General features: G+C 66.4%; 187 protein-coding genes, 10 pseudogenes and 1 riboswitch (2 of these 198 running past the window's edge). Of the genes and pseudogenes, 110 read left to right on the top strand and 87 right to left on the bottom strand.

The features are described from left to right. Positions 1–1,302 carry the 3' portion of a phospholipase D family protein gene (locus M0765_RS09295; protein ID WP_258503291.1) on the top strand. It extends 282 nt beyond the left edge of the window, so only the last 1,302 of its 1,584 coding nucleotides appear in the window; its start codon lies off the left edge, out of view; the stop codon is at positions 1,300–1,302. Positions 1,303–1,309: 7 nt separating this feature from the next. Here the strand turns inward: M0765_RS09295 and M0765_RS09300 are convergent, their stop codons facing one another. Beyond that, positions 1,310–2,116, bottom strand: coding sequence for a metallophosphoesterase (locus M0765_RS09300; RefSeq protein WP_258503292.1), 807 nt, complete (start codon positions 2,114–2,116; stop codon positions 1,310–1,312). A 125-nt stretch (positions 2,117–2,241) separates the two neighbouring features. Here M0765_RS09300 and M0765_RS09305 point away from each other — a divergent pair, with 125 nt between their 5' ends. Beyond that, the gene (locus M0765_RS09305; protein WP_185868077.1) at positions 2,242–2,415 is read left to right on the top strand and encodes a hypothetical protein; all 174 of its coding nucleotides are present in this window, start codon (positions 2,242–2,244) and stop codon (positions 2,413–2,415) included. Positions 2,416–2,430: 15 nt separating this feature from the next. On the opposite strand, the gene M0765_RS09310 is transcribed toward M0765_RS09305, so the two are convergent. Further along, on the bottom strand, positions 2,431–3,411 hold the full coding sequence (locus M0765_RS09310) for a LysR family transcriptional regulator (protein WP_258503294.1): 981 nt from the start codon (positions 3,409–3,411) through the stop codon (positions 2,431–2,433). Positions 3,412–3,518: 107 nt separating this feature from the next. Here M0765_RS09310 and M0765_RS09315 point away from each other — a divergent pair, with 107 nt between their 5' ends. Further along, positions 3,519–4,067, top strand: a complete 549-nt coding sequence (locus M0765_RS09315) for a hypothetical protein (RefSeq protein WP_258503295.1) — start codon at positions 3,519–3,521, stop codon at positions 4,065–4,067. Positions 4,068–4,158: 91 nt separating this feature from the next. Here the strand turns inward: M0765_RS09315 and M0765_RS09320 are convergent, their stop codons facing one another. The 3 genes from M0765_RS09320 to M0765_RS09330 all read right to left on the bottom strand — a co-directional run bounded on the left by M0765_RS09320 (position 4,159) and on the right by M0765_RS09330 (position 7,638). After that, positions 4,159–6,027 (bottom strand): phosphoenolpyruvate carboxykinase (GTP), encoded by a 1,869-nt coding sequence (locus M0765_RS09320; RefSeq protein WP_258503296.1) that lies wholly within the window; start codon positions 6,025–6,027, stop codon positions 4,159–4,161. Positions 6,028–6,172: 145 nt separating this feature from the next. Further along, entirely contained in the window at positions 6,173–6,325 is a 153-nt protein-coding gene (locus tag M0765_RS09325; protein ID WP_185868078.1) for a hypothetical protein, read from the bottom strand. Between the two features lie 89 nt (positions 6,326–6,414). After that, positions 6,415–7,638: a threonine ammonia-lyase gene (locus M0765_RS09330; RefSeq protein ID WP_258503297.1), complete on the bottom strand. Its 1,224-nt coding sequence runs from the start codon at positions 7,636–7,638 to the stop codon at positions 6,415–6,417. A gap of 116 nt (positions 7,639–7,754) precedes the next feature. Between M0765_RS09330 and M0765_RS09335 the strand changes: the two genes are divergently transcribed. From M0765_RS09335 to M0765_RS09345, 3 genes are all read left to right on the top strand, one after another. Further along, complete coding sequence (locus M0765_RS09335; protein ID WP_258503298.1) at positions 7,755–10,079, top strand: ATP-binding protein; 2,325 nt, start codon at positions 7,755–7,757, stop codon at positions 10,077–10,079. Positions 10,080–10,365: 286 nt separating this feature from the next. Continuing rightward, positions 10,366–11,763 carry a S41 family peptidase gene (locus M0765_RS09340; protein WP_258503299.1) on the top strand — a complete coding sequence of 466 codons (1,398 nt, stop codon included), beginning with the start codon at positions 10,366–10,368 and terminating at the stop codon, positions 11,761–11,763. 141 nt (positions 11,764–11,904) lie between these two features. Next, positions 11,905–13,095, top strand: a complete 1,191-nt coding sequence (locus tag M0765_RS09345) for a nucleoside hydrolase (RefSeq protein WP_258503300.1) — start codon at positions 11,905–11,907, stop codon at positions 13,093–13,095. Positions 13,096–13,118: 23 nt separating this feature from the next. Here the strand turns inward: M0765_RS09345 and recQ are convergent, their stop codons facing one another. Further along, positions 13,119–15,014: a DNA helicase RecQ gene (recQ, locus tag M0765_RS09350; protein WP_258503302.1), complete on the bottom strand. Its 1,896-nt coding sequence runs from the start codon at positions 15,012–15,014 to the stop codon at positions 13,119–13,121. A 290-nt stretch (positions 15,015–15,304) separates the two neighbouring features. Between recQ and M0765_RS09355 the strand changes: the two genes are divergently transcribed. The 15 genes and pseudogenes from M0765_RS09355 (at position 15,305) to M0765_RS09425 (ending at position 31,087) form a co-directional block, all read left to right on the top strand. After that, the gene (locus M0765_RS09355) at positions 15,305–16,273 is read left to right on the top strand and encodes an ABC transporter substrate-binding protein (protein WP_258503303.1); all 969 of its coding nucleotides are present in this window, start codon (positions 15,305–15,307) and stop codon (positions 16,271–16,273) included. A gap of 15 nt (positions 16,274–16,288) precedes the next feature. Beyond that, positions 16,289–17,154: pseudogene (locus M0765_RS09360) on the top strand (ABC transporter permease). After that, positions 17,151–17,945 (top strand): ABC transporter ATP-binding protein, encoded by a 795-nt coding sequence (locus M0765_RS09365; protein WP_446751545.1) that lies wholly within the window; start codon positions 17,151–17,153, stop codon positions 17,943–17,945. The pseudogene M0765_RS09360 and the gene M0765_RS09365 overlap by 4 nt, the downstream one beginning before the upstream one ends. A gap of 389 nt (positions 17,946–18,334) precedes the next feature. After that, positions 18,335–19,108 (top strand): annotated as a pseudogene (gene hutC / locus M0765_RS09370) (histidine utilization repressor); the annotation flags it as partial. Positions 19,109–19,118: 10 nt separating this feature from the next. Next, the gene (gene hutH / locus M0765_RS09375; protein ID WP_258503306.1) at positions 19,119–20,672 is read left to right on the top strand and encodes a histidine ammonia-lyase; all 1,554 of its coding nucleotides are present in this window, start codon (positions 19,119–19,121) and stop codon (positions 20,670–20,672) included. Positions 20,673–20,696: 24 nt separating this feature from the next. Continuing rightward, positions 20,697–22,415 carry a urocanate hydratase gene (gene hutU / locus M0765_RS09380; protein WP_258503308.1) on the top strand — a complete coding sequence of 573 codons (1,719 nt, stop codon included), beginning with the start codon at positions 20,697–20,699 and terminating at the stop codon, positions 22,413–22,415. 141 nt (positions 22,416–22,556) lie between these two features. Continuing rightward, complete coding sequence (locus M0765_RS09385; RefSeq protein WP_258503309.1) at positions 22,557–23,288, top strand: IclR family transcriptional regulator; 732 nt, start codon at positions 22,557–22,559, stop codon at positions 23,286–23,288. 52 nt (positions 23,289–23,340) lie between these two features. Continuing rightward, entirely contained in the window at positions 23,341–24,093 is a 753-nt protein-coding gene (locus tag M0765_RS09390; protein ID WP_258503311.1) for a transporter substrate-binding domain-containing protein, read from the top strand. 12 nt (positions 24,094–24,105) lie between these two features. Further along, a complete protein-coding gene (locus M0765_RS09395) occupies positions 24,106–24,774 on the top strand; it encodes an amino acid ABC transporter permease (RefSeq protein WP_258503313.1) in 669 nt (222 codons plus the stop codon). Positions 24,775–24,915: 141 nt separating this feature from the next. After that, on the top strand, positions 24,916–25,488 hold the full coding sequence (locus M0765_RS09400; protein WP_258503315.1) for a HutD/Ves family protein: 573 nt from the start codon (positions 24,916–24,918) through the stop codon (positions 25,486–25,488). A gap of 24 nt (positions 25,489–25,512) precedes the next feature. Then, entirely contained in the window at positions 25,513–26,763 is a 1,251-nt protein-coding gene (hutI, locus tag M0765_RS09405; protein ID WP_258503317.1) for an imidazolonepropionase, read from the top strand. Beyond that, a complete protein-coding gene (locus tag M0765_RS09410; RefSeq protein WP_258503319.1) occupies positions 26,760–28,145 on the top strand; it encodes a formimidoylglutamate deiminase in 1,386 nt (461 codons plus the stop codon). The genes hutI and M0765_RS09410 overlap by 4 nt, the downstream gene beginning before the upstream one ends. Before the next feature lie 5 nt (positions 28,146–28,150). Further along, positions 28,151–28,966, top strand: coding sequence for an N-formylglutamate deformylase (gene hutG / locus M0765_RS09415; protein ID WP_258503320.1), 816 nt, complete (start codon positions 28,151–28,153; stop codon positions 28,964–28,966). Between the two features lie 48 nt (positions 28,967–29,014). Continuing rightward, the gene (locus tag M0765_RS09420) at positions 29,015–30,064 is read left to right on the top strand and encodes a homocysteine S-methyltransferase family protein (protein WP_258503322.1); all 1,050 of its coding nucleotides are present in this window, start codon (positions 29,015–29,017) and stop codon (positions 30,062–30,064) included. Between the two features lie 84 nt (positions 30,065–30,148). Beyond that, positions 30,149–31,087, top strand: coding sequence for an SH3 domain-containing protein (locus M0765_RS09425; protein WP_258503323.1), 939 nt, complete (start codon positions 30,149–30,151; stop codon positions 31,085–31,087). A 427-nt stretch (positions 31,088–31,514) separates the two neighbouring features. Here the strand turns inward: M0765_RS09425 and icmH are convergent, their stop codons facing one another. From icmH to M0765_RS09470, 8 genes and pseudogenes are all read right to left on the bottom strand, one after another. After that, on the bottom strand, positions 31,515–32,276 hold the full coding sequence (icmH, locus tag M0765_RS09430) for a type IVB secretion system protein IcmH/DotU (protein ID WP_258503325.1): 762 nt from the start codon (positions 32,274–32,276) through the stop codon (positions 31,515–31,517). 27 nt (positions 32,277–32,303) lie between these two features. After that, a complete protein-coding gene (locus tag M0765_RS09435; RefSeq protein ID WP_258503327.1) occupies positions 32,304–33,383 on the bottom strand; it encodes an MFS transporter in 1,080 nt (359 codons plus the stop codon). 71 nt (positions 33,384–33,454) lie between these two features. Then, the gene (locus tag M0765_RS09440; protein ID WP_258503328.1) at positions 33,455–34,546 is read right to left on the bottom strand and encodes an MFS transporter; all 1,092 of its coding nucleotides are present in this window, start codon (positions 34,544–34,546) and stop codon (positions 33,455–33,457) included. Between the two features lie 71 nt (positions 34,547–34,617). After that, positions 34,618–35,727 (bottom strand): MFS transporter, encoded by a 1,110-nt coding sequence (locus M0765_RS09445; RefSeq protein ID WP_258503329.1) that lies wholly within the window; start codon positions 35,725–35,727, stop codon positions 34,618–34,620. A gap of 9 nt (positions 35,728–35,736) precedes the next feature. Continuing rightward, positions 35,737–38,519: pseudogene (locus M0765_RS09450) on the bottom strand (T6SS effector BTH_I2691 family protein). Between the two features lie 7 nt (positions 38,520–38,526). Further along, positions 38,527–39,588, bottom strand: coding sequence for a DUF4123 domain-containing protein (locus M0765_RS09460; RefSeq protein ID WP_258503332.1), 1,062 nt, complete (start codon positions 39,586–39,588; stop codon positions 38,527–38,529). After that, positions 39,585–42,173, bottom strand: coding sequence for a type VI secretion system Vgr family protein (locus tag M0765_RS09465; protein ID WP_258503334.1), 2,589 nt, complete (start codon positions 42,171–42,173; stop codon positions 39,585–39,587). The genes M0765_RS09460 and M0765_RS09465 overlap by 4 nt, the downstream gene beginning before the upstream one ends. A 248-nt stretch (positions 42,174–42,421) precedes the next feature. Next, positions 42,422–43,339, bottom strand: a complete 918-nt coding sequence (locus M0765_RS09470) for a LysR family transcriptional regulator (protein ID WP_126746682.1) — start codon at positions 43,337–43,339, stop codon at positions 42,422–42,424. Positions 43,340–43,443: 104 nt separating this feature from the next. Here M0765_RS09470 and M0765_RS09475 point away from each other — a divergent pair, with 104 nt between their 5' ends. From M0765_RS09475 to M0765_RS09495, 5 genes are all read left to right on the top strand, one after another. Continuing rightward, the gene (locus tag M0765_RS09475; protein WP_258503335.1) at positions 43,444–43,899 is read left to right on the top strand and encodes a PACE efflux transporter; all 456 of its coding nucleotides are present in this window, start codon (positions 43,444–43,446) and stop codon (positions 43,897–43,899) included. Positions 43,900–43,947: 48 nt separating this feature from the next. Then, positions 43,948–44,053, top strand: a riboswitch (S-adenosyl-L-homocysteine riboswitch). Between the two features lie 59 nt (positions 44,054–44,112). Further along, positions 44,113–46,827 carry a methionine synthase gene (gene metH / locus M0765_RS09480; protein WP_446751593.1) on the top strand — a complete coding sequence of 905 codons (2,715 nt, stop codon included), beginning with the start codon at positions 44,113–44,115 and terminating at the stop codon, positions 46,825–46,827. A gap of 52 nt (positions 46,828–46,879) precedes the next feature. Next, positions 46,880–48,697: an ArnT family glycosyltransferase gene (locus tag M0765_RS09485; RefSeq protein ID WP_446751594.1), complete on the top strand. Its 1,818-nt coding sequence runs from the start codon at positions 46,880–46,882 to the stop codon at positions 48,695–48,697. Beyond that, positions 48,694–49,668 carry a glycosyltransferase family 2 protein gene (locus M0765_RS09490; RefSeq protein WP_258503338.1) on the top strand — a complete coding sequence of 325 codons (975 nt, stop codon included), beginning with the start codon at positions 48,694–48,696 and terminating at the stop codon, positions 49,666–49,668. The genes M0765_RS09485 and M0765_RS09490 overlap by 4 nt, the downstream gene beginning before the upstream one ends. After that, positions 49,665–50,054 (top strand): GtrA family protein, encoded by a 390-nt coding sequence (locus M0765_RS09495; protein WP_258503339.1) that lies wholly within the window; start codon positions 49,665–49,667, stop codon positions 50,052–50,054. The genes M0765_RS09490 and M0765_RS09495 overlap by 4 nt, the downstream gene beginning before the upstream one ends. Positions 50,055–50,176: 122 nt before the next feature. Here the strand turns inward: M0765_RS09495 and M0765_RS09500 are convergent, their stop codons facing one another. The 3 genes and pseudogenes from M0765_RS09500 to M0765_RS09510 all read right to left on the bottom strand — a co-directional run bounded on the left by M0765_RS09500 (position 50,177) and on the right by M0765_RS09510 (position 52,883). Continuing rightward, positions 50,177–51,376, bottom strand: a complete 1,200-nt coding sequence (locus M0765_RS09500; protein WP_258503340.1) for an amidohydrolase family protein — start codon at positions 51,374–51,376, stop codon at positions 50,177–50,179. Between the two features lie 132 nt (positions 51,377–51,508). Further along, positions 51,509–52,090, bottom strand: a pseudogene (locus M0765_RS09505) (TetR family transcriptional regulator); the annotation flags it as partial. Positions 52,091–52,109: 19 nt separating this feature from the next. After that, a complete protein-coding gene (locus tag M0765_RS09510; RefSeq protein ID WP_258503341.1) occupies positions 52,110–52,883 on the bottom strand; it encodes a ferredoxin--NADP reductase in 774 nt (257 codons plus the stop codon). 315 nt (positions 52,884–53,198) lie between these two features. On the opposite strand from M0765_RS09510, the gene M0765_RS09515 reads away from it, so the two are divergent. The 12 genes and pseudogenes from M0765_RS09515 (at position 53,199) to M0765_RS09570 (ending at position 68,301) form a co-directional block, all read left to right on the top strand. Continuing rightward, positions 53,199–54,824, top strand: a complete 1,626-nt coding sequence (locus M0765_RS09515; RefSeq protein WP_258503342.1) for a 6-hydroxynicotinate reductase — start codon at positions 53,199–53,201, stop codon at positions 54,822–54,824. Between the two features lie 160 nt (positions 54,825–54,984). Further along, positions 54,985–55,902 (top strand): UPF0280 family protein, encoded by a 918-nt coding sequence (locus tag M0765_RS09520; RefSeq protein WP_258503343.1) that lies wholly within the window; start codon positions 54,985–54,987, stop codon positions 55,900–55,902. Positions 55,903–55,922: 20 nt separating this feature from the next. Then, positions 55,923–56,564 carry an amino acid synthesis family protein gene (locus tag M0765_RS09525; protein WP_258503344.1) on the top strand — a complete coding sequence of 214 codons (642 nt, stop codon included), beginning with the start codon at positions 55,923–55,925 and terminating at the stop codon, positions 56,562–56,564. Between the two features lie 34 nt (positions 56,565–56,598). Continuing rightward, positions 56,599–57,183, top strand: a complete 585-nt coding sequence (locus tag M0765_RS09530; RefSeq protein ID WP_258503345.1) for an amino acid synthesis family protein — start codon at positions 56,599–56,601, stop codon at positions 57,181–57,183. 82 nt (positions 57,184–57,265) lie between these two features. Then, positions 57,266–58,471: an ABC transporter substrate-binding protein gene (locus M0765_RS09535; RefSeq protein ID WP_443098628.1), complete on the top strand. Its 1,206-nt coding sequence runs from the start codon at positions 57,266–57,268 to the stop codon at positions 58,469–58,471. A gap of 22 nt (positions 58,472–58,493) precedes the next feature. Continuing rightward, complete coding sequence (locus tag M0765_RS09540; RefSeq protein ID WP_157611278.1) at positions 58,494–60,416, top strand: ABC transporter permease; 1,923 nt, start codon at positions 58,494–58,496, stop codon at positions 60,414–60,416. Beyond that, on the top strand, positions 60,413–61,228 hold the full coding sequence (locus tag M0765_RS09545) for an ABC transporter ATP-binding protein (protein WP_258503348.1): 816 nt from the start codon (positions 60,413–60,415) through the stop codon (positions 61,226–61,228). The genes M0765_RS09540 and M0765_RS09545 overlap by 4 nt, the downstream gene beginning before the upstream one ends. Before the next feature lie 58 nt (positions 61,229–61,286). After that, the gene (locus M0765_RS09550; protein ID WP_258503349.1) at positions 61,287–62,021 is read left to right on the top strand and encodes an ABC transporter ATP-binding protein; all 735 of its coding nucleotides are present in this window, start codon (positions 61,287–61,289) and stop codon (positions 62,019–62,021) included. Between the two features lie 48 nt (positions 62,022–62,069). Then, positions 62,070–62,792 (top strand): bifunctional nicotinamidase/pyrazinamidase, encoded by a 723-nt coding sequence (gene pncA / locus M0765_RS09555; protein WP_258503351.1) that lies wholly within the window; start codon positions 62,070–62,072, stop codon positions 62,790–62,792. Positions 62,793–62,857: 65 nt separating this feature from the next. Then, positions 62,858–64,018, top strand: coding sequence for an ABC transporter substrate-binding protein (locus M0765_RS09560; protein WP_258503352.1), 1,161 nt, complete (start codon positions 62,858–62,860; stop codon positions 64,016–64,018). Then, positions 63,996–64,496, top strand: coding sequence for a (2Fe-2S)-binding protein (locus tag M0765_RS09565; protein ID WP_258503353.1), 501 nt, complete (start codon positions 63,996–63,998; stop codon positions 64,494–64,496). Before M0765_RS09560 ends, M0765_RS09565 begins: the two co-directional genes overlap by 23 nt. A gap of 58 nt (positions 64,497–64,554) precedes the next feature. Continuing rightward, positions 64,555–68,301 (top strand): annotated as a pseudogene (locus M0765_RS09570) (molybdopterin cofactor-binding domain-containing protein). Positions 68,302–68,328: 27 nt separating this feature from the next. Here M0765_RS09570 and M0765_RS09575 read toward each other — a convergent pair. After that, positions 68,329–69,150, bottom strand: a complete 822-nt coding sequence (locus M0765_RS09575; RefSeq protein ID WP_258503354.1) for an alpha/beta fold hydrolase — start codon at positions 69,148–69,150, stop codon at positions 68,329–68,331. Between the two features lie 346 nt (positions 69,151–69,496). On the opposite strand from M0765_RS09575, the gene M0765_RS09580 reads away from it, so the two are divergent. The 4 genes and pseudogenes from M0765_RS09580 to M0765_RS09595 form a co-directional block, all read left to right on the top strand. Then, positions 69,497–70,519 (top strand): alpha/beta fold hydrolase, encoded by a 1,023-nt coding sequence (locus M0765_RS09580; RefSeq protein WP_258503355.1) that lies wholly within the window; start codon positions 69,497–69,499, stop codon positions 70,517–70,519. A gap of 13 nt (positions 70,520–70,532) precedes the next feature. After that, positions 70,533–71,963: an aldehyde dehydrogenase family protein gene (locus tag M0765_RS09585; RefSeq protein ID WP_258503356.1), complete on the top strand. Its 1,431-nt coding sequence runs from the start codon at positions 70,533–70,535 to the stop codon at positions 71,961–71,963. 61 nt (positions 71,964–72,024) lie between these two features. Then, positions 72,025–72,207: a hypothetical protein gene (locus M0765_RS09590; RefSeq protein ID WP_258503357.1), complete on the top strand. Its 183-nt coding sequence runs from the start codon at positions 72,025–72,027 to the stop codon at positions 72,205–72,207. Positions 72,208–72,267: 60 nt separating this feature from the next. Beyond that, positions 72,268–73,874: pseudogene (locus M0765_RS09595) on the top strand (alpha-amylase family glycosyl hydrolase); the annotation flags it as partial. A gap of 49 nt (positions 73,875–73,923) precedes the next feature. Here the strand turns inward: M0765_RS09595 and M0765_RS09600 are convergent. Genes M0765_RS09600 through M0765_RS09615 form a run of 4 tightly spaced genes read right to left on the bottom strand, consistent with a single transcriptional unit; the run spans position 73,924 to position 80,626 of the window. Beyond that, a complete protein-coding gene (locus M0765_RS09600; RefSeq protein WP_258503358.1) occupies positions 73,924–76,185 on the bottom strand; it encodes a CocE/NonD family hydrolase in 2,262 nt (753 codons plus the stop codon). Then, a complete protein-coding gene (locus M0765_RS09605) occupies positions 76,182–77,942 on the bottom strand; it encodes an ABC transporter ATP-binding protein/permease (protein ID WP_258503359.1) in 1,761 nt (586 codons plus the stop codon). Before M0765_RS09605 ends, M0765_RS09600 begins: the two co-directional genes overlap by 4 nt. A 3-nt stretch (positions 77,943–77,945) precedes the next feature. Next, positions 77,946–79,334: a glycoside hydrolase family 15 protein gene (locus tag M0765_RS09610; RefSeq protein ID WP_258503360.1), complete on the bottom strand. Its 1,389-nt coding sequence runs from the start codon at positions 79,332–79,334 to the stop codon at positions 77,946–77,948. Next, positions 79,331–80,626: a glucoamylase family protein gene (locus tag M0765_RS09615; protein ID WP_258503362.1), complete on the bottom strand. Its 1,296-nt coding sequence runs from the start codon at positions 80,624–80,626 to the stop codon at positions 79,331–79,333. The genes M0765_RS09610 and M0765_RS09615 overlap by 4 nt, the downstream gene beginning before the upstream one ends. A gap of 132 nt (positions 80,627–80,758) precedes the next feature. On the opposite strand from M0765_RS09615, the gene M0765_RS09620 reads away from it, so the two are divergent. Next, the gene (locus M0765_RS09620; RefSeq protein ID WP_258503363.1) at positions 80,759–82,903 is read left to right on the top strand and encodes a glycoside hydrolase family 3 N-terminal domain-containing protein; all 2,145 of its coding nucleotides are present in this window, start codon (positions 80,759–80,761) and stop codon (positions 82,901–82,903) included. Positions 82,904–83,011: 108 nt separating this feature from the next. Here the strand turns inward: M0765_RS09620 and M0765_RS09625 are convergent, their stop codons facing one another. The 4 genes from M0765_RS09625 to M0765_RS09640 form a co-directional block, all read right to left on the bottom strand. Next, the gene (locus tag M0765_RS09625; protein WP_258503365.1) at positions 83,012–84,070 is read right to left on the bottom strand and encodes a MerR family transcriptional regulator; all 1,059 of its coding nucleotides are present in this window, start codon (positions 84,068–84,070) and stop codon (positions 83,012–83,014) included. 96 nt (positions 84,071–84,166) lie between these two features. Beyond that, positions 84,167–84,901: an orotidine-5'-phosphate decarboxylase gene (pyrF, locus tag M0765_RS09630; RefSeq protein ID WP_258503366.1), complete on the bottom strand. Its 735-nt coding sequence runs from the start codon at positions 84,899–84,901 to the stop codon at positions 84,167–84,169. 32 nt (positions 84,902–84,933) lie between these two features. Then, positions 84,934–85,488 (bottom strand): hypothetical protein, encoded by a 555-nt coding sequence (locus tag M0765_RS09635; RefSeq protein ID WP_258503367.1) that lies wholly within the window; start codon positions 85,486–85,488, stop codon positions 84,934–84,936. 71 nt (positions 85,489–85,559) lie between these two features. After that, a complete protein-coding gene (locus M0765_RS09640; RefSeq protein ID WP_258503369.1) occupies positions 85,560–86,372 on the bottom strand; it encodes a VOC family protein in 813 nt (270 codons plus the stop codon). Positions 86,373–86,634: 262 nt separating this feature from the next. Between M0765_RS09640 and M0765_RS09645 the strand changes: the two genes are divergently transcribed. Beyond that, the gene (locus M0765_RS09645; RefSeq protein WP_258503370.1) at positions 86,635–88,281 is read left to right on the top strand and encodes an ankyrin repeat domain-containing protein; all 1,647 of its coding nucleotides are present in this window, start codon (positions 86,635–86,637) and stop codon (positions 88,279–88,281) included. Positions 88,282–88,340: 59 nt separating this feature from the next. Here the strand turns inward: M0765_RS09645 and oxlT are convergent, their stop codons facing one another. Then, on the bottom strand, positions 88,341–89,639 hold the full coding sequence (gene oxlT / locus M0765_RS09650; RefSeq protein WP_258503371.1) for an oxalate/formate MFS antiporter: 1,299 nt from the start codon (positions 89,637–89,639) through the stop codon (positions 88,341–88,343). A 275-nt stretch (positions 89,640–89,914) separates the two neighbouring features. Here oxlT and M0765_RS09655 point away from each other — a divergent pair, with 275 nt between their 5' ends. Continuing rightward, positions 89,915–90,376, top strand: coding sequence for a carboxymuconolactone decarboxylase family protein (locus M0765_RS09655; protein WP_258503372.1), 462 nt, complete (start codon positions 89,915–89,917; stop codon positions 90,374–90,376). A 92-nt stretch (positions 90,377–90,468) separates the two neighbouring features. Beyond that, a pseudogene (locus tag M0765_RS09660) lies at positions 90,469–91,553 on the top strand (alpha/beta fold hydrolase). A 33-nt stretch (positions 91,554–91,586) separates the two neighbouring features. Here the strand turns inward: M0765_RS09660 and M0765_RS09665 are convergent. Beyond that, the gene (locus M0765_RS09665; protein WP_258503374.1) at positions 91,587–92,372 is read right to left on the bottom strand and encodes a hypothetical protein; all 786 of its coding nucleotides are present in this window, start codon (positions 92,370–92,372) and stop codon (positions 91,587–91,589) included. Between the two features lie 161 nt (positions 92,373–92,533). On the opposite strand from M0765_RS09665, the gene M0765_RS09670 reads away from it, so the two are divergent. The 16 genes from M0765_RS09670 to M0765_RS09745 all read left to right on the top strand — a co-directional run bounded on the left by M0765_RS09670 (position 92,534) and on the right by M0765_RS09745 (position 112,578). After that, a complete protein-coding gene (locus M0765_RS09670; protein ID WP_258503376.1) occupies positions 92,534–93,721 on the top strand; it encodes a fumarylacetoacetate hydrolase family protein in 1,188 nt (395 codons plus the stop codon). Between the two features lie 134 nt (positions 93,722–93,855). Continuing rightward, the gene (tssA, locus tag M0765_RS09675; protein ID WP_258503378.1) at positions 93,856–94,938 is read left to right on the top strand and encodes a type VI secretion system protein TssA; all 1,083 of its coding nucleotides are present in this window, start codon (positions 93,856–93,858) and stop codon (positions 94,936–94,938) included. Positions 94,939–95,044: 106 nt separating this feature from the next. Then, on the top strand, positions 95,045–95,614 hold the full coding sequence (tssB, locus tag M0765_RS09680) for a type VI secretion system contractile sheath small subunit (RefSeq protein ID WP_258503379.1): 570 nt from the start codon (positions 95,045–95,047) through the stop codon (positions 95,612–95,614). 27 nt (positions 95,615–95,641) lie between these two features. Further along, a complete protein-coding gene (tssC, locus tag M0765_RS09685; RefSeq protein ID WP_157611312.1) occupies positions 95,642–97,150 on the top strand; it encodes a type VI secretion system contractile sheath large subunit in 1,509 nt (502 codons plus the stop codon). 49 nt (positions 97,151–97,199) lie between these two features. Beyond that, positions 97,200–97,682 carry an Hcp family type VI secretion system effector gene (locus M0765_RS09690; RefSeq protein ID WP_126746719.1) on the top strand — a complete coding sequence of 161 codons (483 nt, stop codon included), beginning with the start codon at positions 97,200–97,202 and terminating at the stop codon, positions 97,680–97,682. 121 nt (positions 97,683–97,803) lie between these two features. After that, positions 97,804–98,670 carry a type VI secretion system accessory protein TagJ gene (locus M0765_RS09695; RefSeq protein ID WP_258503380.1) on the top strand — a complete coding sequence of 289 codons (867 nt, stop codon included), beginning with the start codon at positions 97,804–97,806 and terminating at the stop codon, positions 98,668–98,670. 29 nt (positions 98,671–98,699) lie between these two features. Next, complete coding sequence (gene tssE / locus M0765_RS09700) at positions 98,700–99,230, top strand: type VI secretion system baseplate subunit TssE (RefSeq protein WP_258508188.1); 531 nt, start codon at positions 98,700–98,702, stop codon at positions 99,228–99,230. After that, on the top strand, positions 99,230–101,101 hold the full coding sequence (gene tssF / locus M0765_RS09705) for a type VI secretion system baseplate subunit TssF (RefSeq protein ID WP_258503381.1): 1,872 nt from the start codon (positions 99,230–99,232) through the stop codon (positions 101,099–101,101). The genes tssE and tssF overlap by 1 nt, the downstream gene beginning before the upstream one ends. Then, on the top strand, positions 101,098–102,246 hold the full coding sequence (gene tssG, locus M0765_RS09710) for a type VI secretion system baseplate subunit TssG (RefSeq protein ID WP_258503382.1): 1,149 nt from the start codon (positions 101,098–101,100) through the stop codon (positions 102,244–102,246). Before tssF ends, tssG begins: the two co-directional genes overlap by 4 nt. Then, positions 102,243–104,987 carry a type VI secretion system ATPase TssH gene (gene tssH / locus M0765_RS09715; protein WP_258503383.1) on the top strand — a complete coding sequence of 915 codons (2,745 nt, stop codon included), beginning with the start codon at positions 102,243–102,245 and terminating at the stop codon, positions 104,985–104,987. Before tssG ends, tssH begins: the two co-directional genes overlap by 4 nt. 20 nt (positions 104,988–105,007) lie before the next feature. Further along, positions 105,008–107,392 carry a type VI secretion system Vgr family protein gene (locus M0765_RS09720; protein ID WP_258503384.1) on the top strand — a complete coding sequence of 795 codons (2,385 nt, stop codon included), beginning with the start codon at positions 105,008–105,010 and terminating at the stop codon, positions 107,390–107,392. Between the two features lie 6 nt (positions 107,393–107,398). After that, positions 107,399–107,788: a hypothetical protein gene (locus tag M0765_RS09725; RefSeq protein WP_258503385.1), complete on the top strand. Its 390-nt coding sequence runs from the start codon at positions 107,399–107,401 to the stop codon at positions 107,786–107,788. Positions 107,789–107,843: 55 nt separating this feature from the next. Then, a complete protein-coding gene (locus M0765_RS09730; protein ID WP_258503386.1) occupies positions 107,844–110,432 on the top strand; it encodes a DUF2169 family type VI secretion system accessory protein in 2,589 nt (862 codons plus the stop codon). A 14-nt stretch (positions 110,433–110,446) separates the two neighbouring features. Further along, positions 110,447–111,478, top strand: coding sequence for a pentapeptide repeat-containing protein (locus M0765_RS09735; protein WP_258503387.1), 1,032 nt, complete (start codon positions 110,447–110,449; stop codon positions 111,476–111,478). 43 nt (positions 111,479–111,521) lie between these two features. Then, positions 111,522–112,181: a DUF3540 domain-containing protein gene (locus M0765_RS09740; RefSeq protein ID WP_258503389.1), complete on the top strand. Its 660-nt coding sequence runs from the start codon at positions 111,522–111,524 to the stop codon at positions 112,179–112,181. 16 nt (positions 112,182–112,197) lie between these two features. Beyond that, positions 112,198–112,578 (top strand): DUF4150 domain-containing protein, encoded by a 381-nt coding sequence (locus M0765_RS09745; RefSeq protein WP_258503390.1) that lies wholly within the window; start codon positions 112,198–112,200, stop codon positions 112,576–112,578. Positions 112,579–112,587: 9 nt separating this feature from the next. On the opposite strand, the gene M0765_RS09750 is transcribed toward M0765_RS09745, so the two are convergent. The 4 genes and pseudogenes from M0765_RS09750 to M0765_RS29190 all read right to left on the bottom strand — a co-directional run bounded on the left by M0765_RS09750 (position 112,588) and on the right by M0765_RS29190 (position 115,699). Next, complete coding sequence (locus tag M0765_RS09750; protein WP_258503391.1) at positions 112,588–113,403, bottom strand: PP2C family protein-serine/threonine phosphatase; 816 nt, start codon at positions 113,401–113,403, stop codon at positions 112,588–112,590. After that, the gene (tagH, locus tag M0765_RS09755) at positions 113,396–114,049 is read right to left on the bottom strand and encodes a type VI secretion system-associated FHA domain protein TagH (protein WP_258503393.1); all 654 of its coding nucleotides are present in this window, start codon (positions 114,047–114,049) and stop codon (positions 113,396–113,398) included. The genes M0765_RS09750 and tagH overlap by 8 nt, the downstream gene beginning before the upstream one ends. Before the next feature lie 1,067 nt (positions 114,050–115,116). Further along, positions 115,117–115,341 (bottom strand): annotated as a pseudogene (locus M0765_RS09760) (FHA domain-containing protein); the annotation flags it as partial. A gap of 58 nt (positions 115,342–115,399) precedes the next feature. Continuing rightward, a complete protein-coding gene (locus tag M0765_RS29190; protein ID WP_258503395.1) occupies positions 115,400–115,699 on the bottom strand; it encodes a TssQ family T6SS-associated lipoprotein in 300 nt (99 codons plus the stop codon). 234 nt (positions 115,700–115,933) lie between these two features. Here M0765_RS29190 and tssJ point away from each other — a divergent pair, with 234 nt between their 5' ends. From tssJ to M0765_RS09795, 6 genes are all read left to right on the top strand, one after another. After that, positions 115,934–116,449 carry a type VI secretion system lipoprotein TssJ gene (gene tssJ / locus M0765_RS09770; RefSeq protein WP_258503396.1) on the top strand — a complete coding sequence of 172 codons (516 nt, stop codon included), beginning with the start codon at positions 115,934–115,936 and terminating at the stop codon, positions 116,447–116,449. Between the two features lie 159 nt (positions 116,450–116,608). Next, entirely contained in the window at positions 116,609–117,988 is a 1,380-nt protein-coding gene (gene tssK / locus M0765_RS09775) for a type VI secretion system baseplate subunit TssK (protein ID WP_258503397.1), read from the top strand. A gap of 8 nt (positions 117,989–117,996) precedes the next feature. After that, positions 117,997–119,394 carry a DotU family type VI secretion system protein gene (locus tag M0765_RS09780; protein WP_258503398.1) on the top strand — a complete coding sequence of 466 codons (1,398 nt, stop codon included), beginning with the start codon at positions 117,997–117,999 and terminating at the stop codon, positions 119,392–119,394. Further along, entirely contained in the window at positions 119,394–123,029 is a 3,636-nt protein-coding gene (gene tssM / locus M0765_RS09785) for a type VI secretion system membrane subunit TssM (RefSeq protein WP_258503399.1), read from the top strand. The genes M0765_RS09780 and tssM overlap by 1 nt, the downstream gene beginning before the upstream one ends. A gap of 1 nt (position 123,030) precedes the next feature. Continuing rightward, positions 123,031–123,753 carry a type VI secretion system-associated protein TagF gene (tagF, locus tag M0765_RS09790; RefSeq protein ID WP_258503400.1) on the top strand — a complete coding sequence of 241 codons (723 nt, stop codon included), beginning with the start codon at positions 123,031–123,033 and terminating at the stop codon, positions 123,751–123,753. Positions 123,754–123,784: 31 nt separating this feature from the next. Next, positions 123,785–125,866: a serine/threonine protein kinase gene (locus M0765_RS09795; protein ID WP_258503401.1), complete on the top strand. Its 2,082-nt coding sequence runs from the start codon at positions 123,785–123,787 to the stop codon at positions 125,864–125,866. On the opposite strand, the gene M0765_RS09800 is transcribed toward M0765_RS09795, so the two are convergent. The 4 genes and pseudogenes from M0765_RS09800 to M0765_RS09815 form a co-directional block, all read right to left on the bottom strand. Continuing rightward, positions 125,859–127,091 carry an MFS transporter gene (locus M0765_RS09800; protein WP_258503402.1) on the bottom strand — a complete coding sequence of 411 codons (1,233 nt, stop codon included), beginning with the start codon at positions 127,089–127,091 and terminating at the stop codon, positions 125,859–125,861. The two genes, M0765_RS09795 and M0765_RS09800, sit on opposite strands and share 8 nt — an antisense overlap. A 273-nt stretch (positions 127,092–127,364) precedes the next feature. Further along, on the bottom strand, positions 127,365–127,862 hold the full coding sequence (locus M0765_RS09805; RefSeq protein ID WP_258503403.1) for a hypothetical protein: 498 nt from the start codon (positions 127,860–127,862) through the stop codon (positions 127,365–127,367). A gap of 63 nt (positions 127,863–127,925) precedes the next feature. Beyond that, positions 127,926–128,330, bottom strand: a pseudogene (locus M0765_RS09810) (magnesium chelatase subunit ChlI family protein); the annotation flags it as partial. A 208-nt stretch (positions 128,331–128,538) separates the two neighbouring features. Then, a complete protein-coding gene (locus M0765_RS09815; RefSeq protein ID WP_258503405.1) occupies positions 128,539–129,774 on the bottom strand; it encodes a YifB family Mg chelatase-like AAA ATPase in 1,236 nt (411 codons plus the stop codon). A 214-nt stretch (positions 129,775–129,988) separates the two neighbouring features. Between M0765_RS09815 and M0765_RS09820 the strand changes: the two genes are divergently transcribed. The 9 genes and pseudogenes from M0765_RS09820 to M0765_RS09860 all read left to right on the top strand — a co-directional run bounded on the left by M0765_RS09820 (position 129,989) and on the right by M0765_RS09860 (position 139,685). Next, positions 129,989–130,813: a TorF family putative porin gene (locus M0765_RS09820; protein ID WP_258503407.1), complete on the top strand. Its 825-nt coding sequence runs from the start codon at positions 129,989–129,991 to the stop codon at positions 130,811–130,813. 69 nt (positions 130,814–130,882) lie between these two features. After that, positions 130,883–131,221, top strand: a complete 339-nt coding sequence (glnK, locus tag M0765_RS09825) for a P-II family nitrogen regulator (RefSeq protein WP_007833403.1) — start codon at positions 130,883–130,885, stop codon at positions 131,219–131,221. 21 nt (positions 131,222–131,242) lie between these two features. After that, positions 131,243–132,778 carry an ammonium transporter gene (locus tag M0765_RS09830; protein WP_274708775.1) on the top strand — a complete coding sequence of 512 codons (1,536 nt, stop codon included), beginning with the start codon at positions 131,243–131,245 and terminating at the stop codon, positions 132,776–132,778. Positions 132,779–133,021: 243 nt separating this feature from the next. Beyond that, complete coding sequence (locus M0765_RS09835; RefSeq protein ID WP_258503412.1) at positions 133,022–133,954, top strand: SMP-30/gluconolactonase/LRE family protein; 933 nt, start codon at positions 133,022–133,024, stop codon at positions 133,952–133,954. Positions 133,955–134,259: 305 nt separating this feature from the next. Then, complete coding sequence (locus M0765_RS09840; RefSeq protein WP_258503413.1) at positions 134,260–135,144, top strand: LysR substrate-binding domain-containing protein; 885 nt, start codon at positions 134,260–134,262, stop codon at positions 135,142–135,144. A 136-nt stretch (positions 135,145–135,280) separates the two neighbouring features. After that, the gene (locus tag M0765_RS09845) at positions 135,281–136,783 is read left to right on the top strand and encodes an FAD-linked oxidase C-terminal domain-containing protein (protein ID WP_258503414.1); all 1,503 of its coding nucleotides are present in this window, start codon (positions 135,281–135,283) and stop codon (positions 136,781–136,783) included. 14 nt (positions 136,784–136,797) lie between these two features. Further along, positions 136,798–137,903 (top strand): annotated as a pseudogene (gene glcE / locus M0765_RS09850) (glycolate oxidase subunit GlcE). A 25-nt stretch (positions 137,904–137,928) separates the two neighbouring features. After that, on the top strand, positions 137,929–139,161 hold the full coding sequence (gene glcF, locus M0765_RS09855) for a glycolate oxidase subunit GlcF (RefSeq protein WP_258503416.1): 1,233 nt from the start codon (positions 137,929–137,931) through the stop codon (positions 139,159–139,161). A gap of 92 nt (positions 139,162–139,253) precedes the next feature. Beyond that, entirely contained in the window at positions 139,254–139,685 is a 432-nt protein-coding gene (locus M0765_RS09860; protein ID WP_258503418.1) for a carboxypeptidase regulatory-like domain-containing protein, read from the top strand. A gap of 19 nt (positions 139,686–139,704) precedes the next feature. On the opposite strand, the gene M0765_RS09865 is transcribed toward M0765_RS09860, so the two are convergent. The 3 genes from M0765_RS09865 to lplT all read right to left on the bottom strand — a co-directional run bounded on the left by M0765_RS09865 (position 139,705) and on the right by lplT (position 142,510). After that, a complete protein-coding gene (locus tag M0765_RS09865; protein ID WP_258503419.1) occupies positions 139,705–140,193 on the bottom strand; it encodes a glutathione peroxidase in 489 nt (162 codons plus the stop codon). Between the two features lie 8 nt (positions 140,194–140,201). After that, positions 140,202–141,095 carry a DMT family transporter gene (locus M0765_RS09870; protein WP_258503421.1) on the bottom strand — a complete coding sequence of 298 codons (894 nt, stop codon included), beginning with the start codon at positions 141,093–141,095 and terminating at the stop codon, positions 140,202–140,204. Between the two features lie 110 nt (positions 141,096–141,205). After that, positions 141,206–142,510, bottom strand: coding sequence for a lysophospholipid transporter LplT (lplT, locus tag M0765_RS09875; protein ID WP_258503423.1), 1,305 nt, complete (start codon positions 142,508–142,510; stop codon positions 141,206–141,208). A 171-nt stretch (positions 142,511–142,681) separates the two neighbouring features. On the opposite strand from lplT, the gene alr reads away from it, so the two are divergent. Next, positions 142,682–143,779 carry an alanine racemase gene (gene alr, locus M0765_RS09880; RefSeq protein WP_258503425.1) on the top strand — a complete coding sequence of 366 codons (1,098 nt, stop codon included), beginning with the start codon at positions 142,682–142,684 and terminating at the stop codon, positions 143,777–143,779. Further along, positions 143,776–144,513: a hypothetical protein gene (locus M0765_RS09885; RefSeq protein WP_258503427.1), complete on the top strand. Its 738-nt coding sequence runs from the start codon at positions 143,776–143,778 to the stop codon at positions 144,511–144,513. Before alr ends, M0765_RS09885 begins: the two co-directional genes overlap by 4 nt. 9 nt (positions 144,514–144,522) lie before the next feature. Here M0765_RS09885 and M0765_RS09890 read toward each other — a convergent pair whose 3' ends face one another. From M0765_RS09890 to M0765_RS09990, 19 genes are all read right to left on the bottom strand, one after another. Continuing rightward, positions 144,523–145,500 carry a 2-dehydropantoate 2-reductase gene (locus M0765_RS09890; protein WP_258503428.1) on the bottom strand — a complete coding sequence of 326 codons (978 nt, stop codon included), beginning with the start codon at positions 145,498–145,500 and terminating at the stop codon, positions 144,523–144,525. 13 nt (positions 145,501–145,513) lie between these two features. Beyond that, positions 145,514–146,308: a class II aldolase/adducin family protein gene (locus tag M0765_RS09895; protein WP_157611385.1), complete on the bottom strand. Its 795-nt coding sequence runs from the start codon at positions 146,306–146,308 to the stop codon at positions 145,514–145,516. A gap of 18 nt (positions 146,309–146,326) precedes the next feature. Next, on the bottom strand, positions 146,327–147,316 hold the full coding sequence (locus tag M0765_RS09900; protein ID WP_258503429.1) for a Bug family tripartite tricarboxylate transporter substrate binding protein: 990 nt from the start codon (positions 147,314–147,316) through the stop codon (positions 146,327–146,329). A gap of 35 nt (positions 147,317–147,351) precedes the next feature. Further along, positions 147,352–149,088, bottom strand: coding sequence for a dihydroxy-acid dehydratase (ilvD, locus tag M0765_RS09905; protein ID WP_258503430.1), 1,737 nt, complete (start codon positions 149,086–149,088; stop codon positions 147,352–147,354). A 21-nt stretch (positions 149,089–149,109) separates the two neighbouring features. After that, the gene (hpaI, locus tag M0765_RS09910) at positions 149,110–149,949 is read right to left on the bottom strand and encodes a 4-hydroxy-2-oxoheptanedioate aldolase (RefSeq protein ID WP_258503431.1); all 840 of its coding nucleotides are present in this window, start codon (positions 149,947–149,949) and stop codon (positions 149,110–149,112) included. 9 nt (positions 149,950–149,958) lie between these two features. Further along, entirely contained in the window at positions 149,959–150,762 is an 804-nt protein-coding gene (gene hpaH / locus M0765_RS09915) for a 2-oxo-hept-4-ene-1,7-dioate hydratase (protein WP_258503432.1), read from the bottom strand. Positions 150,763–150,766: 4 nt separating this feature from the next. Continuing rightward, positions 150,767–151,171, bottom strand: a complete 405-nt coding sequence (locus M0765_RS09920) for a 5-carboxymethyl-2-hydroxymuconate Delta-isomerase (RefSeq protein ID WP_258503434.1) — start codon at positions 151,169–151,171, stop codon at positions 150,767–150,769. Positions 151,172–151,188: 17 nt separating this feature from the next. After that, positions 151,189–152,016 carry a DODA-type extradiol aromatic ring-opening family dioxygenase gene (locus M0765_RS09925; RefSeq protein ID WP_258503435.1) on the bottom strand — a complete coding sequence of 276 codons (828 nt, stop codon included), beginning with the start codon at positions 152,014–152,016 and terminating at the stop codon, positions 151,189–151,191. Beyond that, positions 152,013–152,348 carry an aromatic ring-opening dioxygenase subunit LigA gene (locus M0765_RS09930; protein ID WP_258503437.1) on the bottom strand — a complete coding sequence of 112 codons (336 nt, stop codon included), beginning with the start codon at positions 152,346–152,348 and terminating at the stop codon, positions 152,013–152,015. Before M0765_RS09930 ends, M0765_RS09925 begins: the two co-directional genes overlap by 4 nt. A gap of 298 nt (positions 152,349–152,646) precedes the next feature. Continuing rightward, positions 152,647–154,110 (bottom strand): 5-carboxymethyl-2-hydroxymuconate semialdehyde dehydrogenase, encoded by a 1,464-nt coding sequence (gene hpaE / locus M0765_RS09935; protein WP_258503438.1) that lies wholly within the window; start codon positions 154,108–154,110, stop codon positions 152,647–152,649. A 20-nt stretch (positions 154,111–154,130) separates the two neighbouring features. Further along, positions 154,131–155,114, bottom strand: coding sequence for a Bug family tripartite tricarboxylate transporter substrate binding protein (locus M0765_RS09940; protein ID WP_258503439.1), 984 nt, complete (start codon positions 155,112–155,114; stop codon positions 154,131–154,133). A 77-nt stretch (positions 155,115–155,191) separates the two neighbouring features. Next, on the bottom strand, positions 155,192–155,965 hold the full coding sequence (locus tag M0765_RS09945; RefSeq protein ID WP_258503440.1) for a fumarylacetoacetate hydrolase family protein: 774 nt from the start codon (positions 155,963–155,965) through the stop codon (positions 155,192–155,194). Further along, the gene (locus M0765_RS09950) at positions 155,962–156,597 is read right to left on the bottom strand and encodes a fumarylacetoacetate hydrolase family protein (RefSeq protein ID WP_258503441.1); all 636 of its coding nucleotides are present in this window, start codon (positions 156,595–156,597) and stop codon (positions 155,962–155,964) included. The genes M0765_RS09945 and M0765_RS09950 overlap by 4 nt, the downstream gene beginning before the upstream one ends. Continuing rightward, the gene (gene hpaR / locus M0765_RS09955; RefSeq protein WP_258503442.1) at positions 156,594–157,028 is read right to left on the bottom strand and encodes a homoprotocatechuate degradation operon regulator HpaR; all 435 of its coding nucleotides are present in this window, start codon (positions 157,026–157,028) and stop codon (positions 156,594–156,596) included. The genes M0765_RS09950 and hpaR overlap by 4 nt, the downstream gene beginning before the upstream one ends. Before the next feature lie 261 nt (positions 157,029–157,289). After that, positions 157,290–157,616, bottom strand: coding sequence for a hypothetical protein (locus tag M0765_RS09960; protein WP_258503443.1), 327 nt, complete (start codon positions 157,614–157,616; stop codon positions 157,290–157,292). A gap of 9 nt (positions 157,617–157,625) precedes the next feature. Further along, positions 157,626–158,705, bottom strand: a complete 1,080-nt coding sequence (locus tag M0765_RS29000) for an RHS repeat-associated core domain-containing protein (protein WP_274708776.1) — start codon at positions 158,703–158,705, stop codon at positions 157,626–157,628. 1,612 nt (positions 158,706–160,317) lie between these two features. Then, positions 160,318–161,958, bottom strand: coding sequence for a DUF6531 domain-containing protein (locus M0765_RS09980; RefSeq protein WP_258503445.1), 1,641 nt, complete (start codon positions 161,956–161,958; stop codon positions 160,318–160,320). 63 nt (positions 161,959–162,021) lie between these two features. After that, entirely contained in the window at positions 162,022–163,605 is a 1,584-nt protein-coding gene (locus M0765_RS09985; protein WP_258503446.1) for a hypothetical protein, read from the bottom strand. Between the two features lie 7 nt (positions 163,606–163,612). Then, positions 163,613–165,997, bottom strand: coding sequence for a type VI secretion system Vgr family protein (locus tag M0765_RS09990; protein WP_258503448.1), 2,385 nt, complete (start codon positions 165,995–165,997; stop codon positions 163,613–163,615). A gap of 245 nt (positions 165,998–166,242) precedes the next feature. Between M0765_RS09990 and radA the strand changes: the two genes are divergently transcribed. After that, positions 166,243–167,631 carry a DNA repair protein RadA gene (radA, locus tag M0765_RS09995; RefSeq protein WP_258503450.1) on the top strand — a complete coding sequence of 463 codons (1,389 nt, stop codon included), beginning with the start codon at positions 166,243–166,245 and terminating at the stop codon, positions 167,629–167,631. A gap of 51 nt (positions 167,632–167,682) precedes the next feature. Here radA and M0765_RS10000 read toward each other — a convergent pair whose 3' ends face one another. Then, positions 167,683–168,138, bottom strand: a complete 456-nt coding sequence (locus M0765_RS10000) for a hypothetical protein (protein ID WP_157611410.1) — start codon at positions 168,136–168,138, stop codon at positions 167,683–167,685. Between the two features lie 216 nt (positions 168,139–168,354). Between M0765_RS10000 and M0765_RS10005 the strand changes: the two genes are divergently transcribed. Further along, positions 168,355–168,798 carry a glycerate kinase gene (locus M0765_RS10005; protein ID WP_258503452.1) on the top strand — a complete coding sequence of 148 codons (444 nt, stop codon included), beginning with the start codon at positions 168,355–168,357 and terminating at the stop codon, positions 168,796–168,798. 22 nt (positions 168,799–168,820) lie between these two features. Here the strand turns inward: M0765_RS10005 and M0765_RS10010 are convergent, their stop codons facing one another. Continuing rightward, positions 168,821–169,819: a recombination-associated protein RdgC gene (locus M0765_RS10010; RefSeq protein WP_258503453.1), complete on the bottom strand. Its 999-nt coding sequence runs from the start codon at positions 169,817–169,819 to the stop codon at positions 168,821–168,823. A gap of 132 nt (positions 169,820–169,951) precedes the next feature. Between M0765_RS10010 and M0765_RS10015 the strand changes: the two genes are divergently transcribed. Together M0765_RS10015 and M0765_RS10020 are read left to right on the top strand one after the other, a co-directional pair. Next, positions 169,952–170,902: a branched-chain amino acid transaminase gene (locus tag M0765_RS10015; protein ID WP_258503455.1), complete on the top strand. Its 951-nt coding sequence runs from the start codon at positions 169,952–169,954 to the stop codon at positions 170,900–170,902. A 5-nt stretch (positions 170,903–170,907) separates the two neighbouring features. Then, on the top strand, positions 170,908–171,117 hold the full coding sequence (locus M0765_RS10020; RefSeq protein WP_126747864.1) for a zinc-finger domain-containing protein: 210 nt from the start codon (positions 170,908–170,910) through the stop codon (positions 171,115–171,117). 39 nt (positions 171,118–171,156) lie between these two features. Here the strand turns inward: M0765_RS10020 and M0765_RS10025 are convergent, their stop codons facing one another. The 7 genes from M0765_RS10025 to M0765_RS10055 all read right to left on the bottom strand — a co-directional run bounded on the left by M0765_RS10025 (position 171,157) and on the right by M0765_RS10055 (position 179,675). Continuing rightward, positions 171,157–172,413 carry an O-antigen ligase family protein gene (locus M0765_RS10025; protein WP_258503458.1) on the bottom strand — a complete coding sequence of 419 codons (1,257 nt, stop codon included), beginning with the start codon at positions 172,411–172,413 and terminating at the stop codon, positions 171,157–171,159. 71 nt (positions 172,414–172,484) lie between these two features. Continuing rightward, entirely contained in the window at positions 172,485–173,684 is a 1,200-nt protein-coding gene (locus M0765_RS10030) for an ATP-binding protein (RefSeq protein WP_126747862.1), read from the bottom strand. Positions 173,685–173,691: 7 nt separating this feature from the next. Beyond that, positions 173,692–174,414 (bottom strand): response regulator transcription factor, encoded by a 723-nt coding sequence (locus M0765_RS10035; protein ID WP_258503459.1) that lies wholly within the window; start codon positions 174,412–174,414, stop codon positions 173,692–173,694. Then, complete coding sequence (locus M0765_RS10040; RefSeq protein ID WP_258503460.1) at positions 174,411–176,117, bottom strand: NAD(P)/FAD-dependent oxidoreductase; 1,707 nt, start codon at positions 176,115–176,117, stop codon at positions 174,411–174,413. The genes M0765_RS10035 and M0765_RS10040 overlap by 4 nt, the downstream gene beginning before the upstream one ends. A 6-nt stretch (positions 176,118–176,123) precedes the next feature. Further along, positions 176,124–176,966 carry a beta-ketoacyl synthase chain length factor gene (locus tag M0765_RS10045; protein WP_258503461.1) on the bottom strand — a complete coding sequence of 281 codons (843 nt, stop codon included), beginning with the start codon at positions 176,964–176,966 and terminating at the stop codon, positions 176,124–176,126. Further along, positions 176,963–178,165, bottom strand: a complete 1,203-nt coding sequence (locus tag M0765_RS10050) for a beta-ketoacyl-[acyl-carrier-protein] synthase family protein (RefSeq protein WP_258503462.1) — start codon at positions 178,163–178,165, stop codon at positions 176,963–176,965. The genes M0765_RS10045 and M0765_RS10050 overlap by 4 nt, the downstream gene beginning before the upstream one ends. Positions 178,166–178,289: 124 nt before the next feature. After that, entirely contained in the window at positions 178,290–179,675 is a 1,386-nt protein-coding gene (locus M0765_RS10055) for an AmpG family muropeptide MFS transporter (RefSeq protein ID WP_443303809.1), read from the bottom strand. 58 nt (positions 179,676–179,733) lie between these two features. Between M0765_RS10055 and M0765_RS10060 the strand changes: the two genes are divergently transcribed. The 13 genes from M0765_RS10060 (at position 179,734) to M0765_RS10120 (ending at position 192,760) form a co-directional block, all read left to right on the top strand. Further along, positions 179,734–180,600, top strand: coding sequence for a M48 family metallopeptidase (locus M0765_RS10060; RefSeq protein WP_258503464.1), 867 nt, complete (start codon positions 179,734–179,736; stop codon positions 180,598–180,600). A 161-nt stretch (positions 180,601–180,761) separates the two neighbouring features. Next, complete coding sequence (gene atzF / locus M0765_RS10065) at positions 180,762–182,471, top strand: allophanate hydrolase (RefSeq protein ID WP_258503465.1); 1,710 nt, start codon at positions 180,762–180,764, stop codon at positions 182,469–182,471. A 17-nt stretch (positions 182,472–182,488) separates the two neighbouring features. Beyond that, positions 182,489–183,493 carry an ABC transporter substrate-binding protein gene (locus M0765_RS10070; RefSeq protein ID WP_258503466.1) on the top strand — a complete coding sequence of 335 codons (1,005 nt, stop codon included), beginning with the start codon at positions 182,489–182,491 and terminating at the stop codon, positions 183,491–183,493. 2 nt (positions 183,494–183,495) lie between these two features. Continuing rightward, on the top strand, positions 183,496–184,329 hold the full coding sequence (locus tag M0765_RS10075; RefSeq protein ID WP_258503468.1) for an ABC transporter permease: 834 nt from the start codon (positions 183,496–183,498) through the stop codon (positions 184,327–184,329). Beyond that, entirely contained in the window at positions 184,326–185,159 is an 834-nt protein-coding gene (locus tag M0765_RS10080) for an ABC transporter ATP-binding protein (protein ID WP_258503469.1), read from the top strand. Before M0765_RS10075 ends, M0765_RS10080 begins: the two co-directional genes overlap by 4 nt. Beyond that, positions 185,156–185,536, top strand: a complete 381-nt coding sequence (hpxZ, locus tag M0765_RS10085) for an oxalurate catabolism protein HpxZ (RefSeq protein WP_258503470.1) — start codon at positions 185,156–185,158, stop codon at positions 185,534–185,536. The genes M0765_RS10080 and hpxZ overlap by 4 nt, the downstream gene beginning before the upstream one ends. Before the next feature lie 53 nt (positions 185,537–185,589). Next, complete coding sequence (locus M0765_RS10090) at positions 185,590–186,708, top strand: BMP family ABC transporter substrate-binding protein (protein ID WP_258503471.1); 1,119 nt, start codon at positions 185,590–185,592, stop codon at positions 186,706–186,708. Positions 186,709–186,726: 18 nt separating this feature from the next. After that, entirely contained in the window at positions 186,727–187,815 is a 1,089-nt protein-coding gene (locus M0765_RS10095) for an ABC transporter permease (RefSeq protein WP_258503472.1), read from the top strand. Further along, positions 187,812–188,735: an ABC transporter permease gene (locus M0765_RS10100; RefSeq protein WP_258503474.1), complete on the top strand. Its 924-nt coding sequence runs from the start codon at positions 187,812–187,814 to the stop codon at positions 188,733–188,735. The genes M0765_RS10095 and M0765_RS10100 overlap by 4 nt, the downstream gene beginning before the upstream one ends. A gap of 5 nt (positions 188,736–188,740) precedes the next feature. After that, positions 188,741–189,442, top strand: coding sequence for a biuret amidohydrolase (biuH, locus tag M0765_RS10105; RefSeq protein WP_258503475.1), 702 nt, complete (start codon positions 188,741–188,743; stop codon positions 189,440–189,442). Positions 189,443–189,453: 11 nt separating this feature from the next. Then, positions 189,454–191,049 (top strand): ABC transporter ATP-binding protein, encoded by a 1,596-nt coding sequence (locus M0765_RS10110; RefSeq protein WP_258503476.1) that lies wholly within the window; start codon positions 189,454–189,456, stop codon positions 191,047–191,049. A 269-nt stretch (positions 191,050–191,318) separates the two neighbouring features. Beyond that, entirely contained in the window at positions 191,319–191,990 is a 672-nt protein-coding gene (locus tag M0765_RS10115) for a cysteine hydrolase family protein (protein WP_258503477.1), read from the top strand. Further along, complete coding sequence (locus tag M0765_RS10120) at positions 191,987–192,760, top strand: GntR family transcriptional regulator (protein WP_258503478.1); 774 nt, start codon at positions 191,987–191,989, stop codon at positions 192,758–192,760. Before M0765_RS10115 ends, M0765_RS10120 begins: the two co-directional genes overlap by 4 nt. Positions 192,761–192,773: 13 nt before the next feature. On the opposite strand, the gene M0765_RS10125 is transcribed toward M0765_RS10120, so the two are convergent. Further along, positions 192,774–193,577 (bottom strand): exodeoxyribonuclease III, encoded by an 804-nt coding sequence (locus tag M0765_RS10125; RefSeq protein WP_258503479.1) that lies wholly within the window; start codon positions 193,575–193,577, stop codon positions 192,774–192,776. 12 nt (positions 193,578–193,589) lie between these two features. Here M0765_RS10125 and pyrE point away from each other — a divergent pair, with 12 nt between their 5' ends. Next, positions 193,590–194,273: an orotate phosphoribosyltransferase gene (gene pyrE, locus M0765_RS10130; protein ID WP_258503480.1), complete on the top strand. Its 684-nt coding sequence runs from the start codon at positions 193,590–193,592 to the stop codon at positions 194,271–194,273. Between the two features lie 10 nt (positions 194,274–194,283). Continuing rightward, positions 194,284–194,973: a DUF4124 domain-containing protein gene (locus tag M0765_RS10135; protein WP_258503481.1), complete on the top strand. Its 690-nt coding sequence runs from the start codon at positions 194,284–194,286 to the stop codon at positions 194,971–194,973. Between the two features lie 21 nt (positions 194,974–194,994). Here M0765_RS10135 and gatB read toward each other — a convergent pair whose 3' ends face one another. Genes gatB through gatC form a run of 3 tightly spaced genes read right to left on the bottom strand, consistent with a single transcriptional unit; the run spans position 194,995 to position 198,309 of the window. Continuing rightward, complete coding sequence (gatB, locus tag M0765_RS10140; protein ID WP_258503482.1) at positions 194,995–196,485, bottom strand: Asp-tRNA(Asn)/Glu-tRNA(Gln) amidotransferase subunit GatB; 1,491 nt, start codon at positions 196,483–196,485, stop codon at positions 194,995–194,997. A gap of 1 nt (position 196,486) precedes the next feature. Further along, positions 196,487–198,013 carry an Asp-tRNA(Asn)/Glu-tRNA(Gln) amidotransferase subunit GatA gene (gene gatA / locus M0765_RS10145; protein ID WP_258503483.1) on the bottom strand — a complete coding sequence of 509 codons (1,527 nt, stop codon included), beginning with the start codon at positions 198,011–198,013 and terminating at the stop codon, positions 196,487–196,489. Then, the gene (gene gatC, locus M0765_RS10150) at positions 198,010–198,309 is read right to left on the bottom strand and encodes an Asp-tRNA(Asn)/Glu-tRNA(Gln) amidotransferase subunit GatC (RefSeq protein WP_258503484.1); all 300 of its coding nucleotides are present in this window, start codon (positions 198,307–198,309) and stop codon (positions 198,010–198,012) included. Before gatC ends, gatA begins: the two co-directional genes overlap by 4 nt. Positions 198,310–198,524: 215 nt before the next feature. Here gatC and M0765_RS10155 point away from each other — a divergent pair, with 215 nt between their 5' ends. From M0765_RS10155 to mrdA, 4 genes are all read left to right on the top strand, one after another. Continuing rightward, positions 198,525–199,568, top strand: a complete 1,044-nt coding sequence (locus tag M0765_RS10155; protein WP_007833435.1) for a rod shape-determining protein — start codon at positions 198,525–198,527, stop codon at positions 199,566–199,568. 83 nt (positions 199,569–199,651) lie between these two features. Then, positions 199,652–200,617, top strand: a complete 966-nt coding sequence (gene mreC / locus M0765_RS10160; RefSeq protein ID WP_258503488.1) for a rod shape-determining protein MreC — start codon at positions 199,652–199,654, stop codon at positions 200,615–200,617. Further along, positions 200,614–201,135, top strand: coding sequence for a rod shape-determining protein MreD (mreD, locus tag M0765_RS10165; protein ID WP_126747836.1), 522 nt, complete (start codon positions 200,614–200,616; stop codon positions 201,133–201,135). The genes mreC and mreD overlap by 4 nt, the downstream gene beginning before the upstream one ends. A 69-nt stretch (positions 201,136–201,204) precedes the next feature. Then, complete coding sequence (gene mrdA / locus M0765_RS10170; protein ID WP_258503489.1) at positions 201,205–203,172, top strand: penicillin-binding protein 2; 1,968 nt, start codon at positions 201,205–201,207, stop codon at positions 203,170–203,172. 46 nt (positions 203,173–203,218) lie between these two features. Here mrdA and fahA read toward each other — a convergent pair whose 3' ends face one another. The 5 genes from fahA to M0765_RS10195 all read right to left on the bottom strand — a co-directional run bounded on the left by fahA (position 203,219) and on the right by M0765_RS10195 (position 208,826). Continuing rightward, positions 203,219–204,487: a fumarylacetoacetase gene (gene fahA, locus M0765_RS10175; RefSeq protein ID WP_258503491.1), complete on the bottom strand. Its 1,269-nt coding sequence runs from the start codon at positions 204,485–204,487 to the stop codon at positions 203,219–203,221. Between the two features lie 40 nt (positions 204,488–204,527). Further along, entirely contained in the window at positions 204,528–205,850 is a 1,323-nt protein-coding gene (gene hmgA, locus M0765_RS10180) for a homogentisate 1,2-dioxygenase (protein ID WP_258503493.1), read from the bottom strand. Positions 205,851–205,892: 42 nt separating this feature from the next. Beyond that, positions 205,893–206,090, bottom strand: coding sequence for a DUF2783 domain-containing protein (locus M0765_RS10185; protein ID WP_258503494.1), 198 nt, complete (start codon positions 206,088–206,090; stop codon positions 205,893–205,895). 8 nt (positions 206,091–206,098) lie between these two features. Continuing rightward, positions 206,099–207,736, bottom strand: coding sequence for an FAD-dependent oxidoreductase (locus M0765_RS10190; protein WP_258503495.1), 1,638 nt, complete (start codon positions 207,734–207,736; stop codon positions 206,099–206,101). A 130-nt stretch (positions 207,737–207,866) separates the two neighbouring features. Then, a complete protein-coding gene (locus M0765_RS10195) occupies positions 207,867–208,826 on the bottom strand; it encodes an MBL fold metallo-hydrolase (protein ID WP_176660650.1) in 960 nt (319 codons plus the stop codon). Positions 208,827–208,970: 144 nt separating this feature from the next. On the opposite strand from M0765_RS10195, the gene M0765_RS10200 reads away from it, so the two are divergent. The 7 genes from M0765_RS10200 (at position 208,971) to M0765_RS10230 (ending at position 218,815) form a co-directional block, all read left to right on the top strand. After that, positions 208,971–209,834, top strand: a complete 864-nt coding sequence (locus M0765_RS10200; RefSeq protein ID WP_258503499.1) for an IclR family transcriptional regulator — start codon at positions 208,971–208,973, stop codon at positions 209,832–209,834. Next, positions 209,831–210,580: an SIR2 family NAD-dependent protein deacylase gene (locus tag M0765_RS10205; RefSeq protein ID WP_258503501.1), complete on the top strand. Its 750-nt coding sequence runs from the start codon at positions 209,831–209,833 to the stop codon at positions 210,578–210,580. Before M0765_RS10200 ends, M0765_RS10205 begins: the two co-directional genes overlap by 4 nt. Before the next feature lie 176 nt (positions 210,581–210,756). Next, positions 210,757–213,618, top strand: coding sequence for a type VI secretion system Vgr family protein (locus tag M0765_RS10210; protein WP_258503502.1), 2,862 nt, complete (start codon positions 210,757–210,759; stop codon positions 213,616–213,618). 20 nt (positions 213,619–213,638) lie between these two features. Next, positions 213,639–215,927 (top strand): phospholipase D-like domain-containing protein, encoded by a 2,289-nt coding sequence (locus tag M0765_RS10215; protein WP_258503504.1) that lies wholly within the window; start codon positions 213,639–213,641, stop codon positions 215,925–215,927. Positions 215,928–216,022: 95 nt separating this feature from the next. Then, positions 216,023–217,060 carry an SEL1-like repeat protein gene (locus tag M0765_RS10220; protein ID WP_258503505.1) on the top strand — a complete coding sequence of 346 codons (1,038 nt, stop codon included), beginning with the start codon at positions 216,023–216,025 and terminating at the stop codon, positions 217,058–217,060. Continuing rightward, a complete protein-coding gene (locus M0765_RS10225; protein ID WP_258503507.1) occupies positions 217,057–217,575 on the top strand; it encodes a hypothetical protein in 519 nt (172 codons plus the stop codon). The genes M0765_RS10220 and M0765_RS10225 overlap by 4 nt, the downstream gene beginning before the upstream one ends. A 67-nt stretch (positions 217,576–217,642) precedes the next feature. Further along, positions 217,643–218,815 carry a tetratricopeptide repeat protein gene (locus M0765_RS10230; protein ID WP_258503509.1) on the top strand — a complete coding sequence of 391 codons (1,173 nt, stop codon included), beginning with the start codon at positions 217,643–217,645 and terminating at the stop codon, positions 218,813–218,815. Positions 218,816–219,191: 376 nt separating this feature from the next. Here M0765_RS10230 and M0765_RS10235 read toward each other — a convergent pair whose 3' ends face one another. From M0765_RS10235 to M0765_RS10260, 6 genes are all read right to left on the bottom strand, one after another. After that, entirely contained in the window at positions 219,192–219,413 is a 222-nt protein-coding gene (locus M0765_RS10235; protein WP_258503510.1) for a hypothetical protein, read from the bottom strand. A 51-nt stretch (positions 219,414–219,464) separates the two neighbouring features. Beyond that, positions 219,465–220,160, bottom strand: coding sequence for an ABC-type transport auxiliary lipoprotein family protein (locus M0765_RS10240; RefSeq protein WP_443303823.1), 696 nt, complete (start codon positions 220,158–220,160; stop codon positions 219,465–219,467). 10 nt (positions 220,161–220,170) lie between these two features. Continuing rightward, positions 220,171–221,142, bottom strand: a complete 972-nt coding sequence (locus M0765_RS10245; protein WP_258503511.1) for an MlaD family protein — start codon at positions 221,140–221,142, stop codon at positions 220,171–220,173. Positions 221,143–221,155: 13 nt separating this feature from the next. Next, positions 221,156–221,974: an ABC transporter ATP-binding protein gene (locus M0765_RS10250; RefSeq protein WP_258503512.1), complete on the bottom strand. Its 819-nt coding sequence runs from the start codon at positions 221,972–221,974 to the stop codon at positions 221,156–221,158. Next, entirely contained in the window at positions 221,971–223,140 is a 1,170-nt protein-coding gene (locus M0765_RS10255) for an MlaE family ABC transporter permease (protein ID WP_258503513.1), read from the bottom strand. Before M0765_RS10255 ends, M0765_RS10250 begins: the two co-directional genes overlap by 4 nt. A 148-nt stretch (positions 223,141–223,288) precedes the next feature. Continuing rightward, entirely contained in the window at positions 223,289–224,197 is a 909-nt protein-coding gene (locus tag M0765_RS10260; protein WP_258503515.1) for a LysR family transcriptional regulator, read from the bottom strand. Positions 224,198–224,332: 135 nt separating this feature from the next. Between M0765_RS10260 and M0765_RS10265 the strand changes: the two genes are divergently transcribed. Continuing rightward, positions 224,333–225,961 (top strand): GMC family oxidoreductase, encoded by a 1,629-nt coding sequence (locus M0765_RS10265; RefSeq protein WP_258503516.1) that lies wholly within the window; start codon positions 224,333–224,335, stop codon positions 225,959–225,961. A 332-nt stretch (positions 225,962–226,293) separates the two neighbouring features. Here M0765_RS10265 and M0765_RS10270 read toward each other — a convergent pair whose 3' ends face one another. The 5 genes in view from M0765_RS10270 to M0765_RS10290 are tightly spaced (at most 12 nt apart) and all read right to left on the bottom strand, a layout consistent with a single transcriptional unit that may run on beyond the window. Then, a complete protein-coding gene (locus M0765_RS10270; protein WP_258503517.1) occupies positions 226,294–227,367 on the bottom strand; it encodes an ABC transporter substrate-binding protein in 1,074 nt (357 codons plus the stop codon). Positions 227,368–227,379: 12 nt separating this feature from the next. After that, positions 227,380–228,555, bottom strand: a complete 1,176-nt coding sequence (locus M0765_RS10275; RefSeq protein ID WP_258503518.1) for an NAD(P)/FAD-dependent oxidoreductase — start codon at positions 228,553–228,555, stop codon at positions 227,380–227,382. Next, on the bottom strand, positions 228,552–229,976 hold the full coding sequence (locus M0765_RS10280) for an FAD-dependent oxidoreductase (RefSeq protein WP_258503519.1): 1,425 nt from the start codon (positions 229,974–229,976) through the stop codon (positions 228,552–228,554). Before M0765_RS10280 ends, M0765_RS10275 begins: the two co-directional genes overlap by 4 nt. Further along, positions 229,973–230,281, bottom strand: a complete 309-nt coding sequence (locus tag M0765_RS10285) for a (2Fe-2S)-binding protein (protein WP_258503520.1) — start codon at positions 230,279–230,281, stop codon at positions 229,973–229,975. Before M0765_RS10285 ends, M0765_RS10280 begins: the two co-directional genes overlap by 4 nt. Continuing rightward, positions 230,278–230,686 carry the 3' portion of an ABC transporter permease gene (locus M0765_RS10290; protein WP_047784138.1) on the bottom strand. It continues 386 nt past the right edge of the window, so 409 of the gene's 795 nt are visible here — the last part of the coding sequence; its start codon lies off the right edge, out of view; the stop codon is at positions 230,278–230,280. The genes M0765_RS10285 and M0765_RS10290 overlap by 4 nt, the downstream gene beginning before the upstream one ends.

The following is a 230,686-nucleotide window of genomic DNA, read 5'->3' on the forward strand; positions in this document are numbered from 1 at the left end:
TACTACCTGATCCAGAACGACGACGTCGGCCTGCTGCTGCTGCGCGAACTGCGCGATGCGGCGTCGCGCGGCGTCCGGGTGCGCCTCCTGGTGGACGATCTCTACACGTCCGGCGAGGACGAGGTGTTCGGCACGCTCTCGGCCTTTCCGAACGTCGAGGTGCGGCTGTTCAATCCGCTGCCATCGCGGGCCGGCTCGCTCGCGCTGCGGCTCCTGCTCTCGATTGCGGATTTCGGCCGCATCAACCACCGCATGCACAACAAGCTGCTGGTGGCCGACAACAGCTTTGCCGTTTCGGGCGGGCGCAACATCGCCAACGAATACTTCATGCGCGGCACGGCGGCGAACTTCATCGACATGGACGTGCTCTCCAGCGGGCCGGTGGTGCGCAAGATGTCCGAGGGCTTCGATCGCTACTGGAACAGCGAGCATGCGTGGCCCATCGAGCGCATCGCGCCGCTGCGCATGACGGTGGACGAGGCGCAGAAGCGCTTCGACGCCATTGCCGGCACGGCGCAGCCCGATGTGCCGATTCGCCAGCGCGACGTGATGGACAGGTCGCCGGTGGGCGAGCAGCTCACCACCGGCAAGGTCGACCTGCGCTGGGCGCCGTTCACGCTGTTCGTGGACGACCCCGCGAAGATCACGCGCGCGCCCGAGGCGGCCTATGCGGGCAGCGTGAACGAGGGCGCGCTGGGCGTCATCAATTCGGCCAGCCATGAGGTCAAGATCGCCTCGCCGTACTTCATTCCCGGCACGCGCGGCATGGCCATGATGAAGGCGGCCATCGCGCGGGGAGGGCGCATCACCGTGGTGACCAACTCGCTGGGCGCCACGGACGAGCCGCTGGCCTACGCGGGCTACGAACGCTATCGCGCCGACATGCTGAAGATCGGCGTCAGCATCTACGAGATTGCGCCGATGCTCTCCGGGCGCTCGGGGCATTTCGGCGACTTCGGCCAGTCGATCAGCCGGCTGCACGCCAAGATCGCGGTGATCGACGACCAGCGTTTCTTCGTCGGCTCGATGAACCTCGACCATCGCTCCGCGGCGGTCAATACCGAGATGGGGCTCGTGATCGACAGCCCGGAACTGGTGGCCGACTACGAAAAGCTCTTGAGCAAGGGCCGCGTGAGCCTGGGCTACCGGCTGCGGCTCGGGCCCAACGGCCGCCGCGTGCAATGGCTGGAATACGACGATGCCGGCGGCGACATCGTCCACGAGGACGAGCCCGGCGAGTTTCTGTGGCTGCGCTTCAAGAACTGGCTGCTGCTGCCGATCGTCGGCGAAGAACTGCTGTAACGCATGCTCAGCTCACTTCGATCAGCAGGCCGGGCCGAAAGCCCTCCTGCTCGCCCTTGCCCTTGTAGCCGAGCGGATTGGCGACCACGCGGCAGCCGTCCTTCACATAGTCGAACGGGCAGTGCAAATGGCCGTGCAGCCACAGCTGGGCGCGGGGAAGCAGCGCATCGAGCGAATTGCAGAAGCCCGCTGTGCCCGGCGTGAGGCCGTAGCGCGGGTCGGCGCTGGCAAGGCTCGGTGCGAAATGCGTGATGGCAACCGTCGTACCGTCGAAAGGCTCGGCCAGTGCCTGCTCGAGCCAGGCCTGGCACAGCAGCGCCTGTTCGCGCATGGCACCGGCCATGAACGGCTGGCCGCTCCGCACCGTGGCGGCCTTTTCCAGGTAGAAGTCGGCGGCACGCATGGCCTTGCCGCGCTTCTTGAGCGCGTCGGCCAGGCCGTCGGTGGGTTCCACCAGCGCGTCGAAGTCGGCCCACAGCGTGGTGCCGATGAAGCGGATGCCGCCGATGACCGCCGTCTCGCGCTCCAGCCACAGGATGTCGAGCTCGCTGCAAAGCGCGCGCAGCCGATCGTGGGTCGCGTCGAAATCGGTGTTGTCGTACTCGTGGTTGCCGGGCACGTAGATCACGGGCACGGGCCAGCCGTTGCGGGGCGAAAAGCGGCCCAGGCCGAAATCGGGGTCCGTCAGGCGGGAGCCTTCCTGGTAGGAGCCGATGTCGCCCGCCAGCACCAGCATGTCGGCGCCGGGCACCGGCTCGGCGTGAAAGCGGGGATGGGACTCCAGGTGCAGGTCGGAGAGCAGTTGCAGCTTCATCGTGCAGCCAGTCTAGGGGAATGAGCCCATGCAGAAAGCGCATGAAGTGGGGCTTCCAATATTAGGGATAACCCCTATTCTTGGTACATCAACCACTCCAGCGCAGCCAAGAGCAGCGCACTGTCATGTTCAGCCTTATTGCCCAAGTGGCCCGTTTCTTCCGTTCTTCCAATGCCAACGCTTCGGTGAGCCACGCCGCCGCGCTGATGGAAAGCGCCGACGCCCGTGCCGGCCTCGACGCCCACCAGGCGCAGGAACTGCGCGTTGCAGCCAGCGCCTGGCTCTCGGTCATTCGCTAAAAAGCCCGCGGAGGGTCACCCGGGCACCTTCTGCCCGAGGACCGAATCCGCAAAAGCCGCCGCGGCGGAGCGCAACAGCGCGGTGCGCAGCCATTCATGCGAATGCAGATGCTGTGCGCGCCGGTGCCAGATGGCGTCGACATGCACCATCGGCTGGTCGAAGGGCAGGTCGCGCAGCACCAACTGGTCGTCGATGCCGGTCACGGTTACAAAATGCCGCGGCAGCACGGTGAGCAGGTCTGAATTGGCGACCACACGGCCGGCCGTGAAAAACTGGTTCACCGTCACCACAATGCGCCGCTCCCGGCCCATGGCGCCCAGCGTCTGGTCGATGAAGCCGTACGGCCGGCCCGAAAAGCTCACCAGCAGGTGCCGGGCGGCGCAGTAGTCGTCAAGGGTGAGCGGCGCGTCCGCCAGCGGATGGCCGCGGCGCATCACGCACACATACTGGCCCAGGTAGAGCCGCTGGGTCTCGAACGCCACCCCCACGCCCGATTGCCCGCGTGCCGCCAGGCTGGCGATCACGGCCGGAAAGTAGCCGATCGCCATGTCGACTTCTTCCTGCTCGAGCATCCGCCGCGGATCGCGGGTTGTAAGCGGCAGAACGCGTAGCGAGATAGCGGGCGCTTCCTTCTCCACGATTTGCACCAACCCCGGAATGAGTTCGGCGGCGGTGGCGTCGGCCATGGCCAGGAGGAAGGTGGTGTCCGCGGTGGCGGCGTCGAACTCGCCCGGCGCCAGCGTGTGCTGCAGCTGCCGCAGGGCGTCGCGCACGGTGGGCCAGAGCGCCAGCGCGCGCGGCGTCGGCTCCACGCCCGCGCCCGATCGGCTCACCAGTTCGTCGCCGAGCACGTCGCGCAGGCGGCGCAGCGCATTGCTCACAGCCGGCTGGGTGATCGACAGATTGCGCGCCGCCCGCGTGAGGTTGCGCTCCGCCATCACCTCGTCGAAGACGCGGAGCAGGTTGAGGTCGAGCGTGCGAAAGTTGACGTCCATCAGCGTTGTGAATGATAAACATCAGAAAGATAAAGTGGCGGAACACTAGGGTAACCCCTAATATTCCCCCATCGGCATCAAGCCACTCATCCCACGGAGGGATCACCATGACCAGCTTTGTCCACGTTGACCAACCTACTTCCCATCCCGGCGTCCAGCGCGCCGAGATCCTGTTCGGCCAGATCAAGGCCGCCCGTGCCGGTGCCAGCGGTTCGCGTCCGCTGATCGCGCTGCTCGTCGTCGCCGTGATCGCGGCGGTTCTGGTGGTGGGCGACAAGCTCGTTTCCACCTGGGACGAAGGCGCGCTGCTCGCCGCCTGGGCCGTGCTCTGCGGCGCGGTCTTCGCCGGTATCGCACTGTTTGCCAGCTCGCTGCGCGCCCCGGCCAGCAAGGTTGCGGCCCTGTGGAACGCAGCCGCTCAGCGCCGCGCCGCCAGCCGCGCCGACGCCCGGTTTCTTGCCACCGCGCACAGCGACCCGCGCGTGATGCAGGAACTGCAAGCCGCCGTCTGGCGCGAGCAGTCGGAAGGCAAGGCTTCCCCTGCTGCCGTCGCCAAGGTCGACGCGCTGGCCCGCAAGGCCGCACGTCCCAACGATGCCCGCATGCCGACGCTCTACGAAGCCATGCGCCGCATGAACAGCTCGCGCTACTACTGATCCATCGATCGCTTCGCTAGCCGAGTCATGAAAAAGCCGCCCTTGGGCGGCTTTTTTCGTTGGTGCGGCTTGCGCCGCACGGTGGGGAGCGTCAGGCCGCCAGGCGCTGCTCGATGGCTGCCTTGGTTTCCGGCAGTTCCTTCGGCAGGTGGTGCGCCAGCTGTTCGAACAGCTCGGTGTGCAGCTTCAGCTCGGCCTGCCACGCGGCCTTGTCGATGTTGGTGACGGTGGCGTACTGCTCGGCGCTGAAATCGAGGCCGGTCCAGTTCAGGTCTTCATAGCGCGGGCTCACGCCGAAGACATGGTCCACACCCTCGGCCTTGCCTTCGATGCGGTCGATGATCCACTTGAGCACGCGCATGTTCTCGCCGTAGCCCGGCCACACGAACTTGCCGTCCGGGCCCTTGCGGAACCAGTTGGTCGTGTAGATCTTCGGCTGCTTGGCGCCCGATGCTTCCAGCTTCTTGCCCAGGTCGAGCCAGTGCTGGAAGTAGTCGCTCATGTTGTAGCCCATGAAGGCCAGCATGGCGAAGGGATCGCGGCGCACCACGCCCACCTGGCCGACGATGGCGGCGGTGGTTTCCGAGCCCATGGTGGCGGCCATGTAGACGCCTTCGGTCCAGTTGCGGCCTTCGGTCACCAGCGGCACCGTGGTCGAGCGGCGGCCGCCGAAGATGAAAGCGTCGATCGGCACGCCGGCCGGATCGTCCCAGGCCGGGTCGAGCGCGGGGTTGTTGGTGGCCGCCACGGTAAAGCGAGAGTTCGGGTGCGCGGCCTTGGCGCCGGTTTCCTTGGCGATCTGCGGCGTCCAGTCCTTGCCCTGCCAGTCGATCAGGTGCTCGGGCAGCTTCTTGCCGGGCACGTCGTCTTCCAGGCCTTCCCACCACACGTCGCCGTCATCGGTGAGCGCCACGTTGGTGAAGATCACGTCGCGGTCCAGGCTCTTCAGGCAGTTGGGGTTGGTCTTGAGGTTGGTGCCGGGGGCCACGCCGAAGTAGCCCGCCTCGGGGTTGATGGCGTACATGCGGCCATCCTTGCCGGGCTTGATCCAGGCGATGTCGTCGCCGATGGTCGTCACTTGCCAGCCGTCGAAGCCGGCCGGCGGCACCAGCATCGAGAAGTTGGTCTTGCCGCAAGCCGACGGGAAGGCGGCGGCCACGTGGTACTTCTTGCCCTGGGGCGAGGTCACACCGAGGATGAGCATGTGCTCGGCGAGCCAGCCCTCGTCGCGGCCCATGGTGGAGGCGATGCGCAGCGCAAAGCACTTCTTGCCCAGCAGCGCGTTGCCGCCGTAGCCCGAGCCGTAGCTCCAGATCTCGCGGGTTTCGGGGTAATGAACGATGTACTTCGTCTTGTTGCAGGGCCAGGTCACGTCCTTCTGGCCCGGCTCGAGCGGTGCGCCCACGGTATGCACGCAGGGCACGAACTCGCCGTCGGCGCCGAGCACTTCGTACACGGCCTTGCCCATGCGGGTCATGATCTTCATGTTGACCGCCACGTAAGGGCTGTCGGAAAGCTCGATGCCGATGTGCGCAATGGGCGAGCCGAGCGGGCCCATGCTGAAAGGCACCACATACATCGTGCGGCCCTTCATGCAGCCGTCGAACAGCGGCTGCAGCGTGGCGCGCATCTCGGCCGGAGCCATCCAGTTGTTGGTGGGGCCGGCGTCTTCCTTCTTTTCGGAGCAGATGAAGGTGCGGTCTTCGACGCGCGCCACGTCGCTCGGGTCGGACGCCGCGAGGAAGGAGTTGGGACGCTTGGCCGGGTTGAGCTTCTTGAAGGTACCCGCGTCGACCAGCTTCTGGCAGAGGCGGTCGTACTCTTCCTTGCTGCCGTCGCACCAGTAGATGGCCTCGGGTTTGCAAAGCGCGGCCATATCGGCCACCCAGGCAATCAGTTTTGCGTTCTTGACGTATGAGGGTGCCTGAATGGCAAGGCCCTGCATCGTGGGTGCGTTCATCGGAAATCTCCTAAGTTGAAAAATCGTCTTTCCGAACGGGACGCCGCGCCATCGAGGCACGGAGGTCCGTTTGAGAAAACGTTTCGCGTTGGGAGACTGCGTCAACGCGGGCCGCAAAGCCCGCGGACGAAGACGCTAATGCCTGTCAGGCCAAATAGACAGCGATGGATGCAAGCAAAAGCATCAGCACGCCGCCGGCCAATGGCAGGACGATCGGCATCAGGTGCACGACCGATTCGACGGCGTCTTTTTCAACGGCGGCCGCGTGGTGCGGCTCGACGGGCGTAGGGTTGGACATTGAAAGTACCTCGAATACACAAATACAAAACTGCGGGCATTTTACCGATGGGCCCCGGCCCGGCGGTCTAGGGGCTTGCCAGGGCCCCTTCAGTGCTGCTCTTCGGCCTCGAAGCCCGCGTCGTGCAGCGCGCCCAGCACGCTGGCCAGGTGCGCCCGTCCGCGGGTCTGCAGCACCAGTTCGATATCGACATTCTGCGCTGCCAGCATGGTAAAGGCTCGTTGATGATGAACCTCATCGACGTTAGCGCCCGCTTCCGCCACAGTGGCCGTGATCTGGGCCAATGAGCCCGGCACATCGCGGGCGCTCACCCGCACGCGCGCCAACCGCCCGGCCCGCACCATGCCGCGTTCGATGATGGCTGCAAGCAGCAGCGGATCGATGTTTCCGCCCGAAAGCACCAGCCCCACGCGCTTGCCCCTGAAGCGCTCCGGATGCCGGATCAGCGCCGCAAGGCCCGCCGCGCCGGCCCCTTCGACCAGCGTTTTCTCGATTTCGAGCAGCATCAGCACGCCTTGCTCGATGTCGCCTTCGTCGACCAGCAGCAGGTCGTCCACATGCTTGGCGATGACTTCGCGCGTGAGCACGCCGGGCGTGCCGACCGCAATGCCTTCGGCGATGGTGCTCTTGCCCTGCAGGTGCTGCGTGCCCTTCACGGCATTCACCATGCCCGGAAAGCGCGTGGTCTGCACGCCGACGATCTCGATGCCGGGCCGACGGTCGCGCGCTGCAACGGCCATGCCGGCAATCAGCCCGCCGCCGCCGACCGACACCACGAGCGCGTCGAGATCGGGCACCACGTCGAGCATTTCGAGCGCCACGGTGCCCTGTCCCGCGATGATGGCTTCGTCGTCATACGGATGTACGAAGGTCAGCCCTTCGCGCTCGGCCAGTTCGAGTGCATGCGCGCGCGCCGCGTCCAGCGTGTCGCCGTGCAGCACCACTTCGGCGCCAAAGCCGCGCGTGCGCTCTATCTTGACGCCGGGCGTGAAGCGCGGCATCACGATGAGCGCGCGCAGGCCGAGCCGCTGCGCGTGATAGGCCACACCCTGGGCATGGTTGCCGGCCGACATGGCGATCACGCCGCGCGCGGTTTCCTTGCCGTCGCCCGCGGGCCCGTTCTCTGAAAGATCGACCAGCTTGTTGCACGCCCCGCGTTCCTTGAACGAGGATGTGAACTGCAGGTTCTCGAACTTCAGGAAGACCTGCGCGCCCACGATCTCCGAGAGCGTGCGCGACTCGACGCAGGGCGTATTGAGCACCTGACCCTGCAGACGCGCCGCGGCGCGCCGGATTTCTTCGATTCCGACCATGGCGGGCATTGTGGCTGGAATCGCACCATCAGGGTTTTTACCGTTCCGGCGTCTTCCCCAAGCTAAAAGTCTGCGTTATGGTCGCTCCAAGAAGTTCCTCGTCTGGAGGTTGTCCGATGGTCAAGCGTGCGGGTGTCGATGTCGTGGCTGCTGCGGTACGCGGGCAGGCATTGCCGTCGCCCGGGCTCAAGGGCGCGCCGGTGCTCGAGCTCATGTGCTCGCACTTCGTGCTCACGCTCGCCGCCAAGCAGGGGCCGCGCTTCAACGTGCGCCGCGACATCAACGGCCTGCTGTCGCTCACCGGCCGCCACCTGGTGTGGCCCGTTGCGGTGCTGCAGCGGCTGCGCGAATTTCTCGGCCGCCGCTGCGCGGGCAACGAGGCCTGGAAAGGCGTGGAAGATTTCGACGGCCGCACCCTGCTCGAGCGGCACGGCGTGTGGCGCGGCCCGTATGAAGAAGGCACGCTCTTCTTCTACCTGGACGAATACGCCAAGGACCACCCCAAGGACCTGCTCTCTGTGCTGGCCGTCACGCGCGACTGGCTCACGCATGCGCTGCGCAAGCAATCGACGCTGGTCGAAAAGAACATCGATGCGCTCGCGGGCCTCTTGCAGCTCAACAAGGCCGAGCGCGCGCTGCTGCTCTACGGCACGCTCGCGCGCTACCAGCGCGACCTGCGTTCGCTGCTGGTCGAGTTCAAGGTCAACAATGCGCCCGAAGCCTATGCGGCCATTGCCGACATTGCGGGCGTCAATGCGAGCGAAGTGGGCGAGGCATTGCGCGCGGGCTCGCGGCTCGAGCGCATCGGCCTGGTCGAAAACCTGATTTCCGAGCACAACATCACCGACCTGGCCGACCTCATGAAGGTCAGCGAAAAGCTGCCGCCGGTGCTGATGCGCGAGTACCGCGACCACAACGAACTCATGGCCGTGTTCACGCGGCCATCGGCCAAGAGCACGCTCACCACGCACGATTTTTCTTTTGTACAAGAAGACGCGCAGATGCTCGTCACGCTGCTGCGCGCCGCGGTGGCGCGCAAGGAGCCCGGCGTCAACGTGCTGCTCTACGGGCCGCCCGGCACCGGCAAGACCGAGCTTGCCAAGGTGGTGGCGCAGGCGGCGGGGCTCGAACTGTTCGAGGTCGAATACGCCGACCGCGACGGCAATTCGCTGAGCGGCCGCGACCGCTATCGTTCGCTGCAGATTGCGCAGGTGTTCCTCAAGGGCAGTGCGCAGGCCGCGCTGCTGTTCGACGAGGTGGAAGACGTGTTTCCGCCCATCAGCACCGAAGCCGCGCAGTTCATGGCCCGTGCCGAGCAGATTCCAGCGCCCACCAGCGGCAGCGTGAGCGGCAAGGCCTGGGTCAACCAGATCCTCGAAGCCAACCCGGTGCCCACGCTGTGGGTGACCAACCGCATCGAGCAGATCGACCCGGCGTTCCGCCGACGCTTTGCGTATCACCTCGAGCTCAAGTCGCCGCCGCCCGGCGCGCGCGAGCAGCTCATCATGAAGACGCTTGAAGGCATCGTGGTGTCGGAGGCTTTTACCGCCAAGCTCGCCGAACGCAAGGGCCTCACGCCCGCGCAGATCCGCACCGCGGTGCGCTTTGCGGGGCTCGCGCAAACCGAGGGCGCATCGATGGAAGCGCTGATCGAGCGGCAACTCAAGAATGCCGACCTCGCGCTTGGCACGCTCGACACCGGCCTGGGCGAGCGGCGCAGCGTGACCACCTACGACCTCGACATGCTCAATGTCGAAACCCGTTTCGAGATTCCGCGCATCGTGGCGGCCATCAAGGCGCGCGGGCACGGCACGCTGTGCTTCTACGGCGCGCCCGGCACCGGCAAGACCGCGCTGGCCGAGCACATTGCCAAGGCCATCGGTCGCCCGCTCATCATCAAGCAGGCCAGCGATCTCATGAGCAAGTACGTCGGCGAAACCGAGCAGAACATGGCCGCCATGTTCAGGGAAGCGGAAGCCGAAAAAGCCGTGCTGCTGCTCGACGAGGCCGACAGCTTCCTGCAGGACCGGCGCGGCGCGCAGCGCACCTATGAAGTGACCGAAGTCAACGAGATGCTGCAGGGCATGGAGCGCTTCAACGGCGTCTTCATCTGCACCACCAACCTGCTCGACCGGCTCGACCAGGCGGCGCTCAGGCGCTTCACGTTCAAGATCAAGTTCATGCCGCTCACCGCGGTGCAGCGCGAGCGCATGTTCATTACCGAGGCACTGGCCGGCGATGCGGCATTGCTCACCGGAGAAATCAAGACGCGCCTGGCACAAATGAGGCAGCTGTGCCCGGGAGATTTCGCGGCCGTGAAACGGCAGACGGATATTCTGGCGGTCGATTTTTCGGCCGCCGAATTCCTCGATCAGCTCGAGGCCGAGCACCGCATCAAGCCCGAAGTGCGCGAATCGCGCGGCATGGGTTTCGTGCAGTAGACCGTTGCAGAACACCGCCGTAGAACATCGCGACTGAAAAGCGGCAAACAAGAAAACTGTCCGCGGCAGCGGACACGAGGAGGGGCTCGATGAATTCACTCGAAGCGAACGCGCGGGAGAAGCCGCGCGCCACCGCCCGTGCGCAAGCCGCATTCGCGCTGGCCTTCACCGCCTTCGTTCTGGCGGCTTGCGGCGGTGGCGGTGGAGGAGGGGGCGGCGGTGGGCTGCCGATCTTCCTGCCGCCCGCCGCCACGCCCCCGCCAGCGGCGTCAATGACGACACCATCGTGGCCTCGTCCACCGTGGCCGGCCTGTGCGCCGCGCCGCGCACGGGCACCAACCCCGAGACCGGCACCGCCTACCCCGACAAGGTCGGCACGCTCACCGACGAAAAGCGCTGGGTGCGCGGCTGGATCGACGAAACCTATCTCTGGTACGGTGAAGTGCCGACCACCCTCAAGGCCGCCGACTACGCCACGCCGGTCGCCTACTTCAGCGTGCTCAAGAGCCCGGCCCTCACCGCATCGGGCCGCGCGAAGGACCGCTTTCACTACGTGTACGACACCGAGCGGTACCGGCAGCTCTCGGAGGCCGGCGTGGCGCCGGGCTACGGCATGGAGTTCGCGTTCGTGCGCAATTCGCGGCCGCGCGACCTGCGCATTGCCTTCACTGAACCTGGCTCGCCCGCCGCATCAGCCGGTATTGCACGCGGCGCAAAGGTGCTCGAAGTCGATGGCGTCGACGTCATCGAAGGCACCAACACCACCGTCATCAACCGCGGCATTTCACCCACCACCATCGGCGAATCGCACACCTTCAAGCTGCAGGAAGGCGGCACCACGCGCACCGTGACGCTGTCGGCCGCGAGCATCACGCGCACGCCGGTGCAGAACGTGAAGACCATCGACACCGGCAGCGGCCGCGTGGGCTACCTGCTCTTCAACGACCACATCACAACCTCCGAAGCGCAGCTCATCGATGCGGTCAACCAGCTGAAGGCCGGCAGCGGCATCCAGGACCTGGTGCTCGACATGCGCTACAACGGCGGCGGCCAGCTCAACATCGCGAGCCGTCTGGCCACCATGGTGTCTTCGCCGGCCGCCACCTCGGGCAAGACCTTCGAGCGCCTTGTCTTCAACGACAAGAACCCGTTTCACCTGACGCCGGCGCAAACGGTCATTCCGTTCCACGCCAGGAGCCGCTCGGGCGCCGAACTCCCCAGGCTCGGCCTTTCGCAGGTGACGGTGCTGGTCGGCCCCGACACCTGCTCGGCGAGCGAGTCGGTCATCAACAGCCTGCGCGGCATCGACGTCCAGGTCAACCTCGTCGGCGGGGCCACTTGCGGCAAGCCCTACGGCTTTTCTCCGCAAGACAACTGCGGCACGAGCTACTTCGCCATCCAGTTCCAGGGCGTCAACGCCAAGAACTTCGGCGACTATGGCGACGGCTTCGCCCCCAGCTGCACCATGGCCGACGATTTCGACCATGCGCTCGGCGATCCGGCCGAGGCTCGGCTCGCCGCCGCGCTGGCGATGCGCAACGGCGGCGCATGCCCCGCAACAGCTTCGACCAAGGCCCTGCCGGGGCTCGAGAAGCCTGAAGCGACCACAGAGCAACCCTACCTGCTCCATCGCACGCCGCTGCGCGAAATCCGCCTGCTCGATGCCGCGCCGGCCCCGGGCTGAGCGGTCTCGCACCATCACGGTTACTGCTTGAAACCATCCCCTTTACCGCTCTTTCGGCTCGCCTATTAGAGTTCAAGCAAACGTTTGCGCAATCGTTTGGCATTTAGTTCTACATGGCAATACCAACTCAAAGGAGCCGGGATGAAGATTCGGATTCAGCGACGCAAATGGATGGCCGCGGCCCTGCTTGCCACGGTGCTGTCGGCCTGCGGCGGCGGCGGTGATGGCAACGGCGGCATCGGGCTCGCCCCGGGGTACGGCGCCGCCCCGCCGCCCGCGCAGAAGATCATCATCGACAGCGACTACAACACCATGAGCGACGACGGCCAGCTCGGCGTCATGGCCGCCCAGCTGCAGGCCTCGGGCAAGGTGCAGGTCATGGGCATCAGCGTGGTCTCGGGCAACCAGTGGCTCAAGCAGGGCGTGGCCGATGCGCTGATGTCGGTGGAGCGCCTTGGCGTGGGCGACCGCATCGGCGTTTATGCCGGCGCGAACTACGCGTTCAACCACGACTACGCGACCATCGAGGCCGAAATGGCCGCTGGTGCGGGAGGCGATGGCTACCTGGGCGCATGGAGCGGCCCCGAGCCCAAGACCGATGCCGACCTGAAGCCCTCGCCCGACGGATTCGCGACCCGCACCGTGCTGCAGCGCAAGAGCGCGGTCGACTTCATCGTCGACACGGTGAAGGCCAACCCCAACGAGATCACCATCCTTGCCATCGGCCCGCTCACCAACATTGCGCTCGCGGTCAAGCAGAACCCCGAGATCGTGCCGCTCATCAAGAAGATCATCTACATGGGCGGCGCCATCGACGTGGCGGGCAACACCACCAAGTTTGCCGAGTTCAACTGGTGGTTCGACCCCGAGGCCGCGCAGTTCGTGGTGCGCCTGCCGATCCCGCAGGTGGTGGTGCCGCTCGACGTGACCGACACCGTGTTTCTCACCAAGCCCATCTACGACCGCATTGCGCACACCGCCAAGCCCACGCCCGTGACCGAGGTGTTCAGGCAACTCAACGGCTACGGCTTCAGCGGCACCAACGGCTTCGAGAACAACCCCAGCTACACGCAGAACATCTGGGACACGCTCACGCTCGCCTACCTCATCGACCCGAGCTACGCCACGCAAACGGTGGAGCGCTATGTCGACGTGGTCGCCCAGCCCGGCGCCGCACAAAACGGCCGCTCCATCGGCTACAGCGCGCAGCCCGCGGGGCCCACGCTGCAGAAGATGACCGTGGTGAAGAAGTTCGACAACGCGCGCTTCTTCGAGCTGTATGTCGACCTGCTCACGCGGCCGGTGCCGATCACACTGCCGCCGGCCAGCTGACCGATACGCGCCAGGCGGCGAGCCTAGAAAGCCGAGGCGACGCGCAGCACCTCGCTGCCGTAGGCTTCGAGCTTCTTGGTGCCGATGCCGCTGATGCCCTGCAGGTCTTCGAGCGTGGCGGGTGCGCGTTCGGCAATGGCCGCCAGCGTGGCGTCGTGAAAGATCACGTAGGCCGGCAGGTTGTGCTCGCGTGCCACTTCCGCGCGCCAGGCCTTGAGCGCCTCGAAGCGCTTCTTGCCGGTGTCGTCGAGCTTGGCGGCCGCCGGTGACGGCGCGCCCTTGGCCACCTTCTCGCGGCGCGGCTTGCGCTCGGCGGGCGACGAGATCGATTCGCGCAGCGTCACGTTCGCTTCGCCCTTGAGCACCGGGCGCGATCCTTCGGTGAGCTTCAGCGTGTTGAATGCCTCGGCATCGACGGCCAGCGCGCCCGTGGCGATGAGCTGCCGCAGCACGCCGCGCAACTGCACTTCGCTGAACTCCGCGCCCAGCCCGAAGGTGCTGATGCGCTCATGCCCGAACTGCTTGACCTTCTCGGTCTCCTTGCCGCGCAGGATGTCCATGATGTGGCCCGCGCCGAAGCTGATGCCGCTCAGTTGCTGCACGCGGTAGATGGTCGAGAGCAGCTTGCGCGCCGCATCGGTGCCGTCCCACACCTGCGGCGGGTTCAGGCAGTTGTCGCAGTTGCCGCAGGGTGTGCTCTTTTCACCGAAGTAGCCCAGGAGCCGCACGCGACGGCAGTCGCTTGCCTCGGCCAGCGACAGCAGCGCATCGAGCTTGCCGCGCATCACCTGCTTGAACTCTTCGCCCGCGGGGCTCTCGTCGATCATGCGGCGCTGGTTCACCACGTCCTGCAGGCCATAAGCCATCCAGGCATCGGCCGGGGCGCCGTCGCGGCCCGCGCGGCCGGTTTCCTGGTAGTAGCCCTCGATGTTCTTGGGCATGTCCAAGTGGCCGACAAAGCGCACGTCGGGCTTGTCGATGCCCATGCCGAAGGCGATGGTCGCCACCATCACGATACCTTCCTCGCGCAAGAACCGGTCCTGGTGCTTCTGGCGCACCGCGGCGTCCAGCCCGGCGTGATAGGGCAGCGCGTTGATGCCCGCGCCCTGCAGCGTCACGGCCACGTCTTCCACGCGCTTGCGCGACTGGCAATAGACCACGCCCGCGTCGCCTTCGTGCTCGCGCTCGATGAAGCGCAGCAGCTGCGTGGTCGCGTCTTTCTTCTCGACGATGGTGTAGCGGATGTTCGGCCGGTCGAAGCTGGAGACGAACTGCCGCGCTTCCTCCAGCTGCAGCCGCTCGACGATGTCGGCGCGCGTGAGCGCATCGGCCGTCGCCGTGAGTGCGATGCGCGGCACGCCCGGGTAGCGCTCGTGCAGCACCGTGAGCGCGCGGTATTCGGGCCGGAAGTCGTGGCCCCACTGGCTCACGCAATGCGCCTCGTCGATCGCGAACAGCGAGAGCTTGCCGCGCTCCTTCAGCGAATCGAGCTGCGAGAGAAAGCGCGGCGTGTTCACGCGCTCGGGCGCCGCGTACAGCAGCGTGATCTCGCCGCGCAGCATGCGGCGCTCCACGTCCTGCGTCTGCTCCCAGTCGAGCGTGGAATTCAAGAAGGCCGCGTTCACGCCGGCTTCGTGCAGCGCGCCGACCTGGTCGTGCATCAGCGCGATCAGCGGCGACACCACCACCGAGACGCCGCGGCCCGCGCGTTGCCGCGCAATGGCCGGAATTTGGTAGCACAGCGACTTGCCGCCGCCGGTAGGCATCAGCACCAGCGCATCGCCGCCGCCCACCACGTGCTCCACGATGTCCTGCTGCGGCCCGCGGAACTGCGAATAGCCGAAGACTTCGTGAAGGATGTCGGCGGGTGCGCTGCTGCTGCCGGGAGCGTCGAGGGGGAGGGGAGCGAGCGAGGACACGAGGGCAGGGGGCGAAGGGCGGGAACCGGGAAAAAGGGAGCGACCCCGGATTGTCCCCCAGTGGCATCGACATGACTGTGGCACGAGGTTTGCAATCGCAAAACCCGTCCCGCCGCTCTCCTGTATAGACAGCAATCTGGTGCATTTTCCTGAAGAAATGCACCGAAACGGCTCTCCCGGGTTATCCTGTATATACAAGTTGGGGCGCTTGGCAACAATGCGAGGCGCGCGTATCCCGCTATCAGGGGCGCATCGCCGAGCCTTTTCAGAGAACAGAACCAGGAGTACCCATGGTCAAGACGGTAATTGTGAAAGTCGCTTCCCTGCTGGCAGCAGGCGCATGTGCAGCAGGCATGGCCGGAACGGCCGCCGCGCAGGAAACCAAAATCGTGCTCGGCATGTCGGGCTGGACCGGCTTTGCACCGCTCACGCTGGCCGACAAGGCCGGGATCTTCAAGAAGAACGGGCTGGACGTCGAACTCAAGATGATCCCGCAGAAAGACCGTCACCTGGCGCTGGCCTCGGGCTCCATCCAGTGCGCGGCCACCACGGTCGAAACCCACGTGGCATGGAACGCCAACGGCGTGCCCATCGTGCAGATCTTCCAGATGGACAAGTCCTACGGCGCCGACGGCCTGGCCGTGCGCAACGACGTCAAGGGCTTTGCCGACCTCAAGGGCAAGGCCATCGGCGTGAGCGCACCCGGCACCGCGCCGTACTTCGGCCTGGCCTGGATGCTCAACAAGAACGGCATGACCATGAAGGACGTGAAGCTCGTCTCGCTCGAGCCGCAGCCCGCGGCGCAGGCCTTCGTGGCCGGCCAGAACGATGCCGCCATGACCTACGAGCCGTATCTCTCCACCGTGCGCGCCAATCCCGCCGCCGGCAAGATCCTCGCCACCACGCTCGACTACCCGATGGTGATGGACACCGTCGGCTGCGCGCCCACGTGGCTCAAGGCCAACGCCAAGGCCGCTCAGGCGCTCACCAATTCGTACTTCGAAGCCATCGACATGATCAAGGCCGATCCGGCCAAGTCGAACGAGATCATGGGCGCGGCCGTCAAGCAGACCGGCGAGCAGTTCGCCAAGTCGTCGGCCTACCTGCGCTGGTCGGACAAGGCAGCCAACCAGAAGTTCTTTGCGAGCGAGATCACGCCCTTCATGAAGGACGCGCAGGCCATCCTGCTGGAGTCCGGCGTCATCCGCAAGGCGCCCGACGACCTGGCCGCCACCTTCGACACCAGCTTCATCAAGTAAGAGCGAGCCAGCAGCATGGAAGCGACGCCTGTCATGAATTCATCCGAGCCGGTGGCGGTTCCCGCCCGGCTGGCGGCGGCGCCGGCGGCACCCGCCGCAGGCGCTCGCTGGCGCCGCTCGAACCCGTGGGCGCGCGTGCACGCTGGCTGCTGGGGCTCGGCTTCTTCGTGCTGTTCGTGGCGGTGTGGGCCTTCTTCACGCTCGGCGGCTTCGTGTCGCCGACCTTCCTGGCGAGCCCCGTCACCATGGTGAAGGAGGGCGTGCTGCTCTTCACCGAATACAACTTCATCCACGACATCGGCATGACGGTGTGGCGCGTGTTCGGCGGCTTTGTGCTGGCGACCATCGTCGCGGTGCCGCTGGGCGTTGCCATGGGCACGTGGAAGGGTGTCGAGGCCTTCTTCGAGCCTTTTGTCTCGTTCTGCCGCTACCTGCCGGCCTCGGCCTTCATTCCGCTCTTGATCCTGTGGGCGGGCATTGGCGAGGCGCAGAAGCTGCTGGTCATTTTCATCGGCTCGGTGTTCCAGATCACGCTGATGGTCGCGGTCACCGTCGGCGGTGCGCGGCGCGACCTGGTCGAGGCCGCCTATACGCTGGGCGCCAAGAGCCGCGGCATCGTCGCGCGGGTGCTCATTCCCGGCGCCGCACCCGGCATTGCCGAAACCCTGCGCCTGGTGCTGGGCTGGGCGTGGACCTACGTGATCGTGGCCGAACTCATCGGCTCTTCTTCCGGCATCGGCCACATGATCACCGACAGCCAGGCGTTGCTGAACACCGGGCAGATCATCTTCGGGATCATCGTGATCGGCGTCATCGGGCTGGTGTCCGACTTCGCTTTCAAGGCGCTCAACCGCCGCATGTTCGCCTGGGCAGCACTATGATGATGACGAACAACAACCAACTCTCCATCCAGGGCGTGTCGCGCGTCTTCACGGGCACCAAGGGCCAGAGCACGCAGGCGCTGCTGCCGATCGATTTCGAGGTGAAGGAGAACGACTTCGTCACCATCCTCGGCCCCTCGGGCTGCGGCAAGTCGACGCTGCTGCGCATCGTGGCGGGGCTCGACTTTCCGACCATTGGCCAGGTGCTGCTCGACGGCGAGCGCATCGAAGGCCCCGGCGCCGACCGCGGCGTGGTGTTCCAGAGCTACACGCTCTTTCCGTGGCTCACGGTGGCGCAGAACATCCGCTTCGGCCTGCGCGAGCGCGGCATGAGCGAGGCCGATCAAAAGGAACGCAGCGAGTTCTTCATCGCCAAGGTGGGCCTGCGTGGGTTCGAGAACCACTTTCCCAAGCAGCTCTCGGGCGGCATGCAGCAGCGCACGGCCATTGCGCGCGCACTCGCCAACGACCCCAAGATGCTGCTGCTCGACGAGCCCTTCGGCGCTCTCGACAACCAGACGCGCGTGCTGATGCAAGAGCTGTTGCTGGGCATCTGGGAGTCGGCGCAGAAGACGGTGCTGTTCGTCACGCACGACATCGACGAAGCCATCTTCATGGCCAACCGCGTGGCGGTGTTCAGCGCCCGGCCAGGCCGCATCAAGACGGAGATCGCGGTCGACTTTCCGCACCCGCGCCACTACACGATCAAGACGTCGCCCGAGTTCATGGAAATCAAGGCTCGGTTGACGGAAGAGATTCGTGCGGAGTCGATGGCGGCTGCGGAGCATTAGGAATGAAGCGGTGCGCTCTTGTTCGTCGTTGTGCGGGTTCGGTGCTCTGTTCAGGTCGCGCTCGTGAACGTTCGGGGCGCGTACCCGCCGACGGGGTACCTTTCTCCGCGAATGTCCCCCGGCCTGCGGCCTCCTCCTTTATTTCGCTGCGCAAGGCACCCCGCCAGCGGGTGCGTTGGACAGAGCGGTGGTTGATCAGCGGTACACCGGCAGCGTGCCCAGGTGCACAGGGCATCGGGTGCTCCGCGCAGCGAAATAAAGGAGGAGGGCGAAGCCCGGGGACATTCGCGGAGGGGAGTACCCGGTGGCCTGTGCACGCGCCCTGAACAACAGCGCCAAAAACAGCGCCAAGAACAACAGCGTGGATGGAGCGCTGACATGAAGCGCGACCTCCCTCCCTCGCGCTCTATGCGCAAGTCAAGGATCACATCTCCCGCAAGATCCAGGACGGCACCTGGCCCGCCGGCCACCGCCTGCCCTCCGAAAGCGAACTGGTTGCCCAGTTCGGCATCTCGCGAATGACCGTGAACCGCGCGTTGCGCGAGTTGATGGAACAGGGCCGCATCGTGCGCATGGCCGGTGTCGGCAGCTTTGTGGCCGAGAACAAGCCCCAGTCCACGCTGCTGCAGATTGCCAACATTGCCAGCGAAATCCGCCAGCGCGGCCATGACTACCGCTGCGAGATGTTGGCCGTGGAACGTATTGCCGCCTCGCCCGACGTGGCGGCCTGGCTCGACATGCGCGCGGGCACCTCGGTGTTCCACAGCGTCTGCCTGCACCTGGAGAACGACACGCCGGTGCAGCTCGAGGAACGGTACGTCAATCCGCAGGTCGTGCCCGACTTTCTCGAGCAGGACTTTGCCGCCGTTGCCCCCAGCGAGTACCTGGTGCGCAACGTGCCCTTCGACCAGATCGAGCACGTTGTCGATGCCGTGCTGCCCACCGCCGAGCAGGCCGGCCGGCTGGCGATGGAACCCACCGACCCCTGCCTGCTGCTCACGCGCCGCACCTGGACGCGCAACACGCCCGTTACCTGGGTGCGGTGCCTCCATCCCGCCTCGCGCTATAGCCTCGGCAGCCGTTTCAAAGCCGACGGCAACCCTCGTTCGGCTGATTTTTGTGTCGCGGAAACCGCAGGTCTTCTCTTGCAACCACTTGTATAGACAGGTTCATATGCCAACAAACAATCACACTCCCGCCACCCTGACTCTCACGCCCGGCAAGGTGGATCTCGCCATGCTGCGCCGCATCCAGGCCGGCGGCGTGCGGCTGGCGCTCGATCCGTCGGTGCAGGACGGCATGGCGCGCGCCGAAGCGGCGGTGCGCCACATCGTCGAGAACGACCAGGTGGTCTACGGCATCAACACCGGCTTCGGCAAGCTCGCGAGCACGCGCATCGGCAACGACCACTTGGCCGAGCTGCAGCGCAACCTCGTGCTCTCGCACAGCGTGGGCACCGGCGAGCCGCTGGCTGCGCCTGTCGTGCGCATGGTGCTGGCCACCAAGGCCGTGAGCCTGGCGCGCGGGCACTCGGGTGTGCGGCCCGCGCTGGTCGACGCCTTGCTGGCGCTGTTCAATGCGGGCGTGATGCCGCGCATTCCGTGCAAGGGCTCGGTCGGCGCCTCGGGTGATCTTGCGCCGCTCGCGCACATGGCCTGCGTGCTGATCGGCGAGGGCGAGGCGACCACTGCGGACGGTGCCGTGGTCAGCGGTGCCGAGGCCATGCGCCTCGTCGGCCTCGAGCCCTTCGTGCTCGGCCCCAAGGAAGGCCTGGCGCTGCTCAACGGAACGCAGGTGTCGACCGCGCTCGCGCTGGCCGGGCTGTTCGGCGCGGAAGACGTGTTCGCCTCTGCGTTGATGTCCGGCGCGCTCTCGCTCGAAGCCATCCAGGGTTCGATCAAACCGTTCGATGCGCGCATTCACGCCGCACGCGGCCAGCCGGGGCAAATTGCCGTCGCGGCCGCGGTGCGCACGCTGCTCGAAGGCAGCGAGATCGTGCCGTCGCATGCAGCGTGCGGCCGCGTGCAAGACCCTTATTCGGTGCGCTGCATTCCGCAGGTCATGGGTGCCTGCCTCGACAACCTCGCGCATGCCGCGCGCGTGCTGGTGATCGAGGCCAATGCTGCATCGGACAACCCGCTGGTCTTCACCGACACCGGCGAAGTGATCTCGGGCGGCAACTTCCACGCCGAGCCGGTCGCCTTTGCGGCCGACATCATTGCGCTGGCCGTGAGCGAGGTCGGCGCCATTTCCGAGCGGCGCCTCGCGCTCTTGCTCGACACCGGAATTTCGGGCCTGCCGCCGTTCCTGGTGCGCGACGGCGGCCTGAACTCCGGCTTCATGATCGCGCAGGTCACGGCGGCCGCGCTGGCTTCGGAGAACAAGTCGCTCGCGCATCCCGCCAGTGTCGACAGCCTGCCCACTTCGGCCAACCAGGAAGACCATGTGTCCATGGCCACCTTCGCGGCGCGGCGCCTGGGCGACATGGTCAACAACACGGCGGTGGTCGTCGGCATTGAAGCCATGGCGGCGGCGCAAGGCATTGAACTGAACCGAAACCTGAAGAGCTCGCCGCTGGTCGAAGCCGAGTTCGCCAACATCCGCCAGAAGGTCGCGTTTCTTGAAGCCGACCGCTATCTCGCGCCCGACATCGAAGCCATGCGCCAGTGGGCGCTCAAGGCCGAGTTGCCCGCCGCGCTTTTGAACATCCTGCCCAGCCACGCCTGAACACCGATCAAGGAGAACCTCGCCATGAACGCACCCGAAAAGCTCCCGATGCAAAACACCGACCCGCGCCATGACCCCACGCGCGTGATCCGCGCGCCGCGCGGCAGCGAACTGAACTGCAAGAGCTGGCTCACCGAAGCCCCGTTCCGCATGCTGCAGAACAACCTCGACGCCGAGGTGGCCGAGCGCCCGCAAGATCTCGTGGTGTACGGCGGCATCGGCCGCGCCGCGCGCAACTGGGCCTGCTACGACCAGATCCTCGCTTCGCTGAAGGAACTGAACGACGACGAGACGCTGCTCATTCAATCGGGCAAGCCGGTCGGCGTGTTCAAGACGCACGAGAACGCGCCGCGCGTGCTGCTCGCCAATTCGAACCTCGTACCCAAGTGGGCCAACTGGGAGCACTTCAACGAGCTCGATCGACAGGGCCTCTTCATGTACGGCCAGATGACCGCGGGCAGCTGGATCTACATCGGCAGCCAGGGCATCGTGCAGGGCACCTTCGAAACCTTTGTCGAAGCCGGCCGCCAGCACTACAACAACAGCCTCGCGGGCAAGTGGATCCTCACGGCCGGCCTCGGCGGCATGGGCGGTGCGCAGCCGCTCGCGGCCACGCTGGCGGGTGCGGTGTCGCTCAACATCGAGTGCCAGCAGTCGAGCATCGACTTTCGCCTGCGCACGCGCTACGTCGACAAGCAGGCGCGCGACATCGACCATGCGCTCGAGCTCATCAAGCAGCATTGCGACGCAAAGGAAGCCGTGTCGATCGCGCTGCTCGGCAACGCGGCCGACGTGTTGCCCGAGCTGGTCAAGCGCGCGAAGGCCGGCGGCATCAAGCCCGACCTTGTGACCGACCAGACCTCCGCGCACGACCTCATCAACGGCTACCTGCCGTCGGGCTGGACCGTGCCGCAATGGCAGGCCGCGATGAAGGACGCCTCGCAGCACGACGCACTCAAGAAGGCCGCCGCCCAATCGTGCGCCGTGCACGTGCAGGCCATGCTCGACTTCCAGGCCATGGGCATTCCCACGGTCGACTATGGCAACAACATCCGCCAGGTCGCGTTCGACGAAGGCGTGAAGAATGCGTTCGACTTTCCGGGTTTCGTGCCGGCCTACATCCGCCCGCTGTTCTGCGAAGGCAAGGGCCCGTTCCGCTGGGTGGCGCTGTCGGGCGACCCCGAAGACATCTACAAGACCGACGCCAAGATCAAGGAGCTGTTCCCCGAGAACACCCACACGCATCGCTGGCTCGACATGGCGCGCGAGCGCATCGCGTTCCAGGGCCTGCCGGCGCGCATCTGCTGGCTGGGCTTGGGCGAGCGCCACATCGCCGGCCTGGCCTTCAACGAGATGGTGAAGAACGGCGAGCTCAAGGCGCCCATCGTCATCGGCCGCGACCACCTGGACACCGGCTCCGTGGCCAGCCCCAACCGCGAGACCGAGGCAATGAAGGACGGCACCGATGCGGTGAGCGACTGGCCGCTGCTCAACGCACTGCTCAACACAGCGGGCGGCGCCACCTGGGTCAGCCTGCATCACGGCGGCGGCGTGGGCATGGGCTATTCGCAGCACTCGGGCGTGGTCATCGTGTGCGACGGCACCGATGCAGCCGCCAAGCGCATCGAGCGCGTGCTGTGGAACGACCCGGCCACCGGCGTCATGCGCCATGCCGATGCGGGCTACGACATTGCCGTGGCCACGGCAAAGAAGCAGGGCCTCAAGTTGCCGATGGTGCGCTGACCCGGAGCGAAGCAGTAAGACGAAGGTAAAAAGAAAAAACGCGCCGATTCCCACTCAGTGGGAATGAAGGCTTGGACGTGGGAACGGCCAACAAGATACTGCACGCCGCACCCACTTTTCGACCTCTCGCCGCCGCTCCCGATGACGCCGCCCGAAGCTTCCGCCCACAACGACCGAGCCCTGCTGGTGCTGTCGGTGCTGGCGCAAAGCAAGGCGGCCATGTCGGCTGCGGAGCTGATGCAGGCGACCGGCCTTTCGCAGAGCACGCTGTACCGGCAGATCGCAACGCTGCGGCGCTGGGGCTTCGTCATGGAGGCCGAAGGGCGCTACTCGCCCGGGCCCGTGAGCGTGCAGCTTGCAACCGGCTTCGACGGCAACTCCGACCTCGTGATGGCGGCGCGCGCCGACATGCGCGCGCTCGCACAGCAGAGCCGCGAAAGCGTGGCGCTGGTCACGGCCGTGAACGATCGCGTGGTGTGCCTCGAGATGATCGACAGCGAACAGTCGCTGCGCTGTTCGTTCGACCGTGGCCGCAGCGTGCCGGCGCGCGACGGCGCCAGTGCCAAGTGCCTGCTGGCCCACTTGCCGACCGACCAGCGCGATGCGTTGCTCGACGCATTCGGCGAAAGCGCCGAGCGCCGCGCACAGCGCGCCGCCGAGCTCGACGCGATTCGCGAAGCCGGCCATGCCGTGACGCATGGCGAGGTGGACGCAGGCGTGTGGGGCGCGAGCGTACCGGTGCTCGCATCGGGCCGTCGCCTGCGCGGCGCGATCACGCTCATGGCCCCGCTCACGCGTGTCGAAGGCATGGAAGCTGCATTGCTGCACATGACCGTCGTCACGGCGGCGCGCATTTCACGCGCGCTGCAGTAGCCAGCCTTTGCGCACGGTTTTCTTTTCTTTTTCAACCCACGGAAGCTTTCACATGAACACCCGCCGCACCCTCATTGCCGCCGCACTCTCCAGCCTTGCCTTCTTCGGCTTTGCCGCCACCGCGCAAGCGCAGGGCGAGCCGCTGCGCGTGGCCACCGATGCCACCTTTCCGCCGATGGAGTTCGTCGAGAACGGCAAGCGCACGGGTTTCGACGTGGAGCTGGTCGAAGCGATCGGCAAGACGCTGGGCCGCAAGATCGAGTGGATCGACATCGACTTCAAGGGCCTGGTGCCGGGACTCATTTCGAAGCGCTTCGACATGGCCGTCTCGGCCATCTACATCACCGACGAGCGCAAGAAGGTCGTCGACTTCACCGTGCCCTACTACGCGGGCGGCCTGGTCGTGATGGTGAAGGACGGGAACACGGCCATCAAGATGCCGGCCGACATCAACGGCAAGAAGGTCAGCGTGCAGGTGGGCACCAAGTCGGTCTCCTACACCAAGGAAAAGTATCCGCAGGTGCAGCTGATGGAAGTCGAGAAGAACCAGGAAATGTTCAACCTGGTGGACATCGGCCGCGCCGATGCGGCTGTGACCGGCAAGCCCGCCGCTTACCAGTACGTGCGCACGCGCGGCGGCCTGAAGGTGCTGCCCGAGCAGATCACCACCGAGGAATACGGCATGGCCATCCGCAAGGACACGCCCGAGCTCACCAAGGCAGTGAACGGCGCCATCGAGAAGCTCAAGGCCGACGGCACCTATGCGCAAATCGTCGCGAAGTGGTTCAACGCCAGCGCCAAGTAATCCGGCCGGCTCATGGATCTCGATTTCTCGCCGGTCTGGCAAGGCTGGCCCGACCTGCTGCGCGGCGCGCTCGTCACGGTGGAAATTACCGCCTGCGCGCTCGCCCTCGGCTGCGTGCTGGGCCTCGTGGTCGGCATCGGGCGGCTCAACCCCAAGCGGCGCTGGCTCTACGGCCTATGCACTGCCTATGTGGCGGCGATTCGCGGCACGCCGCTGCTGGTGCAGCTGTTCATCTTGTTCTTCGGCCTGCCGCACTTCGGCATCTTGCTGCCGGCCTTCCTGTGCGGCGTGCTGGGGCTGGGCGTGTATTCGGGCGCGTATGTGTCGGAGATCGTGCGCGGCGCCATCCAGTCGATCGACAAGGGCCAGACCCTCGCGGCCCAGTCGCTGGGCATGACACCCGCCACGGCGATGCGCGAGATCGTGCTGCCGCAGGCGGTGGTGCGCATGATCCCGCCGCTGGGCAACGAGTTCATTGCGCTCATCAAGAACTCGGCGCTGGTGTCGCTGCTCACCATTCACGACGTGATGCATGAGGGGCAGAAGATCATCAGCGTGTCGTACCGCTCGCTCGAGGTGTACCTTGCCATCGCGCTCGTGTACTTCGTGCTCACGGGCACGATGACGCTGGTTCTCAGGCACTTCGAGCAGAAGCTGCGGCAGGGCGGGTTGATGCGATGAGTCTGCATTTCGTCTTTCTCCCTCCCCTGTCGGGGGAGGGTTGGGGTGGGGGCACGACGGCCTCGACCCGCGCTCGGCGCTCGCCGGGCACCGCCCCCATCCCGGCCTTCCCCGGAAGGGGAAGGAGCAAGAGGACCGGCCATGAAACGCGTGCAGCGCTTCTCCCGCGCATCGCTCCCGGCCAAGCCATGGAAGAACGGCGGCGGCACCACGCAGGAAATCATCAGCTGGCCCGAGGGCGCGGGGCTCGACGACTTTAGCTGGCGCGCGAGCATCGCCACCATTGCGGCGCCGGGGCCGTTCTCGGTGTTCGAAGGCGTCGACCGCAGCATCATGCTGCTCGAAGGCGATGGCGTGCGGCTCTTCACACCCGACGGACGAACGGACCACCGGCTCGACGCGCCGCACCGGCCCTTCACTTTCAGCGGCGACGAGGCGATCGATTGCGCGCTGCTCGGCGGCGCATCGAACGACTTCAACATCATGGCGCGGCGCGGCCGGTGGCGCGCCGAAGTGCAGGTGCTCGCCGAGCCCTCGGTCGTCGAGCCAGCTCCGCACGGCGTGCTGCTTGCGCTGCGCGGCACGTGGCGCCTGAACGGCGAGGCGCGCGCCGAAGGCGAGGGCGTGTACTGGGCCGAAGACGCGCAGGCGTGGCAAGCCGTGCCGGAGGACGAAGGCGCGCGGTTGGCAGCGGTTCGCATCGTGCCGGCGTAAGCTCTGGAATACCGAAAGAGACCCATGACATCCGCAATCTCGTACCCCTCGGCCGATGGCCTCTGGACTGGCCTTCGCCTCGCGCCCGGTGCTGCGCCGGCCACCCCTGCGGAAGCCGCTGCCGATGCCGCCATCGCGGTGGAAGGGGGCAAGGTCCGCTGGGTAGGCGCACGCCATGCGCTGCCCGCCGAATTTGCGGGCCTTGCATCGCACGACGGCGGCGGCGCGCTTGTCACGCCGGGCCTGGTCGATTGCCACACCCACCTGGTCTACGGCGGCCAGCGTGCCAACGAGTTCGCAATGCGGCTCGCGGGCGCGAGCTACGAAGAGGTGGCAAAGGCGGGCGGCGGCATCGTCTCGTCGGTGCGCGCCACGCGCGAAGCCGATGAAGACATGCTCTTTGCACAGGCTGCGCAGCGGCTCGAGCAATTGCTGGCCGACGGCGTCTGCGCCATCGAAATCAAGTCGGGCTACGGCCTTTCGCTCGAGCATGAGCGCAAGCAACTGCGCGTGGCGCGGCGCCTTGGCGATGCCTACGGCGTGACCGTGCGCACCACCTTTCTCGGCGCGCATGCGCTGCCGCCCGAATACGCGGGCCGCAGCGGCGACTACATCGACCTCGTCTGCAGCCAGATGCTGCCCGCGCTTGCCGCCGAAGGGCTGGTCGATGCGGTGGACGTGTTCTGCGAACGCATCGCGTTTTCACTGGCCCAAACCGAGCAGGTCTTCAAGGCCGCGAAAGCACTGGGCCTGCCCGTCAAGCTGCACGCCGAGCAGCTCTCCGACATGGGCGGTGCCGCGCTCGCCGCGCGCTACGGCGCGCTCTCGTGCGACCACATCGAGCACCTGTCGGCCGAAGGCATCGAGGCCATGCGCCGGTCGGGCACCGTGGCCGTGCTGCTGCCCGGCGCCTACTACACGCTGCGCGACACGCACCTGCCGCCCATCGAGGCGCTGCGCGCCGCCGGCGTGCCGATGGCCGTGTCGACCGACCACAACCCCGGCACATCGCCCGCACTGAGCCTGCTGTTGATGATGAACATGGCGTGCACGCTGTTCCGCCTGACCGTGCCCGAGGCGCTGGCCGGCGTCACGGTGCATGCGGCGCGCGCGCTCGGCCTGCAGGACACGCACGGCGCCATTGCGGTGGGCATGCCTGCCAACTTCGTGCTGTGGAATGTGGGCGAGGCGGCCGAGCTGGCCTACTGGTTCGGCCAGCGCCCGGTGCGCACCGTGGTTCGTAAGGGCCGAATTGCCGTGGGAGCCGCCGCATGACGCGCACGCTGTTTGCAGCCGACGCATTGCTGCCCGGCGGCTGGGCCAGCAACGTTCTGTTGTCGTGGAACGATGCCGGCCAGCTCACGCAGGTGCAGTCCGCAGCTCAGCCGGCAGCCGGCGCGCAGGTGGCAAACGGCCCCGTGATCCCCGGCATGCCCAACCTGCATTCGCACGCCTTCCAGCGCGCCTTCGCAGGGCTCACCGAACACCGCGCCGAGCAGCACGACAGCTTCTGGAGCTGGCGCACGCTGATGTACCGCTTTGCCGCGCGCCTCGGGCCGCAGCACATGGAGGCCATTGCCACCTGGCTCTATGCCGAAATGCTCGAAGCCGGCTACACCAGCGTGTGCGAGTTTCAATACGTGCACCACGACGCCGACGGCCGCCCTTATGCGAACGACGCAACGCTGAGCCTCGCGCTGCTGCGCGCCGCGCAAAAGGTGGGCATCGGCTTCACGCTGCTGCCCGTGCTCTACCAGACCAGCGGCTTTGGCGGCCTGCCGCCCAACGAAGGGCAGCGCCGCTTCATCCGCTCGACCGACTCGATGCTGCGCCTGCTCGATGCGCTCAAGCCCGTGTGCGACGCACAGGGCGCTCGGCTGGGCCTTGCGCCGCACTCGCTGCGCGCCGTGCCGCCTGATGCCCTGCGCGAAGCCGTGGCGGGCCTGGAAGCCATCGACCCCGCCGCCCCGATCCACATCCACATTGCCGAGCAGACCAAGGAAGTCGACGATTGCATGGCCTGGAGCGGCCAGCGCCCGGTGGCCTGGCTGCTCGACCATGCACCGGTCGATGCGCGCTGGTGCCTCGTGCATGCCACGCACATGGACATGGCCGAATACGAGCGCGGCGCAAAGAGCGGCGCGGTGGCCGGCCTGTGTCCCACCACCGAAGCCAACCTCGGCGATGGCATCTTCGACTTTTCGGCATGGCGCCACCATGGCGGCGCCTGGGGCGTGGGCTCCGACAGCCATGCCACCGTGAACGCGGCCGAAGAGCTGCTGATGCTCGAATACAGCCAGCGCCTGGGCAAGCGGCAGCGCAACGTCGGCGCGAGCGCGGCGCAGCCGCACGTGGCCACCGCGCTCACGCTCGAAGCGGTGCGCGGCGGCGCGCAGGCGTCGGGCCGGCCCATCGGCGGGCTGGCGGTGGGGCAGCAAGCCGACTTCGTCGTGCTCGATGCCGCGCAGCTCGCGCTGCAGGGCTTGCCAGCGCCCGACATGCTGTCGTCGCACGTCTTTGCCAGCCACCGCACGTCGGCCATCGATGCCGTGTGGGTGGCAGGCCGGCCGCGCGTGCAGGCGGGCCGCCATGCACTGCACAACGAGGCTGCCGCCGCATTCGTCGCAGCGCGCGGCCAGCTTCTTCTGGAAAATTGAGCCCCATGAGTTTCACCACCACCGAACCCGCATTCCGCTTCCGCCAGGGCACGCGTCCCTTGCTCATCTCCATGCCGCACGTCGGCACCTACGTGCCGCCCGCGCTGGCCGCCCGCTTTACCGAAGAGGCGCGCCATGTGCCCGACACCGACTGGCACCTCGAGCGGCTCTACGACTTTGCCGACGAACTCGGCGCCTCGGTGCTCGTTGCCACGCATTCGCGCTACGTGATCGACCTGAACCGTCCGCCGGATGGCGCGAGCCTGTACCCGGGCCAGAGCGTCACTGGCCTGTGCCCGGTCGACACCTTCGACGACACGCCCCTCTACGCGTCCAGCGACGATCTACCGGACGACGAGGAAGTCGCCGCGCGGCGCGAGGCAATCTGGCGCCCATACCACCAGCAGCTGCAAGCCGAGCTCGACCGCCTGAAGGCGGCGCACGGCACCATCGCACTGTGGGACGCCCACTCGATCCGCTCGGTGCTGCCGCGCTTCTTCGAAGGCAAGCTGCCCGACCTGAACCTGGGCACCGGCAACGGCACCAGCTGCGACCCGGCGCTCGCAGCCACGCTGCTTGGCATCGCCGAATCGGCCCCCGGCTATTCCGGCGTGCTCAACGGCCGCTTCAAGGGCGGCCACATCACGCGCCAGTACGGCAACCCCGCGGCGGGCGTGCATGCGGTGCAACTGGAAATGACGCAGTCGAGCTACATGCAGGAGAAGCTGCCCTTCGACTGCCTGCCCGAGGTGGCCGCCGGCGTGCAGCCGCATGTGCGGCGGATGATCGAGGCGGTGCTGGCTTTCGTCGAAAGTCGCTAAAGCACTGACGGCCGCCAGGGGCGGCTCTGCTTCCTACAATCAGGGGCTATGAAGCCCCTTGTCTACACCCGCGGCCAGGCACTCGCCGGCATCCTCGAAAAGCGCATCGCCATCCTCGACGGCGCCATGGGCACGATGATCCAGCGCTTCAAGCTCACCGAAGAGCAGTACCGCGGTGAGCGCTTCAAGGACTTCGAGCGCGACGTGAAGGGCAACAATGAGCTGCTCTCGCTGACGCGGCCCGACGTGATCCGCGACATTCACGAGGGCTACCTTGCGGCGGGCGCCGACCTCATCGAGACCAACACCTTCGGCGCGACCACCATCGCGCAGGAGGACTACAAGATGGCGCACCTGGCGCGCGAAATGAACCTCGAGTCGGCCAAGCTCGCGCGCGCGGCCTGCGACAAGTTCAGCACGCCCGACAAGCCCCGCTTCGTGGCCGGCGCCCTGGGCCCGACGCCCAAGACCGCGAGCATCAGCCCCGACGTGAACGACCCGGGTGCGCGCAATGTCGACTTCGAGCAGCTGCGCGCGGCCTACTACGAGCAGACCGAGGCGCTGGTCGAGGGCGGCGCCGACGTGATCCTGGTCGAGACGATTTTCGACACGCTCAACGCCAAGGCCGCGCTGTTCGCGGTGGACGAGTACTTCGACAACAGCGGCCAACGCCTGCCGCTCATCATCAGCGGTACCGTGACCGACGCCTCGGGCCGCATCCTCAGCGGGCAGACCGTGACCGCCTTCTGGCACAGCGTGCGCCATGCGCAGCCGCTGGCCGTGGGGCTGAACTGCGCGCTGGGTGCGGCGCTGATGCGCCCCTACATCCAGGAACTCGCCAAGGTGGCGGGCGACACCTTCATCAGCTGCTACCCGAACGCGGGCCTGCCCAACCCGATGAGCGAAACCGGCTTCGACGAGACGCCGGACGTCACCTCGCGGCTGCTGCACGAGTTTGCGGCCGAAGGGCTGGTGAACATCGTCGGCGGCTGCTGCGGCACCACGCCGGACCACATTGCGGCCATCGGCCAGGCCGTGGCGCCGGTGCCCGGAAGGCTGTTGAACAACAGCGCCGGCTTCTACCGCGAAGCGGCCTGACCAGGCGCCCGGGGCTTCGCGCCCCCGGCTGATTGACGGCATCCGGGCCGCCGCCTAGGCTGGCGGCGCAAAGGAAGCCTATTCATGAACAACAAACTCTCCATGCGCTGGGTCGGCATCGGCGCGCTTGCCTTGGCGCTGCCCCTGGTGGCCACGGCGCAGCAGGCCTTCACGCGCGGCACCGTCAACATGCGCGCGGGCCCCTCGGGCGACTACCCGCTGGTGGCGCGCCTCGCGCCGGGCCAGCCGCTCGACGTGATCGGCTGTACCGGCGGCTACAGCTGGTGCGACGTGGTGCTGCCCGACGGCGGGCGCGGCTGGGTCTGGGCCCGCAGCCTCGACTACGCCTACCAGGAGCAGCGTGTGCCGCTCTCGACCTACGCGGCGGTGATCGGCGTGCCGGTCGTGACCTTCGTGATCGGCAACTACTGGTCCAACTACTACCGCGACCGGCCCTGGTACGGCGAGCGGCGCTGGTGGGGCAGCCGGCCGCCGCCTCCGCCGGCGCCCGGCTGGCGTCCGCCGCCGCCCGTGCGGCCGGCCTGGCAACCAAAGCCGTGGCCGGGCCCGGGCTTCAAGCCCGCGCCGGGGCCGGGCGTTCGCCCACAGCATGCACAGGGCCACCGGCCACCGCAGCCCCGGCCGGACTTCCGCCCACCGTCGGACCCCGGCTTCAAGCCGCCGCGGCCGCAGCCGGCCTTCCGACCCGGACCGCCGCCCGGCCAACCGCAAATGCATCCGGGCGGAGGCGGAGGCGGTGGCCGGCATGGCCGTGGTGACGGGGGCGGTGGTGGCGGAGGGGGCGGTCGCCACGGAGGCGGAGGCGACGGCGGCGGCAAGGGTGGAGGCCACGGCGGAGGCGGTGGCAAGGGCGGCGGACACGGCCGGCCACCGCGACTAGCTAGCCCGCGGGCGCAAACCGCGGCGGCTTGCCCGACACCTCTAGGTTGGCCGGTGCGTCGCCGGCGCCCTTCTCCTCAACTCAGTCGTCAAGCAGTCCAAGTTGCCGCGCTCGCGCGCTGACGGCCATTGCGAAAGCGGCGCTGTACCCATAAAGACCGATTGAGAAAACACGGGCCACAACGCGTCCATTGGCTTTGGTGGTCGCTTTCCAATAAGGGCCTCCGGACGACCCTTTCCACAGAACAGCTCCACTCACTCCGCTTGTGTTGTTCGGGTGCACGACCTTCGTGCAGCTTCGCTTGCTGAAGGGCGCATGTTCGGCAACTACCGCATCGCGCCACGCCATTGCCGCCTTGGCTGTTCCACCATCCGACGTGTCTCTGAACTTCTTCTGAAAGATTTGTTGGCCGCGTCTGAGCTGGACCGCCCATCCGTTGCGGCTCTCCAGTCTGTAAATGCTGTCTCTCACTATCCGTTTCGCAGCTATGAATCTTTCTCGTTTGGCCTCTCAAGGTGTCGATGGGACGTGCTCATGGGGGTAGCCGGCTCACCGGTTGTGTAGGAACTGCGGCGCCGCGAGACTCGTCGATAAAGCGTTCGACCGCTCGCCAGTGCGCAAGCAGATCGGGGAGCCGCCTGTGCGGCATGTGCTCACCATCGAGTGGAGCCGATACTGCATGTTCTCCAATTCGCGCCGGCCTTTGGCTGCGTATCGGTAGAGGCCTTCGAACCCCAATCTGAGAATGACCAGCATCAGTTCCAGCAGGTCAAGGTGGGCGTGCGGCTTGTTGACGAGCCATCCGACGAGCCGAAACACCTTGGCGCCTCCGTTGCTGTCGCCGTGAAAGTGAACGGCCAACGAGCGCGTCGCTTCCGGATGGGTCTCGACATCGTCCGCGTTGGAGCCGACCACCCGTGCGTCAGCGGCGGCGGCATCAAGCGCGGTGCACAGCGAATAGCTGGCGCCCAGAATCACCTCGTAGCGAATCCCAGCGTCGTTGCAGACGGATTGGAACAACGCGACTTCTTCCTTCAACCGAAGGTAAACCGCATCGGCTTGGGCAACGTCCAGTCGGGCGGCCATGCCGGCAAGAGCTGTGAGCAAAGGGCGTGCAGCGTCGAACAAGGGGGACGCGGCAGTCCGCATGGCCTCGAGCCGGTCGGGCTGCGGTGACAGGCGCGCGAGTTCCTGCGGCCCTTGCAGAATGGGCTCGGGTGGAACTGGCGGCCGGGCCGCCTCCGCCAGTTCGTGCTCGGCACGCTCGACCTGATCCTCGGCCGCAATCTTGACTTCTTCGAGAAGGGGCATGAAAGCAGCCCTTTTATTTGTGCAGGTTCATCTGGCCGTCCACCGCAGCGGCTCTTCCGGCCCCAGGCCACTCTCGCGCCGCTTCTGCCCGCAGTCGCTGTTCCACTCGTCGGGGAACATGGGCCACGAACATAGCCGCTCGGCCAAACAGTGCAGCGGCGCCCACACCGCGTTGAGCATGAAGTTGAAGCTGGTCTGGATGGACGCCCCGCCTTCGCCGGCCCGCCCGCCCAGGCGGTCGAGCACGCGGGATGGCCCAAGCACGGTTTCCTCGACGTGCTGGCCCACCGAATGAAAGCCCTTGCGCAGCCACTCGTACTCCGTGGGTTCCGGCACCGCATCCATGCCTTCTTCCATGAAGGTGCGGATGTACTGCCAGAGGTTTTCTCCGGCCAGCTTGGGGCCGACCCACAGGACTTCTTCGCCCTTGCGCTCTTTGTCGGCAGCATCCAAGGGTGGCCAGTACAGGACCAGGCCGCAGATGCCGAATTGGCCGCCGCGGTTGTCCTGGCGGGCCTGGCGCGCCACCGGGTCGCGCAGGTCGTCGTGAGTCATTTCGCGCGGGGCGCACCAGTTCACATGGGCTTGTACGCGGTCCCAGTCCAGCACCACGTTGCCTCCGTAGCGTGCGGGGCGCAGCACGTAGACCTTGCGGGTGGTTCGGTTGAAGCGGTAGCGGGCGCGGAGAAGGGTGAAGAAGTTGGGGGCGTATTGGAGGGGCCAGAGCATGTAGTTGGGCCAGAGGGCCCACGCCGGAAGAATCCAGATCACATACGAGATCCATTCATCCCTGCCAGCCCCATTTGAGATAAATATCGCCGCACAAACGGAAAATAGCAAAAGTCCTAAGAACAATCCCGTCAACATCACCATCAATGACCTGTCCTCCTCCCCCATGTTGGACAGCTCGATGAAATGCTCATTGTGATCAAACAGCGTGCGCATCCAGCCCAGCCCGGGCTGCGCGTCCCCGTTCTTCTCCTTCTTCGGCTTGTCTTTGGGTGACTGGAGTTTCGTGTAGTGGTTGATGTCCGCGATCAACTCAACTGCTTCACGCTGCCCGTGCTTCTTGCGATGAACGAGGAAACCAGATTCGCAATTGAACATGCCGGCCCTTTACTCGATTTCCGCCAATGCATCGGCCAGCTTGCTCATCGCCTCTTCTCGGCGGTAAAGCTTCATCTGGCCGTCCACCGCAGCGGCTCTTCCGGCCCCAGCCCACTCTCGCGCCGCTTCTGCCCGCAGTCGCTGTTCCACTCGTCGGGGAACATGGGCCACGAACATAGCCGCTCGGCCAAACAGTGCAGCGGCGCCCACACCGCGTTGAGCATGAAGTTGAAGCTGGTCTGGATGGACGCCCCGCCTTCGCCGGCCCGCCCGCCCAGGCGGTCGAGCACGCGGGATGGCCCAAGCACGGTTTCCTCGACGTGCTGGCCCACCGAATGAAAGCCCTTGCGCAGCCACTCGTACTCCGTGGGTTCGGGCACCGCATCCATGCCTTCTTCCATGAAGGTCCGGATGTACTGCCAGAGGTTTTCTCCGGCCAGCTTAGGGCCGACCCACAGGACTTCTTCGCCTGCGCGCTCCTTGTCGGCAGGATCGAGAGGCGGCCAGTACAGAACGAGGCCGCAGATGCCGAACTGGCCGCCGCGGTTGTCCTGGCGGGCCTGGCGCGCCACTGGGTCGCGCAGGTCGTCGTGCGTCATCTCGCGCGGGGCGCACCAGTTCACATGGGCTTGTACGCGGTCCCAGTCCAGCACCACGTTGCCTCCGTAGCGGGCCGGGCGCAGCACGTAGACCTTGCGGGTGGTCCGGTTGAAGCGGTAGCGGGCGCGTAGCGAGGTGAAGTAGGTAGGGGCGAATGTTTGCGGCCAGAGAAAGTAGAGGAGCACCGCAAATCCAAGAACACTTCCTCCCCCTACAACGATTCCAAAGTACCAATCTGACGAGAACAATTTCGTGCCTGCCAACACCACTCCCATAAAAGGTGCGGTCCATCCCAGAGCAATCGCGAGCATCACTGTCACCAAGAACATTAATGACCTGTCCTCCTCCCCCATGTTGGACAGCTCGATGAAATGCTCATTGTGATCAAACAGCGTGCGCATCCAGCCCAGCCCGGGCTGCGCGTCCCCGTTCTTCTCCTTCTTCGGCTTGTCTTTGGGTGACTGGAGTTTCGTGTAGTGGTTGATGTCCGCGATCAACTCAACTGCTTCACGCTGCCCGTGCTTCTTGCGATGAACGAGGAAACCAGATTCGCAATTGAACATGCCGGCCCTTTACTCGATTTCCGCCAATGCATCGGCCAGCTTGCTCATCGCCTCTTCTCGGCGGTAAAGCTTCATCTGGCCGTCCACCGCAGCGGCTCTTCCGGCCCCAGCCCACTCTCGCGCCGCTTCTGGCCGCAGTCGCTGTTCCATTCTTCGGGGAAGGTGGGCCACGAGCAAAGACGTTCGGCCAAACAGTGCAGCGGCGCCCACACCGCGTTGAGCATGAAGTTGAAGCTGGTCTGGATGGACGTCTCGCCTTCGCCGGCACGCCCGCCCAGGCGATCGAGCACGCGGGACGGACCGAGCACGGTTTCCTCGATGTGCTGGCCCACCGTATGAAAGCCCTTGCGCAGCCACTCGTACTCCGTGGGTTCCGGCACCGCATCCATGCCTTCTTCCATGAAGGTGCGGATGTACTGCCAGAGGTTTTCTCCGGCCAGTTTGGGGCCGACCCACAGGACTTCTTCGCCCTTGCGCTCTTTGTCGGCAGCATCCAAGGGTGGCCAGTACAGGACCAGGCCGCAGATGCCGAATTGGCCGCCGCGGTTGTCCTGGCGGGCCTGGCGGGCCTGGCGCGCCACTGGGTCGCGCAGGTCGTCGTGCGTCATCTCGCGCGGGGCGCACCAGTTCACATGGGCTTGTACGCGGTCCCAGTCCAGCACCACATTGCCTCCGTAGCGGGCCGGGCGCAGCACGTAGACCTTTCGGGTGGTTCGGTTGAAGCGGTAGCGGGCGCGGAGAAGGGTGAAGAAGTTGGGGGCGTATTGGAGGGGCCAGAGCATGTAGTTGAGCCAGAGCACGACTGTTGTCATGCATGCTCCAAAGAACATGGATAGCTTCCACCATTTACTGAACACAGGCTCGTCGATCGTCATAAAGATCCAAAAGGAAATCGAGAACCCCAGTAGACCTAAGAACAATCCCGACAACATAACCATCAACGACCTGTCCTCCTCCCCCATGTTGGACAGTTCGATGAAATGCTCGTTGCGATCGAACAGTGTGCGCTGCCAGTCCAGTCCGGGCTGCGAGTCAGCGTTCTTTTTCTTCTTGTTCTTCTTTGGCTTGTCCTTGGGTGACTGAAGCTCCGTGTAGTGGTTGATGTCCGCAATCAACTCGACAGCTTCACGCTGCCCGTGCTTCTTGCGATGAGCGAGGAAACCAGATTCGCAATTGAACATACCGGCCTCTTACTCGATTTCCGCCAAGGCATTGGCCAGTTTGCTCATCGTCTCTTTTTCGCTCTTGTGAGGCATCTTCCCGCTGTTGGCCTGATGGAAAGGCTGGGCTTGCAGCCAGTTGGCCCAAGCATCGCCCTTGAGCTTGCCGATGGCGATGGTCAATGCGCCAGCGGCAATTGCCGTCACGAAGTTGAAGCGCACCAGCCAGAGTGGGGCTTCAAGATAACTGGCACCAACGATAGCGCCGAAGATGGTGGCACCGCCAGTCGCAGCGCGAGCCATATATGCTCGTGAAAGCCAGTTCTCTTGCTCTTTACTTGCGGTCACTGCATCCATCGCATCCCAAGCCACCCCCACGACAGCCCCCGCCACCACGAAGTGCGCCGCCCCCGCCTTCATCGCCAGCAACTCGGCCTGCGTCGCCTTCGTCATGCCCGCCTTGTGGGTCTTGTAGACCGCATCGGGCAACTGTTTGAACAGCGCCTTCTCGTACAAATCGGCTCGCCACTGCCGCATGCTGCCCACCAGCCCCGCCATCGTGCCCATCAGTTCGGTGGTGGTGCGCTCGTCGCGCCGGGTGTTGGCATTGGCCAGTGCCGGCAGGATGGCGAGGGCGTTCAAGCCCAGCAGCACGTTGGGCAGGCGCATGTCCTTGCCCGCCGTTTCGGCGATCTGGCTCTGGATGGCCTTTTCGATCCGGCGCTGCGTGTAGCGTGCCTGCTTGGCGGTCGCTTTCGTCAGTGCGTTGGCTTGCTGGTTCCGGGTGAAGGCCATGGCCTGCTGGCCCAGCCCACGGGCCAGCAGCATCAGTTGCGCCTTGGCGATGAAGCTTTCGGCGCGGGCGGCGGGCAGGGCCTTGAAGCGCGCCATTGCAGCAGCGCCGAGCACGGCGTGCGGGCTGTCGTAGACCACCTTGGCCAGTTCGCCGCCGGCCTGCAAGCGCTCCAGCCGCTTGAGGCCTGAATCGAGCACTTTGGGCAGGCCCTTGTTGATCTTGTCGCTCGCGCCGAGGGTCTTGCCAAGCTGGCCCAGCGCGGCCAGCACGGTGGCATAGGACTTTTGCTGGCGGGCATTTTCCTCGGCGTTGTGCACTTCAAGGCCGGCCGGCGGCAACGGGACGGTGAGCAATTCGAGCGCGGCATGCAGTTCTGTGCTGATTTCGGCGTTGTTCAGGCTCAGCATGCGCCACACGAGGTTCTTGCTGCCCGGCGTGAACGGGTCGAGCGCGGCGTACCACTGGCGGCCTTTGGGGGCACTGTCGATCTGCAGCAGGATGGCGCACAACTGCCCGGCACAGCGCGCACCGTCGCCCGAGTCGATGCCGGCCTTGTCGCTGTAGCGCCCCAGCGCCCTCTCGGTGAGGGCGTCGGCCTTGAGCCAGGCGTGCAGGTCGATGGCGAGCTTGTCCATCAACTCGTCGCGCTTGCCGAGTTCGGTCTTGTGCAGCGCGTCGAAGGCGGCGACGGCGCCCACGTCGCAATACCCGGCGATGCGCGCCAGCGCGTCTGCGCTGGCGGCCTGGCTGCCCAGGACTGAGCGGTCGCTTTCGCGGGCGCCGATGCGTGTGTCCAGCTCAGCCGCGCGGCGCCGGTTGAGCTCGGCGATCGAGACTTCTTCGTACGTGCCATCGGCGCGGCGCAGCTTGACGGGCTGATGGGAGTCCGAGCCGGGGTAGCTGCCCGAGAGCGCTTCCTTCGTGTCGCGCAGTCGGTCTGTGGCGTCGTCATAAGCCTCTACCGCCTTGTGGGCCAGTGCCAGGCGCATGGTGCGCACGCTTTCGCTGGCGGCCTGCTTCCACTGGTTGCTGATGCCTTTGTCGTCGGTTGCTTTGAGCCAATCCACATAGGGGGTGGCCGCCGTGAGATGGTGCAGGCTCAATTCCATGGCGATGCCCAGGGGTCGTCGCAGGCGACGACGGCGCCCTTGTTGGTTTTCAGGAACTCGACCATCTGGCGCAGGCGCGGGCCGTGGGCCTGGTCGTAGGGAAGCCCCCGCACGTGGGCCACGTAGGAGCCGGTGCTGATGGCGCCCGACAAGCCGGGGTTGTCGCTGCGGCTGACGGTTCCGTCGACGTCTCTGGATTCATCGTGCTGGCCAGCGAAGTGGCGGCCCTCGCGCACTTCGCTGTAGTCGCCCCAGCCGCGCTCCTGAGGGCTGCGACCCATGAGCCCGAAGACTTGTTCGGTGGCTGCTGTTTGAAGCGCGTTGTTGGGCAGTGCCTTGAACTCGAGCACCTTGGCGTCGAGCTGCTCGGGCTGCAGGGTGTCGTCCTGCGCGGTCGAACCCTTGACCCATGCGGAGACCTTGAAGGTCTGCATGTACTTGTCGGGCTCCTTGCCGATGACCGTTTTCAGGTGCTGGGGATCGACCGGGTCGGGATGAAACATGAAATGGAGCTTGGTGATGTTCTCCGCGTCCTTGATCCACACCAGGCTCCTGTTGGCGCCCCATTCGTTGGGCCGGCAAGCGGCTTCGCCGGTGGTCTGCTCCGGGTGGTTGATATCGATCTTGGTGAGGTAGCCATGCGGATGCACGACAAAGGCGAGCCATTCGGGCGTCCGGTACTCGGATTCCAGCCGCAGGTACAAATAGCCGGCGCGCAGCATGCGCAGGTTGTATCTGGCGGTTTTCAGGCTCACGCCACCGGGTTCGGCTTTGAGCGTGCCGCCGGGCTTGAGCGCATCGAGCGCGGCTTTGCCTTCGCTTGTCGCGCTGTAGGCAGCCGCATAGCGCGTGAAAAGAATGGGCAGCCCGGTTTGGGCGCATTGTTCGCAAGGAGTCGTGTGGGCCATGGCGCTCTCAAGTCCGGGTCTGGATGGCTTGTACAAAAAGGCTGGAGAAACGGGTGTCGGGCTGGCTGCGCAGCTGCGCCTCGATCCGATTCAAGGCTTGCGCCAGATGGGGGCGGCTCCAGTCCATCGCGCGGGGCGCGCCTTCCTTGGGCGCATGCATCCAGGTGACCCACACATAGTCTTCGAGGTTGACTCCTTTGAGCCCCAGCCGGGCGGCGTCCGCCAGCATCTGCAGCAGGCCGTCCGGATCGGGCTGGGCCTCGGGTGCGATGTGGTTGTCGGCATAGCTGCGCCAGATCGCATGCGCATCGGGCGAGAAGCCCGAGAGAAACCACTGCGGCTCGTCGAACAGGTCGCGCGGTGAGCCGCCTGTCGGTTCGCCATACGGCAGGGCGGGCACTCTGGCATGAAACCACTGGAGCGGTTCGTGCGACGCGCCGAACGGCCCCCAGGGCTGCAGGAGCGACCACCAGTGCGTGACCGGGCCCAGCCACCGGCTTTGCTGCAGCGGACTCAGGGCCGGCCAGACCCGCTGCATCACGCGCGGGTCCTGGTAGCGGAACAGCACGCTGTCCTCCTGGTGGGGCGGGCGCTGATCGCCGAGGCCGACCCAGTGGCGGGCGATGGCCTGGGCCGATGCGGGGCTGATGACGATGCCGCAGAAGTCCTGCCGGGTGGTGCGCTCGCCCACCTTTTGCGCGGCGGATTCCAGCGCCTGCGCGAGCCAGTCGCGCACGGCCCAGGCTTCGGCGCCGGATACGGGACCGAGCATCTCTTCGGGCAGTTCGAGCAGGAACGGGGCGTGTTCCTCGCGGTGCTCGAAATTGCGGTCGGGCACGGCGCAGCGGTCGCGCGCCCATTTCGGGAACTGCGCGGCGAGCTCCTGTGCCAATGGGTTGCCGTCCCAGCGGTTGAACAGCAGGTAGGCCCGCTGCGGGACGGGATCGGCTTTGGCTGCGCCGACGCCTTGGGCCGCAGGCATGGCCAGGGCGCTCCAGCCCTGAATCAACGCGTCGACCAATGTGCGGAACGCAGCGCCCTGTCCTTCGTTGTCCGCGTTGTCGTTCATGAACGCGCCACCGAGTTGGCGCCGTTGTCGGCCGCCTGCTCCTTGGAGGCGCAGGCGTCGCCGTTCAAGGGCTTGGTCGGGCGGGTGTCGGCGGGCGCGAAACTGTGGGTTGCCGCGTGGGTGATGTACTGGCCGGCGGTGCCCTTGGTGATCATGCCGGCGACATACTCTTCGTAGCTGCCACCGCCATTGATGGTCAGCCGTGTCTTGGCGATGATGTCGATGAAGTCGGCCGTCAGCTCGATCTTGTCCTTGGCCATCATCTTGATGGAGTTCTTCAGCGCCTTGATCTCGATGTCGGCCTGGGCGGCGATCATCTCCATGCCGTTTTGCATGGCGTAGACCTTGAAGGCCTCCAGCGCGACCGCGAGCAGGCTGCCGCCGCTGTTGATGCTGGTGTGCTTGGAGCTGGTGACTTGCGTGTGCTCGGTACTGGCAATGTGGGTCGAGCCGCCCGAGGTGAGGGCCATGCCGCTCGGGCTGGCGAGCACCAGATGCGGGTCGGCCAGTTCCGGAAACTGGCCGGCTTGCGGATCGCCGCCGCGGCCTTTGATGGTGTCGTTGAATTGCTTGAGGGAGTTGGCGACGGCATCCTGGTCGCCCCTGGCCTGCGCCTGGCTGGTGCGCGCGGCGTCGGACTGGCCTTCGACCAGATCGCGCGCGAGCGTGAGCCGCTGTATGGCATCGCCCAGGTCCTTGGCGTGTCCTGCGGCATCCATTCGGGCTTCGGTGGTGATCAACATGCCCTCGGCCGCACGCATCACGCCATGCCCATCGGTGCGCAGTTCGAAGCCCTGGCCCCTGGGGTCCTTGCGCCCCGCGTTGTCCTCGATGCGCGTGATGTGCCCCAGGCTCAACTGGCTGTGCTGGTGGTCGCTCTTGAGCTGCACCTGGATCTTCGCTTCGGTGTCGTCCAGCACCAGGTGGTTGCTGCGCCCCGCCGCGGAATTGCCGCCTTCCCTGGTCAGCTCCCGGCTCCTGAAGCCGCTCAGGGCCGACTGCCCCGGCAGCGCCCACGGCGGCAGATTGCTCTGGTTGTGCACCCGCCCCGTGCACACGGGCAGGTCGGGGTCGCCGCCGATGTAATCGACGATCACCTCCTGGCCGATACGCGGAACATGCACACCGCCCAGCTGGTTGCCCGCCCACGGACTGGAGACCCGGATCCAGCAGGTGCTGTGCTGGTTCTTCTGACCGATGCGGTCCCACGGGAACTGCACCTTGATGCGCCCGAACTCGTCGGTCCAGAGGTTCTGGCCCTCGGGACCGACCACCAGCGCAGTCTGGGGACCGTGCGTGAACGGCTTCACTTGCGTGAGCGCCGGGCGCAGCGGCTCGGCCATCGGATGGGCGGTGAAGTCGACCTCCACCTTCCAATGCTGCTTCCTGCCTGGAGCGGCATCGCGGATCTGGCTGTCCTGCGCGACGTCCTCGATCAGAAGCCGGGTGTCCAGGATCAGGTACTCGGCATTGGCGTTCTGGCGCGGATGCTTCAAGAGCCGAAAGGTGCAGCCCGGAACCATGCCGCGCAGGTTGCCGCTGGCCTGGGCGCGGCTGCCCGCGGTGCGCAGCGCCTGCATGCGCAAGAGCGCCAGTTGGCGCCCTTCGGCCTGCGGGTCGTTGGCCTCGGCGCTGCCGGCCTGGGGCTGGGCGTAGTGGCTGGCGGTGGCACCGGCATGCCACTGGTAGACCTCGGCATCGGCCTGGCCGGTGGGGCGCGGCTCGCTGCGGCCGATGGTGAGGTCGGCCCGCGGTCGGGTGTAGTCGTAGTCGCGGCTGGTGTACTGGCCGCTGGTCAGGCGGCTGGCAGGCACGAAACTGCTCAGGTATTCGGCATCGGTCTTCCACCCCGGCGCGTGGTACTCCACCTCCTGGTAGGCCGCGCTGTCGTTCTTCTTGTAGGCGCCCATGTTGTCGATGAGCACGAGGCGATGTTTATCGCCGCTGTGCTCGAAGAAGTAGCTGATGCCCCACTCCTGGGTGAGGCGGCTGAAGAACTCGAAGTCGCTCTCGTTGTACTGGGTCTGGTAGTCGCGGGTGGGGTAGAGCGCGCCCTCGGCACCGTCCAGGCCGATGAGGCGCTTGTCCACGGGGAAGGCGTAGTCGGCCAGCAGCGCATCCAGGATCTGCACCACGCTCTGGTTCTGGAAGATCTTGCAATCCGTCGTGAGGGTGGCCAGGTGCAGCCAGGGGCGCAGGGTGAGCTTGTACTGGACATGCCGGCCTTCCTCGCCCCAGAGGCAGGCATCGGTGATGAGGGCGTTGATCTGGCGCTCGCCGGCGCCGACGGCATCGATGGAGGCGCCGACGGCGCCGGGAAGAAATGAGCCCATGCCGTCCAGCTGGATGGTGCAGCTGATCTCGCGGCCGATGAAGCTGTCCAGGTCGAAATCGGCCGCGCCGCTGGCGCCCAGGTTAAGGTCGTCGGGGGTCTTGAGCAGGAGCTCGTATTCGAAGAGGGAATTGAGGCCTTCGCGGCCCGAGAGACGCACGGGTTCGAGCGCGGGGCGGCCCAGGAACTCGGGAATGGCGGCGCTGCGGATGGCGAGCGTGCGCGCTCGCGCAGCCGCGATGAATGCGGACATGATGGTTTCTCCCTGAAGATGCCCTTGGATCGGGGCTGTCCGGCCCGAGCGTTGCGGCCTTCGCGAGCCGAAGGCCGCGCAGGTCGGCGGCTATGTGGACGCGAATTCTGGGAGGGAACGACGGGCGGGAATGTCAACAACCGTTGACGCACGCAATGCGGCTGAGATTCACTTTGAAAGTGCCAAATAGTTCGCAGGCTGGCGGCGGATGCCGTTCCGTTTCGTTCTTGCTTATCCGGTTCCGCTAGCTAGCCCGCGGACGCAATCCCCGCCGCGGCCTGCCGGTCGCGCGCAATCAGCGCCACGAATCGCTGCGCGCCCAGGCCCAGCGGCCGCTCGCGCGACCACACCACGTCGACCCACAGGTCGAGCCCGTTGCTCAGGTTTTCAAAAGGAATCTCGACCAGCGCACCGGCAGCCACGTGGGGCTTGGCAAAGTTGCGCGGGAGCCAGCCCCAGCCGAGCCCGGCGGTGATCAGGCTGAGCGCGGCCAGCGCGTTGTCGGTGCGCCAGACGTGGCGCGCGAACACGAAGCGCGGGTCGCTGGTCGCCAGGTCGCGCCCGGCCACCACGATCTGCCGGGTGTTGGTGAGGTGTTCTTCGCGCAGGCGCTCGCCGGCGGCCGCAAGCAGCACGGGATGGTGGGGCGCCATCACGGCCACCATGGTGTCGCTGCCCACTTCCTGAAAGCCTTCGCGGCCATCGAGGCTGGGGCGCTCGAACACCAGCGCCAGCTGCGCGCGCCCGCTGTGCAGCAGCGCCAGCGCGTCCGCCTGCGGAGCAGCCAGCACCTCGACCTGCAGCAGCGGATATTCCTCGGCCAGCGCAGCCAGCGGCGCACTCCATGGCGCGGCCAGCAGCTCGGGCGCAATGGCCAGCGTGAGGCGGTTTTCGAGCCCCTGCGTGAGCGCCAGGGCCTGCACCTGCAGCTGCTTCAACTGGGCCGCCAACAGCCGCGCCTGCGGCTCCAGCGAGCGGGCCGCCGCGGTCGGTTGAGGTTCGCGGCCGCTGCGGTCGAACAGTGGCAGCGCGAGCTCGGCCTCCAGGTTGGCAATGGCCATGCTCACGGCAGAAGGCACCTTGTGCAGCGCGCGCGCCGCCGCCGAAAAAGAGCCGTGGTCGATCACGGACAGGAAGACTTCGACGGTGTCGCTGGAAAAGGCCATCAGCCGCTCCGATCTATCAATTAAATTGAAATAACTTAACTTTTTATATCAGCACAAGGCAAATAAAGTCCAGTCATCACCTTCATTTGCCAGAGGAAACGTTCATGCAGGGGTTTCAGCGCCGCGTCGTCTACATCACTCTATACGAGGGAATCGCCATCGTGGCCGCCAGTGCCGGCCTGGCGCTGATGACGGATGCCGGGTTAGGCCATTCCGGCGTGCTGGCGGTAGCCGCCTCGGTCATCGCGGTGATCTGGAACCTGGCTTTCAACGCCCTGTTCGAGCGCTGGGAGTCGCGCCAGGCGGTGCGCGGGCGCAGCGTGCGCCGGCGCATTGCGCATGCCATCGGCTTCGAGGGCGGGCTGATCGCCTTCCTGGTGCCGCTCTTTGCCTGGGGCCTGGGCGTGTCGCTCTGGCAGGCGCTGGTGATGGACCTGGGGCTGGTGGTCTTCTTCCTGGTCTACACCTTCGTCTTCAACTGGGCCTTCGACCGGGTGTTCGGCTTGCCGGCCTCGGCCGCGCCCGTCAGCACAGCCGCCGCGGCCGGGCAAGGGGCCTGAACATCCCCCAAGGCCGTGGCCCTTGCCGCAGCCGGTAAAATTGCGCTCCCTTCCAAGGAGCGTTGCAGCGGCGGCCCAAGTCAACCGGCCCGCCGTCAGGCTTGGAAGGCGCCCCGTTGGCCGGGGCGCAAGCCGCAAACGACGCTCACCTGACGTTTTTTCCTGCACAGGTGAGCCCCCATGAGCGATGTTCCCGCGCCCTCCGTTCCCCCGATGAAGTTGTCCGGCCTCGAACCGGTCGCCATCGATTCGGGGTCGCTGTTCGTCAACATCGGCGAGCGCACCAACGTCACCGGCTCCAAGGCTTTCGCGCGGATGATCCTGAACGGCCAGTTCGAAGATGCCCTGGCCGTTGCGCGGCAGCAGGTCGAGAACGGCGCCCAGGTGATCGACATCAACATGGACGAGGCCATGCTCGACAGCAAGGCTGCGATGGTCCGCTTCTTGAACCTGATTGCGAGCGAGCCCGACATCGCGCGCGTGCCGGTGATGGTCGACAGCTCCAAGTGGGAAGTGATCGAGGCGGGCCTGCGCTGCATCCAGGGCAAGGGCATCGTCAACTCCATCTCCATGAAGGAGGGGGTCGACAAGTTCAAGCAAGAGGCCAAGCTGGTGAAGCGCTACGGCGCCGCCGCGGTGGTGATGGCTTTCGACGAGAAGGGCCAGGCCGACACTTACGAACGCAAGATCGAGATCTGCGAGCGGGCCTACCGCATCCTGGTGGACGAGGTGGGCTTTCCGCCCGAGGACATCATCTTCGACCCCAACATCTTCGCGATTGCCACCGGCATCGAGGAGCACGACAACTACGCGGTCGACTTCATCAACGCGGTGCGCTGGATCAAGGCGAACCTGCCGGGCGCCAAGGTGTCGGGCGGCGTGAGCAACGTGAGCTTCAGCTTTCGCGGGAACGACCCGGTGCGCGAAGCGATTCACACGGTGTTCCTGTACCACGCCATCAAGGCGGGCATGGACATGGGCATCGTCAACGCCGGCATGGTGGGCGTGTACGACGACCTGGAGCCGACCTTGCGCGAGCGCGTGGAAGACGTGGTGCTCAACCGGCGGCCCGATGCGGGGGAACGGCTCGTCGAAGTGGCCGAAACCGCCAAGAGCGGCGCCAAGGACGACAGCAAGAAGCTCGAGTGGCGCGGCACGCCAGAGAACCCGGTGCACGTAAACCAGCGGCTCTCGCACGCCATGGTGCACGGCATTACCGACTTCATCGTCGAAGACACCGAAGAGGCCTACCAGCAGATCCTCGCCAAGGGCGGGCGCCCGCTGCACGTGATCGAAGGGCCGCTCATGGACGGCATGAACATCGTGGGCGACCTGTTCGGCCAGGGCAAGATGTTCCTGCCGCAGGTGGTGAAGTCGGCGCGCGTGATGAAGTCGGCCGTGGCCCACCTCATTCCCTACATCGAGGAAGAAAAGCGCCAGGACGAGGCCGCGGGCCGCGACGTGCGCACCAAGGGCAAGATCATCATTGCCACGGTGAAGGGCGACGTGCACGACATCGGCAAGAACATCGTGACCGTGGTGCTTCAGTGCAACAACTTCGAGGTGGTGAACATGGGCGTGATGGTCCCGTGCCACGAGATTCTGGCCAAGGCCAAGGTCGAGGGCGCGGACATCGTCGGCCTCTCGGGCCTCATCACGCCCAGCCTGGAAGAAATGCAGTACGTGGCCGGCGAGATGCAGAAGGACGACCACTTCCGCATCAAGAAGATTCCGCTGCTCATCGGCGGCGCCACCACCAGCCGCGTGCACACGGCCGTAAAAATTGCGCCGCACTATGAAGGCCCGGTGGTCTACGTGCCCGATGCCTCGCGCAGCGTGAGCGTGGCGCAGAGCCTCTTGAGCGACCAGGCCACCGCGTACATCGACGAGATCAACGCCGACTACGAGAAGGTGCGCACGCAGCACGCCAACAAGAAGCAGGTGCCGATGTGGCCGCTGGCCAAGGCACGCGCGAACAAGACGCCCGTCGACTGGACCCACTACACGCCGCCCGTGCCCAAGTTCATCGGCCGGCGCGTGTTCAAGAACTTCGACCTCACCGAACTCGCGAAGTACATCGACTGGGGCCCCTTCTTCCAGACCTGGGACCTGGCCGGCCCGTTCCCGGCCATCCTGAAAGACGAGATCGTGGGCACCGAGGCCGTGCGCGTGTACGCCGACGGCCAGCGCATGCTCAAGCGCCTGATCGAGGGCCGCTGGCTCAGCGCAAGCGGCGTGGTCGGCTTCTGGCCCGCCAACACGGTGAACGACGACGACATCGAGCTCTACACCGACGAGACGCGCAGCGAAGTTGCCATGACCTGGTACGGCATGCGCCAGCAGACCGAGAAGCAGGTAATCGACGGCGTCACCCGGCCGAGCCGCTGCCTGGCCGACTTCGTCGCGCCGAAAGACAGCGGCCTGAAGGACTACGTGGGCGTGTTCGCGGTGACCGCGGGCCTGGGTGTCGAAAAGAAAGAAAAGTATTTCATCGACGACCTCGACGACTACTCCGCCATCATGCTGAAGGCGCTGGCCGACCGGCTGGCCGAGGCCTTTGCGGAGGCGCTGCACCACCGCGTGCGCACCGACCTCTGGGGCTATGCGCCCGACGAGGGCCTGAGCAATGAAGACATGATCGCGGAGAAATACCGCGGCATTCGCCCCGCGCCGGGCTACCCGGCCTGCCCCGACCACAGCGTGAAGCGCCCGATGTTCGACCTTCTGAACTGCGCGGACATTGGCATGACCCTGACGGAAAGCCTCGCTATGATGCCCGCCGCCAGCGTCAGTGGTTTCTACCTGAGCCACCCCGACTCGACGTACTTCAACGTCGGCAAGATCGGGCACGACCAGCTGCAGGACCAGGCCGCACGGCGCAAGGAAAGCGAATCCGATCTCGAGCGCCTGCTGGCGCCGAACCTTTGAACCTGCCGGCCGGCATGGCCGACCGGCGCCGGGAGTTGTTATTCAGAAGTTGATATTTGCTGCCGCGCACTACGCGGCGCTGGCCGTCTTTGTCGTCGGCTGCTGGGGCTTTGGGCGCGCAGTGCTGGCGCGCCTTGCGCCGCCGACGCGTCGGGACGCCTGGCTCGAAGCCTCGATGGCCGCGGCCCTGGGCGTGGGCATCTTCATCTGCGGCTTCCAGGCGCTGGCCATCTTCGGTGCCTTCAAGGTGGGCGCCACCGTCGCGCTGATTGCCGCCGGCGTGCTCGCAGCTGCCTTGCAGCTGCGCCCCTGGCTGCGCGAACTGCGCACGCTTCGGGCCGGCACCGCACCCGCCGCGGCGTGGACCCGCGCCGACAAGATCGCCGCGATGGCATTGGCGCTGGTGGCACTGCCCGCGCTGGTTGCGCCGCTCGCACCGCCCGCCGCCTTCGACGAGCTGATGTACCACCTGCCCTATGCGCGGCAGGTGGCGGAGCAGGGCGTATTGGGCATCCACGAGTGGCTGCGCTACCCCTGGTTTCCGTACAACTACAACCTGCTCTATGCAGCCGCGCTGCAGGTGGGCACCGACGTGCTGCCGCACTTCCTCAATGCGCTGGCCGGTGCGCTGTCGGTGGTGATGGTCTTCCGCCTTGGCATGCAGCATGCCAACCGGCTCACCGCCTGCGTCGGCGCGGCCATCTGGCTCGGCATTGGCGACTATTCGAATGCGCTCATCGACATGGGCGTGGCGCTCTTCGTGCTGAGCGCGTGCGTGGCGCTGTGGTGGTGGCGCGAATCGCAGCCGGTGCAAAGCGGCATGCGGTGGCTCGGCGTGGCGGCGTTCTGCCTTGGCGTGGCCGCGGGCTCCAAGTACCAGGCGCTCACCTTTCTGCCGCTGGTGGCGCTGTTCGTCGTGTGGCATGAGCGCCGGCCCAAGGCCTGGGCGCTCGCGCTGCTTTGCTTTCTGATTCCGTGCGTGTACTGGTATGCGCGCAACGCCATCATGACCGGCGACCCGTTCAACCCGATCGGGGCGCGCGTGTTCGGCTTTACCGACTGGATTCCGGCCGACTATGTGCAGCAGCTGGCCGACGTGCGCGACCACGCCGCGCGGCCGAACGTGCTGATCTGGTCCGTGGTGCTGCTGCCCTTCAGCGCCATGTGGAAGCGCTCCGCCGCGGTGCGCGCCGCGGGCTGGTTCTGCTTCTACTCCGTGGCGGTGTGGCTGGTGACCTCGCGCTATCCGCGCTACCTCACGGCCTCGTTTCCGTTGCTCGCGTTCACGGCGGCGATCGGCTGGCAGGTGCTGTTCGGCTGGATTGCCACGGGTTTGCGCCGCGTGTTCGGCCCCAAGGCCGGGCAAATCGCCAACCCCGTCGTCAACCCCGTCGAGGGGGCTCCTTCGGGCCGCGCGGGCCTTGTCGGCGACTGGGTGGCTGTGCTGCTGTTGGCCGTGCTGGCCGCGGTGTCCGTGCGCCAGACTGCGGGCAAGGTCGCGATGATTTCGCCCACCCAGGAGCAGCGCGAGGCCTTCCTGCGCCAGCACGTGCCGGGCTATGCGGTGATGGACTACCTGCGCCGCACCGCCACCGGCCGCGTCTACCAGATCAACCTGAACGAGGCGATCTACTACGGCCCCAACCCCATCTGGGGCGATACCCTCGGTCCGTGGCGCTACACCGACTTCGGCCGCCTGTCCGGCAAGGACCTGGCGGGCAAGCTCGGCGGCCTGGGTTTCGTGGCAGTCGTTCTTCCGAATTCGGTGGTGCCGGTGTTCAGCGGCCGAACCGACTTCGACAAATATTTCACCCTGCAGTACGAGAAAGACGGCAGCCGGGTCTACCGTATTCTTCCTCCCGCACCATGACCGATCTCGACCAATCCGCGGCAGCCCGCGCGCCAATGCGCATTGCGGCGGTGATCCCCTGCTACAACGAGGCGCTGTCCATCGCGCAGGTGGTCGCGCAGTTCCAGGCGGCGCTGCCCGAGGCCGAGATCCACGTCTTCGACAACAACTCGACCGACGACACGGCCGCCATCGCGCGTGCGAGCGGCGCATTCGTGACGCACGTGGCCGCGCCGGGCAAGGGCAATGTGGTGCGGCGCATGTTTGCCGATGTCGAGGCCGACGTGTACGTGACCGTCGACGGAGACGCCACCTACGACGTGGCCAGCGCACGCCGGCTGGTGGATGCGCTGGTGGCGGGCAACCTCGACATGGTGGTGGGCTGCCGCGTGGACGACGGGCAGAACGCGCTCACCTACCGCGCCGGTCACCGCTTCGGCAACCGGCTGCTCACCGGGGCCGTGGCGCAGCTCTTCGGCGGCGGCCTGACCGACATGCTCTCGGGCTACCGCGTGTTCTCGCGCCGCTACGCCAAGTCGTTTCCGGCGCTTTCGCACGGCTTCGAGATCGAGACCGAGCTCACGGTGCACGCGCTGGAGCTGCGCATGCCCTATGCCGAGCTCGACACCGCCTACAGCACACGACCCGAAGGCTCGCACAGCAAGCTCTCGACCTACCGCGACGGCTGGCGCATCCTGAAGACCATCTGCAAGCTGTTCATCAGCGAGCGGCCGCTGCAGTTCTTCTCGATTATCGCGGCGTTGCTGGCGGCGGGCGCCATCGCGCTGGCCTTTCCGCTGCTGCTCACCTACATGCACACCGGCCTGGTGCCGCGGCTCCCCACGGCGGTGCTGGCCACCGGCGCCATGCTGGCCGCCATGCTGTCGATGGTTTGCGGCGTGGTGATGCACGCCATCCGGCTCGGCCGCCGCGAGGCCAAGCGCCTGCGCTACCTTGCCACACCGGGCGTGCGCCACTGCGCACCCAGATGAAGCTCGGCCGGGAGTTCCTGTCGTTCGCCGTGGTGGGGGCGATCGGCTTCGTGGTCGACGTGACCGTGCTGTACCTTGCGGCGCCGCTGCTGGGTTGGTACGGGGCGCGGGTGGTGTCGTTTCTTGCGGCTGCCACCGCCACGTGGGCGCTGAACCGCCGCTATACCTTCAGCGGGCGGAACCCCGGTGCCTCCGTGCTGCGCGAGTACCTCGGCTACCTCGTGACGATGCTGGGCGGTGCGGTCGTCAACTATGGGGCGTATGTGCTTGTGCTGCATTGGTTCACCGGCCCTTGGGCACCGGCTGCCGGCGTGGCGCTGGGCAGCTGCGCGGGGCTGGTGGTGAACTTCCTGTCCGCGCGCTATCTGGTGTTTCGCGCGAAGTAGAGGTGTTGCTGCCTCCCCCTCTGGGGAGGGCAGGGGTGGGGGCTCGCGGCGCATCCATCGGGCGCTCTGCCTGCCCCCATCCCGACCTTCCCCCAGAGGGGGAAGGAGCAAGAGAGCGTTGTTCAGTGCGCGCCGGAGACGACGACCGGAATCTCGGTCGCGGGCGGCGTGTTGCGGCTGCGGCCGCAGCGCACGATGCCGTCGATCATCACCATGCCCACGCCCGGAATGTCGCCGAGCTGCACGCTCTCCAGCAGGCCGGGCGCGGGCGAATGCTGCGCGCGGTCCATGAAGACGAAGTCGGCATCGCGGCCCACTTCGATGAGCCCGCAGTTGAGCTTGCGGATGCGCGCCGTGTTGCCCGTGGCAAAGCAGAACACCAGCTCGGCCGGAATGTTGGCAATGGACGAGAGCATGGCCACCATCCGCAGAATGCCCAGCGGCTGCACGCCCGAGCCGGCCGGCCCGTCGGTGCCCAGGATCACGCGGTGCGGGCACTTGAGTTCGAGCGCCGCCTTGGCCGCCGCAATGGCCACCTTCTCGTTGCCGTTGTGCACGATCTCGATGGCGCGCGAGCTTTTCTCGCACAGTTCGCACACATGCGCCTCGGGCAATGAGGTGTGGCCGCCGTTGATGTGGCCGATGATGTCGGCGTCGGCCTCGAGCACCACGTCCTTGTCGATCAGGCCCGAGCCCGGAATGGACGGGCCGCCCGTGTGGATGGTGCTCTGGATGCCGTACTTGCGCGCCCAGGCCACCATCTCCTTGGCCTCGTAGCCCGCCTTGACCGAGCCCAGCCCCACTTCGCCGAGCAGGCCCACGCCCGCTTCGGCAAGCTCCTTGAAGTCGCTCTCGACCATGCCTTTCTCGATGACGGGCGCTCCTGCCAGCACCTTCACGCCGCCGGGACGGAAGTTGTCGAACGCGCGCTGCGCCGTGATGGCCAGCGCCTTCAGGCCCACGATGTCTTTCGGGCGGCCCGGCAGGTGCACCTCGCCGGCCGAAATCATGGTGGTCACGCCGCCGTTCATGGTGGAGTCGATCCAGCCGATCTGCCCCTGGCGCGGCGTCCAGTCGCCGAACACCGGGTGCACGTGGCTGTCGATCAGGCCGGGCGCCACGCAGGTCTTCTTCGCGTCGATGACGGTCTTCGCGCCTTCGAGGTCGCAGTCTTTCTCCTTGCCCACCGCAACGATCAGGCCGTCGTTCACCACGATGGTGTCCGCGTCGAGGATGGGCTTGTCGATGTCGCCCGAGAGCAAGAGCCCGATGTTCTTTATGACGACTTTGCCCGACTTGCCGCCGGCTGCGATTTCTGCCATTTCGTGTGGTCCTGGTCGTGGGGTGGGTTGTTGTCTTGCGCCTGGATCGTCCGCGCGCACGGTGCGCAGCAGGGTCTCGATCACGAAGTCTTCCCAGTGCGTGATCGCCTCGGCCGACTCCAGCGGCTCGCCCAGAAACGCGGTGAGCGTGTGCCGGTTGGAGGTGTAGAAGTAGCCGGTTGATGCAATCAGCAGGTAGATGTCGCGCGCAATCAGGTCTTTGCGGAACAGCCCCTGCGCCGCGCCGCTGGCCAGTATCTCGGCAATGATTGCCACCGCCCGCGACGAGTATTCGCGCGCCCTGAGCGACTTGGAAATGTGCCGGCCCTTGTGCAGGTTCTCGGTGTTCAGCAGCGTCACGAACTCGGGGTTCTTGCGGTAGTAGCCCAGCACGAAGCGAATGACTTCGGTCAGCGCCTCCACGGGCCGCGAGGCGTCGAGCGCAATCGCGGCCTCGGCGTCGTCCATGCGCTGGTAGATGCCTTCGAGCACCGCAATGAAGAGGCCTTCCTTGCTGCCGAAGTAGTAGTAGATCATCCGGTCGTACGACTTGGCCGCCTTCGAGATCTTCTCGACGCTGCCGCCGTCGTAGCCGTACTTGGCGAACACCTTGGTCGCCGCCTTCAGGATGCTGTCGCGCGTGGCCTGCGCCGCCGCCTCGCGCACGCCGGTGCGGCGCTGGGGCTTGGTGCTGGCGGAGCGGCTGTCGGCCATTGTGCGCGTGAGGCTTGGCTTATTTTTCAGCGAACGCGCGCTCGACCACGAAGTCGCCTGGGGTCGAAGTGTTGCCTTCCTTGAAGCCGCGTGCCTCGAGGATGTGCTTCAGGTCGACCAGGAGGCCGGGGCTGCCGCACAGCATTACGCGGTCCTCCGCGGGGTTGATGGGAGGCAGGCCGAGGTCGTCGGTGAGCTTGTTGCTCGAGATCAGGTCGGTGATGCGGCCCTGGTTGCGGAACTCCTCGCGCGTGACCGTGGGGTAGTAGAGCAGCTGCTTCTCCACCATTTCGCCGAGGAACTCATGCTTGGGCAGGTGGTCGGTCACGAGGTCGTGATAGGCCAGCTCGTCGACCTGGCGCACGCCGTGCACCAGGATGACCTGCTCGAACTTCTCGTAGGTGTCCGGGTCGCGGATGATGCTCATGAACGGTGCGAGCCCCGTGCCCGTGCCGAACAGGTACAGGCGCTTGCCCGGCAGCGTGTAGTCGATGAGCAGCGTGCCGGTGGGCTTGCGGCCCACGATGATGGTGTCGCCCACCTGGATGTGCTGCAGCTTCGAGGTGAGCGGGCCTTCTTCCACCTTGATGCTCAGGAACTCGAGATGCTCCTCGTAGTTCGGGCTCACGATGCTGTACGCGCGCAGCAGGGGCTTGTTGTTCACCTTCAGGCCGATCATCGTGAAATGGCCGTTCGAGAAACGCAGCGCCGGGTCGCGCGTGGTGGTGAAGGTGAACAGGCGGTCGGTCCAGTGGTGGACGCTCAGGACGCGTTCTTCGCTGAATGCACTCATACGGAACTCAAGAGTTGGTTGGTAACTGGGGAAGGTGGCTGAGCCGAAATGCACGCCTTTGGGGCGCTAGCCGTCGGCCGGCTCCGAACCCTCCATTGTCGTTGGTCGGAAAAACCCCGATGAACACCGCGAGAAAACACCATTGCAAGCATCGGGCCTGTTTGCTACATTGACCGCGAATGTAGTGAACGCAACATGAAAGTGTAGGGAATGCTACACAAACGGCAGACGGGGCACAAGCGGGCAGACGGCACGTTTGTTGCAAACCCCGCCACACCGGATTGCCCCACACACACTGCCCACGAGATCGCCCCGATGACCGAACACACCAAGACAGACGGAATGCCCGGCATGGACATGCCGGTGGTCGCAGAAGCCGGCAGCAGCGCCTTCGGCAAGGCGCCGCCGCGCAACGAGCGCATGAGCACCGCCAAGGTCGAGTGCAATGCCTGCCCCGTGCTGTGCCAGATTTCCGACGGCCGCACGGGCGCCTGCGACCGCTACGCCAACCGCGAGGGCGTGCTGGTGCGCGTCGATCCCGTGGTGCTGCTGCGCCGCGAGATCGCGGGCGAGGCGCCCAAGCTGGTGCCCTTCGATCGGCCGGCCGCTGAAAAGACAGAGGCCGCCGAGGCGGGCACTCCCGACTGGAACGGCGACCTGCTGCATGCCGACGAAGTGTTCGTCACCGGCGTGGGCTCTTCCACCACCTACCCCGACTACAAGCCCGCCCCCTTCATCGTGGCCTCCAAAGCCCAGGGCGTCGACATGGTCACCGTCGTTACCGAAGGCATCTTCAGCTACTGCAGCTTCAAGGTGAAGATCGACACCGATCGTTTCCTGGGCTCCGAGCAGGCCAACGTGCGGTATCGCGGCGAGGTGGTCGGCCACGTCACCACGGCCGAATACGGCTCGCAGATGCTCTCGCTCGGCGGCGTTCACCACCTCACCGGCGGCAGCAAGAAGGAAGGCCGCATGACGGCCGAGCTGATGCAGCTGCTGGGCAACAAGAAGGCGGTGGAGTGCACCATCGACGGCGGCTCCACGCTCGTCATCCAGGCCGGCAAGGCGCCCATCGTCAACGGCGTGGAAGAGCAGCGCATGCGCGTGGGCTGCGGCTCGGCGGCGGTTGGCATCTTCGCGCGCCAGTTCGCGGGCGTGGCCGACGAGGTGGTGGTGGTCGACGACCACATCACCGGCGTGCTCACCGAGCACCAGGCCGGGCGCTGCCTCGACATGGCGCCTTCGGGCATCCAGATGCTGGGGCGCAAGTCCACGCCGGGGCGCTACTTCCAGGTGGCGAACCCAGGCAACGGCTGGGGCGGCACCGACATCGCCGATCCGCTCTCGATCATCGAAGGATGGGAAGAGGGCGTGGCGCGCCCGGGCCTGCGCCTTCTGATGACATCGACCACCGGCGAGCACGCGCAGTGGTATGTGCTCGACGAGGCGCTGAAGCCCGTCGAGCAGGAAATGCCCGCCGAAGTGAAGCGCATCGTCGAGCGCATCGGAGAGAACTGCGAACCCTCACTGTGCACGGTGCTGTTCCTCGGCGGTGCGGGCGGTAGCCTGCGTGCGGGCGTCACCGAAAACCCGGTGCTGCTCACGCGCGCCATCAAGCGCGCGCTTGTCAACGTGACCTGCGGCGGCGCGCCGGCCTATGTGTGGCCCGGTGGCGGCATCACCGTGATGGCGGACGTCATGCGCATGCCCGACAACAGCTTTGGCACCGTGCCCACGCCGGCCATCGTGGCGCCCATCGAGTTCAGCATGCGGCGCGACGACTACGCAGCGCTCGGCGGCCACATGGAGCACATCTTCTCGCTCGAGCAGGCGCTCGCCCGCGGTGCGTGGCAGGAAGACGGTGCGCCGCTGGCGCGGCAGTGGCTCGTGATGGACGACGCCAACCCGTGGCCGCTGGGGCATCCGCCCATGCTGGGTTGAACGATGACCATCCTTTCGTTCGCTGTGGCTGTTGCTCCTTCCCCCTCTGGGGGAAGGCTGGGATGGGGGCGGGCAGAGCGCCCCTTGGATACGCCGCGTGCCCCCCCCCCAACCCTCCCCGGAAGGGGAGGGAGCAATGCGCGAACCCCGGGGGTGAGCCATGACCGCCCACCGTACCGCGCTCGACGCGAACCGCTGGCATTTCAACCATGGCCCGATCGACATCGTGGCCGAGGCGCATGGCGACCCGTACGCCGTCGCGGCCGCGCACGACGCGGCCTGGGCGCGCTTTGTCCACGTGCTCGACGAATTGGTGCGCGAGCTGCCGCTCTTGCGCCTGCCCGCAAGCGACAACATGCGCCCGCGCGGCGTGATTGCCAGGCGCATGTGGAATGCGTGCGCCGCGTTCTCGCCGATGTTCGTCACGCCGATGGCGGCGGTGGCCGGCTCCGTGGCACAGGAACTCATCGCGTTCTACGACCGGCCAGGCATCGAACGCGCGTGGATCAACAACGGCGGCGACATCGCGCTGCACCTCGCGCCCGGCCAGTCGGCGCGCGTGGGCGTCTACTCCGACCTGGCGCGCTTCGATTGGCGCAAGCATGTCGATGGTGAAAGCAGCATCCTCACCACCGACGGCCAGTTCGAGATCAAGGCCGATCAGCCGGTGCGCGGCGTGGCCACCAGCGGCTGGCGCGGCCGCAGTTTCTCACTGGGCATTGCCGACAGCGTGACGGTGCTTGCCGCCACGGCGGCGCAAGCCGACGCGGCCGCCACTGTGATTGCCAATGCCGTCGACGTGGACGATGCAGCCATCCAACGGCGCCCGGCGAACGAATGCAAGGACGATAGCGACCTGGGCGACATCCTGGTCACGGTCGATGTGCCGCCGTTGGCGCCTTCGCAGGTACAAAGCGCGCTCGATACGGGGGCGGTCTGCGCCAAGGTGCTGCAAAAAGGCGGGCTCGTCTGGGCCGTTCTGCTCGTTTGCCAGGGGCAGTGGCGACTTGTCGAACCCTTATGCTCGAAGGCGCTGCCGGCGGCGGCCTCCGTGGCAGTTGGTTCAGTATTTGCTTAACGAAAAGCAAGGTTCCTTTCATGATCGATATACGCCGCGTCTTCACCCATGTCGAGCACATCCACCACGAGTTCGGCCCGCGCGCCGACACCCCGTTGGTGCGCGGTGCCATCGGCGCGGTGCTGACCAATCCTTTTGCGGGCCGCTACGAGCCCGACATCCTGCCGATGATGGCGCTGCTCGACCCCGTGGGCGTCGACATGGCGCACCGGCTGCATGCCGCCATGGAGGTGCCGCTCGAACAGATCGCCACCTACGGCAAGGGCGCGATCGTCGGTGCCGCGGGCGAGCTCGAGCACGGCGCGCTCTGGCATGTGCCCGGCGGCTACGCGATGCGCGAGCTGCTCGGCTGGAAGGGCAGCCGCGCCGCCTACACCGCGGGCAAGGCCGAAGAAAAAACCGGCCAGCCCGGCAACGCGCTTTCCATCGTGCCCTCGACCAAGAAGGTCGGCCCGCCCGGTGCGGCGCTCGACGTGCCGCTCACCAACATCAACGCCAGCTACGTGCGCGGCCAGTTCGACGCCATTGAAGTGCGCGTGCCCGGCGCGCCCGCGGCCGACGAGATCGTCTTCATCCTGGCCATGAGCACCGGCTACCGCGTGCATGCGCGCGTGGGCGGCCTGCTCGCCAAGGACATCAGCAAGTGGGACGGCCTGCGCTGAGCCGCCCCAGAAGAGACAAGAAGGAACACAACACATGACCGCCAACATCCGCAAGCTCGTCGTCCAGGTCGACGAAACCCGCAAGGAAATGGGCAAGGACATCACGCCGCCCACGCGCCGCGCGGTGGCCATTGCCGTGATCGAGAACCCCTATGCGGGCCGCTTCAGCGAGAACCTCGACGAGCTGATCGCCATCGGCGAAGAGCTGGGCGCGCTGCTCGGCCAGAAGGCTGTGAAGGCGCTCGGCATCGACCCCGGCCAGGCGCAGAGCTACGGCAAGGCCGCCATCGTGGGCGAGAACGGCGAGCTCGAGCATGCGGCCGCCATCCTGCATCCCAAGCTGGGAGCGCCGCTGCGCGTGGCCGTTGAAAAGGGCGCGGCGCTGGTGCCTTCTGCCAAGAAGCGCGGCACGCTGGGCACCGCCATCGACGTGCCGCTCGGCCACAAGGACGCCGCCTTCGTGCGCAGCCATTTCGACGCCGTCGAGGCCCGCGTGTCCGACGCACCGCGCGCCAACGAGATCGTGGTGGCGGTGGCCGTCACCGACAGCGGCCGTCCGCTGCCTCGTATCGGTGGCCTGCAGGTCGCCGACATCAAGGGCGAAGACGGCCTCAAATGACGCTCATCCCAGGGCTTGCAGCTTGCGCCCATTGCATTTATTCGGTTCCATTGACCATTTCAACGAGGAGTTCCCCATGACCATGCGTTTTGCCTTCAACGTGGTGTCGCTCGCTGCGCTCACCGTCGCACTGATTCCGGTCGCGCAGGCGCAAGGCGTCATCAAGATCGGTGAGATCAACAGCTACAAGGCGCAGCCTGCCTTCCTCGAGCCCTACAAGAAGGGGATGGAACTCGCCGTCGATGAAATCAATGCCGCGGGCGGCGTCAACGGCAAGAAGATCGAGCTGATCACGCGCGACGACAACGCCAACCCCGGCGACGCCGTGCGCGTGGCCGAAGAACTCGTCTCGCGCGAAAAGGTCGACATGCTGGCCGGCACCTTCCTGTCGAACACCGGCCTGGCCGTGACCGACTTTGCCAAGCAGAAGAAGTTCTTCTTCCTTGCCGGCGAACCGCTGACCGACAAGATCACCTGGCAGGGCGGCAACCAGTACACCTTCCGCCTGCGCCCCGGCACCTACATGCAGGCCGCCATGCTGGTGCCCGAGGCCGCCAAGCTCAAGAAGAAGCGCTGGGCCATCGTGTACCCCAACTACGAATACGGCCAGTCGGCCGTGGCAGCCTTCAAGCAGTTGCTCAAGGCCGCGCAGCCCGACGTGGAGTTCGTGGCCGAGCAGGCCACGCCCCTGGGCAAGGTCGACGCGGGCAGCGTGGCGCAGGCGCTGGCCGATGCCAAGCCCGACGCGATCTTCAACGTGCTGTTCGGCGCCGACCTTTCCAAGTTCGTGCGCGAAGGCAACACGCGCGGCCTGTTCAAGGACCGCGAGGTGGTGAGCGTGCTGACGGGCGAGCCCGAGTACCTCGATCCGCTGAAGGACGAAGCGCCCAACGGCTGGATCGTGACCGGCTATCCCTGGTACGGCATCACCACGCCGGAGCACAAGAAGTTCGAGCAGGCCTACCAGGCCAAGTTCAAGGACTATCCGCGCCTGGGCTCGGTGGTGGGCTACAGCATGATCAAGTCGGCCGCGGCGGGCATTGCCAAGGCCAAGAGCACCGACACCGAGAAGCTGGTGGCCGCCTTCAAGGGCCTGCAGGTCGATTCGCCGTTCGGCAAGATCACCTTCCGTCCCGAAGACCACCAGTCGACCATGGGCGCCTTCGTGGGCCGCACCAAGAACGAAAACGGCAAGGGTGTGATGGTGAACTACACCTACCTCGACGGCGCCGATGCCAAGTACCAGCCGACGCCGGCTGAAATCAAGAAAACCCGCGCGGCGGACTGAACGGCAGCAAGGTGAACGGGTCATGAGTTTTTCAGGTTTCATCGTCCAGCTGCTCAACGGGCTTGCGAGCGCGTCGTCGCTCTTTCTCGTGGCAGCCGGCCTGTCGCTGATCTTCGGCGTCACGCGGATCGTGAATTTCGCGCATGGCTCGTTCTTCATGGTGGGCATCTACATCGCCTACACGCTGGTCGAGAAGTTGGGCGGCAGCCTGGGCTTCTGGCCCGCGCTGCTGCTGGCGGCGGTGGCGGTCGGCATCCTGGGTGCCGTGATCGAGGTGGTGCTGCTGCGCCGCATCTACAAGGCGCCCGAGCTGTTCCAACTGCTCGCCACTTTTGCGCTCGTCCTCGTCATCAAGGATGCGGTGCTCTGGCTCTGGGGCCCTGACGAACTGCTCGGGCCGCGGGCGCCGGGCCTGTCGGGCTCGGTCATGATCCTGGGGCGGCAGTTTCCGTCCTATGACCTGTTCCTCATCGTCGTCGGGCCGCTGGTGCTCGGCCTGGTGTGGATGCTGCTCACGCGCACACGCTTCGGCACGCTGGTGCGCGCCGCCACGCAAGACCGCGAGATGGTCAGCGCGCTGGGCGTCAACCAGGCGTGGCTGTTCACGGCGGTGTTCGCGCTCGGTGCATTGCTTGCGGGCCTTGGCGGTGCGCTGCAGCTGCCGCGCGAGCCCGCCACGCTCGAGATGGACCTCAACACCATCGGTGCGGCCTTCGTGGTCGTGGTGGTCGGCGGCATGGGATCGATTCCGGGCGCCTATGCGGCAGCGCTCTTGATTGCCGAGATCAAGGCCATCTGCATCTGGCTGGGCGTGGTCGATGTGTTCGGCATCAGCGTTTCGTTTTCCAAGCTCACGCTGGTGGTGGACTTTCTGGTGATGGCGGTGGTGCTGGTGTGGCGGCCGTGGGGCCTCTTCGGCCGGCCGCAGGCGCCAAGCCGCTACGTAGGCATGCAGGAAGAACCGCTGCGCCGCGCCAGCAAGACCTACGTGGTGGCCGCGGCGGTGTTCGGCCTGGTGCTGGCAGCGGCACCGCTGCTCACCGCGGACTCGCCCTACACCACGGTGCTGATGATCGACCTGCTCATTGCCGCGCTGTTTGCGGCCAGCCTGCACTTCATCATGGGTCCGGCGGGCATGCATTCGTTCGGGCATGCGGCGTACTTCGGCCTGGGGGCCTACGGCGCGGCATTGCTGGTGCGCGCAAGCGGCATGCCGATGGAGCTGGCGCTCGTCGTCGCGCCGCTGGTCGCAGCCATCGGCGCCTTCGTCTACGGCTGGTTCGCCGTGCGGCTGTCCGGCGTGTACCTTGCCATGCTCACGCTGGCCTTTGCGCAGATCACCTGGGCCATTACTTACCAGTGGGACACGTTCACCGGCGGCAGCAACGGGCTCACCGGCGTCTGGCCGGCCGAGTGGCTGTCGGACAAGCGCGTGTACTACTGGCTCACGCTCGCGCTGGTGGCGCTGGGCGTTCTGGGGCTGCGCCGCGTGCTGTTCTCGCCCTTCGGCTATGCGCTGCGGGCGGGGCGCGATTCGGTGCTGCGCGCCGATGCAATCGGCATCGACGTCAAGCGCATGCAGTGGGTCGCCTTCGTGATCGCAGGCACCGCCGCGGGCCTGGCCGGCGCGCTCTACGCTTTCTCCAAGGGAAGCATCTCGCCGGAATCGCTGAGCGTCGGCAAGTCGGTCGATGGCCTGGTGATGGTGCTGCTCGGCGGCATCCAGACGCTGGCCGGGCCGGTGGTCGGTGCCGTCACCTTCACGTGGCTGCACGACACGGTCGCGCGCAACACCGACTATTGGCGCGCCATGCTCGGCGCCATCATCCTGCTGCTGGTGCTGCTGTTCCCGCAGGGCATTGCGGGCTTCGCCAAGCAGCTGTCCGGGCGCATCCGCACCCGCGGCGCACGCGAAACGGCCAAACTCGAGGAAGTGAAAGCATGAGCGCGAACGCTCCCCTGCTCAAGGTCGAGAACCTGGGCAAGTCCTTCGGCGGCGTCAAGGCTGTAGACGGCATCAGCTTCGATCTCGCGCCCGGCGAGCTGCTGGCGTTGATCGGCCCCAACGGCGCCGGCAAGTCGACCACCTTCAACATGGTGAACGGCCAACTCAAGGCCGACCAGGGCTCGATACGCTTCGGCGGCGAGGAACTGATAGGCCGCAAGCCGCGCGCCATCTGGCGCATGGGCGTGGGCCGCACCTTCCAGATTGCCGAAACCTTCGCGTCGCTCACCGTGGTCGAGAACGTGCAGATGGCGCTGCTCTCGCACGACGGCAAGCTGTTCTCGATGTGGCGCCGCGCCGCCGACCACCGGCGCGACGAGGCCCTGGCGCTGCTCGAGCAAGTCGGCATGAAGGCGCAGGCCGATCGCCCCTGCAGCGAGCTCGCCTACGGCGACGTCAAGCGCGTCGAGCTCGCAATCGCCATGGCCAATGCGCCCAAGCTGCTGCTGATGGACGAGCCCACCGCCGGCATGGCGCCCAAGGAGCGCAATTCGCTGATGGCGCTGACCAAGCAGCTGGTCATCGACCGCGGCATGGCCGTGCTCTTTACCGAGCACAGCATGGACGTGGTCTTTGCGTACGCCGACCGCATGATCGTGCTGGCGCGCGGCCGCCTCATCGCACAGGGCAAGCCGCTCGAGATCCGCGACCATCCGAAAGTGCAGGAGGTGTACTTCGGCAGCGGCAAGACCTTCGAGAAGATTGCAGAAAAAGCCGCCGAGGTGAACGCGGCGGTGGGAGCCGTTGCATGAGCGCCGCACGGCCGCCCGAAGGCGCTTGGCACCGCAGCCTGCTGGGCGGAGGTATTCAATGAAAACGCATGAAACACTGTTGAAGGCCAGCGCACTGTGCGCCTGGTACGGCGCCGCGCAGATCCTGTACGACGTCGATCTCGAAGTGCGCCGGGGCGAGGTCGTTGCGCTAATGGGGCGCAACGGCGCCGGCAAGTCGACCACGCTGAAGACGCTGATCGGCATGCTCGCCAAGCGCAAGGGGCACGTGAGCTTTCTGGGCCACGACATCTCGAAGAGCGAACCCCATCACGCGGCAAAGCTCGGCCTCGGCTTTGTGCCCGAAGACCGCCGCGTGTTCACCGACCTCACGGTGATGGAGAACCTCGAGGTCGGCAAGCAGGCGCCGCGCCGCTGGGCCGATGGCAGCGAGGCGCCGCTGTGGACGCCCGAGCGGCTGTTCAAGCTTTTTCCGAACCTGGGCGAAATGCCCAACCGTCCCGGCGGCCGCATGAGCGGCGGCGAGCAGCAGATGCTGACCGTGGCGCGCACGCTCATGGGCAACCCGTACCTGGTGCTGCTCGACGAGCCGTCGGAGGGCGTGGCACCGGTCATCGTCGAGCAGATGGCCAACATGATCCTGGAGCTCAAGGCGCAGGGCGTGAGCATTCTGCTGTCGGAGCAGAACATGCATTTTGCCGAGCTGGTGTCCGACCGCGCCTACGTGCTCGAGAAGGGCCAGATCCGCTATCACGCCACCATGGCGGAGCTTGCGGCCAACGAGGAAGTGCGCCGCGCCTACCTGAGCGTCTAGCCCTCGGGCTCCTTCGATTTTTTGTCATCAACCAACGGAGCACACACCATGCACGACACGCAGCGAAGATACCTTCTCAAGTCCACGGCTGCATTGAGCATGCTGGGTGCGGCCGGGGCGCTGTTCGCGGCGCCGAAGATCAAGCCGAACGACAAGTCCGCGCTGATCGTCATCGACGTGCAGAACTGCTTTGTCGACGGCGGCACGCTGCCTGTGAAGGGCGGCGCCGAGGTGGTGCCGGTGATCAACAAGCTGGCCGAGTCGTTCGAGAACATCGTCGTCACGCAAGACTGGCACACGCAGGGCCATGCGTCCTTCGCGAGCGCGCATGCGGGCCAGAAGCCGTTCAGCAGCATCAAGCTTTCTTACGGCACGCAGGTGCTCTGGCCCGACCACTGCGTGCAGGGCACCGACGACGCGGCCCTGCACAAGGACCTGAAGCTGCCGACCGCGCAAGTCATCATCCGCAAGGGCTTCCACAAGGGCGTGGACAGTTATTCGGCCTTCGAGGAGGCCGATCGCAAGACCGCCACGGGCCTGGGCGGCTATCTCAAGCAGCGCGGCATCAAGACGGTGTATGTGGCCGGCCTGGCCACCGACTTCTGCGTGGCCTGGACCGCGCTCGATGCGCGCAAGGCCGGCTTCGAGGTGTATGTGATCGAAGACGCCACGCGCGCCATCGACCTCAACGGCTCGCTCGCCGCGGCATGGAAGCAGATGACCGCCAAGGGCGTCAAGCGCATCCAGTCCGCCGACATCCAGACCGCCTGAACGCACGTGCCGCCATCGCGTTCATTCCAACGGCAACAACAACAACCACAACAAACCGACGACGCATGAAGACTTCCATTTCGAGGCGCTCCCTCGTGGCGGGCGGCGCAGCCCTGGCAATCGGACCCGGGCTCCTGCGCCCGGCGCGCGCGGAAAACGGCGTCACCGACAGCATCATCCGCATCGGCCAGTCGGCCGTCTTCAGCGGTCCGGCCAAGGACTTCGGCATCGACTACCGCGCGGGCATCAAGCTCTACTTCGATCGCGTCAACAAGTCCGGCGGCATCAACGGACGCAAGCTCGAGCTGGTGACGTACGACGATGCCTATGACCCCGCGAAGACGGCCGTCAACACGGCCAAGCTGATCGACGAGGACAAGGTGTTCGCTCTGGCGGGCTACGTGGCCACCGGCAACCTGGTGGCCGCGATGCCGCTGGCCGAGAAGGCCGGCGTTCCCATGTTTGCGCCGCTGGTGGGCACCAGCTCGTTCCGCGCCAAGGTCAACCGCCTGCTGTTCCACGTGCGCGCGGGCTACGACCTGGAGCTGCGCAAGATCATCAGCCATCTCTCGACCATCAGCCTCTCGTCGATTGCGGTGGTCTACCAGGACAGCGCCTTCGGCAAGTCGAACCTTGCCACCTGCGAGCAGCTTGCGGCCGACTACAAGGTGCAGGTCGTGAAGACGCTGCCGCTTGCCATCACCGCCGAAGACGCCAAGCAGGTGGTCGCCGGCCTGGCCGAGGCCAAGCCCGGCGCGGTGCTGATGATCATGGCGGGGCGCATGGTCGAGGTCTTCATACGCGACTACCGCGCGAGCGGCGGGGCTGCGCCGCTCTACACGCTGTCGGTGGGCATTACCGATGCGGCAGGTTCCGCCAAGCGGCTCGAGGGCAAGCTGGCCGGGCTGGTCACGGCCAGCATCGTGCCGCCGCCGGAAGCCGTTCGCGTGCCCATCGTGGCCGACTACCAGCGCGACCGCGCGGAGTTCGGCGAGAAGATCGACAGCTACACCACCCTCGAGGGCTACATCGCTTCGCGCGTGATGGTCGAGGGCCTGCGCCGCGGCGGCAAGACACTCACGCGCGACAGCTTCATCGCGGGGATGGAGAGCATCGGCAGCACGCGCTTCGGCGATTTCCCGGTCGAATACAGCGCGAGGAACCACAACGGCTCGACGTTCGTCGACCTGGAGATGTACACCCGTGACGGCCACTTGCGGCGCTGAGCCGCTGCAGCTGCAGGTCAACGGACAGGCCTGTTCGATCGCGGGCGTGCCGCGCGAGGCCACGCTGCTGCACCTGCTGCGCAACGACCTGGGCCTGAATGGGCCCAAGTACGGCTGCGGCCTGGGCCAGTGCGGCGCCTGCACGGTGCATGTGGACGGTGTGGCCGCACGGGCCTGCGTGATTCCCGCGCATGGGGTCGCGGGCCGTGCTGTCACCACGCTCGAGGGCTTGGGCACGCGTGGCCATTGGCATCCGGTGCAGGCCGCTTTCGAAGATGCACAGGCCGCGCAGTGCGGCTATTGCCTGAACGGCATGGTGATGCAGGCCGCGGCGCTGCTTGCGCGCGACCCGCATGCGAGCGAGGCGCGCATTCGCAGCGAACTGTCGGGCAACCTGTGCCGCTGCGGAACGCATATTGAAATTCTGGATGCGGTGCAGCGCGCTGCGCTGCGCATGCAAGAGGCGATCCGTCCATGAACGCCTCGTCTTATCCCCTCTCCCTCTGGGAGAGGGGGCAATGCGGGGAGCAAAGACCATGACACGGCGCGCCGACCTGCCCCGGACACGCGCGGAGTTTCTCGCCGCCACCGGCGTGCTGCTGGTAGTGCGCGAAACCCCACCCGCGCCCCCACCCGCCAAGGGCCAGCCCACAGCCGTAGCGGGAAACCCCATCGAAGGCGACGAGATCCTGCTCGCGGTATGGGACGACGGCAGCGCCTCGGCGCTCAACGGCCACGTCGACCTGGGCACCGGCATACAGACCGCGCTCGCGCAGATCGTGGCGGAAGAACTCGACCTGGGCATGCCCTGCGTGCGCATGATGCTCGGCGACACCGCGCGCGCGCCCAACCAGGGCGCGACCATCGCAAGCGCCTCGATCCAGATCCATTCGCAGCCGCTGCGCCTGGCTGCCGCGCAGGCGCGCGCATGGCTGCTGGCGCGCGCCGCCGAGCGCCTTGGCACGGCCGCCGACGCACTGCAGATTCGCAATGGCATGGTGCGCGTGATCGAAGAGACCGACCGCCGGGTGACCTATGCCGACCTGTTGGCAGGGCAGCGTACCGTGCTACGGCTCGACCCCGGTGCGCAGCCCAAGCACCCGGCCGACTACCGCGTCGTCGGCACGCGCCAGCCGCGCGTGGACATTCCCGCCAAGCTCGCGGGCGAAAGCATCTTCGTGCACGACATGCGCGTGCCGGGCATGCTGCATGGCCGCGTGGTGCGTCCGCCGTACGCCGGCGCGGACCACGGCGACTTCATCGGCAACACGCTCGAGTCGGTCGACGAATCGTCCATTGCGCACATACCGGGCATTCGCGCGGTAGTCGTGATCCGCGATTTCGTCGGCATCGTGGCCGAGCGCGAAGAGCACGCGGAGCAGGCACTGCGCGAACTGCGCGTGGCGTGGAAGCCGTGGCCCGGCATGCCGGACCTCTCCAACCTGGCGCAGGCCTTGCGCGACAACCCGTCGACGCAGCGCCTGCTGGTGGACGAAGGCGATGTCGATGGCGCACTTGCCGCCGCCGCGCAGCCGATGCACCGCACCTATGTGTGGCCCTACCAGATGCATGCGTCCATCGGCCCTTCGTGCGCGCTGGCCGACTGGCAACCGCGGGATGGCAGCGGCACGCAGCTTCGCGTATGGGCCGGTTCGCAGAACCCGCATGTGCTGCGCGCCGATCTCGCCAGGCTCATGGGCGTCGACGACGTGCAGGTCGACGTGATTCGCATGGAAGCCGCGGGCTGCTATGGCCGCAACGGTGCCGACGACGTGGCCGCCGATGCGGCGCTGCTCGCGCGTGCAGTGGGCGCCCCCGTGCGCGTGCAGCTCACGCGCGAACAGGAGCATGCCTGGGAGCCCAAGGGCGCCGCGCAGCTCATGGAAGTGGATGGCGGCCTGATGGCCGACGGCCGCATCGCCGCCTACGACTTCGAGACCTCGTACCCATCGAACGGCGCGCCGACGCTCGCGCTGCTGCTCACGCGCACCATCGAGCCGGTGGCGCAAGCCTTCGAAATGGGCGACCGAACGGCACGCCCGCCCTACGGCTACGACAACCTGCGCGTGAGGGTCAACGACATGGCACCGATCGTGCGGGCCTCGTGGCTGCGCGGCGTGTCGGCGCTGCCGAGTTCGTTCGCGCACGAGTCGTACATCGACGAGCTTGCCACCGCGGCGGGCGTCGACCCGGTGCAATTTCGCCTGCGCCACCTGAACGATCCGCGTGCCGTCGAGCTGGTGCAGGCCACCGCGCAGAAGGCCGGCTGGCGCATGCGCACCGGCCCGCAGGAAAACGCCGACGGCGGGCTCGGCGCGGGGGTGACATTCTCTTTGGTCAGGGCTTTGCCTACGCACGCTACATCCACAGCAAGTGGCCCGGCTTCGGCGCCGCATGGGCTGCATGGGTGGCCGATGTCGAGGTCAATCGCAAGACCGGCGAAGTGCATGTGCGCCGCGTGGTGGTGGGGCACGACGCGGGGCTGATGATCAACCCCGCGGGCGTCGAGCACCAGGTGCATGGCAATGTGATCCAGACCACCAGCCGCGCATTGAAGGAAGAGGTGCAGTTCGCACCGCCGCAGCAAGGCGAAGGCTCTAACGGTGGCTCGCAGCTGCCGGGCGTGTTGCCCACCGGCGTGGTCGCAAGCCGCGAGTGGGGTAGCTACCCGATCATCAACTTCCGCGAAGTGCCGGTGATCGAGATCATGCACATGCCGCGGCCCGGCGAGCCTTCGCTGGGTGCGGGCGAATCGTCTTCGGTGCCGGGGACTGCGGCGATCGCGAATGCGATTTTCGATGCGACGGGGGTGAGGTTTCGCGAGCCGCCGTTCACGCCGGAGAAGGTGCTGGCTGCGTTGAATCGGGAGTTTCTCCCTCCCCAGCTGGGGAGGGCGGGGGTGGGGGCGAGCGGCGTTCAAGTGGTGACGCTGCCGTGCCCCCATCCCAACCTTCCCCGGAAGGGGAAGGAGCAATGCAGCCTGGCCCCAACGCAAGGGCCTCTTCGCCACCGGCGCGGCCCTCTTCATCGGCGGCATCGGGCTCATCGCCGGCCTGCTCGGCTGGCGCTCCGCCATCGCCCCCGTTTCGCTCAGCGCCCCGGTCTACAGCGAAGCCACCATCGAACGCGGCCGCGTGCTCGCCGCGCTCGGCGATTGCGCCGTGTGCCACACCGCACCGGGCGGCGTGCCCAACGCAGGCGGCCGCGCGATGGAAACGCCGTTCGGCACGCTCTACACCACCAACCTCACGCCCGATGCCGACACAGGCCTGGGCCGCTGGTCGTTCAGCGCCTTCCAGCGCGCGATGCGCGAAGGCGTCTCTCGCGACGGCCACCACCTGTACCCGGCCTTTCCGTACACGGCGTTCGCCAAGACCAGCGACGACGACCTGCAGGCGCTCTACGCGTACTTCATGTCCATGCCGGCCATGCGCGCCGAAACGCCGAAGGCCGAGTTGAAGTTCCCGTTCAGCATGCGGCCGTTGATGGCCGGCTGGAACGCGCTCTTTCATGACCCGGCGCCGCTGCAGCCGGTGGCCACGCAAAGCGCGGAGTGGAACCGCGGCGCCTACCTGGTCAACGGCCTGGGCCACTGCGGCGCCTGCCACACGCCGCGCAACGCACTCGGTGCGGAGCAGGGCGGCAGTGCATTCCTTTCGGGCGCGATGATCGACGGCTGGGAAGCCCCCGCGCTCACAAGCCTTTCGAAATCGGCCGTGCCGTGGGACGCCGACGAGCTCTACCGCTACCTGCGCCAGGGCCACACGCAGCGCCATGGCATGGCGGGCGGCCCCATGGCGGAGGTGGTGCGCGAACTGGCGCAGGTGCCCGATGCCGACGTGCGCGCCATGGCCACCTACCTTGCGTCGTTCAACCCGGCGCCCTTGGCGCAACCGCAGGCCGCCGCGCAGCAAATCGTCGACACCGCGGCGCGCACGCAAGGCCAGTTGCTCGGCCCGGCGCAGCGCATGTTCGTCAGCGCCTGCGCGTCGTGCCACCACGATGGCGACGGCCCGACGCTGCTCGGCGTGAACACGCCGCTTGCGCTGAACAGCAACCTCACGAGCACGCGGCCCGACAACTTGCTGCGCACCATTCTCGACGGCGTGCGCGAACCCGCGAGCCGCGACATCGGCTTCATGCCGGCGTTTCGCGACGCGCTCGACGACCGTCAGATTGCCGAACTTGCCGGCTACATGCGCGCACGCTTCGCACCGCAGGAGCCGGCGTGGACCGACCTGCAGGCGCAGGTGGCGCGCGTGCGGGCCGCATCGGGGCGATGACGCCGCCGGACGCGGACCAGGCCTTCCTCACCGCGCCGATGCCGCCTCGGCAATCAGCTTTGCCACCGCATCGGGATGCGACGTCATCACGACATGCGACGCACCCTTGACCACGACGGTCTTCACTGACTTCGCGCGCTCGGCCATGAAGGCCAGGGCCGCGGGCGGAATGTTCTTGTCGCCGCTGCCGTAGACAGACCACGAGGGCACCGACTTCCACGCCGGTGCCTCGGAAGAAGGCTCGTTCAGTGCCGCCTCGGCAATGGGGCGTTGCCCCACGGCCATCAGGCGCGCTTTGCCAACGGGCACGTCGGCCGCGAACTGCGCGGGAAACTTGTCCTGCTGGATGTACAGGTCCTTGCCGCCGTCGGGCAGCGGCACCGGTGGCGCGAGCGTCGGGCCGAGCGTGCTGCCCGGAAATTTTCCGGTGAGGCCGAGCGCCGTCTCGCCCGCATCAGGCGCGAACGCCGCGACGAAGACCAGCGCCTTCACATTGGTCTTTCCGCTGGCGGCCGCCGAGATGACCGATCCGCCATACGAATGGCCGACGAGAACGACGGGCCCTTTGATCGAATCGACCACGCTCGCGACGGCCGCTGCATCGAACTTGGGGCCACGCAGCGGGTTCGCAGCGGCAATTGCCGGGTAGTGCCGCGCCTGCAGGCCGCGCACTACGCCGTCCCAACTGGACGAATCGGCGAACGCCCCATGCACGAGCACCACCGTGGGCTTTGCCTGCTGCTGCGCGCTCGCGGCCGGCTGCGCAAGGGACTGAAGTGGCACGAGTACGACCAGGCCTGCAGCGCCGGCGATCAGGGCCATGCCGATGCGGCGGGAGAACTTTGTCATGACGATTTTTTCCTTGTTCGACGTTGAATAAAAGGTCGGCTGGATAGCCGGCCGCGTCGAGTCTAGGAGCGCATGCAGCCCGGCAGGCGTTCTCTGTATGCCTGTGTGTCTACGGAGGGATTTGCGACATTACCTTGCGAACGAGTGGCGCATCACTCCTCGCCCGGTTGCGGCGGTTTGAAATTTATTGTTGGCAAAACCGGCGTGGATACAGAGGCATACGAAAGCCACTCGCACCGCGACCTCAGCGCCGAACAATCGCTTTCATCAGTTGGGAGATGCGCATCGATCCGGCTGACAAACCCTCTTCCAGATTGCCATCACCTACCCCTGAAAGGAATTTCAAATGACCGCTTCGCTCCAGCTGCCCCGCCGCTCTTTTCTTGCCAAGGCCGCGTTCGGCATGGCCGCCGTGCAGCTGACTTCGATGGTGCCCGCTTTCGCCCAGTCCACGGCCGCGGGCAGCGCCAGGCGGCTCGAGCCACTCAAGAGCATCGAAGCCGGCAGCCTCAACATCGGCTACTACGAAGCCGGGCCGGCCAACGGAGCGCCGGTGATCCTGCTGCACGGTTGGCCTTACGACATCCACATGTTCGTGGACGTTGCACCGCAGCTTGCCGCCGCGGGCTTCCGTGTGATCGTGCCGTATCTGCGCGGCTACGGCACCACGCGCTTTCTCTCGGCGGACACACCGCGCAACGGGCAGCAATCGGTCGTCGCCGTCGACATCATTGCGCTGATGGACGCCGTGAAGATCAAGACCGCCACGGTGGCGGGTTGCGACTGGGGCGCGCGCACGGCGTGCATCATGGCCGCGCTGTGGCCGGAGCGTGTGAAGGCGCTGGTGTCGGTGAGCGGCTATCTCATCGGCAGCCAGGCGGCCGGCAAGAACCCGCTGCCGCCCGAGGCCGAGCTGCAGTGGTGGTACCAGTACTACTTTGCAACCGAGCGCGGCCGCGCGGGCTACGAGAAGAACCGCCACGACTTCGCCAAGCTCATCTGGCAGCTTGCATCGCCGAAGTGGAACTTCGATGCGGCCACGTTCGAGCGCAGCGCCGTGGCGTTCGAGAACCCCGACCACGTGGCGATCACCGTCCACAACTACCGCTGGCGCCTTGGCCTGGCCGATGGCGAGGCCAAGTACCAAGCGCTCGAGGACCGGCTGGCCAAGGCACCGGTGATCGGCGTGCCGACAATCACACTCGAAGGCGATGCCAACGGCGCGCCGCATCCGCAGCCGAGCGCCTATGCGAGCAAGTTCTCGGGCCGCTACGAGCATCGGCTGGTCAGCGGCGGCATCGGCCACAACCTGCCGCAGGAAGCGCCCGAAGCCTTTGCCAAGGCCGTGATCGACGCGGCGCGCGGGTGAAGGAGCGGACCCCATGTGGAGCATCGACCGCGCATACATCGACGGCGCCTTCGTGCCCGTGCAGGGCAGCGAGCGGTTGGAGATCGCCAACCCGGCAACCGAGCAAACCATCGGCACCGTGACGCTCGCGAACCGCGAGGATGCGAAGCGCGCGATTGCCGCCGCGAACCGCGCGCAGCCCGTGCTTGCGGCCAGCACCAAGGCGCAGCGCATCGAGATGCTCAGGCAGCTCGAAGCCGCCGTGCTGGCGCGCACGGATCAGATCCGCGATGCCACCATCGAGGAGTACGGTGGCCCGCTCGCCCGTGCGCAGTGGGTGAGCAACTACGCGTCGCAGTGCTTTGCCACTACGGCGCAGGCGCTGCGCGACTACGCCTTCGAGCGCCGCCTGGGCGAGGCCATCGTGGTGATGGAGCCGGTCGGCGTTGCCGGCCTCATCGCACCCTGGAACGCCGCCGCCGGAAGCATCTGCAGCAAGCTGGCATCGGCCGTTGCCGCGGGCTGCGCCTCGGTCATCAAGCCGAGCGAGCTGGGCCCGTTGCAGGCGCAGGTCGTCACCGAGGCGCTGCATGACGCGGGCTTGCCGGCCGGCGTCTTCAACGTGCTGCTCGGGCGCGGCAACGACGTGGGCGACGAGATTTCCACCAGCCCGGACATCGCGAAAATCTCGTTCACCGGGTCCACGCAGACCGGAAAGCTGATTGCGCGCGCGGGGGTAGACACCATGAAGCGCGTGAGCCTCGCGCTTTCGGGCAAGTCGGCCACCGTAGTGCTCGACGACGCCGACCTGGCGGCGGTGCTGCCCATGGCGCTGAATGCCGCTTTCATGAACAACGGACAGGCTTGCGTGGCCGGCACCCGTCTGCTGGTTCCGCACGTGCACATGGCCGAGGCCATCGAACACTTGCAGGCAGCCGTGGCCGCCATGCGCGTGGGCGACCCGCGCGACCCTGCCACGGCCATCGGGCCGCTCGCGAGCAAGGCGCAGTTCGAGCGCGTGCAGCATTTCATTCGCCGCGGGCTCGCGCAGGGCGCAATGCTCGTGGCCGGCGGCGAAGGCCGCCCGAACGGCCTTGGCAGAGGCTGGTTCGTGCAGCCCACCGTGTTTGCCGGTGTGCACAACCACATGGACATCGCGCGCCAGGAGATCTTCGGCCCGGTGCTCTCGGTGATCGGCTATGGCGACGACGACGAAGCCATTGCCATCGCGAACGACTCCGCATACGGCTTGCAGGCGTACGTGTTCTCGTCGCAGCCGGAGCGCGCTCTGCGCGTGGCTTCGCAACTGCGCGCCGGCACCGTGCTGGTCAACCGCATCGTCCCCGAGTTGAGCGCACCGTTCGGCGGCGTCAAGCAGTCGGGCATCGGCAGGGAGTTTGGCGTCTTTGGCATGGAGGCCTTCCTGGAGCCCAAGACCATTGCCGCCGCAAACAACCTTGCTTGAAAAAATGAAAGGACGATGAAAGCAATGGGGCAGTTTCATCGCCTTCCGCACGACCGCCTTCGTGGTCTTCGTCTGTGCCAGCCGGCTGGTGATCGAAGGCAGGAATAGCTGGCAGTCGCGCTCCGATCAACTTGAGCAGATGAGGGTGGCCACGTCGAATCTTGCGCGGTCCATGTCGCAGCAGGCAGACGACGCGATCAAGAAGGCCGACACGGTGCTGGTTGGCGTGGTCGAGCGCTCGTGACCCCCGGCTCACTTTCTAGAGACAATAAACCCGCTCGAAACCGACCATGAGGGGATCAAGATGTCAGCCGACGATTGGTGGAAGTGCGGAATCGTCTATCAGGTCTATCCGCGTTCGTTCCAGGACAGCAACGGCGATGGCGTCGGAGACTTGGGGGAATTCGCGCCCGGCTGGATCATCTGGTCTCGCTCGGCGTGGATGCGGTCTGGATCTCGCCGATCTATCCCTCGCCGATGGCTGACTTCGGGTACGACATCTCCGATTTTTGCGACGTCGATCCGCGCTTCGGCACGCTGGAGGGCTTCGATGCGCTGGTGCAGGAGGCGCACGCGAGCGAGCTCAAGATCATCCTGGACTTCGTGCCCAACCACACCTCGGACCGCCATCCGTGGTTCGTGCAGAGCCGCAGCGCACGCAGCGATCCGCGGCGCGACTGGTACATCTGGCGCGACCCGGCGCCGGGCGGCGGGCCGCCCAACAACTGGCTCAGCAATTTCGGCGGCCCGGCCTGGACCTTCGATCCGGCCACCGGCCAGTACTACGCCCATTCGTTCCTGAAGGAGCAGCCCGACCTCAATTGGCGCAACCCCGAAGTGCGAGCCGCGATGTACGACGTGCTGCGCTTCTGGCTTCGGCGCGGCGTCGATGGATTCCGCGTCGACGTGCTCTCTCAAATCATCAAGGACGCGGAGTTCCGCGACAACCCGCCGAATCCGGACTTCGTGGAGGGCCAAGACCCGTTCTTTCGCTGGTTGATGCTCTACAACACGGACCTGCCGGAGGTGCAGCCCATCGTGGCCGAGATGCGCCGGGTGGTCGACGCGTTCAGCGACACACGCTCGTCGCGCGTGCTGATTGGCGAGCTCTACCTGCCGCTCACGCGGCTGGTCGCCTACTACGGACTCAACGCCGAAGGTGTGCTCGAAGGCGTGCAGCTGCCCTTCAACTTTCAGCTGATTGCGACCGAGTGGCAGGCGGCGCGCATCGACCGCTTCGTGCGCGACTACGAAGCCGCCCTGCCCGCGGGTGCCCAGCCGAACTGGGTGCTGGGCAACCACGACAGATCCCGCATTGCGAGCCGCGTCGGGCCACAGATGGCGCGGCTCGCGGCCATGCTGCTGCTCACGCTGCGCGGCACGCCAACGCTCTACTACGGCGACGAGATCGGCATGACGGACGTTCCCATTCCCGCCGATGAAGTGCAGGACCCGTTCGAGAAGAACAAGCCCGGCATGGGCCTGGGCCGCGACCCGGAGCGAACACCCATGCAGTGGAGCGCCGAAGAGCACGCGGGCTTCACGACCGGTACGCCGTGGCTGCGCCTGGCGTCCGATTGGCCCACGAACAATGTGGAAGCGCAATCACGCGACGCAGGGTCGATGCTGACGCTCTACCGCCGCCTCATTGCGTTGCGCCGCAGGCAGCCTGCGCTGAACCGGGGCAACTATGAAGCGCTTGACACCGAGGGCGAGGTGCTCGCCTATGCGCGCAACGGCGAAGGACAGCGGCTGGTGGTGCTGCTCAACTTCGGCGCCAGCCCGGCGCCGATCTCGCCGGCGTTGATGCCGCGCCAGCCGATCGTGCTGGCATCGACCGATCCTGCGCGCGCCGAGTTCATCCAGGGGCCTCTGGTGCTGGCGCCTTGCGAAGGCGTCGTTATCGGCACCGCGAGCGACAAGGGCCCCGACGCACGATGGGCAATCAAGGCTTGCCGGTCTATATCTCGACGTAGCTGCGCGCGTGCCAACGCACGCGCACGGGCCAATTCGCGTCGGCGATGGTTTCCGAATTCACGTCCTTGCCGCTGCCGTAGTTGACCTGCCGGTCGGCGCGCCTGTTGAGGCCAATCAGCAGCACGATGCGGCTGCCTGCCGCCAGCCTGCACGCCGTCACGCGTTCGGCGGTGAACGCAAGCAGCTGACGTTCGCCAGCCCGCAGAAGCCTGCGGCGCACGCGATTGGCTGCGTAGCTGGCGCGGAAGTCGTAGGGATCGAACAGCAGCCGGTATTCGCCGCTTGCCGTCTGCTCGTACACCGAGACGTTGAAGTCCACGTCCTGGCGCGAGGGCGTGATGTCGAACACGCCGCGCAGGCTACCGACGATCTCGGTGTCCTCCAGGAGCGGATCACTGGCAAAGCTGATACTGTTGCGCGTCGGCAGTTGGTTTGCGCGCAGCGCGTCCGGCCACGGGATGCGCACGTCACGCCGATCGGCCAGATCGATCGAAAGCCGCGCGTTGCCACCGCCTTCGGACGCCGTCGGCAACAGGCGGCGCGGTTCGTCGCGCTCGCGGGTGTCGAGGTAAAGGCGTAGCGGGGTGCGCTTCGGCGCGTCCAGCGCCGGCACATGGCGCCACTGGTCCGCGCCCATCACCTGGTAGTTGACGCGGTCCATCAGCAGAGAAGGCCTGTTCGCGCCCTTCAGGATGTGGTCGAACCATTGCAAGCGCAGCTCGGGCAGGTCGACGCGTGCGGCGGGGTCCAGCGTGTAGCCACGCAGCATCGGCGCCGTGCCGAGCCGGATCGAGGCCGCGTCGTAGGGGCCGAGCAGCAGCGTCGTGTCGGCCTGCGGCCGGTTGCGAAGATGCTCTTGGTGGAAGTAGAGCGCGCCGGCGTCGGCGCCGTAGTAGCCGGCAAAGCTGAGCACCGGGATGTCGATGCGCGCAAACTGCTGCGCCGACGGCAGGAACTTCTGCCAGTAGCGATCGTGGCTGGGGTGCGTCAGCCAGGTGCGGATCAGCCTGCTGCGCTTGCCGATAAGGACGCGGTCGATGTCCCAGTAAGGGCGATTGCCTCGATACCACCGCGCGTCGAGTGCCTGCCATGTCGCGTCCGGGTTGGCGTCTGGGCCGGCCCGCAGCGGCTCGGCATTCGCATGCTCCTGTGCCCAGCGGACCATGGCGTTGCGAAAGATTTGCCCGGCCTTCGGAAAGTCGATGCCCGGCGCCATCGGCGCGATGGTGGCGATGGCCTTGAGGGCGGCCGGTCTCAAGCGGGCGGCGGCCCAGGCGGCGTAGCCGGAGTAGCCGTCGCCGAGCATGCAGACGCGGCCGTCGCTCCACGGCTGCTGGGCAATCCAGTCGATGACGGCGGCGGCGTCTTCGCCGTCGCGGATGAACGGCCACACGGCGCCCGTGCCGTCGGGCATGCGTCCGCGCACGTACGCCGTGACGCCGACGTAGCCCTTGACGGCGCTGCGATGGGCGTCGTCCTCGGCAGGATCGAGCGTGAAGCGCAGCAGCGTCGGCAGAGCATCGCTCGTGCGGCCGGGCCGAACCAGGCTCGCGAAGATGACACCGCCGCGCACCGGAATCCTGAGGTCGGTCTCCGCCACGTAGCGGGCGCGGTTTTCCGCCGCGAGCAATTCGGGCAGCAGCGCAGCGAAGCTGCGGCGCGACTGGTACGAATGCCAGGTTCGCACGAGCGCCAGCGCATCGGCCTGCGGGAGGCTGCCCTTCGCGCGCCACAGATCGAAAGCTTGGCGCAGCGGCTCTCTGTACACGGCCGCCGGGATCTCGAGCCGCGCCATGATGGCCTGGGCTTGCGCGTTGTCGAGCGGCGACACCAGTTCCTGAAACGCGCGCGCGAAGGCTTCGGCAAAGCCGAGACGCGCGTCCGCTTCGAGTGCGCGCGCACGCGCATAGATACCGTCGAGGATCGCACGCTGGACCAGGTCGTCGAACGGCTTGCCTTTGCGGCGGCTGCGAAGTGACGCGCTGCTGTCGGAGGCTGCACGATAGGCACCGCTGACGATCTGCAGGGCGGCCAGGTTGGCCAGAAAGACGTCGGTGTCCGCCTCCTGGTACACAGGCAGGATGCGCTGGGCCAGGTCGCGCATCAGGTCCGCCGCGGTGGCATCCTCAGGATCGCGCGGTGGCCGGAAGCCGAAATCCGCGGCCCAGGCCCACGCGGGCAGCGCAGGAATCAGCCGCATGAGGGCGCGACGCGCACGACTGAAGGTCGACTCGGGGCGTCTCATGGTAGCTGCTCCTCGGGCACGGCGTTGGGTGCCTTGACCAGATGCACCACCTGCGTGAACAGCCGGTCGTGCGCTTGTCCGGCCGAGCCTATGTGGACAACGCCCGTGTGCGTGAGCTTGCCCAGAACATCGATGATGAGTTCGAGCGTGTCGTCGTCGAACGCGCCGAAGGCTTCGTCCATCACCAGCCAGGGCGGTGCCTGCAGCGCCACCCGGGCGAAGCCCAGGCGCAACTGCTCGTCCATGCTGAGCTCACGTTCCCAGCGAGCTGTCTTGTTCAGCAAGGGTTCCAGGCGCTGGAGGCCCACACTCGCCAGTGCGGCCACCATGGCTTCTCTGGGGTAGCTCGACGGTTCCATCGCATACGACAGCACCTCGGCCAGCGTGCCGCGGGGAATGTAGGGCGTGCCGCGCGGCATGTAGTGGATCGCTTCGCCGGCAGGCCGGCGTACGGTGCCGGAGCCCCAGGGCCAAAGGCCCGCGAGCGCCCGGAACAGCAAGGTCTTCTCGGTGCCCGGTGTGCCGAGTATCAAGACGCGTTGGCCGCGGTGCACAACGAGCTCCGGGGCGTCCAGCCGGTCGTGGCCGCTCCAGGAGCGAACCTCGAGCGATTCGATCGCGAGCGCCTCGGCTTCGCCCTCCTCATAGGCGATGCGGCTGCCGCCTGCCTGTGCCTCCAGATCGGACGCCAGCATCCGGCGCAGGTCGGCGACTCGCAGCAGCGTGGCGCGCCAGTCGGCAATGATGCTGAAGTTGTCGACAAACCAGCGCAGCGACGACTGAGCCTGCGTGAAGGCCGCGGCGGCCATCATCAGGCCACCGAACGAAACCTTTCCGGAGAAGTAGAGGGGTGCGGCCACCAGCGTCGGCGCGATGATGGTGACCCAGCCGAAGCCTGCGGTGACCCAGGTCAGGTTGGTCAGGCCGAGCACCACGCGAGAGGTAGCGCGCAAGACGTCACCGAAATGCATGGCGACGCGGCGCTTCTCGTCGGCCTCGCCGCCCGCCAGGGAGATGCCGTCGAGATGCTCGTTGATGCGCGTCAGCGAAAAGCGCAGTTCGCCTTCACGCGCGTAGCGCTCGGCGTTGCGCGCGATCAGGCCGTTGCCGACCCAGTAAGTGACCAGCGACCCGGCGATCGCATAAGCGATGGCCGCCCACAGCATGAAGCCCGGCAGCACGTGGTCCCTGCCATCGAAAAAGAGACTGAAGTCCTTGGAGAGGACCCACAGCACACTCGCAAAGCTGCCGAACAGCATCGCTGCCTGCAACAGACCTACGCCGAGGGCGACCGACAGATCGCACAGCTTCAGCGTGTCGTCGTGCATGCGCTGGTCGGGGTGGGCCCCCATCGGTCCGCTGGCCTGGAGCCAGAACGCACGGCGGGGCTGCAGCCACAGCCCTACCAGGTCCTTGACCACGGCCTCGCGCAGCTTCAGTTGCAAGGTTTCGCCCAGCCATCTCTGCGCGACATTCAAGACCAGCAGCACACCCGCAATGATCGCGAAGACGCCGACCTGCACCACGAATTCGTTCAGGTCGCGACGCGAGATTGCATCGTAGAACGGCTTGTTCCAGCTGTTGAGCTCGATCTGCCCATACGCCGTGAGCGCGACGACCACGACGATCGCGGCCATCAGCGCGACAAGCGTCCTCGCGACCGGGGACACGCGCAAGGCGCCGAGCAGCTCGCTGACCTGGCGGAAGAAGCCGGTCCTTGCGGCCGGCTCGACGCGGTTCTCCGGCCTCGCGCTCATTGCCTACTGCGACGCCTCGCAGGCAGCGGCCGCGATGCGACGCGCCGAGACGCACGAAATGAACGCGGCGTGGCTCCATGCCAGTTGCTTCGCAGAGGTCTGCGCGCCGCTGCGTTGGTCGAACTGTTCCGACAGATCGCCGCCGGCGGGCGTGTACGCGCGCACGGTGGCGAGGTAGGCGTCACCGCGCCCCATCCACTCGTTCCAATGGCGTGCATCGCCGCCCATCGCCGCCGCGGCGCGGAAACAGAACTCGGCGGCGCCGAGGGTCGAGAAGTAGTACGCGCCGCCCGAGTAGTACACGTCGCCGCCGTAGCGACCCATTGCCGCACCGCGGCCTGCGCCCCGGCCATGGTTGATCGGATAGGCCGCATCGAACAGCGCGTCCAGGCGCACCAGCGTGTCCTGCATGCGCGGGTCGGACGGTCCGTGTGCGTCCCCGGTGCCGGAGCTGTGGATCGCCGACAGGATCACCGCGATGTCCAGCGCCTTCGGACCGGGCCGCCCATCCACCAGTGCGCGTGAGCGGTAGTAGCCGTGCGCCGCGCCGTCCCGTTCATCGACCCAGTAGTCGTCGAGCAGCCGCAGCACGGCCTGCGACTCATCCCGGCAGCGCTGCGCCAGCGCCGTGTCGCCCAAGCCCTCCAGCCATGCCGCGCCTTCGGTCAACGCGGCCCCTGCAACGCGCAGTGTGTAGTAGTGGTGGCCGAGTTCTTCCTCCCAGATGTCGTATGACGGCTCGCGCCAATAACGCAGCGTGAAGTCGAGATCGAAGCGGATCAGCTTGGAAACCTCCGCCAGCAGCGGCGCGTCGAGGTGCCCGCCGGCTGCCCAGCGCAGCAGGGCCAGCGCGCGCAGCGGCGCGCCGTCATGCTGGGGGCGATTCCATCGGCAGACGTCGAGCGTGCCGTCGGGGTTCACCCGTGTCTCGGCGGTCACCAGGTCGCCGAAAGCTTTCGCAAGGTCATGGTCCTCGCGCAGGTACTGCAGGAGCTCGGGGGCCACGCACGCGCTGCGGTCCTCCACCGCGGCAGCCGCGCGGCCGTCGAGCCGGTTCAAGTCGAGGCTGAAGCGAGTGAAGTCGCGCAGGTGCTGCAGGGCTTCATCGCCGACGCGCCCTTCGGCGTAGAGCAGGCGCAGTGCATCGATGACGACCGCGGAATCGCGGAACCAATGAAAGAAGTAGTCGGGGTCCGGGTTGTAGTCGGCGAGGATGGGCGAGGCGACGATGGCGCCGGCAAGCGGGCGTATGGTCTGGCCGAAGCCCGGGCGATGCTTGACGATCGACACCGGCGAGATGCTGGTCAGCATCGCCGCCGCCGAATGGCGCAGCTGTGTTTCGAGCCAGGACTCGAAAGCCGGGTCTTGCAGGCTCGACGCCCTGGACTTCATGCTTCCGGCGGCACGAGATGCGGGCTGCTGAAGTCCAGGCGCCGCAGCCCGGCCTGCACTTCAGGCACGCTCATGAACAGTTTCCACAAAAGGCCCGTGCGATGGTTCTCCATCATCACGACGATCGGCCCCTGGTCGATCGCAAGATAGGTGTCTGCGAACCATCCTCGCTGCTCGCAGAACGCATCGACGAAGCCGTAGTCTCTCCACACCCGCTCGCCATGCGCGGTGAGGAAATGCCGCAGCACCCGCATGACCTCGGCCGGCGCGTACGGCAGGCTGGCCAGTGCGGCCGTCGGCGAGATGGTGCCGTTGTCGTTGTTCGGATCGTGCGCAAGGTAGCCGTCGGGGTCGTCGCTCGCGGTCAGTCCCCAGCACGATTCGCCGTAGCCCGCATAGCCCCGAGGATTGGCAACGCAGTGGGCGCGGTTGATCTGCACGTGGCGGCTGTTCAGATCCCAGTAGTCGGCATAGCGATCCTTCAGGCCGCGTGGATCGAGGCCGCAGAACGAGTAGTGCGCAAAGAACAGCGGGCCGGCGTTCGGCGGGCCCAGCGGCAGTTCGATGCCGTGATACGAGTGGCCGTTGAGGAAGTCGGGGCCGGAGGCGTAGCCGCGGTGGTAGACCTTCGGATCGATCGCATGGCGTGGCGCGGCCGCCGCCAGAAAGTAGGTGATGAGGCACTCGTTCCAGCCGTGCACCTGATGGTTCATGGCCCAGCCGTGGTTAGGGCTCCAGTGCCAATACAGCACATCCTGTCCGCCCTGGGTAAACCAGTTCCATTCGACCTCGTGCCACAGCGTGTCGATGTCATCGCGCAACCGGCGCGCCATGGCCGTGTCCTCGCTGAAATACTGGCGCGCACACAGCAGGCCCATGCAAAGGAACGAGGTTTCGACGAGATCGCCCGCGTCGTCCTTGGGGCTCATCGGGATCGTCGCGCCACTCGCCCCGTCCATGAAGTGCGGGAAGGCGCCGTGGTAGCGCTTGGCGCGCAAGAGCGCGTCCCGCATGCGCCCCAGGCGCTCCAGCGCTGCGTCCCGCGTGACCCAGCCGCGCTCCACCGCGACGATCAAGGCCATGATGCCGAAGCCCGTGCCGCCGATTGCGACCCTCTCGTCCGCCAGGTCTTCGCCCGTGGCGCCGACGAGCGTGCGGCGGTCGAGCGCCAAGCCACTGGCGGCATCCGCACCGTCCCAGAAATAGCGGAAGGTCTGCCTCTGCACGGCGTCGATCAAGGCTTCATCGGGCAGGGCTGCCAGTGCCCTCGGGTTCCTGTCATCCTTCAGCACGAACGGCTCCTTTCGTTGTCGTCTCGGTAACACGTTTGGTTTCACCGAATTGTCGGCAGCGCAACGCGGCCGAGCACTCTCCGCCCGCAGCATGCCATCATTAAGGCCCCTGGGTTCTATTCGAAATCCCTGATGAGCCGCATCGACACCCTCATGGCCCGGATGACGCTAGCCGAAAAGCTGGGTCAACTGACGATGACTGCCTCCAGCTACACGGTCACCGGGCCGGTGCTCGCGGGAGACTCCACGCAGTCCATCATCGACGGCACCGTCGGCAATCTGCTGAACATGGTCGGCGCCGGTCCCACGCACGAAATGCAGCGGCTGGCCGTCGAGAAGTCACGGCTTGGCATTCCACTGCTGATCGGCCTGGACATCATTCACGGCCATCGCACGCTCTTCCCGATTCCGCTTGCCGAGGCCGGCACCTTCGACGAAGACCTCTGGGAGCGAACGGCGCGCGAGGCCGCGCGCGAAGGCGCTGCCGACGGCCTGGCGATGACTTTCGCGCCGATGCTCGACGTATCGCGCGATCCACGCTGGGGCCGGACCGCGGAAGGACCCGGCGAAGACCCCTGGCTGAACGCACGCATCGCACAGGCGAAGGTGCGCGGCTTCCAGGGGGCCGACCTGTCATCGGCCGAATCGCTGGCCGCTTGCGCCAAGCATTTCGTCGCGTACGGCGCAGTCAACGCGGGGCGGGAGTACGCCGCCGTGGACATCTCGGAGCGCACCTTGCGCGAGGTGCATCTGCCGGGCTTCGCAGCAGCGGTGCGCGCCGGCGTTGCGACGCTGATGCCCGCCTTCACCGATCTCAACGGCGTGCCGATGACGGCGCACATCCCCTTGCTGCGCGACTGGCTGCGCGGCGAGATGGGCTGGGACGGCGTCATCGTCAGCGACTACAACGCGATCGCGGAATTGATCAAGCACGGCGTCGCGGCCGATCTCGTCGATGCCGCGGTACTGGCGCTGAAGGCCGGCGTCGACATCGACATGATGGCCGACGCGTATCGCAAGGGCCTGCCGATCGCGCTCGAGCAGGGACGGGTGACCATCGAAGAGATCGACGCGAGTGTGCGCCGCGTGTTGCGGCTCAAGGAGCAGCTCGGCCTGTTCGACGACCCCTACCGCCGCGGCGCGACACCGGAGCCTGCGGCGGTTGTCGCCGAGCGGCACACGCTGTCGCGAGACGCTGGCCGCAAGGCCATCGTCATGCTGAAGAACGAGCGGGACACTCTCCCCTTGCTTGCTGCACCGAAGGCACTGTGCGTCATCGGTCCGCTGGCCGACGCAAGCACCGAGATGAAAGGCCCGTGGTGGGGTGCCGGCGAACACGAGCCGACCGTCAGCGTGCTTGCCGGCTTGCGGGCCGCGCTTCCGCACACCGACATTCGCCATGCACCCGGCGTCGCCATCGAAGGTGGTGACGACAGCGGCATCGAAGCTGCCATTGCGCTCTGCGACGGCGCCGACGCCATCCTGCTGTGCCTGGGCGAGCGTGCCACGATGAGCGGCGAGGCGGCGAGCCGCGCGACGCCCGCGCTTCCCGGCCTGCAACAGGCCCTGGCAGAAGCGGTAACGGCACGCGCACACGCGCTCGGCATACCCGTCATCGCGATCTTGTTCTCGGGCCGCCCGCTGGTCATCCCCTGGCTGGCCCAGCACGCCGATGCGCTCCTGGCTGCGTGGTTCATCGGCATCGAAGCCGGCCATGCGATCGCCGACGTGGTCACGGGCCGGGCGTCGCCTGGCGGTCGCACGCCGATGAGCTGGCCGCGTGCCGTCGGGCAGGTGCCTATCTACTTTGGCCAGCGTCCCACCGGCCGGCCGATCAACCCTGCCGACTACTTCACGAGCAAGTACCAGGACGTCGAAAACACGCCGCTGTATGCCTTCGGCCACGGCTTGACCTACGGCCGGTTTATCTACGAAGAGCTTCAGGCCGAGCCGCGCCGCGTGTGCGAGCAGGACACGCTGAAGATCAGCGTCAAACTGCGCAACGTTGGCGCGCGCGAGGCTGAAGAAACAGTCTTCCTGTTCATTCGTGGCAAGCGAAGCCGTGTCACGCGGCCGTTGCTGGAACTCAAGGGCTACGCGAAGCTGCGATTGATGCCTGGGGTTGCCGGCTCGGTGAACCTGGAACTGCCGGCGGCCGAGTTGCGCTACCTCGGGCCGGACCTGCAGCCCTTGTTCGAGGCAGGCGAGGTCGAGATCTTTGTCGGGCCGAGTGCTGAGGAATCAGGGTTGCTGCGCCAGATCATCGAGGTGTGCTGAAGCACTGCGGATTTCGTCGACGATGTCGGCGAAGGTGAACGGCGGCAGCCAGTCTGAAGCGGTCGTTTGGCTCCTGCGCCAAAAGACCGATTCTGGCCGAATGTAGCCTCACGACACAGGTGCGCTCTTGAGACCTTCAAGACGCTCAGGGCGCCAAGCGACGACACCCTCCGTGCGAGCCCTTATTTCGGGTGGAGCCAAGCAGGTGGCGACTGCCTCGTAGCCGGGAGCGCCCGGGTATGGTGCGACCCAAGTCGGCGGGCTGTGATTGGCAGGGCAAAGGATGATGGCCTCGTCAGCCCCAACGGCGGCCAAGTCCAGGAACGCACAGGAGCGCGTGAGCAGGAAAAGCGGGCGTTTATCAGCTCTGCGGCGACGCAGATGAGTGATCATGGCTTTTTGTGTCGCCGGATCCAGCCCTTGCTCCACCATGTCGACGATCAGGATGGCCGGACCTTCAGCTTCCAGTCCAGCAACCAAAGCAATCAAAGCGTCCGACACGGTAGCGCCGTCCTCGGCGAGCCAACCCAGGGTCTGATTGACCCGCAATCTGAGGGTTGGGTCAGCGTCCACCCGCGCGGAGGCGCGGTCGTCCCCAACTCGCCGCTCGAGGTCCAGGAATGTCGCAGCCGGCAGGACTTCGGCCAGCCTCAACGCCAGCCGAGTCTTACCGCTGCCCAAAGGGCCGACGATGTAATTCAATGGCCGCATCTCACGCAAGTTGAATAGCTCGCCGCCCCAAGGCCACGGAAGTTCGAATCCAATGCTGAGCTCAGTGGCCGAATCCCCTAAGCGCGTCAGCTCTTCGACCGTCGGTTTCTGGCCTCGCTCGAGATTGGCGCGCAAGCTTCGCACTCTCTCGATGGTGCCTGCGAGCTGACGAATGTCAGCTTCAAGCACAGATTGATGGGCGGCGAGGATGGGCTCCAAATCCTCGGCCTCTCCCTTCAACACCCGCGCCACCTGCGCAAGGCTGAGACCGAGCGCGCGCAGGGCAACGATCTCAGTGCCGCGCTGCATTTCCGCCGGGCCATAGGATCGCCATCCGGCCGCATTGCGGACTGGGACAACAAGGCCGCGTTGCTCGTACAGCCGCAGGGCCTTCGCAGAGACGCCCAGCCGTGCAGCAGCTTGTGCAGGACTCAGAAAGCGAACGGACGAGTTCAAGAATCACCTTATGGTTTGAACGAAGACCTGTATTTGTAAAGGCGGCCGCTGGGGCCAGGTCAAGTGAATCCCCGGTCCGGGTGACTGAAGTGTGGATCAGTGCGCATCTGGCTTGGCGGGCGCGGTTCCCGATGCGCCTTCATCCACCTGCGCCTGGATGACCGCGAACGTCTGAGGCGGACTCACCGAGCGAGAGATGGACCGTCCGACGACGATGTGGCTCGCACCCCAACGGACCGCGTCGAAAGGCGTAGCCACTCGTGCCTGGTCATTCTTTGCATCGGTTTTCAGTTGCGTGCCAGGGGCAACGATGAGCATTTCCGCCGGGAGGAGGCCACGGAGCAGCAGCGCCTCCTGGGCTGAAGCGACCACCCCGTGGCAGCCGGCCGCAGTCGCCAGCTTGGCGAGTCGAACGACTTGCTCTGGGACCGTAGAGTTCAAGCCCAGTTCCGTGAGGTCCTCGTCTCGCAAGCTCGTGATGACTGTCAGTGCCAGCACATTCAATTTGGGGTATGGGCGAGCGGCTTCCACTGCGGCCCGCAGCACAGCAGAGCCTCCAGATGCATGAACGGAGACCATCGACGCCCCCAAAGCGCCGGCCGCCGCGACTGCACCGGCCACCGACGCGGGTATTTCGTGGAGCTTCAAGTCGAGAAAGATTTGCTTGTCGCGTGAGATCAGCGTTCGGACCACGGTCGGACCCGCCGCGGTCAGCAGTTGAAGGCCGACCTTGTAGAACTGTGCCGATGGTCCAAGTTGCTCCACCAACTCTAGTGCTTCGCTGGCGGAGTCGAAGTCAAGCGACACGATGACGGTGTTCTTTTGTGGCATCGCCGTGTGCAAAGTGAAGGACGCGCGTGAGGCTACGTCGTTTCTGATCCCTCAGGAAGGCGCGGTGGGAAGCGCCAGAGTGGCAGTCGCGCGCCAAGAGCGAAAGCACAGAACACGACAGTCGCGATGGCACCGATTGCGAGGGTGGTGTCGATAAACGCTTCGAAGCGATGCGCGCGGCCCCATTCGTTTGAAGGATATGCGGCTTTCAAGGCCCCAAGAGCGAGCGCCGACATGACCCCAGCTGCGGCCATTAGCGCAACTGTCGCTGCACCCACGCGAGCAAGGCCAACGGAGATGGGCATCACAACAAACGACGCTAACGGCAGCACAAAGATGAGAGACAAGATGAACACGTACTCGGCTCTTTCCATGCTGCCTCCGCCGGGGAGAACCACGAGCACTGATAGCACGAAACTCGCAGCGATGACCGCGCAGTAGCCCTGAGCGATCAACCGCAGCCCCAATCGCTGGAACGACCGCTTGGCGATGACGCGAACGAAGGCAGTCGGCAGCCCAAGGATCGCGAGAAGGAGCCCCACCCCAAGAGGCGAGCTGAGATAGTGGAAGGCGAAGTCGGGCGCCATGGTAAAGGAGCTATTGTTTGCAGGTTTCTACTATCTAATTTGAGCTCGCCGGGCTATGTCCGGTGCTGGCCTCAATCGGCTATTAAGGTCTGCCTTCCGCTGATGGGAGCCGCGCGTTGGATACGCTCAAAGAGCTGCGCCATGCTGATGGAAACGGGGAACGGTTCAATTCGATAGCGTTCACAAACGCGCTCCACAACCCACTTGTCCCAGAACGCCCGCTGCGCTTCGTCGTCCAACTCTCCCAAGCTATCTTGAGTGTCCAGGCCGCAGCCACTGAAATCGGACAATGTCGATTCGTCCGTCATCAATGCCCAAGGCAGGCCGAAAACCTCCCGCACGAACTCGTTCGCCAGTTCCTTGAACGCGTCGATTCTTTCGCGGGCAGCATAGGTAAGAGGTTTTTCGCTCATCCGTAGATTCTGCCGGCTCCGCCCCGGGGCAGGTCCCCCAGGTTCGCATGCCTCACTTCCTGCACGATGGGCGAACGACAGCGCATGGCCGTCAGCCCCCTTAACCGCAATAGCACGATGGGCCCGGCTCGAGATGCTGATGGAGTTCTTGTCGAGGTCCTTCGCATTCGCAAACGCATAGCCGTTGGCTTCGTGCACCGTACCGAAAACCAGACCTTCAAGCTTGGCTTGCGCGGCGAAGGCTGCCACGTCTTTCACGTGGAAACTGAGTTTTACGCCCACTTGCCCAAGCTTCACGGACTTGGCTGCCTGATGGATGAGCATGCCGGCGCCGCCGCCCGGATGCTTCAGCTCGATCAGGCCCTCGACGACCTCGCCATCTGTCACGAAACCAAAATGGCGGGCATAGAAAGCAGCCGCCTTTTGCATGTCCCTGGCGTAGATGATGACGGTTCCTAGCGGCGAATCCATACGTGCCTTTTCATGTGGATCGGACGCTCGACGTCCGGCTTTTTTTTGCCGACTGTGACCTCAGGGTTCGACACAAGAAATGCCTGCTGCAGCGGCAGGCACGAGAAGTCCCGCGCCGCACCAGCATGTTTTATGATCTCCCCGCGTGCAAGACGCGCCCGGGCCCGCGGGAAGGGTTGAACCCACTTGCCTCGATCTCCCATCCACGCCTTTTGTGCAGCCGACACTGCGGGTCATCGGCATCTGATGCACGGAGGTGTCCATGAAGCGCGTTCCCCCTCGTCCCGACATTGGCCAGCTGAAGAAGCAGGCCAAGGAATTGCTCACCCTTTATCGTCGTGAAGATGCCGCGGCGATGCAGCGATTCCGCGAATCTCTGCCTGCGGCTCGCGGCAAGGAGAACAAGGACCTGCTCGCCATGTCCTTGCGCCTGCACGACGCACAGTCGTGTCTGGCGCGGGAGCATGGCTTTCCCTCTTGGGCCGACCTGCAGCTCTTCGTCCATGCGCGCCGCGCGCTCGCCGACGATCCGAACCTGGCGGTGCGCCGATGGCTGTCCATGGTCTATGCCGGCGATGTCGCTGGCGGCAACAACGCCCACCGGCCCGCCGTGGCCGAACGGTTGCTCATCGAGAACCCCGCGCTGCCCGGCGACGATCCGTACCTGGCTTGTGCTGTCGGGGACGAGGCTGGCTTGCGTCGCGCGACATTGCAGGATCCCGCATGGGTCCACCGCGAAGGTGGGGCGCTGCGCCTGCCTCCGCTGGTGGCGGTCACCCATTCAGGACTCGCGAGCCGGCCGGGCTTTCGGGAGCGGTTGCGCAGTTGCGCAAGTTTCCTGCTGGCCGCCGGCGCGTCGCCCGGCCAGTCCGTCGGCAACCGTTGGCCTCCGGCTTCGCTCGAGGCGCCTTCGGCCACCGAGCGGCTGTCGGCGCTCTACGGCGCCGCGGGCAAGGCTTTCGATCCGGAGCTGACCCGGCTTCTGCTCGAGGCCGGTGCCGATCCGAACGACGGCGAGTCTCTCTATCACTCACTCGAAGCGCCCGCGTGCACCAAGCTGCTGCTCGATGCCGGCGCGCGGATTACCGGTTCGAACGCGATGTATCGCGCGCTCGATCTCGACGACGCCAGCGTATTGCAACTGCTGCTCGATCACGGTGGCGATCCCAACGAGCCACCGCTGGGTCCGCCGACATCCGATTGGGGATCGCCGCTGCTGTGGGCGATCCGCCGCCGCCGTTCGCCTGCTCATGTCCAAGCCCTGCTTGCGGCCGGCGCGAAGGCGGACGCGTGCACACCGGATGGCGTTCCGGCCCGCACACTGGCGCTTCGCTTCGGGCAAGCCGAGGTTGCCGCGCTCTTGGAGCGTGCAGGCGCGGACCGTGAGCCGCTTGCAGTGGCTGAAGCCTTTGTGGCTGCCTGCGCGAGCGGCGACACGGAAACAGCTCGCGCAATTCAGGAGGCCCATCCGGGCGTGATCGACGCTCTTGACGATGCCCGGCTGCGCATGCTTCCCGAACTCGCTGCGCAGGGGTGCGTTGCCGCGGTCAAGGCGATGGTGACGTGCGGTTGGCCGATCGAGATTCGCGGTGGCGACATCGACGCCTCAGCGCTCAACCACGCTGTTTTTCGTGGCGATGCGGCGCTCACGCACTTTCTGCTGGAGCATGGCGCCGATTGGCGGGCGCTGCACGGCTTCGGCGACAACGTTTGCGGCAGCCTGTCCTGGGCATCGCTCAACGAGCCGGTCGAAGGCGGCGACTGGGCCGGCTGCGCAAGGGCCTTGTGCGCACATGGTCTGCCACCTGCGCGGCCGGACCCGACCGGCTCGGACATCGTGCTGATCGGGGAGAAGCGCTATCGGTTCGCGGACGACGTCACGGATGCGCTGCTCGGCGCCGCTGCTTAGCGCTCTTGGCGATTGCCGCAGAAGCAAGTAGCCGTTCTCACCGCAAAGGTGCACAGCAATCAGCGCCTTCGTCCCAAGCTCTCATTCCCCGCCTCGATCGTCCTCCGGCGCATCGGCGCGAGGAGCAGCTTGGCTGCAATGCCGGCGCCGATCGACACGACGGCAGCCACCAGGAATACGCGGTCCCAGTTGCCGCCCGCGGCGAGTACAGAGCCCAGCGGCACGAACAGCGACGCGGTGCCCTTGGCCGTGTACATGGTGCCGGCGTTGCTCGCGGCATTCTTGCCGCCGAAGGTGTCGGCCACCAATGCCGGAAAGATCGAGTAGATCTCGCCCCAGAACAGGAACACGAGCGCCGCAAAGGTCATGAAGGCCGCAGGTTCATGGCCGTACAGCTTCAAGCCGAGCAGCGCCAACCCTTCGCCGACGAAGACCAGCAGCATCGTGTTCTCGCGGCCGATCCTGTCCGAGACGAAGCCGCACAGCGGCCGGGTGAAGCCGTTCGCCAGGTTGTCGATGGCAAGCGTCATGGTCAGCAGCGGCATCGACATGCCGAGAAAGTGCATGGGCAACTTGTCGATGTGAAAGTCTTTCGCAATGGGGCCGATCTCTGCCGTCGCCATCAGTCCACCGGCGGCCACCAGCACGAACAGCAGGTAGGTGAGCCAGAAGACGGGCGTCTTCATCATCTGCGCAGGCGTGTAGTCGACCTTGGTCATGACCAGGCGTGTTTGCGCGGCCACGCCCTTGGGGGCGAAGGGCTTTGCCATGAACATCGCGAGCACGAAGATGCAGGCTCCCTGGAGGATGCCGAAGTACACGAAGGTATGTTCGTAGCCCGTGCTCTGGATCATGTTCGCAATCGGGATCACGGTGAGCGCCGCGCCGGCACCGAACCCGGCCGCCGTGAGCCCCGCGGCCAGGCCGCGCTTGTCAGGAAACCACTTCAGCGCGTTGCCGACGCAGGTGCCGTAGACGCAACCGGCGCCAATGCCGGAGATCACGGCGGCCGTGTAGAGCATGGCCAGCCCGTCGGCATAGGCATTGAGAATCCAGCCCAGTGCGGCGAGCACGGCGCCCGCGGCTACAACAGGGCGCGGGCCGAAGCGATCGACCAGCCAGCCTTCGACGGGTACCAGCCAAGTCTCCACCACGACGAAGATCGAGAAGGCAATCTGGATCGCGCCCAGCCCCCAGTGATGCTTGGCCTCCATCGGGGCGACGAACAGGGTCCAGCCGTACTGCACGTTGGCGATCATCGCCATGCAGACGATGCCCAGCGCGAGCTGCACCCAGCGCAACGATCTGCCCGGGGCTGTAGTGGTGGGGGTGGAGCTGGTAGCGGCCGTGGCGGCCACGTGGGGGTGGTTGCGATGGCTGCGCGCGAAGGCGTGCCATCCCTGGTCTGAGGGATCATGACAAGAACCTTTCCTTTGTCTCTTTTGTGGAGTCTGTAGTTGTGGAAAGCCATCGGATCGCCGCACTCGCGTGCGATCGATCCGAAGGGGCAATGTCCGGGCGATCGCAGGAAAAACTCTTGACCTGCGTCAAGATTGCCGTCGCCTGTCACAAAACAATGTGCCCGCGCGTCTAAGAGGTGTTTCCCCAACCCTCAAGCTACAAGGAGCTCACAATGTCCTCAGCCCGACTCGACTACCACGCCCTCGCGCCCGCCGCAGCACGCGCCGGCGCACAGTTTTCCCACGCCGCCGGCAGCACGCTGGACAAGCGCCTGCGTGAATTGGTGAACTTGCGCATCAGCCAGATCAACGGCTGCGCTTTCTGCATCGACATGCACTGGGCCGACCTGATCAAGCAGGGCGTGGACCCGCGCCATGTCAACGCTGTCGCCGGTTGGCGCGAGGCGGCGCGCTTTTTCAGCGAAGCCGAGCGCGCCGCGTTCAACTGGGCGGAGGCCGTCAATGCGGTGCCGCAGCGCACACCCAGCGACGCGGACTTCGAGGCCGTGAAGCGGCACTTCAGCGATGCGCAGATCGCGGACCTCACTTTCGCGGTCTGCGCCATTCGCTCGTGGAACATGCTCAATGCCAGCTTCCACATGCAGGTGCCCGAGACGCCATACACGGCCGGTTGAATTCGCCCGGGCGGCGGCGACGGCCGCCGCCTCCATCGCGCGGCAGAGGTGGCTTTCGCGGTAAATTGCGTTCAAACCACAGGAGACAACGCATGCCCGCCAATCCGCAGTTCAACCGGTTCGCCCTGCGGGCCGCCTTGTACTCCTGCCTCGCGATGCTCGCGTTGGCGAGCAGCGCCGCCGACTACCCGCCGCCCAAGGAGGGCAGCTGGATCGCGAAGGACTTTCGCTTTCACACCGGCCAGGTCATGCCGGAACTGCGCCTGAACTACGTCACCATTGGCGCACCCAGCGGCGAGCCGGTGCTGATCCTGCATGGAACCGCCGGCTCGGCGGCAAGCATGCTGACGCCCGCATTTGCCGGCGAGCTGTTCGGCGTGGGCCAACCGCTGGATGCCACCCGCTACTACATCATCATTCCCGACGGTCTGGGAACCGGCAAGTCGGCCCGGCCCTCCGATGGCCTGCGTGCCAAATTTCCCAGCTACAACTACGACGACATGGTGGACGCGCAGTACCGGCTCGTGACCGAGCACCTCGGCGTCAAGCACCTTCGGGCGATCGTCGGCAATTCAATGGGGGCATGCACGCGTGGATGTGGGGCGTGAAGTACCCGAACGCCATGGACGCACTCGTGCCGATGGCGTGCCAGCCCACCGAGATGTCGAGCCGCAACTGGATGATGCGACGGCTGCTGACGGAGTCCATCCGCAGGGATCCGGAGTGGAACAACGGCAACTACACCGTCCAGCCTCGCAGCGCGCAGTTTGCCTCCGTGTTCTTCGCCACGGCCACCAACGGCGGCAACCTTGCCATGTACAAGGCCGCGCCGACGCGCGCCCAGGCCGACAAGCTGCTGGAGACGCGCCTGAGTGCACCTTTTGCCGCGGACGCAAACGACATCCTCTACCAATGGGAAGCGTCCGCCGACTACAACCCGTCACCCGGGCTGGAGCGCATTCAGGCTGCCGTGCTTGCCATCAATGCAGCCGATGATGAACGCAACCCGCCCGAGACCGGCATCATGGAACGTGAAATGAAGCGCGTGAAGAATGGCAGCTACTACCTGATCCCCGCCAGTGACCGGACGACCGGGCACGGAACCACAGGGCAGGCAACGTGGTGGAAGGCACAGCTTTCGGAACTGCTGCAAAAAGCGCCGAGACGAGGGCTGTAGTCAGTCGTGCTCCATGAGAAGCGCGCGGGACGCCTATCCGGCATGAACGCACTGGCGCAGTTTTTCGCGCGCGTCATGCCCGCCGTTCCATCCAATGTTGGAAACAGTCCTGCCGTCGATCAGCAGTTCGAAATGCTCGACATCGAGCATCGTATCGATGGCCTTGTCGATGTCGGGCACTGTGAGCGCGATGGCTCCGAACCGAAGCCCCGGCATTGAATAGTTGACCGCTTTCACTGTTTGTGCCGGATAGCGCGACTGTTTCATCGTGACCGTGATCGTCTGGATATCCGCCGGCTGCGGAATATCCGCGCCCCAGAAGGTCAGCATTCCGCCGTCATGTTGGGGGCTTGGCCCCGAGATGCTCACCAGCTGGCCCTGTTTCTTCCAGGCGGCGGTGCAGGTCTTGCCGGGCCTTGCCTTCGGATCGACCCGGAAGACCTCCCACCCGCCCAAGTACATTCGCTTGAACGCCGGATCGCGCGCCATCTTCTCTTCGATCGCGGCCATTCGCGCCTTTTCAGTAACGACCGCGTTGTGCTGCGCCTTGATGCTGCGGACCATCCGCTCCATCTCCGCGTCATAGAAGGACGTGGTGTCGACCGATGCGGCATAGGCGTCGCGTGGAGCGCTCGGCGCGGGCGCGGGGCCCGCAACGCAGAGCGGGAACGGGCCGACGCCGTGAGAGCCGCCTGCCATGCCCACACGCCGCTCGCCTGGCGAGCCGTTGCACGGATAGGCCGCCGCCGCCAAGCCGGGCAGCAGGAGGATTGCCGCAGCCGCACCGGCCGAGGAGAGGAAGCGAAGGACAGCGTTCATCTCGAGTTCTTATAACGTGTGGCGAAGCGCGAACGGGCAATGGCAGTTGCTGCCTTCACGGCGTCTCAAACGCAGCCCGGCGCCTGACGCGCCGCATTCTTGCATCAAAGCATGGCGCTACGATCACCCATCTACCGACAAACCCAAGAGAGACAACTCCCATGCCATTGAACCTCGACACCTCCTCGAGCCTCCCGCAAGACGCCGCGCGTGCCACGCTCGTCGGCCGCCTCTGGCAACCCGGCGTCGGGCCGGTGCTGGTGGCCGTCCATGAGGGCGGGCTGCACGACCTTTCCAAGCTCGCGCCCACGATGAGCGACCTGCTCGAAGCGAAAGAATCGCCCTCCGAGGCGGTGCGGCGAGCGCTGCAGGGCGGCCAGGCGCCGCGCATCGCCTCGATCGACGAGGCCATTGCCAACAGCGATGCAACGGCGCGCGACGAATCCAAGCCCTGGCTGCTCGCACCTTGCGACCTGCAGGCGATCAAGGCCAGCGGCGTGACCTTCGTCGAAAGCCTGCTCGAGCGCGTAATCGAAGAGCAGGCGCGCGGCGACGCATCGCGGGCCGAGGCCACGCGCGCCGCGCTGGGCGGTGTGCTAGGCGACAACCTCGCGGGCATCGTGCCGGGCTCTGCCGAGGCCGCAAAGGTGAAAGAGGTGCTGCTGGCGCAGGGCGCATGGTCGCAGTACCTCGAAGTGGGCATCGGCCCCGACGCGGAGATCTTCACCAAGGCTCCGGTGCTCTCTTCGGTGGGCACCGGTGCCGACATCGGCATTCACTCGGCGTCGGTGTGGAACAACCCCGAGCCTGAAGTCGTACTGGCCGTGAACAGCCGCGGCCAAACGCTGGGCGCGGCGCTCGGCAACGACGTCAACCTGCGCGACTTCGAAGGCCGCAGCGCACTGTTGCTCGGCAAGGCGAAGGACAACAACGCTTCCTGCGCCATCGGCCCGTTCATCCGCTTGTTCGATGCGCACTTCGGCATCGACGACGTGCGCCGCATCACGGTTGCGCTCGAAGTCACGGGCCCTGAAGGCTTCAAGCTCGAAGGCTCGAGCTCGCTGTCGAAGATCAGTCGCGATCCGCTCGACCTGGTGTCGCAAGCCATTGGCGTGCACCACGACTACCCCGACGGCCTCATGTTGTTTCTCGGCACGATGTTCGCGCCGACACAAGACCGTCATGGTCCTGGGCAAGGATTCACCCATGTCGTCGGCGATCGCGTCCGCATCGCCGCGCCGGAACTCGGCGCACTCGTGAATCGCGTGGTTCATTCGGACCAGGCGCCGCGGTGGACTTTTGGGTTAAGCGCGTTGATGCGCAATCTTGGTGGGCGCGGATTGCTGTAATCGTTCTTTCTACGCTTTAAAAGGAGTTGTACTCCTTTGTAATTCATAGGCGGCACGTAGCAATGTGTTGCTGTTGACCGCGCTTCGCGTTCCCCTCAAGATAACCATTGTTGATGGTTGTTAATAAAAGGGAGATGGCGTTGCCGCCAAGCGAGATCGAACTACTGCAGTCGCCTGTTGAAGGCCCGCTTCCGTGCGGCGAAGACCTCGAATACGACCCCGATTTCATGGCGTTGCAGCAGGCAACGACCGGAAAGCGGGAGCAGCAGTTCGGCTCGACCATCATTCCGGCCGAGCCGCCCGACTGGGCTCGCGTCGAGCGCATCGCAAAGCAACTGTGCCAACGCACGCTCGACCTGCGCGTACTGGTTCCGCTCACGCTGGCGTGGACCGAGAGCCGCGGGCTGCCCGGCTATGTCGACGGCTTGCAAGTGGTCGACGGCGTGCTGCAAAAATTTTGGGACGACGTGCATCCGCGCGTGGTCGATGATGGTTTCGAAGACCCGCTGCCGCGCATGAACGCGTTGGCCGCATTGGCCGAAGCCGAGGGATTGGGGCGCAGCGTGCGCGATGCGCGCCTGCTCGAAGACGCCGGCGTGTCGATGAGCCTGCGGCAGGTCGAGGCGCTGCTCGATTCGAGCAAGGCCGACCAGATCGACTACCCGGGCGGCATCGGCCGGCTGCGCGAAGTGGCGCGCCGTGCGCAGGAAAAGTCGGCCCCGCCGGTGCTGGCATTGCATGCGGCGCTGGAACTGTTGCAACGAATTCGCGAGACCTCGGAGCGGGCCCTGGGGCAAAGCTGGGCGCCCGACTTTTCCAGGCTCGAACGTTCTCTTCGTACCGTGGTGCAGCTGCTGCCTGAGCAGGCCCAGCAGGCACCGGCAGAAGCATCGGAAGTTCCGCAAGGCAGCGAGACCGGGTCATCGACCTCGCCGGGGCAAGGCTCTGCCAGTGCTGCCAATGGTGCGAGCGGCCAGCGCGTAGCGGGCATTAAAGATATTGAAATATCGAATCGTGATGATGTGCAGCTGTTGCTGGAAAAGGCGTGCCAATACATGGAGCGCACCGAACCCAGCCACCCGGCACCCATGCTCATCCGAAGAGCGCAAAGACTGCTGGACCTCAACTTCTTCCAGATCATCGAAGAACTCGTACCCGAGGGCTTGCAGAAGATCGAAAGCCTGGCGGGGCGCTCGCTGAGTACCGGCACCGAATAGAAGTGCCGACAAAAAAGTGGCAGGGCGACAAGCAGCGCGAGAACGCAAGGTCAGATTGGTCAGAGGCAACTCCGACCCACACGCATAGAGATTCAAGAGGAAGCTTATGGCAGACAACCGTGTCAGAAACAGTGGTCAGAAGTTCATTGCGCGCAACCGCGCGCCGCGCGTGCAGATCGAGTACGACGTCGAGATCTACGGCAGCGAACGCAAGATCCAGTTGCCCTTCGTGATGGGCGTCATCGCCGATCTCGCGGGCAAGCAGGTCGATCCGATGCCCGACCTGGCGGAGCGCGACTTCATGGCTGTGGACATCGACAACTTCGATGACCGCATGAAGGCCGTCAAGCCGCGCGTGGCCTTCCAGGTGCCGAACACGCTCACGGGCGAAGGGCAGATGAACGTCGACATCACCTTCGACAGCATGGACGACTTCTCGCCCGCGCGCATTGCACGCCAGGTGGGCGCGCTGCAGCACCTGCTCGAAGCGCGCACCGAGCTTTCCAACCTGCTGTCCTACATGGACGGCAAGAACGGCGCCGAGCAGCTGATTGCCCAGGCGCTGCAGAACCCGGAGCTGCTCAAGTCGCTCGCGTCCGCACCCAATCCCGCCGTTGCCAAGGCGGTGGAAGCGGCAAACGAGAAGTCCGGCGGCCCCGGCACCTCTTCCGAATAAGCAGCGCAAGCCGACAGGACGTCCATCATGAGCACCGCACCCAAACAGACAGCGCGCGCACAAGCCGCCACCATCGAAGCGCTCGAACCCAACGAGTTCTCCGACCTGCTGCAGCGAGAGTTCAAGCCCAAGACCGACCAGGCCCGCGACGCGGTGCAAAGCGCCGTCAAGACGCTGGCGGTACAGGCGCTCGAAAGCACCGTCACCATCTCGAACGACGCCTACCGCACCGTGCAGGCGATCATCACCGAGATCGACCGCAAGCTCTCCGAGCAGATCAACCAGATCCTTCACCACGAAGACTTCCAGCAGCTCGAAGGCGCATGGCGCGGCCTGCACTACCTGGTCAACAACACCGAGACCGACGAGCAGCTCAAGATCCGCGTGATGTGCGCATCCAAGCGCGAAGTGGCGCGCTCGCTCAAGCGCCACAAGGGCATCGGCTGGGACCAGAGCCCGCTGTTCAAGAAGATCTACGAGGCGGAGTACGGCCAGTTCGGCGGCGAGCCGTTCGGCGCGCTCATCGGCGACTTTCACTTCGACCACAGCCCGCCCGACGTGGAAATGCTCGGCGAAATGGCCAAGATTGCCGCGGCCGCGCACTGTCCCTTCATTGCCGGCGCATCGCCCACGGTGATGCAGATGGATTCGTGGCAAGAGCTTTCGAACCCGCGCGACCTGACCAAGATCTTCCAGAACACCGAGCACACCGCATGGCGGTCGCTGCGCGAATCGGAAGACGCGCGCTACATCGGCCTGGCCATGCCGCGCTTTCTTGCGCGCCTGCCGTATGGTGCGCGCACCAATCCGGTCGACGAGTTCGAGTTTGAAGAAGAAACCGATTCGGCCCTGCACAACCGCTACACATGGGCCAACTCGGCCTATGCCATGGGCGTGAACATCAACCGCTCGTTCAAGCAGTTCGGCTGGTGCACGTCGATTCGCGGCGTGGAATCGGGCGGCGCGGTCGAGAACCTGCCCACCCACACCTTCCCGACGGACGACGGCGGCGTGGACATGAAGTGCCCGACCGAGATCGCCATCAGCGACCGGCGCGAGGCCGAGCTGGCCAAGAACGGCTTCATGCCGCTGGTGCACCGCAAGAACTCCGACTTTGCGGCCTTCATCGGCGCGCAGTCGCTGCAGCAGCCGGCCGAGTACTACGACGCCGACGCCACGGCCAACGCCAACCTGGCGGCGCGCCTGCCGTACCTGTTTGCATGCTGCCGCTTCGCGCACTACCTGAAGTGCATCGTGCGCGACAAGATCGGTTCGTTCCGCGAGCGCGAGGACATGGAGCGCTGGCTCAACGACTGGATCATGAATTACGTGGACGGCAGCCCAGGCACGTCGTCCCAGGATACGAAGGCAATGAAGCCGCTGGCGGCGGCTGAAGTCCAGGTGGAAGCCATCGAGGACAACCCGGGCTACTACGCCGCCAAGTTTTTTCTCCGGCCGCACTATCAGCTCGAAGGGCTGACGGTGTCGTTGCGGCTGGTTTCGAAGCTGCCATCCAACAAGAAGGACAGCAGCTAGTTCAACGGTGTCCCGAAATCGGGCATATATATAACTTTGGGGGTTAATCATGGCAGTAGACATGTTCATGCGCGTCGAGGGCGCAAACGGCGAATCCAAGGACTCGAACCATAAGGACTGGACGGATATCAAGTCGTTTGCATGGGGAGCGACGCAGCCTGGAAACATGGTCAGCGGCGGTGGCGGCGGTGTGGGCAAGGCAAGCTTCAACGACCTGCAGGTTCTTGCGCGCATCGACAAGGCGGCCCCGTCCGTCATGAAGAACTGCGCAAGCGGCAAGCACCTGAGCAAGGTCGAAGTGTCGGTGTGCAAGGCCGGCGGCTCGCAGATCGAATACACCCGCGTCACGCTCGAAGAAGTGCTGGTCACCTCGGTGCAATACACGGCCGAGCAGGGCAGCGATGCGGTGCTGGTGCAATTTGCCTTCCAGGCCGCCAAGGTGAAGCAGCAGTACTGGGAACAGACGGACAAGGGCGGCAAGGGCGCCGAAACCGTTCTGGCCTGGAACATCAAGGAAAACCGGGAAGCCTGATTTCCGTTTTTTTGCCTGACCGAACCCGCGCGCGCCGCATGGCGGCGTGCCGCGGGGCTCCGGTCACCCGCAGATATTCACCGGCGGCCCACGGCCGCATGCGAGTCAATGAGGAAGTTTCATGGGCGATGGGTTTGCAGTGCTGGGCGAGCGCTCCGTGGCCGAGCACACCGAATGGGTACAGCGGCAGATTCGCGCGCAGCCCCAGAACGCCAGCCTGCGGCTTGCTCTCGGCCACTTTCTTGCGTTGCGCGGCGAATGGCAGCGGGCTGAAGACCAGCTCAAGCTCGCCGCCAAGATCGATCCTTCTTTTGCTCCTGCCAGCGCCACTTGTGCGATGGCCCTGGCAGCCGAGCGCCACCGAACCGAATTCTGGAATGGCGGCCGTGCGCCGGCCGTCATTGCCGGCGATGCAGACTGGGTCGCGGGGCTGATTGCCGCCGCGGCGCTGCCGCCCGATCAGGCCGCGCAAGCGGCCGACCTGCGCGAAACCGCGCGCCAGGCGGCACCCGCCTTGCAGGGCACCCTGAGCTGTGTCGACCGGTCCGATTCGCGCGCCGTGCAGGCCCTCGACGGCGAGCCGGTGCAAAGCATCGAGTTCGCATGGCTTTGCGACGGCGACGTGCGCATTGGCGCCGTGCTCGAACTGCTCACGCCTTCGGGCTACGCGTGGCTGCCGCTGTCGGCGGTGCGGCGCCTCAAGTTTTCGCGTCCGCAGCACCTGGTCGACCTGCTGTGGGCGCCAGCCGAAATCGTGCTGCACGACGGCCGCGGGCTCAACGGCCTGGTGCCGGTGCGCTATCCCGGCGCGCTCGAGGCGCTGGAAGACGGGCTGGCACTGGGCCGCCGTACCGACTGGCTGCAATTGGCCGGTGAAGAGCAGTACGCCGGCGTGGGCCAGCGCACGCTGATCAGCGAAGCCGGCGACCATTCGCTGCTCGACATTCGCCTGGTCGAGTTTGCCGCCGCGGAGAGTGTTGCCCAGTGAGTTCACTCCTGCCAGCCAGCCGCTTGCCCGTGGAGGCCGAGGGCGATCACCAGCAAGAAAGCGTTGCACGCGACCGCCTGCAGCCGGTGCTGCTCGACCGCCTGACCGACAAGCAGCCGCAGACCCGCCAAGAGCGCGCGGGCGCGTTCCTGATGAGCGGCAAGCTGCTGCGCGATTCGGTGCTGCGCGACTTGCAGTGGCTGCTCAACACCACCAACTTCGGCGCTGACCACAACATCAACGCCATGCCGCGCGCCCGGCGCTCGGTCGTGAACTACGGCGTGCGCGGCTGGGCCGGCGGGCGCATGTCGGAGGTCGACTTTGCCGACGTCGAGGCCGCCATTCGCGCGGCCATCATCGACTTTGAGCCGCGCATCATGAAAGACAGCATCGACGTGCGCTGCGTCACCGACTCCACCGACCTGGAGCACCACAACCTGCTCGCGCTCGAGATCCGCGGCACGCTGTGGTCGGTGCCTTACCCCATCGAATTCATCCTGCGCTCAGAGCTCGACCTCGAAAGCGGCCACATGGTCCTTCGCCCGACGGGAGGGCTTTGATGGACGCGCGGCTGCTCGACTACTACAACCGCGAACTCACCTACATGCACGAGCTCGGTGCCGAGTTCGCGCAGCGCTATCCCAAGATTGCCGGCCGACTGGGCATGCGCGGCATCGAGGTGAGCGATCCGTACGTGGAGCGCCTGCTCGAAGGCTTCAGCTTTCTTACGGCACGCATCCAGCTGAAGATGGATGCGGAGTTTCCGCGCTTCTCGCAGCGGCTGCTCGAAGTGGTGTACCCGAACTTTCTTGCGCCGCTGCCGGCCATGGGCGTGGTGCAGATCGACGGCAACCTGAACGAAGGCTCGCTGAAGGCCGGCTACGAGCTGCCGCGCCACACCATCCTGCGCGGTCGCATGATCAAGGGCGAGCAGACGGCCTGCGAATTTCGCACCGGCCATGCCGTCACGCTGTGGCCCATCAAGATCGCAGAGGCGAGCATCGGGCCCGTGCCGGCGGAAATTGCGCACGCCATGCCCGTGGTTGCGCGCCAGGCCAAGAGCGCCATCACCATCAAGCTCGAAGCGGTGGGCGGCGCCCGGTTTGCAGAGATGCCGCTCGACCGGCTCGAGTTCTTTCTTTCGGGCGCCGAGCTGCATGCGCTGCGCGTGCTCGAACTGGCGGTTCACCACAGCGTGGGCACCGTGTGCCGCAGCGGCCCAGGCAGCACCGCGCGCATCGTGCCGCTGGGCGACGAGGCCATTCGCCACGAGGGCTTCGACCCCGACCAGTCGCTGCTGCCCTACGACGCGCGATCGTTTCAGGGCTACCGGCTGCTGCACGAGTACTTCGCGTTTCCTGATCGCTACCTGTTCTTCAGCGTGAAGAACCTGCGCGCGGCGGCCGCCGCCATGAGCGGCAGCACGATGGAAATCGTCATCCTGCTCGACCGTGCCGACAGCGATCTGGAACGTGTTGTCGATGCGCGGCACTTCTCGCTCTTCTGCACGCCCATCATCAACCTGGTGCCGCGCCGCAGCGACCGCATTCCGGTCGGGCCGGGGCAGCATGAGCACCATGCGGTGATCGACCGCACGCGTCCGCGCGACTTCGAGATATTTACCGTCGAGCGCGTTACGGGCCACATGAGCAACGGCTCCGAGGAGCGGGAGTTCAGGCCGTTCCTAGGCTCCTTCGCGGCCGACGACGGCGACTTCGGTTCTTATTTTTCGCTGCGCCGCGAGCCGCGCCTGGTGTCCGACCGCGCCCGCGCGCAAGGCACGCGCACCAGCTACACAGGCAGCGAGGTGTATGTGTCGCTGGTCGACCAACACGACGCGCCGTTTCCGCACAGCCTGCGGCACATCACCATCGATGCGCTGTGCACCAACCGCGACCTGCCGCTGTTGCTGCCCACCGGGCTCGAATCCGATTTCACCCTGCGCGTCTCGGCGCCCGTTCGCGCGGTGCGCATACTGCGCGGCCCGTCGCGGCCGTATCCCGCATTGGCGGAAGGCGCGCTCACCTGGCGCCTCATCAGCCACCTGGGCCTCAATTACCTGAGCCTGACGGACGTCGATGCCAACCAGGGCGCGGCCGCGCTGCGCGAGATGCTCGACCTGTACGGCAACCTGGCCGACCCCGCGGTGCGCCGACAGATCCAGGGCGTGCGCTCGATGGCGCTGGCGCCCGTGTTTCGCCGGTTGCCCGAGCCGGGCCCTATCGTCTTCGGCCGCGGCGTCGAGGTGGCGCTGAAGATCGACGAGGTCGCGTTCTCGGGGTCGAGCCCCTATCTTTTCGGTGCCGTGCTGGAGCAGTTCTTCAGCCGGCATGTGTCGCTCAACGCGTTCACCGAGTTCGCGCTCTCCAGCCTGCAGCGCGGAGAAATCGCGCGATGGGCGCCCCGCATCGGACGCCGCCCCGCCGTATGAGTGCGCTGCACGTTACCCACGATTCATCGGCACCATCGGTCGTCCCCGATGAGCCGGCTGAGGTGGCCCCGCCCGCGCGGCGCGGTGCGCCGGAGGCCGATCCGGTGTTGTGGGCCGGCCTCGTCGACCAGCCTTTCGAGCATGACCTCTTCATGCTGCTGCGCCGGCTCGATGCGCAAGGCGGCCACCCTTTGCTGGGCCGCGCGCCGCGCCCGCTCGATGAGCCGCTGCGCCTGGGGCAGGAGCCCTCGATGGCGTTCGCGCCGTCGAACGTCTCGGGCGTGGATGTGGACGGCGATGGCCCGCCGCGCATCTCGATCTACGGCTTTGGCCTGTTCGGCCCCAACGGGCCGCTGCCGCTGCACCTGACCGAGTACGCACGCGAGCGCAAGCGCCATCACAGCGACAACACGCTCAGTGCGTTTGCCGACCTGTTCCATCACCGGCTGATCCTGCTGTTCTACCGCGCCTGGGCCGATGCGCAGTCGGTCAACAGCCTCGACCGTCCCGACGGCCACCGCTTTGTCGACTACGTGGCCAGCCTCATGAACATGGGGCAGCCGGGCCTCAAGGAGCGCGACCGCATTGCCGACCATGCGCGTACCTTCATGGCCGGGCACCTTGTGCGCCAGACGCGCAACCCCGAAGGGCTGATCCAGATCCTGAAGCTGTACTTCGGCGTGCCTGTGCGCGTCGACGAATTCGTGAGCGGCTGGGTGATGATCGACGACCGGCAGGTGAGCCGGCTCGGCCTCTTCGGGCGCAACCACCAGCTGGGCGGCGGCGCGACCATCGGCCTGGCGGTGCGCGATGCGCAAAGCAAATTTCGCTTGGAGCTGGGCCCGCTCTCGCAAGACGAGTTCCGCCAGTTCTTGCCAGGCAGCAAGCGGCTGCAGCAGGTGGTCGACTGGGTGCGCCAGTACGTCGGCATCGAGTTTGCGTGGGAGCTGCGGCTCGTGCTCAAGAAAGAAGAAGCCCGCGGCATGCAGCTGAGCGGCGGGCAGCGCCTGGGCTGGGGCAGCTGGCTCGGCACGCGCCTTTCAGACACCGATGCAGGCGACATGGTGTTCCAGCCCGAAGCATTGTTTTCCCGTTCCGCATCGGCAGCTTCCGTGGCGGCTGAAGTTTCTTCCATGGCCTTATGACCGATATTCGCCGCGTCTCTCTTTTTTCCAAACTGAACCCGATGCTCTACAAGGCATTGGAGACCGCCACCGCGTTTGCCAAGCTGCGCGGCAATGCCTATGTGGAGCTGGTGCATTGGCTGCACCAGATACTGCAGTTGCAGGACAGCGACCTGCTGCGCATCGTCAAGCGCGCGGGCCTCAACATCGATGCGGTCGAGCAAGACCTGGTGCGGGCGCTCGACCGCCTGCCGCACGGCGCCACGTCGATCAGCGACATTTCCGAGCACGTCGACAACGCGGTGGAGCGTGCCTGGGTGTATGCCAGCCTGCGCTTCGAGGCCACGTCGATCCGCGGTGCCTACCTGCTTGCGGGCATCGTGAAGACGCCGGGGCTGCGGCAAGTGCTTTCTGGCATTTCGCGCGAGTTCGACAAGATCGTGCCCGACGTTCTCATCGCCCAACTCCCCGCGTGGACCGAAGGTTCGCCCGAAGATGATTTCGACGCCGCACCGCAAGGGCAGGGCGCCGGCCATGGGGCCCCTGCGGCGGCTCACCAGGGCGACGGTGCGGCGGCCGGCGGCTCCGCGCTGGCCAAGTACGCAAGCGACCTGACGGCCAAGGCGCGCGCGGGCGAGCTCGACCCGGTGTATGGCCGCGACGACGAGATCCGCCAGATCATCGACATTCTCATGCGCCGGCGCCAGAACAACCCGCTGCTCACCGGCGAGGCCGGCGTGGGCAAGACGGCCGTCGTCGAAGGGCTGGCGTCGCGCCTTGCCGCCGGCGATGTGCCGCCGTCGCTCAAGGACGTGTCGCTGTGGGTGCTCGACCCCACGCTGCTGCAGGCCGGCGCGGGGGTGAAGGGCGAGTTCGAACAACGCCTGCGCCAGGTGATCGACGAAGTCGAGAAGAGCCCCAAGCCCATCGTGCTGTTCGTCGACGAAGTGCACACGCTGGTCGGCGCGGGCGGCACCGCCGGCACAGGCGACGCGGCCAACCTGCTGAAGCCGGCGCTCGCGCGCGGGCGGCTGCGCACCATCGGCGCCACCACCTGGTCGGAGTACAAGAAGTACATCGAAAAAGACCCGGCGCTCACGCGGCGCTTCCAGACCATCCAGGTGCACGAGCCCACCGAGCCCAAGGCCGTGGTCATGCTGCGCGGCATTTCGGCCGAGCTCGAAAAGCACCACGGCGTGCTCATCCTCGATGCCGCGCTCGAAGCGGCCGTGAGCCTGTCGCACCGCTACATTCCCGCGCGGCAGCTGCCCGACAAGGCGGTGAGCCTGCTCGACACGGCGTGCGCGCGCGTGGCGCTGAGCCAGCATGCGCTGCCCGCCGCCATCGAAGACCTGCAGCGCCGCATCGAAGTGCTGGGCATCGAGCGGGGCATTGCGCAACGCGAAGCCGCCATTGGTGTCGGCGAGGCGAAGCGCGTGGACGACATCGCGGCCGAGGTGGCTGCCGCGCAGGCGGAACTCGACCTGCTGGAAAAGCGCCGCGTGGAAGAAGCGACGCTGGTCGAGCGCATCGTCGCGCTGCGCAAGCAGCTGTCGCCCGCTGCCGTGCCCGTGCAGGCAGAAGAGGCTGCGGCGGAAGACGTGGAGGGCGACGATGTCGAGGCAGCGGCACACGTCGAAGCCGCACTGGCCGAGCCCGAGCGAGCGCCCGAAGAGATTCGCGCCGAACTCAACCAGGCGCAGGACAAGCTCGCGCAGCTGCAGGGCGAGTCGCCGCTCATCCTGGCCGCGGTCGATGCGCAGGCCATTGCCACCGTGGTGGCCGATTGGACGGGCATCCCCATCGGCCGCATGGTGCGCGACGACGCGCAGTCGGTGCTGCGCCTGGGCGAGATTCTTTCGGCGCGCGTGGTCGCGCAGCCCGATGCGCTCGAAACCATTTCGCGCCGCATCCGCACCGCGCGTGCGCGGCTCGACAACCCGAACAAGCCGGTGGGCGTGTTCCTGCTCTGCGGCCCCTCTGGCGTGGGCAAGACCGAGACCGCGTTGGCACTTTCAGAGGCGCTCTACGGCGGCGAGCAGAACCTCGTCACCATCAACATGAGCGAGTTCCAGGAGTCGCACACCGTCTCCACGCTCAAGGGTGCGCCGCCCGGCTACGTGGGCTACGGCGAAGGCGGCGTGCTGACCGAAGCCGTGCGTCGCAGGCCCTACAGCGTGGTGCTGCTCGACGAGATCGAGAAGGCGCACACCGACGTGCACGAGATCTTCTTCCAGGTGTTCGACAAGGGCTGGATGGAAGACGGCGAGGGCCGGCACATCGACTTTCGCAACACCGTGATCATCATGACCTCGAACGTCGGCACCGACCTGGTCATGCAGCTGTGCGAAGACCCGACCCTGCGCCCCGACCCAGAGCCGCTGGCGGCCGCGCTGCGCGAACCGCTGCTCAAGGTGTTTGCGCCGGCACTGCTGGGACGGCTGGTTGTAGTGCCTTATTACCCGTTGCACGCCGATGCGCTGCATCGCATCATCCGCCTTCAGCTCGACCGCATTGCCGCTCGCCTCGACGCGAACCACGGCATTGCCCTGCACTACGACGACAGCGCCGTCGAACTGGTGGCGCGCCGCTGCACCGCCATCGAGTCGGGGGGGCGGATGATCGACGCGATCCTGACGCACACCATTCTTCCGCGCTTGAGCGAAGAAGTCATTGGTGCAATGGTCAGCGCGCGCAAGCTCGCAGAGGTGCGGCTGAGCGCAGCGAACGACGACTTTCACTACGAATTTTCTGAACGCTGAGCGAAGAAAGGGAGTAAGCCATGGCCACCCGAATCGTCAAAGCCCACACGCCGCTGGCGGAAGACCAGCTGATATTCCGCTCGATGCACGGCGCCGAGGGGTTGTCGCAGCTGTTCGAGTTCGAGGTGGATCTGTTGAGCCCGAGCGTGTCGCTCGACATGAAGTCGGTGTTGGGCAAGCCGCTCTCGCTCGAAATACAGACGGTCGGCGAACCGCGTTTTCTCAACGGCCAGATCGTGCGGTTCACCATGGTGGGCAGGGAGAGCAGCACGTCGCGCTACGTGGTGTACCGCGCCACCGTGCGGCCCTGGCTCTGGTACCTGACGCGCACCAGCGACTGCAAGATCTTCCAGAACAAGTCGGTCGTCGACATCCTCGAGGAAGTGTTTGCGGACTACAACTTCGCGTTCGAGAAGAAGCTCAGCGGAAGCTACCGGCAGTGGGAGTACTGCGTGCAGTACCAGGAGACCGACTTCGCCTTCGTGAGCCGGCTCATGGAGCACGAGGGCATCTACTACTACTTCAAGCACGAGAAGAACCAGCACACGCTGGTGCTCGCGGACGACATCGGCGCGCACGAAACCCTGCCGGGCTATCCCAAGATCAGCTATCTGGCGGCGGACCGCGACCCGGACCCTTTCCAGGAAGTGATCGACCAGTGGCAGGTGACAGAGGAGATCCGCCCCGGCACCTACGTGGTGGACGACTACGACTTCAAGAAGTCGAAAGCCGACCTGATGGGCATGCGAAGCCAACCGCGCGGCAATCCCCACGACACCTATGAGATCTATGAATGGCTCGGCGGTTTCAGCGAGGCCGAGCAGGGCGAGCATTACTCCCGCATCAGGCTCGAAGAGGCGCAGTCGCAGGCCGAGCGGGACATTGGCCACAGCAGCGTGCGCGGCATGGCGCCGGGTTATCGCTTCACGATGCAGAACTGCCCGCGGCAGGACGACAACCGCGAATACCTGATCGTGTCGGTGTCCTATGCACTGCGCGAAGGCGGCTACGAGAGCGGCGCCGCCGACAGCCACTACAGCTTCAGCTTTGCGGTGCAGCCGACCTCGTACCCGTTCCGCCCGCCGCGCGTAACGCCGATGACCCGCACCAATGGGCCGCAAACCGCCACCGTGGTGGGCAAGGCCGGCCAGGAGTATTGGGTCGATCAATACGGCCGCGTGAAAGTGCAGTTTCGCTGGGACCGCTATGGCAAGAGCGACGAGAACAGCTCCTGCTGGGTGCGCGTTTCCAGTGCCTGGGCCGGCTCGAACTACGGCGCCGTGAACCACCCGCGCAAGGGGCAGGAGGTGATCGTCGACTTCATCGGCGGCCACCCTGACCGTCCGATCATCATCGGCCGCGTCTACAACTCGGACCAGATGCCGCCGCTCGAGCTGCCCGCGAAGGTCACGGTGAGCGGCTTCGTGAGCCGCAGCCAGGACGGCACGCCGGCGAATGCCAACGAGTTCATCCTGGACGATGCACCGGGCTGCGAGCTGGTGCGGATTCACGCCGAGAAGGATTTCGAGCTCGATGTAGAGGCGGACGAGCGCGACACCATCGCCGGCGACCGCACGACCACGGTCACCGGGAACGACACGCTCACCGTCGGCAAGGCGCGCACCACCACGGTGAAGGCGGGGCTCGACCACGCGAAGTACCAGACCGGATCGAAGCTCGAGGTTTCGGGTGGCCTGACTGAGCATTTCTTCAACAACAGAATAGAGATCACGACCAAGGGAGGCGCGAAGGAAACCGTTGAAACCGGCACCTCCGAAGTCATCGTGACGGCCGGGCAGCGGCACGAGACTTTCAAGAGCGGATTCCTCGTCGAAGTCGAAGGCGGAATGGAGGAGAAGGTCAAGGGCGAGTCCAAGCTCACAGCCGTGGATTCGCTGCGCACCGAGCGCTACAACGCCAACTGGGATCGCAAGGTTACCGGCACGGCGGTCGACCACATCACGTCGACGCTCACCGAAACCATCGACGGCACGCACACCACCACTGTGACGGGCGGCGACTACGTCGGCAAGGCGAAGAGCGTGTACATCGAGTCGACTGCCGGCAACGTCGAGATCAAGGCGAAGGGCGATGTGATCATCGAGGGCGAGCACGTCAAGCGTATCAATCGGGCAAGCATCTGGGACTCGGCGCCGACGCGGTTCACCAGCTCGGGGCTGAACGTCGGGTTCAACGGCCTTCTCACCAGCAGCTCGGGGCTCGCCAACTTCAACAACGGCATCCAGATATCGACCAACGGTGCCAAGGGTGAACTGTTCGGCATCTCCTATGCCTTCGGCCTGTACACAACCACGCAGTCGATCGCCCATACCGGAAATGCCGGCTATGACGTCAACATGGGCGGCGTGCTGCTGTACTTCAAGATGCTGACGGGCATTGCCTGATGGGCCATGGCATCGAGCAACTTCTGGTTTCTCCTCATCCCTCTGGCCGCGCTGGTCGTGGTGGTAGCCGGCGGGCTTGGCATCCTCAAGCTGCAAAAGGCAGCGAATGCCAAGGCAGCAGGCACCGATCGGGCGGCCCATGTGTTGCGGGTCGGACTGCCGACCACCGGCAAGGTGCTGGACAGCACCGATACCAGGACACGCATCGATCGCATCTACATACTCACGCGCCTGCGCCTGCATGTCGATGCAGTGGGAGGGGTGCCGGATTTCGAGACGGAGCTCACTGTGCCCCTGTCGCCCGTGAAGATGCCGCAGTTCGCACCAGGCCGCATGGTGCGGATCAAGGTGGATCCGGCCACGCGCGACATCGCCATCGACGAGCCGAGGCAATGAAGAACCCGCGGTTCCTGCTTGCCGCCGAGGCATTGCCAAAGGGTCGCAGCACGCCATGAAAACGGTCAAGCCCTTTCGGCTCAGCGCTTTGACGCGTCCCTACCGTTGGCAGGGCCGAGATACGCTGGGCGTTTCAGTGCTTGGGCTTGTCAGTCTGGAAGCGCAACCGATGCTGCTGCCCGAGCAGGAACTCTGGCAGTTGGCGGCCGAGGAGATCGGGCCCGGCAACGTATTGGATCTCGGGGTTCCAAAGCTGGTGCCTGAAATGCTCGTGAGCGGCCACGCGTACACCGCTCACCAGCAGGAAAAGACAATCTGCGCCGTCAAGGTCCGGTTGGCCGAAAGGGAGAAGGCGCTGACCGTGTCCGGCGACCGTTTCTGGCTCGACGGCCGCGCCACTGCGCCGCAGCCGTTCGACAGCATGCGGCTCGACTGGGCGCATGCGTACGGCGGCCCCGATGTTCCAGAGAACCCATACGGCATGGGCCGGGTCGACGAAATCGTCAATGACGTGCCGGTGCGCCGCATGCCCAATGTGGAGGCGCCGGATGCACGCGTGGCCTCTCGCGGCCAGCACGTCCGCCCCGCCAGCATGGGCGCGATACCGCCCGATTGGCCGCAGCGCATGCGGCTGCTGGGCACAGCCTACGGAACGCAGTGGCTGCAGGAGCAATACCCCGGTTTCGCCGATGACATGGACTGGCGATTCTTCAACGCTGCGCCGCCCGACCAGCGTTGGCCCGATGCGAGCGAACTGCCGGCGGGCGCCGGCTATGAAATCTGGAATATGCACCCCACCGAGCCGGTGCTGCGTGGCGCCTTGCCGCGCTGGCGGGCGCGGTGTTTCGCGAGCTGGCGGAAAGACGGCGGCGACTTGCAGGAAGCGCCGCTGCGGCTGACCACCGCATGGTTCTTCCCCCATGTGCGGCGCGCAATCCTGATCTGGCACGGGAGCTTCGCGATTGCCGAGGACGATGCCGCGGATGTGAAGCACCTGATGCCCGCGCTCGAACTGGAGTCGGACCCGAGGCCCGTTGCACACTACGAAGAGGTGCTGCGGCTGCGCCTGAATCCCGAGACGGCGATTCACGCGGTGCGCGACAGCGACCTCGTACCCAAGGCGATCATGGGGGCATGGGCGGCGGACCAGATGCCCGATGTGTCGAATCGCCCAATGGTGCGCAATCAGCGCGCCGGCCAGCTTCGCGACTACGAGAGACAGCGCGCAAAGCTGGAAAGCGAAGGGCTCGACCCCTCGAAGTTCCTGCCGCCGCCGGTACAGATCGAAGGCACGCTGCAGCTGGAGGATCTGCCGGAATACAGTGCCCGGGTCGAGCAGGAGATTTCACAGGCGCGCGATGAGCTCAAGGCTCGCAGCGAAAAGGCGATGGCGGAATCGGGCATGGAAGGCTCGGATCTCACCGATGCGACGGGCCGCCGCCGATTTGATCCTGACCAGATGATCGAAGAGTTGGCCCGGCTCGAGGAATTCGGGCGTCAGGGCCGACCTGAAAGCGCGCTGGAGGCTGACCAGGCAGCGCTGGCGCGCGAGCGCATGGCATCGCAGATTCGCCAGGGACATCTCTATACGGCGCATCTGCTCGATCCGGCCCCGGCAATGACCACCTTCCGCGCTGCCAAGCTGCGCCGGCGCCTGGGCGCGGCCGAACCGGGGCAGCGGCGGTTTGCAGGCGCGAACCTCACAGGCGCCGATCTGTCGGACATGGATTTGAGCGGCTCCGACTTCTCGGGCGCAAATCTCGAGGATGCCAATCTTGCCGGTGCGCGCCTGGATGGATGCGACTTCACGCGGGCCGTGCTCGCACGCGCCAGGCTGGAACGCGCAACGCTCATCAACGCGCGGCTCGACTACGCAAACCTGGGTGGCGCGCAATGCGACGGCGCCAACTTCAGCGGTGCGAGCTTGCGCCATGCGAACTGCCACAAGACTGCTTTTCGCGCCTGCGTGCTGGCCGACGTGGACTTCGAGACGACGAATACCCATGAAAGCGCCTGGCAGCAATGCGACTTGCGGCGTTCCCGCTGGCAGCAGGTCGCAATGATGAAGATGATGCTGGAAGATGTCTCGTTCGACGACGCGCAGTTTCGACAGATGGGCTGGATCGAATGCACGCTGAAGGGCGTGTCCTTTGCACGGGCTGCCATGAACAGCTGCGGCTTTGTCGCAATCAGCGGGTCGGAGGGCCTGGACTTCACGGCCGCCACGCTCGCTGCCTGCAGCTTTTCGAGCGACAGCACGCTGGCCGGCGCGGTATTGCGCGATGCGACTTTCAAGCACTGCGGTCTGCGTGGTGTCACGCTGGCGGGCGCGGATCTGAGCGGCGCGCGACTCGAGGGATGCGATTTGTCGAGCTGCGATCTGCGCCACGCGCGTCTCGATCGGTTGGAAGCCGGTGAAAGCCTCTTCGTGCGTGCAGACTTCTCGGGAGCCTCGCTGGCCGGCGCAAACCTCATCGATGCCAATCTGTCCAAGGCGGATCTGCGCATGGCGGATTTCCACAACGCGAATCTCTTTCGCGCGGACGTGTCGCAAGCCATGATCGATGGTTCGACACTGCTCGGCAATGCCTATACCCAGAATGCCAAGGTGTGGCCCGCCCGGCGCACCGAGACGACTCGATGACGCGTGACGAACTGATGGACAACATTCGCCATGGTGTGGCTGTGACCGATCTGGACTGCAGAGGCTGGGACCTGCGCGGGCTCGATCTTTCGGGGGCGGTGTTGGAGCGCGTGGATTTCACCGACGCACAGCTCGCAGGCTGCAGCCTGGAAGACGGCATGCTGTCCAACTGCGCTTTCGTGCGCAGCGATCTGAGCCATGCGCGGCTCAAGGATGCGCGGTTTTTCCGAAGCCGCCTCGAGGCCGCGCGTTTCGATCACGCGCTGGTGCAGGACGCCTCTTTCATGGAGTCGGCCCTTGACGAGGCCGTATTTGCAGACGCACACCTGGAGCGGGTCGCGTTCTTCAAATGCCGCATGTTGCAGATGAACCTGCAAACACAGCTGTGCGACCGCGTCACGGTGGGCGAATCCCAGGTGGACCGGATGGACTGCTCGGGCGCCTCTCTCACATTTGCGACCTTCTTCCGGATTGATCTTCGCCAGGTGGCGTTGAGCAGCGCGCGATGCGAGAGCACGACGTTCATGGAGTGCGAGCTGACGGACCAGCGCTTCGCGGGGCAGGAGTTCGTGCTCTGCCAGTTCACCGACAGCCGCATGGACGGCGTGGATTTCAGCGGTGCAGTGCTTACCCAGAGCAATTTCAAGGGCGCGTTGCTTCGCAAGGCAAACTTCTCCGGCGCCGATGCGTGCAACACCCTTTTTCCCGAAGCCGACATGAGCGGCGCGAACTGCAGCGGCGGGCGCTTCGACCAATCCATCTGGATCGACGCCAGAGTCGAAGGCGTCGACTTCGGTGCAGCCCGGTTGCCTTTGAGCGTCTTTCATCGTGCACGGTGTACCGATGCGAATTTCCGGGAGGCCGAGCTGCAGGACGCCGACTTTTCCTACGCGGAGCTTTTGAATGCCGACATGCGCGGCGCGCACTTTCTTCGCACGCGCTTTCACCGCGCGTTGCAGCAGGGGACTCGTTTCTCGGGGCGCGGCGGCATCATCGAGAACGATCCGGACCTGTTCAAAGCCCAGGCATGGAGCGATGCCCATTGAAGCGCAGCTCCGTATGCAACCCACATCGAAAAGGAAATAGATCATGAATGTCGTTTCACTGCGTGCAGCCATGAATGACTCGACTCCGGTCCATTTCATGGGGCGGCTCTCCGCGCTGATGCCAGACGGGCGGATCGCCGTCGAAGACGAGCAGGGCGCGGTCCGGCTTTGCCGTCGCGCTGCGAGCTGCCTGCTCAGGCCCGGTGTCGGAGACCTTGTGCTGGTGTCCGGGCCGGACAGCACCAGGGCCTACGTGATCGCGGTGATCGAACAGGCCGACGGGACGGTGAGCCACATCGACTCAGCCGGGGAGCTGAAGCTGGGCGGCGGGGCTGGCGTATCCATCGAGAGTGCCGGTGACGTCCGCATCCGCAGCGGTGCCACGCTGGACATGAAGGGCCTTCACTGGGGATTGCGAGCGGACAAGGCGCGCTGCCATGTGGACGAGATGCGCTATACGAGCCAGGAGGTCGATGCGACGGTGGGGCGTTTCCGCCTGGTCGGGAAGGTGTTCGAAGTAGTGGCCGATCGAATCGTTCAGATGGCGCGCAATGCGCTGCGGCTGGTCGACGAGGTCGACCAGGTTCGCGTCGGCCATCTGGACTGCAAGGCAACCGAGACCGTACGGATTCATGGAACCCACACCGTGGTAACAGGCAAGGACCTCGTCAAGGTCGATGCCGCGCAAATCCACATGGGCTGACAAGGGGGATCAAGCGATGTTTGCAAATTGCCAGCTGATGGGAATGGACCTGGCCTTTCCCGACGTGTGCAGGACACCGGTTCCCATTCCGTTTCCGAACATGGCCCTGGGGCCCATGGCCATACCCAATGCCTGGAACATCCTCTTCATGGCGATGCCGGCCCACAACATGGCAACCACCACGCCTATTACCTTGGGCGACCAACCTGGGGTGCTGGGAGGCGTGGTGTCGCAGACCTTCATGCAGCAGTCTCGCCATGTCACCGGCGCATTCACCGTGCTCCTCAAGGGAACGCCCGCCACGCGTGTGACCAGTCTCACGCTGCAAAACCGGTGCAACATGGTCGGCATGCGAATCGTGCCGAGCCAGTTCAAGGTGCTGATCCTCGCGCCCTGACTGGTCACCCTAGGCGGCAGCGCGCACTGTCGCCGTCCCCGCCAGCGTCACCTGCTGCGGAAACCCCACCCACACGGCAAGTGCCGAGTAGTTGTCGCGCGATTCGTCGGCCTTGGCTTCGGCCGCGCGCCGCAGCAGTGCGAGCCACTCTTCGGCGCTGTCGGCGAGCTGCAGCGAGCGTTCCATTACCTGCTGGGAGATGAGCTGCCACAGCCCGTCCGTGCACAGCAGGAATGCATCGCCGTCGGCGAGCCGCTGCGGCGTCGACACAGTGGTTTCCGCCGTCGCCCTTGCGCCGAGCGCGCGGTACAGCAAATTGGTTTTCACCAGCCGCTCGCCGCCATTGGCTCCGTTGCCCAGCGCAGCCTCGCCGGAGCGCTCCGACAGGCTGTGGTCTTCGGTGCGCTGCATCAGCGCGCCGCGGCGAAACCAGTAGAGGCGGCTGTCGCCCACGTGGGCCCAGCAGGCCTGGCCGCTGGTGCGGTCGACGAAGAGCGAGACGATGGTCGCGCTCATCTTGCTCTGGTCGGCAAGCTCCCGCTGCTTGGCAAGGATGGCGTCGTTGGCGGCTTTTACCGCGTGCTGGATGTCTTCTTTTTCGACCGACGGGTTGTCGACGAAGGTGTTGAGCGCGGTGTCGACCGCAATGCGCGCGGCCAGCTCGCCGCCCGCGTTGCCGCCCACGCCGTCGCTCACGACGAAGCAGGCGTTGTATTCGTCGAGGTGGTAGCCGATGGCGTCCTGGTTGCCGCTGCGCTCGCCCACGCAGGAGAACTGCGAGGTGGAAATGGGAACCGCGAAAGCACGAGGGGTGGTTTCAAGCACGGCGTGCCTCCTTCAGTCGCTCCATCTCCTTGTCGTAGGCCTGCTGGAAAGCACGGCCGAAGACGGCCTGGAAATCATCTTCGACAGCCGCCGTGGTTTCCGCATGCAGCTTCTGCAACTGGCGCCACAGGCGCGCCTCGCGGCCGCCGGGCAGCAGCTTTTCGCCGAGGCCGCCGTCGTGCGGCGTGGCGTCGTTCAGCGCGGTGGGGTCGAAGCGCTTGAGCACCGTGAGCAGCGCGGCGCGCATGCCGGCCACCATGCCGAGCTGGTGCGATTGCAAATCCCCGAGCGCGTCGTGCACAGCCGCCTCGGGCGACAGAAAGCCGGGCATGCGCGCGCCGAACATCTGCATCAGCACGGCGCGCCCGTTGGGAAGAATCTTGAACGGGTTGTTTTCCTCGTCGACGATCATCGTGATCTCGGCACGCACTTCGCGCTTGAGCATGGCGCGCGACGAGAGCAGCTCGATGGTGCCGTCGGTGAACGCGCGCATGAGCCGGCCGAGGCGCCGCATGGCTTCGGCATCGAGCGGCTGCTGGCCGGCCACGTCGGGGACGCCGGCGCCTTCGAGAAAGGCCCTGAAGAGATCGTCCGACGAGGATGACGGCGATGTGGGCGCTGCCAGCGGCGCAGCTGCGGCGGCCACCGGCGAGGGGACAGCCAGCGGGGAGCGACAGGCTGGGGCGGCGGCATCGTCGCTGGCTCAGGCGGTGCGGCAGGTTTCGATGCCGATACTGCTGGTGCTGGTGCTGGTGCTGGTGCTGGTGGCGGCGCCTCCACCGGCACTGCAGCCACCTCCGCTTTCTTCGGCTTCGCGGCAGGCGGCGGATCGAAGGCCACCGGGTTCGGCGGCCTGAACTGCGCGGACACTTCGCGCGCATGGTTCGAATGGCTGTGCCCTTGCGGCGCGGCGGCCGGCCTGGCCAGCAGGTCGAGTGCGGGATGCACCTCGCGCAGCGGGTCTTCTTGGGTCAGCGCGGTCGGGCGCGGATCGGAAAGCGGCGAGGGCGCGTTGCTGTCGGCGGCAAAGAAAGAGAGCGGGTCCACGCCGCGCTTCAGCGCCACGTCGGACATGTCGGTGGCCGCGTGGGGGTTCAGTTCGGAGAGTGGATCGACCGGATTCCGGCGCGCCTGCGAAGGCAGCTCGAAAGGTTCGTGCGCCATGGGGTCGGGCATGGGCTCGGGCGCGCTCTTTTCGCGGCGCGGCGCATTGGCGAGGATGGCGTCCCAGTCAGCCGCGGAGGGAATCTGCGAGGCGCTCGTGCGAGCACTCACCGGCGATGGCGATGGCGATGGCACCGGTGCAAGCGGTGAAGCAAACGCAGGTGCGGCAGCAGGCATCGCCGGCAACGGCGCGGCCACAGGAGCCTCAGCGCGCGGCGGTGGCGGCGGTGGTGATGTGGGCGGCGGCATTGCCACAGTGACAGGTTGTGCATCGCCGATGGGCAGTGCGCCCGCGCCGAACAGGTCGGAGAACACGTCGGAAACCGGCGCCGCCGGCAGCAGCGAATCCATGGGCGCCTGCGCCATTGCACTGGGCGCGGGGACATCGCGCATCGGCGCGGCGGGCGGTGGTGAAGGCATCGACTCCACGGCTGCGGCAGGTGCCACTGCGGCCGTGCGATGGCCACTCGCCGCTTCGAGCACATAGCTCCCGATGGTCACGCGGTCGCCATCGGCCACTGGCGATTCTTCCTCGTGCTGCAGCGTGCGTCCGTTCACGCTGATGGGCAGCACCGCGCTCATGTTGCGAAGCACCTCGACGCCCTGCTCGTCGAAACGCACGGTGGCCTGCAGGCGCGAGATCTGCCGCTGCTCGTCGGGCAGCACCAGGTGGTTGTCGGGGCTGCGCCCGATGGTTCCGCCAGGCGCCGCGAGCAAGGCCGAAGGCCCCGATGTCACCGGCTTGCCGGCATGTTCGATCACCGTCCAACGCATGGCATCTCCGTGTTCATTTCGAGCTGCGGTGTGCTGCCGCTCAAAGCGCTCCAGGCGCTCAACGCTTCATCCGCTTGGCAGCCTCGAACGCGGGGCCCCACACCGGGTGCTTGCGTTCGGCAACGCTCAGGTCGAAGTTGGGAAAAGCATCAAGCAGCTTGCGAAACTGCGTGCGGCATTCGGGCACCTGGTTGGCCACACAGTAGCTGAACGCCTCGAGCTTCATCGCGTCGAGTCGCGTGCCGGGCTCCGCCGCGTCGAACACCGAGACGCCGCCGCTCTTCAGCGTGGTCACGGCCTTGGCATAGTCGCCTTCGTCATACGCCTGCTGCGCGCGTTCGAGCGTGGTGCGCGCCACTTGCTGGCTCAGGCGTTCGGGTTGCGGTTCGGGCGGAGGCGTGGTGGTGCAACCGGCAGCGACAAATAAGGTGAGCGCCAAAGCAGGCAGACATGACTTCAATCTTCTCTCCAACCTTGCGAAAGGCAATGAAAGGCAATGCTTGATAAGACTCGCGATGTTGCACGAGATATGCGACTCCGTTCGTGCGCACGACTTCGATAATATAGGCCGCGAACCATTGAGGGAGATCCCATGCATCGACGAACCTTGCTTCAAGGCGCACTTGCAACCGCACCGTTGTTTGGTGGCCTCAGTGGATGCGCATCGACGGCGAAGTCATTGCCCACACCCTATGCAGTCACCATTCGCATCGACGATGGCGTCAACCCCGACGGGCGCGGCCAGCCGGCGCCGATTCTCGTCAAAGTCTTCGAACTGAAATCTTCCGGTAACTTTGAGACGGCAGACTACTTTGCACTACAGGACCGTGACCGCGAAACGCTTCTGACAGAGCTCGTGAACGCCGACCAGGCCATCATGCGCAGCGGCGAAGAGCGTGTCTTCAAGCGCGAAGCAGGACTCGACTCGCGTGCCATCGGCATCATCGCCGGCTATCGCAAGCTGGAGGCTTCGCGCTGGCGAATCGTCTTGCCGCTCAAGGAGCCGAAGCAAACCAATCTCTACAAGGTCTGGCAGTTTTCGCCGAGCGAGCAAAGCGTGCGCGTCGCCATTCGCAAGACGGGCATCGAGTTACTACCAAGTCGTTAATTTCTCTGCTTTGTAGCTAAAAAGTGCGAGCAATTCGCACGAGAAATTCGGTGCAAAACGTAAGAAGCGCCGTGTAGCATCAGAGAAAAATAATGAATCAATCGGGAGGACGTCAGCAAGCGCCTCCCGCTTCAGTGTGGGCACTCCCCAGGAGGTTCTTTGGTGACAGTTCGCAATCCGGGCGCCGGCAGGCATGGCGCCCATCCGCAGGCGTTGGCGAATCGTGTGGTGTGGTCCGAAGGCATGTACCTGCGGCCCCAGCATTTCCAGCAGCTGGAACGCTATGTCGAGCAGTACGTCACTCGCCGCACGGCGGGCCTGCAAGGTGCCTACTGGGGATGGCTTCACCTGGACATCGACCGCGATGCCTATGCGCTCGGCCGCGTGTCGTTGCTTGGCGGTGCCGGCGTGCTGCCCGACGGCACACCGTTCTCGTTCGGCGCCGAAGATGCACCGCTTCCTTATGAAGTGCCGAGCGACCTGACCGACGAACTCATCGTGCTTGCATTGCCGCTGCGCCGCACCGGCAGCGAAGAAGTCATCTTCTCGGAAGACGAAGGATCGGCCGCGCGTTTCGGCGTGATCGAGCGCGAGGTGGCCGACGGCAACGCCGTGGCGCTCGGCCCCGCGGTGCTGCAGCTCGCAAAGCCGCGCCTGCGCCTGGCGCGCGCATCGTCGCTGTCGGCGGAGTGGCAGGCCATTGGCGCGGTGCGCGTGATCGAGCGCCGCACCGACCACAAGCTGGTGGTCGATGCCAACTACATTCCGCCGGTGCTCGATGCGTCGGCGCACGCCATGCTGCGCAGCATGATCGCCGAGCTTCATGGCCTGCTCACGCAGCGCTCCGAAGCCTTGGCATCGCGCCTTTCGCAGCCGGGCCGCGGCGGCGTGAGCGAGGTATCCGATTTTCTCTTGCTGGAGCTGGTCAACCGCTACCTCGCAACCACCTGGCATGCGCAGCAGGCGGTGCAGGTGCACCCCGAGCAGCTGTTCACCGACTGGCTCAAGCTGGCCTGCCACCTGGCCACGCACACATCGCCCACGCGGCGCCCCGTGGTGTGGCCGGTGTACGACCACGACAACCTCAATGAAAGCATCCGGCCGTTGATGGAAGAGCTGCGGCGCTCGCTCTCGGCGGTGCTCGAGCAGAGCGCCATCGCCATCGAGCTCGAAGAGCGCAGCCACGGCGTGCGCGTGGGCCGCATGCCCGACCCGGTGCTGGTGCGCAACGCGGGCTTCGTGCTCGCGGTGCATGCGGACCTGCCCGCCGATGCCATCCAGCAGCGCTTTCCCACGCAGGTCAAGATCGGTTCGGTCGAGCGCATTCGCGACCTGGTGCAGCTGCAGCTGCCCGGCGTCACGGTGCGGCCGCTGCCGGTGGCGCCGCGGCAGATTCCATACAACGCGGGCTACCACTACTTCGAGCTCGACAAGACCGGCGACATGTGGCGCCAGCTCGAAAAATCGGGCGGCGTTGCAATGCACCTGGCCGGCGAATTTCCAGGCTTGGCCATGGAGTTCTGGGCCATTCGTCCGTGAGGGACCCTATGAACGGTGTCAACGACATGGCTGTCGGTCCGGGTGGCTTCGTGCCTCCGAACCCGGGCGGCGGCAACAACGGCAATAGCGGCCACGGTGGCGGCATTGGCAATGGGGACGCAGCGGGCATGTCCCCGGCATCGCGCGGCCTCGGCCAGCAGCCCCAGTCATTCACCGCATGGCACGACGCGCGGCGTCCGCATGCGGGCGACACGGCGCTCGCGGGCAACAACCCGCTCGTCGCGGCGGCCAACCCGCTGCTCGACCTGATTCCGCAAATTCGCGCCACAGGCCACCACGACGCGCCCGCGCAATTGCGCGAGCACCTGGTAGACGAGGTCAGGCGCTTCGAAACGCGCGCGCAGCAAAGCGGCATTGCGCCCGAGGTGATCATCGGCGCGCGCTACTGCCTGTGCACCGCGGTCGACGAGGCCGCCGCGCTCACGCCGTGGGGCGGCAGCATCTGGTCGTCGCAGAGCTTGCTCGTGATGTTCCACAACGAGACCTGGGGCGGCGAAAAGTTCTTCCAGTTGCTGTCGCGCCTGGTGCAGAACCCCCAGCAGCATCTGCAGCTCATCGAGCTCATCTACTTCTGCCTGGCCATGGGCTTCGAAGGGCGTTTCCGCGTCATCGACAACGGGCGCACGCAGCTTGAAACGCTCAAACAGCGCCTGCTGCAGATCATTCGGCAGACGCGCGGAGAAATTGCCGTGCCGCTGTCTCCGCACTGGCAGGACGCAAGCGCGCCGGTGCGCCGCACGCGCAACTGGCTGCCGCTGTGGGCCGTGGGCGCCGTGGCGGCAGTGCTGCTGGTGCTGGTGTTCGGTGTGCTCACCTTCAGCCTGGCCGGCCGCTCCGACGGTGCGTTCTCGGCCGTGAACGCGGTGCGCCTGCCGCAGACCGCGCGTGCTGTCGCCTTGCCGGCGCCGCAGCCGCGCCTGCAGCGTTTTCTCGAACCCGAGATCCGCGACGGTTTGCTGACCGTGCGCGACGAGGCCGACCGCAGCGTGGTGGTGCTGCGCGGCGACGGCCTGTTCGCATCGGGCTCCGACCGCGTGCTCGACCGCTATGCGCCCGTGCTCGCACGCGTGGCCGATGCGCTCAATTCGGTGGAAGGCAATGTGCTGATCAGCGGCTTCAGCGATGACCAGCCGATTCGCAGCGTTCGCTTTCCGTCCAACTGGCAGCTCTCGCAGGCGCGTGCCGATGCCGTCAAGAAGATGATTGCCACGCGTGTCACGCGGCCCGAGCGCCTGCGCGCCGAAGGCCGGGGCGATGCCGACCCGCTGGTACCCAACGACTCACCCGCCAACCGTGCGCGCAACCGGCGTGTGGAAGTGACGCTGCTCGTGGCGCCCGTGGCGGCGGCCAACGCCACCACAGCGCCGCAGGGAGGAGCCCGCTGATGCTGCGCGCGATTTTCCGTTTTCTCGTGAGCCGCGACCTGTGGGTCTTTTTCGGTCTGTTGGCTGTCGCGTTCCTGATCTGGGTCATCGGCCCCGTCATCGCGGTGGGCCGCTACCGGCCGTTCGAAAGCGAGTTCGTCCGCATCGTGGTCATCGCGCTGATGTTCACGATCTGGATTGCGCGGGTGCTCTACCGCAAGTGGCGCGAGCGGCGGCTCAATGCGCAACTGCTCAACCAGCTGCGCACCCCCAGCGCGAAAGAAAAGGCCGCCAAGCCCGAAGACGCACCCGAGATCAAGGAGCTGCAAAGCGGCTTCACCGATGCCACGGCCATATTGAAGAACATGCGCTTCGGCTCGGGTGCCGAAGGCAAGGCCGCGGGCCGCTTTGCCGTGTTCGACCGGCAGTACCTGTACCAGCTGCCCTGGTACATCTTCATCGGTGCGCCGGGCTCGGGCAAGACCACCGCGCTGGTCAACTCCGACCTCGACTTTCCGCTGGCCGACCAGCTCGGCAAGGCCGCGGTGCGCGGCATTGGCGGCACGCGCAACTGCGACTGGTGGTTCACCAACGAGGCGGTACTCATCGACACCGCCGGGCGCTACACCACGCACGAGAGCAACCGCGAAACCGACGAGAGCGAGTGGAAGGGCTTTCTCGACCTGCTGAAGAAGTTCAGGCCGCGCCAGCCGATCAACGGCGCGATTCTCACCATCAGCATTGCCGACCTGCCCCTGGCCGACGACGCACAGCGCGCGCGCCACGCCATGGCGCTGCGCAAGCGGCTGCTCGAGCTGCGCAACGACCTGGGCATCAACTTTCCGGTGTACGTGCTGGTTACCAAGACCGACTTGCTGGCCGGCTTCAACGAGTACTTCGGCTCGCTGGGCCGGGCCGAGCGCTCGCAGGTGTGGGGCTTTACCTTTCCCATCGACGCCAACCCGGCGGACCCGGCCAAGGCCGACCTGCGCGAGCGCTTCCACCAGGAATACAAGCTGCTCCACCAGCGCCTGGACGAGCGCCTGCCCGAGTTGCTGGCGGCCGAGCCCGACCAGATGCGCCGCGCGCAGGCCTACCTGCTGCCGCAGCAGTTCGCAAGCTTCGAGGACATCCTGGGCACCTTCCTGGCCGACGTGTTCAACCCCTCTAAATTCGAAGTCGCGCCGATGCTGCGCGGCGTGTACTTCACCAGCGGCACGCAGGAGGGCACCGCCTTCGACCGCGTGATGGGCGCCATCAAGCGCTACCTGCAGGTCAACGCGCCGCCGGCGCCGCCGCCGGGTCCTGGAAAGAGCTACTTTTTGAAGGAGCTGCTGCAGCAGGTGATCTTCCGCGACGCGGGCGTGGCCGGCACCAACCTGAGCTGGTATCGGCGCAAGCGGGCCATCGACCTGGCCGGCTACAGCCTGATCGGCGTGCTGCTGGTGGTGTTGCTGGGCGCCTGCGTGAACAGCTGGCGCAACAACAGCGACTACGTGGCCGAGGTCGACAACAACGCGAAGGCCTTCAACAAGGCCGCGGCCCGTGACGAGCTGCCGACGGTGGTCGATTCGAACAGCGACATCGCCAGCTCGCTGCTGGTGCTCGACCGGCTGCGCGACCTGCCCAAGTCGAGCCAGTTCGACATCGGCGATCCGCCGGTGAGCTACCGCTTCGGCCTTTACCAGGGCGACAAGCTGCAGGCCGCAACCGATGGCGTCTACCAGCGCGCGCTCGAAAGCGTGCTGCTGCCGCAGGCGGCCCAGCGCGTGGAGCAGGCGCTGCGCGAAGCCTCGAAGACCGATGCCGAATACAGCTACGAGGCGCTCAAGGCCTACCTCATGCTGTATGACGCCGAGCGCTACGACGCCGACTTTTTGCAGGCCTGGCTGCTTACCGACGTGGACCGCAAGATAGGCGCTGCCCTCACGCGCGAGCAGCGCGCCAACCTGGAGACGCATCTGCAGGCGCTGTTCGCGGGGCGCGTGGTGACATCGCCCTTTGCCAAGGACGACCGGCTCGTGGTCGAGACGCGCGACCGCCTGGCCGGCGTGCCGCTGGCGCAGCGATCCTATGCGCGGCTGCGGCGCATCCTGCTGCAGACCAGCCCGCCCAACGCCTTCAGCATTGCCGAGGCGGGCGGTGCCGAGTCGGCGCTGGTCATCAAGCGCGCCAGCGGCAAGCCGCTGACCGACGGCATTCCGACGCTCTTCACCTACCGCGGCTACTGGGACATCTTCGACAAGCGCATGGCCGAGACCACGCTCGCGCTCGAACAGGAAGACCGCTGGGTGCTGCAGATCCGTGCGCCGGGCATGACCGACATCACCTCGCGCGAGCTGCTGCTGCGCGAGGTGCGCCGGCTCTACCTCACCGACTACATCCGCATTTGGGACGAGTACCTGGCCGACATTCGCCTGGCCGACAGCCGCTCGCTGTTGCAGAGCATCCAGATGACGCGCGTGCTCTCGACCTCGGAGTCGCCGATGTCGCGCCTCATTCGCGGCGCAGCGCGCGAGACCGACCTGCTGCGCAACCACGACGAGGCTGCACGCAGCCTGCTCGACCAGGCGCAGAACCGCGTGGCCAGCACGCGCGAGCGCATCGAGCAGCTCATTGGCCAGCCCGACGGCAGCCAGCGCCGCAACACCGCGCCGGACCGGCCCGAGTCGCTGGTGGACAACCACTTTGCGCCGCTGCGCCGCATGGTGACGGCGCCCAAGGCGGGCGGGCAGGCGCCCATCGACGCCACCGCGGCGCTCATCAACGAGCTCTACACCTTCCTTACCGCCACCGACACCGCATTGCGCAGCGGCAACATTCCGCCGTCGGGCGACGCGGTCACCAAGGTGCAGGCGGAGGCGGGCCGCCTGCCGGTGCCGTTCCAGGGCATGCTGAACGATCTCTCGGCCACCGCGTCGTCCAAGGCCGCGGCCGTGACGCGGCAGAACATCGGTCAGAGCGCGGCGGCCACCATCGGCCAGTTCTGCAACCAGGCCATTGCGGGGCGCTATCCGTTTTCGCGCGGCTCCAACCGCGATGTGGCGGCCGGCGACTTTGCGCAGCTGTTTTCGCCGGGCGGCATGATGGACGACTTCTTCCAGAAGAACCTCGCTTCGCAGGTCGATACGTCTGTCAACCCATGGGCCTTCAAGAAGGGCGTGGACGGCAGCTCGCCGGGGCGCTCGTCGTATCTCGACTCGTTCCAGAAGGCGCAGGCGATCCGCGATGTGTTCTTTACCGGCATGGCCGGCGGACGCACGCCGTCGTTCACCATCGACATCCGGCCCGAGGACATGGACGCCGCGCTCACCCAGTTCACGCTCGACATCGACGGGCAGACGGTGCGCTATGCACATGGCCCGCAGGCGCCCAGCACCGTGAAGTGGCCCGGCCCGCGCAACAGCAACCAGGTGCGGCTGCAGGTGACCACCGCCAACGGCACGCCGGCCGGCGGCATCGTGACCGAAGGGCCGTGGGCGCTGCACCGGCTTTTCGACAAGGCCTCGGTTTCGGCCGGCCGGTCGCCCGAGTCGTTCAATGCGACCTTCGACATGCAGGGCAAGAAGGTGGTGCTGGCGGTGACCGCGAACAGCGTCTACAACCCGCTGCGGCTGAGCCAGATGAACGGCTTCTCATGCCCGGGAAAGTCGTGAGATGAACAGCGGCTTTCCTTCGCCGCACGCGTGGGTGCCGGCCGACGAGCAGATCGGCTGGTACGGCAAGCTGCCCGCGGCCGGGGACTTTCTTTATCGGCGCATGCCACGCGAGCTGCAGGCCTGGTGGGACCGCTGGATGCAGAACGGACTGGGTTCTTTCAAGCGCTGGCCCGACGCCATGACGCGGCACTACGTTGTCGCGCCAGTGTGGAACTTTGCGATTCCGGCCACCCAGGGCGTGGACGCGGTGCAGTTCGGCTGCATTGCGCCAAGCTGTGACCGGGTGGGGCGCTACTACCCCGTGTGCGTGACGGTGCAGGTGGCGGCATCGGGCTATCGGCCTTCCATGCTCGAAGGCTCGGCCGCGTGGTACTGGCAGTGCGGCACCGCCTTGCTGCAGGCCATTCGCCACAGCGTGGCGCCCGACCAGTTCGACCAGCAGGTGCTGGCTGCGGCGCACGGCGGGTTCCAGACCGCGAGCGGCGGCTCGGACGACATCCTGTCGATCCTCGGGCCTGCGGCCGGCGGCGCCGGCGCGGCGGCGCAGCAGCGGCTGGGCTGGCCCGAGCTTCCGCTGTGCTTCGATGCCTTCGGAAGCACCAGCTACTGGTGGACCAACCAGGCGGATGGCTCGCCGCTGCGCACCGCCGCGCATGGCGGGGGCCTGAACACGCCATTGTTTTCGAAGTTGTTTTCACAGGGGCATGTGCCATGGGCATGAGTAATGAGACCCCCGCCGCGGGAGGAGATGCATGACGACCAACGCCAGCAGCACCGCGCCGGCCGATCCACAGGAGCGGCCGCATCCGCTGGGCACGGGCCACAGGCTGGACGAGTTCGAGCTGCTCGAAGTGATCGGCGAAGGCGGCTTCGGCATCGTCTACCGCGCCTACGACCACTCGCTGCAGCGCGAGGTGGCCATCAAGGAATACATGCCTTCGATGCTCGCGCGCCGCGTGGGCGACGACAGCGTGCATGTGCGCTCCGACCGGCTCACCGCCACCTTCCAGGCGGGCCTGCGCAGCTTCATCAACGAGGCGCGCACCCTCGCGCAGTTCAGCCATCCGGCGCTGGTGCGGGTGCATCGCTTCTGGGAGGCGAACAGCACCGCCTACATGGCCATCCAGCTGTATCGCGGCCGCACGCTGCGCCGCCTGGCCGAGGAAGAGCCGTCGAAGATCACCGAGGCCTGGCTGCTCGGCATGCTGGGCCCGCTGCTCGGCGCGCTCGAAACGCTGCATCGCAGCCAGTGCTTTCACCGCGACATCGCGCCCGACAACATCTTCATCCAGCAGGACGACCTGCCGGTGCTGCTCGACTTCGGCGCGGCGCGCAAGTCGATTGCCGACCTGGTCGACGAAGTGGCGGTGATGGTGAAGTCGGGCTATTCGCCCATCGAGCAGTACGCCGACGACAACACGTTGCTGCAGGGCGCGTGGACCGATCTTTATGCGCTCGGCGCCGTGCTGTACCGCGCGGTCACGGGGAATCCGCCGCCTTCGGCCGTGGTGCGCAGCGTGCAGGACGCGTATGTGCCGCTGTCTTCGCTCGGCCGCAGCGACCTGAGCCCGGCGTTCTGCGCCGCGGTCGACCACACGCTGGCGGTGCACAGCAAGGACCGCACGCAAACCGTGGCGGCGTTCGCGGCCGAGCTGGGCCTGGCCAAGCTCGGCGACACCTATGTGAGCGGGCTGGCGGCGCCGACGGTGATTGTTCCTCCACCTGCCAAGGGCGCGCCCGCGGTGGTGCAGGAGCCGCAAAGGGCAGCACCCGCACCGGCACCGGCACCCGCCGTTGTGAAGGAGACCGCTGCATTGGCCGGCACGGTACGCGCCGAAGCCGCCTCGCCCGAACCGGTCAAGCCCAGGCCGCCGCAGCCCGAGGCCAGCCCGGAGCGGGCTCCCGTGCCCCCACCCAAGGCCGCCGCACCGCGCGAAACCGCCCCCGCGCGCGCGGCAACGGCCGCTGCCAAGCCGCCGTCTTCGCCCGCCAGGAAATCGTCGCAGCCGCCATGGAAGCTGGTCGGCGTGCTGGTGATCGCACTGGTGGCCGTGGGCGGCTGGATCGGCCTGCACCTGAGTTCCGGCCGGCAGGAAACATCGACCGCCATGGTGCCGGTGCCTCCGCCTTCGGGGCCGATGTCTGCCGATGCGCCACCCCCAGCCGTGCCGCCAGGCGAAAGCGCGCCGGGTGGCAACGTGGCGACCGCACCTGGTGGCGCCACGCCGCCCGCGCCGGCGGCCAGTGTGCCGGCCGGTTCGTTGACGCCGCTGGACAACGTGCCGGTGATTGCACCCGCACCTGCGGCGCCTCCCACGGCGGCCGTGCCGCCCACGGCCACCACACCGGCTACACCGACCACGCCGCCGGAGCCCGCTCTTGCCACCTCCGAAGTCGAAGACTGGAACCTGGCCCAGGCCGAGAACACGCGCGAAGGCTACGAGGCTTACCTGCGCCGGTACCGCCGCGGCCTGCATGCACGCGAGGCGCGCAACGCCATCGCCGAGCTGAACCGGCTCTCGCCCACCATCCCCGCAGCCCCCGGCACCACGCCGACCAATGCGGTTCCCACCGTGGTGGCTGGTGGCGCCACGCCGCCTGCGCCGCCGGCCGCTCCGCCCGGCAACGGGCGCGTGGTGCTCAACATCCGTCCCTGGGGCCAGGTGTTCGTCGACGGTGCCGACCGCGGCGTGAGCCCGCCGCTCAAGTCACTGTCGCTGCGGCCAGGCATCTACAACATCGAAGTGCGCAACGGCGACCTCGATGCGTACCGGCAGCGCGTGACGGTGCAGGACAGCCGCTCGGCGCCTGTGGTCAGCCACGAGTTCAAGTAGCAGGCGTGCCCGGCACGCGGCGCCAGCGCTGCGCGCCGACCAGTGCCAGCACCGCGATGACGCTGGCCGCCAGCAGCACCCAGAGGCCCAGCGTGTAGCCGGTGCCCGGCTGCCACAGCACGCCGAGCATCAGCGGCGCCGGGGCACGGGCGACGGCGCTCGGCAGGCCCAGCGCACCGTTGAGCGTGGCGACGTGATCGCGGTTCACGTATTGAGCAATCGCGGTGCCCTTCACGATGGTGAGCATGCCGTTGCCCATGCCGTAGAAAAACACGAACAGCAGCGCCGCGCCCGGATGGCCCGCGCCCGCAAGCAATGCGAGCAGGCCGAGCGGAATCAGGCAAGGAATCAGCCGGTTCGCCAGATGCAGGTCGAAGTGGTGCTCGAAGAAATAAAGTAACGCGCGCCCCAGCACCTGCACCAGCCCGATGCTCGCGGGCACGGCAATGGCCCACGATTCGCTGAGCCCCGCGCCGCGCAGCAGGCTCACCATGTGCGGCGGCAACGCGGCCGTGACCGCCATCAGCAACACGGTGAAAACGCCCACCAGCAGGAACGGGGCGGTGCGCATGTAGTGGCTGGCGGGCGCAACGGCCGCGGCTTCGCCTGCGCGGGGCCGCCCGGCTTTCGAACCCGCCGCGGGAGCGGGCGCATGCCGCAGCACCCGCGCATGCAGCGGCGCGCAAATGAAAAGGTGAATGGCCGCGAGCACCCACAGCGCGTGCCGCCAGCCCAGCTCCGCAATGAGCCAGGCCACCAGCGGAATGAACACCGTGCTGGCCAGCCCGCCGAGAAAAGTCAGCGTGATGATCGCGCGGCGAAAGTCATGCGGAAAGCGCCGCGTGACGATGGAGAACGCAGGGCTGTAGAGCGTGGCCGCCAGCCCCGCGCCGAGCAGCGTCCAGGCCGCGTAGAAGCCCAGGGCGCTGTGCACCATGCTCTGGAGCAGTAGGCCGGCCACGATGACCAGCGAGCCGCCCGTCATTACCGCCCGCTCATGGCCGCGGTCGATCCAGCGGCCCACCGGCCATGCCAGTGCGCCTTCGGCCAGCAGCGCAAGGCTGAACGCCAGCGACGACTGCGCCCGGCTCAATCCCAGCTCGCGTTCGACCGGCTCCATCAGCAGCGCGAAGCCATAGAAGACGCTGCCCCAGGTGATGAGCTGGCCGAGCGAAAGCCAGCCCACCATGCGGCGGTTGTAGAGCGTGGGGGCGGGTGGGTTCACTGCCTGTCAATTTCGCAAACCCCGACGGTACTGCACCGCCTCCGCCACGTGGGGAGGATCACGGATTCGGAGCCGGGCACCTTGTCATGCACGGGCCGTAACCAGCCTGAAGTCTGGCCATTGCGGATCGCGAGAAACAGCTGGACCAGATGAGGGGCCTCAGGTTCGCAATTGCCGAACGTCAGGATCCGCGTGTCGCATTACGGCGCTCTTGTGCGCCCGCATCCGGGGCGCGTCCTATCGAGGAGATAGCTTGTGCGCCGCTTTCCGGAATCAAAGATCCTGTCGTCGCTTGCACGCTTTGCGACCAATCCACGCATCTCTGAATGCAGGCTCGAGCGGCAAAAGCGTTGATGAGCCTGCGGTTATTTCCGAAACCGTCAGCGCACACTGCATGCCTAGAACTCGCCCATTCAGCACGTATTGCGCACCTGCCGTCGTCGCATGAAATGAAGCAGACACATTGCACGTCATCACCCCGGAATCACGGGCGTAGCCGATGAGGATGTCCTTGTTTATCGGGATCTTGTACCTGACCTCACTGCGCTCTTGAGTGGCTGGCTCGGGTTTGACGAAGTTGCCACAGCCTTGTTCGTTCGCGATTGCGAAATTCAATGTCGTGGAGCCGACGCTTCCTGGCCGCCAACTCGTGATTCTTGAAGGGACAACCAGTGTCGCGAATGGTTGTCCATCTTCGACAGGTACGTATGGTGCGAACGACGCGCAGCCACCCAGCAAAGCGGCCATCACGGTGGTCAAGACTTGTTTCAAGCGATCTCCGCTAAGCAGTTGCATTCCATTTACACAATCGATTGTGGCGAATCATTATTGGGATCAGTTTTTCAACCCCCGACGGTACTGCACAGCCTCCGCCACATGCACAGCCTGCACCGATTCGGCGCCGGCCAGGTCGGCGACCGTGCGCGCCACCTTGAGCGCGCGGTGCGTGCTGCGCGCCGACCAGCCGAGCTTGGCTGCGGCGTTGACCATGAACTTGCGCGCGGCCTCGTCCAGCGCGGCGTGCTGGTCGATGGCGCCGGCCTGCAGTGCCTGGTTCGGGCTGCCTTGGCGCTGCACCGCAAAGTTGCGCGCGGCGACCACGCGGGCGCGGATGCTGCCGGTCGCCTCGCCGGCCGGCGCACCGAGCAGTTGGTGCGCCGATACCGCGGGCACTTCGATGTGCAGGTCGATGCGATCGAGCAGAGGGCCGCTGAGCTTGCTCTGGTAGCGCGAAACCTGGTGTAGGGATTCAGAATTAGACAACCCGGCGCTTAAGAAAAATCAGGCACTTACGCAGTAAGTGTGAGTTTGCAGTTCGGTCTGCGCTTCAAAGTTAGCTGGCTTTTCCCATCGGCGGATCAAAGTTACTTGCCCCCTGATTACGGGGTAAGTTGAAGAGTGACGGCATTCAGCAGCAAAGCGATTCCTGAATGATTTTCTCCTCACCCTAACGGTGCAGAGCACTGTCGAGATGCAGCGCATGCCGCACAAGTGAAATCCAAGGGTGCTGTATTCGCCGATCTCTGACCGACTTCACCTGGTCTGGCGTGCAGCGGCAGGCTTTCAGCGCCGAACCCTGGTAGCCGCAAGGGCAGGGGTTCATGGCCGCGATGAGCTGGAAGCGCGCGGGAAACTCGGCGCGCCGGGCGGCCCGCGCAATGGTGATGGTGCCGGTTTCGAGCGGCTCGCGCAGCGCCTCGAGGGCGGACCTTGCGAACTCCGGAAACTCGTCGAGAAAGAGAACGCCGTGGTGCGCCTGCGAGATTTCGCCCGGCCGCGGAGGGGAGCCGCCGCCCACCAGCGCCACCGCGCTGGACGTGTGGTGCGGCGCAGAGGTCGGCCGGCTCATCCATCGCTCGGTCGAAAAGCTGCCGCCCAGGCTGGCGACCGCCGCGGTCTCCAGCGCCTCGTCGATGCTCATGGGCGGCAGCAGCCCGGCAAAGCGCTGCGCCAGCATCGACTTGCCCGAGCCCGGCTCGCCGACCATCAGCAGGCTGTGCCCGCCGGCGGCGGCAATTTCCAGCGCGCGCTTGGCACTCGCATGGCCTTTCACGTCGGCCAAGTCGGCATACAGGGGCGCGGCGCCGGCCGCCGCGGCGTGGATGCGGGCCCAGCCGTCCGCACTGGGCGGCACGGCCGGTTCGGACGACTGCGCCGCGGCACCTTCGGGCATGAAGCGCTGCACCACATCGAGCAGGTGCCTGGCGCCGTACACCTCGCCGCCGGGCACCAGGGCCGCTTCTTTTGCGCTTTCGGTAGGCAGCACCAGCCGTGTCGCGATGCCGCGGGTGTGCAGCGCAAGCGCCATGGCCAGCGCGCCGCGCACGGGCCGGAGCTCGCCTGAAAGGGAGAGCTCGCCGGCAAACTCGTGCCCCGCGAGGCCGGCGGCCTGGATCTGCCCGCTGGCGGCCAGGATGCCGAGCGCAATGGGCAGGTCGAACCGGCCGGAGTCCTTGGGCAGGTCTGCCGGCGCCAGGTTGACTGTGATCCGTTTGTTATTCGGAAACTCGAGGCCGGCGTTCTGGATGGCCGAGCGCACGCGCTCGCGCGCTTCCTTGACTTCGGTTTCGGCCAGCCCGACCAGCGTAAAACTGGGCAGGCCGTTCGCCAGATGCACCTCGACCGTGACACTGGCCGCTTCCAGCCCAAGCAAAGCGCGGCTTTGCACCAAAGACAAGCTCATTCTTATTACTCTCCCCATTATGGTGCGCCCGTTTTTGGTCGGGCTTGTGCACCGCGGCGCCCGGAAGGGCGTCGCACCTGAACACTCTTGTAACTTTTCAAGCGGATTGCGGATGACGGGCCGCCGCCTCTCGGCTGGAAGAACGAGCACTTTGGCACGCTCCCTGCTATGAGACGGTGTCCCCCAACTATCCAACCAACTCCGAGGAGTCTCGATGATGCACCGTAAATTCGCCCAGGCAGTGGCCGTGGCCGGCCTTGCAGTCCTGCCGATGCTGGCGAGCGCCCAGCTCTCGGGGAATGTGGCCCTGACCAGCAACTACAAGTTCCGCGGCCAGGACCAGGACATGATCGGGAACAACGACTACGCCAAGACCAAGGGCTTCAAGCCCGCCATCCAGGGCGGCTTCGACTACGCCTTCGGCGAAAGCGGCTTCTATGTGGGCAACTGGAACTCCAGCGTCAACTGGCTCCAGGGCAACAGCATCGAGAGCGACCTCTACGGCGGCTACAAGTTCAAGGCCGGCCCGTTCGACCTGGACGTGGGCGCGCTGACCTACATCTACCCGGGCAACTCCATCGGCAACACCACCGAGCTGTACGGCGCGGGCACCTGGGCCGACGAAGCCATCGGCTCGTTCACCCTGAAGTACTCGCACACGGTCTCCAAGGACTACTTCGGCTACGCCGGCTACAAGTCGGGCTCGGGCCTGAAGGGCCGCAACACCGGCTACCTGAACCTGGCCTATAGCAAGGAAATCGTGCCCAAGCTCACGCTGAAGGCGGCCGTGGGCTACACGCACATGTCCAGCGACATCCGCAGCCTGGGCTACAAGAGCTACGTGGACTACAACGTGGGCGTGTCGTATGACTTCGGCAACGGCCTGGCACTGGCCGGCTCGGTGCAGGGCGCCAACAAGAAGAGCTCTTACCTCGCGCTGAGCAACCCGGGCGTGGACTTCGGCTTCGGCCCGATCGGCGAGCAGTACTACTCGCCCAACAAGGCGCGCTTCATCGTTACGCTCAGCAAGACCCTGTAAGCAGGCACAAGAACAAGGTGCGGCCCAAGCTGCCGCACCATTCATCCATCCAAGAAGGAGAAAGTCATCATGAAGCTGGTCACAGCCATCATCAAACCGTTCAAGCTCGACGAAGTGCGCGAAGCACTGTCGGCCATCGGCGTGCAAGGCATCACGGTCACAGAGGTCAAGGGATTCGGTCGCCAGAAGGGCCACACCGAGCTGTACCGCGGCGCCGAGTACGTGGTCGACTTCCTGCCCAAGGTCAAGATCGAAGCGGCGGTGTCCGACGACCTCGTCGACCGCGTGATCGAAGCCGTCGAAGGCGCTGCCCGCACCGGCAAGATCGGCGACGGCAAGATTTTTGTCTACAACCTCGAGCAGGTCGTTCGCATCCGCACCGGTGAAACCGGCCGCGAAGCCCTCTGATCAGCCCGGAAAAAAACAACCATGAAAAAACTGCTTGTTTCTCTTGCGCTCGGCTTGAGCGTGCTCGCTGCCGGCACCGCCTCGTTCGCACAGGCGCCGGCGGCTGAAGCGCCGGCTGCCACGGCACCGGCTGCAACCGCCCCGGCTCCCGCTGCAGCCCCCGCGGCCGCGGCACCTGCCGCCGCCCCCGCTGCTGCTGCCGAAGCAGCACCCGCCGCGGCTCCCGCTCCTTCGTTCAACAAGGGTGACACCAGCTGGATGATGCTGTCCACGCTGCTCGTCATCATGATGACCATTCCCGGCCTGGCGCTGTTCTACGGCGGCCTGGTCCGCAGCAAGAACATGCTGTCGGTGCTCATGCAGGTGATGGTCACCTTCTCGCTGATCGTCGTGCTGTGGCTCATCTATGGCTACAGCCTGGCGTTCACCGAGGGGAATGCCTTCATCGGCGGCTTCGACCGGCTCTTCATGAAGGGCGTGTTCGATCCGGCCACCGGCGTGTTCGCGCCCGGCGCCACCTTCAGCAAGGGTGTGTACATCCCCGAGCTGCTGTTCGCCGCCTTCCAGGCCACGTTCGCCGGCATCACCTGCTGCCTGATCGTGGGTGCCTTTGCAGAGCGCGCCAAGTTCTCGGCCGTGCTGCTGTTCATGGTGATCTGGTTCACCTTCAGCTATGCGCCGCTGGCCCACATGGTCTGGTTCTGGCTTGGCCCTGACGCCTACACCGCCGCCAACGTGGTGGATGCCAACAACGCCAAGGCCGGCCTGATCTGGCAATGGGGCGCGCTCGACTTCGCGGGCGGCACCGTGGTGCACATCAATGCAGCCGTTGCAGGCCTGGTCGGCGCGTACGTCATCGGCAAGCGCGTCGGCTACGGCAAGGAAGCCTTCACGCCTCACTCGCTCACGCTCACCATGGTCGGCGCCTCGCTGCTGTGGGTCGGCTGGTTCGGCTTCAACGCAGGTTCGGCCCTCGAAGCCGGCACCAGCGCCGTGCTCGCCTTCATGAACACCTTTACCGCCACCGCAGCCGCCGTGCTTGCATGGTGCATCGGTGAAGCGCTGATGCGCGGCAAGGCCTCGATGCTGGGTGCCGCTTCGGGCGCCGTTGCAGGCCTCGTGGCCATCACCCCGGCCGCCGGCAATGTCGGCCTGATGGGCGCCATCATCATCGGCTTCATCGCCGGCTTCGCCTGCCTCTGGGGCGTCAACGGCCTCAAGAAGCTGCTCGGCGCGGACGACTCGCTCGACGTGTTCGGCGTGCACGGTGTCGGCGGTATCGTCGGCGCGCTGCTCACCGGCGTGTTCAACACCCAGGCTCTCGGCGGCCCCGGCCTCGTGGGCGACTGGGTCACGGCCAGCATCGTCTCCAACGGCATCGGTGCGCAGGTCTGGATTCAGCTCAAGGGCGTGCTGCTGACCATCGTCTGGTCTGGCGTGGTGGCGTTCATCGCCTTCAAGATCGCCGACCTCACCATCGGCCTGCGTGTGTCGGAAGAAGAAGAGCGCGAAGGCCTCGACATCTCCTCGCACGGCGAGACCGCATACAACAGGTAACCCCCAGTCTTCGCGCACTTCGTGTCGCTTCGCCAACCCCTGCTGGGGGCAACACCAGAGGCCCGGCAAAGCCGGTTCCTCGGTGTTTCACGAAAGAGGCATACGAAGCGCGGGCTGGTGGTGAGAAGAAGAAAAACAGGAACAATTTTCAGCAAGGTCTCCTTTGGATGTTCAGCCCGCGAGCGCTTCGGCGTCAGCGGGCTTTTTTTGGCCTTCGGGGAGCGGATGCACAATGCCGGGATCATGTGGACCACCCTCGAAGACAGCCTTTGCGAGCTCGGCGAATCGCCGTTCTGGCACCCGCACGAACGCTCGCTTTACTGGCTCGACATTCCGGGGCGCGCGGTGCTGCGCACGCGCGGGGAAATCGGTATGCCCGACGCCAAGGTGGAGCGCTGGGCCCTGGCCACCGAGGCCGGCTGCATGGCTCCGGCGCGAAGCGGCGGGCTGGTGATTGCGCTGCGCGACGGCATCTACCGGGCGCGCGAGTGGGGCGGTGAACTGGTTGCGGTGGCGCGTGTGGAGCACGACGCGCGCACCATGCGCTTCAACGACGGAAAATGCGATGCGCTGGGCCGCTTCTGGGCCGGCTCGCTCAACGAGGCCAAGGACAAGGCCAATGCCGCGCTCTATTGCTTCGATGCCCGCACCGACACCGGTGTGTCGCCCACGTTGACGCAAATGGCCAACGAGTCCACCACCGGCAACGGGCTCGCGTTCTCGCCCGACGCACGCACGCTCTACTGGGCCGACACCGCCGCGCATGTGGTGTGCGCCTGGGACTGGGACACCGAGGCCAATTCGCTTTCGCGTGCCCGCGTGTTTCATCAATTCGAGCACAAGCCCCAAGGCTGGACCCCCGACTCGCCCGTGCGCTACCAAGGCCGCCCCGATGGCGCGACGGTCGATTCGGAAGGCCACTACTGGGTCGCGATGTTCGAAGGGGCACAGCTGCTGCGCTTCGCGCCGTCTGGTGAAATCGTGGCTTCTGTTCCCGTTCCTGTTCAGTGCCCGACCATGCCGTGCTTTGGCGGCGACGACCTGAAGACGCTCTTCGTCACCAGCGGGCGCAAGGGCCGGCCTGCTGCAGAGATCGAGCGGTTGCCTGCATCGGGTACGGTGATTTCCATGCGCGTCGATGTGCCTGGATTGCCTGTCAGCTTCTTTGAGGACTGAGATGGGTCATTCAGTGGGCGCACCCGCCGACGGGGTACCTTTCTCCGCGAATGTCCCCCGGCCTGCGGCCTCCTCCTTTATTTCGCTGCGCAAGGCACCCCATCGACGTGTGCGTCTTAAGCGGCGGTCGTTGATCGGCGTTGCACGAGCAGCGTGCCCCAGTGCACAGGGCATCGGGTGCTCCGCGCAGCGAAATAAAGGAGGAGCCGAAGGCGGGGGACATTCGCGGAGGGGGAGTACCCGGTGGCCTGTGCACGCGCCCCGAACAGCAGCGCCAACAAAACCTCCAAGGAGGTTAGGCAAAAGTGGCCCTCCAGCACATCCCACCCATCCAGTGCCTCCTGACCTTCGAAGCCGTGGCCAGGCTGCGAAATGCCGGACGAGCTGCGGACGAACTGTGCGTCACGCCCAGCGCCGTGAGCCACCGCATCCGGCAACTCGAATCGCACGTCGGCTTCAAGCTCTTCGGGCGCAGCGACTTCAGCCTCACGGCCGATGGCGCCGCCTACCTTGCCAACGTGCGCACCGGCCTTGCGGCGCTGCAAGCCATGCCCACCGGCAATGCGGCGCAGCAGCGCGCCACCCGCCTGCGCATTGCCGTCACGCCCACCTTCAGCCGTCAGTTCCTCATGCCGCGGCTCGAACTTTTCCGCAATATCTACCCGGACATCGAGCTCGTGCTGCAGGTGTCCATTCCGCTGCTCGACGTGACCGCCGAGCAGGCCGATCTTGAAGTGCGCTACGGCACCGGTGCGTACGCCGATTGCGAACACCGCCTGCTGCTCGAAGAAGAGGTGGTGCCCGCCTGCAGTCCGAGCTTCCTCAACGAGTTCGGGCCTTTCGACGGCTTTCGCACCGCCACCGAAATTGCGAGCGCGCGCCTCATTCGCAGCCCGCTCGAGCCCTGGAGCACCTGGTTTGCAAGCTGCGGCATCGACCAGCCCGAACCGCACGTCGGCTCCCAGTTCAACGATCTGGGCCTGGTCTACGACGCGGCCGCCAGCGGATTCGGCGTGGCGCTTGTGCGGCTGAAAATGGGCGCCGCATGGTTCGAGTCGGGCCGGCTGGTGCCCCTTTCAGACCGGCCCGTGCCCTCGCCGCACCGCCACACCATTTGCTGGCAGCCCGGCACGCTCGATCGCTGGGAATGCGCAGCCTTTGTCGACTGGCTGGCGCAAAGCCTGCGCTGAAGAAAAATAAAAAGAAAAGGGCCGAGCGGCAAAGTTCTCTCAAGCGCCGCGCAAAAAGCTTCAACCCGGCGCCGCCGCATTTGCGTAGAGTGCGCTACACCACGAGACACTCTGCCCGACTAAAGAGGCTTGCCGCATGAACGCGCCGCTTACCCCTGCCCAGCACGATTCGCTGCAGAAATCCGAACGCCAGTCGCAGGTCGTGCGCGCCCTGCAGGCCCACCTGCCTGCGCATGCGCTCATCTGGCACGCCGAGGACACCACGCCCTACGAATGCGACGGCCTCACCGCCTACCGCCAGCGCCCGCTGGTGGTGGCACTGCCCGAAACCGAGGCCCAGGCGGCGGCCGTGCTCAAAACCTGCCACCAGCTCGGCGTGCCCGTGGTGGCACGCGGTGCCGGCACCGGACTCTCGGGCGGCGCCATGCCGCATGCGCTCGGGGTTACGCTCTCGCTCGCCAAGTTCAATCGCATCCTGAAGATCGACCCGGTGAGCCGAACGGCCGTGGTGCAGTGCGGCGTGCGCAATCTCGCCATCAGCGAGGCGGCCGCGCCTTTCAACCTTTACTACGCGCCCGATCCTTCAAGCCAGATCGCCTGCACCATCGGCGGCAACGTGGCCGAGAACTCGGGCGGCGTGCACTGCCTGAAATACGGCCTCACGCTGCACAACGTGCTGCGCGTGCGCGGCTTCACCGCCGAGGGTGAAGCCATTGAATTCGGCGGCGAGGCGCTCGATGCACCGGGGCTCGACCTGCTTGCATTGATCATCGGCAGCGAAGGCATGCTGGCCGTGACCACCGAGGTCACCGTCAAGCTCGTGCCCAAGCCGCAGCTCGCGCGCTGCATCATGGCCAGCTTCGACGATGTTCGCAAAGCCGGCGACGCGGTGGCGGCGGTGATTGCCGCCGGCATCATTCCCGCGGGGCTCGAGATGATGGACAAGCCCATGACCGCTGCGGTCGAGGACTTTGTGCGCGCGGGCTACGACCTGGACGCGGCGGCCATTCTGCTGTGCGAATCCGACGGCACGCCCGAAGAGGTGGAAGAAGAAATCGGCCGAATGACCGCGGTGCTGCGCGGTTGCGGCGCCACCGCCATTGCGGTGAGCAACAGCGAAGAAGAGCGCATGAAATTCTGGAGCGGGCGCAAGAACGCCTTTCCGGCGTCGGGCCGCATCAGCCCCGACTACATGTGCCTCGATTCGACCATTCCGCGCAAGCGGCTCGCGGACATCCTGCTTGCCATCCAGGAGATGGAGAAAAAATACAGCCTGCGCTGCTGCAACGTGTTCCACGCGGGCGACGGCAACCTGCATCCGCTGGTGCTGTTCGATGCCAACGACCCCGACGAGCTGCATCGCTGCGAGCTTTTCGGCGCCGACATTCTCGAGACCAGCGTGGCCATGGGCGGCACCGTGTCGGGCGAGCACGGCGTGGGCGTCGAAAAGCTCAACAGCATGTGCGTGCAGTTCACAGCGGCCGAGAACGAGCAGATGTTCGGCGTCAAGCGCGCCTTCGATCCGGCCGGCCTGCTGAACCCCGGCAAGGTGATTCCCACGCTGCAGCGCTGCGCTGAATATGGCAAGCAGGTGGTGCGCGGCGGGCAACTGCCGCACCCCGACCTGCCGCGCTTCTGAAAAGAAAAGAGACCATGGATCAAGCCCTCAGCCAAGTCGTCGAACGCATCCGCGCCGCACTTGCCGACGCCGCGCCGCTGCGCATTCGCGGCGGTGGCACGAAAGACTTTCACGGTGAGTTGCTGCAAGGAGAAATCCTCGACACCACCGCCCTCGCTGGCATCACGAGCTACGAACCGAGCGAGCTGGTCGTTACCGTGCGCGCCGGCACGCCGCTTGCCGAACTCGAGGCCGTATTGGCGGAAAAGGGGCAATGCCTTCCTTTCGAGCCGCCGCACTTCGAAACCGGCGGCACCGTGGGCGGCATGGTCGCGGCCGGGCTCAGCGGCCCCGCACGCGCCAGCGTGGGCGCGGTGCGCGACTACGTGCTCGGCGCCAAGCTCGTCAATGGCCGCGCCGAGCTGCTCACCTTCGGCGGGCAGGTCATGAAAAACGTGGCCGGCTACGACGTTTCGCGCGTGCTCGCGGGTTCGCTCGGCACGCTGGGCCTGATCGCGGAGGTCAGCCTCAAGGTGCTGCCCGTTGCTCCCGCCGAAGCCACGCTCGCGTTCGACTGCAGCCAGGCCGATGCCCTGCGCCTGCTCAACGAGTGGGGCGGCCGGCCGCTGCCGCTCAATGCGAGCTGCTGGTTGGAACACGCAGGCGTTGGCACTTTGTACCTGCGCCTGCGCGGCGCGGTGGCAGCGGTGGAAGCTGCTTGCGCTCACCTTGGTGGCGACAGGCAGGACAACGCTACTGCCGCGGCCATTTGGCAAATGCTGCGCGACCAGCAGCACCCCTGGTTTGTGGGTGATGAGGGCTCCACGGCGCTCTGGCGCCTGTCGGTGCCGCAGACCGCGCCGGTGCTCGCCATGGACGGCAGCGCGCCCTCGTCGAGTGGCACGGCGCACAGCGCTGGTACAAGGCGGCGCCGGAAGATGCCGCGCGCATTCGTGGCATTGCGCATGCGGCGGGAGGCCACGCCACGCTGTTCAGGATGCCCGCTTCCCACACGACGGATGCAGCGGTTCCCCGCTTCGACGCCATGAGCGCCCCGGCCGTCCGCATCCATCGCGCGCTGATGCAGGAGTTCGATCCGCAGCGCATCTTCAACCGCGGCCGGCTCCTCGCAGCCGAATAAAAAAACAAACGACGATCCACCCGCGATGCAAACCGAACTCGCCCCCGAATTCCGCGGCACCGACGAAGGCCGCGAGGCCGAAGCCATTCTGCGCAAGTGCGTGCACTGCGGCTTCTGCACCGCCACCTGCCCCACCTATCAGCTGCTGGGCGACGAGCTCGATGGTCCGCGCGGCCGCATCTACCTGATCAAGCAGGTGCTCGAAGGCAAGGAACCCACGCGCAGCACGCAGCTGCACCTGGACCGTTGCCTGACCTGCCGCAACTGCGAAAGCACCTGCCCGAGCGGCGTGCAGTACGGCCACCTGGTCGACATCGGCCGCAAGATCGTCGACGAAAAAGTGCCACGACCGGCGATGGAGTCGGCCACGCGCTGGCTGCTGAAAGAAGGCCTGTCGTCGCCGCTTTTCGCGCCCGCGATGAAGCTCGGCCAGGCGGTGCGCGGGCTCTTGCCCGATGCGCTCAAGGCCAAGGTTCCAGCCAGGCAGGAAGCGGGCGCCTGGCCCACCGCCACGCACGCACGCAAGGTGCTCATGCTTGCGGGCTGCGTGCAACCGTCGATGATGCCCAACATCAACACCGCGACCGCACGCGTGCTCGATGCGGCGGGCATCCAGGCCGTGGTCGTGAAAGAGGCGGGCTGCTGCGGCGCCGTGAAGTTCCACCTCAACGACCAGGAAGGCGGCAGGGCGCAGATGCGCGCCAACATCGACGCCTGGTGGCCGCAGGTTGAACGCAACGAGATCGAAGCCATCGTGATGAATGCTTCGGGCTGCGGCGTCACCGTGCGCGAGTACGGCCACATCCTGCAGCACGACCCGGCCTATGCGGCCAGGGCGGCACGCATCAGCCAGCTGACGCGCGACCTGAGCGAACTGCTGCCCGACCTGGTGCCGGCGCTGAAGGCGCGCGTGCGTGCCCCCGAGGGCGTGGTGGCCTACCACCCGCCCTGCACGCTGCAGCATGGGCAGAAGCTGCGCGGCGGTGTCGAGACGCATCTGCGCGCGCTGGGCTTCGACGTGCGCGTGGCCATGAACGAATCGCACCTGTGCTGCGGCTCGGCGGGCACGTATTCGGTGCTGCAGCCTGAACTGGCGTATCCGCTGCGCGACCGCAAGCTCGGCCATCTGCGGCAACTGCAGCCGAGCGTCATCGCCTCGGCCAACATCGGCTGCATCACGCACCTGCAAAGCGGCAGCCAGCAAACGCCCGTGCGCCACTGGGTGGAACTGCTGGACGCCGCGCTGGCGGCGGCCTGAGATCGCACACCGAAGAGCGCTCTGGTCCGACTCGCCCGCAAGTCGCTTGCGCCGCATCATGGCGGCACCGATTCTTTCAAGGAGCAAGCCCCATGTCTTCCGTTCAAGCTTTCATCGTCCAGGCGAACTTGCGGCGTGCCATGCTGGCCCTTGCCTGCGCAGTGGTTGCCGTTGGCGCGCAGGCCCAGTCGGCCATGCCGCAGTGGAAGGGGGAGGGCGCGGTGCGCTATGTGTGCGGCGGCATCGGTTCGGACGAATCGAACGCCATGCGCGCGGCCATGAAGGAGCATCCGCTGGCCCTGCTTTTTGCGCGTTCCGACGGCGCTTACCTCGCGGATGTGCAGGTCGACATCAAGGGTAGCGGCGGCGCGCCTTCGCTGGCATTGCGCGCCAGCGGCCCGGTCTGCTTGGTCGATTTGCCGGCGGGCCGCTACACGGTCGATGTCGCCACGGCCGGCGGCAGCGTCCAGAGCCAGTCGGTGACGGTGGGCGGCAGCCCCAAGACCGCCAGCTTCCGGTTCTGACCGGGGTTCTTGCTGGGGCTCAGCCCGCCGCCAGCGCCGCCTCGATGTCAGGCATGAGCGAAGCGGGCGTGTCCAGCGGCGCATAGCGCTTTTGCACCTTGCCGTCGCGCCCCACCAAAAACTTGGTGAAGTTCCACTTGATGGCCGTGCTGCCCAGGAGGCCCGGCTTCTCCTTGGTGAGCCACTGGTAGAGCGGCGCGGCGTTGCTGCCGTTGACGTCGATCTTCTCCATCATCGGAAAACTCACGCCGTAGTTGGTGGTGCAGAAGGCGCCGATTTCCTCGTTGCTGCCCGGGTCTTGCGAGCCGAACTGGTTCGACGGAAAACCAAGCACCACCAGCCCCTGGGCCGCATACTTTTCGTGCAGCGCCTCGAGGCCCGCGAACTGAGGCGTGAAGCCGCACTTGCTGGCCGTGTTCACGATCAGCAGCACCTTGCCCCGGAAGTCGGAGAGCTTCACGCTCTTGCCATCGATCTGCCTGGCTTCGAAGTCGTAAATGCCGGTCATGCGCTACCTCAGGTGGTGGAAGACGAAAGGCGATCATCGCCCTGTGCCGACGTTCGCGCAAACGCCGACCACACGGCCGCCAGCACGATCAGCGCGCCGCCGGCCAGAATGCGCGGGCTCATGTCGGCGGCGCCCAGCGCCACCGACGAAACGCTGGCGAACAGCACCTCCGACAGCATGATCACCGCCGTGGCGCTGGCCGCCAGCCGGGCCGCGCCGTACTGCAGGCAGAAGTTGGCCGCCACGAAGCCCACGCCCAGCAATGCGGCCCAGCCGATCCAGCCCGGCTGCACCGCGAGGGGCGACGCAAACGCACCAAGCAGGGTGCCCGCGGCCGCGGCAATGCCGGACACCAGCGCGCAGCCGCAGAACATGGCCAGTGCGCGCGATTCACCGGGCGCGCCGTGCAGGTGGCGCAGCAGGATGTTGGTCACTGCAAAGCTGAAGCCGGCCGCCACGCCCAGCCAGTCCGGCAGGCTGGAAGGCACGGGCCAGTCGACGCCCGGCGCCTTGAGCACCACCACCACGCCGATGAGCGCCAGCGCCACGCGCGCAAGTGCGCCCGCCGTGGGCCGCTCGCCCAGCACGGCCCAGCCCAGCAGCACGCTCCACAGCGGCATCAGGTAGAAAAGCAGCACCACCCGCACCACGTCGCCCTGCGTGACGGCCCAGTTGAAGCCCAGGTTGGTAAAGCCGGCCGCAAGACCCAGCGCCACCAGCATGGGAAACGCCGCAAAGCCGCGCCAGGCGTGGCGGCGAAAGAAGGCCATCGCGAGCGAAATCGCCACGTAGATGAGGCAGGTGGTCCACACCGGGTGCAGCCCATGGCTTTCGATGTGACGGAACGGAAACCACGAAACGCCCCATACAAAGGCGTTGAAGATCAGTGCAAGCGCTGGCATAGGGCGGAGTTATTCGTGGAACACCGTGGAACCGGCTTCGCCGGGCCACCGGTGTTGCCCCCGGGTGAGGGGGGGCGAAGCGACACGAAGTGCGCGCAGCCTGGGGGAGGTCAATGATGCTTGTCGCTACGGGCGATGGCGAGCAGGTGCTCGACTTCTTCTGGGTATTTGCGCAGGTTGTGATGATGCCAGCGCTGGATGATCCACATGCAGCCCGCCACCACCCCGCCGAAGGCGCCGATGGCCGCATAGGCCGACAGGCCCAGCCCGGTGCAGGCGCTGTAGAAGCCGCCGAGCAGCAGGATGCAGGCCTGCTCGTTGAAGTTCTGCACCGCAATGGAACGGCCCGCGCCCATCAGGTTGTGGCCGCGGTGCTGCAGCAGTGCGTTCATCGGCACCACCAGAAAGCCGCCCAGCCCGCCCAGCAGAATGAGGAACGGCACGGCGATCCACACGTTGCCGATCAGGTTCATGCTGATCACCAGCAGGCCCATGGCAATGCCCATCGGGATCACGCGGGTGGCCATGTCCAGGCGCATGCGCATCGACGCGACGATGGCGCCCACCGCCATGCCGATGGTCACCACGCCGGTGAGCGCCGTGGCTTGCGTGGTGTTGTAGTTGAGCGCGAGCGAGGCCCAGGCCAGCACGATGTACTTGAGGTTGGCTCCGGCGCCCCAGAAGAGCGTGGTGGTGGCCAGCGAGATTTGCCCCAGCTTGTCGCGCCACAGGCGTGCGTTGCAGTGCCAGAAGTCAGGCAGCAGCGCCAGCATGTTGCGCGCGAGGCCGTGCTCCGGAATGGCGCGCAGCGGCCGCATTTCGACGCCGGTGTGCGGAATGCGCGTGTTGAACCAGGCCGCCAGCGCGTAGACGAAGATCAGCACCGCAATGGCCGCTTCGGCCGGCGAATCGATGCCGGTGTCGATCAGCGGCATGTCGAAGGACAGCAGCTGGGTGGACACCGCGTGCCCCACGAGCGAGCCGCCGAGCACGATGCCCAGCAGGATCGAGGCGATCGTGAGGCCTTCGATCCAACCGTTGGCTTTTACCAACTGCGAGGCCGGCAGCAGCTCGGTCAGGATGCCGTACTTGGCCGGCGAATACGCTGCGGCGCCGAGCCCCACGATCGAATAGGAGAGCAGCGGGTGCGAGCCGAACAGCATCATCAGGCAGCCGACCACCTTGATCGCGTTGCTGATGAACATCACCCGCCCTTTGGGCAAGGCGTCGGCAAAGGCGCCCACCAGCGGCGCCAGCACCACATAGAAGACGGCGAAGATCGGCACCAGCGCCGCTCTCTGCCATTCGGCCGCTCCCGAGCTGCGCATGAGCTCGACCGCCACGACAAAGATCGCGTTGTCGGCCAGCGACGAAAAGAACTGGGCCGACATGATCGTGTAGAAACCGCGCTTCATCGATGGGCTGGCTGGCCAGTGGGGTGCTGGCAGTAGTGAGAAAGTGTCGCGTCTTTTTGGCGAATGGGCGGTTATAGCATGGGGGTACGACCGGGAAATCAGCGTTGCCACCCTGGACGTTTCTTCCCGGGAAGATGCTAAAACCCATCTATTCACCAATCGACGTCTTCCATGCCGCGTCCCATCCTTGCCACCGTTCACACCGCCGCACTTCGCCACAACCTCGACCGCGTGCGCCGCGCCGCGGTCGATGCCCGCGTCTGGGCTGTGGTCAAAGCCAACGCCTATGGCCACGGCATCGAGCGGGTGTATGAAGGCCTTCGCGGCGCCGACGGCTTTGCGCTGCTCGACCTGGCCGAAGCCGAACGGGTGCGCGCACTCGGCTGGCGCGGCCCCGTGCTGCTGCTCGAAGGCGTGTTCGACGCACGCGACCTGGAGCTGTGCTCGCGCCTCGACCTCTGGCACACGGTGCACTGCGACGAGCAGATCGACATGCTCGCGGCCCACAAGACGCTCAAGCCGCAGCGCGTGTTTCTCAAGATGAATTCCGGCATGAACCGCCTGGGCTTCGCGCCCGAGCGCTTCGGCTCGGCCTGGACGCGCCTCAACGCGCTGCCGCAGGTGGACGAGATTTCGCTGATGACGCATTTCAGCGACGCCGACGGTCCGCGCGGCATTGCGCACCAGCTCGAAGCTTTCGAGCGCGTCACGCGCGACCTGCCGGGCGAGCGCTCCATAGCGAACAGCGCCGCCACCTTGCGCCATGCCTCGCAGACCCGCGGCGACTGGGTGCGCCCCGGCATCGTGCTGTATGGCAGCGCACCCGACTTTCCGCAGCACGACACCGAGCATTGGCAGCTGCAGCCCACCATGACGCTGTCGACAAAACTGATCGGGGTTCAGCAGCTGAAGGCGGGCGACACCATCGGCTACGGCTCCAACTTCACGGCCGACGGGCCGCTCACCATCGGTGTGGCAGCGGTTGGTTACGCCGACGGCTATCCGCGCCACTGCAACACCGGCACGCCGGTGCTGGTGAACGGCGTGCGCACTCGCATGGTGGGCCGCGTGAGCATGGACATGATCACCGTCGACCTCACGCCCGTGCCCGACGCGAAGTTCGGCGCCGAGGTCACGCTGTGGGGCCGTTCGGCCGCAACCGGCGCCGTGCTGCCCATCGATGAGGTCGCTCAGGCGGCCGGCACCGTCGGCTACGAACTCATGTGCGCGGTGGCGCCGCGCGTGCCGTTCGCTCCCGCCGACGAATGAAGGTTCTCTCCGACTGGCGCTCGGTGCGCCTGTGGGAAACGCAGCTCGAGCGCGACCTTCATCGCAACTACAGCCTGCGCACGCACGGCATCCTGATCGGCACCTTCACGCTGCTGCTGATGTGGGGCGTGTCGGCGGTGCAGATGCACGTGCTGGATGTGCAGTCTCTGGCCGTGCGCTATTTCCTCACGCTGGGCGTGGGATATCTCGGCTACCTGCTGGTGCTGCGCTGGTGGGCCAGGCGATTGGTCGAGGGACGCCGCGCCGACTTCGACGTCGATGCGCCCGACGTCGACCTTGGCGGCGGCTCCAACAATCATCCATCCGCAACCGGCACCGCCGAGGACGGCGGCGCGCTCTCCGATGCCGCCAGCGGCGCGCTCGAGGTCGCGGGCGGGGCCGACGAAGGCGCCATCATCGTGGTGCCCGTGGTCGCCATCTTCCTGATCTGCGTGGCCGTCGTGCTCGGCGCCGGCTCGCTCGTGCTGCTTTACTTCAGCTGGGACGCGCTGCTGGCCGTGGCGATCGAACTGGCGTTCTCGTTCGTATCGGCCCGCGCCGCGGTGCGTGTGGCGCGCGAAGGCTGGCTGATGGCCGCCGTGCGGCTGACCTGGAAGCCGCTGCTCGGTGCCATGCTGTGCGCCGTGGTCCTGGGCGCGGCGCTCGACCGCTTCATGCCCGAGGTCGATTCGCTGCCCGAAGCAGTACGGGTGCTGCTGAAGAAAAAGAACTGAGGCGGCCGCTCAATACAGCCCGAGCTGCCGCATCCGGAGCCGCGCCAGTCCCAGCAGCGCGTCGGTGAACGGCGTGGCCACCGCGGTCAGTTCGCCCAGTTCTCGCACTACGGTCACCAGCGCATCGAGTTCCACCGATCGCCCGGCCTCCACGTCCTGCAGCATCGAGGTCTTGAACGCGCCGAGCTTCATCGTCACCGCATGCCGGTCTTCGGGGCTCTGCGTGATCTCGATGCCGATGCGGCGGCCGATTTCTTTCGCTTCGAGCATCACGGCCGAGATGAAGCCGCGCACGTAGTCGTCGCCCATGATCAGGTCGGTGGTGGTGCCCGTCAGCGCGCTGATGGGGTTCACCGTCATGTTGCCCCAGAGCTTGAACCACACGTCCTTCTGGATTTGCGGCGACAGCGTGGCGTCGAAGCCGCCGTTCTTGAGCAGCTCGACCAGCTTCTTCACGCGCGGCGTGGCTTCGCCCGAAGGTTCGCCCACGATCAGCCCATTGCCGAAGTGATGCCGCACCACTCCCGGCGCATCGAGCGAGCAGCTCGCGTGCACCACGCAGCCGATCACGTTGCGCGCGGGAATGGCCTTTGCAATCGCACCGTCCGGATCGACGGCTGCGAGGCGGTGGCCGGTGATGGCCCCGCCGAATCCGCCTTCGAGAAACCACCAGGGCACGCCGTTCATCGCGACCAGCACGATGGTGTCGGGCCCGATCAGCGGGCCGATGCGCTCGGCCACGCCGGCCAGCGCGGGCGCCTTCACGGCAATGACCACCAGGTCTTGCGTGCCGAGCGATTCCGGGTCGGCCACCGCGTTGACCGGCACGCGCGTGCGCACGTCGCCGCGCATCAATGAGAGGCCGCCCTGCTGCAGCGCCTCGAGCGTGGCGCCGCGCGCCACCACATTGAGCCGCTCGCCGGCCTGCGCGAGGCCGGCGCCGATCCATCCGCCGATTGCGCCGGCGCCGTAGATGCAAATCTTCATGAAAAAGGCCGCCTCAGTTCTTGTAGCTCGGGTCGATGCGGTCGACCTGGCGCACCAGCGCATCGAACACGTCTTGCCCCGCGCCATGCTCGGGACTGAACTGCAGCGCATCGCGCGTGCAGCGCTCGGCGATTTCCTCGCTCACGGGAATGGCTGCGCCCATCGAGAAGGTGGCCATCTGGACTTCGCAGGCGCGCTGCAGGGTCCACAGGATGGCGAAGGTCTGGGGCAGCGTTTGTCCCCAGGCCAGCAGGCCGTGGTTGCGCAGGATCACCGCGTTGCGGTTGCCGATGCTCTTCAGCAGGCGCGGACCTTCGTCGGCATGGATGGTGATGCCCTCGAAGTCGTGGTACGCCACCATGCCGTGCAATTGGGCGGTATAGAAATTGGTCTGCTGCAGGCCGCCCTGCAGGCAGGCCACGGCCACGCCTGCCGTGGTGTGCGTGTGCATCACGCAGTGGGCGCCGGGCAGGCCATCATGAATGGCGGCATGCACCGTGAAGCCGGCCGGGTTGACCGGGTAGGTGGAACCATCGAGCACCTTGCCCTGCAGGTCGATCTTCACCAGGTTGCTGGCCGTGACCTCGCTGTAGTGCAGCCCGAAGGGGTTGATGAGGAACTGCTTCTCTCCGCCCGTCACGCTGTCGGGCAGCCGCAGCGTGATGTGGTTGTAGATCATCTCGGTCCAGCCCAGCATCGCAAACACGCGATAGCAGGCCGCAAGCTGTTCGCGCGCGGCGCGCTCGTCCGGATGGATCGAGGGATGGACCAGCGCCGATGGCGCCGCGGGAGTGGAGAGTGTGTTCATTGCAGTTCCTTCATACGGTTAGCCCTCTGCGGTGAAGCCGACTTCTTTCACGATCGGCGCCCACTTCGCGGTGTCTTTCTTGAGCAGGTCGGTCAGCTCGCCGGGCGTGGAAGACATGGCTTCCAGCCCGAAGTTGCCGAGCCCTTCGATCACGTCCTTGTGCGCCAGCGCGGTCTTCATGGATGCGTTCAGCCGCGCCACCACGTCCGGCGAGGCCTTGGCGGGCAGGAAGAAGGCGAACCATTCGCTGTGCGCCATGTCCTGGATGCCCTGCTCGCCGAAGGTGGGCACGTCGGGCGCGAAGCGGCTGCGCTTGAAGCCCGAAACGCCCAGGACGCGCACCTTGCCCGAGGCCAGGTGCTGCGTGATGTCGCCGATGGGCCCGGACACGGCCGAGATGTTGCCGCCCAGCAGGTCGAGCATGGCCGGCTGCGTGCCGCGGTAGGCGGCATGCTTGAGCTCGACGCCGCCCTTCTTGCCCAGCAGCGCGCCGATGAAGTGCGGCGTGGAGCCCGCGGCGGGCGAGCCGAAATTGGCGCCGGTCGGGTTGGCCTTGGCCCAGGCCAGGAACTCGGGCACCGTCTTCACGCTGGCCGGCACCGAGGGGCCGACTGCAAAGCCGAAGTCGAAGATGCACGCGATGCTGACCGGCGTGAGGTCGACCATCGGGTCGTACGGCAGCTTCTTGTAGATGTGCGGATAGATCGTGAGGATGGAAGTGGGCGTCTGCAGGATGGTGGCGCCGTCGGCGGGCCGGCCCTTCACGTAGCTCACGGCGATCTGGCCGCCCGCGCCTGTGCGGTTTTCGACCACGGCTGACTTGGCGTAGTCGGGGCTGAGCTTCTGCGCAATGCGCCGGCAGGTGGTGTCCGAGGTGCCGCCGGCCGCAAAGCCGGTGACGATGGTGGCGGTTTCGAGCGAAGCTTGCGCGAAGGCGTGCTGGCCCAGGCTGGCGAGCAGCGCCGAGGCGCCGGTGGTCTGCAGCAACTGGCGGCGGGTGAATGTCATGGTCTGTCTCCGGGTGTTGGTGGTTGGTTGCGGGTTCACGACTCGTCGCGCAGCCAGGTGACTGCGCCCGAATGGGTCACTGCGCCCTGATGGGCGGGGCGCACGGTGAGCGCATATTTTTCCAGCAAGCCGCGGTGCGGGACCCCCGCGTTTACCTCACGTTCGGAGAGCCGGAGCGCAATTTCTTCCGCCGTGAGTTCCACCGAAATGCTGCGCGCATCGGCGCGCGCGTCGATGGCCACCACGTCGCCGTCGCGCAGCACCGCAATCGGACCGCCGTCGGCTGCTTCCGGGCCCGCATAGCCGATGCACAGACCCCGCGTGGCGCCGGAAAAGCGGCCGTCGGTCAATAGCGCCACCTTGTCGCCCATGCCCTGGCCATAGAGCAGGGCGGTAATGCCCAGCATCTCGCGCATGCCGGGGCTGCCCTTGGGGCCTTCGTTGCGGATCACGATCACGTCGCCGGGCTGGTAGCGGCGGTTCTGCACCGCCGCCTGGGCTTCTTCCTCGGAGTTGAAGACCCGCGCCGGGCCGCGGTGCACCAGCGTCTGCAGGCCCGCGGTCTTGAGCAGCGCGCCGTCGGGGCAGAGGTTGCCCTTGAGCACCGCCAGCCCGCCGTCGCGGGTGATCGGGTTGCCGGCGTCGCGCACCACGCGGCCGTCGGGCACGGCGGCATCGGCCAGCTCTTCGGCCATGGTGCGGCCGGTGAAGGTGAGTGCGTCGCCGTGCAGAAAGCCTTGCTCCATGAGCGTGCGAAGAATGACGCCCGCGCCGCCGATGTAGAACACGTCTCGCGCCAGGTATTGGCCGCCCGGGCGCAGGTCGGCGATGAGCGGCGTGCGCGCGAAGATCTCGGCCACGTCGTCCAGGTGGAACTTGATGCCGGCCTCATGCGCAATGGCCGGCAGGTGCAGCGCGGCATTGGTCGAACCGCCCGTGGCCGAAACCACCGCGCAGGCGTTTTCGAGCGCCTTGCGCGTGACGATGTCGCGCGGCAGGGGGCTGTCGCCCATCACCGCCTTCATGAGGTTCTTCGCGGCGCGGCGCATCAAGGGCGCGCGTTCGCTGAACACCGCGGGCACCATGCTCGAGCCGATGGGCGCAAGCCCCAGCGCCTCGGACACCATGCCCATGGTGTTGGCCGTGAACTGGCCCGCGCAGGCGCCCGCCGTGGGGAGGCAGGCGCGGCTCATGGCGTCGAGTTCGCCGTGGGTGGCGGTGCCGGCCAGCACCTTGCCGATGGTTTCGTACGTATCGACCACGTTGAGGTCGCGGCCATCCGGTCCCGGCATCTGCCCCGGCAGCGCCGAGCCGCCATGCACGAACACGCTCGGCACGTTGCAGCGCACCATGCCCATCATCAAACCCGGCAGGTTCTTGTCGCAGGCACCGATGGCGAAGATGCCGTCCCACTGGTGGCCGCGCGTGGAGGCCTCGACGCTGTCGGCAATCAGCTCGCGCGAGATCAGCGAGAAGCGCATGCCCGAATGCGCCATGGTGAGCCCGTCGCTCACCGACACCACCGGGCATTCATGCGGCGTGCCGCCGCCGGCGTAGATGCCGGTCTTGGCGTGCTGCGCCTGCTCGCGCAGGTTGAGGTTGCACGGGCTCATTTCGCCGCCGGTGTGGAACACGCCGATGTGCGGACGTTCGATGTCCTCGTCGTCCTGGCCCAGCGCATGCAGAAAGCTGCGCGTGGTCGCGCGGATCGTGCCTTCGCGGATGGTGGCGGAGCGGAAGCGCTTGGGCTTGGGGTCGGTCGGGGAAGTCATGGCACGGGCAAGCGAAGGGTTTCAGTAGCCGTTGGGCGTGGCGGCGCCCGCGGCGTTCTTGTCGGTTTTGTCGTTCTTGTATTTGGCCGCCAGCTGCTTCGCCGCCGCCGTGAGCAAGATGGTGTCCACCCCCACGGCCACGAATTGCGCGCCGGCCGCCAGCCACTTGCGCGCCTGCTCCTCGGTCGTCGAGAGAATGCCCGGCGCCTTGCCGGCCTTGCGGATGCGCGCAATGGCGTCGGCGATCACGGCCTGCACCTCGGGGTGGTTCGGCTGGCCGACGAAGCCCATCGATGCCGACAGATCGGCCGGCCCGATGAACACGCCGTCCACGCCCGGCGTGGCCGCAATGGCGTCGAGGTTCTTCATGGCTTCGACCGTCTCGGCCTGCACCAGCAGGCAGGTCTGCGCGTTGGCTTCATGCAGGTAGCCGGGGTAGGCCTGCCAGCGCGAGGCGCGCGCCAGGGCGCTGCCCATGCCGCGAATGCCCTCGGGCGGGTAGCGCATGCCCCGCACCATGCGTGCGGCCTGTTCGGCGGTGTCGACCATGGGCACCAGGATGGTTTGCGCGCCGATGTCTAGGTATTGCTTGAGCAGCGTGGTGTCGCCCACCGGAACGCGCACCACGGGGTGCGAGCGCTCCGACTCGGGCTGCGCCGACCACGTACTGGAGATGCCCTGCAGCTGCGCGAGCACCGAACGCACGTCGTTGGGCGCATGCTCGCCGTCGACCAGCAGCCAGTCGAAGCCGGTGCCGGCCAGGATCTCGGCCACGTAGCCATCGGCCAGGCCGACCCAGAGGCCGATTTTCTGTTCGCCGGCCTGCATGGCCTGCTTGAAGGTGTTGAGCGGTGTTTGCATGGAAGTCTTTCAAGCGAAACGAAAGGCGATGCTGCCGAGCGGGCCGTAGTCGGCGTGGAAGGTGTCACCCGGCAGGGCGGTGGTCGGTCGCGTGAACGAGCCGCCGAGCACCACTTCGCCGGCCTCGAGGTATTCGTCCCACGGCGCGAGCTTGTTGGCCAGCCAGGCCACGCCCGTGGCCGGATGGTTGAGCACGGCCGCGGCCACGCCCGATTCCTCGATCACGCCGTTCTTGTAGAGCAGGGCGCTGACCCAGCGCAGATCGACCGCATCGGGCTTGACCGGGCGCCCGCCGAGCACGATGCCCGCATTGGCCGCGTTGTCGGCAATGGTGTCGAACACCTTGCGCGGCGCTTTTGTGTGGCGGTCGAACTGCTCGATGCGCGCGTCGATGATCTCGATGGCGGGCACCACGTAGTCGGTGGCAGCCAGCACATCGAAGATGGTCACGTTCGGACCCTGCAGCTTCTTGCCGATAATGAAGGCCAGCTCCACCTCGATGCGCGGCGCGATGAAGCGCTTGAAGGGAATGTCGCCGCCCTGCTCGAAAAACATGTCGTCGAGCAGCGTGCCGTAGTCGGGCTCGTCGATCTGGCTGGACAGCTGCATGGCGCGCGAGGTAAGGCCGATCTTGTGGCCCTTCACGGTGCGGCCTTCTGCAATCTTGGCCTTGACCCATTCGCGCGAGATGGCATAGCCGTCTTCCACCGTCATCTCGGGAAAGCGCTTGGAGAAGTGCTCGACCTGCACGCGCGACTTCTCGCTCTCGTGCAACTCGGCCGCGAGCCTGGCGATGGTGTCGGAAGTGAGCATGACGTTATTTGTTGAAGAGGGGATGCAGGTTGCTGTGCTTGCCGTCATACACCTGACCCGGGCTTTCGTCGATCTGCAGCGTGATGCCGATGTGGCGCTTGTCGAAGATGGGCTCGAAATGCGCGCGAACGTCGGCCAACAGCTCGTCGCCGGCTTTTTTCTTCACGGCTTCGGAGCGCCCGCTCGCCATGCGGATGTTGAGGTACACGAAGGCGTAGTCGGCCTTGCCGTCGGCCACCGCATAGTGCGCCGCCGGGTACGCCAGCACGCGCGTTCCGCCAATGGGAAACACCGGCTTGCCGGCCTCGTCCTGCTGCTTCAGCATGGTGTCGGCCAGCGTGCGGCAAAGCACTGACATATCGGTTTCGGCTTCGATGTTGGGTGTGTACAGAATGACGAGGTGCGGCATGCCGGTGTTCCGTTCATTTATTCAATGGACATCGTCGCGGCGGTGCATGTCACCGCGAAGATGGGTATGGCCTTCATGTGCAGGATTTCGCCCTTGCCGCGCGCTGCGGCCGCCACGCTCAGAAAGGTGCGGATCTCGAAGCCGCCCTGGCCCGCTTCGCGGTAGGTGGCTTCGTCGTTGTAGTCGGCCTGCGAGAGCAAGGCTTCGCGGTCGTTGGCGCACCAGCGGCGCATGAACTCGGCGTCCCACTCGGCGTTCACCTTGCCCGAATCGGGCGTGGCGGGCCAGTGCGAAATGCCGCCGGTGCCCACCAGCGCAATGCGTTCGGGCGCCTTGTCGCAGGCACGGCGCAGTGCCTCGCCAAAGGCCCAGGCGCGGTGCAGCGGCGTGAGCGGCGGGCCCTGGCAGTTGATATTCACGGGGATGACCTTGGTGTCGAACTTCGGCGTGAGAAAGTGCAGCGGCACCATGATGCCGTGGTCGAACTTCCATTCTTCCGCATAGGCCACATCCACCGTCTGCATCACTTCGCGGATCAGGCGCTGCGAAAGTGCGGCATCTCCCGGCACCTTCGTTTTCTCGATGCCGAGCCACTTCGGGTCTTCGATCGGCCCTTCGTAGCTGTCGGCCATGCCGATGGCGTAGGCGGGCATGTTGTTCATGAAAAAATTTGCGAAATGCTCGGCCGCGACAACGATCACGGCATTGGGCCTGGTCGCGCGCATGGCTTCGCCGAAGCGGTGAAACTGCGCGTGAAATTCGTCTTTCACGGCCGGATCGGCCAGGTGGGCGCGTCCGGTGATGCCGGGGGCGTGGCTGCAAACGCCTGCAAATACAAGACTCATACGCCTGCCACCTTTTCGTCTGTGCCCGTTATCATCGCGTAGATGCCTGCGCGCACGGGACCGTATTTGCGTACGCCTTCGCGCATGGCTTCGAGGTAGTCGGCCCATGCAATGCCCAAGAGCGGCGCGAAGTGCATGAGCAGTTGTCCGTTGCAGCCGAGCACGTAGAGCTTTCCGATGTCGCCTTTGTCTATGGCTTCACGCTCTTCTTCGTTGAAATCATAGGCTGCCAGCAAGGCTTTGCGCGTTTCGCCGGCTTCTGCGTAGCGGCGCTGCACGTCGGTGTCGCGGTTGAGGGCGAACAGGAATTTCTGCATGGCGTAGAGGCTCATTGCGATTGCTCTGCGTTGTGGTTCAGGGCGTGTGCAAAGGCCACCGGATACTCCCCTCCGCGAATGTCCCCGGGGCTGCGCCCCTCCTCCTTTATTTCGCTGCGCGGAGCACCCGATGCCCTGTGCACCTGGGCACGCTCTGGGTGTACCGCTGATCAACGACTGCCCTGAATCACGCACCCGCTGGCGGGGTGCCTTGCGCAGCGAAATAAAGGAGGAGGCCGCAGGCCGGGGGACATTCGCGGAGAAAGGTAGCCCGTCGGCGGGTGCGCACCCAGGACGGTATTCCGATTGCATCTCACACCCCCCAATGCGGAATATGGTGCGACCCCATCGACACCGCAACATTCTTCGGTTCGCAGAACACTTCATAGCTCCACGTACCGCCTTCGCGCCCCGTCCCAGAGGCCTTGGTGCCGCCAAAGGGTTGTCGAAGGTCTCGTACGTTCTGGCTGTTGACGAAGCACATGCCAGCCTCCACCGCAGCCGCCACGCGGTGCGCACGGCCGATGTTCTCGGTCCATACGTAGCTCGAGAGACCGTACTCGATGTCGTTGGCCAGGCGGATCGCATCGGCCTCGTCCTTGAACGGAATCAGGCAGGCGACCGGGCCGAAGATTTCTTCTTGCGCAATCCGCATGCGGTTGTCGACGTCGGCGAAGACCGTGGGCATCACATAGTTGCCCTTCTTCACGCGGTCGGGCAGGTTGCTTGGAACCTCGAGTCCGCCGCACAAGAGCGTCGCGCCTTCCTTCGGGCCGAGCTCGATGTAGCTGCGCACCTTTGCCAGGTGGCCTTGTGAAATCATCGGGCCGACGATGGTCTTCTCGTCGAGCGGGTCGCCCACGGTGATGCGCTTCGCGCGTTCGGCAAACTTCGCTGCAAAGTCCGCATAGATCGACTGCTGCACCAGGATGCGCGAGCCGGCCGTGCAGCGCTCGCCGTTGTTGCTGAAGATCATGAACACCGCCGCGTCCAGCGCACGGTCGAGATCGGCGTCGTCGAAGATCACGAACGGGCTCTTGCCGCCCAGCTCCATGCTGAATTTCTTCAGGCCCGCGCTCTTCACGATGCGGTTGCCGGTGGCAGTGGAGCCGGTGAACGAGATTGCGCGCACATCGGGGTGCGCCACCAGCGGCTCGCCCGCTTCCTTGCCGTAGCCGTGCACCAGGTTCAGCACGCCCGCCGGAATGCCCGCTTCGAGCGCGAGCTCGCCCAGCCGCGCAGCCGTGAGCGGCGAGAGCTCGCTCATCTTCAGCACCGCGGTATTGCCGAAGGCGAGGCAGGGCGCGACTTTCCAGGTGGCCGTCATGAAGGGCACGTTCCACGGGCTGATGAGCGCGCACACGCCCACCGGGTGGAACAGCGTGTAGTTCAGGTGCGTGGGCGTGGGATAGGTGTGGCCGTCGACGCGCGTGCACATCTCGGCAAAGTAGTAGAAGTTGTCGGCCGCACGCGGAATGAGCTGCTTGCCGGTTTGCGAGATGACCTGGCCGCAGTCGTTGGTCTCGGTCTGTGCGATCTCGGGCACGTGCCTGGCGATCAGATCGCCGAGCTTGCGCACCAGCTTTGCGCGCTCGGTCGCGGGCAGCCCGGCCCACTTGGGGAACGCTTCCTTGGCCGCAGCCACGGCCGCAATCACTTCGGCTTCGCCGCCCGACGCAACCTCGGCCAGCACCTCTTGCGTGGCGGGATTGACGGTTTCGAAGTAGTCGGTGCCGGCAACGCTCTTGCCGCCGATGAGGTGATGGATCTGTTGCATGGGTTCCCTGCGAGGGTCGGTCAGTCGAGTTTGATATCGCGCGCCTTGATCAAGGCGTGCCATTTCTTGCGCTCGGCGTCGACGAAGCGCGCCATCTCGGCGCCGTCGACGGGGCGTGCTTCCCAGCCGGCATCGAAGAGCTTCTGGCGCACGCCGGCGTCGGCCATGGTCTTTTGCAGGTCGGCGCCGAGGCGGGCTTGCGCGTCCTTCGGCGTGGCGGCGGGCACCACGAGGCCCTGCCAGGTGTAGGCCTCGACGCCGGCGTAGCCCAGCTCCTTGGCGGTCGGCACATTGGGCAGCTGCGGAATGCGTTCGGCACCCATCGTGATGAGGGGCACCACCTTGCCGGCCTTGACCGCACTCACGCCGCTGGGCAGGTCGAGCATCATCAGCGGCACCTGGCCGCCCATCAAGTCTTGCAGGGCGGGTGCGCCGCCCTTGTAGGGCACGTGCAGCATCGAAACGCCGGCTTCACGTTGGAAGAGTTCCAGTGCCAGGTGGTGCGGGCTGCCGGCGCCCGGCGTGGCAATGCTGTATTTGCCCGGCGATGCCTTCAGCGCGGCGATCAGCGCCTTGGCATCGGCCAGGCCCGCATTGGGCGCGGCCGTGATGACCAGCGTCGAGCGGCCCATCATGCCCACCATTGCGAAGTCTTTCTCCGCGTCGTAGGGCAGCTTCTTGTAGAGCGCGGGGTTGTACACCAGCACGCCGTTGTCGGCCGAAAACACGGTGTAGCCGTCGGCGGGCGAGCGCGCCACGTTCTCCGACGCGATGATGGCGCCCGCGCCAGGGCGGTTGTCCACCAGCACCGGCTGCCCCAACTGCTGCGAGAGTTGCGCGCCGGCGGTGCGCGCGAGAAAGTCGGTGCCGCCGCCCGCGGGATAGCCCACCACCCAGCGCACGGGCTTGGCGGGAAAGGCCTGTGCCTGCGCATGGGGTGCGCTGGTGGCGGCGGCGAAAGCCACCAGGGCCGCTGCGAGCCCGAGCTTGTTCCTGATCGTCATGTGGTTTGTCTCTTCTGTAGTTGGTATGTGGGGCGAAGCAGGCGGCGCGTGCGGTGCGGCGCTAGGTGGCTAGGTATTTAGGTACCGCCGGAAATGGTGTTGACCAGCGCGCCGATGCGCTCGATCTCGGTCATCACCACGTCGCCGGGCTTGCAGTCGACCACCCCGTCCGGCGTGCCGGTGAGGATCAGGTCGCCCGGCGAGAGCGTCATGAAGCGGCTGAAATACTCGATGAGGAACGGCGCATCGAAGATCATGTCGCGCGTGCTGCCTTGCTGCGTCACCGTGCCGTTCACCGTCGTCTTGAGCGCGAGCGCCATCGGGTCGGGCACGTCGGCCGCATCGACGAACCACGGGCCCAGCGGCGTGCAGGTGTCGCGGTTCTTCACGCGCAGGTTGGGGCGATACCAGTTCTCGAGATAGTCGCGAATCGCATAGTCGTTGGCCACGGTGTAGCCGCCGATGAAGTCGTAGGCGTCATCGCGCCTCACGCTCTTCGCGGTCTTGCCGACCACGATGGCGAGCTCGCATTCGTAGTGCATGAACTGCACGCCGCTCGGGCGGTGCGTGTGCTGGCGGTGGCCGATGAGCGTGCTCTGTCCCTTGACGAACACCAGCGGTTCCTCGGGCGCCTTGAACTCGAGCTCCTTCGCGTGATCGGCGTAGTTGAGGCCCAGCGCGAGGATGGTGCGGGGCCGCGCCGTGGGTGCGAGCGGCGGCAGCCAGGTGAGCCGCTCTTGCGGCACGATGCGGCCGTCGTCCAGGCGCACGGCCGCGTCGGACTGGCCGCCGAATTCGTGGGCGACACCGGTGTGCTCGCGGCCTTCGAAGATGACGCGTGCGTGCTTCATGCGGTGGTCTCCTGCACCAGCGTGTTGATCAATGTCTCGAAGCCAGGCGAAGAAATCTCGATGCGGTCGCCCGCGCGCGCCAGCGGCCGGCCGGCGTCGCAACCCAGCAGCAGCACATCGCCGTGCGCGAGCGTCATGAATTCGCCGACATCGGCAAGCAGTTGCTGCGCCGGCCGCACGAGCTGCGAGAAGTCGATCGATTGCTTGAGCATGCCGTTGATACGCACCTCGACGCGAAAGTTTGCCGGGTCGGCCACTTCCTGCGCATCGCGCAGCGCCGGGCCGATGCCCAGGAAGCCATCGACGCACTTGAACTTCACCGGCGGGCGAAAGAAGCTCGCATGCGGGATCGACAGATCGTTCATCAGCACAAAGCCTTCGATATCGCTCTCGGCGTCGATCACCATGCCGATGCTCGCGCCGATCTCCACTTCGGGCACGGATGCAGGCACGGTGATCGCGCTGCCATGCGGACTCCAGGTGTTGGCGGTCTTCACATAGAGCACCGGCGCTTTCGGCGGCGCCTTGTATGGCGGCTGCGTCATCTGCGGCGCAAGCGCTTCCACCTCCGCGCGAAAGTTCAGCAGCGTGCCGTACACCGTGCCGGTGGGCAGGAAAGGAGAAGGGGTCATTCGGGCTGCTCCAGCGCGATCAGTTCGTCCAGCAGCCCATACAGCTGCGTCAGCTTGGTCTTGCCCAGCGACTGCTCCAGCCACTGGTAGTGCGCCTCGATGCTCGAGGACAGCTTTTTCACCAGCTTCATTCCATGCGCAGTGGCTTCGACGACGGTGCGGCGCTGGTCTTCGGGATCGCGGCTTCGGGCGATCAGGTTGTCGCGCTCCATGCGCGCGAGCACACCGGTGAGGCTGGGCCCAAGAATGAACGCCTCGCGCGCCACGCGGCCGGTTTCCACCGCCCCGTGCTCGCCCAGCACGCGCAGCACGCGCCACTGCTGGTCGGACAGCGCGTGCTCGCGCAGGCTGGGCCGCGTGTGAGCCATGACGGCTTCACGGGCCTGCAGCAGCAGGCGCGGGAGGTTGCGGTGGGTGAAGGTGCTGGCCAAAAGCTCGTGCCTCTTTGAAATTAGTTAACATGTTAAATGAATGGCAAGAAAGCACGTCTGCGGGATAACCCTTGCGGGTCGTCGTCGGGTGCTCAGTCGATCGTTGTGCGCGAGGCGTGTATCGCCCCGCCGATTGTTCCGGCACGGTGGGCTCGAGGCCCTCGCTTTTCAGGTTTTGGGCGAAGCGCGGGCTGCGCCAGGATCGGGTGGCTGCCATGCCCGGCAGAGGGCACGGCTCCACGGGTCGGATACGCTGTCTAGCTACCAGCCGGAGGGCTCCCCGTCTTCGTCATCAATCGACAGCGGGGTTCTGCTTCTGAGCCAGGAAAACAGGAGCTTCAGATCGTGTTCGATGCTGGGAGGGTGCGCCGAAATTTCCAGGAATGCCGGTGATTTCTCTTTGATGAATATGCGCACATCGAATTGCCAACGGCCCTCCGAGACCCCGTCTTCCAGACCCCGCAGCCAGTATTCATCTTCATTGTTTTGCACATAGGTCGGGAGGGCTTTGATTTTTTCGATCAACGCCTCCTTTTGCTGGGCCACCCATGATGAATCCTTGAAATTTATATAGAACTCTGCAGCCATGATTCCTGATCAATCTCCATGGTTTCGCCCGGAAACAGCAGGGAAGTCCTGGGGATTTCTGATTCCGATGTGAGCTGGCCCCGAATGCGTGGATACCTGTGTCTTTCCATCGTCGGCCAGTTCGACAGTTCCCGCGTTGCCATGGCGGCCCAGCGATTTGTGGACATGCGCATTGTTGCCTGCCTTGTAGGGGCCCGTTGCGTTGTTCCCATAGGCGTGAATCTGCACTTCAGATCCATCGGGGTGCTTCCATCTTTGGTTCTTCGGGTTCGCCGGATTGGTTCGCGTATAGCCTTGGCTCGTCAGAGTTCGCACAACCTGCGCAACGGTTTTTCCCTTGAATCGGGGAAGTCCCGCCACATTGGGTGCACGAGCAAACCGCCCCCGTGCATCAATCCACTGGCCAGCGGAGTTCTGTCTCGTTGCGGGACCACAGCTCCAGCCCAGTGGGTCGATCCAGCCGTTCGGATTGGACCCATACTGATAGAGATTGGTGCCGCCCTCCAGGCCGATCGGGTCCTGACTTGCAAAGCATCCTAAGTCGGGGTCGTAGTAGCGGAAGGTGTTGTAATGCAGTCCCGTCTCCGGGTCCAGGTACTGTCCCTGGTACCGGATGGGGTTCTCGGTCTGCAGGTGTTTCAGCGCATCGACGGCTCCCCAAGCTGCATAGCTCGCGGACCAGACGGTCTGGTTGTTGCGGTCCGTCAAGCGCGTGGGGCATCCGTTGGGATCGACGTGGTAGTTCAGGACTTGTACCGACTTTTCGTCTGGCACCAGAAGCGCAAGTGGGACGAAGGTGCCAGGGTAATGAACATACTCCCTTGCTTTTTGATGCAAGGCCCTGGGTTGAAGGGTGCGCCTGCTTGCGGCATTGAAGCGCACCACGTTGCCTGTTGCCGGCGCCTCGTCGGTTGTATGCGTCTCTTGCACTTCACTCGCCAACGTAGTCCCATCCCAGAAGAACCAGTGAGTGTGTGTGGCGCTGCGTTTGAAGACGCGCCTTCCTAGTGGGTCGTAGCCGTAGGTCGTGGCGTGTCCGTTCCTGCTGCTCCGCGCCAGCCGATGATTGGCGTCCCAGGTCAGTTCCATTTCGGCGGGTTGCGGATCGTGGGGGCGCTTTTGCGGATCAGATCTCCCGCCCGGTCGAAAATATAGTGCACACCGTCATGGACGCCCTCGCGCGTCCATGACACGACTTCAGCGGCATCTTGCCCGCCGACTGCACGCTTCATCTGCACTTGTTTGACGCGTGTTTGAAGCCGATCGCCTGCGGGGTCGCTGAGAAAGCGCTCGACGCGACCCTTCGGATTGGTGTGCTCCAACAGCCGGCCCAGCACGTCATAGCGGTAGTCGTCGATGCCTTGCTGGCTGTCGCTGCGCCGCGTGAGGTTGCCGGCGCGGTCGTAGTCATAGCGGGTATCAAACACGGGCCGGGCATCCGCGAACACTGCCTGGGCGGTGAGCAGGTCGCGCGCGTCGTAGTCGAACTGGCGTCGCATCCGCGGGTTGAGCTGCTCGTCTGTCGTCCGGCCCAATGCATCACGGGTGAAGACGATGGGCGTCTCGTCGTTGATGGTGATGCGCAGTACCTGATCGCGCAGATCAAAGGAGCAGGCCACGCGATTGCCGGCACTGGTCTCGCGCAAGATGCGATTGCCTGTTTCGTCGTAGTGGCTGACTACCTTGAATCCGTTGTGCACCTCCTCACGCAATCGCCCAATGGCATCGAAACGGCGCTTGATGTGGGCCGCGTTGTTGCGCATCTCTACCAACTGACCGAGGCGGTCGTATGCGAAGTGCTCCTGTACCTGCCGACCCGGTTGCAGCGCATCAGCAAGGGTCCTGCGCGTGATACGGCCCAGCTTGTCCGTATCGAAGGCAATGCGTTGGCCCAGTGGGTCGATGGTGGCGGCAAGACGTCCGGCCGCATCGTATTGATAGATGTTCGACTGCCCCCAGTAGTCGACCTCCTCGACGATGCGGCCCAGCGCGTCACGGCGTAGTTCGTAGCGTTCACCGCGCTGATTGGTCAGGCCTATGAGTTGCTCCTCTGTATCGTAGTGGTACTGCACCAGATGCCCGTCGGCCTGGATCCGTCTTTCGATGTGGCCGGTGCCCATGTACTGCATGCGCGTTGCGGTGCCGGCCTCGTCTACGTAGTGAACGAGCCGGTCTTCACCGTCGTAGGCGCAGCCAATGCAAGAGCCGTCGGGCTGCTCGACCCTCAGCAGCCGCCCCTTGGCGTCGTAGTGATAGCGGGTCTTCCGTCCCAGCGCGTCGACCTGCACGGCCAGTCGCCCGAGTGCGTCATGTTCGAAGCGGCTGACTTGGCCCAGCGGATCGGTCACTTCGTTCCACTGGCCATGTCTGTCGTAGCGCAGTTGAGTGATCGCGCCGCGCGCATTGGTGCGGCGAACCAGCTGGCCATGGTGGTCGTGCTCGAAACGGGTCACTGCGCCCAGTGGATCGGTTTCGCTAAGCGCCAGACCGCGCGCGTCATAGTCGTATTTCCAGCGATGGCCCAGCGGGTCAATCACGGCGCGCGGCTCGTCTGCATCGTCATACTCGCTGACTACGGTGCTCCCGTCCGGCCGCTGCACCCCCAGCAGATTGCCTCGCACGTCATACGTGAACTCCGTGCGCAAACCTCCGGGTGCGGTCACGGCCACGGTGCGTCCCACGTCGTCGTATTCAAAGGTGGTCACCCCGTCGAGCGGGTCGATCTCGGCCAGCGGCAGCCCGGCCTCGTCGAACTTGACCACCGTAAGGTGCCCCAGCGAGTTGGTGACTTCGGTCTGGCGCAGCACGGCGTTGTAGGCGAACCGGTAGTCGTGCAGCCCGCCGTCGCCCCAGGCGTGCACCACCCGCCATTGTTCGTCGTACGCGTAGTGAAACGACAGGCCCGTGCGATCCGTGTGGCGCGCCATGCGGTGCTGCAGGTAGGCAAACTCGCGCGCCGCGCCCAGCGCATCGATGGCCGCCAGCAAATCTCCATCGAGGTGGCGGTAGCGCACCAGCGGATGGTCCTGTCCAGTGGCGGGGTCGCGCAGCGCCATGGACTCGATGTACCCCCGCGCGATCGCACCTCGATGCTGCGGCCCGGGAGGCCGTCAACGCCGCTCTCGGCGATACGCACCAGATCGCCGCCCTGGCGCGCGAAGCGCCAGTGGTTGCCGCAGGCATCCTCGATGCGCGTGATCGGCAGGGTCGCGGCCAGAAGCTCTCCCTTGGTCGACAGCGCATCCTCGAAGTGATAGCGCAGGCCGCTCTTGAATCGCACCACCAGTTCGCTGCCCTGGCGCATCAGTCGCGCGCCGTCGACCACGTCGAGCACCTGCTGTCCCTCCGACTGCGGCAACGCAGGGAACAGCGCGAATTCCTCCGGCCCCTGCAGGCTGATCAGTCCGTCGGCTTCGATCGCCAGGCGCACATCTGCCGGGGTTTGCCAGCCGTGGCCGCAATGGCCGGGAAGGGCGTGGTCGCGCGACGCGTAGATGCGTGTCCAGCTCAGCGGCAGCCGCCCCGGAACGTGAAAGTCCTCGTGCGTCACCGAGACGCTGCCGTCGCGGATGTCCACCGGTTCGGCGCGCAGCACCTGGCACTTGAGAAAACCCGGCGGCATGTTCTTGAACACGCGCCGCGCAATGCGCGTGTAGGCGCGGCCCAGGGCCTTGAAGAGCCCGCGCTGGATCATTGCGCCCCACGAAATGGTGGGCGGCCCGCCCACGAACACCTGCGGCGGAATGGCGATGTTGAAGGTGGTCGGCAGCATCAGGCTCAGCCGCAGGGGCTTGACCGCCTTCTTCTTGCGGAACGGCGGCACCATGCCCACGATGTTGCAGGCCAGCACCGGCATGCTGATGCGCGAAAAAGGCTCGCCGTCAGTCAGCACGGTGCGGCTACCCATGAAGAGCTCGTCGTCGAACTGCGGGCCGCCGGGCGCCTTGATTACCGGCACGGGCGCACCGATGAGGATGTGAAAGTCCACGCCACCCGTGCCGGCGTTGGCGCGGCGCACGCCCGCCACCTCGACGGTGGCGCCGAGCGGCAAAGGAATGCTCGCGGGCATCTCGCCGCCGCCGGCCGGTGCGCCCGGAGGCGGCGGGACCGCGGGGGCCGCAGTGCCCTGGCCGATGGCGTCCAGACCGGCCTGCATGGCGCCGTCCACGGCGGCCATGCCTTTCACGATCGGGTTGTCCGGCGAAACCTGGATGGTCGGCAGGTAATCGAACGGGTCCATCACGATGCCGATGTGCAGCGTGGGCCACACGCCGGGCGGTGCCAGGTAGGTGTGGGCGTCGATACCCAGCTGGGGGTCGAAGTGCTTGGCCGCGAAGAACAAGGTGCTTCTCTCTCTGTCTGGCGTGTGGCGTGTGGCGTGTGGCGTGTGGCGGGCCGGCGCGGCTCAGGCTGCCTGGACGAAGGGCTGCGGATCTGGCAAGCGGGCGAACTCGGGCGGCTCCCGCCATTCGTCGATTCCCTGGTCCAGCGGATGGCTCACGTGCGGCAGTCCGCTCCAGGCAGGGTCCAGCCATTGGCGTCCCAGGGCAATGACCGTGCGGAACACGTCCTCGCTGCTCTGCACCCACTTTTCGCGCTCGCGCAGTTGGGTCTGGAACGCCTGCTCGTAGCGCTGCGCGAGCCGCGCCTCGATGGCGTCGATCGCAGGCCGCGGCGGCCGGTCGCCCAGCCGATGTCCCGCCAGGTCCGCTTCGACCAGGGCCGCGCGCGCATCGCGCTCGTAGCCGGTGGCGCAGCGCGCGATGTGCTCGCAGCGCTTGGGGTCCTGCATGACGAGCATCTCGTGCAGCAGCTGCGGCACGGTGCTTTGGGGGCGGTCGGCATCGGCCATGGTGCGCGCCTCGCGGACGCCGGCCAGTGCCGCAGCCCATGCCTTGTCGCGCTCGCCGGCGCTGCGCCAGGCCTGGGCAGCGGCGCGATGCCCTTCGACGGCGAACATGCTGTGCGGCACGCGGCGGGCCGCTTCGGCGGCTTGCTCGAAGGCAAGGGCGGCCTGCTTCATGTCGCCCGCCGCCGCACAGGCGCCGCCTTCGGCCATCCAGCCCTGCATGAGCAGCGTGGCACCCATCGGGTTGCCGGCTTGCGCTGCCTCTGCCGCCGCATCGCGGGCCCGTCGGTAGCGTGTGATCGAGGCGCCGAAGTCGCGCGCCTGCAGCCGGGCGCCGCCCACCATCATGTCGACCACCGCGCGCTGGTCGGCCCAGCCGTTGCGGGTGGCCAGCCGCAGGGCGCGCTCGCCCGCGGCTTCCACCCCGGCCGCGTCACCCTGGCGCAGCAGCGACAGCATGTCGGCATAGAGCTGCCGAAAAAGAGCCACGCCGCTGCCCCCGCCGCCGCTCTGGGCGGCGATCTCGCGCGCGGCGTCGAGGATGTCCAGCGGCGCATCGACCACTCGCATTGCGCCGGCATGCCGCTCCACCAGCGGCTGCCATGCGCGCGCGTCGCTGTCGTCCACCAGCACCAGCCGCAGCAGGCCGGCCTCCTGCTGCGGCATGGGCGTCTGCATCGCCGCATCGAACCAGCGCTCGAAGCATTCGGCGCTGCTCACGCTGCCGGGCTGCAGCACGACCGACATGCGCTGGCAGCGCAGATGCCGTGCGAGCGAACGGCCGGCTTCCATGAAGCCGGCGGCGCTGTCCCAGCCGGGCCTGGATTCTTCGTCCCAGGTTGCTGCGACGCCCTGTTTCACGAGTTGCGGGCGGTTGTGCCGGTAGGTGTCGACCAGCTGCTGCCGCAGCTCGCGGCTGTAGCGAAAGCCGGTCTCGAAGGCCGTGTCCAGCCGCAAAAACAGATCGGGCGTGCTGTATTCGCTGTCGAGCATCTGGAGCGTGAAGAAGGCCTCCAGCATGCGTTGCGAGTCGGGCGGCACGCGCAGCACGATGGCGCGCAGGGCGGGGTCATCGGTGCGCTCCCACCACAGGTCATGCAGCTGGGCCATTCGCTTCTCGACGGGGTTGCGTGTCGACACGGCGGCCTCAGCAGTTCAGGAAGATCTTGGTGCCGTTGACCGTGACGCCGGCGTCGTCGAGCATGAGGGTCGCGCTGCCGGCGCGCAGCACAATGCGCCCCGGCGTGACCTCCACCGTGGTGCCTTCAACGTTGAGCACCACGCTGGTCGGGCTCGCATGCGTCATGGCGCCGGAGGAGAAAGTGTCCAGCGTGCCGCCCTCGGCGCTTACTCCGACGTTGTCCGACGCCACGGCGGAAAAGTCCCCGCCCTGCGCGAACAGCCCCACGTTCAGCGCGGCCGTTCCATAAATGTTGGCAGCCGAGCTGGTCACGGAAAAGTCGCCTTGCGAGGTGGCCGAGGCCGGCCCCGCCGGCACGTTCAGCGTCATCGCGTCGTTGTACGTTCCGCTGTGCGACTTGGCGGAAACCGTGTAGGCCTGCCCGATGGTGGTGGTCTGCCCGAGCGTGACGCTCCATGTGTCGGTGTCTTGCGCCGTGACGGTGCGGGCCTTCGTCACCGTCAGCGAATCGGTGCCCATGACCGACGTGCTCTGGTTGCCCGTGACGCTGGCGGTGCGGTTGGCCTTGGCGGTGTGGGTCTGGTCGCCCGTGACCGTGAGGGCCTCGGTGCCGATGATCGAGTGGCTGCGGTCCGACTTGACGGTGACCGTCTCGTTGCCGTCCACCGTCTCCGTGCGCTTGCCGTGAACCGTGATCGTCTCGTCGCGGTCGACCGTTTCCGTGCGGTTGTTCTTGATGTGGTTGGTTTCGTCGTGGTCGACGGTCTTTGTGCGGTCGCGGCCCACCGTGTGCACTTCGTCGTTCTCGACTTCGATCAGCTGGTCTTTTTCCGCATGCAGCCAAAGCTGCTCTTCGCCTTTCTTGTCCTCGAAGCGAAGGGCGTTCGCGTTCTCGCTGGTGCCGCCTTCGGAACTGCGGGACAGCAGGCCGCTTTGCGTGGCATTGCCCGGCAATTCCCACGGAGGCATGTTGTCCGCGTTGTACACGCGGCCGGTAATGATCGGCCGGTCCGGGTCGCCGTATTCGAAGTCGACCACCACTTCCTGGCCGATGCGCGGAATCTGCATGCCGCCGAAGTTGGTGCCCGCCCATGGCGAGGACACCCGGACCCAGCACGAACTGTTTTCGTCCTTGGTGCAGTAGCGGTTCCAGTGGAAGCTGAGCTTTACGCGCCCGTACTGGTCGGTCCATATCTCACGGCCCGCGGGGCCTGTGACCACCGCCGTCTGCGGCCCGGCCGTCCGGGGTTTGGCCGAGTCGGGGTTCGGGCGGAAGATGTTGCTCGCGGGGATGACTTCGAACTCGACGTTGCACTGGAACTCCTCCTGCCCCGTCGTGTCGCCCGCCTCCTGCAGGAACAGGCGCGCCGCCGTGACGAGGTAGTCGGCGTTCGCGCTGTCCTGCGGATGATCGACCAGCGTGAAGCGATGGCCGGTCGCCACGCCCCGCAGGTTGCCCGCGCCGCTGGCCACCTGCCCAGGCGCGCCGGCTTCTTCCATTCGTGCACGCGCGAGCTGCTCGCCTTCGGATTCCACGACATAGTTGCCGGGCCACGCGAACACCTCCCGCGTGCTGTGCTGCGTGCGCCGCGGCATGGCGCGGGTCTGCATGAGGTTCGCCTTCGGCCGTGTGAAGTCGAAGTCGCCCGTGACCCACCTGCCGCTTTGCAGGCCTTCGGCCAGCCGGAAGCGGTGGCAGTGCTCCTCGTTGGACGATGCCTCCATGGCACTGAAGGGAATCCGCTGGTAGCCGCCCGCGGGAAAAGGCCGGTGCGACTGCATGTCATCGACGATCACCATCGTGTGGCTGCCCTGGCCGTGCTCGAAGTAGTAGTACAGCCCCCACTCGTGCAGCAGGCGGCTGACGAAGTCGTAGTCGGTCTCGCCGTACTGGACCACGAATTCGCGCGCGGGATAGCTGCCCGTGGTCCGCACCGAAAGCGGAAAGCCGTACGCGCCGAGCACTTCGTTGACGGTGTCGAGCACGCTGTTGTTCTGGAAGATCTTGAAGTCCCGCGTTCGCTGCGCCAAGCCCAGCCAGGGCTCGATGACGACTTCGTAGAGGGCGCGCTTGCCCTCCAGGCGCAGAAATCGGGCGCGTGTCACCAGGCCGGAGATGTGGCGCTCCTGGCCAGCCCCGCCGACGCGGCCGTCGAGCAGGATGTGAACGCTGAACTCCTCGCCGATCAGTGGCTTGAGCTTGACGTTCGCTGCCGAGCGGGCATCGATGTCCGCGGACTCCGGCGTGATCAGCGTGATGGTGTAGCTGTAGGGGCGGCTGAGGGCTTCTTCTCCCTCCACCCGCATCGGCTCGAGTGCATCCATGCCTGCAAACGTGGGCATGGCATTGGACGTCGCGGCGAGCTTGCGCCCGCGATTGAAGACGGACATGACGTTGAGACTCCCTGAATGGGCCCGGGCGGATGCGCCAAGGACCGAAGCCCCGCTCTTGTTCCGAGCGCATTTCGAAAAGTCCCGGCAACGCGAAGCGGACCGGCGTTTTCGAGCATTGCGCCGAATGGGCGGGTGCTCGCAGATGCTATCGCGGCCTCTCCCGGTTTCGCAAGGCAGTCATTTTTATGACATTTCCCCTGGCTGGCGGACATTGCGCATGCCGTGCCTCCCTACACTTCGGCATGGCCAAGGAAAAATCTCTCTTCGTCTGCAGTGAATGCGGCGGCACCAGCCCCAAGTGGCTCGGCAAATGCCCGAGCTGCGGCGCCTGGAACACACTCATCGAGCAAGTAGCGGGCAGCAGCGGCCCGGCCAACAACCGCTTCGGCACGCAATACGCCGCGCTCGCGGGCGTGTCCGAACTCGCAACCCTCTCTGAAATAGAAGCGACCGACGTCGCGCGCACGCCCACCGGCCTCGACGAACTCGACCGCGTGCTGGGCGGCGGCATCGTCTCGGGCGGTGTCACGCTCATCGGCGGTGACCCGGGCATCGGCAAATCGACGCTGCTGCTGCAGGCGGTCGATGCGCTGCAGCGCGCGGGGCAGAACGCGCTCTATGTCACGGGCGAGGAAAGCGGCTCGCAGGTGGCGCTGCGCTCCAAGCGGCTCGGGCTCGACCACTCGCAGGTGCAGGTGCTGGCCGAAATTCAGCTCGAGAAGATCATTGCCACGCTCGACGCCAACCGGCCCGCCATCGCGGTGATCGATTCGATCCAGACGGTGTATTCCGACCAGCTCACCTCCGCCCCCGGCTCGGTGGCGCAGGTGCGCGAATGCGCGGCCCACCTCACGCGCTTCGCCAAGACCAGCGGCACGGCGGTGGTGCTGGTGGGCCACGTCACCAAGGAGGGCGCGCTCGCGGGCCCGCGCGTGCTCGAGCACATGGTCGACACGGTGCTGTACTTCGAGGGAGACACGCATTCGAGCTTTCGTCTCGTGCGGGCCATCAAGAATCGCTTTGGCGCGGTGAACGAAATCGGCGTGTTCGCCATGACCGAGCGCGGCCTCAAGGGCGTGGCCAACCCGAGCGCGATCTTCCTGAGCCAGCATGCCGAGCCGGTGCCCGGCAGCGTGGTGCTGGTCACGCTTGAAGGCACACGGCCGATGCTGGTCGAGATTCAGGCGCTGGTCGACAACGGCGGGCCGAGCCCGCGCCGCCTTTCGGTGGGCCTGGACCGCGACCGGCTCGCGATGCTGCTTGCCGTGCTGCACCGCCATGCCGGCGTGGCCTGCATGGACCAGGATGTGTTCGTCAACGCAGTGGGCGGCGTGCGCATCAGCGAACCGGCGGCCGACCTGGCCGTGATGCTTGCCATTACTTCGAGCCTGCGCGGCAAGCCGCTGCCCAAGGGGTTCATCGCGTTTGGCGAAGTGGGCTTGGCGGGCGAAGTGCGCCCCGCGCCGCGTGGACAGGAGCGCCTGCGCGAAGCGGCCAAGCTGGGCTTCAGCGTGGCCGTGGTGCCCAAGGCGAATGCGCCGCGCAAGGGCACGAAGGAGATCGAAGGCCTGACCATTCACGCCGTCGAACGCATCGAAGAGGCGATGGACGTAGTCCGCCGCCTCGATTGATCGTCAGGGAAAAAATGCCCGGCGCGCCAGTGACGCGCCGGGCCACCCTCCCTACCCCCCGATGTGCATCGTGAACGCCGGTCCGCCGTTGAGCACGCATTGGCCGCTGCCCAACGTGGCCGAGTTCATCGTGTACTGGCAACTCAGGTTGCCGCCGCGATTGCCGCTGGCATTCGCCAGGCCGGCACCTCGCGAGCCCGCAACCCGGGTCGCCTCTCCCTGAAACTGCTCATTGCCGATCACCGTATTGAAGCGTCCGCGTCCGTTCATGTCGTTGGTCACAGTGCCTGCAATGGTTCCGTAGCGCGCCGCTTCGGCGTTCGACGGATACAACCGCGCACTGAAGCTTTGCGCCACCGGGCCCGGTGCGACGGCATAGGCCTGCGAAGGCGGCGCCGCGGGAGCGGGTTGTCCGAGCGGCACCACGTAGCAACCGCTGAGGGCGGTGGCCGTGAGTGCGGCGCAAAGGCTGAGACGAACGAATGTGACGGATCGGGGAATGCTCATACGCTTTTCAGTGGCCCGGGCTGATGCCCGTGAGATGAAATGTGCCGCCCGGAGCCCCCGCGCCATGTGCTTTTCAGGGCGAGTACCGCGCCGCGCGCCCGGCGGTAGCCACGGCCGCTACTGCCGCCGGCCTTGCCAGTGCGGCAAAAATCGCCCCCGATTCATATGCGTACTTTCGAATGACGCCCGCGGGGCTCAGGCCGCCGCGCGGCGACAATGCGCGCCATGAATTTCCAGAAATTGCTGGTGCCCGTGGGCGCCATCGTCCTTCTAGGGCTGGCTTGGCGCAGCGGCGGATGGGGCGGCGTCGCCCTGGCGGGCGGCGTGATCGTGATGTTCCTGCTGATGCACTTCACCCGCGCCATGCAGGTGCTCAAGCGCGCGGCCGATCGCCCGGTAGGCTATGTCGCAAGCTCGGTGATGCTCAACGCCAAGCTCAAGAAGGGCGTGACGCTGATGCACGTGATTGCGATGACGCGCGCGCTTGGCGAACTGCGCTCGCCGCAGGACGAGCAGCCCGAGCTTTATCGGTGGACCGATACGGGCGGCTCGTACGTCGACGCCGTGTTCAACGGCGGCAAGCTGCAAAGCTGGACGCTGATACGCCCTGAAGCGGAGCCCGACGCCGCTCCGCCTTCCGAAGAAAACACGGCGGGCTGAGCCGCCGCGCGGCGCCGTCGGGTCAGAAGGGCGCGTCTTCCTCGACCTCGGCATCCGCCGGGGTGGTGGTCGTGGGCGCCTCCGCAGCAGCCTTGGGGGCTGCATCGGTCGGCGCGCCGCTGAAGGCCGCTTCGCCGCCCAGCGCGTCGAGCAGCGCCGGCACCAGTTGGCCGAGCTCGCCGGTGGCAATGGCCACGTCGGCATCGAAGTTGTCTTCCTTCTTGCCGCCCGAGGCACCGTCGCCCGTGCCTTCGAGGAACACGATCTTGCGGATCAGCATGCCGTGCGTCAGCTCGAAGGACACGCGGTCGTCCCAGGTGAGCGCCAGGCGCGTGGGGCGCTTGCCGTCGGTGATGTGCTTTTGCACTTCCTCGATGTCGAGCGGATGCTTGGCGTAGCGCACCACGGCCTTGGAATCGTCCGAAGCCTTGAGCTCGCACTCGCGGTCGATGGTGAAGCCGGCCGGCGGCTCCTGCGTGAGCAGCCAGTTGGCCATGGCGGCGGCGGGCTCGATCTGCGTGTTGATGAGGGCCACGGCAAAGCCGTCGAGCGACTTCACGAGGCTGGTCACCACTTCGTCGGCGCGGGCGGCATTGGCGCTGTTGATCACGAGGCGGCGCTCGGCCTGGTCGATCCACACGGCCACGCGCGCGCTGCGCGTGAAGGCCATGGGCAGCAGCTCGAGGGTGATGTCTTCCTTGAGCTCTTTCTTTTCCTTCTTGCCGGGCTTGCGGCCGGTGGTGGCTTCGATCTGCGCGCAGCGCTCGTCGAGCTTGCGGCGCACCACGGAGCCGGGCACCTGCTTGCTCTCGATCATGTACTCGACCAGCCACTGGCCGCCGATGGATTCGACCAGCGGGCCGTTGGCTTCGCCGCGGGGCTCCACCCAGCCGGCAGATTTTTCCTGCGAAGGGCCGCAGGGTTCGAAGCGCTGCTTGCCGAGGCCTTCTTCGATCTCGGTCAGTGTTTGGGACCAGGCAGGTTCGATGCGATAGACGATGACGTTCTTGAATACGGACACGGAAACCCTTTTTCCACTGGTTTGGACAACCCGCCATTGTCGGGCACCCCGTTCCGCCGGGCGCCGTAAAATCGAAAGCTTTTGCGACTCCCGGGTCGCTCCCCACACAGCTGCCCCCAAAGGAATCAGGAAATGAGCTCGATCCCCCCCTCGCTGGACGACCGTGACGGCAAGATCTGGATGGACGGCGAACTCGTGGACTGGCGCGACGCCAAGATCCACGTGCTGAGCCACACGCTGCACTACGGCTGCGGCGCCTTCGAGGGCGTGCGCGCCTACAAGACGGCAGAAGGCACGGCCATCTTCCGCCTGGCCGAGCACACCGAGCGGCTTTTCAACAGCGCCAAGATCCTGCGCATGAAGATCCCCTTCTCGCAAGAGCAGCTCAATGAGGCCCAGAAGCAGGTCGTGCGCGAGAACAAGCTCGAAAGCTGCTACCTGCGCCCGCTGATCTGGATCGGCTCCGAAAAGCTCGGCGTGAGTCCCAAGGGCAACAAGGTGCACGCCATGGTGGCGGCCTGGTCCTGGGGCGCCTACCTGGGCGAAGAGGGCATGAAGCGCGGCATTCGCGTGAAGACCTCCAGCTACACCCGCCACCACGTCAACATCACGATGACGCAGGCCAAGACGGTGAGCAACTACACCAACTCCATCCTCGCCAACATGGAAGCGCTGGACGACGGCTACGACGAGGCGCTGCTGCTCGACGCGAACGGCTTCGTCTCCGAAGGCGCGGGCGAGAACATCTTCGTGGTGAAGGGCGGCGTGGTCTACACGCCCGACCTGTCGGCCGGCGCGCTGAACGGCATCACCCGCAACACGATCCTGCATGTGTGCAAGGACCTGGGGCTCGAGCTGGTGCAAAAGCGCATCACGCGCGACGAGGTCTACATTGCCGACGAAGCCTTCTTCACCGGCACCGCGGCCGAAGTGACGCCCATCCGCGAACTCGACCGCGTGGAAATCGGCAACCGCGGCGACGGCGGCTCGCGCGGCCCGATCACCGAGAAGATCCAGACGGCTTTCTTCGACATCGTGAACGGCAAGAACCCCAAGTACGCCCACTGGCTCACGAAGGTCTGAGAAACATGTCTACCAACGCAGTCGTCGAACTCCTGGCCAAGGAGCTCAACCACCAGGGCGGCGTGTTCTGCCCCAGCCCCAAGGCCGACATGAAGCTCTGGAACACCCATCCCAAGGTGTACCTCGACGTGGCGCGCACCGGCGAGGCCAAGTGCCCGTACTGCGGCACCGTCTACCGCCTGAAGGCGGGCGAGACGGTGTCGTCGCGGCACTGAGCGGAGCCAGCCGCTACCGGGTAGCTATCCGATAGCGATCTAGCTGGAAGCGGGAGCCTCGGGCACCGCTGCCATGCGGCTTCCCGGCAACAAGTCGTTCCAGGGCTGGACGCTTCGGGGTTCCTGCGCAAGCCGCAGGTACACCATTGCAATCCACAGCAGCGCCAGGCCGATCTGCGCGTCGCGCACGGCGGAGTTCACGCTGGACGCGATCAGCGCAATCAGCGTGGCCGCCAACGCGTAGCGGCCCGCAATGTCGGGCCGTTTCCATGCCTGCCAGACAGCGCCGACCATGATCACCAGCAGGCTCAGCAAGGCCGGCAGGCCGCCCTGCGCGCCGACCCACAGGAAGTCGTTGTGCGGCATGTTTGAATCCGCAAACATCGCCGGTCCGCGCTTGTGCCACTGGCTGGTCCAGCCGCCGATGCCCCATCCGGTGAGCGGCCGGTCGGCAATCATGAGGCCGGTGTCGCGGTACATGTAGTAGCGGATGACCCAGCTGCCCTTGAAGACCGCGCCGGCCTGCGCCTTTTCGATTTCCTCGATGCCGGTCTCGACCTTGTGCTGCAGCTGCGGCAACTGGTAGAGCGCGGCGGCCAGCACCACGGCGCCCAGCACCAGCGAGCTCACCAGCATCTTCAGGTGGCTGCGCCATTGGTGGATGCACACCACCGGAATCACCAGCATCAGCGCGAGCACCGAGGTGCGGGAGGTGAGCGGCAGCGCCACCACCAGGCCCAGGCCGAGCACCAGCACAAAGGCGGGAACGGCGCGCAGCGGCTTGTGCGCGGCGATCTGCGCAATGCCCCAGACCGCGGCCGTGGACGCCACCACGCTGAACAGCAGCGCGTTGCTGATCGACTTGTTGCCCACCTCCATGACCACCGCGCGCAGCGGCGACCAGATCGGAAAGCCCGTGGCGTAGAACGCGACGATCAGCACGATGTTCAGCGCCGCGATCAGCAGGAAGCCGCGCAGCGCCCAGATCGCTTCTTCGCGCGTGAGCGCCATCGCCATCAATATCGTGATACCGATGCGCAGGCCGTGGAACAGGTTGGAGCCGGTCTCGGGGTAGTGCGGCCCGATGGCCAGCACGACGAAAGTCCACCCCAGGTACGCCACCAGCGGCCACCACAGCGGGTTGGCGCGCAGCCGCTCATAGCGCTCGCGGTAGCTGCCGGCCACCAGCATGGTGGCGAGCAGCAGCAAGGCCGAAAGGTAGGTGACGCCGACGGGCAGGAACACCACCAGCCCCCAGAACGCGGCCGCGGGCCTGACGATGTGCGATCTCTGCATAGGGGCGGGATTTTAGGTGGGGCCGGGTGGCCCCGACCTGACTGGCCCCGGCCCGCCGCCGGGAGGCGGATTCAATGCGCGGGTGCGCCCGCCGGCAGGCGGATCACGAAGCTCGCGCCGCCTTCGGGACCCTCTTCGCAGCGCACGCTGCCGCCATGCCGCTCGGCAATCGACTTCACCAGCGCCAGCCCCAGGCCGACGCCGCCGTTGCGCTCGCTGGCGCCGGGCAGCCGGTAAAAGGGCTCGAAGATGCGTTCGCGCAGGGCTGGCGGCACGCCGGGGCCGCGGTCGGTAACGCGCACCGTCGCAAAGCCGTTGGCGCTGCCGAGCTCCACCCTGATGTCGCCGTTGCCATAGCGGCGGGCGTTTTCGAGCAGGTTGCGGATCGCCCGGCGCAGCAGGCGCGACACGCCGGGCACGGTAAGCCTGGCGTTGTCGGTGCCTTCGACCAGGTCGAGTTCGGCATTCACCTGCGAGCACTCCTCGGCCGCGAGCCCGGTCAGGTCGACCGCCTCGATGGTGCCCATGTCGGCCTCGCTCGCATCGAGCCGGCTGGCCAGCAGGATCTCGTCGATGAGCTGGTCGAGCTCGCCGATGTTGCGCGAGATTTCGTCGCGCGCCGCGGGGCTCGGGCGGTCGCCCATCAGTTCCAGCCCCATGCGGATGCGGGTGAGCGGCGAGCGCAGCTCGTGCGATGCATTGGCCAGCAGCGATTTGTGCGAGCGCACCAGTTTTTCGATGCGTTCGGCCGATGCGTTGAAACGTTTGGAGAGATCAGCCACTTCGTCCTGCCCTTCTTCGATCACGCGCACCGAAAGGTCGCCTTCGCCCCAGCGCTGCACACCGCGCTGCAGCGTCTCCAGCCGTTGCGTAAGGCGCCGCACGATGGGGTACACGCCCAGCGCCACGGCAATGCCCACGAGCGCAATCATCCAGCCCAAGCCGAAAGGCGTGCGCCAGGGCGCGAACCCGCCGGTGCCGGTGGGCCGGTCGCGCGGCGCCACGCGCAGCGTGATGGCCTTGCCGTCGCTCAGCGTCACATCGAACTCCAGCCCCTGGCCCGGCACGCGCAGGGCCTTGCCGCTGCCGATGGTGCGGTCTTGCGCATCGAGCACCACCACGTTGCGCGGCACCGGGGCGAGGCGCTCGCGCTCGGCCTCCGCGGCTTCGCGCACGATCCAGTTGGCCATGAGCGTGAGGATGACGACGCCGCCCACCACCGCGAGCCAGATGCGGACGTAGAGGTGCCGGGAGTACAGGCTGCGCAGCATCGGCCGGTCAGTCCTGCTGCTTGGCGAATACGTAGCCCACGCCGCGCACGGTAAGAATGCGCTTCGGGTTCTTGGCGTCGACCTCGATGGCCGCGCGGATGCGGCCCATGTGCACGTCGATCGAGCGGTCGAAGGCTTCGAGCTCTCGGCCGCGCACGGCTTCCATGATCTGGTCGCGCGTAAGCACGCGGCCCGCGCGCTCGGCCATGGCCACCAGCAGGTCGAACTGGTAGGAGGTGAGGTCGGCCACCGCGCCGCCCACGGACACGGTGCGCGCGTTGCGATCGATCTCGAGCGTGCCGAAGCGCATCACCGTGCTGGCTTCGGTGTCGGCGTTGTTCTCGCTGCGGCGGCGCAGCACCGCGCGGATGCGCGCCAGCAGCTCGCGTGGCTCGAAAGGCTTGGGCAGGTAGTCGTCGGCGCCGATCTCCAGGCCGATGATGCGGTCCATGGGGTCGCCCTTGGCGGTGAGCATGAGCACCGACACCTTCGAAGCCGGAGCGGGCAGCGAGCGGATGCGGCGGCAGATTTCAAGGCCGTCGGTGTCGGGCAGCATCAGGTCGAGGATCACCAGGTCGGGCGCGTGCTGCTGCAGCTGCTCGAGGCCGCTGGCGCCATCGCCGGCATGGGTGAAGAGAAAACCCGACTGCGTCAGGTATTCGCCCACCATCTGCGCCAGGCGGGCGTCGTCTTCGATCATCAGGAGTTGGGGGGTGCTCATGCGCTTCATGGTCGTGCACGGGGGGCAACGGGGCTTGAACGCTCCGTAAAGTTGGGTAAACGCGGCTCCCGATGGTCAACCGGAAGCGCTGCGAAAAGCATAGCGCCGCTTTCCGCGCGTGCGGGCGGCGACGACATGTTTTCTTCGAGGAGAGAGGGCAGGGGGCAATCGCCCAGGTCCGTATTGTCGGCCCGCGCCCGCTCGAGAATTTCGCGTGCGAGCTGCCGCAGCTGCGCCGTGGAGGCCCGGATGCGCGCCTTGAACCCGGCATCGTCCAGCCGCGGGTCCTTCAGGCTCCGGTTGAGTTCGGCGAACCACGGCATTGCGGCCTGGTCGAGCAGCACCGGGGCGTTGCGCCTGGCGCTTGCCGCAGACCATGCGCGCAGCAGCTGCTGGACCGCCAGGTTCAGGCGCTGGCAATGCTGCAGTTCTTCCTTCAGGCTGCCGAGCAGCATCAGGTCGGTGAGCCGCTGCTGGAAGAAGATCTGCGACAGCACGCCCCAGTAGTAGGCGTAGTCCCAGATCACCTTCACCGGCAGCACCTCGGGGTCGCCGAACAGCGGGTACTGGTCCTGGTAGAGCGCCAGCGTGCTCTCGTAGAACGAGTGGTAGATCTGGTCGTACAGCTGCGCGCGCGCCTCCACCGAACGGCCCGCGCGGTCGTGCGCCACCAGGTCGGTGATGTAGGTGTTGCTCATCGCGATGAAGTCGCTGCCCGGCGAATAGAACGGGTCGAGAAACAACCCCGCCTCACCCGTCAGCGCCCACCGCTGGCCCGAGAACACCTGCTTGCAGCCGTGCGAGAAGTGCTTGAGAAAGGCGAAGTCCTGCAGCAGGTGCCGCTTGCCGTCGAGCGCTTCATACAGCCGCGGCTGGTAGGTGGCAAACCATTGCATCGCCTTCTCGAAGGTGTCGATGGTGTCCAGCGGATGCAGCTTGGGGTCCGCCACGATGCCCACCGAGTGCGAGCCCGAGGCCAGCGGAATCAGCCAGGCCCAGTACCCGGCGCCGCACAGGTGATTGGTCGAAAGCCAGCGCGCGCGGGGATCGCAGCGCGCCTGCCAGTCGGCGTTGTCGCTCCAGTCGTCGATGGCAATGCGCTCGCCGATGCGAAACCACACCGCGTTGACGTCATGCGCGTTGGGCTCGGCCAACCCCAGCTTGCGCTTGAGCAGCCCGGCCCGCCCGCAGGCATCGATGATCCAGCGCGCCTCGGCGCTGCGCGTCTGGTCGCCGCGCGTCCATTCGATGCGATGCGGCGCCTTGGCATCCGAGGCCAGTTCGACGCGGCGCACCAGCGAGGCATCGTCGAAGCGCACGCCGCGCCGAACGGCCTCCTGGGCAAGATAGTTCTCGAAGATGCCGCGGTCGATCTGGTAGCTGGGCACCGCCAGGTAGCGGCTCGCGCCGATCTCGGTGACCTGGTCGATGTCGCGTCGGCCCTCGCTGAAGAAAAAGCGAAAGCCGAACTTGCGCAATTGCGCGCTGTCCATGTGCGGCTTGAGGCCGAGCACCGTGTCGAAGTAGTGCGCGCCGATTTCCACCGACGATTCGCCCACCTTGTGGGCCGCGTGCGGCACCGGGTGCTTGCGGCGCTCCAGCACCAGCACGTCGATGTTGTCGAAGCGCTGCTTGAGCTGCAGCGCCAGCGTGAGGCCCGCGAGCCCGCCGCCCATGATCACTGCGTCACATGTATGCGCAGTGCCGGTCATGGAACTTCAGTCCCGGACCCGCTGCAGTTGCAGCCGCAGCGCCAGGGTGGAAGAAAGCGGCAGGTCCAGCGGCCCGGGCGGGTCGTCATCCGCCACGCGCGCCAGCGATTCGAACAGGCCGAGCGCATGCGCCATCGGGTTGATGTGCACCAGTGTCTTGGCGGCGTCGGAAATCGGCGCCGGCGCGCTGCCGTCGCCGATCTCCGTCGACCAGTCGAAAGATGCCACGGTGCGCTCGGTGCGCTCGGGCGCAATCACCAGCGCCACGGCCAGCAGGCCCTGGCTGTCGGTCACCGACGTCAGCGCGCCCACGGTGGGCGTGTCGTAGCCCACCAGCAGCACCGGCGAGTGGTCGGCCGCGCACTGCACCGCCGCTTCGAGCAGGCCGGCGGCGAAGCTGTTCTCGTAGGCCGACACCGAGTTGCTGGCCGCCATGCAGCCGGTGCCGATGGTCCAGTAGCCCACGGCCGCGTTGTGCACCGAGTTGTGAAAGCGCGTGGGCGATAGCACCGTGGAGTCGGTGGCGAGCGTGCTGCACATGTAGTCGTTGATCGAAAGATCGCCGTGCGCCGAGACGAACACGCAGGGCACGTCGGCTGCATTGCGGCCCGCGCCCGCCATCGAGGCGGCGGCCACCTCGAGCGCGAGGGCCACGGTGTCGGGCGCGCGGCGGCGTTCGGCGGGGGCCAGCACCTGCGGCGACGGGCGCTTGGCGGGCGGGTCGGTGAGCGTGCCTTCGCCGCGGAAGGCAGCGCGGGCGGCCTCCCAGCCTGGCAGCGTGGGCGTCCAGAAGGCGGGGCCTTCGATGTAGAGGGTGGGCGGCTTCGGAGCCTGGTTCGCGGCTGTCATTGAACAGCCTTGCCGAACACCAGCGAGCAGTTGTTGCCGCCGAAACCGAAGGAGTTGGTCAGCGCGTAGCGAACCTCGCCGTGCGCGGGCTCCAGCTTGATCTGCGGCCCGAAGCCCGTGTCGAGTTCGTTCGTGTTCACGGTGCCGGGCATCAGCCCGCGTTCGATGGCCAGCAGGCTGATCACCGATTCGACGATGCCCGCCGCGCCCAGCGTGTGGCCCATGAAGCCCTTGGTCGAACTGGCATGCGTGGTGGCCGGAAAGCGGCGCGCCACCAGCGCGCCTTCGACTTCGTCGTTCTTCTGGCTCGCCGTGCCGTGCATGTTGATGTAGTCGATGGCGTCGGGTGCCAGGCCCGCGCGCGCCAGCGCCTCGTCAAGCGCGCGTTCGGCGCCCAGGCCTTCGGGGTGCGGCGTCGACATGTGGTGCGCATCGCTGGCTTCACCGTAGCCGAGGAGGCGCAGCGGCGCGGCTGCGTCGTCCTGCACGCGCTCCACCAGCGCAAAGCCGGCCGCCTCGCCCAGGCTGATGCCCTTGCGGCCGGCGTCGAAAGGCCGGCACGGCTCGCTCGACACCAGTTCGAGCGAGTTGAAGCCGAACAGCACGCTGCCGCACAGCGTGTCGACGCCGCCCACCACGGCGGCATCGGCCAGCCCGAGGCGGATCAGCCGCTCGGCCGAGGCGAACACCTTGGCGCTCGACGAACAGGCGGTGGAAATCGTCTCGCTGGGGCCGGTGAGTCCGAGCACCTGCTGCACGAACATGGCCAGCGAGTGCGGCGTGTGCACCGCCGGGCGTCGCTGGTTCACGGGAAAGAGCCCGTCGGCGTCGAGCTGGGTGTAGGCCAGTTCGGTTTCGCCGATGCTGGATGTGGAGGTGCCCAGGATCAGCGCGATGCGCGAAGGCCCGTACTTGGCCCGCGCGGCTGCCACGGCTTCGGGAAACCCGTCGGCATGCAGGCCCAGCCAGGCGAGCCGGTTGTTGCGGCAGTCCCAGGGGGCGAGGTCTTCGGGCAGGCGAATGTCTTCGAGCCCGTCGACCCGGCCGATCCAGGTGGGCAGCGGCGCATCGCCGAAATCGTTGGCGCGCAAGCCGCTGCGCGAATGCGCAAGCGCCTCGGCGAGCGGCTCCTTGCCGACACCGACGGCCGAAGTGGCCGTGAAGGCGCTGATCTGAAGGGGAGAAATGCGGGGCGGCACGTTGCTTGTGGGTTTCGGGCGAAGGTAATCGCTTTGAAAGCGATGCGAAAGGTAACCGGAAAGTGAAAGCCTAACAGTTGTGCGGGGCCCCCAGCGTCAGCTGTTTTCCTATAGGGCCCGTGCTCTATTGACGCTCGGCAGGGGCTATGGTCGTGGTGATTCGGGCAGCCAAGGCCACCAGCAGCAGCACCGGCACCCCCAGCAGGGCGGTGGCGGTAAAGAACGGGGCGTAGCCGTAGGCATCGACAAAAACACCCGAGTAGCCGGCAATGAACTTCGGCAGCAGCAGCATCAACGAGCTGAACAGGGCGTATTGCGTGGCGGAGTAGCTGATGTTCGTCAGGCTGGAGAGATAGGCAATGAACGCCGCCGAGGCGATGCCGCCAGCCAGGTTGTCGGCCGACACCACCGCGATCAGCGCCGTAAGGTCGTGTCCGCGCGAGGCCAGCCAGGCAAAGAGCAGGTTGCTCGCGGCGCTGAGCACCGCGCCCAGCATCAGCACGCGCATCACGCCCAGGCGCATCGACAGCACGCCGCCGACAAAGGCGCCGGCCAGCGTCATGACCACGCCGTAGATCTTGCTGACCGTGGCTACTTCGTCCTTGGTAAAGCCCATGTCCACGTAGAACGGATTGGCCATGATGCCCATCACCACGTCGCTGATGCGGTAGATGGCAATCAGCGCGAGGATCAGCGCGGCTTGCCACTTGTAGCGGCGAATGAAGTCGGCAAAGGGCTCGATCAGCACGCCCTGCAGCCACTCGGCCGCGTTCTTGGCCTTGGGCAGCACGCGCCGCGCGGGCTCGGGCGAGAGCAGCACCGTGAGCACGCCGACCGCCATCGAGGCGGCCATGACCAGGTAGGCCGTTTTCCAGGCGCCGTTCTGGTACGCCCCAGCACCCGTGACGCCGGCCACCGGTGCGACTTCGGCCCAGGCCGCGACCCACAGCACGCCGGCGCCGGCCCAGATCATTGCAAGGCGGTAGCCCGTTTGATAGGCGGCCGCGAGCGCGGCCTGCTTGCGGGTTTCGGCCGATTCGATGCGGAAGGCGTCGAGCGCGATGTCTTGCGTGGCCGAGCCGAAGGCCACCAGCAGCGCACACCAGATCAGCGGCTGGAGCCCCTGGCGCGGATCGTTCAGTGCCATGCCGACCAGCCCCGCGATCACCAGCCCCTGCGCCAGCAGCAGCCAGCCGCGCCGGCGGCCGAGCAGCGTGGTCAGGGGCGGCAGCGGCAGCCGGTCGACCAGCGGCGCCCAGACCCATTTGAAGCCGTAGGCCAGGCCCACCCAGCTCAGGTAGCCGATGGTGGTGCGGTCGATGCCGGCCTCGCGCAGCCGGAAGCTCAGCGTGCCCAGCACCAGCAGCAGCGGCAGGCCGGCCGAAAAGCCGAGCGCCAGCATGCGCAGGGTGGCAGGCTCGAGATAGACCTTCAGCGCGTCGCGCCAGGGCAGGGAAGAGGCGGAGGAGGTTTCGGCGGGCTGGGCAGACATGAACCCCGGATTGTCCATGAGGGCGCGGCATGCGCCGAGCCGTCTTTTTGTCGGCAATTGTTCCTATGATCCGCGCATGTGCACACGATGCGAGCTCCTTCTTCCTTCCACGGCTTCTTCAGTCTCCCGCTCCTCGGCCTGGCAGCCGCGGCGGGCCTTCCTGCTGGCCGCGGCGGGTGCGGCGTTTGGCGGGCCGGCGTTGGCGCAGGTCAACGTGGGCAACGCCTCCGTGGCGCGCAACCTGGTGCCGGCGGACCGGATCGAGGCCGCCGGCGTCCAGCAATATGGGCAGCTGCTCGCGCAGGCGCGCACCAAGGGGGCGCTGGCGGGCGACGGCAACGCCCAGCTGCAAAGGCTGCGCACCATTGCCAACCGCCTGATTCCGTTCGCCACGCCCTGGAACACACGGGCGCGCGATTGGAAATGGGAGGTCAACCTCATCGGCAGCAAGCAGATCAACGCCTTCTGCATGCCCGGCGGCAAGATCGCCTTCTTCACCGGCATCCTCGAGCAACTCAAGCTCAATGACGACGAGGTGGCAATGGTGATGGGCCACGAAATGGCCCATGCGCTGCGCGAGCATGCGCGTGCCCGCCTGGCCAAGAGCGCCGGCACCGGCGCTGCGCTTTCCATCGGTGCGCAGCTGCTGGGCCTGGGCCAGATGGGCGACCTGGCGGCCCGCGCCGGCACGCAGTTGATCACCCTCAAGTTCAGCCGCAGCGATGAGACCGAGGCCGACCTCGTCGGCCTGGAGCTGGCGGCGCGCGCCGGCTACGACCCGCAGGCCTCGGTGTCGCTCTGGAAGAAGATGGCCACGGCGTCGAAAAACCAGGGTGGGCTGAGTTTTCTGTCGACCCACCCGAGCGGGCCGGACCGGATCCAGAAGCTCGAAGCCAACCTGCCGAAGGTGGAAAAGCTTTACAGGGAAGCCAAGCGCAGCTGAGGTATCGCCCTGTCCCTGGCAAAGGGCGGCTGGCGTGTATTACTCCCTCTCCCTCTGGGAGAGGGGCAAAACCCCTGAACAAAATCTGCTGAAGAGCGACTTCCGATCGCTCTGGCACATTGCTTGCATCTCATCTTGTACACAAGTTTGGATGCTTTGAAATGGTGCATGAAGAAAACGGATCGGCCGCAGCGGCGTGGATCGCGCGCTTCCCTCGGCCCGTACCCGGCGCGGCCCCAGGTAACAGCCCGCTCGCCGGCCTGCGCTTCGCAGTCAAGGACAACATCGACGTGGCCGGCGTGCCCACCACGGCCGCCTGTCCGGCCTTCGACCGCAAGCCCACCGCGCACGCGGCCGTGGTGCAGAAGCTGCTCGATGCCGGTGCATCGCTGCTCGGCAAGACCAATCTCGACCAGTTCGCCTGCGGCCTGAACGGCACGCGCTCTCCTTATGGCGAAGTGCCCAATGCCTTCGACGCGCGTTACGTCTCGGGCGGCTCCAGCTCGGGCTCGGCCTATGTGGTGGCCGCGGGCGAGGTCGATTTCGCGCTCGGCACCGACACGGCCGGCTCGGGCCGCGTGCCCGCCGGGCTCAACAACATCGTCGGCATCAAGCCCTCGCGCGGCCTGCTGAGTGCCTTCGGCGTGGTGCCCGCGGCGCAGAGCGCGGACTGCGTGTCGATCTTTGCGCGCACCGTGGCGCTGGCCGTCGATGTGCTTCTGGCGGCCACCGGGCCCGACGCGCGCGACCCTTATTCGCGGGAACTTGCACTGCGCAGCGACCCGTTTCCGCCGGCTTTCCGTTTCGGCGTACCCGACACGCTGAGCTTCTTCGGCGATGCAGAAGCCGAAAAGGCCTTCCGCGACGCACAGGCGCGGCTCGTCGCGCTTGGCGGCATGCCTGTGACGATTCCCTTCGCCCCGCTCGCCGAGGCCGCCGCGCTGCTCTATGAAAGCGCATTGGTGGCCGAGCGCTATGCCGCCGTGCGCGAGTTCTTCGATGCGCACGGCTCCCAGGTGATCGAACCGGTGCGCGGCATTCTCGAGAGCGGCCGCGGCTACAGCGCCGCCGATGTGTTCGAGGCGCAGACAAGACTGCGCGCACTCGCACAACAGGCCGAACCCATGTGGCGCGGCATCGACGTGCTGCTGGTGCCGACCGCGCCCACGCACTACACGCGCGACCAGATGCGCGCCGACCCGGTCGTGCTCAACCGCAACCTTGGCGCGTACACCAACTTCGTCAACCTGCTGGACTACGCCGCCATCTCGGTGCCGAGTTCGTTGCGCGCCGATGGCCTGCCGTTCGGCGTCACGCTGATCGGGCCGTGCGGCAGCGACCTTGCGCTGGCCGACCTGGGCCAGCGCTACCACCACGCCACAGGGCTGCCGCAGGGCGCCACCGGCTTGCCGCTGCCCGAGGCGCGCGCCATTCCGGGCTTGGGCGTTTCGCAAGCGCAGACCATGCCCATCGCCGTCGTCGGCGCGCACCTTTCGGGCATGCCGCTGAACAGCCAGCTCACCGAGCGCGGCGCCACGCTGCTGCGTGCCACGACCACCGCGCCGCGCTACCGGCTTCATGCATTGCCGGGCACCGTGCCGCCCAAGCCGGGGCTGCAGCGCAGCGCAGGCGGCGGCAGCGCCATCGCGCTCGAAGTGTGGTCGGTTCCGGTTGCGCAGGTCGGCAGCTTCCTGGCCCTGATCCCGCCTCCGCTGGGGCTCGGCAGCGTGGAGCTTGCCGACGGCAGTTGGGTGCACGGCTTCATCTGCGAAGGCCACGCGCTGGCCGACGCCGAAGACGTGAGCCACCACGGCGGCTGGCGTGCCTACATCGCGAGCCGCACCGTTTCTTCCCAAGCCATTCCAACCTGACCGATCGAGGAGTCTTCATGAGCATCCCTGAAAAATTGCCCGCCGCCGCGTCCCGCCGCCATGTGCTGCAGGCCGGTGCAGCGGGGCTGGCCGTACTTGCCGCACCCGCCATCGTGCGCGCGCAAGCCGCACCGAAGATCCGCATCGGCTTCTGGCCCGTGGCCGCGGGCCTGCCCTTCTTTGCCGCGGTGGACCGCGGCTATTTCAAGGAAGCGGGCCTCGACGTGGAGCCGCTCAAGTTCGCGGGTGCGCAGCAGGTCATGGAAGGCATGCTGGCGGGCCGCTGCGACGGCAGCTCCAACGGCACGGGCTCGGCCAATCTCGCCATCGGTGAGATCGCGCAGCCGGGGCTCTTCAAGATCTTCTGCACCAACCCGAGCAACGCCAAGTTCGTGCTCGACGAATTCATCGTCGCCAAGGACAGCCCGATCAAGACCATGGCCGAGCTCGCCGGCAAGAAGATCGCGTCCGGCCCCGGCATCCAGAACGTGACCCTGTGCAAGACCATGCTCGAACGCGCTGGCGCCAAGGGTGCCACGGTGAGCGAGCTTCCCATCGGCCAGCACGTGGCCGCGCTCGTCGCGGGGCAGGTCGACGCCTGCTACACGCTGGAGCCGACCGGCACCGTCGGCCGCATGAACGGCACCACGCGCGTCATCGAGGCCGGCGTGGTCGCCAAGTACATCCTGGGTGATCCGATGGCGCCGTGGCATGGCGGCGCCGCCAGCCTCACCAGCGAGTTCATCAAGAAGAACCCCGAAGTGGCCAGGAAGTACATCGCCGCCTATGCGCGCGGCGTCGAGCTGGTGCGCACCAAGCCCGACGATGCCCGCCAGCACATGAAGGGCTACACCGCCATCGAGGGCAAGCTCACGGCCGAAGTGCCGCTCGCCTCCTACATGCTCTACAACGAGTTCAAGCCCAGCGACGTGGCGTACTTCCAGAAGTTCTACGACCTGTTCACCGAAAAAGGCATCTTCGAGAAGAAGGTGCTGGTGGACGGCCTGCTCTACAAGGCATGACCATGGCCGAAGCAAGCACGACCACGGCCGCGCCGTGGACGCCGCCGGCCACCGGCGCCACGGCAGCGGCCCTGCCCAAGCCGCCACTGCGCGACCGGCTGCTGCCCTTCATCGGACCCGTGGTGCTGTTCATCGTGTGGGACCTGGCGGTGCGGCTCGGTTTCATCAAGCCGATCCTGCTGCCCACGCCCGCGGACACCGTTGCGGCGCTGATCACCGGGCTCGCGGGCGGGCCGCTGCTCACCGACTTTGCGATGACCGTGTGGCGCACGCTGCAGGCCTTTCTGATTGCGGCGGTGGTCGGCGTGCCGCTGGGCGTGCTGCTCGGCAGCAACGAGAAGGCTTACCGCAGCGTCGAATTCCTGATCGACTTCTTCCGCTCCACACCTTCGTCCGCGCTGATTCCGTTGTTCCTGCTGATCTTCGGCGTGTCCGACGTCAACAAGGTGGCCATCGCAGCTTTCGGCGCGCTGCTGATCGTCGTGTTCAACAGCGCCTACGGCGTCATCAATGCGCGCAAGCAGCGCGTGATGGCGGCACGCGTCATGGGCGCCTCGCGCTGGCAGATCTTCAAGGACGTGCTGGTGTGGGAAAGCCTGCAGCCCAGCTTCGTGGGCCTGCGCTCAGCGGTGTCGATGGCCTTGGTGATCGTCATCGTGGCCGAGATGTTCATCGGCTCCGACACCGGCCTTGGCCACCGCATCATCGATGCGCAGCAGGTGCTCAACGTGAAGAGCATGTATGCGGCCATTCTTGCCGCCGGTGCGCTGGGCTATGCGCTCAACATTCTTTTTCTTGTGGCCGAGCGCCGCATCGTGCACTGGAGCGGTCGATGAAAGTGACACCCGACATCGTCGTCAACGGCCCGGTGTATGCCGACGTGCCAAAGCCCGTGTTCAAGCCGGGCCCGGCCGGCACGCACATCACCATTCGCGGCCTGACCAAGTACTTTGCGGGCTGGCCCCTGTACGAGAACTTCGACCTCGACATACCCAAGCACAAGATTGTCTCGGTGTTCGGCCCGAACGGCTGCGGCAAGTCCACGCTCATCAACATGATCGCCGGGCTCATTCCCATCGATGCGGGCGAAATCCTGTTCGACGGCAAGCAGCGCAAGGACACCAAGATCGGCTACGTGTTCCAGAACTACCGCGAGGCGATGTTCCCGTGGATGCGCACCATCGACAACATCGCCTATCCGCTGAAGCTCGAAGGGCGCAGCAAGGCCGAGGTCGACCGGCGCATGGAAGAGCTGGTGGCGTCGTTCGACGTCAAGTTCGACCTGAAGCGCTTTCCGTACGAACTCTCCGGCGGCCAGCAGCAGACCGCGTCGATCATGCGGGCGCTCGCGCCCAACCCTGAGGTGCTGTTTCTCGACGAGCCGTTTTCCGCGCTCGACTTCGAGATGACGCTCTTCATCCGCGAGAAGCTGCAGGAGGTGTTCATTCAGACCGGCACCACCATGCTGCTGGTATCGCACGACCTCGAAGAGGCCGTGTACCTGGCCGACGAGGTGCTGCTCTTGACAAAGCGGCCCACCAAGGTGGCCGAGATCCTGCGGTACGGCGATGCACGGCCGCGCACGGTCGAGACGCTGAGCACCGAGAGCTTTGTCGCAATGAAGAAGCTCAGCCTCGACATCTTTCAACGCGAGGTTCGCAGATGACCCTGGAAATCAATATCCCCGAAGTGCTTGCCGAAGTGACCGAAGTGTTCGCGCGGTATGAAGAAGCACTGCTCACCAACCGCCGTGATGTGCTCGACGAGCTGTTCTGGAACAGCCCGCACACGCTGCGCTACGGCTACGCCGAGAACCACTACGGTCATGCGGCCATCAGCGCCTTTCGCGCATCGCTGCCGGTGCAGAGCCCGCCGCGCGAGCTGCTGCGCACCGTCATCACCACCTACGGCCGCGACCTTGCGACCGCCAATGCCGAGTTCCGCCGCGAAGGCAGCGGCCAGACCGGCCGCCAGAGCCAGACCTGGCTGCGCACCGCCGATGGCTGGCGCGTGGCCGCCGCGCACGTGAGCCTCATCGGCTGAACACGCAGGCACATTTTTTGCACCCTACCTTGTATCCAAGACCGGAGAACGCCATGACCAGCCCCTTGAATCGCCGCGAGTCCCTCAAATCCCTGGCCGCGCTCGGCGCCGCCGGCACCCTTGGAGGCTGGAGCGCCCTTGCCGGCGCACAGGCCAAGCCGCTGACCGTCGGCGTGATCTACGTCGGCGCGCGCGACGACTACGGCTACAACCAGGCGCACGCCATGGCCGCGGCCGAGGTCAAGAAGCTGCCTGGAGTGAAGGTGGTCGAAGAAGAGAACGTGCCCGAGACCGCCGCCGTGCAGAAGACCATGGCCGGCATGATCTCGCAAGACGGCGCCAAGCTGCTGTTTCCCACGTCGTTCGGCTACTTCGATCCGCACATCCTTGCCGTGGCGCCCAAGAACCCCGACGTGCGCTTCTCGCACTGCGGCGGTCTCTGGACCGAGGGCAAGCACCCGAAGAACGCGGGCAGCTTCTTCGGCTACATCGACGAGTGCCAGTTCCTGAACGGCGTGATCGCCGCGCACATGACCAAGAGCAACAAGATCGCCTTCGTCGCCGCCAAGCCCATTCCGCAGGTGCTGCGCAACATCAACGCCTTTACGCTCGGCGCGCGCTCGGTCAAGCCGAACATCACCTGCAGCGTGATCTTCACGGGCGACTGGTCCATGGCGGTGAAGGAAGCTGAGGCCACCAATAGCCTGGCCGACCAGGGCTGCGACGTGTTCACCATGCACGTCGACGGCCCCAAGGTGGTGGTCGAGACGGCCGCCAAGCGCGGCAAGATGGTTTGCGGCTACCACGCGAGCCAGGCCAAGCTCGCGCCCAATGCGTACCTCACCGGTGCCGAGTGGAACTGGCTCACGGCCTACAAGGCGGCCATCGAGGCCGCGCAAGCCGGCAAGCCGCACCCCAACTTTTTGCGCGGCGGCCTGAAGGAAGGCTACGTGAAGATGTCGGCCTACGGCCCCATGGTGCCGGACGCCGCGAAGAAGCAGGCCGACGACATCAAGGCCAGGATGATTGCCGGCACCTTCGACATCTTCAAGGACGGCATCAAGGACAACAAGGGCGCCGTCGTGGTGCCGGCCGGCAAGGTGCTGAAGCAGACCGACCTGGAGCTGGAAAAGATGAATTACCTGGTCGAAGGCGTCATCGGCTCGGCCTGATCCGGGTTCATCCTCACCATGCGCCACGCGCTCAAGGAATTCGCCCTGCCGGTGTTCGCCATTGCGGCGGCGCTGCTGTTGTTCGGCGTGCTGGTGGCCTTTGCCGGGGTCGATCCGGTGGAGGTCTGGGCGACGCTGTTCAAGGGCGCGTTCGGCGACTGGTTCTCGTGGCAGAACACCTTGCAGCGCGCCGCGCCGCTGATGCTCACGGCCCTGTGCGTGGCTCTGCCGGCGCGGGCGGGGCTCATCGTCATCGGCGGGGAGGGCGCGCTGGTGCTGGGCGGTCTGGCCTCGGCCGCGCTCGCGCATGCGCTGCCGCTTCCCGGCAACGTGCTGGGCACGGTGGTGGTCTGCCTCGCCGGCGCGGTGGCCGGTGCGCTGTGGATCGCCCTTGCGGGCTGGCTGCGCCAGTACCGCGGCATCAACGAAACCATCAGCAGCCTGCTGCTGGCCTACATCGCGATCGGCATCTTCAAGCACCTGGTCGAAGGGCCGCTGCGTGATCCGGCGAGCCTCAACAAGCCGTCGACCTATGCGCTCGATGCCGCCTTGCTGATCGGCGGCATCGGCGGCTCCGACGTGCACTGGGGCTTCATGATCGGCGTGGTCGCCTGTCTTGGGCTCGCGTGGTGGCTGCGCGCCACCGCCTCGGGTTTTTCGGTGCGCGTGGTGGGCGGCAATCCGCGCACCGCGCAGCTTGTGGGCCTGCCGGCCACGCGGCTCATTCTCGGCGCCTGCGGGCTCGGCGGCGCCTGCGCGGGGCTCGCGGGTGCGGTCGAGGTGGCGGCGGTGCACACCAACGCCAACGCCTCGCTGATCGCGGGCTACGGTTATGCGGGCATCCTCGTGTCGTTCATTGCGCGGCACAACCCGGTGGCCATCGTGCCGGTTGCCATTCTCTTCGGCGGCTTCGGTGCGGCCGGCAGCCTGCTGCAGCGCCGTCTCGGGCTGCCCGATGCGTCGGTGCTGGTGCTGCAGGGCATTGCGTTCGTGCTCATTCTCGCGAGCGAGGGGCTGCGCATGGTCGACTGGAAGGCGTTGATGAGCCGAAGGGCCGCGCCCAAGGCGAATGCTGGTGCAGCACGTGCCGCGGAGGCGGCCCAATGACCGCGGACCAGTGGATCGCCCTCGTGGCCGGCATCGTCGGCGGCGCCTTGCGCGTCGGCGCGCCATTTCTGTTCGTGAGCCTGGGCGAATGCCTCACCGAAAAATCGGGCCGCATCAACCTCGGGCTCGAAGGCGTGCTGGTGCTCTCGGCCATGGCGGCCTTCGGCGGCGCGTATCTCACCGATTCGGCATGGCTCGGCGTGCTCATCGGCGCGGTGGCGGGCGCGCTGCTCGCGCTGCTGCACGGCCTGCTGTGTTCGCTCGATCGCGTCAATGACGTGGCGACCGGCATCGCACTCATGCTGCTCGGCACCGGCCTGGCGTTTTACCTGGGCAAGCCGCTCATCCAGCCGCAGGCGCCGCAGATTCCCGCGATACCCCTCGGCTTCTGGAGCGACAACCCGGTGGTGAGCTCCGCCTTGCAGCTGAACGCGCTGGTGCCCGTGGGCGTGGTGCTGGCCGTGCTGCTCTGGTGGGGCTTTGCGCGGACACGCGCCGGCTTGCTGGTGCGCATGGCTGGCGATTCGGCGCAGGCCACACGGGCGCTCGGCTATTCGGTGTCCGGCCTGCGCATTGCAGCGACCACAGCGGGCGGCTTCATCGCGGGGCTCGGCGGCGCATCGCTCACGCTGTTCTATCCGGGCAGTTGGAACGAAGGAATCTCGAGCGGCCAGGGCCTCATTGCCGTCGCGCTCGTGATCTTCGCGCGCTGGAGCCCGCTGCGCTGCGTGGGTGCTGCGTTTCTCTTCGGCGGGGCGGGGGCTATCGGTCCCGCGCTGCAGTCCATCGGCATCGGCTGGGGCTATCACTTGTTCAACACCGTGCCCTACGTGCTCACGCTGGTCATTCTTGTGCTCACCTGCAGGCCCGGCAGCACGGCACTCGGCAGCCCCGGCGAACTTTCATCGACAAGGAACTGAACGCCATGACAACAACAACTGGCCGCCACGTAGAGGCCGAGCCCTATGCCTGGCCCTACAACGGCGCGCTGCGGCCCGACAACACCGCGCTGATCGTGATCGACATGCAGACCGACTTCTGCGGCAAGGGCGGCTACGTCGACGTGATGGGTTACGACCTCTCGCTGGTGCAGGCACCGATCCAGCCGATCGCGCGCGCGCTCGCGGCGCTGCGGCCGCTGGGCTTTCACGTCATTCACACGCGCGAAGGCCACCGGCCCGACCTGGCGGACCTGCCCGCCAACAAGCGCTGGCGTTCGCGCCAGATTGGCGCTGGCGGCGTGGGCATTGGCGACGACGGGCCGTGCGGACGCATCCTGGTGCGCGGCGAGCCGGGATGGGAGATCATTCCCGAACTGGCACCGCTCGCCGATGAGGCTGTGATCGACAAGCCCGGCAAGGGCTCGTTCTACGCCACCGATCTCGAGCTGATCTTGCGCACGCGCGGCATCGAGAACCTCATCCTCGCGGGCATCACCACCGACGTGTGCGTGCACACCACCATGCGCGATGCCAACGACCGCGGCTTCGAATGCCTGCTGCTGTCCGATTGCACCGCTGCCACCGACCACGGCAACCACCTGGCGGCGCTGAAGATGATCACGATGCAGGGTGGCGTGTTCGGCGCCCACGCCACCTCGCAGGCGCTGCTGGCCGCGCTGGACTGACGAACGAACGCATGGCCGACACGTTCCACGCCATCGGCGCACTGCCTGCGGGCAGCGGCGCCCTCGCGCTCGACACCTACGAATTGACCAAGCGCTTCGGCGCCTTCACCGCGATGGAGCGCGTGACGATGCGCGTCGAGCCTGGCACGGTGCATGCGCTGCTCGGCGAGAACGGCGCGGGCAAGAGCACGCTGGTGAAATGCGTCGCGGGCTTCCAGCGCGCGGAAGAAGGCAGCATCCTGATCGACGGCCGCGAGCAGGACATTGCCAACCCCATCGTGGCGCGCGCGCTCGGCATCGGCATGGTGTACCAGCACTTCACGCTCGCGCCGGGCATGACCGTGGCCGAGAACCTGCTGCTCGCAGGCGGCAAGACGCCGGCACTGATCGACTGGAAGGCGAAGCGGGCCGAACTCAAGGCCTTTCTGGCGACCACGCCCTTCAGCCTCGACCTCGATGTGCGGCCATCAGAGCTTGCGGCGGGCGAAAAGCAGAAGCTCGAACTGCTGAAGCAGCTCTACCTGAAGCCGCGCCTGCTGATCCTCGACGAACCGACCTCGGTGCTCACGCCGCAGGAGGCCGACGAGGTGCTCGGCCACGTGCGCGAATTCGCGCGAAGCGGCTTGTGCACCGTGCTCATCATCACGCACAAGTTTCGCGAAGTGATGGCCTATGCCGACAGTGTGACGGTGCTGCGCCGCGGCAAGGCGGTGCACCACTGCCGCGTGGCGGACACGAGCCCTGCGCAATTGGCACAGGCCATGATGGGCGGCCAGGCTGCGATGTCGTCCGCGCCGGCTGCATTGCCTGCTGCCAGAAAGACCGTGCCCGAGGCGGCGCCCGTCGCATTGAGGGTCGAAGGCCTCAAGGCGCAGGGTGACCGTGGCACGCTGGCACTGCACGATCTGAGCCTTTCCGTGCGCGCGGGCGAAATCCTCGGCGTGGCGGGCGTCTCGGGCAACGGGCAGCGCGAGCTGGTCGAGGCCCTGGTCGGGCAGCGCCCGCGGCTGGCCGGCCGCGTGACGGTCATGGGCCAGCCCTACAGCGCACGCCGGAGCGAGAACCGCAGTCTCAAGGTGCGCAGCCTGCCCGAGGAGCCGCTGCGCAACGCTTGCGTGGGCGACCTCAGCGTGGCGGAGAACATGGCACTGCGCGATTTCGACCGGCCGCCTTTGTCGCGCGGCGGCGTGTTGAACTTTCCCTTCTGGCGCAATCGGGCGCGCGATTGGATTGCCGAATACGGCGTCAAAACGCAAGGCGAGGGTGCGCCGATTCGCAGCCTCTCCGGCGGCAACGTGCAGCGCGCGGTGCTGGCGCGCGAACTCGCGGGCGACATCAATGTGCTGATCGCGGCCAATCCCGTGTTCGGCCTCGACTTCGCTGCGGTTGCCGAGATCCACGAACGCATCGTGCAGGTGCGCGAGAAGGGCGGGGCGGTGCTGCTCATCAGCGAAGACCTCGACGAACTGCTGGAGTTGGCCGACCGCATCGTCGTGATGAGCGAGGGTCAGATCGTGTTCGAGACTTCAGCGGCGGGCGCCGAACGGCATGTGATCGGGGCACACATGGGTGGCGGGCATCATGAACCTTTGAAGGCTGTGGCATGAGTGCCCTGCTTTCCGTGGGGAGGCCGCCCGGTGTGCGGTGCGGCACGGTCGACCCCACTATGCCGGCCGCTTCGCGGCTCCCCTGCGGTGCTCGCGTTTCGCGGGGTCTCGCAGAACTCGCTTCGCTCAAACAGCTGCGAGCCCTGATCCGCGAAACGCTGCGCTCCTCGGGGCACAGAGGGGCCGCCCGCCCCGCACCGCAAACCGGGCTTCGAGGTGGGGTGTTTGCCCCTGGTGCGCTCGAGCCCTCTGAACAAGCGAGCAACAACATGCGCATAGAAGAAGCCATTCCCTTCCCCTACGAGTTCGAGATAAAAAACACTGCGCTGGTCCTCATCGACATGCAGCGCGACTTCATCGAACCTGGCGGCTTCGGCGAAACGCTGGGCAACGATGTTTCGTTGTTGGAAGCGATCGTTCCTGCCACGAAGGTAGCGCTGTGGGCCTGGAGAGAAGCCGGCGGCCTCGTGGTGCACACCCGGGAGGCGCACAAGCCTGACCTCTCCGATTGCCCGCCTGCCAAACGCAACCGCGGCAACCCGGCATTGCGCATCGGCGACGAAGGCCCGATGGGCCGCATCCTTGTGGCGGGCGAACCGGGCAACCAGATCATCGACGCGCTGGCTCCGATCGAAGGCGAAATCGTCATCGACAAGCCCGGCAAGGGCGCGTTCTACGCTACCGGCCTGCATGAATTGCTGCAAGCGCGCGGCATCACGCACCTGCTGTTCGGCGGGGTGACCACAGAAGTGTGCGTGCAGACCAGCATGCGCGAAGCCAACGACCGTGGCTACGACTGCCTTCTGCTCGAGGATTGCACCGAGAGCTACTTTCCGGCCTTCAAGGCGGCCACGCTCGACATGGTTCGCGCCCAGGGCGGCATCATCGGCTGGACGGCATCGAGCGCGGCGCTGCTGGCTGTGCTTCGCGGTGGGCAATGACAGCGACTAATATTCCCCACGTGTCTACTGTTCGTTCCCGCCCCGCCTCGCCCGTATCCGCCGTCCCCGCCGCCGGCGAAGCCGTTTTTCGCACCCGCGCGGACGAGGTGTACGCGCAGCTCAAGCGCGACGTGGCCGATTTCATCCTCGTGCCGGGCGACCGCTTTACCGAGAACGAGATCAGCGAGCGGCTCGGCGTCTCGCGCACGCCCGTGCGGCAGGCGCTGTTCCGCCTGCAGCAGGAAGGGTTCGTCGAGGTGCTGTTTCGCAGCGGCTGGCGCGTGCTGCCGTTCGACTTCGACCAGTTCGAGCAGCTTTACGACCTGCGCATGGTGCTGGAGACCACCGCCGTGCATCGCCTGTGCGAAGCCGACCGCCGCGTCGACCGGAGCCTGCTCGACGCGCTGGCCGACATCTGGCTCGTGCCGGTCGCCCAGCGCAGCAGCGACACCGCGCAGGTGGCGCAATGGGACGAGGCTTTTCACTGTGCGCTGGTGGCTGCCGCGGGCAACGCCGAGATGGCGCGCGTCCACGGTGACGTGACCGACCGCATCCGCATCATTCGCCGCCTCGACTTCACGCAGCAGCCACGCATCGATGCCACCTATGACGAGCACGGCAAGATCCTGAAGGCCGTGCGCGCCAACCGCGGCGATCAGGCCGCAATGCTGCTGCGCGCGCACATCGAGACCAGCCAGGCGGAAGTGCGCAAGATCACGCTGCACCAGGTGCACCTGGCGCGGCACGCTGGAAAGACGGCACCGCGCTGAGCGGCGGCCTTCGCTACAGCGTGAAGTCGTAGTCCACCGTGATCGGCGCGTGGTCGCTGAACTTGATGGTCTTGTAGATCTGCTCGTTGCGCGCCAGGGCGCCGAGCGCCGGCGTGGCCAGGTGGTAGTCCAGCCGCCATCCCACGTTGTTGGCGTAGGCCTGGCCGCGGTTGCTCCACCAGGTGTAGGCCTCGGCCGTGGTGTCGGGCTTGAGCATGCGGTAGACGTCCACCAGGCCCGCGCCGTCGGTGCCGGCGTCGAGCAGACGGGTCATCCAGGCACGCTCCTCGGGCAGGAAGCCGCTGTTTTTCTGGTTGCCGCGCCAGTTCTTGAGGTCGATTTCCTTGTGCGCGATGTTGATGTCGCCGCAGAGGATGAACTCGCGCTCCTTCTTGAGCGCGACGAGGTGCGGGAAGAATCCCTTCAGGAAGCGGAACTTGGCCTCCTGGCGCTCTTCGCCCGAGCTGCCGCTCGGAAAGTAGCAGCTGATGATCGAGAGCTTGCGCTTTGGGGTGTCGAAGCGCAGTTCGAGATACCGGCCTTCGGCATCGAATTCGGTGTCGCCCCAGCCCACGACCACGGCGCTTGGCGCGTGCTTGGTGTAGATGGCGGTGCCGGCATAGCCTTTTTTCTCGGCAAAGTGGAAATGGCCCTTGAGCCCGGCCATTTCTTCGAACCGGCCTTCGATGTCGCTTGCCTGCACCCGGATCTCCTGCATGCAAATACAATCCGGCGCAAGTTCGGCCACCCAGTCCGCCACCCCCTTCGTGGCGGCCGAACGCAGGCCATTGAGATTGAGGCTGGTCAGTTTGAACACAAGGAAATTCCGATGGCTGTAGATGGTGTGGAAAGCAGTGCGGTGGCGCAGGATTTCGTCCAGTTCGCACTCGACGCAGGCGTGCTGCGCTTCGGCGAGTTCAAGACCAAGGCCGGCCGCCTGAGCCCCTACTTCTTCAATTCGGGCCTCTTCGACGACGGCGCCAAGATCGCGCGTCTCGCCGGATTCTATGCAGACCGGCTGATCGAAAGCGGTGTCGAGTTCGACATGATCTTCGGCCCCGCCTACAAGGGCATTCCGCTGGGCGCCACGGTGGCGGCCGAACTGGCTCGGCGCGGCCGCAACTATCCCTTTGCCTACAACCGCAAGGAAGCCAAGGCCCATGGCGAGGGCGGCAACCTGGTCGGTGCGCCGCTCAAGGGCCGCGTGCTCATCGTCGACGACGTGATGTCGGCCGGCACCGCGGTGCGCGAATCGATTGCGGCCATCGAAGCCGCCGGCGCCACACCGCACGCGGTATCGATTGCGCTCGACCGGCAGGAGAAAGCCACCGAAAACGGCGTGGACGTGGACCACAGCGCCGTGCAGTACGTGCGCAACCAGCTGGGCCTGCAGGTGGTGGCCATCGCCACGCTCGACGACCTGCTGAACTACCTGTCGGGCAACGCCGCCGCCGACCTGGGTGCGCATCGCGAGCGCGTTCTCGCCTACCGCGCCCGCTACGGCGCCATTTGAGGCCACTCCCATGCCCGTGCGCAAGCTCGATCAGCCGGCCCGCCCTCTCGCCACGCCGGTGCTGCCGCTGCTGCTGCCGCTGATGGCGGCGCTGTTGCCCATGGCGGCGCCGGCGCAGCCCGCGCCGGCACCGGCCGCCATCTATTCGTGCACCGACGCCCGCGGCCGCACGCTCACGGCCGACCGGCCGATTGCCGAATGCATCGACCGCGAGCAGCGCGAACTGAGCCCGAGCGGCACCACGCGCCGCAAGATCGAGCCGACCTACACCGCGCGCGAACTGGCCGAGCGCGAAGACCGGGCCCGCGAGGCCGCGCTGCAGGCCGCGCGCCTGATCGACGAGCGCCGGCGGGAGCGTGCATTGCTGGTGCGCTACCCCAACGTGACCGTGCACGAGCGGGAGCGCAAGGAAGCCCTGGTGCAGATCGATGCGGTGATCCAGGCCGCGCAGAAGCGCCTGGCCGAACTTGCCGAAGACCGCAAGAAGATCGACGAGGAGCTCGAGTTCTACAAGCACGACGTCAGCAAGGCGCCGGGCGCGGTGCGCCGCAAGCTCGAAGACAACGCGCAGAGCGTGGCGGTGCAGAACCGCTTCATCGGCGAGCAGGAAGACGAGAAGAAGCGCGTGAACGCGCGCTTCGACGAAGAGCGCGCGCGCCTCAAGCAGATCTGGTCGCCCCAGAACGGCGGCGGCAAGTAGCCTCGCCGCCGGAGGGGCCGGTCAGGCCAGCTTGGCCTTGAGCAGTTCGGTGACCTGGGCGGGGTTCGCCTTGCCGCCGCTCGCCTTCATCACCTGGCCCACGAGGCCGTTCAAGGCCTTTTCCTTGCCAGAGCGGTACTCGTCGACGTTCTTCTGGTTCTTGGCAATCACCTCGTCCAGGATCTTGTCGAGCGCGCCGGTGTCGTTCATCGGCTTCAGGTCCTTGGCCTCGATGATGGCGTCGACGTCGCTGCCGTCGCCCGTCCAGAGCGCATCGAACACCTGGCGCGCCGCGTTGTTGGGCAGCGTGCCGTCGGCAACGCGTTGCACTAGCTGGGCCAACTGCTGCGCCGAAACCGGTGCGGCCTCGATGCCGATTTCCTGTGCGTTCAGGCGGCGCGCCATTTCGCCGGTGATCCAGTTGCTTGCAAGCTTGGGGGTTGCTCCGGCCTTTACCGCGTCGTCGAAGTAGCGCGCGAGCGCCGGGCTCTGCGTGAGCTGCGCCGCGTCGTATTCGGACATGCCGTGGTCGCGCACATAGCGCTCGGCCATGGCGCGCGGCAGCTCGGGCATGGTGGCACGCACCCGCTCGATCCAGTCGGCTGCGATCACCAGCGGCGGCAGGTCCGGATCGGGGAAGTAGCGGTAGTCGGCCGAGTCTTCCTTGGCGCGCATCGCACGCGTCTCGCCCGTGTCGGGGTTGAACAGCACGGTGGCCTGTTCGATCTTGCGGCCGTCTTCGATCTCCTCGATCTGCCAGCGGATCTCGTAGTCGATGGCCTGCTGCATGAACTTGAAGCTGTTCAGGTTCTTGATTTCGCGCCGCGTGCCGAGCTTTTCGCCGGGCCTGCGCACCGACACGTTGGCGTCGCAGCGGAAGCTGCCTTCCTGCATGTTGCCGTCGCAGATGCCGATCCACGTGACGATCTTGTGCAGCTCGCGCGCATAGGCCACGGCCTCGGCGGTGGAGCGCATGTCGGGCTCGGTCACGATTTCGAGCAGCGGCGTGCCGGCGCGGTTCAGGTCGATGCCGCTCTGGCCGATGAAGTCTTCGTGCAGCGACTTGCCCGCGTCTTCCTCGAGGTGGGCGCGCACCAGGCGCACCGTCTTCTTTTCTTCGCCCAGGAAGAACGACACCGAACCGCCTTGCACCACCGGAATCTCGAACTGGCTGATCTGGTAGCCCTTGGGGAGGTCGGGGTAGAAGTAGTTCTTGCGCGCGAACACGCTGCGCGGCGCAATGTGCGAGCCGAGCGCCAGGCCCAGCTTGATGGCGCGTTCGACCGCGCCCTTGTTCATCACGGGCAGCGTGCCGGGCAGCGCCAGGTCCACTGCGCAGGCCTGCGTGTTGGGCTCGGCGCCAAAGGCGGTGGAGGCGCGGCTGAAGATCTTGCTGTTCGTCGACAGCTGCGCATGCGTCTCGAAGCCGATGATGACTTCATAGCCGCGCACCAGCGGACCGGTCGGGCGGCCTTGTTGTTGTGCTTCGAAGGTGTTCACTGTCTCGCTCATTTCAGAAGCCCTCCGGCGTGCGCATGTGCCAGTCGGTGGCTTGCTGGAAGCGGTGCGCTGCACCGAGCAGCTTCGCTTCGCCGAAGTAGTTGCCGATCAGCTGCAGGCCGACGGGCATGCCCGGCTTGCCGATGCCCTGCTTCGAGCCTTGCATGCCGCTGTCATCGAAGCCCGCGGGCACGCTCATGCCGGGCAGGCCGGCCAGCGACGCAGGCAGCGTGAAGATGTCGGCCAGGTAATCGGCCACCGGATCGTCGCCATGCTCGCCGATTTTCCAGGCGGTGGTCGGCGCGGCAGGGCCGGCGATCACGTCGCACTGCTTGAAGGCCTGCTGGAAGTCGTCGGCGATCATGCGGCGCACCTTTTGCGCCTGCAGGTAGTAGGCGTCGTAGTAGCCGTGCGAGAGCACGTAGGTGCCGATCATGATGCGGCGCTTCACCTCGTCGCCGAAGCCTTCGGCGCGCGTGCGCTCGTACATGTCGCCCAGGTCCTTGTACTGCTTGGCGCGGTGGCCGAACTTCACGCCGTCGAAGCGGCTCAGGTTGCTCGACGCCTCGGCCGCGGCCAGGATGTAGTACACCGGGATCGACAGTTCGGTGCGCGGCAGGCTCACTTCGACGCGCTTTGCGCCGAGCTTCTCGTATTGCGCGAGCGCCGCATCGACGGCGGCGCGCACGCCGGGCGCCACGCCTTCGCCGAAGAACTCCTTCGGCACGCCGATGCGCAGGCCCTCGAGCGAGTCGTTCAGCGAGCGGCTGAAGTCTTCGGCGGGCTTGTCGAGCGAGGTGGAGTCGCGGTCCAGGTCGGGGCCGCAGAACGCCGACAGCAGCAGCGCGCAGTCTTCGGCCGAGCGGGCCATGGGGCCGGCCTGGTCGAGGCTCGATGCGAACGCCACCATGCCGTAGCGCGAGGCGCGGCCGTACGTGGGCTTGATGCCGGTAATGCCGCAGAACGAGGCCGGCTGGCGGATCGAGCCGCCGGTGTCGGTGCCGGTGGCCGCGGGGGCCAGGCGTGCCGCCACGGCCGCCGCGCTGGCGCCGGACGAGCCGCCCGGAATGCGCTCGCGGTTCCAGGGGTTTTGCACCGGCACGGCCTTGTCGTGGCCCACGGCGGGCACGGCGACGTTCTCGTTGGCCGAGCCCATGGCGAATTCGTCGCAGCTCAGCTTGCCGAGCGTGACCGCGCCGGCCTCGGCCAGGCGGCGCACCACGGTGGCATCGAAGGGTGAGCGGTAGCCCGCGAGCATCTTCGAGCCGGCGGTGGTGGCGAAATCGGTGGTAACGAAGATGTCCTTGTGCGCAATCGGCACGCCGGCCAGCGCCGGGGCATTGCCGGCGGCAAGCTGCACGTCGGCCGCGCGGGCCTGCGCCAGCGTGACTTCCTCGTTCACATCCACGAAGGTGCCGAGCGATTCGTGGGCCTTCATGCGGCCCAGGAAAACCTGGGAGGCCTCGACGGCGGACACCTTGCGGTCGGCCAGGGCCTTGGCCAGGGCGACCACGCCCATCTGATGCAATTCGCCGCTCATTCGATCACCTTGGGCACGAGGAACAGGCCGGCTTCGACGGCCGGGGCGCTCTTCTGGTTGGCTTCGCGGTTGTTGGGCTCGCTCACCACGTCGTCGCGCAAACGCAGCGTGATGTCCTCGATGGCGGCCACCGGGTGGGCCAGCGGCTCGACGCCGGCGGTGTCGACCGAACGCATACGTTCGACTAAATTAAAAAAGCCGTTAATCTGGCTGAGCATGCGCTCGCTTTCGTCGGAAGCAAGCTGCAGCCGTGCCAGCGAGGCAATGCGTGCAATATCTGAAGCGGAAAGTGACATGGGTCGAACCGGTTGGAAAAACCGGAAGTAATCGCACGCCGGAGGGGGTGCTAACACGGGATTCAGAGGGGATTCAGGTATTATCCCGCCTTTGCCGCAACCCCCGCGAACGCGCCGGCTTTTGCGCCAAAAACGATCAATTCACCCCGTCAAACGACCCAAAAAACAGAGCGACGACCTGCCGACGCGCAGGCGTGCTCCAGAGGATTCCGCACATGTTTGGAGCTTTCCGTCGGTACTTTTCCACCGACCTCGCGATCGACCTCGGCACCGCCAACACACTGATCTTTGCCCGCAACAAGGGCATCGTGCTGGACGAACCGTCCGTCGTCGCCATCCGCCACGAAGGCGGCCCCCACGGCAAGAAGGTGATCCAGGCCGTCGGCCGGGAAGCCAAGGCCATGCTGGGCAAGGTGCCCGGCAACATCGAGGCGATCCGCCCGATGAAGGACGGCGTGATTGCCGACTTCGTGATCACCGAGCAGATGATCAAGCAGTTCATCAAGATGGTGCACCCGCGCACGCTGCTCACGCCGAGCCCGCGCATCATCATCTGCGTGCCCTGCGGCTCCACCCAGGTCGAGCGCCGCGCCATCAAGGACGCGGCCGAAGCGGCGGGCGCCACTTCCGTCTATCTCATCGAAGAACCCATGGCCGCGGCCATCGGCGCGGGCCTGCCGGTCAGCGAGGCTTCGGGCTCGATGGTGGTCGACATCGGCGGCGGCACCACCGAAGTGGGCGTCATCAGCCTGGGCGGCATGGTCTACAAGGGCTCGGTCCGCGTGGGCGGCGACCGCTTCGACGAAGCCATCATCAACTACATCCGCCGTAACTACGGCATGCTGATCGGCGAGCCGACGGCCGAGGTCATCAAGAAGAACATCGGTTCCGCCTTCCCCGGCTCCGAAGTGAAGGAAATGGAAGTCAAGGGCCGCAACCTTTCCGAAGGCGTGCCGCGCAGTTTCACCATCAGCAGCAACGAAGTGCTGGAAGCCCTGACCGATCCCCTGAACAACATCGTCTCGGCCGTGAAGAACGCGCTGGAGCAAACGCCGCCCGAGCTGGGCGCCGACATCGCAGAGCGCGGCATGATGCTGACCGGCGGCGGCGCACTGCTGCGCGACCTGGACCGCCTGCTGGCCGAGGAAACCGGCCTGCCGGTGCTGGTGGCCGAAGACCCGCTGACCTGCGTGGTGCGTGGCTGCGGCATTGCTCTCGAGCGCATGGACCGCTTGGGAAGCATCTTCACGAGCGAGTGAATGCGCCACTGCCATCATCGGCCGGCCCTGCTTGTGCAGGCCGGCCTTTTTGCCATCTGACGTTGCACAGCCAGGCCTGAACCATGCCCTTGGGCACGCTCGATCGCACAGCCCCGCCCCTGTTCAACCAGGGGCAGTCGGCCCTGAGCAAGTTGATTTTCTTCGGTGCGCTCTCGCTGTTCCTGATGGTGGCCGACGCGCGCTTTCATCTGGTTCAGCCGATCCGCGCGGCCGTCGGTGCGGTGCTCTATCCGGTGCAGTGGCTGGCGCTCAAGCCGGTGCAGTTCGTGGTGGGCGGCAGCCGCTACTTCGAAGACCTGCAAACCGCCCAGCGCAACGAAGAAGAAGCCCGCAAGGCGCTCATGCAGCAGGCCGAGCGTGCGAGCCAGGCCGACACGCTCGCGCAGGACAATGCGCGCCTTCGCGCCTTGCTCGAACTGCGCCAGACCACCCAGGCGCCGGGTCGCGCCGCCGAGGTGCTCTACGACGCCGCCGACCCGTACACCCGCAAGATCGTCATCGACCAGGGGCTCACGCACGGCGTGGCGGCCGGTTCGCCGGTGATCGACGCGGACGGCGTGCTCGGCCAGGTGACGCAGGTGCTGCCCTTCACGAGCGAGGTCACGCTGGTGATCGACCGCGATCTTTCCATTCCCGTGCAGAACACCCGAACCGGCGTGCGCAGCGTGGCCTTCGGTGACGCGTCGGCGCACGGCGCGGGGCTGGAGCTGCGCTTCATGGCCGCCAATGCCGACCTTCAGGAGGGCGACCTGCTCTCCACCAGCGGCGTCGACGGCGTCTATCCGCCCGGCCTGCCGGTCGCGAAGATCGAGCGCATCGAGCGCCGTGCCGATTCGGCCTTTGCGCGCATCTACTGCGTTCCGCTGGCGCGCGTGACGGCCGCGCGCTACGTGCTGGTGCTGGCGCCCACGGGAGCGCCCGCGGCACCGCCCGCGCCGGCTGCTCCCGCGCGCGGCAAGAAGCCCGAGCCCAAGCCGGCTGCCAAGGCGGACAAGGCCGACAAGAAAGCCGCGGAGCGCGCCCGATGATCAAACGCCCCGGCCAACAGCAGCTGCTGCTGCCCGTCAGCCCGCTCTTCATGTGGTCGAGCCTGGTGGTGGCGCTGCTCATCAACATGATTCCGATCGGCCGCGCGGCGTGGATGCCCGACCTGCTCGCGCTGGCCATCGTGTTCTGGGGCGTGCACCAGCCGATGCGCGTGGGCATTGGCGCGGCCTTTGTCTTCGGGCTGTGCATGGACGTGCACCAGGCGTCCATGCTGGGCCAGCATGCGCTGTCGTACACCACGCTGGGCTTCTTTGCGATCACCATCCACCGGCGCCTGCTCTGGTACCCGGTGGCTTCGCAGGCGCTGCAGGTGCTGCCGCTCTTTGCGCTCTCGCAGTTCATCGAGGTGGTGACGCGGATGATCGGCGGTGGCATCTTTCCGGGCTGGTGGGTGCTGGCCTCCCCGGTGGTCGAGGCCGCGCTGTGGCCGCTGGCAACGGCGCTGCTGCTGGCGCCCCAGCGCCGCACGCCGGAACCCGACGAGAACCGTCCGCTCTAAGCCCTCACGCAATCTGCATCGCCCTACGCATTTGCCAACGCACTTGCACGCGCCTAAGCTCACCCCGCCATGACCGAAATCCGCAACGTTGCCGCCGACCTCGCGCGCTTCAAGCGCCGCATGATCGTGATCGGCATGGTGGTGCTCTTCGCCTTCGGGCTGCTGGGCGCGCGGCTGTTCTACCTGCAGGTGGTGCGGCACGACGACCTGGCCGAGCAGGCCGAGAGCAACCGCACGGCCATCGTGCCGGTGGTGCCCAACCGCGGGCTCATCCTCGACCGCAACGGCATCGTGCTGGCCTCGAACTACTCGGCCTACACGCTGGAGATCACGCCTTCCAAGGTGGGCGACGTCGAAGAGACCATCGACGCCCTGACCCAGGTGCTCGAGGTTTCGCCGCGCGACCGCCGCCGCTTCAAGCGCCTGCGGGAGGATTCGCGCAGCTTCGACTCCATTCCGATCCGCACCCGCCTGAGCGACGAGGAGGTGGCCCGTTTCGCGGCGCAGCGCTACCGCTTTCCGGGCGTGGAAATCAAGGCGCGGCTGTTCCGCAACTATCCGCATGGCGAGGTCGCCTCGCACGTGCTCGGCTACATCGGCCGCATCAACCAGCGCGAGAAGACCGCGATGGAAGACTGGGCCGAGGAAGACCAGGCCAACTACAAGGGCACCGACTACATCGGCAAGCTCGGCATCGAGCAGAGCTACGAAAAAACGCTGCACGGCCAGACCGGCGTCGAGCAGATGGAAACCTCGGCCGGCGGCCGCGCGGTGCGCCGGCTTGCCAGCCATCCGGCCACCCCGGGCAATACCGTGATGCTGTCGCTCGACATCAAGCTGCAGAAGCTGGTCGAAGACATGTTCGGCGACCGCCGCGGCGCGCTGGTGGCCATCGACCCCAAGACCGGCGAGGTGCTGGCCTTCGTGAGCAAGCCGACCTTCGACCCCAACCTTTTCGTCGAAGGCATCGACACCGAAAGCTGGAAAGAGCTCAGCGAATCGCTCGACAAGCCGCTGCTCAACCGGGCCCTGCGCGGCACCTACCCGCCCGGCTCGACCTACAAGCCCTTCATGGCACTGGCCGCACTGCAAACGGGCAAGCGCGGCGCCAGCGTGGTGGTGAACGACCCGGGGTACTTCAACTTCGGCGGCCACCGCTTCGGCAGCCCTGAAGGCAACCTGGGCGGCGTCGACATGCGGCGTTCCATTCAGGTGTCGAGCAACATTTATTACTACTCGCTGGCCAACGAGATGGGCGTGGACCTGATCCACGACTTCATGAAGCCGCTGGGCTTCGGGCAGCTCACAGGCATCGACCTGGGCGGCGAGGTGCGCGGCGTGCTGCCCAGCACCGAGTGGAAGCGCAACGCCTACAAGCGGCCCGAGCAGAAGAAGTGGTACGCGGGCGAAACCATTTCGCTGGGCATCGGCCAGGGCTACAACACCTTCACCATGCTGCAGCTCGCGCAGGCCACGGCCATCGTGGCCGATGGCGGACTGAAGCGCAAACCGCATCTGGTGCTGGCCACGCGAAACACGGTCAGCGGCGAGGTGGCTCCGCTGCCGCAGCCGCCGGCCGAGAACCTGGGCTACACCGCCGCCAACGTCGCGGTGATTCGCGAAGGCCTGACCAGCGTGGTGACCAGCGGCACCGCGCGCAGCGTGTTTGCCGGCGCGGGCTACCAGGCGGCCGGCAAGACGGGCACTGCGCAGGCGGTGACGCAGGCGCAGAACACCAAGTACAACGCCCGCGCGCTCGAAGAGCACCAGCGCGATCACGCACTGTTCATGGCGTTTGCGCCCGTCAACAACCCGAAGATCGCCCTGGCGGTGATCGTCGAGAACGCCGGCTGGGGTGCCGGCGCCGCGGCGCCCATTGCGCGCCGCGTGTTCGACTACGTGTTGATGGACCAGTACCCGAGCGAGGCCGACCTGGCCGCCGTCAGGATCGGCAAGGCCGGTGCGCCGATCGGCAAGCCGCGCGTGGCGAGCGAAGTGGCTTGGCCGGTGGCCGGCACCGCTGCGGCCGCGCCCTGATGGTTTTTCTCCCTCTCCCTCTGGGAGAGGGGACAACACGCAGACCTCAGGCGATCACGGTTCCGGCAACTTCACCCAAGCCGATGCGCACCGCGCCCTCCCGCTCGCAGTAGCCGCGGATGACCAGCGTGTCGCCGTCTTCAAGGAAAGTGCGCTTCTCCCCATTGGGCAGCGTGATCGGCTGCTTGCCGCCCTGCGTGAGTTCTATCAGCGAGCCGGCTTCGTCGGGCCTGGGGCCCGAGAGCGTGCCGGAGCCCAGCAGGTCGCCCGGCTGCAGGTTGCAGCCGTTCACCGTGTGGTGCGCGACGAGCTGCGCGGCCGTCCAGTAGGCGGCTTCGGTGGTGTTGCCGCGCGTGAGCCGCGTGGGCGCTTCGCCCGCGGCGCGCATCTTCGCGGTCTGCAGCAGCACTTCGAGCGTGATGTCCAGCGCGCCGCTTTCTCGGTTCGAGGGCGCATCGAGGTAAGCCAGCGGTTGCGGGTCTCCCGCGGGCCGCTCGAACCTGGCGCGGAACGGCGCCAGCGCTTCCATCGTCACGATCCATGGCGACAGCGTGCTCGCGAAGTTCTTCGAGAGAAACGGGCCGAGCGGCTGGTATTCCCAGGCCTGCAGGTCCCGCGCCGACCAGTCGTTGAGCAAGGTCACACCGAATAGGTGGTCTTCGGCCTCGCCGATGGCAATCGGCTCTCCGAGTGCGTTGCCGCGGCCGATCAGAAAACCCAGTTCCAGCTCGTAGTCGAGCCGCTTCGAAGGGCCGAAGCTCGGCTCTGCAGCATCCGGTGCCTTGGTCTGCCCCTGGGGGCGCTTGAAGACCTGGCCGCTCACACCGATCGACGAAGCACGGCCGTGATAGCCGATGGGCACCCACTTGTAGTTGGGCATCAGCGGCTGGTCGGGGCGGAACAGCTTGCCGATGGTGGTGGCGTGGTGGATGCCGGTGTAGAAGTCGGTGTAGTCGCCGATGCGGCAGGGCACGGTGAGCTCGGCCCTGGCCTGCGGCAGCAGCGCCTTCGACCATGCGGCCTCTTTGCCACTGCCTTCCGCAAGGCCCGCCGAGATGGCCGCGCGAAGTGCCTGGCGGTCTTTCACGCTGGCGTTCATCAGCGCGTTCATGTCGTCGGTATCGACCAGGCCTGCCGTCTTCAGGTCGAGCACCTGGTCGCCGATGGCCACCCCGATGCGAAAAGCCTCGCTGCTGCCCGCCGCGCGAAAGCGGCCGAAGGGCAGGTTCTGGATCGGAAAGTCGCAGCCGGCTTCATTGGCCGAGGCAACCCAGCTGCGCAGCTTCGGGTCATGGGTGGCGTTAAGTGCGGTCATGGAATGTCTTTCTTTGGATGTGGCGTCTGCTCGTCGGCCGTCAGGGCTTGAAGTGGTCCTTGAGCCCGGCCCAGCAATCGGCGTAGTCGGTGTCGAGCGCGGGGCTCTGGAGCGCGAAGTTCGTCGGAATGAAGCGGTATCGGCTCTCGAACATGAAGGCCAGCGTGTTGTCGAGCTTGTGCGGCTTCAGGTCGGTGCGCGTGGCCTTGTCGAAGGCTTCCTCGTCGGGTCCGTGCGGCACCATGCAGTTGTGCAGGCTTGCGCCGCCGGGCTTGAAACCGCCCGGCTTGGCGTCGTATTCGCCGAGCACCAGGCCCATGAACTCGCTCATGAGGTTGCGGTGGAACCATGGCGGACGGAAGGTGTTTTCCATCACCATCCAGCGCGGCGGGAAGATCACGAAGTCGCAGTTCGCGGTGCCCGGCGTGTCGCTGGGCGAGGTCAGCACGGTGAAGATCGATGGGTCGGGGTGATCGAAGCTGATGGAGCCGATCACCATGAAGTTGGCCGTGTCGTACTTCACCGGCGCCAGGTTGCCGTGCCATGCGACCACGTTGAACGGCGACTGCCTGGTGGGCGCCTTCCAGAAGCGGCCGCCGAATTTCTTTACCAGCTCGTAGGCGCCGCCTTCTTCCTCGAAGGCCGCCACGGGCGCCTGGAAGTCGCGCGCATTGGCCAGGCCGTTCGAGCCGATGGGGCCGAGTTCGGGCAGGCGGAAATGCACACCGTAGTTCTCGCAGACATAGCCGCGCGAGATTCCATCGGGCAATGCCACCTTGAACACCATGCCGCGCGGCAGCACCGCAATCTCGCCAGGCTTCACGTCGAGCACGCCCAGCTCGGTCGTGATCACGAGGCGGCCCTGCTGCGGCACCAGCAACATCTCGCCGTCTGCATTGACGAAGGCGCGCTTCTCCATCGAGCGGCCCGCAAGGTACATGAGCGAGCCGATGCCGACCTGCGACTCGGCGTCGCCGTTGGCCGCAATGGTGTGCATGCCGTCGATGAAGTCCACGCCGGCCGCGCCGTCGAGCGGCATTGGATGCCAGCGCAGCGGCTCGGGCGGCAATGCGATCTCGCGGTCGGCGCCGGTGCTCCAGTGCGGCTGGGCATACGGCTGGTAGCGGCCGGACACCACCGAAGGCTGGCGGCGGTACAGCCAGGTGCGGCGGTTTTCATGGCGCGGCGCGGTGAAGGCGGTGCCTGAAAGCAGCTCGGTGTAAAGGTCGAAGGGCGCGCGCTGCGGGTTGTTGCGGCCCTGGGGCAGCGCACCGGCCACGGCTTCGGAGGCGTACTCGTTGCCAAAGCCGCTCTGGTAGCGCCGCTCGGCATTTGGCCTGGTGTTGGCGGATGGATTCGTCATGGTTCTCTCTTCCGGAAATCGCGATGAAGTTGGCACGTGTGTTCAGCTGCTGCTGCGCGCGGCCTCGAAAGCCTCGCGCAGCACGGCCAGCGAGCCGACGTGGTTGGCCAGCACGAGCACGAGCCGTGCGTTGAAGGCATGGCTCTCTTCGGTGGAAAGCCCCTGGTGGGCCTCGATCAGCGCCTCGTAGAAATCGTCGGGCGCTTCGAGGTTCGGCGTGGTGATCAGATGTGGTTGCATGGTGCTGCTCATCCCTTTGCCAATGCACGGTCGATCGCCGCGCGGATGTTCGCCGCCGTGGGTTGCCGCCAGCGCGCGCACACATGCTGGTCGGGCCGCAGCAGGTAGACGGTGCCGGGTAGCGCGTCGTAGCGTTGCGTCGCGAGTTCGCCTTCGCTTGTAGCGGCTTTCACGCGCACCACGTGCAGCGGAAAGTCGCATGCCATCAGCGCCTGCAGGCTGCGCTCGGCCGCTTCGCCCTGGCCGAAAACCAGCGCCGTGAACTGCGCCACATGGCATTCGCGCAGCAGCCAGCCGCTGCTGCCGTCGGCGCGCACCACGGGGGCGTCGGCCGCTGCGGCGCCTGGGACCATCGCGCCTTCAAAGGAGTCAGTGTCGGGAGTGTTGAGCGGCGAGTCACGCAGCACCGCCGGCACCGAGAGCCGACCGCTGTTGACCAGCGTGCGCGCGAAGGCGTGGCGCTTGGTGAGCTCCAGCACCGCGTCGCGGAACAGGCGGCTCACTTCGCTCTTGGGCGTGATGAAGTCGGTCGCGCGCGTGGAGTTGCGGATGTTCTCGTCGGCCGCGAATTCGCGTTCGCTCGCGTAGCTGTCGAGCAGCGCATCGGGTGCCTCGCTCCGGAGCACGGCCGCGAGCTTCCAGGCGAGGTTGTCCGCGTCCTGCACGCCCGAGTTGGCGCCGCGCGCGCCGAAGGGCGACACGCCGTGCGCCGAGTCGCCCACGAACAGCACGCGGCCATGGCGAAAGCGCTCCATGCGCTGGCACGCGAAGGTGTAGACGCTCGCCCAGCCGATGGTGAACTGCACGCCCTCGAATCCGATACTGTCGAGCAGTGCGCGCACGCGGGGCGTGATGTTTTCGGGCTTGCGCTCCTCCACCGGATCGGCGTCCCAGCCGAGCTGGAAGTCTACACGCCACATGCCGTCGGCCTGCTTGTGCAGCAGCACGCTCTGGCCGGGATGGAACGGCGGGTCGAACCAGAAGCGCCGCTCCGTCGGCAGTTGCGCATCCATCGTGATGTCCGCAATCAGGAAGCGGTCGCGAAAGGTGCGGCCCTTGGCTTCGAGGCCCAGCATCTGGCGCAGGTTGGAGCGCGAGCCGTCGCAGGCGGCAACGTAGCCGGCTTGCAGCTTGTAGTCGCCTTCGGGCGTTTCCACGGTGAGAACGGCGCCGCCGTCGTTCTGCTCGATGCCTGTGACCTTGTTGTTCCAGCGCAGGTCGATCAGCGGCAGAGCCGCAGCTCGCTCGACGAGGTAGCCCTCGACGTAGTACTGCTGCAGGTTGATGAAGGCCGGGCGCTCGTGGCCGGGTTCGGGCAGCAGGTCGAAGCTGTAGACCTGCTCGTCGTGGAAGAACACCCGGCCCACGTGCCACGACACGCCCTTGCCGACCATGCGGTCGCCGCAGCCGAGGCGGTCGAACACCTCGAGCGTGCGCTTGGCAAAGCAGATCGCGCGCGAGCCGCTGGAAAGGGTGTTGTCGTTGTCGAGCAGCACCACGGGAATTTCGCGCAATGCAAGGTCGATGGCCAGCGTGAGGCCGACCGGGCCGGCGCCGACGACGACCACCGGGTGGCGGGCGGGCGTGGGCGCGTCCTGGTCGGCGTGGCGCTTGTAGTCGAAGCGCAGGCTTTGATAGTCGATCACGTTTGTCTCCGTGTCTTTTGTCTTGCTCCTTCCCCCGCTGGGGGAAGGCTGGGATGGGGGCTGACGGCGCTCGTTGCCGGCGCCGCGTGCCCCACCCCAACCCTCCCCGGGAGGAGGGAGCAATGCGGGGTCAGCCTTCCAGCGCCTTCCACATCTCGATGTCCCGCTCCGCCGTCCACACGCGCGGATCGGCATGGCCCGAGGCTTCGTCGTACGCGCGGCTCACGTCGAACGGCATGCAGTGGTCGAAGATCACCCACTGGCTGTACTTGGGCTTGAGCTTGGCGTAGGTGTCCTTGTAGACCGTGTTCAGGTCGCGTCCCGCCTTCACGCCCTCTTGCACGCTCGCATACACGTCGGAAATGAAGTTGCGTGTGCCGGTCAGGCCCTCGGCCACTTCGGCCGGCGTGGTGAGTGCGGCGCCGCGGCCCGGCACCAGCGCGGCGGGCTTGAGGGCGGCAATGTTGTCCAGCGTTTGCGGCCAGTCCTGGAAGTAGGCGTCGCCCGCGTACGGCGTGGCGCCAAATTCGACCAGGTCGCCCGACAGCAGCGTGCGTTCCTCGGGCAGCCACACGACCGTGTCGCCCTTGGTGTGGCCGCGGCCGAGCTGGATCAATTGCACCTCGAGCTTGCCGAGCCACAGCGTCATCTTGCCGGTGAAGGTCATGGTGGGCCAGGTCAGCCCCGGGGGCACCGTTTCCACGTTCTGGAACAGGCGCGGAAAGCGGCCGATTTCGCTGGCCTTGTCCGCCTCGCCGCGCTCCACGATCAGGTCGCGCGTGTCCTGGCTGGCCAGGATGTGCTCGGCACCGTAGCCGGCCGCGCCCAGCACTCGCACCGCGTGGTAGTGCGTCAGCACCACGTACTTGATGGGCTTGTCGGTCACCTCGCGGATGCGGCGCACCACGTCGGCCGCCATGGCAGGGGTGGCCTGGGTGTCGGCCACCAGCACGCAGTCGTCGCCAATGACGATGCCGGTGTTGGGGTCGCCCTCGGCCGTGTAGGCCCAGGCGTGTTCCGAGATCTGGCTGAAGGTGATCTTCTTTTCTTCCATGTCGGCCTGGCTGGCGAACTTCTTGGCTTGGCTCATCGTGTGTCTCCGTCGGGTGGATCGAAATTTGATTCGTCTAAAGCAAACGAATTTGCGGTTAACGAATTTCTGGAGTGTAAGCCCGAGATCAGTTAATGTCTAATCCCTTCTTCATGAACGAACAATCAGACGCCAAGGCGGGCCATGGCAGCCAATGAGACCGACCGCGCCGCCCAGCGCGGCATCCAGAGCATCGAAGTGGGCGGCCAGCTGCTGCGCGCGCTGGTGCACCACGGCCGGCCGATGGCCCTGAAAGACCTGGCGCGGGAAGCCGACATGACGGCCGCCAAGGCCCACCCGTACATGGTGAGCTTCGGGCGGTTGGGCCTGATCGAGCAGGACCGCGCCAGCGGCCACTATCTGCTCGGCCCGCTGGCCTTGCAACTGGGGCTCATCAGCCTTCAGCAGGCCGACCCGGTGCACATTGCGACGCCGCTCATCGCCGGGCTGGCGCAGCGCATCGGCCACACGGTGGCGCTGGCGGTGTGGGGCGCACGCGGCGCAACCATCGTGCGCACCGCCGAATCGCCCTCGCCGGTGCATGTGAACATGCGCCACGGCACGGTGTTCTCGCTCACCAACACGGCCTCGGGCCGCGTGTTCGCCGCCTACCTGGAGGCCGAAACAGTCAAGCAACTGCTCGACGCCGAACGCCAGCGGCAAAAGCAGCGCAAGGCGGGCGAGCAGCCGCCGCCGGCGGGCATGCCGTCGCAGCCGCCCCTGCCGTCGTGGAGCGAGTTCGAGCGCCAGCTGCAGGAGGTGCGCGTGCATGGCATCAGCCGCTCGGAAGGCGAGGTGATCGAAGGCGTGAGCGCCATGGCGGCACCGGTGTTCGACCACACGGGTGCCATCGTGCTGTCGGTCACGGCCATCGGCCCGGCCGCCATCTTCGACACCGCCTGGGACGGCGAAATCGCACGCGCGCTCAAGGCCTGCGCGGGCACGGTCTCCGAGCGGCTGGGCGCAACGTCGGCCGGAAGAAACGCTTCCGCACACCTGGATCCATGAGCCTGGACATCACCGCTTCGTCTTCCACTCCCCCGATCGAATCCGCCATTGCCCTGCTGAGCGCCGCCCGGCGCATCGTCGTGTTTTCGGGCGCCGGGCTTTCAAAGGCCTCCGGCATTCCGACCTACCGCGACAGCGACGGACTCTGGATGAACCAGAACGCGCTGCAGTACTCGCATGCCGAAGACCTGCAGCGCGACCCGGCGGGATTCACGCGCTTCTGGTCGCGGCGGCTGTCCGCGGTGGAGGACGCGCAGCCGAACCCCGGGCATACGGCGCTTGCGCTGCTGCAGCGGCTGCGGCCTGCCACGCGCCTCATCACGCAGAACGTCGACGGGCTGCTGACGCTGGCCGGCGGGCTGGACGTGCTCGAACTGCACGGCTCGCTGCGGCGCTGGCGCTGCGACCACTGCGGCAACCGCCAGGGCCCGTGGCCCTTTCACCGCTGCATGCGCTGCGCCTCGCGCGCCCGGCCGGACGTCGTCATGTTCGGCGAAATGCTGAACCAGGGCGTGCTGCTCGATGCGCAGGCGGCCGCGCAGGAGTCGGACGTGTTCATGGTGGTCGGCAGCACGGCCGTCGTGTATCCGGCCGCCGAGCTGCCGCAGATGGCGGCGTCGCACGGCAGCCGGCTGATCACGCTCAACATGGAGCCGTTGCCGCATCTGGACGATGCGGCGACAGTTGTCTTGCGCGGGGAATCCGAGGCCTTGCTGCCGCAGTTGCTGGCTGGGCTCGGAGCCTGAGAGCCGAGCCCCTTCGCACACCGCTAAGCAAACCCGCGCCCGCGTGCAATTCATCACGAACGGCGTAGCCGACGCCCCGAGAACGATTACCTTCGGCCATCTTTGGTGGCGTGACCGCCTCCCATAATCAACGAGATAGCCCCTGACCACAGGGGCATCTTCAGGGAGAAACCGTCATGTCCGCATTCATCGCGGCTGCGCGAGCGCGCACGCTCGCCATCCGCAGCGCCGCCATTCCCGAGTTCCTGGGCCGCCCCGCGCTCGAACCGGTGCGCTTCTCGGGCCGCGAAGGCCTCAATTCCCTCTTCGAATACGAGCTCCTGCTCAAGACCCCCGACGCGCTGAACCTCGGCGCCAGCGGCGCCGCCGACTGGGACCTGGACAGCTTCATCGGCCGGGAGATCTCCTGCACCATCCAACTCGACGGCATGGGCGAGTTCCTTCCCGGTGCGGTGGGCGCCTCGGTCGACCGCCTGGGCGCGGGCACGCGCCGGATCAACGCCCTCATCACCGATGCCTGCCTCTGGGGCGAAGAGGGGCGGCATGTCCAGTACAAGCTCACCCTGCGCCCCTGGCTGCATCTGGCCACCCTCACGACCGACTGCAAGATCTTCCAGAACAAGAGCGTCGTTCAGATCCTGGACGAACTGCTGGCCGGCTACGCTTTCCCGGTCGACAAGCGCCTGATCGAGACCTACCCGCTGCGCGACTACCAGACCCAGTACAACGAGAGCGACTTCGAGTTCTTCAGCCGCCTCACCCAGGAGTGGGGCATCAGCTACTTCTTCGAGCACAGCGGCGATAAACATCGCCTCGTGCTCATCGACAACATGGGCGCCTACAAGAAGAACGACAGCGCGGCCTACCAGGAGGTGGAGTACCACGCGCCGGGGTGGAAGACCGATGCCGAATACCTGAGCAGTTTCGTGCCTGCCAGCCGCCTGACCAGCGGCCAGTACACCAGCCGCGACTACGACTACACCCGACCGCGGGCCGACCTCACCATCGGCCGCAGCGAGCCGCGCCCCACCGGCCAGGCCGATGCCGAGGTCTACCAGTGGCATGCCGGTGCCACCGCCAGCCACTACGCCCAGCCCCAGGCCGGCAGCGCCGAGGCCAACGACCCGCAGGCCGAAGGGCGCCAACTGGCGCTCTTGCGCATGCAGGCGCTGCGCACCGCGGGCAGCCGCGCCCAGGCCAGCGGCAACCTGCGCGGCATGGTTCCGGGCTGCACCTTTCGGCTCTTGAAGCATCCGCGCCAGAACGCCAATGCCGAGTACCTGATCCTGGACACCCGGCTTCTGATCGAGGACGTCGCGCAGGACAGCCAGATCCGCGATGCCGCTCCAGGCAGGAAGCAGCATTGGAAGGTGGAGGTCGACTTCACCGCCCATCCGATGGCCGAGCCGCTGCGCCCGGCGCTCACGCAAGTGAAGCCGTTCACGCACGGTCCCCAGACTGCGCTGGTGGTCGGTCCCGAGGGCCAGAACCTCTGGACCGACGAGTTCGGGCGCATCAAGGTGCAGTTCCCGTGGGACCGCATCGGTCAGAAGAACCAGCACAGCACCTGCTGGATCCGGGTCTCCAGTCCGTGGGCGGGCAACCAGCTGGGCGGTGTGCATGTTCCGCGTATCGGCCAGGAGGTGATCGTCGATTACATCGGCGGCGACCCCGACCTGCCCGTGTGCACGGGGCGGGTGCACAACCAGAGCAATCTGCCGCCGTGGGCGCTGCCGGGCCAGAGTGCCTTGTCGGGCTTCCGGTCGAGGGAACTCACCAAGGAAGGCGGCAACAGCGCCGCCGGCCGCAGCAACCACCTGGTGCTGGACGACACCGACGGCCAGATCCAGGTCCAGCTCAAGAGCGACCACCAGCACAGCCAACTGAGCCTGGGGCACCTCACGCGCATCGAGGACAACGCGGGGCGCAAGGATGCGCGCGGCCAGGGCTATGAACTGCGCACCGACGGCCACGGCGTGATGCGTGCTGCCGACGGCATGCTCATCACCACCGAGCCCAGGCCGCGCGCGCAGGCCCACACCACCGACATGGGCGAGACGGTGGCGCGCCTGACGCAGGGTCGCGACCTGCAGGAGTCGCTGGGCGCCGCCGCGCAGGAGGCCAAGGCGCACGAGGCAGGCGACCAGGACGACGTCGCCAAGGTACTCAAGAGCCAGAACGATGCCATCAAGGGCGTAGGCCAGCCAAGCAAACCCGAGACGGGCCACTTTCCTGAACTCGATGCGCCCCATCTGGTGCTGGCCTCGCCGGCGGGCATCCAGAGCACCAGCGCGCAAAGCACCCATGTGCATGCCGGCGAACACGTGGCGCTCACCAGTGGCGCGCATGTCAGCGTGTCTGCGGCCAAGAGCTTTCTGGTCAGCGCCAGGCAGGCGGTGCGCCTGTTCGCCTACCAGGCCGGCATGCGGCTGTTCGCGTTCGGCGGCGACATCGACATCAAGGCGCTCAAGGAGAGCATCAGCCTCATTGCCAAACTCAACATCGTGCAGGTCGCCAACAAGATCACCATCACCGCCAAGGAAGAACTTGTGCTCAATGGCGGTGGCAGCACCATCTGCCTGAATGCCGCCGGCATCGAGGAGGCCACCTCGGGCCGGCACATCGAGTACGCCGCCGTGCACAGCATGGTCGGCCCCAGGAACGCGCCCACCGTGCCGGTGAGCGGAAGCTCCAGCCTGAAGGATAGCCTGACGGCGCGCAGCTTCACGCTGCGCTCGCACCCGGAGGATGGGCGCCCCGTTGCCACGGAGCCCTACACCCTCTACAGAGACGGCGCCGAAGTCGAAAAGGGCGTCACCGACGCGCAGGGCCGCGTCTTCATCGCCGACCACAAGCCGGGCACGGGCGCCTACAAGGTCAAGCTGAGCAACGGCAACGAGTTTGAACTGCCGGTTATCCCGCGCCTTGAAGGCGCCGATCAACAGCTGGGCGCCAAGGGCTACCGCGCCGCGCAGGGCGACCCCAAGGACCGTCAGCACCACCACCTGCACCGCCAGGGTGGCCCCGACGAAACCTGAGGCAACGAAAGACATCCACCATGGCCACCCCACCGAAAACCCAGCAAAAGTCCGTCACCCCGCTCAGCGATGCCAGCCGCAGCACCACCGGCAGCGTCCAGTGGAAACTGGAGAGCAACGAGGACAGGAAGACACCGGTCTTCCACTACAACAACCTCTCGGTTCACATCTGCGGCGAAGAGAGCTTCAAACAGATTGGCGAAGATATTCGAACAGCCGAGAAGAGCATCGACATCGTGTGCTGGGGCTTCGATCCGGCGATGGAGTTGATCCGGGGAAGCCGCAATGAATGGCCGCGCGGCGTGACCTGGGGCGACCTGCTGCGCGATGCCTCCGAGGGCAAGCTCAACAAGAGCAAGACCAAAGTCCAGGTGCGCTTGCTCGCATGGTACGACCCGGTCGCTGTTCGGATCAGCGCCAGCAATGTGCCGGGCTACAAGACACAAGCCCGCTACGAACGCAACCTGCCCGTGGTGGACGAGGCCGCGCGTGCCAGGATTGCCGCCGACCCAGCGCCCAGGCATGCCCGTCCCGTTCTTGCCCCGCAGGCCGGCCCCACCGTGGCGGACGAGCGGGAAATGTTCAACAGCCGGTGGTGGCGAGATGTCGTGGACGGAAAGATCGAGGGCCTGTCGCTGCGCACACGCGGCGGCGTGCATGAAGACGTGCTGGCCACCCTACAGGCGGAGGCCCGCGAACACGGCGCAGCTACGGCCGGCATCGAGCGGCTTGGACTGGAGCGGATGGCGACCCATCACCAAAAGACCATCGTCATCGACTACGAGGGCACGCACCCCCGGGCCTACGTGATGGGCCTGAATTCCGTCACCGACTACTGGGACACCGAGGAGCACCTCTTCAACGACCCCAAGCGGGGACAGCTCTTCGAGGGCGGCAGCGCGGACCACTCGGCCGGCAAGGGCTGGGACGCGCCCAGCGCCGACAAGACCACGCTCAAGCCGTACCAGGATTACGTGTGCCGCCTGGAAGGCGATGCGGTGGTGGCGGTGTACAAGAACTTTGCCGATGCCTGGAACACGGCCAAGGCTGAAGGCAAGGGCGGCGGCACTTCCGTCAGCGCCGACGTCGATCTGAAGGCGCCGCCCAAGCGGCTCACCCAAAACCTCGGCGCCGCATGCAACCGGGCGCAGATCGTGCGCACGCTGCCCGACACGGAGGGCGGCGAGCGCTCGATCGAGCGGCTTTACTACCAGGCCAGCAGCTTTGCGCGCCACTACCTGTACATCGAGAACCAGTACTTCCAGAACACCGACTGGGCCCGCGCCATGAAAACCGCGCGCGAGCTCTACGTGCAGGGCTGCAGAGCCGCCAGGCAACCCGTGGCCATGTCCAACGTGCCCGTGCTGCACGTGATGGTGGTCACGCCCACGCCCGAGCGCAAGCAGATGGTTCCGCGCACGCACGACATCGTGGCCGAACTGGGCCATGGCGATTCAGTGCCCAACCAGGACAAGATGATCAAGGACGAACTGGATCGCCATGCCCAGGCCGAGCGCGACCTGGCGGACTTCAAGAGGCGGCGCCAAGCCTACGACTCGGGGCAAAGCAAGGAACTTCAGCCGCCCGTGTTTCCCGGGCCGCCCCGGCCATTGTCCGACCTGGCCCAGACCCACAAGACAGCCAGCGAGGGCAAGAGCGGCCGGGAGGTGCGCGACATGCTGAGCCAGGCGCTGCGCATGCGCACGCTGGTGGCAAGCCTGTGGACCTACGACGACGAGTGGCGCGTCTCCAAGCTGCCCGTCGCGCAGCGCATCGACGAAGAAAAGCAGCGTTATGCGCAGCAGAAGAAAGCGTGGGACCGCGTTCTCGCCACCGACAGTCAGGCGAGGGCCGGCGGCACCAACGCGGGCGGCTGGGGCATGCTGCCCGAAACCTCCGTGCCTCTTATGCCCCCGCCCGACCGCAGCAAGGAACTGAAGAACGCGACTGCCCAACGCTACCGCGAGGTCTACATCCACAGCAAGCTGATGATCATCGACGACAGCATGTTCACGCTGGGCAGCGCCAACCTGAACCTGCGCAGCTTCGCGGTGGACAGCGAGATCAACATCGCCAGCGACGATGCGCCCAAGGCGAAGGATCTGCGCCAGCGGGTGTGGCAGCAGCACACGAAGGGGCAGTTCGATGGGGGTGGGGATGCGACGGAGCAGAAGGCAATCGCTAAGACGTTCAAAAATTGGGAGGATGAGGCCAGCAACAACCTCAATAAAAAGAGGGCTGGACTGTCTCTTTCCAGCTTCCTCGTCAAGTTCCTCGACGAGCGCACCAGCACCGTCCGGCTCGCATGAACATGCCTCATCTTGCCCCGCGCATACATCCACGTCGCTGGCCGGCCTCGCTGCTGGTCCTTGTTTTCGTTCTATTGAATTTGACGGCCTGCCCCATGAACCACCTGCCCCGCAACATGACCCTGAAGGCCTTCGACCCGCACCGGGCCGACTTCGCCTGCAAGCACGAGGCCGATGCCAACCCGCCCTTCACGGCCGAGGCCGACGCGCTGTTCCAGCAAGGCATGGCGGCGACCAGCTATGACCTGGTGTTCGAGCGGCGCGACTACGCCAAGGCGGCGGAGTTGTGGAAGCAGGCCGCGGGCATGGGCCACTGGAAGGCGGCCCTGAACCTGGCCGGGCTGCACGAGAGCGGCCTTGGCGTGCCGCAGGACAGCGAGCAGGCCCTGCTCCTGGTCGAAGGCCTGATGAAGCAGGGCGTGCCCGCCGCCTTCGACAAGATGGGCACCTACCACCAGCGCGGCATCGGCGTGACGAGCGACACGAGCCGCGCCTATGCATTCTGGCAATTGGCGGCGGACATGGGGAGTTCGGCGGCGCAAGCCCATTTGGGCGAAAAGCTCGATGCGGCCTATGACAGTCCAGGCGAAGGCTTCTGGGGCAATCGTGAGATCGGTCTGAAGATGCTCGAATGCGGGTTCGCCCAGGGCAATGGCGCCGCGGCCCACCAACTGGCGATGACGCTGAACAATGTTGATGAAGACTACGCCCGCTCCCTACGGATCTATCACGAGGGCGTGAAACTGGGCTGCAAGGATTGTGCAAACACCTTATCTGTGAGATTCGATAGAGCTACCCCTCTTACAGGCAACATCATCGATACGGCGCGTGCCGAACGCTACAGCGAACTAGGCGACGCCCTCGAACTCAACCCCGACCTGCGCTTCCCCAACCTGGACAAGGTGCTGCCGCTGCCGCCCGCCGCCTTGCCCATCTGGGACGGCAAGCGCGAAACCCTTTGGACGCCGCCAAGCCTCTGGTCGCCAAGCCAGCCGAGAAACCCACCCCCGGCGCGCAGCGCACCGGCCGCGCCCACATCCCGCAGGGGCATGTGCTGCGGCAGCAGGCCCGCTCTGCGCCGGAGCAGGCCGACACCCATGCGACCCGCAGCGGCTACTGGCTGCCCCGATTGAATGTCTATGCCCACCGCGACTACCGCGAGCATGAAGCGGCCTGGGAGAGCGCCCAGGTGCCCCAGCGCTATGCCAAGGGCGAAGCCTTCGAGACGATGGACCGCAGCAGCATGGGCCAATGGGCCAAGATCAGTCCTTCCACCGTCTGGCACTACCTGGGCGAAGCCTCTCCCGTGCCCGCGGTCACCCATCCCCGGGTGGCCCAGGGCCTTGCCCGCGCCACCCGCGTGCCCGAGCCGCTGCTGTTCTGCAAAGGCATGCTGCCCTGTCCGCGCACCGGCGTGTGGGGCGGCCAGGTGTCCAGGGACCATCCGCTGGCCCGTCTCTACAACCGCTGGGACCGCTTCGCTTATGTCGAGAAGGGCCAGCCCTTCCCCGATCCCCGCAGCCAGCACATCGCCGTCGCGCCCCATGAGGTGAAGTGGTTGTGGCTGGACAACGCCAACCAGCGCCAGTGGTCGGGCATCGTCGAGGTGACCTTGAGCGACTTGCATGATGCGCAGACGGCAAGCTGATGACCGCCGATGGCCTGCCTTGCTGCTTGCGGCGGTCTTCGTTCTGGTGGGCTTGACGGCCTGCCCCATGAACCACCTGCCCCGCAACATGACCCTGAAGGCCTTCGACCCGCACCGGGCCGACTTCGCGTGCAAGCACGAGGCCGATGCCAACCCGCCCTTCACGGCCGAGGCCGACGCGCTGTTCCAGCAGGGCATGGCGGCGACCAGCTATGACCTGGTGTTCGAGCGGCGCGACTACGCCAAGGCGGCGGAGTTGTGGAAGCAGGCCGCGGGCATGGGCCACTGGAAGGCGGCCCTGAACCTGGCCGGGCTGCACGAGAGCGGCCTTGGCGTGCCGCAGGACAGCGAACAGGCCGTGCTGCTGATCGAAGGCCTGATGAAACAGGGCGTGCCCGCCGCCTTCGACAAGATGGGCACCTACCACCAGCGCGGCATCGGCGTGACGAGCGACACGAGCCGTGCCTATGCGTTCTGGCAATTGGCGGCGGACATGGGGAGTTCGGCGGCACAGGCTCATCTAGGCTACAAGCTACAGGGCACCTATGACAATCCGGATCAGGGTTTCTGGGGCAACCGCGAGGTGGCGCTGAAGATGCTCGAATGCAGTTTTGCGCAGGGTAATGGCGATGCAGCCTACACGCTGGCCCTAACCATCACTGGAGAGGACGCATCGCTTGGTGAAGACAACGCCCGTGCACTCCGTGTTTATCACGAGGGTGTGAAACTGGGCTGCAAGGATTGCGCACGCGATTTGTCGGTCGAATTTGACCGTCCTGTACCGTTGACGGGCAACATGATCGACACGGCCCGGTCGGATCGTTATCGCCTGTTGAGGGAGGCCCTCGAACTCAACCCCGACCTGCGCTTCCCCAACCTGGACAAGGTGCTGCCACTGCCGCCGGCCGCGCTGCCCATCTGGGATCGCAAGCGCCAGACGCTGATCGACGCAGCCAGAGTCCGCTCGGCGCTAACGAGCCGCGCCGGTAGTCGAGTGAGCCGGAGCGATCCCCGGGCGAGCGGCTCGACCTCACCGGCAGCCGGCCGGAAGATATCTATCCCACCAATGCTTGGATCAACTGAGGCAAGAACGAGATGGCATGGCTCGCTTTTCCAATCGCAGGTGCTTTCATCGGAGGGTTCATCGGCCTCGCCATCTGTGGGTGTCACGGCGCTGGCTCTGGCGATTCAACTGGCGCTGTCGTCGGTCTACTGTTTGCTGCCATCGGCGGAGGAGTAGGCTTGATTGTTGGTGGCATTGGGGCAGGAGCCGCAACGATAGCCAACGCAGGAAATCGCGAAGAAAGCTCAACAGACAATGGAAACGCTGCAGAGTGGATTCACGGAGTTGCGCGATGCCCGCGTTCGGGAGTTTGGGTTGCGCGGGTCACTGACAGCCACCCCTTGGCGAGTGTCTTCAATGTTTGGAATAGAACCGCCAAAGTGACGGCGGGTGAGCGATTTCCCAATCCAGCAACCATGCTGGCAGGCGTTGCTACGGCCGACGTCAAGTGGAAGTGCGTGGATGATTTTGCGGATTGAAACGCAGGCTTTGCTGGCGTCCAAAATCATCAAAACTCGCCCGGATTGGCGAGTTAGGAATTTCGACGAACGCTTCAGCCGCGTTTGCCGCCGAGCAGCACCAGCGCGCCGCCCACAACAATCGCGGCGACGCTCGCCCAGGCCGGGAAGTTGACTTGCTGCTTCTCCTTCACCGAAAACTCCAGCGGGCCGAGCTTGGCCTGGTGCGTTTCCTTGGTAAAGCTGAAGCCGCCGAGCCCGAGGCCCGCGATACCCGCCACGATGAGCAGGATGCCGGCGATGCGTGTTGCGTTCATGGTGAGTTCTCCTCGGGGTTATTGGTAGGGTCACGTCGAGCCGAACAGAGCTTACTGCCGCGGCTGCTGGTCGACCCACTGCACGATGTCGGCCACGGCGGCATCGGTGGCCGCGGCCAGCGCCTTCACGCCGCCGGGCGCGTCGGCGCTCGGTGCCGGCCGGCGCACGGTGAAGGTGCGCTGGCCGAGCACGCGGTCGCCGCCGGTGGTGCCGCGGATCAGCGTGGCCCGCAGGCGCACCAGGCCGACGCTGCTGCCCGCCGATTCGAAGTAGTGGCTGAACTCGTCGAGCGAAATGCGCAGCGTATCGGGCACGCGGCCCTCGGTGCGCGCGATGGTTGCACTTTCTTCAGGGCCGAGTACCGTGCGCCGTTCGGACAGCGCATCGCGCAGCCGCTGGCGCAGCAGCTGTGCCGGCGGCAGGCTCCAGCGCGACTGGCCGTAGGGGCGCAGCTCGTTGGCATCGGCATAGCCGAGCCGGTAAAGAATTTGCGTGCCGTCGAGCCGCGCGTTGCTCTCGATTTCCGCCAGCGCGAGCGTGGGCAGCGCGGTGGCCGGTGGATTGGCTGCCGCGGCCGACGCGGCAATGCCGGGCCCGAAGTCGTACAGCGTGGCGCGCGCTGGCTTGTCGGGCAGGGCGCCGCAGCCGGCAAGCAGCAGCGCAAGGCCAAGTGTCAGGCCGGAACCGAGGCCGGAACCCAAGCTGAAACCAAGGGATGGACGGGAGTGCATGGCGTTCTTGTTCATGGTCGTCACTTCAGGGGCGTCCCAGCGAGTTGGTGGCAGGCGGCGCGGAGAAGCCCGGTTCGCCCGGCCCCGCCGCGGTGCCGCCGTTGCCGAACAGCAGCGATTGCGGGTTGTCGTTGATGCCGTCGGCCGCGCGGCCGAGCCGGCGCACCGCGCGCGAAGTGTCGTCGGCCACCCGGTTCACGCGCGGCAGCGTGGCCGAGTTGAACGAATCGACCGCCTGCGCCAGCGCCTTGGTGCCGTCGCCCAGGCGTTCGATCGGGCCTTCGGGCGCATTGAGCCGGCTCACCGTGGTGTTGAAGTTGTTGGCAACGCGCGAGACATCGCCGGCCGCCGTCTTTACCGACGACAGCGTGCCGGGCAGCGCCGCGAGCGTCGGGTTCAGGCCCGTCTTCACCGTGTTGTCCAGCTGCTTCAGCAACGTGTTGGCGCTGGACGATGCCGCCGCAATGTTCTCCAGCGCATCGGCCACCCGCTTCTGGTTGCCGTCGCCGAGCAGCTGGTTGGCGCGCTTCGTCGCTTCGTCGATCTGGTTGATGATGGCTTCGCCGCGGTCTTGCAGTTGCGCGAGCATCGAGGGCTTGAGCGGAATGCGCGGCGGGTCGTCGTTGTTGGGCGCAAGCACCACGTTCGATTCGCCCTTGTCATCCAGCGCGATGAAGGCCAGGCCGGTCACGCCCTGGTAGCTCAGCGTGGCAAAGCTCGACGTGGTGAGCGGCACGCGCTGGTCGACCGTGATGCGCACGCGCACGTTGCCCTTGGTCTTGGGGTCGAAGTCGATCGAGGTCACCTTGCCGACCGCGATGCCCCTGTAGCGCACCATGGCCTGCGGCTGCAGGCCGCTGACCGGGTCGCGCGTGGAGAGCTCGTAGATGTTGCGCACGGTGTTGTCGCGCGTGAACCAGACCACCAGCCCCACGAGCACGGCAATGAGGCCGAGCACGAAGGCGCCGGCGGCGAGGGCATGGGCTTTGTTTTCCATGTGTGGCTACCTTTCAGTGGGCCGCGCCGGCAGTTGGCGGCGCGGCGTTGGAGGGTTTGTCATGCAGTGCCTCCAAGGCGCGCTGGCCGCGCCCTCCCAGAAAATATTCGTGGATGAACGGATGCGGATACGCGATGACTTCGCGCGCCGAGCCGCTGACGATGACCTTATGGTCGGCAAGCACCGCAATGCGGGTACTCAGGTCGAACAGGGTGTCCAGGTCGTGCGTGACCATGACCACCGTCAGGCCCAGTTCGCGGTGCAGGCCGCGCAGCAGGTCGCAAAAACTGTCGGAGGCTTCGGGGTCGAGTCCGGCCGTGGGCTCGTCGAGCAGCAGCAGCGGCGGGTCCATGATGAGCGCGCGCGCCAGCGCCACGCGCTTGATCATGCCGCCCGACAAGTCGGCCGGACTCATGTTGGCGTGCCGCGGCTGCAAGCCCACCATCTGCAGCTTGACCAGGGCCGCGTTGCGAATCAACTCGTCGGGCAGCAGCTTGAGCTCGCGCAGCGGAAAGGCAATGTTCTCGAGCACGCTGAAGGCCGAGAACAGCGCGCCGTGCTGGAACAGCATGCCCACGTTGGCCGCGCCCTGGGCGCTGAGCTCGCCGGGCGCCTGGCCCAGCACCTCGACGGTGCCCTTCGACGGCTTTTCGAGCCCGAGGATCTGCCGCAGCAGCACCGTCTTGCCGGTGCCCGATCCGCCAACCAGCGACAGCACTTCGCCGCGCGCGATGTGCAGGTCGAGGTCGCGATGAACCACGTGCTCACCCTCGGCATTCTTGAATACCGTCCAGAGCTTGCTGATGTCGACGACGTTGTTCGAATCGCTCATGCCCTGAACCCGATTCCCTTGAACAGCACCGCGAACAGCGCGTCAACCAAAATCACCGCGGTGATCGAGGTCACCACCGACGAGGTCGTGCCGCGCCCCAGGCTCTCGGTGTTGGGTTTCACCTTCATGCCGAAGTAGCAGCCGATCAGCGCAATCAAGATGCCGAACACCGCCGACTTCGCCAGCGCGAGCCAGAGGTTGGCAATGGGCACCGCACGCGGCAGCGCCGAAAGAAAGTAGGCGGGCGAAATATCGAGCGCCGCATCGGCCGCGAGCATGCCGCCCGCAAGCGCCGCCATCGATGTCCACAGGCTGATCAGCGGCATCGCAATGGCCAGCGCCAGCACGCGCGGCATCACCAGCCTGAAGCCGTGGGGAATGCCCATCACGCGCATGGCGTCGAGTTCTTCGGTCACGCGCATCACGCCGATCTGCGCCGTGATGGCCGACCCGGAACGCCCCGCGATCAGCACGGCGGCAAGCACCGGCCCGAGTTCGCGGATCAGCGACAGCCCGAGGATGTTGACCACGAAAGCCTCCGCCCCGTACTGGCGCAGCTGCTGCGAGATCAGGTAGGCCAGCACCACGCCGATCAAGAGGCCCACCAGTGCGGTGATATGCAGGGCAGTGGCGCCGAACTGATAAAGGTGGCCCGAAAAATCGCGCCAGGGCGCGCGGTGCGGCGCGCGCAGAAGCGTGCCCACATCGAGCGCGAGTTGGCCGACCAGCCCTACGAAGTCGCGCATCACTTCGAGCGCGCGCGCGCCGGTGTGCGAGAAATGGCGCACCCGCTCGGCCAGCGTGGGCGGCGGCTCCTCGGGCGTTCCGACCGTGTACTGGGCCACCTGGTCGAGCACCGCCTTGTGCTGCGGCGACATCTCGAGCGTGGCCGGCCAGTCGTGGCGCCAGTGTTCCCACAGCAGCTGCGCACCGATGTGGTCGAGCTGCTCGATGGGGCGCAGGTCCCATGCGCGGCCGTCCGCGGGCGGTGCGCCGGCCAAATCTTTTTCGAGGGACTGCCACGCGGTGCGCGACGACATGGCCAGCGTGGTCCAGCGGCCGTGCGCCACGGTCCAGCTGCGGCCGTCCTGCTCGCGCTGCTCGACGCGCGGCAACACGCTGTCGGCGGCGGATGCGTCGTCGGCAGGCGAAGTTGCTATGGGCATGGTGCGGCGGGGCAGGGCGAAGTAAGAAAAAAGAAGCGGTCGGAAAGGGCGCATCGTAACCGGATGAATCGGCTTTTCCCGTACGCCGCGCCGGTGCTTTGCGTAGGGCGGAACGCCGTCCGAATAGCCACGCGCGCCCTTTTTCCGGTCAGTTCCAAGCCCGCGCCAACGCGTTCCACGCGCTCGCGATCACGGGCTCGTTGCGCCGGGCCGCCAGCGAGACAAAGCGCAGCGCGCAGTCCAGCTGCACGCGGTCGGCCATCACCAGGCCGTGCGACTGGCTCTCGCGGATGGCAATGGAGTCGCGCAAGAGGCTCAGCCCCACGCCCGACTTCAGCAGGTCGAGCATCGAGGCTTCCTGGTCCACCAGCGCCGCGCGCCGCGGCGAAAGCCCGAGCGGGCCGAACACTTTATTGAGCAGCCTGTGGTGCGCGGATTCCGGCGGCGTGCCCAGCCACGGCAACGCGGCCAGTGCCTTCCAGTCGCGGCCCAGCACCTGCGGACCCCAGCCCGCGGGTGCGACCACGCGGTAAGTAAAGCGCGTGAGCGTGCGCGTCGCCAGCGGAGCCGGCGCGGCGGCCTCGCCATCGTCATCCGTGTCGAGGTGAAAACCCACGTCGAGCTCGCCGCGCAGCACCTGGGCCAGCACCGTGCCGCTCATGCCGTGGCGCAACTCGGTTTCGATCTGCGGCGCGGATTCGACGAGCTCGCGCAGGAACACGCCAAGCCGGGTGAACTCCGGATCGAGGATGGTGCCGATGCGCAGCGCCCCGCGCACCGTGCCCTGCAAGTTGCGAGCGGCCTGCTGCAGGTCGCCCACGGCCGAGAGCACGCGCTCGGCTTGCGGCAGCAATGCGGCCCCGTCGGCCGTGAGCGCCAGCCCGTGCGGCGTACGCGTGAAGAGCTGGAGCCCGGTCTCTTCGGCCAGGCGCTTCAATTGCAGGCTGACCGCGGGCTGCGTCAGGTGCAGCCGCTCGGCCGCGCGCGACACGCTGCCCTCGCGCGCCGCAAGCACAAAGGCACGCAAGATCTGGAGGTCCAAGGCGGCGGCGGTCATATAAGAGCGATTTATAAGCCAACAATGCCGAAATCATTGGCTTTTTGCCGGCAGCTTGGGCGAAACTTGCTCATCAGGCCTGCACAGGGCCCATGAGCATCAAAAATATCGTTCCCCCGGAGACAAGCAGGCGCCATGAGCGACAACACATTCGACTACATCGTCATCGGCGGCGGCACGGCCGGCGCGCTGATGTGCAACCGGCTGACCCGCAAATCGCAACAGCGCACGCTGCTGATCGAGGCCGGCCGCAAGGACGACTACCACTGGATCCACATTCCGGTGGGCTACCTGTACTGCATCGGCAACCCCCGCACCGACTGGCTCTACAGCACCGAGCCGGACGCGGGGCTCAACGGGCGCACGCTGCGCTACCCGCGCGGCAAGACGCTGGGCGGCTGCTCCAGCATCAACGGCATGATCTACATGCGCGGCCAGTCGCGCGACTACGACCAGTGGGCGCAGCTCACGGGCGACGACGGCTGGAAGTGGCAGAACGTGCTGCCCGACTTCAAGAAGCATGAGGACTATTACCTCGGCGCCGACGAGCTGCATGGCGCCGGCGGCGAATGGCGCGTGGAAAAACAGCGCCTGCGCTGGGACATCCTCGACGCCTTTGCCGAAGCCGCCGTGCAGGCCGGCGTGCCGCACAGCACCGACTTCAACCGCGGCAGCAACGAAGGTGTCGGCTACTTCCAGGTCAACCAGAAGAACGGCTGGCGCTGGAACACGGCCAAGGCCTTCTTGCGGCCCGTGTGCTACGGCCGGCCCAATTTCGAGATGTGGGTCAATGCGCACGTCTCCAAGCTGATCATCGAGACCCAGCCCGACGGCAGCCAGCGCTGCACCGGCGTGCAGGTGTGGGACGGCCACGAGATGGTCACCGCGCACGCCACGCGCGAGGTGGTGCTGTGCGCGGGCAGCATCGGCTCGCCGCAGATCCTGCAGCTTTCGGGCATCGGCCCGGCCGAGCTGCTGCGCCAGCATGGCATCGATGTAGTGGTCGATGCACCCGGTGTGGGTGCCAACCTGCAAGACCATTTGCAGATTCGCGCGGTCTACAAGATCAACGGCGCGCCCACGCTCAATGTGCTGGCGTCGTCGATGTACGGCAAGGCAAAAATCGGCCTTGAATACCTGATGAAGCGCAGCGGCCCGATGAGCATGGCACCGTCGCAACTCGGTGCCTTCACGCGCAGTTCGCCCGAGCACGAGTGGCCCAATCTCGAATACCACGTGCAGCCGTTGTCGCTCGACGCATTCGGCGAGCCGCTGCACAGCTTTCCGGCCTTTACCGCGAGCGTGTGCAACCTCAACCCGACGAGCCGCGGCACGGTGCGCATCAAGAGCCCGCGCTTTCAGGATGCGCCCGCCATTGCACCCAACTACCTGAGCACCGATGAAGACCGCAAGGTGGCGGCCGATTCGCTGCGCGTAACGCGCCGCATTGCATCGCAGCCCGCACTCGCCAAGTACAAGCCAGAGGAATGGAAGCCCGGCGTGCAATACCAGAGCGACGAAGACCTGGCGCGCCTCGCTGGCGACATCGCAACCACGATCTTCCATCCGGTGGGCACAACCAAGATGGGCGCCGACGGCGACCCGATGGCGGTGCTCGATTCGAAGCTGCGTGTGCGCGGTGTGCAGGGGCTGCGCGTGGTGGACGCGGGCGCGATGCCTACGATCACGAGTGGCAACACGAACAGTCCGACGCTGATGATGGCCGAGAAGGCTGTGGGGTGGATTCTGGAAGCGAATCGCTGAGGCCGCGTTTCTTTTGGGCCGTTGTTGTTTGGAGGCGCTGCTGCTTCAGGGCATGTGCAAAGGCCACCGGGTACTCCCCTCCGCGAATGTCCCCCGCCTTCGGCTCCTCCTTTATTTCGCTGCGGGGAGCACCCGATGCCCTGTGCACTAGGGCACGCTGCTGGTGTACCGCTGATCAACAACTGCTCTGTGCAACGCTCACGTCGATGGGGTGCCTTGCGCAGCGAAATAAAGGAGGAGGGGCGCAGCCCCGGGGGACATTCGCGGAGAAAGGTACCCCGTCGGCGGGAGCGCCGCCCTGAACACAGCCGCCCCAAAAACTCAAGCAGCGATCATTTCTCAATAGTCTTGTTCCAACGCGCATTCCAAGCAGGACGGTTCGCATTGATGCTGTCCCAGTCAATGGTGACCGCAGTCTTCATCCACTGGTTGATGTCGGCCACCTGCTTCACCCCATCGCCCACGGCCGGAGCCTTGGGATTGGTGGGAATCTGCGCGCCGTACTGCAATACGTTGGCCTGAGCCAGCGGGCTCAGCAAGAACTCGGCGAGCTTTTGCGACAGCTCGGGCTCGCTGTTGTTGGCAATCACGCACTGGCCCACCATCAGCACCACCGCGCCTTCCTTCGGCGGCGCGTACTCCACCGGAATGCCCTTGGTCTTGAGCGCAGCCACGGCCGTGGGCGTCAGCGGAAAGATCGCGGCTTCGCCGGTCTGCACCATTTCGGAGAGCTTGGCCGAACTCGGGATGTACTCGAGCACGTTCGGGCCGATGGTGGTGGGCCAGGCCTTGAAGCCCGGCTCCACGTTCTTGTCGTTGCCGCCCTGGATGCGGTTGAACATCAGGAAACCGTGCAGTCCAAAAGATGATGAGGACATCGACTGGAACACCACCTTGCCCTTGTACTTGGGATCGGCCAAGTCCATCCACGAGGTGGGCGGCGCCCAGCCCTTGTCCTTGAACATCTTGGCGTTGTAGGCCAGGCCCGTCATGCCCAGGCTCACGCCGCTGGCCATGTCGTCCTTGAAGCGCGCGGCCGGGTAGATCTCGCTGAGCGACGGATTGGGCCGCTGCTTCTGGCACAGGCCCATGCCGATGGCGCGCACCATGATGCCGTCGTCCAGGAACATCACATGCATCTGCGGGCGGTCCTTGTTGGCCTGTGCCTTTGCAAGGATGTCGGACGAAGTGCCCGGCACCACCACCACCTTGGCGCCGTAGAGCTTCTCGAAGGCCGGGAACACGTACTGCGTGTATGCCTTCTCCATCGTGCCGCCGTTCATTCCGATGTAGAGCGTCTTGGTCTGCGCGCCGGCGGTGCCGCCGGCCGCGAGCGCGGCCACCGCCGCCACACCGAGCAAGCTCCGGCGAAGGGAGAAAAAGAAGGTCTTCTGAAAACGGGACATGGTGTTTTCCTTTCAGGGTGAGGTGGGGGTGGGGGTCTTGTCTGCTGCTGCGTCTTCTGCTGTTGCTGCAGCCGCAAAGAAGCGTTCGATCGAGAAGCTCTCGATCGGCGTGCTGCTGCGTCCGTCGCGCACGAGTTCGGCCAGCACTTCGCCGGCTGCGGGGCCTATCTGGAAGCCCGCGCCCGAAAAGCCGAAGCCGTGGAACAGCCCGGGCGTGGTGCGGCTCGGCCCCAGCACCGGCTGGTGGTCGGGCAGGTTGCCTTCGGTGCCGCTCCAGGTGCGGATGAAATGCGCGTGCCGCAGCGTGGGCAGCAGCTCGACGGCTTGCGCCGCGAGCGTGGCGATGGCATCGCGGTCGGCGCGGGCGCGGTCTGCATCGAGCGCAATGCCCCTGCCGCCGCCGAGCACCAGGTTGCCGCGCGCCACCTGCCGGCAATAGATGCCGCCGCCCTCCACGCCGAGGCTCCAGTCCATGAAGTGCGGCACCGGTTCGGTCACCGCCATCACCGGGTGGCTCGAGCGCAGGGGAACGGCTTCGCCGAAATATTCGGCAATGGGGCCGGACCATGCGCCCGCGCAATTGAGCAGCGCCGGCGCACGCACTTCGAGCGCATTGCCCGAACGCAGCAAGAAGCCCTTGCCGTCGTGCGCCACCTCGTCGACCTTGTGGCGCTCGAAGATCTGCGCGCCCGCGCGCTGCGCTGCAAGCGCGAAGGCCGGCGACACCAGCCGCGGGTTGGCCTGCCCGTCTTCGGCGCACAGCGAGCCGCCCACCGCGCGCGTGCCGAGCCAGGGGCAGCGCTCGCGCAGGCGGGCCGCCGAGATCAGTTCGAGCCCCAGGTCGAAGTCGCGGCTTTTCGTGCGGTACTGCTCCAGCGAGGCCATGTCGGCTTCGCTGCGCGCGATCTTGAAGTGGCCCGAGCGCAGATACTCGCCGTCGGTGCCGATGGTTTCGCGCAGGTTGCCCCAGATGCGGTGTGCACGCTGCGCCAGCGGCAACTGGCTCACCGGCCGCCCCTGGCGCCGCACGCCGCCGTAGTTGACGCCGCTCGAACGCGAGCCGCACAAATCGCGCTCCAGCAGCACCACGCCGATACCCATCTTCCGCAAGGCGAGCGCGGCGGATGCACCCACGATGCCGCCGCCGACGACGGCGACGTCCGTGCGCAATGTCTTGCGTCCGGTCATGCGCCGGCTCCTTCGGTCGAAGGCGCCGGGGTGGCCAGGTGAATCGGAATCGGCTTGATCGGCGCCTGCCCGCGCAGCCGGCCGACCTGCTGCACCGGCTGCCCCGTGGCGTGCGCAAGGATCTCTGCCGCCGCCACGCCGCACATACGGCCCTGGCAGCGGCCCATGCCCACGCGCGAGAGCGCCTTGAGCCGGTTCATTTCGTCGGCGCCGTTCTCGGCAACGGTCTGGCGCAGCGTGCCCGCGGTGATGTTCTCGCAGCGGCACACCACCAGTTCGTCGGGCGCATGCGCGGCCCAATCGTGCGGCACCGGAAAGGCGCGCTCCAGCCCCTGGCGGAAGGTGCCGAGCTTGTGCAGCCTGCGTTCGAGCATTGCGGCGCGCGCGGTGTCGACGGCCACGCCGCCGTCAGCCAGCAGCGCAAGCGCGGCGCGTTCGCCGGCCCACTCGGCGGCATCGGCACCCATGATGCCTGCGCCGTCGCCCGCAAGGTACACGCCCCGCACGCTGGATCGGCCGGCCGCGTCGCGCACGGGCAGGTGCGCACGGTGCAGCGACGCAAATTCGAAGCGGCAGCCCAGCAGGTCGGCCAACTGCGTTTCGGAGCGCAGCGCATAGCCGAAGCCGACGGCATCGCAGGCGAGCGTGCGCTCTTCGCGCCCGTCGTGCCACGCCACGCCGGCCACGCGGCTTTCGGCGGCATCGCCGAGCACGCGCAACGGCCGCACGCCGCCATGCAGCGCCACGCCATGCGCGCGCAGCCAGGCCACGTAATACACGCCCTTGGCGAACACCGCCGGTTGCCGCAGCATCGCGGGTGTGGCGGCAAGCTGGTCCGCGAACCGCGATGTGTCCAGAACCGCAGCAACCTTTGCTCCGGCCTTCGCGTACTGGTACGCGACGAGGTAGAGCAGCGGGCCGGTGCCCATGAACACCACGCGCTGCCCGATGGCGCAGCCCTGGAACTTGAGCGCCACCTGCGCGCCGCCCAGTGTGTAGACGCCGGGCAGCGTCCAGCCAGGTACCGGCAGCACGCGGTCGGTGGCGCCCGTGGCGACGATCAATTGGCTGTAGGGCACGCTGGAGGTGCTGCGCGTAGGGCCGTGCAGCACGTCGAGCCGGCCGCCTTGCGCGTTCCACACCAGGCTGTCGGGGCGGTAGTCGATGCGTTCGCGCAAGGCGTCGAAGGCGGTGTGCACCGCATCGGCGCGGCGGGCCTCGAAGCCGTAGAGCACATTCGCGCTGCGCGCCGCCAGGCTCGAAGGTGGGCGCCGGTAGATCTGGCCGCCGGCACGCGAAGCCTCGTCGATCACCACGGGCCGAATGCCGTGCGCCACCAGCGCCTCTGCGGCGCGCACGCCGGCCGGCCCCGCGCCGACGATCACCGGCCGCAATGGGGACGAAGAAGAAGGAGCCGTCATGCGCCGCTCCTTCCCGTGACCAGCGCCATGCCCGGTGCAATGAAGGTGGAGCAGGCGCGCAGGCGCTCGCCCTGCTCGGTGGCAATCCAGCAGTCCTGGCAGGCGCCCATCATGCAGAAGCCCGCACGCGGTTCGTCGCTGAACTCGTTGCGGCGCAGCTGGGCGGCCTGCGTGAGCACGGCCGTGAGCACGGTGTCGCCCGCGAGCGCGGAGGCGGGCCGGCCGTCGAGCGTGAAGGGCACCGCGGCGCGGCCGGTCTCGGCCACGCGATGCAGCAGCGGTTGAATGACGGTCGGCAAGCTCATCGGCGCCCCACCAGCACGCGGTCCAGCCCGTAGACGCGGTCGAGCACCACCATCGCAATGGCCGTCACCGCCACCATCAGCGCCGACACCGCCGCCATCAGCGGATCGATCGACTCGGTGGCATACATGTACATGCGCACCGGCAGCGTGACCGTGCTCGGCGAGGTGACAAAGATCGACATCGTTACTTCGTCGAAGCTGTTGATGAAGGACAGCAGCCATCCGCCCGTGACGCCCGGCAGGATCATCGGCAGCGTGATGCGCCGGAACACGGTGGCCTGGCTTGCGCCCAGCGACAGCGCGGCCTGCTCGGCGCTGCGGTCGAAGCCCACGAGCGCAGCCACCACCAGGCGCAGCGTGTAGGGCGTGACGATCAGCGCATGCGCCATCACCAGCCAGCCGAAG

This window comes from Variovorax sp. S12S4, from assembly GCF_023195515.1.
Classification (GTDB): Bacteria; Pseudomonadota; Gammaproteobacteria; order Burkholderiales; family Burkholderiaceae_C; genus Variovorax.

Bases quoted from the DNA above. Each gene is read 5' to 3' on its own strand.
- ilvD (WP_258503430.1), bottom strand. From the start codon at position 149,088: ATGACTTCCCCGACCGACCCCAAGCCCAAGCGCTTCCGCTCCGCCACC.
- M0765_RS10080 (WP_258503469.1), top strand. From the start codon at position 184,326: ATGAAAGTGACACCCGACATCGTCGTCAACGGCCCGGTGTATGCCGAC.
- M0765_RS09550 (WP_258503349.1), top strand. From the start codon at position 61,287: ATGAAAACGCATGAAACACTGTTGAAGGCCAGCGCACTGTGCGCCTGG.
- M0765_RS10185 (WP_258503494.1), bottom strand. From the start codon at position 206,090: ATGCAACCACATCTGATCACCACGCCGAACCTCGAAGCGCCCGACGAT.
- M0765_RS09820 (WP_258503407.1), top strand. From the start codon at position 129,989: ATGATGCACCGTAAATTCGCCCAGGCAGTGGCCGTGGCCGGCCTTGCA.
- M0765_RS10195 (WP_176660650.1), bottom strand. From the start codon at position 208,826: ATGAGCCAAGCCAAGAAGTTCGCCAGCCAGGCCGACATGGAAGAAAAG.
- M0765_RS09845 (WP_258503414.1), top strand. From the start codon at position 135,281: ATGAACGCGCCGCTTACCCCTGCCCAGCACGATTCGCTGCAGAAATCC.
- M0765_RS09465 (WP_258503334.1), bottom strand. From the start codon at position 42,173: ATGTCCGCATTCATCGCGGCTGCGCGAGCGCGCACGCTCGCCATCCGC.
- M0765_RS10255 (WP_258503513.1), bottom strand. From the start codon at position 223,140: ATGCCCATAGCAACTTCGCCTGCCGACGACGCATCCGCCGCCGACAGC.
- M0765_RS09645 (WP_258503370.1), top strand. From the start codon at position 86,635: ATGAAGCGCGTTCCCCCTCGTCCCGACATTGGCCAGCTGAAGAAGCAG.
- M0765_RS09520 (WP_258503343.1), top strand. From the start codon at position 54,985: ATGACCGCCCACCGTACCGCGCTCGACGCGAACCGCTGGCATTTCAAC.
- M0765_RS09320 (WP_258503296.1), bottom strand. From the start codon at position 6,027: ATGAACGCACCCACGATGCAGGGCCTTGCCATTCAGGCACCCTCATAC.
- alr (WP_258503425.1), top strand. From the start codon at position 142,682: ATGCCGCGTCCCATCCTTGCCACCGTTCACACCGCCGCACTTCGCCAC.
- M0765_RS09940 (WP_258503439.1), bottom strand. From the start codon at position 155,114: ATGACGATCAGGAACAAGCTCGGGCTCGCAGCGGCCCTGGTGGCTTTC.
- M0765_RS09920 (WP_258503434.1), bottom strand. From the start codon at position 151,171: ATGCCGCACCTCGTCATTCTGTACACACCCAACATCGAAGCCGAAACC.
- hmgA (WP_258503493.1), bottom strand. From the start codon at position 205,850: ATGACGAATCCATCCGCCAACACCAGGCCAAATGCCGAGCGGCGCTAC.
- M0765_RS09325 (WP_185868078.1), bottom strand. From the start codon at position 6,325: ATGTCCAACCCTACGCCCGTCGAGCCGCACCACGCGGCCGCCGTTGAA.
- M0765_RS10200 (WP_258503499.1), top strand. From the start codon at position 208,971: ATGGCAGCCAATGAGACCGACCGCGCCGCCCAGCGCGGCATCCAGAGC.
- M0765_RS09640 (WP_258503369.1), bottom strand. From the start codon at position 86,372: ATGGATTCGCCGCTAGGAACCGTCATCATCTACGCCAGGGACATGCAA.
- M0765_RS09620 (WP_258503363.1), top strand. From the start codon at position 80,759: ATGAGCCGCATCGACACCCTCATGGCCCGGATGACGCTAGCCGAAAAG.
- M0765_RS09545 (WP_258503348.1), top strand. From the start codon at position 60,413: ATGAGCGCGAACGCTCCCCTGCTCAAGGTCGAGAACCTGGGCAAGTCC.
- M0765_RS29000 (WP_274708776.1), bottom strand. From the start codon at position 158,705: ATGGAACTGACCTGGGACGCCAATCATCGGCTGGCGCGGAGCAGCAGG.
- M0765_RS09440 (WP_258503328.1), bottom strand. From the start codon at position 34,546: ATGTTCAATTGCGAATCTGGTTTCCTCGTTCATCGCAAGAAGCACGGG.
- M0765_RS09435 (WP_258503327.1), bottom strand. From the start codon at position 33,383: ATGTTCAATTGCGAATCTGGTTTCCTCGTTCATCGCAAGAAGCACGGG.
- glnK (WP_007833403.1), top strand. From the start codon at position 130,883: ATGAAGCTGGTCACAGCCATCATCAAACCGTTCAAGCTCGACGAAGTG.
- M0765_RS09925 (WP_258503435.1), bottom strand. From the start codon at position 152,016: ATGAGTCTTGTATTTGCAGGCGTTTGCAGCCACGCCCCCGGCATCACC.
- M0765_RS09385 (WP_258503309.1), top strand. From the start codon at position 22,557: ATGACGCCGCCCGAAGCTTCCGCCCACAACGACCGAGCCCTGCTGGTG.
- M0765_RS09670 (WP_258503376.1), top strand. From the start codon at position 92,534: ATGCCATTGAACCTCGACACCTCCTCGAGCCTCCCGCAAGACGCCGCG.
- M0765_RS09335 (WP_258503298.1), top strand. From the start codon at position 7,755: ATGGTCAAGCGTGCGGGTGTCGATGTCGTGGCTGCTGCGGTACGCGGG.
- radA (WP_258503450.1), top strand. From the start codon at position 166,243: ATGGCCAAGGAAAAATCTCTCTTCGTCTGCAGTGAATGCGGCGGCACC.
- M0765_RS09535 (WP_443098628.1), top strand. From the start codon at position 57,266: ATGCGTTTTGCCTTCAACGTGGTGTCGCTCGCTGCGCTCACCGTCGCA.
- M0765_RS09315 (WP_258503295.1), top strand. From the start codon at position 3,519: ATGACCAGCTTTGTCCACGTTGACCAACCTACTTCCCATCCCGGCGTC.
- M0765_RS09695 (WP_258503380.1), top strand. From the start codon at position 97,804: ATGGGCGATGGGTTTGCAGTGCTGGGCGAGCGCTCCGTGGCCGAGCAC.
- M0765_RS09490 (WP_258503338.1), top strand. From the start codon at position 48,694: ATGACCGATCTCGACCAATCCGCGGCAGCCCGCGCGCCAATGCGCATT.
- M0765_RS09815 (WP_258503405.1), bottom strand. From the start codon at position 129,774: ATGAGCTTGTCTTTGGTGCAAAGCCGCGCTTTGCTTGGGCTGGAAGCG.
- M0765_RS09795 (WP_258503401.1), top strand. From the start codon at position 123,785: ATGACGACCAACGCCAGCAGCACCGCGCCGGCCGATCCACAGGAGCGG.
- gatA (WP_258503483.1), bottom strand. From the start codon at position 198,013: ATGAGCGGCGAATTGCATCAGATGGGCGTGGTCGCCCTGGCCAAGGCC.
- M0765_RS09390 (WP_258503311.1), top strand. From the start codon at position 23,341: ATGAACACCCGCCGCACCCTCATTGCCGCCGCACTCTCCAGCCTTGCC.
- hpaI (WP_258503431.1), bottom strand. From the start codon at position 149,949: ATGCAAACACCGCTCAACACCTTCAAGCAGGCCATGCAGGCCGGCGAA.
- M0765_RS09600 (WP_258503358.1), bottom strand. From the start codon at position 76,185: ATGAGACGCCCCGAGTCGACCTTCAGTCGTGCGCGTCGCGCCCTCATG.
- M0765_RS10000 (WP_157611410.1), bottom strand. From the start codon at position 168,138: ATGAGCATTCCCCGATCCGTCACATTCGTTCGTCTCAGCCTTTGCGCC.
- lplT (WP_258503423.1), bottom strand. From the start codon at position 142,510: ATGAAGCGCGGTTTCTACACGATCATGTCGGCCCAGTTCTTTTCGTCG.
- M0765_RS10020 (WP_126747864.1), top strand. From the start codon at position 170,908: ATGTCTACCAACGCAGTCGTCGAACTCCTGGCCAAGGAGCTCAACCAC.
- tagF (WP_258503400.1), top strand. From the start codon at position 123,031: ATGAACAGCGGCTTTCCTTCGCCGCACGCGTGGGTGCCGGCCGACGAG.
- M0765_RS09525 (WP_258503344.1), top strand. From the start codon at position 55,923: ATGATCGATATACGCCGCGTCTTCACCCATGTCGAGCACATCCACCAC.
- M0765_RS09990 (WP_258503448.1), bottom strand. From the start codon at position 165,997: ATGTCCGTCTTCAATCGCGGGCGCAAGCTCGCCGCGACGTCCAATGCC.
- M0765_RS09960 (WP_258503443.1), bottom strand. From the start codon at position 157,616: ATGGCTGCAGAGTTCTATATAAATTTCAAGGATTCATCATGGGTGGCC.
- hutU (WP_258503308.1), top strand. From the start codon at position 20,697: ATGAACGCACCCGAAAAGCTCCCGATGCAAAACACCGACCCGCGCCAT.
- M0765_RS09900 (WP_258503429.1), bottom strand. From the start codon at position 147,316: ATGACATTCACCCGCCGCCAGTTGCTGCAGACCACCGGCGCCTCGGCG.
- M0765_RS09690 (WP_126746719.1), top strand. From the start codon at position 97,200: ATGGCAGTAGACATGTTCATGCGCGTCGAGGGCGCAAACGGCGAATCC.
- M0765_RS10025 (WP_258503458.1), bottom strand. From the start codon at position 172,413: ATGCAGAGATCGCACATCGTCAGGCCCGCGGCCGCGTTCTGGGGGCTG.
- M0765_RS10015 (WP_258503455.1), top strand. From the start codon at position 169,952: ATGAGCTCGATCCCCCCCTCGCTGGACGACCGTGACGGCAAGATCTGG.
- pyrE (WP_258503480.1), top strand. From the start codon at position 193,590: ATGGCTGTAGATGGTGTGGAAAGCAGTGCGGTGGCGCAGGATTTCGTC.
- M0765_RS09890 (WP_258503428.1), bottom strand. From the start codon at position 145,500: ATGAAGATTTGCATCTACGGCGCCGGCGCAATCGGCGGATGGATCGGC.
- tssJ (WP_258503396.1), top strand. From the start codon at position 115,934: ATGCATCGACGAACCTTGCTTCAAGGCGCACTTGCAACCGCACCGTTG.
- M0765_RS09945 (WP_258503440.1), bottom strand. From the start codon at position 155,965: ATGAAGCACGCACGCGTCATCTTCGAAGGCCGCGAGCACACCGGTGTC.
- M0765_RS10060 (WP_258503464.1), top strand. From the start codon at position 179,734: ATGTGCACACGATGCGAGCTCCTTCTTCCTTCCACGGCTTCTTCAGTC.
- M0765_RS09410 (WP_258503319.1), top strand. From the start codon at position 26,760: ATGACGCGCACGCTGTTTGCAGCCGACGCATTGCTGCCCGGCGGCTGG.
- M0765_RS09780 (WP_258503398.1), top strand. From the start codon at position 117,997: ATGAACGGTGTCAACGACATGGCTGTCGGTCCGGGTGGCTTCGTGCCT.
- M0765_RS09745 (WP_258503390.1), top strand. From the start codon at position 112,198: ATGTTTGCAAATTGCCAGCTGATGGGAATGGACCTGGCCTTTCCCGAC.
- hpxZ (WP_258503470.1), top strand. From the start codon at position 185,156: ATGACCCTGGAAATCAATATCCCCGAAGTGCTTGCCGAAGTGACCGAA.
- M0765_RS10270 (WP_258503517.1), bottom strand. From the start codon at position 227,367: ATGTCCCGTTTTCAGAAGACCTTCTTTTTCTCCCTTCGCCGGAGCTTG.
- M0765_RS09305 (WP_185868077.1), top strand. From the start codon at position 2,242: ATGTTCAGCCTTATTGCCCAAGTGGCCCGTTTCTTCCGTTCTTCCAAT.
- M0765_RS10280 (WP_258503519.1), bottom strand. From the start codon at position 229,976: ATGACGGCTCCTTCTTCTTCGTCCCCATTGCGGCCGGTGATCGTCGGC.
- M0765_RS10135 (WP_258503481.1), top strand. From the start codon at position 194,284: ATGCCCGTGCGCAAGCTCGATCAGCCGGCCCGCCCTCTCGCCACGCCG.
- M0765_RS09425 (WP_258503323.1), top strand. From the start codon at position 30,149: ATGAACAACAAACTCTCCATGCGCTGGGTCGGCATCGGCGCGCTTGCC.
- M0765_RS09865 (WP_258503419.1), bottom strand. From the start codon at position 140,193: ATGACCGGCATTTACGACTTCGAAGCCAGGCAGATCGATGGCAAGAGC.
- tssG (WP_258503382.1), top strand. From the start codon at position 101,098: ATGAGTGCGCTGCACGTTACCCACGATTCATCGGCACCATCGGTCGTC.
- hutG (WP_258503320.1), top strand. From the start codon at position 28,151: ATGAGTTTCACCACCACCGAACCCGCATTCCGCTTCCGCCAGGGCACG.
- gatB (WP_258503482.1), bottom strand. From the start codon at position 196,485: ATGAGCGAGACAGTGAACACCTTCGAAGCACAACAACAAGGCCGCCCG.
- M0765_RS09665 (WP_258503374.1), bottom strand. From the start codon at position 92,372: ATGAACGCTGTCCTTCGCTTCCTCTCCTCGGCCGGTGCGGCTGCGGCA.
- tssA (WP_258503378.1), top strand. From the start codon at position 93,856: ATGGCGTTGCCGCCAAGCGAGATCGAACTACTGCAGTCGCCTGTTGAA.
- M0765_RS09835 (WP_258503412.1), top strand. From the start codon at position 133,022: ATGTGGACCACCCTCGAAGACAGCCTTTGCGAGCTCGGCGAATCGCCG.
- M0765_RS09515 (WP_258503342.1), top strand. From the start codon at position 53,199: ATGACCGAACACACCAAGACAGACGGAATGCCCGGCATGGACATGCCG.
- M0765_RS09560 (WP_258503352.1), top strand. From the start codon at position 62,858: ATGAAGACTTCCATTTCGAGGCGCTCCCTCGTGGCGGGCGGCGCAGCC.
- M0765_RS09365 (WP_446751545.1), top strand. From the start codon at position 17,151: ATGATGATGACGAACAACAACCAACTCTCCATCCAGGGCGTGTCGCGC.
- fahA (WP_258503491.1), bottom strand. From the start codon at position 204,487: ATGACCGCACTTAACGCCACCCATGACCCGAAGCTGCGCAGCTGGGTT.
- M0765_RS10220 (WP_258503505.1), top strand. From the start codon at position 216,023: ATGAACCACCTGCCCCGCAACATGACCCTGAAGGCCTTCGACCCGCAC.
- M0765_RS09950 (WP_258503441.1), bottom strand. From the start codon at position 156,597: ATGACCCCTTCTCCTTTCCTGCCCACCGGCACGGTGTACGGCACGCTG.
- M0765_RS09725 (WP_258503385.1), top strand. From the start codon at position 107,399: ATGGCATCGAGCAACTTCTGGTTTCTCCTCATCCCTCTGGCCGCGCTG.
- M0765_RS09395 (WP_258503313.1), top strand. From the start codon at position 24,106: ATGGATCTCGATTTCTCGCCGGTCTGGCAAGGCTGGCCCGACCTGCTG.
- M0765_RS10045 (WP_258503461.1), bottom strand. From the start codon at position 176,966: ATGACAGCCGCGAACCAGGCTCCGAAGCCGCCCACCCTCTACATCGAA.
- M0765_RS10095 (WP_258503472.1), top strand. From the start codon at position 186,727: ATGCGCCACGCGCTCAAGGAATTCGCCCTGCCGGTGTTCGCCATTGCG.
- M0765_RS09300 (WP_258503292.1), bottom strand. From the start codon at position 2,116: ATGAAGCTGCAACTGCTCTCCGACCTGCACCTGGAGTCCCATCCCCGC.
- M0765_RS10285 (WP_258503520.1), bottom strand. From the start codon at position 230,281: ATGAGCTTGCCGACCGTCATTCAACCGCTGCTGCATCGCGTGGCCGAG.
- gatC (WP_258503484.1), bottom strand. From the start codon at position 198,309: ATGTCACTTTCCGCTTCAGATATTGCACGCATTGCCTCGCTGGCACGG.
- M0765_RS09860 (WP_258503418.1), top strand. From the start codon at position 139,254: ATGTCTTCCGTTCAAGCTTTCATCGTCCAGGCGAACTTGCGGCGTGCC.
- M0765_RS10230 (WP_258503509.1), top strand. From the start codon at position 217,643: ATGAACCACCTGCCCCGCAACATGACCCTGAAGGCCTTCGACCCGCAC.
- M0765_RS10260 (WP_258503515.1), bottom strand. From the start codon at position 224,197: ATGACCGCCGCCGCCTTGGACCTCCAGATCTTGCGTGCCTTTGTGCTT.
- M0765_RS09310 (WP_258503294.1), bottom strand. From the start codon at position 3,411: ATGGACGTCAACTTTCGCACGCTCGACCTCAACCTGCTCCGCGTCTTC.
- glcF (WP_258503416.1), top strand. From the start codon at position 137,929: ATGCAAACCGAACTCGCCCCCGAATTCCGCGGCACCGACGAAGGCCGC.
- M0765_RS10030 (WP_126747862.1), bottom strand. From the start codon at position 173,684: ATGCTGCGCAGCCTGTACTCCCGGCACCTCTACGTCCGCATCTGGCTC.
- M0765_RS09460 (WP_258503332.1), bottom strand. From the start codon at position 39,588: ATGAACGACAACGCGGACAACGAAGGACAGGGCGCTGCGTTCCGCACA.
- hpaH (WP_258503432.1), bottom strand. From the start codon at position 150,762: ATGCTCACTTCCGACACCATCGCCAGGCTCGCGGCCGAGTTGCACGAG.
- M0765_RS09400 (WP_258503315.1), top strand. From the start codon at position 24,916: ATGAAACGCGTGCAGCGCTTCTCCCGCGCATCGCTCCCGGCCAAGCCA.
- mreC (WP_258503488.1), top strand. From the start codon at position 199,652: ATGCCCTTGGGCACGCTCGATCGCACAGCCCCGCCCCTGTTCAACCAG.
- M0765_RS09740 (WP_258503389.1), top strand. From the start codon at position 111,522: ATGAATGTCGTTTCACTGCGTGCAGCCATGAATGACTCGACTCCGGTC.
- M0765_RS10070 (WP_258503466.1), top strand. From the start codon at position 182,489: ATGAGCATCCCTGAAAAATTGCCCGCCGCCGCGTCCCGCCGCCATGTG.
- M0765_RS10120 (WP_258503478.1), top strand. From the start codon at position 191,987: ATGACAGCGACTAATATTCCCCACGTGTCTACTGTTCGTTCCCGCCCC.
- metH (WP_446751593.1), top strand. From the start codon at position 44,113: ATGAAGTTGTCCGGCCTCGAACCGGTCGCCATCGATTCGGGGTCGCTG.
- M0765_RS10210 (WP_258503502.1), top strand. From the start codon at position 210,757: ATGTCCGCATTCATCGCGGCTGCGCGAGCGCGCACGCTCGCCATCCGC.
- tssH (WP_258503383.1), top strand. From the start codon at position 102,243: ATGACCGATATTCGCCGCGTCTCTCTTTTTTCCAAACTGAACCCGATG.
- M0765_RS10205 (WP_258503501.1), top strand. From the start codon at position 209,831: ATGAGCCTGGACATCACCGCTTCGTCTTCCACTCCCCCGATCGAATCC.
- M0765_RS09500 (WP_258503340.1), bottom strand. From the start codon at position 51,376: ATGGCAGAAATCGCAGCCGGCGGCAAGTCGGGCAAAGTCGTCATAAAG.
- M0765_RS10035 (WP_258503459.1), bottom strand. From the start codon at position 174,414: ATGAAGCGCATGAGCACCCCCCAACTCCTGATGATCGAAGACGACGCC.
- M0765_RS10250 (WP_258503512.1), bottom strand. From the start codon at position 221,974: ATGAGCGATTCGAACAACGTCGTCGACATCAGCAAGCTCTGGACGGTA.
- M0765_RS09885 (WP_258503427.1), top strand. From the start codon at position 143,776: ATGAAGGTTCTCTCCGACTGGCGCTCGGTGCGCCTGTGGGAAACGCAG.
- M0765_RS10155 (WP_007833435.1), top strand. From the start codon at position 198,525: ATGTTTGGAGCTTTCCGTCGGTACTTTTCCACCGACCTCGCGATCGAC.
- biuH (WP_258503475.1), top strand. From the start codon at position 188,741: ATGACAACAACAACTGGCCGCCACGTAGAGGCCGAGCCCTATGCCTGG.
- M0765_RS10275 (WP_258503518.1), bottom strand. From the start codon at position 228,555: ATGACCGGACGCAAGACATTGCGCACGGACGTCGCCGTCGTCGGCGGC.
- hpaE (WP_258503438.1), bottom strand. From the start codon at position 154,110: ATGCAACAGATCCATCACCTCATCGGCGGCAAGAGCGTTGCCGGCACC.
- M0765_RS09655 (WP_258503372.1), top strand. From the start codon at position 89,915: ATGTCCTCAGCCCGACTCGACTACCACGCCCTCGCGCCCGCCGCAGCA.
- hutI (WP_258503317.1), top strand. From the start codon at position 25,513: ATGACATCCGCAATCTCGTACCCCTCGGCCGATGGCCTCTGGACTGGC.
- M0765_RS10040 (WP_258503460.1), bottom strand. From the start codon at position 176,117: ATGACCGGCACTGCGCATACATGTGACGCAGTGATCATGGGCGGCGGG.
- M0765_RS09510 (WP_258503341.1), bottom strand. From the start codon at position 52,883: ATGAGTGCATTCAGCGAAGAACGCGTCCTGAGCGTCCACCACTGGACC.
- mreD (WP_126747836.1), top strand. From the start codon at position 200,614: ATGATCAAACGCCCCGGCCAACAGCAGCTGCTGCTGCCCGTCAGCCCG.
- M0765_RS10110 (WP_258503476.1), top strand. From the start codon at position 189,454: ATGGCCGACACGTTCCACGCCATCGGCGCACTGCCTGCGGGCAGCGGC.
- M0765_RS10240 (WP_443303823.1), bottom strand. From the start codon at position 220,160: ATGAACAAGAACGCCATGCACTCCCGTCCATCCCTTGGTTTCAGCTTG.
- M0765_RS09580 (WP_258503355.1), top strand. From the start codon at position 69,497: ATGACCGCTTCGCTCCAGCTGCCCCGCCGCTCTTTTCTTGCCAAGGCC.
- atzF (WP_258503465.1), top strand. From the start codon at position 180,762: ATGGTGCATGAAGAAAACGGATCGGCCGCAGCGGCGTGGATCGCGCGC.
- M0765_RS10215 (WP_258503504.1), top strand. From the start codon at position 213,639: ATGGCCACCCCACCGAAAACCCAGCAAAAGTCCGTCACCCCGCTCAGC.
- M0765_RS10245 (WP_258503511.1), bottom strand. From the start codon at position 221,142: ATGGAAAACAAAGCCCATGCCCTCGCCGCCGGCGCCTTCGTGCTCGGC.
- M0765_RS09830 (WP_274708775.1), top strand. From the start codon at position 131,243: ATGAAAAAACTGCTTGTTTCTCTTGCGCTCGGCTTGAGCGTGCTCGCT.
- M0765_RS09870 (WP_258503421.1), bottom strand. From the start codon at position 141,095: ATGCCAGCGCTTGCACTGATCTTCAACGCCTTTGTATGGGGCGTTTCG.
- M0765_RS10100 (WP_258503474.1), top strand. From the start codon at position 187,812: ATGACCGCGGACCAGTGGATCGCCCTCGTGGCCGGCATCGTCGGCGGC.
- M0765_RS09330 (WP_258503297.1), bottom strand. From the start codon at position 7,638: ATGGTCGGAATCGAAGAAATCCGGCGCGCCGCGGCGCGTCTGCAGGGT.
- M0765_RS10115 (WP_258503477.1), top strand. From the start codon at position 191,319: ATGCGCATAGAAGAAGCCATTCCCTTCCCCTACGAGTTCGAGATAAAA.
- M0765_RS09420 (WP_258503322.1), top strand. From the start codon at position 29,015: ATGAAGCCCCTTGTCTACACCCGCGGCCAGGCACTCGCCGGCATCCTC.
- M0765_RS09635 (WP_258503367.1), bottom strand. From the start codon at position 85,488: ATGGCGCCCGACTTCGCCTTCCACTATCTCAGCTCGCCTCTTGGGGTG.
- M0765_RS09355 (WP_258503303.1), top strand. From the start codon at position 15,305: ATGGTCAAGACGGTAATTGTGAAAGTCGCTTCCCTGCTGGCAGCAGGC.
- M0765_RS09895 (WP_157611385.1), bottom strand. From the start codon at position 146,308: ATGAACACACTCTCCACTCCCGCGGCGCCATCGGCGCTGGTCCATCCC.
- M0765_RS09540 (WP_157611278.1), top strand. From the start codon at position 58,494: ATGAGTTTTTCAGGTTTCATCGTCCAGCTGCTCAACGGGCTTGCGAGC.
- M0765_RS09530 (WP_258503345.1), top strand. From the start codon at position 56,599: ATGACCGCCAACATCCGCAAGCTCGTCGTCCAGGTCGACGAAACCCGC.
- M0765_RS09470 (WP_126746682.1), bottom strand. From the start codon at position 43,339: ATGGCCTTTTCCAGCGACACCGTCGAAGTCTTCCTGTCCGTGATCGAC.
- M0765_RS10075 (WP_258503468.1), top strand. From the start codon at position 183,496: ATGGCCGAAGCAAGCACGACCACGGCCGCGCCGTGGACGCCGCCGGCC.
- M0765_RS09730 (WP_258503386.1), top strand. From the start codon at position 107,844: ATGAAAACGGTCAAGCCCTTTCGGCTCAGCGCTTTGACGCGTCCCTAC.
- M0765_RS09720 (WP_258503384.1), top strand. From the start codon at position 105,008: ATGGCCACCCGAATCGTCAAAGCCCACACGCCGCTGGCGGAAGACCAG.
- tssM (WP_258503399.1), top strand. From the start codon at position 119,394: ATGCTGCGCGCGATTTTCCGTTTTCTCGTGAGCCGCGACCTGTGGGTC.
- M0765_RS09585 (WP_258503356.1), top strand. From the start codon at position 70,533: ATGTGGAGCATCGACCGCGCATACATCGACGGCGCCTTCGTGCCCGTG.
- hutH (WP_258503306.1), top strand. From the start codon at position 19,119: ATGCCAACAAACAATCACACTCCCGCCACCCTGACTCTCACGCCCGGC.
- mrdA (WP_258503489.1), top strand. From the start codon at position 201,205: ATGACCGAAATCCGCAACGTTGCCGCCGACCTCGCGCGCTTCAAGCGC.
- M0765_RS10055 (WP_443303809.1), bottom strand. From the start codon at position 179,675: ATGGACAATCCGGGGTTCATGTCTGCCCAGCCCGCCGAAACCTCCTCC.
- M0765_RS09605 (WP_258503359.1), bottom strand. From the start codon at position 77,942: ATGAGCGCGAGGCCGGAGAACCGCGTCGAGCCGGCCGCAAGGACCGGC.
- M0765_RS09735 (WP_258503387.1), top strand. From the start codon at position 110,447: ATGGACAACATTCGCCATGGTGTGGCTGTGACCGATCTGGACTGCAGA.
- M0765_RS09475 (WP_258503335.1), top strand. From the start codon at position 43,444: ATGCAGGGGTTTCAGCGCCGCGTCGTCTACATCACTCTATACGAGGGA.
- icmH (WP_258503325.1), bottom strand. From the start codon at position 32,276: ATGCCCCTTCTCGAAGAAGTCAAGATTGCGGCCGAGGATCAGGTCGAG.
- M0765_RS10265 (WP_258503516.1), top strand. From the start codon at position 224,333: ATGAGCGACAACACATTCGACTACATCGTCATCGGCGGCGGCACGGCC.
- M0765_RS10090 (WP_258503471.1), top strand. From the start codon at position 185,590: ATGACCAGCCCCTTGAATCGCCGCGAGTCCCTCAAATCCCTGGCCGCG.
- M0765_RS09345 (WP_258503300.1), top strand. From the start codon at position 11,905: ATGAAGATTCGGATTCAGCGACGCAAATGGATGGCCGCGGCCCTGCTT.
- M0765_RS10005 (WP_258503452.1), top strand. From the start codon at position 168,355: ATGCGCGCCATGAATTTCCAGAAATTGCTGGTGCCCGTGGGCGCCATC.
- pncA (WP_258503351.1), top strand. From the start codon at position 62,070: ATGCACGACACGCAGCGAAGATACCTTCTCAAGTCCACGGCTGCATTG.
- M0765_RS09610 (WP_258503360.1), bottom strand. From the start codon at position 79,334: ATGAAGTCCAGGGCGTCGAGCCTGCAAGACCCGGCTTTCGAGTCCTGG.
- M0765_RS10235 (WP_258503510.1), bottom strand. From the start codon at position 219,413: ATGAACGCAACACGCATCGCCGGCATCCTGCTCATCGTGGCGGGTATC.
- tssC (WP_157611312.1), top strand. From the start codon at position 95,642: ATGAGCACCGCACCCAAACAGACAGCGCGCGCACAAGCCGCCACCATC.
- pyrF (WP_258503366.1), bottom strand. From the start codon at position 84,901: ATGCCACAAAAGAACACCGTCATCGTGTCGCTTGACTTCGACTCCGCC.
- tssB (WP_258503379.1), top strand. From the start codon at position 95,045: ATGGCAGACAACCGTGTCAGAAACAGTGGTCAGAAGTTCATTGCGCGC.
- M0765_RS09930 (WP_258503437.1), bottom strand. From the start codon at position 152,348: ATGAGCCTCTACGCCATGCAGAAATTCCTGTTCGCCCTCAACCGCGAC.
- M0765_RS09445 (WP_258503329.1), bottom strand. From the start codon at position 35,727: ATGTTCAATTGCGAATCTGGTTTCCTCGCTCATCGCAAGAAGCACGGG.
- M0765_RS09575 (WP_258503354.1), bottom strand. From the start codon at position 69,150: ATGACAAAGTTCTCCCGCCGCATCGGCATGGCCCTGATCGCCGGCGCT.
- tssF (WP_258503381.1), top strand. From the start codon at position 99,230: ATGGACGCGCGGCTGCTCGACTACTACAACCGCGAACTCACCTACATG.
- M0765_RS09495 (WP_258503339.1), top strand. From the start codon at position 49,665: ATGAAGCTCGGCCGGGAGTTCCTGTCGTTCGCCGTGGTGGGGGCGATC.